Genomic DNA, 230,686 nt, shown 5'->3' with positions numbered 1-230,686 from the left:
TTTCCAAGGGTATGCTTCACTCGTTAATATACCGATTACGCCAGTTTCGTGGGCATATACAGAAGAAGGTATTAATAAATATGAGTATAACTTGGAGAAAGCAAAGAAATTATTGGATGAGGCTGGATGGAAAGCAGGCCCGGATGGGATCCGTGAAAAAGATGGCCAAAAATTGAGGGTAAGTTATTTTGCTTCTTCTGCAAGTAAAATAAATGATGTGATGATTCCTGTGATGAAAGAGGATTATAAAAAGCTTGGTGTAGAGTTTAACCCAGAATATATGGACTTTAATACGATGATTTCAAAAGTGATAAAAGGTGATTATGATTTAGCGATGGTATCTACGCCAATGATTGATGATCCAAGTGGAACAATTGAGGAGTTTGTTTCAACAAGTAAACGAAACTATGATGGATACCATAATCCGAAAGTAGATGAATTGGCTAAGCAAGCATTAGAAACGTTGGATATTGAAAAGAGAAAAGAAATCTATAAAAAGTTATATCAAGAGTTAAGCGAAGATCCGCCTGTTATTTTCCTAAATAATAGTAAAGTTGTGTCTGCACATAATGCACGCATTCAAGGATTGCAAGAAGATAACTATAACGGTATTTTGTTAAGTTTACCTAAATTAAAGATAGAATAGTAATTTTGTAAAAATTCTAAAAATATTTATTTAGAAAGAATTGACAAAATATAACGGAAGATATAAGCTAATAACCATAAAGTCTACCGGAAAGGTCGGAATAGGATTGTTATCCCTCAAAAACATCTATTTTTTTACGATTAAAACCGACTTTTCCGATTGGCTATAAATGTGCTGTGGGAGGCATACATAAGCTTATAAGTTCAAAGGGTATAACTATTAAACAGTTAGGGTGGGGACAATGAAGAAAAAGACAAAAAAATGGGCTGGTGTATTTTCGGTATTACTGAGTAGTTCGCTTGTGTTATCTGCTTGTGGGGGACAGGAGGATACGGCTTCTACAGAACCAGTAAAAAAACAGGATTTAAAAGACGCTAAGATTGAATCAATTCCAGCTACAGATAAAAAGAAAAGTCCAGAGAAAGCAAATCAGCGAAAAGATACTTTTATTACAGCCATTTCTAAGCCAGGGGGAGTTTTCCTTCCGTATTTCCAAGATAATGGTTGGGATGGGAATGTAACGTCTGTTATCTTTGCATCACTAGTAACAACAGACAAACAAAGTAAACCTGTTCCGGACCTTGCAGAAAAATGGGATATTTCTGCTGACCAGTTAACATATACATTCCACTTACGTAAAAATTTAAAGTTTAGTGATGGGTCGCCTTTAACCGCGGATGACGTAGCATTTACACTAACACTACTTCATGATAAAGCGTATGAAGGTGGATTGGATATTGCTCAGTATGCTGTTAAAGGCGGGAAAGAATATAAAGAAGGAAAAGCAACTTCTATTGAAGGAATCCAAGTTGTTGATCCACAGACAATTAAAATTACAACTGAAAAGGTTAATTCACAGGCGCTAACTAATTTAGGTGGCCCAGTACTATCAAAAGCTTATTATGGAAAAGATTATAAACAAAATACAAGTTTAGACTATTTAAAAGCATTATATGGGCAACCAATTGCAGCGGGTCCATATAAATTTGAAAAATATGTTCCAGGTCAAGAAGTACGCTTTGTTGCTAACGAAAATTATTATGCAGGTAAACCAAAAATCAAAAACTTTATTTACAAAATCACATCAGGTGATACTGGATTCCAATTATTCCAAACAGGTGAACTGGACTATAGTGGATTTAGAGCGAATCCTGAGAATATAGACCAATTAAAAGGATTAGAGTTTGCAAATATTAATCTTGAATCATCAAGTGATATTGCTTATATCTATGTAAATAATAAGAAGTCGTATTTGAAAGATAAAAAGGTACGCCAAGCACTTACTTATGGATTAGACCGTAAGAAGTATGTGGATACAGCTTTACAAGGATATGGCTCTGTTGCTAACGTACCAATTGCTCCAGTTTCATGGGCATATACAGAAGAAGGTATTAATAAATATCCACACGACGTAGAAAAGGCTAAAAAATTATTGGATGAGGCTGGTTGGAAAGTAGGTTCTGACGGGGTTCGTGAAAAAGATGGTCAAAAGTTAAAATTAACATACTACGCATCAAATACAGGTAAAACAAATGATATCTTTATTCCAATCGCAAAAGAAAGTTACAAAGAAATCGGTGTTGAATTAAATCCAGAGTTGATGGATTTTAATACGATGCTTTCAAAAGTAGGAAAAGGCGACTACGATTTAGCGGCAGTTTCAACACCAGGAATTAGTGATCCAAGTGAAGTTGTAAGTGAGTACTTATCAACTAATCCAAAAAGTGATACGGGTTATAATAATCCGAAAGTAGATGATTTGATTGTAAAAGGTATAGGGACGACAGATATTGAAAAACGTAAAGCAATTTATAAAGAACTGTATAAAGAGTTAAGTGATGATCCACCAGTTATTTTATTAAACTATCGTAAACTACTTTATGCTCATAATGCACGTATAAAAGGAATTGATCCAGAAAAGTACGATAGCATCAGTTCCAACTTACCAGTGTTATCTATTGAACAATAAGGGTTGACCTAAATAATAGAAGACGTTTTTTCACACAGCAAGGGAATAGTAGCTGTTTTGAAAAAATGTTCTTCTATTTTTAAGTAAATAGGATTGGGGAGACAAAAGGTGAAAACATATATCATTCGTAGGTTCCTTCAAATGATCCCTACATTGTTTGGTACATCTATTATTATTTTTTTCTTATTTGCACTTTTGCCGGGGGATTACATTGATTCAAATCCAAAGTTAACACCAGAGAGAGCTCAAGAGTTAAGGGAATTATATGGCTTAAACAAACCAATTATTGAAAGGTATTTTCACTGGTTAGTGAATGCTTTGCATGGTGATTTTGGATTTTCTTTACAGTATCAAGAACCGGTAACTTCATTACTTAATAAATTTATTTGGAATACATTTATCGTTGCTGTTGCAGCTTTATTTTTCACTTGGATTATTGCTCTTATTATTGGGGTTATTTCTGCAACAAAGCAGCATTCTTGGTTTGATAGATTGGTAACGATCGGTGTCTTTGCAGCAATGTCATTTCCATCATTCTTTATCGGGTTATTTTTAATTAAATTATTAGCAGTTGATTTAAAGTTATTACCTATTGGTGGCATGATTGATATTGGGAGTAACTCAACAGGGATAGCATACATATTAGAAGTATTACGTCATATGATTCTACCGGTGTTTATTTTAACGCTTCTTGGTGTAGGATCGTTAACACGATATTTTAGAACTGGCATGTTGGATGTTATTAGGCAAGATTATATTCGTACTGCTCGTGCAAAAGGCTTAAAAGAAAGAACTGTTATTTATAAACATGCATTGAAAAATGCAATTTTGCCAGCAATTACATTACTCGCTTTTGAATTACCAGGTTTATTTTCAGGAGCTATTATTATTGAACAGATTTTTAACTGGCCAGGAATCGGTAGCATTCAATTAGAAGCATTAAACTTCCGTGATTATACGGTATTAATGGCCTTTACGATGTTTCTTTCATGTTTAACAATTATGGCAAATTTTTTAGCGGATATTGTATATGCGTTTGTTGATCCAAGAATTCGCTTGAAGTAAGGGGGGAAAGATATGGAGACTATTACACCAATAATAGAGAAAAAGAAAGAACGGAAAAAGGGAAACGAATCATCACCATGGCGCCAAGCGTATAAAAAAATTAAGAAAAATAAGATGGCATTGTATGGATTATACATTTTAATATTTATGTTTTTATTTAGTTTTATCGGTCCAATCTTTTCACCATATGCTGATGGAAAAGTACAAGTAACACAAATTAATAAACCACCCAACCTATCACATTGGCTTGGAACAGATCAGTTGGGACGGGATATTTTAACTAGACTTATGCAAGCAGGACGTATTTCATTAACAATTGGTTTAGCGTCGATGCTACTATCTGTTATACTAGGTGCTCTATTAGGAGCAATTGCTGGTTTTTATCGAGGTATTGTAGACCATTTAATTATGCGTGTTGCAGATGTCTTAATGTCCATTCCGGGATTACCGTTACTTATTATAATGGGAGCAATCTTATCAGAATGGAAATTACCATCGGAATACCGTTTATATGTTGTAATGATTATTTTAAGTTTAGTAGGATGGCCAGGACTTGCCCGTCTTGTGAGAGGACAAATTTTAACGTTGCGGGAGCAATCCTTTATGCAAGCAGCAGATGTATTAGGATTAAAGGATTCTCGGAAAATCATTCATCATTTAGTTCCTAACGTCTTACCGTTGCTTATTGTTGTAGCAACTTTGGGTGTGGCTGGATCTATTTTAAGTGAATCCGCACTAAGCTACTTAGGTCTCGGCGTCGTCCCACCTACACCATCATGGGGAAACATGATTAGTGCAGCGAACTCATTGCTTGATTTCCAAAAGCGTCCGTGGTTATGGATTCCGCCTGGTTTTGCAATCTTTATAACAGTTGTATCAATTAACTTACTTGGTGATGCACTTCGTGATGCGTTAGATCCAAAGATGAGACGGTAGGTGAGAGAATATGAGTAAAGCGGTAGTAGAGCTGAAAGACTTGCAAACACACTTTCAGACAGAAGAAGGGACAGTAAAGGCTGTGAATCACGTTAGCTTTGCAGTTCGAGAAGGTGAAACTGTTTGTGTTGTAGGTGAATCGGGTTGCGGGAAAAGTGTAACAGCCTTATCTATTATGGGACTTATTGCTGAATCAGGCAGTGTAGTAGGCGGAGACATTTTATATGAAGGAAAAAGTCTTTTAGGAATGAAAGAGAAAGAGCTTCGTAGTTTACGAGGAAATGATATTGCGATGATTTTCCAAGAACCGATGACATCGCTAAATCCGGTCTTTACTGTAGGTGAACAAATTGTAGAAACGTTAAGAGAGCATGAATTACTTAGTAAAAATGAAGCGTATAAGAAAGCAATTGAGTTAATTCGTAAAGTCGGCATAGCCCGTGCGGATGAAATCGTCCATTCTTATCCGCACGAACTAAGCGGCGGCATGTTACAGCGTATTATGATTGCTGTTGCACTTAGTTGTAATCCTAAGTTATTAATTGCTGATGAGCCGACAACGGCTCTTGATGTTACGATTCAAGCCCAAATATTAGACTTATTAAGGCAAATAAAAGAGGAATTTAAAACATCCATTTTATTAATTACACATGATTTAGGCGTTGTAGCAGAAATGGCTGATTACGTTGTCGTTATGTATGGCGGGAAAGTTATTGAAGAAGCACCGGTACTAGAGATATTCCAAAATCCGAAACATCCATATACGAAAGGATTGTTGAAATCAAAACCAGTGATGGGAAAACGAATAGATAAACTATATTCTATTCCAGGGCAAGTTCCTAATTTAGTTGGTTTGGATGAGTTTTGCTACTTTAGCGGTCGTTGTGAGCATTGTATGGAAATATGTAAAGAAGAAGCGCCAAATCTGAATGTACATGATGAGAATCATAAAGTAGCTTGCTGGTTATATGAGGAGTGTGCGGAACAATGAGTGAACCATTATTAGAAGTAAAAAACTTAAAAACATATTTTCCAATTAAAGGCGGCATATTTAGTAGAACGGTTGGACATGTAAAAGCAGTTGATGGAGTAAGTTTTACTATTAATAAAGGCGAAGTATTCGGCCTCGTTGGTGAATCAGGAAGCGGAAAAACGACGATAGGAAAAACAATTTTACGTCTCGTCCAAAAAACGGAAGGGGAAGTGAAGTTTAAAGGGCAAGATGTTCACTCTTTATCGAAAGAAGAATTGAGAAAACATCGTCCTAATATGCAACTTGTGTTTCAAGATCCATTTAGCTCATTAAATCCGAGAATGAGAATTGGAGAAGCACTTGGTGAGCCGATGTTGGCTCACAGACTAGCGACGAAAGAAAATGTTCGTGAAAAGGTGACAGAAGTATTAGAGTTATGTGGCTTAGCCCCATATCATATTGACCGGTACCCTCATGAATTTTCTGGTGGACAACGTCAGCGTATCGTTATTGCAAGAGCTATGGTATTAAACCCAGAATTTATTGTAGCTGATGAACCTGTGGCAGCACTAGATGTATCTATTCAAGCACAGATCATTAATTTATTTAGTGAGCTACAGGAGAAAAAGGGACTATCTTATTTGTTCATTTCACATGATTTAAGCGTAGTAGAGCATTTATGTACGAAAATTGGAATTATGTATTTAGGAACGATTGTGGAAACAGCGCCACGTGATGAGTTATTTACAAACCCGCTTCATCCGTATACAAAAGCATTGTTATCCGCTGTGCCAATACCAGATCCAACAGTGAAGCGAGAGCGAATTATACTAGAGGGGGATATTCCAAGCCCAGCGAATCCACCTTCAGGTTGTCGCTTTCATACGCGATGCCCGTTTGCAACAGATGTTTGTAAACAAACAGTACCGGAATTCCGTAATGTTGGTGAAGAGCACTTTGTTGCTTGTCACCATGTATAAAAGAAAAGGACTCTTTCAGAGGTTGAAAGAGTCCTTTTTTCATTTACTAGATGAAGTTTGTTTCAATACAAATTGCTCGATTGCATGAGCAACACCATGTTCATTGTTTGTTAATGTTACAACATCACATAGTTTTTTTACATCTTCTTCAGCATTTCCCATTGCAACTGATAAACCAGCTACTTCTAACATGGGTACATCGTTAAAATTGTCACCAATAGCAACTGTATCTTCAATTGGTATATTAAAGTGGGCTGCCATTTGTTTCAGTCCATTCCCTTTATGCCCGTTCTTATCCATAATTTCTAAATTAGTAGGGGCAGATGCTGTAACCATAATATCAGTGTCTTCTTGTAACATACTTAATAGCTGTGCGCGATGCTCTGCATTAAATGTTAAAATGAAGAATTTAGATATTTCTAACTCTGGATTATTTACAACATCTTCGATTCTTTGGAAATCAGTAATTAAGTTTGATTTCTTTTGTTTTTCTGTAATTCTTTCAAGTTCCTCAAGTGTAACATCTAGTGCATGCTTGTTTTCTTCGAATGCTTGCATGACTTGATCTTGCCATGTATATGGAGAATAAACTCCTTTATTCGTATATAGCTTATACGGAACATCTTCAGATTCTAGTAACTTTGCAAGTTTGTACACTTTGTCGTTTTGTATACAACGCGAGTTAATTACTTTTCCATCCACATAAACAATTGCCCCATTGCTCGCTCCAACTGGAAGAGATAGTTTATATTCTTCCAACAGTTTTAAAGCATCCTCTTTCGCACGGCCAGAACAAATCATTACAATATGACCAGCCTCTTTTGCAGTTTGGATAGCTTGTAAGTTCTCTTTGGAGATTTCAAGATTAGATGATAGTAGCGTACCATCCATATCTAATGCGATTAATTTCAAAATGACCACCTCTTTGTTTTTATTATACATAGTTATATAGAGGAAACATATAAACTTATCTTGGAAAGATTGTATTTTATCTCGTATGAACTATTAGTAAGAATTTAATAGATTCCACCTTCTTAATGAAAGATTTATCTTGATTTGTAACAAAAGTAGAGGTAGGTATGGGTATGTTTCGTTATATGACTGTAATATTACATGAATGTTACAAACGTAAACTTAGTAGAAAGTGCATTAAAACAAGGTTTATGAGGATGTTTATAAAAAAACGTAAAAAAGTGTAATAAAATTTACGTAATTATATTGCAACGTAATAATAGTTATGTTACATTAATGTTACAAACGTTACGTTATTAAATTTAATGTAACGCTAACATAAAAACTATGAAATAAACATTTCTTAGAAATTACATATAGATAACTTATTAAAAAGGAGGACGAAAGATATGAAAGAGCAAGTATTACAAGTAACTAAAGGCGACTTCGTAGGATCAGCGAGTGGAGCAGTAGTATTAACAGCATTAATCGTATTTCTATCAAGCGTATTAGTATAATAGAAGTTTTGTAACAAAAAACAAATGAAGGGAGAATAAAAAAATGAAAGAGCAAGTATTACAAGTAACAAAAGGTGACTTCGTAGGATCAGCAAGTGGAGCAGTAGTATTAACAGCGTTAATCGTATTTCTATCAAGCGTATTAGTATAATAGAAGTTTTGTAACAAAAAACAAATGAAGGGAGAATAAAAAAATGAAAGAGCAAGTATTACAAGTAACAAAAGGTGACTTCGTAGGATCAGCAAGTGGAGCAGTAGTATTAACAGCGTTAATCGTATTTCTATCAAGCGTATTAGTATAATAGAAGTTTTGTAACAAAAAACAAATGAAGGGAGAATGAAAAAATGAAAGAGCAAGTATTACAAGTAACAAAAGGTGACTTCGTAGGATCAGCAAGTGGAGCAGTAGTATTAACAGCGTTAATCGTATTTCTATCAAGTGTATTAGTGTAATAGAAGTTTTAAACCCTACAAAATGAAAGGAGAATGAGGAATATGAACAGTGAACAAGTGTTACAAGTAACAAAAACAGATTTATTAGGATCGTTAGGTGGAGCGGTAGTATTAACATCATTTATTCTATTCCTTGCAAATGTATTAGTATGAGACATATAAATACAATCATTCAAAAAAAATAAAGACTCTAGCATATTAGTAAGTAGTTAATATGTTGGGGTCTTTTTTATTTTCTCCTATATATCTCTCCAAAACATTAATAGTCTTCCTTTATCGCGTAAACGCTCAATTGGTGAAGTTTAATAATTAACCCTTCGTTGATTAAAGTCTCCCTTTATTTCAAAGAGAAAAAAGTCGAATTTTATATGTAAGAAAAAAAGAGGAATTTGACAGAAAAGATAGAAAATTTTAAAGGTCAGAATTTGTTAGCTTGCTAACTAATTTTTATTAATCGATGTTGGAAGCGTTTTCGGTTGGTTTTAAGTATGGACCATTTAATCTATTTACAGGGGGATGAGGATTTTATGAAACAAAAATCTATGGATACGCTAGCTGCACAAATGGAGGACTTTTTTCCAGTACGTGATGTAGACCATTTGGAATTTTACGTAGGAAATGCAAAGCAATCAAGTTATTACCTTGCGAGAGCATTCGGATTCAAAATTGTGGCCTACTCTGGATTAGAAACTGGTAACCGTGAGAAGGTATCTTATGTTCTTGTGCAAAAAAATATGCGTTTTGTTGTGTCTGGAGCTTTAAGTAGTGACAATCGTATTGCAGAGTTTGTAAAGACTCATGGTGATGGCGTGAAAGATGTGGCATTACTTGTTGACGATGTTGATAAAGCATACTCGGAAGCGGTGAAACGTGGTGCCGTCGCAATTGCTCCGCCTGTAGAGTTAACAGACGAGAACGGTACATTGAAAAAAGCAGTTATTGGTACGTATGGTGATACAATTCATACGCTTGTAGAGCGTAAAAATTATAAAGGAACATTTATGCCAGGATTCCAAAAGGCAGAGTTTGATATTCCATTTGAAGAATCAGGTTTAATTGCTGTAGACCATGTAGTTGGTAATGTTGAAAAGATGGAAGAGTGGGTTAGTTATTACGAGAACGTTATGGGCTTTAAACAAATGATCCATTTTGATGATGATGATATCAGTACAGAGTATTCAGCATTAATGTCGAAGGTTATGACAAACGGAAGTCGTATTAAGTTCCCTATTAACGAACCAGCTGATGGAAAGCGAAAATCACAAATTCAAGAATATCTAGAATTCTATAATGGAGCAGGTGTACAGCATCTTGCTTTACTAACAAATGACATTGTTAAAACAGTAGAATCGCTTCGTTCAAATGGTGTGGAGTTTTTAGATACACCAGATACTTATTATGATGAGTTAACTGCACGAGTTGGAAAAATTGATGAAGAAATTGATAAGTTAAAAGAATTAAAGATCTTAGTAGATCGCGATGATGAAGGCTACTTACTACAAATCTTTACGAAACCAATTGTAGATCGCCCGACTCTATTTATTGAAATCATTCAACGTAAAGGTTCTCGTGGATTTGGTGAAGGAAACTTTAAAGCGTTATTTGAATCAATTGAAAGAGAACAAGAGCGTCGCGGAAATTTATAAAATTTATATCCACCAGCAGGAATTCTTTTGCTGGTGGAAATTTCATTTTCATAGGGAGGAATTATGATGAAATTTGTTACATTTCGTCTTCCTTCAAAAGAAATGCGAGCTGGATGGCTTGAAGGCGACAAAGTAATCGATATGAATCTTGCTAGTGGTGGAAAATTACCTTCTTCTATGTTCGCCTTTTTAGAGAAAGCGGATGAGTATGTAGAAGTATTGCGTAATATTAAGAATCCGGAAAAGGGTATATATTCCTTAGAGGAAGTACAATTAGTGGCGGCAATTCCTAATCCGAGTAGTATTCGGGATTTTTACGCGTTTGAACAGCATGTAAAAACGGCACGCGGCCGAAGAGGGCTAGATGTTGTACCTGAATGGTATGATATTCCGGTTTTTTATTTTACGAACCACCGTGCTGTAATTGGTCCAGATGCTTTTGTAATTGGCCCGAAGAAATCTAAAAAACTGGATTATGAGTTAGAGATTGCTTGCGTAATTGGGAAAGAAGGAAGAAATATTTCTCGTGAGCAAGCAGAGGAATATATTTTTGGTTATTGTATTATGAACGACTGGAGTGCAAGGGACTTACAAGCAACAGAAATGAAGGTAGGACTTGGTCCAGCAAAAGGAAAGGATTTTGCAACTTCATTAGGAGCGCACCTTGTTACGAAAGAGGAATTAGATGTTTATCGTAACGGTGATCGTTATGAGTTAGAGATGACTGCTCATGTAAATGGAAAGTTATTATCGAAGGGGAACTTCCAAGATATTTACTATACATTTGCTGAAATGATTGAACGTGCTTCAGAAGACGTTACGTTATATCCAGGTGATGTGATTGGTTCTGGGACAGTAGGAACAGGTTGTATTTTAGAACTAGGTACGGAAGAGTGGCTGCAAGATGGAGATGTTGTAGAACTTACGATTACTGGTTTAGGTACATTACGTAATACGGTCAAAAAAGAAATGGAAGCAGGTGATGGGCATGTTTTATCGTCACATGGGGGAGCTACCTCATAAACGACATGTACAATTCCGTAAAAAAGATGGATCACTTTATCGTGAACAGGTAATGGGAACAAAAGGTTTTTCTGGTACGCAGTCTATTTTGTATCATCATTATATGCCAACGGAAGTAGGGCATACAGCATTATCTCATTCTTGTCAGTTGCAGTATGAAGAGGATGTTGCTCTTTCACATCGCCACTTCCGCACGAAAGAAAATAAAAAAACTGGCGATGCAGTAAGCGGAAGAAACTTTATGCTTGGGAATGAGGATTTATTAATTGGAGTAGTGACTCCAACAGAAAAAATGGACTATTTCTACCGTAATGGTGATGGCGATGAAATGTTATTTGTTCATTACGGAACAGGGAAAATTGAAACAATGTTCGGAACGATTCACTATCGAAAAGGTGATTATGTAACGATTCCAATTGGAACGATTTATCGTGTTATTCCAGATGAAGGAGAGACTAAGTTTCTTGTTGTAGAAGCAAATAGTCAAATTACAACACCGCGTCGCTATCGTAATGAATATGGACAATTGTTAGAGCATAGCCCGTTTTGTGAGAGAGATATTCGTGGCCCTGAAAAATTAGAGACGTATGATGAAAAAGGTGAGTTTGTCGTAATGACAAAGTCGCGAGGGTATATGCATAAACATGTCTTAGGACACCATCCGTTAGATGTTGTTGGTTGGGATGGCTATTTATATCCGTGGGTCTTTAATGTGGAGGACTTCGAACCAATCACAGGTCGTATTCATCAGCCACCTCCAGTACATCAAACGTTCGAGGGTCACAATTTCGTTATTTGCTCTTTCGTACCACGTTTATACGACTATCATCCAGCATCTATTCCGGCACCATATTATCATAGTAACGTGAATAGTGATGAAGTACTGTACTACGTAGAAGGAAACTTTATGAGCCGGAAAGGTGTGGAAGAAGGTTCTATTACACTTCATCCGAGCGGCATTCCTCATGGGCCACACCCTGGGAAAACAGAGGCGAGCATAGGGAAAAAAGAAACGCTTGAATTAGCTGTTATGATAGATACATTCCGTCCACTTCGTATTGTAAAACAAGCACATGAAACAGAAGATGAAAAATATATGTATAGCTGGATTGAAGAGGGTTCATTTACTGTGAAATAGGAAAAAGAGGCATGCTCAATAACGGAGCATGCCTCTTTTATGGAATCGACATGTATAATAATACCAAAAAAAACCATAGAAAGATATATAGAAAGAATGATAAAGATAGCGCGTATTCATAAGAATTTCTACTTATTTCGACAAAAGTATTGACTGTGAAAAGTACTATGAGTAAAATGAAAAAGCGAATTAAAAATTTTCAGAAAATTTAAAACTTGGAGGAGCATGCTATGAAGCAAATTTTTCAAAAGAAGCCTCTTGCAAAGTTAATGCAAGAGAGTAAACAAAAGACGTTAGCAAGAACATTGGGCGCGCTAGATTTAACGATGCTTGGAATCGGGGCAATTGTTGGAACGGGTATTTTTGTTCTAACGGGCGTGGTAGCGGCGAAACATTCTGGACCAGCTATTATATTATCATTTGCGATAGCCGCGTTAGCCTGTGCCTTTGCTGCATTTTGTTATGCTGAATTCGCTTCTTCAGTTCCTGTCTCAGGCAGTGTGTATACGTACACATATGCGACGATGGGAGAAGTATTCGCATTTTTAATTGGATGGGACTTAATGCTTGAGTATTTACTTGCTACCTCAGCTGTGGCAAATGGTTGGTCCGCTTATTTCCAATCGTTATTAAAGGGATTTGGAATCCATATTCCTACCATTCTCTCCTCGGCCCCTGGTACAGGAAAGGGTGGAATAATTGACTTACCTGCGGTTCTAATTATTTTAGTGATGACTGTTCTTTTATCTAGAGGTGTTCGAGAAAGTGCACGTGTAAATAATATTATGGTATTTATTAAAATAGCGGTTGTTCTTATTTTTATCTTCGCTGGTTTTAATTATGTGAAACCTGAAAACTGGACGCCTTTTATGCCGTTTGGTTTAGATGGTGTAATGGCTGGAGCTGCTACAGTGTTCTTTGCCTTCATAGGGTTTGATGCAGTTTCGACGGCAGCAGAAGAAGTGAAACGCCCACAACGTGATTTACCAATTGGCATTATTGCATCTTTATTAATTTGTACGGTTCTTTATATTGTCGTTTCGCTTATTTTGACAGGAATTGTTCCATACGGACAGCTAAATATATCAGATCCAGTTGCTTTTGCACTTCAATTTATTGGACAAGATGGTTTAGCGGGAGTAATTTCAGTAGGAGCAATTACAGGAATTACAACTGTAATGCTAGTTATGATGTATGGGCAAGTACGTGTTTCGTATGCAATGAGTAGAGATGGATTATTGCCGAAACGTCTTGCTAAAGTTCACCCGAAATTTAAAACACCATTTTTAAATACGTGGACAACGGGAATTATTGCGGCACTGATTTCAGGATTAATAGATTTAAATGTATTAGCACATCTTGTAAATATGGGGACATTGTCAGCATTTGCACTCGTAGCTGTTGCTGTAATTGTAATGAGAAGAACTCATCCGGACTTACCGAGGGCATTTAAGGCGCCGCTTGTACCATTTTTACCAGCGTTAACAGTAATTTTTTGTTTATACTTAATGCTTCAATTATCCGGAACTGCTTGGATTAGTTTTGGGATATGGATGGTTATTGGTATTGCGGTTTACTTTTTATATAGCAGTAAACATAGTGCTTTAAATAATAGTAAAGAAGAAGAAGATGCAGCAAATCTATAAGTAGGAAAATCCATTCTAATTCTGTTAGAATGGATTTTTTTATTTGAAAATTTACATTTTTCTGAATTAGTTATAAGATAATTGTTGGCAAACGAAAGGGGTGAAATGATGAAAAATACGTGGCGTGAGTTAAGGGAGATGGACCGTAACGTATGGATTCGATTTATTGGAGAGACGTTAAATGGAATTGCGATGATGATGTTGATGCCTTTTTTTGCATTATATTTAAAAGATAAGGTAGATTCGTTATTGCAGGTCGGAGTGATTATGGCGCTTTCTCCAATTGCTGCAAGCTTTGGAGCAATTATAGGAGGAAGAATTGCTGATAAATATGGAAGAAAGCCAATTATGATATTTTCGATGGCGAGTAATGCGTTATTAATGCTCGGTTTTCTATTTATAGAAGGATTTATTCCATATGCGATTTTATCTATTTTTTTAGGATTAAGTAATTCTTTATTTCATCCAGCTGCATCAGCAATGGTTGCGGATGTAACAACGCCAGAAAAAAGAACTGAAGCATATGGTTTATTACGAATGGGGCACAATATAGGTGCTGCAATTGGCCCGATAATGGGCGCTTCAGTAGTTGTGTTGTCGAAGAACCTTGTGTTTATTATTGCTTCTTCTACGATGTTGTTTTATGCATTACTAGTATTCATTCTTATTCAAGAGACAATGCCGAAGAGCACGAATAACGAAGAGAATAAAGAAAAGGAATCAGGAGCAGTGTGGAAAATTGTATTGCGAGATAAGGCGCTAATGATTTATTTATTAGCGGGTATCATTATTTCGATGGGATTTTCTCAAACAGAAGGTATGTTACCACTGCACTTTGATAATGAAATGAAAGGTATTTTTGGAACTAACAATCCATATCCATATTTAATGGCTTTAAATGGACTATTAGTTGTGTTGTTCCAATTTCAAATTTCAAAATGGGCCACAGATAAACCTGTCGGAAAGACGATGTTATATGGTGCATGTTTGTTCGGGATTGGTTTATTCTTTATAGGATGGTTACCGAAGTGGTTTGGAGAATTCGATATAAATGCTACAGTTATTTTAATTACATTAATGTTCGTTTATGCCATATATACACTAGGTGAGATGATCATGTCGCCTGTACAGATGACGTTTGTAGCGAATTTGGCCCCTGAGCATTTGAGAGGGACTTATATGGGAGCTGCAAGTTTACAGTGGATTACAGGAAGTGCATTCGGTCCACTTCTTGGAGGTTTTTTGCTAGATCGATTACTTGGGCACCTTCTCTTTACAATTTTAGCTGTAGGATGTGTAATTGCAGGTGTTGTATATGTTTCTTTAGATCGTCTCGTTGAACAAAGGCAAAAAAGCACATTAACCAAACGATCTTCTTAACGAGTAGATGATATACACGAAAAGGGGATTTCTACATATTTTAGGTACAGAACTAAATTGGGTTGCAATTTTATATATTTATGAAAAAAGATAAGTGGAAAAAGTATAGAAAACCAATAAGTGGTGTCATTTAATTATTTGTGGAAGTTACATTTTATTTCAAATAGGAACTACCTATTTTTATAAAAAGTGCTAAAATAGAAAAATGAAAACAATTGGTTAGGGTGATTTCAGTGACAAAAATTAAATTAGGTTTATTATACGGTGGAAAATCAGCTGAGCATCAAGTTTCGCTACAAACGGCTCTTGCTGCTATTAAAGCATTAAATCAAGATAAATTCGAGATTCATCCAATTTATATTACAGAACAAGGTCAATGGGTACGCGGTGAGCGTATTGAAGGTGAAGTAACAGATGTTGAAGTTCTAAAAATGAGCGGTGCAGAAAATGCGATTTCTCCGTTATCATTAAGTACAGAAATTATTCCATCTGCAGCTTCTGAGAAAAATGCTATCGACGTTATATTCCCATTACTGCATGGACCGAATGGTGAAGATGGAACGGTTCAAGGATTATTAGAATTAATGAACATTCCTTATGTAGGAAATGGTGTTCTAGCATCTGCTGCAGGTATGGATAAAGTTGTTATGAAAAACATCTTTGCAGAGGCTGGATTGAAACAAGCAAAATATGCATCATTCATTCGTAGCGCATGGGAAAAAGATCGTGAAACAGCATATGAAAAAGTAGAAGAAGTATTAGGATATCCTTGCTTCGTAAAACCAGCAAACCTTGGTTCAAGTGTTGGTATTAATAAGTGTAAAAATCGTGAAGAGCTTGAGAATGCATTTGAAGAGGCATTCCAATTTGACCGTAAAATTATTGTAGAAGAGAATATTGTTGGACGTGAAGTAGAAGTGGGTGTACTAGGTAATGATGAACCGAAATGTTCAGTTGTAGGTGAAATCGTACCGAAAAAAGACTTCTATGATTATAAGTCGAAATATATTGATGGCGATACAGCGTTAATTATTCCAGCTGAAATGACAGAAGAAGAGTCTAATGTTATTAAGCGAGATGCGATTATTGCGTTCCAATCGTTAGATGGTGCTGGATTAACACGAGCTGATTTCTTCTTAACGAAAGATGGAGAAGTATACATTAACGAAGTAAATACAATGCCAGGATTTACGCCGTTTAGTATGTTCCCTCTACTATGGCAACATACTGGATTACCGTATCCGGAATTAATTGAAGAGCTAATCGGTTTAGCAATTGAGCGTCACGAAGAAAAACAAAAAATTAAATATACAATCTAACAAAAAAGGAGGAGGCACTATTCGCAGGAATAGTGCTTCCTCTATGTAAGGAGTGTTTTTATGATAAATCGAACGTTAAAACAAGTAGAACAGATGGTAAATGGTACGGGATTAGCAGAGCGATATGAGGGAATTACTATACAAGGAGTGTCTATTGATACAAGAAAAATCGAAAAAGGAAACCTATATGTTCCGATTCAAGGTGAACGTTTCGATGGACATGCTTTTGTAGATAAAGCTGTTGAAAATGGAGCTGTTGCTACATTGTGGATGAAAGATGTAGCAAATCCACCTGAGAATCTTCCAGTTATTCTTGTAGAAGACACGCTATCGGCATTACAATTGTTAGCGAAAAGCTATCGCGATCAATTGGATGTTAAAGTTGTTGGTGTGACAGGTAGTAACGGTAAAACATCTACAAAAGATATTGTAACAAGTCTTCTTGCAACTAAATTCAAAGTTCAAAAAACAGAAGGAAACTTCAATAACCATATCGGGTTACCTCTTACTATTTTAAACTTAGAAGAAAATACAGAAGTAGCTGTATTAGAAATGGGTATGTCAAGCCGAGGGGAAATTGAATTCTTATCTAAGTTAGCTCGTCCAAATGCAGCTATCATTACAAACATTGGTGAGGCACACTTAATGGACTTAGGCTCTCGCGAGGCGATTGCTGAAGCAAAATTAGAAATTGTGACAGGATTACAAGAAGGTGGAGTATTCGTATATAACGGAGATGAGCCATTATTGACAAATCGTGTTCCTGAAATGAATTTAATAGCTGAAACAGTTACGTTTGGTGATGCTAGAGCAAATGATTATTATCCAACAACTGTAACATTACAGGCGACCGGGACCCATTTTAAGATGAATAGAGACGAAAATACTTCATTCTACTTACCAGTGTTAGGAAAACATAATGTGTATAACACACTTGCTTCAATGGCAATTGCGAAACATTTTGGTGTAACGTGGGAAGAAATGAAACAAGGTTTAGTCACACTTCAAATGACAGGCATGCGTATGGAAATTGTAAAAACAGATAGTGGATTAACAATTATCAATGATGCTTACAATGCAAGTCCGACAGCCATGGAAGCAGCATTCCACCTAATGAATGGTTTAGATGGATTTGCTAAAAAAATTGTCGTGCTAGGTGATATGTTAGAGCTTGGAGATCAAGAAGTACAGTTTCATTATGAAGTAGGTAAATTAATCGATCCAGCAAAGGTTTCATACGTATTCACATGTGGTAAATTAGGGGCTCAAATTGCTGAAGGAGCGAAAATTAATTTCCCTAATGAACGTGTAAAGGCGTATGATAATAAAGAAGAGTTAGTAAAAGAGTTGCAAACAGTAGTCGATGCGAAAGATGTTGTATTAGTAAAAGCATCTCGTGGTATGAAATTAGAAGAAGTAATTACGATGTTGAAATAATTGGTGTATATAAACAGGGATGATAGCCACGAAAATAGAAGAAACTTATAATAAGCGCTTACAGTAAATATAAAAAAATAAAAGTGAAGAAAAAAACTCTGAATATGAAAATAAGGTAACAGTTGGGTTTGCTTTTTACACATACAAAACTTATAATTGATAAAGTGTAATAACGTTTAGAAGTATTTTCGCGAAGAATATACGCCCGTTTATATACGTGAGCATTCAGGAAAAGGGCTTTTCCGCAAATTCGGAAAACGCCTTTTTTTAAATGATAAGTATAGGATAGAAAAGGAGAAGTAACATTGACAACATTTCGAGAATTAGGATTAAGTGAGTCTTTACTGCAATCTGTTGAAAGCATGGGCTTTGAAGAGGCTACGCCGATTCAAGCTGAAACAATTCCACATGCATTGCAAGGTAAAGATATTATTGGGCAAGCACAAACAGGTACAGGGAAAACAGCAGCATTCGGATTACCGCTATTAGATAAAGTGGATACAAATAAAGAAGCAGTTCAAGGTATTGTTATCGCGCCAACGCGTGAATTAGCAATTCAGGTTGGAGAAGAGCTATACAAAATTGGTAAACATAAACGTGTTCGTATTCTACCAATTTATGGTGGTCAAGATATTAACCGCCAAATTCGTGCTCTAAAAAAACACCCACACATTATTGTTGGTACGCCGGGTCGTATTTTAGATCATATTAACCGTAAAACACTTCGTTTACAAAACGTTGAGACTGTTGTTCTTGATGAAGCGGATGAAATGTTAAACATGGGCTTCATTGAAGATATTGAAGCGATTTTAACAGATGTGCCAGAAACACATCAAACATTATTATTCTCAGCGACAATGCCAGATCCAATCCGTCGTATTGCTGAGCGTTTCATGACTGAGCCTCAACACATTAAAGTAAAAGCAAAAGAAGTAACAATGCCAAACATTCAGCAGTTCTATTTAGAAGTGCAAGAAAAGAAAAAGTTTGACGTGTTAACACGCTTACTAGATATTCAATCTCCAGAGCTTGCAATCGTATTCGGTCGTACAAAGCGTCGTGTTGATGAATTATCAGAAGCATTAAATTTACGTGGTTATGCAGCAGAAGGTATTCATGGTGACTTAACACAGGCGAAACGTATGTCTGTATTACGTAAATTTAAAGAAGGTGCTATTGAAGTTCTTGTTGCAACAGACGTTGCTGCACGTGGTCTTGATATTTCAGGCGTAACACACGTATACAACTTCGATATCCCACAAGATCCAGAATCATACGTTCACCGTATCGGTCGTACTGGCCGTGCAGGTAAAAAAGGTATTGCAATGTTATTTGTAACACCACGTGAATCAGGACAATTAAAAAATATCGAGCGTACAACAAAACGTAAAGTTGACCGTATGGAAGCACCGACACTTGACGAGGCATTAGAAGGTCAACAACGTTTAATCGCTGAAAAGCTTCAAAGCACAATCCAAAATGAGAACTTAGCATACTACAAGCGTATTGCAGAAGAAATGTTAGAAGAGAATGATTCTGTAACAGTAGTAGCTGCTGCTTTAAAAATGATGACAAAAGAGCCGGATACAACTCCAATCGCTTTAACATCAGAACCACCAGTTGTTTCAAGAGGTGGCGGTTCTAAAAAACGCGGCGGCAACGGAGGCGGATACCGTGATGGTAACCGTAATCGTAGTCGTGATGGACGCGGTGGTGGCGATGGCCGTAACCGTGATCGTAATCGTGATGGACGCGGCGGTGGAGATGGCCGTAACCGTGATCGTGATCGCAATCGTGATGGTAACCGTGATCGTAATCGTGATGGCGGTAGCCGTGGTCGTAAAGGTGAAGGTCAAGGTCGCCCTGGATCTTCAAATGGACGCGGGGAAAGAAAACATCATAGCCGTCCGCAAGCTTAATAAAAAAAGAGAATGCCCTTTGCCGGCATTCTCTTTTTTTATTTCTCTAATTGTACATACTACATAATAACTTGTGTAGAAAAGAGGTGTTACATGCTTGTAAGACTTGGGTATGTCGCGATGAGTGTACATTTAAAGAATGCGTCTCCATCTCAAACGATGACGTACGCGCAGTTTCAAAAAATAGATGATCGGGAAGCAGCGATTCGTAAACTTGAAAGAATTGCTAATTCGAATTTGGAAAACTGTTTACGACTATTAAAGCATAATAAAGGACATGACATATCGTTCTTTCGACTTAGTTCCAAGTTGATTCCTTTAGCAAATCATGAGGAGTTGTTAGATTGGAACTACATTCGTCCATTGAAAGAAAATTTAAAAGTGCTAGGTGAATACGCAATTCGTATGAACATGCGAATTGATTTCCATCCAGATCATTTTGTCGTACTGAATTCACCTGAAGAGAGTATTTTTAAACAATCCGTAAAGACATTGCAGATGCATAAAAAATTATTAAAAGGTATGGGGATTGAACATAAACAGAGGTGTGTATTACATGTGGGTGGAGGTTATAAAGATAAGGAACTTGCATTAGAACGTTTTATAGAAAATTGGTCGAGTGTTCCGAGAGGTATTCAAGAGATGGTCATATTAGAAAATGATGACACGACCTTTTCTTTAGAAGAAACATTGTATTTAGGTGAGAAGTTAGATATTCCAGTCGTGTTTGATTTGCATCACCACATGATGAATAATAATCAAGAAGATTGGCATGAAAATTGGGCGCGTGTTGTACATACGTGGGAATCGTCTTTGTTACCGGTGAAAATGCACATTTCTAGTCCTAGAGAGGGAAAAGACCCGAGAGCACATGCAGACTTTATTGATGTGGATACTTTTTTATCTTTTTTAAAAAGGATAGAGGGAAGTGTTCCGCAAATTGATTGTATGATTGAGGCGAAGAAGAAAGATGAGTCTTTATTTCAACTCATGAGAGATTTAAGTAAACAAACAGGTGTGGAAATTGTCGATGGTGCGAGCTTCTATATTAAATAAGCTCTGCACCATCGAGTTTTTTTGTTAATAAAGGGGTGCAAATACCACCAATGATCAATCCTGTTAAATGGCTGATAGGATTAGCAGAGGGATTGAAGAAAGTGAATAGTAGTAATATACATATCATGATTGAAAAAATAGCAATGTCTCTCGGATTGGAAGAACGATAACGACTATACAATAGAAATAATTGTGCACCTAGCAATCCGAAAATACTGCCAGATGCCCCGGCATGAATATATTCAAGAGGCATAATAAGATAAGTAGAAATATTTCCGAGAATACCAGAAAGAAAAAAAATAATGATGAAAGAAAAGTGCCCAAGTTGTTTTTCAATAGAAGAGCCAAGCACGAATAAACAAATACTATTAGCAAGAAAATGTTGTAAGTCTACATGTACAAGCAGAGAAGTTATGAGACGCCACCATTCTCCTTTAGCGATATATTCATTATAGGCTGCCATAGGAAAGAGGAAAAAATCGGCTAACATAATCATGATTAATTGTATAAGAAGTAAAGCGATGACAATTGGTTGTAAGGAAATGCGGGCAGATGGTATTAGCATGGGTGAGTATCACTCCTTTTGCATCAGAAAGATTCTCTGTTATTCTTACAATATGAAAAAAGAAAGCTAAATAGAAGAAGGGGAGTTTGAAATGATTGTAGGGATTGGAATCGATATTATTGAATTAAATCGAATTGAAAAAATGCTAGATGGAAAGCTAAAATTTATGGAACGTATTTTAACTGAAAGTGAGCGGAATGTCGCTAAGGAGCTGAAGGGAAGTCGCCTTACAGAGTTTGTAGCTGGAAGATTTGCAGCGAAAGAGGCGTATTCAAAGGCAGTAGGAACTGGCATTGGGAAAGAAGTGAGTTTTTTAGATATCGAGGTAAAAAATGATGATAGAGGTAAACCGATCCTTATTACAAGTACAGAGCATATTGTTCATTTATCAATTAGTCATAGTAAGGAATTTGCTGTTGCTCAAGTTGTTTTAGAAAGCTCGTCACGCTAGTCTGCATATTTTATACCTTTGTCTCATATATTTGAGGTAGCGATAAGGAAGGCACATCTTCCATTCATTTATAGGGGCAAAGGGGCTGAAGTGATGAAAAGGCGTCTGTTTTTAGTTCTTGTCGGTTTATTAACCGTTTTTGTGTTGGGCGGTTGTATGGAAAAGAAACAAGATGATGTTGTGAGAGATTTAGAGGCGAAAGTAAAAGGGATGAAAAGTTATCAAGCTGAAGCAAAATTATCTATTAAAACAGGGAATGAGCCTCAGGAGTATAAGGTAGAAATATGGCATAAGGAACCTTCTTTTTATCGTGTGAATTTGCAGAATGCGAAAAAGGATCAGAGCCAAATTATTTTAAGAAATGAAGAAGGTGTATTTGTATTAACGCCAGCGCTTAATAAGAGTTTCCGTTTCCAAAGTGATTGGCCGCAAAATAGTAGCCAGGCTTATTTATATGAATCCCTTGTGAGAGATATTTTGCAAGATAAGAAAAACCTTACTTTTGCAAAAACAGATAAGTATTATATTTTTAAAACAAAAACAAACTATCAGCATCAAAACATGTTGCCAAGACAAGAGATTACATTGAAGAAAAGTGATTTAACACCAGTTTCCGTGAAGTTAATGGATAATGATCAAAATGTTCTTGTGAAGGTAGACTTCTCTAAAGTGAAATTCGATGCGAAATTTGATAAAGGTGCATTTGATACGAAACAAAATATGTCTAGAGCGCAAGTAGATGTTCAAACAACGGCAAAAGAAGACAAACCATTTGCTATTTTGTATCCACGTGATACGCCGCAAGGTATGACTTTGAAAGACGAAAAAGAGTTGAAGACAGACAGTGGCAAGCGTGCGATACTCACATACACTGGAAGTAAGAAATCCTTTACTTTAATACAAGAAAAGGCAAAAGTTGCAGAGGCGTCGTCAGCTATCAGTGTAAGTGGAGAATTGGTTGATCTTGGATTCACGATTGGAGCGTTGACGAAAGACTCTTTAACGTGGTCGCATAACGGAGTAGAATATATGCTCGTGTCTAAAGGTTTAGAGCCGAAGGAGCTATTAATGGTTGCTCGTTCAGTTACAGAGAAGCAGGTGAAGTAAACTTCTTAGACGTGGTGATATATGTGCACCACGTCTTTTCTTAGTTTGAAGGGTGGATTTCATAAAAGAAGCATATAAAAGAATAAGCTTCGCATATCGTGTATAAGGAAGTGTATTTATGGAAGAAGCACCATTTTACCGTGACACTTGGGTGGAAGTGGATTTAGATGCGATCTATAACAATATTACACACATTAAAAATTTCATTCCAAGTGATGTAGAGATTTTTGCTGTAGTTAAGGCTAATGCATATGGACACGATTATGTACCTGTAGCTAAAACGGCATTAGAAGCAGGGGCGACAAGGTTAGCGGTTGCCTTTTTAGATGAAGCTTTAGTGCTTCGAAGGGCTGGTATTACTGTGCCAATTTTAGTATTAGGTCCTTCTCCGCCTCGTGATGTCAATGTAGCTGCTGAAAATGATGTAGCGTTAACTGTTTATCAAAAAGAATGGGTGGAAGAAGCAATCAAACTTTGGGATGGTTCGTCTACGATGAAATACCATATTAATTTCGATAGTGGTATGGGGAGAATTGGAATACGCGAACGCAAAGAATTAAAAGGATTTTTAAAGAGCTTAGAAGGTGCACCATTCTTAGAATTAGAAGGAGTTTATACACATTTTGCAACAGCAGATGAGGTGGAGACTTCTTATTTTGATAAGCAATATAACACGTTTTTGCAGCAGTTAAGTTGGTTGAAAGAATTCGGAGTGGATCCTAAGTTTGTCCATACAGCTAATAGTGCTGCAACGCTACGCTTTCAAGGGATTACATTTAATGCAGTACGAATTGGCATTGCGATGTATGGGTTATCCCCGTCTGTAGAAATACGCCCCTTTTTACCGTTTAAATTAGAACCGGCGTTATCACTGCATACGAAGGTTGCTCATATTAAACAGGTGATTAAAGGGGATGGGATTAGTTATAACGTCACGTACCGAACGAAAACCGAAGAATGGATTGCAACCGTTGCAATTGGATATGCAGATGGATGGCTTAGAAGATTACAAGGATTTGAAGTGCTTGTAAATGGTAAAAGGGTACCGATTGTAGGTCGAGTAACAATGGATCAATTCATGATACACCTTCCTTGTGAAGTGCCGCTTGGTACGAAAGTTACACTCATTGGAAGACAAGGTGATGAGTATATCAGTGCTACTGAGGTTGCTGAATATTCCGGGACTATTAATTATGAAATTATTGCAACGATAAGCTTCCGGGTGCCGAGAATATTTATACGGCACGGTAAGGTTGTAGAAGTAATCAATTATTTGAACAATATATAGAAGGTAGTATGATCTGCTTCTTTTCATTTGTGAGGACTGTTCATTGGTTAAGAATAAGTTCATTTTTTGACGAGAAGCTTTTTACTTATCATTACTTTTAACATAATTTAACGTGAATTTTGCTAAGAAACTCTTCCGTTTCTTGTTTGTGATGAGATAAAAAATAAAAGAATATGAATGTTTTGTTTGTGAATTGGAAAACATAAGCAAGGAATAAGGAAGTCTTTGCAACAGGCTCCATACAATGGTATTATTACAATAGGTGTCATATATATATTTGGGTGTGTAGTTGACGGTGGAGGTGTATTTTTGTGTCCGAATCAAGTGTAACTACTGAAATCGTGGTTCGGTTGCCAAAGCAAATGGTAACGGAATTGGACGGAATTGGAAAACAAGAGAATAAGAATCGCCATGAACTAATTTGCCAGGCAACACAACTGTTATTGCGTCAACATAAGACGAAGAAACGCTACCAACATGAATCAATGCGACGTGGGTACATTGAAATGGGAAAAATTAATCTTGGTATTGCATCTGAAGCTTTCTTAGCAGAGTATGAAGCAGCTCATACAGTAGAACGCTTAGTTAGCGGGGGGTAATATTTTGATTGTAAAACGCGGCGACGTGTATTTTGCAGACCTTTCCCCAGTTGTTGGTTCTGAGCAAGGAGGCGTTCGTCCGGTTCTTGTCATTCAAAATGACATCGGAAATCGTTTTAGTCCAACGGTGATTGTAGCGGCTATTACTGCACAGATTCAAAAAGCGAAATTACCCACTCATGTGGAAATTGATGCGAAAAAGTACGGTTTTGAGAGAGATTCTGTTATTTTACTTGAGCAGATTCGAACAATCGATAAGCAGCGCTTAACGGACAAAATCACTCACTTAGATGAAGTGATGATGATTCGTGTAGATGAAGCGCTACAAATTAGTTTAGGACTAATAGATTTTTAAATCGGCAGTTTAAGTTGCTCTCCTTGCAGGGCAACTTTTTTTTATTATAGAGGAGGTTACGGTTGTATATGGAAATGGTAGATAATCGACAAGCGTTAATGAAAATGTTAGTGAAGGAATTAGGCTTTACCGAAAAGCAAGTTCGTCATGTTATTCAATTAACAGAAGAAGGTAACACAGTTCCATTTATTGCTCGTTACCGAAAAGAATGGACAGGCTCTTTAGATGAAGTGCAAATTCGTACAATTTTAGAGAGATGGCAATATATGATGCAGCTTGAAGATAGGAAAGAAGAGGTTCTTCGTCTTATTGATGAGAAGGGAAAACTGACAGGAGAATTACGTCAGCAAATTGTGAAAGCTACAAAGTTGCAAGAAGTAGAAGATTTATATCGTCCATATAAAGAGAAGAGAAGAACGAAAGCAACGATTGCAAAAGAAAAAGGATTAGAGCCATTAGCTGAATGGTTATTGTTATATAAGAAAGAAGATCCAAATCAGAAGGCAATGGAGTTTATTAATGCAGAGAAAGAAGTGCAATCTGCAGAAGAAGCATTACAAGGTGCCCAAGACATTATTGCAGAAATTGTTTCGGATGAAGCGGCATATCGTAGTTGGATTCGCAATACAACTTTCCGAAAAGGAATTATGTCTTCATCTGTAAAAGATAAAGAGAAAGATGAAAAGAATATATATGAAATGTATTACAGCTATGAAGAGCCTTTACAGAAAGTAGTGCCGCATCGTGTATTAGCGATGAATCGTGGTGAGAAAGAAGATATATTGAGAGTTTCTGTTGTTCCGCCAGTAGATGAGATAGTAACTTTCTTATATAAGAAGGTCATTCGTGATAACGATTCTAAAAGTGCACATTATGTACAGTTAGCGATTGAAGATGGCTATAAGCGATTAATTCAATCCTCGATTGAAAGAGAAATCCGAAAAGAATTAACAGAAACAGCTGAGGAACAAGCGATACATATTTTCTCTGAGAACTTGCGTAACTTATTATTACAACCTCCAATGAAAGGGAAAGTAGTGCTAGCTGTAGACCCTGCATATAGAACGGGTTGTAAATTATCTGTTGTAGATGATACGGGGAAAGTTCTATATATTGATGTTATTTATCCGCATCCACCAGTTCGTAAATATGAAGATGCAAAAACGAAAGTTCTTTCTATTATAGATAAATATCAAGTTGAAATGATTGCAATTGGGAATGGTACAGCTTCTAGAGAAACGGAAGAATTTATAGTTGATGTATTACAAAATGTGAAACGAGAAGTCTTCTATATTATTGTGAACGAAGCTGGTGCGAGTGTATATTCAGCTTCCGATTTAGCTCGTGAGGAATTTCCGAATTTACAGGTTGAAGAAAGAAGTGCTGTTTCTATTGGGAGACGTCTGCAAGATCCACTTGCTGAACTTGTGAAAATTGACCCTAAATCAGTTGGGGTTGGACAATACCAACACGATGTATCTCAAAAGAGATTGAATGAATCATTAACATTTGTAGTAGAGACGGCAGTTAACCAAGTCGGTGTGAATGTAAATACGGCTTCAGTTGCGTTGTTGCAATATGTTTCGGGTTTATCGAAAACTGTTGCGAAAAATATTGTGGCAAAGCGTGAAGAAGAAGGGAAATTTACAAAACGAACAGACTTAAAGAAAATACCGCGTCTAGGTGCGAAGACATATGAGCAATGCGTAGGTTTCTTACGTATATTAGAAGGGACAAATCCGTTAGACCGAACGGGTATTCATCCAGAACAATATAAAAATGTTGAATTGTTATTGAAGAGTCTAGGACTATCAAAAGATGACGTAGGACAACCTCAGTTACAAAAGAGTTTAGAAGAAGTAGAGATTTCTAAGTTGTCCCAAGAAACGGGAATTGGGGAACCGACATTGGTTGATATTATAGATGCACTCATTAGTCCAGAGCGAGACATGAGGGATGAGTTGCCTAAACCACTTCTGAAAAAAGGAATTTTGAAATTAGAAGATTTAAAACGTGGTATGGAGCTGGAAGGAACGGTTCGTAACGTTGTTGATTTTGGTGCTTTTGTTGATGTTGGTGTAAAGCAAGATGGTTTAGTGCATATTTCTAAATTAAGCACACAGTATGTGAAGCATCCGTTAGATATTGTATCTGTCGGACAAATTGTAAAGGTATGGGTAGATGATATTGATACGAAAAAAGGTCGTGTCGCATTATCCATGTTGCCGATTGAATAATAAGAGAAGAGAGCAGATAAAACTGCTCTTTTTTTATGGAATAGAAAGTGTAATGGATTATGAGCTTTGATGTATTTTGCTATAATAAAACCAGCATTCATTTAGTAATTTAATTTGATACCGGTTTTTTTCAAAATATGCGCGTTGCATTTGTTTTTTTAGCCACGTAGGCATAGGAATCCCTCCTTGTTTAATCCTACTCTCATAAATATAAGGTACTATTGATGAGAGGTTGGTGAGTGGATTTCTATTCATGCTATGTTTTTAGAAACCACGCTTCTTGAATGAGGATGGGTATATGTACTATTTAATATATGTATAAGAGAGGAGAAAAGTGTAAAAATATTTTTTTGTTTAGGAGGAATGAAAATGGATGAGCAAGAAATACAGCGGTTGGTGGAAGAAGTATCGATACAATACTTCGGAATGCCATTTTTACATAAAGCTATGTTCAATAGTAGGCTGCGTACAACTGGTGGACGTTATCTATTGAAGAGTCACAATATTGAACTGAATTATCGATATTACGAAATGTATGGGGAAGAAGAATTAGTCGGGATCGTTAAACATGAACTTTGTCATTATCACTTGCATATTACAGGAAGAGGATATAAGCACCGAGATAGGGATTTTCGCGAACTGTTAAAAGAAGTCGGTGCCCCCCGTTTTTGTAAACGAATGATGAATGAAGAGAAGGGAAAAAAGATTTATATGTATGAATGTATGGAGTGTTTGCTTCAATATGTAAGAAGACGTCAAATTAATACAAAAAGATATGTCTGCGGAAAGTGTAAAGGAAAACTAATTCTGATAAAGAAAATATCTTGACAGTGAAAACGCAATCCAGTATATTATAAACATGTCACGTTTGTACAAGATGTTGTGAAAAAACATCTTGACTTACAATGAGAAATTTTATAAGATACAAATTGTCTTCATTATTCCGCAGTAGCTCAGTGGTAGAGCTATCGGCTGTTAACCGATCGGTCGTAGGTTCGAGTCCTACCTGCGGAGCCATACAGAGAAGTACCCAAGTGGCTCAAGGGGCTCCCCTGCTAAGGGAGTAGATCGCGAACGCGGTGCGAGGGTTCGAATCCCTTCTTCTCTGCCATACATATTGGCCCGTTGGTCAAGTGGTTAAGACACCGCCCTTTCACGGCGGTAACACGGGTTCGAATCCCGTACGGGTCACCACTTCGGAGGATTAGCTCAGCTGGGAGAGCACCTGCCTTACAAGCAGGGGGTCGGCGGTTCGATCCCGTCATCCTCCACCATATAAACTATATGAATAATATTATCGCGGGGTGGAGCAGCACGGTAGCTCGTCGGGCTCATAACCCGAAGGTCGCAGGTTCAAATCCTGTCCCCGCAACCAAATGGTCCCGTGGTGTAGTGGTTAACATGCCTGCCTGTCACGCAGGAGATCGCCGGTTCGACCCCGGTCGGGACCGCCATTTTAATAAGGCTCGGTAGCTCAGTCGGTAGAGCAGAGGACTGAAAATCCTCGTGTCGGCGGTTCGATTCCGTCCCGAGCCACCATTTACTTTAATAAAATACGCCGGCTTAGCTCAATTGGTAGAGCAACTGACTTGTAATCAGTAGGTTGGGGGTTCAAGTCCTCTAGCCGGCACCATGTAAGTTTCGGAGGGGTAGCGAAGTGGCTAAACGCGGCGGACTGTAAATCCGCTCCTTCGGGTTCGGCAGTTCGAATCTGCCCCCCTCCACCATTTACATAGGGGCATAGTTTAAAGGTAGAACTGAGGTCTCCAAAACCTCCAGTGTGGGTTCGATTCCTACTGCCCCTGCCAAATATATTTACACAACATGGCGGTTGTGGCGAAGTGGTTAACGCACCGGATTGTGGCTCCGGCATTCGTGGGTTCGATTCCCATCAGTCGCCCCATTTTTATTTTTAAAATTATAAATAATCTAATTGATACTTACATATAATTAAGTAAGAATTCGATGGGCTATAGCCAAGCGGTAAGGCAACGGACTTTGACTCCGTCATGCGCTGGTTCGAATCCAGCTAGCCCAGCCATTTTTGCGGAAGTAGTTCAGTGGTAGAATACAACCTTGCCAAGGTTGGGGTCGCGGGTTCGAATCCCGTCTTCCGCTCCAATGAAATTTAATATGGCGGCATAGCCAAGTGGTAAGGCAGAGGTCTGCAAAACCTTTATCACCGGTTCAAATCCGGTTGCCGCCTTTTCTTTTGTGCCGATGTGGCGGAATTGGCAGACGCGCACGACTCAAAATCGTGTTCCTTCGGGAGTGTCGGTTCGACCCCGACCATCGGTATCATGAACGGCGTAACATCAAGGCTCTACACTAATTGTGTAGAGTTTTTTGTATTTTCTTCACACGACAAAATAAGCACAAAAAGTGAGTAAACGTAGAACATTATTAACAGAAGATGGTAACCATTGATGAAGAAGCATTGAATTTATTTTATACTGGTTGCCAACTTTGAAATTTAAGACCTCACACAATAAAATGAAGCGTTTATTTGAACGACTGAACGTTAAAAATTGATCCACCTTATTTACTTTTCAAAAGATAAGTATAAAATTTTTCTCGATCAAAGCACATACTATACAGTTGGAGTAAACTGTGAAACACTAAAAGGATAAAAACTAACAGTCGTTTTTATCCCTTTATAAAGAATTGCTCCAACCTGGTGACATGAAGTTAAATCCGACACCACCAGTAGATATTAGCACATGATCAGCTGGTAATTTTGTAATTTCTAAAAACTTCTTTTCAAATTCTTCTCTGTTGTACTTGTACATAGTTGAGTGACACGACCACATTTGCGTTGAAGTACTCAACCAGTCCCCTAATTCCTTTAATTCAGGAAACGACTCAAATTGAATTGGTTCATCTAATTCCATGAATCTCACTTGATAGATAGTTGGGTTTAGTTTTTCTCCTATCCCTTTAAGACCATGTGCTTTTTTCTCATTTGAATGTGTCATAATAACTCTCTCCCATCCTTCTTTCAAATTTGTGGATTCCAAAAAAATTTCTATTTTAATTATACAGCAACAGAAAGTAATTAGGGGGACGTTATGGGAAATTATCCCTTTATCTTATTGTTTAGCGAGAGATAATAAAATAAGAAAAAATAAGAAATGAAATAGGATAAACTTAATTAAGGGAGAGAAATGAAAATAAAAAGTATCAGTTATTTATTGTGATTCCATTTTGGCTCCGTTTCATTTTAATTTATCATGTTTAAAGAAGCTCAAAGATTTTAAAATGCTTAAAATAAAGGATTTTAAGGGGAGCAATTTATATAACTATATAAAATTCACCTAAAAAGACTCAAAATCGTGTTCCTTCGGGGGTGTCGGTTCATCGGTATTGGCGATGTTAGAGTCTTCTTTGCTAAATTATGTTATGTGATTCTAAAATTCGTAATAAACGTAGGAATTCATGTATAATATAACTTGTTGAAAGAACCAAATGATAGTGATTTATATTATGTCTGTAATATGAATCAAAAATGAACTTTTTATATTTCTTTTAAAAATGTGTTGAATACACATTATATTTTATATTAATATTTTTATGTAGATTTAAAACGGGAAAGAGAGTGGAAAGTATGGGTCGTAAATGGAATAATATTAAAGATAAAAAAGCATCAAAAGATGCAAATACAAGCCGTATATACGCGAAATTTGGACGTGAAATTTATGTGGCAGCAAAACAAGGCGAGCCAGATCCAGAATCAAACCAAGCGTTAAGAGTCGTATTAGAGCGTGCGAAAACATATAATGTACCAAGAACAATTATTGATCGTGCAGTGGAAAAAGCAAAAGGCGGTTCAGAGGAAAATTATGATGAGCTTCGTTATGAAGGATTTGGGCCAAATGGAGCTATGGTTATTGTAGATACACTTACAAATAACGTAAACCGTACTGCAGCAGATGTACGAGCTGCCTTTAGCAAAAACAGTGGTAACATGGGTGTAAACGGCTCTGTAGCTTACATGTTTGATGCGACAGCTGTTATCGGCCTTGAAGGTAAAACATCAGATGAAGTTCTTGAAATTTTAATGGAAGCAGATGTAGATGCACGTGACATTCTAGAAGAAGAAGATGCTGTTATTGTGTATGCTGAACCAGATCAATTCCATTCAGTACAATCTGCACTTAAAGGTGCTGGCGTTGAGGAATTTACAGTTGCAGAATTAACAATGCTTGCACAAAGTGATGTAACACTTCCTGAAGATGCTCAAGTACAATTTGAGAAAATGGTTGATGCATTAGAAGATTTAGAAGATGTGCAACAAGTTTACCACAACGTAGACTTAGGAGAATAATACGATAGAAGCCTCTGTTCGTTTAACGAATAAGGGCTTTTTTTATGAGGTTAATTAAGGTGCTGAGTTAGTAAAGGTATTTTGTTGTAGACAGGGGAATATGCTTATAGGGATATGTGAAATTTTCATTATTGCTAGGAGGCGTAATATGGAACATAAAACACCAAAGCATATCGTTGCAGTAGCAGGCTATTTAACCAATGAAAAAAATGAGGTGTTATTAGTAAAGGTACACTGGCGAGCTGATACGTGGGAAATACCTGGAGGACAGGTAGAAGAAGGGGAAGCGCTCGATCAAGCTGTTTGTAGGGAAATAAAAGAGGAAACAGGATTAACGGTGAAGCCTATCGGTATTACAGGGGTTTATTATAATGCTTCTATGCATATTTTATCTGTCGTTTTTAAAGTGGCATATGTGAGCGGTGAAATAAAAATTCAGCCTGAAGAAATACAAGAGGCTAAATTTGTTGTTTTAAATGAAGAGAACATAGATGAGTATATAACGCGTCCTCATATGAAATCCAGAACGCTTGATGCGATGAGAGCAACACATTTTATTCCGTATGAAACGTGGGAAGTGCAGCCATATAACTTAATAGGAAGATTGTAAAGAAAAGAGTAGCCGATTTGAGATACAATCAAATTACTACTCTTTTTTGTATACTGTTTAAGAAAAAGGTCAAAATAATAATAGTGGCAGTATTGATTTTTAGAACGTTTGTTCTGTATAATATATGATGTATTATATACATTTAGATTACTAGATACTCAAAAGTATATATATTTGTAGATGATATAATGAAAGTATAAAGTGAACATAAGGTGTTTTAATAGGGAAGTATAATAGCCTTAAAGTATACTCTGTTATTTGGGCGTTAGCATAATCTATATTCGATATTTCAGATGAATAGTAGATAAAAAAAGACTGTGATACAATACTTTTTTATACCTTACAATGATGTAAGGTACGTGTAAGAGAAATCGATGGGATATTTTTTTGCAACAAGGTATTCTTAAAGTAAGAGTTATACGCTGTGTGGAAAAGAGGTGTTTAAGATGAAAGAACGAGTATTATCTAGGGTGAACTATCATCAAAAAGTTGCATTAAATCCAATGACTAAATTTTTTTATAAAGCCATTATTTTATTATTATTGTTAAGTTTTACGTTATTATTCATTGGAAATGTAATGATCGAGCAGAGTGATATTAGTAAATTACATGTACCGGCTAAGTTAGAGGTGCCAGAATCGTTAACACATGCATTCATTGCAACAGAAGATAAAAGGTTTTATCATCATAACGGTTTAGATTATATAGCGATTATCAGGGCGTCTGTTGAGAATATAAAAGCTGGTGGTGTTGTGCAAGGAGGAAGCACAATTACACAGCAATTATCCAAAAATGCTTTTTTAACGAATGAACGTACATTTTCTCGTAAGTGGAAAGAAATTTTTTACACGAAAAAAATTGAACGCACATTTACGAAGGATGAAATTTTAAAATTGTATGTAAGTAATATTTATTACGGAGAAGGAGCATGGGGAATTGAAAAGGCAGCAAACCTTTACTTTGGTAAAAAGGTGAGCCAATTAACGTTGGCTGAAAGTGCAATGATGGCTGCTGTAGTAAAGGCACCAGCTTATTACTCACCTGCACAAAATTACGATAAAGCAGTTGAGAGACGGAATGTAGTTTTGAGGTTAATGGAGAAAGAAGGCTATATCAATCATGATGAGTATGTGCAAGCAGTTAGTGAGAAATTAGTAATCCGTCATGATATAAAAACAGAGCAGTCGATGTTAAATAATGCACGTGAAAAAGCAGTAAGCTAAGGGAAGTTCCTATATAGGAACTTCTTTTTTTGAATAATTTGTGACAAATTGTGACACAATATCGTCACAAATGTTGTATTTTTGTAATTTATGTGAGCGTGTTCATTGCGTGATATATGTAAGTATTGATATTATGTGTATTGTGTACAATGCTGTATACAGAATATGAATTTAAAGAGGAATGTATATGAAATCATCGAACAAACTCATGGCTCTTGGTATAGTTTTTTCCATTGCAGTATTGATTGTAATCGGAACGATTGCGTATAGCATCATAAATGACAAAAAAGATAAAGGGAATGAGATGTTTGCTTATTCCACACAACAATCTTTAGGGAAAGATGATGCTCCGGTTAAGGTAGTTGAATTTGGAGACTTCAAATGTCCTGCTTGTCGTACTTGGGATGTAACAGTATTACCACGATTAAAAGAAGAGTATATAGATAAAGGTAAAGTGCAGTTATATTTTATTAACTTCCCATTTATCGGAAAAGACTCTGATTTAGGTGCAGCAGCTGGTGAAGCAATTTATAAGCAAGATAAAGATTCATTCTGGATTTTCTATGATGAGATTTATCAAAGTCAAAAGAAAGACACGGAAGAATGGATTACAGAAGAATTACTTCTTAACATTGTGAAAGAAAAGCTTCCGAAAGTTGATGTAGAGCAATTTAAAAAAGATTTACATAGTAAAGAAATGAAAGAAAAAGTACGTAAAGATTCAGATCGTGCTCAAAAATTAAAAGTACAAGGCGCTCCTTCAGTATATATAAATGGAAATCTTGCAAATCCTGATTTCGATAGTATGAAGAAGGCAATTGATAAAGAATTGAAAAAGTGATGAGATACTCATCACTTTTTCGACTTTTTTCGATAAAATTCTTGCTTCCGATTTTTTTACATGCTATACTACTTTACATAAGTTATTCTAATATCTTATATGTATTTCATATTTGCGGGTGTAGTTTAGTGGTAAAACAAGAGCCTTCCAAGCTCTGGTCGAGAGTTCGATTCTCTTCACCCGCTCCAAATTTTATTTAATGTTTTTCTATAAATTGTGATCAACGCAGTGTTTCGTTTCCGAGATAAACGAGGCATTGCGTTTTTTAATGTTTGAAAAGCGTGATTGTATGCGAAAATAGAAGTAAAGAATAGTATTCCAAAAGTGAATTGCTAACCAATAGATTGTTACATAAGGGATGGATTCATCTGAGGAGGCGATTAGGAATGAATTTTGAACAATTAAAGCAAGATGTCATTGCGTATAGTAAAACAATTGGTATAGATAAAATAGGCTTTGCTAGTGCTTCACCATTTGAAGAATTAAAGCAGCGTTTAATCCAGCAGCAACAATTAAATTATCAATCTGGATTTGAAGAGCCTGATATAGAAAAGAGAACGAACCCACAGCTGCTATTGCCTGGTGCGAAATCAATTATTGCGATTGCATTAGCGTATCCTTCAAAATTAAAAAATGCACCATTAAGTAAGCGTGGAGAACGCCGCGGGATTTTTTGTCGTGCTTCTTGGGGACAAGATTATCATCTTGTTTTACGAGATCGTTTGCAAAAATTAGAAGCATATTTAATTGAAAAACTTCCCGATATAGAAGTTAAGTCAATGGTTGATACGGGTGAATTAAGTGATCGAGCTGTTTCGGAGCGTGCCGGTATTGGTTGGAGCGGTAAGAATTGCGCTATTATTACACCTGAATTTGGTTCGTATGTATATTTAGGAGAAATGATTACAAACGTTCCATTCCCACCAGACCAACCGATTGAAGATCAATGCGGGGGCTGTACAAAATGTATTGATATTTGTCCTACAGGTGCTTTAATACAAGGAGGACAGTTAGATTCGAAGAAATGTATTGCATTTTTAACACAGACGAAAGGATTCCTACCGGAAGAATATCGCGACAAAATAGGAAATCGTATTTATGGATGTGATACATGTCAGACAGTTTGTCCAAAAAATAAAGGAATGGATTTTCATAATCATCCTGAGATGGAACCAGATCCTGAGTTAGTTAAGCCGTTATTAACACCACTTTTAACAATTAGTAATCGTGATTTTAAAGAGAAATATGGAATTATGTCTGGTTCATGGAGAGGTAAAAAGCCGTTGCAACGAAATGCGATTTTGGCACTTGCACATTTTAAAGAAGCATCAGCAATTCCTGATTTAATAGGTGTTATGAAAGATGATCCAAGACCAGTACTTCGCGGAACAGCAGCGTGGGCACTTGGGAAAATTGGTGGAGACGGCGTGGGCGAAGCTATTGAAAAAGCGATGCAACGTGAGAAAGACGAAGAGGTTCTTCATGAAATGAATCGCGGACTTGAATTGTTAGCACAGAAAAAAGAGTAGATAATATCTCCCTTTTTCATATTGTAATATGGGGGGGAGACGAAATGGTTGTAAAAATAAATATTGAAAAGCAGGTACAACAATTTTTATCATATATAACAGAGAAACGAACAAATGTAGATGGTATTGCTGAAGATTTATTACAAATAGCACAGAGAAAGAAGCAATTGTTTCAAAAGCGTAATGCACATATAGTGAAAGCAACTGCGGACGTTTCTTTCATAAGACAATTAAATAATAGCAATCATCAAGAAGTTGATTATCAAATACACTTTAAATATTTAATTAAGCATAAAGAATTATTTTATATCGAAGAGGAACAATTAAAACGAAGAGTTTGTTTAAATAATAGCCGGGTAATAGGTGATTATGCTATTGAAGTGCCAGAAGCAGTTGGAATGAGTGAGACATTAGAAAGGGAAATTATAAAAGAGAAGTACGGTTCTTATCAGTATAACCGTTTAGAGGCAGTTAAATATGCGGAACGTTGGTGGGATGATCGAAACCCTGTATATCGTAATTTCCCGGATAATTGTACGAATTTTATTTCTCAATGTCTTCATACTGGAGAAGTACCAATGAATGGATATCCTAATATTCGTAAAGGATGGTGGCAAAGGGAGAATCAGTGGAGTTGGAGCTGGGCTGTCGCACACTCTTTTTATTGGTATTTGTCAGGTGCTACAACAGGGCTTCGAGCAGAAGCAGTAGAAAGACCAGAGGACCTTATTCTTGGTGATGTCATCGCTTATGATTTTGAGGATGATGGTAGGTGGAATCATACGACAATTGTAGTAGCGAAAGACGCAGATGGTATGCCACTTGTAAATGCACATTCAGCAAATAGCCGCCGGCGTTATTGGAACTATGAAGATTCTAGTAAATATACACCACAAATGAAATATAAATTCTTTCATATTATTAATGGGTAGAGATTTTTCGCTCAAGTGGTATAATACGTAGTAGACAAAAAACAGAGGTGAATATCGCGTGGGAGTACATGTTGTTTTATATCAACCAGAAATTCCAGCAAATACAGGGAATATTGCTCGTACTTGTGCAGCAACTGGAACAGAATTACATTTGATTAGACCGCTTGGATTTTCAACGGATGATAAAATGTTAAAGCGTGCAGGATTAGATTATTGGCAGCACGTGAAAATTACGTATTATGATTCAATTGAAGAGTTTTATGAGAAAAATAAAGACGGTGAATTCTTCTATTTAACAAAGTATGGCGAGAAAGCTCATACAGCGTTTGATTATAGTAAACGTGAGAAGGATTACTATTTTGTATTTGGAAGAGAAACAAACGGCTTACCAGCTAATGTAATCGAAGAAAACTTCGATCATTGTTTACGTATTCCAATGACTGATAAAGTGCGCTCATTAAATTTATCTAATACAGCAGCTATTTTAATTTATGAAGCGTTCCGCCAACAAAATTATCCAGGATTAGATTTAGAAATTGTTTATTAAAAGTCGCCATATGGCGACTTTTTTTCTGAAAATAAAAATAAATATGTAATCATACATTTAAAAAAGGGTACATATTCATATAGAATGGGATATATGAATAAAAATAGATCAGACAGGTTGAGATAAATATGAAGGAACAATATCGTAATCAAAATACCTTTTTAAGTATGATAGATATGGATTTAATAAGAAGAGGATTATTACATGCTATTCAAGATTTAGTATTTATTGTGAAAGTTATTGATGATGAAACCTTTAAATATATTTATGTAAATAAGTTAGGTATGGATTATGCAAAGCTAAGTGAAGAATGTTATGGAAAAACTTTTGCAGAAGTATTACCGGAAGATACGGCGGAAATATTGCAAGTGCAATATGCAAAAGTAGCGAGCGAAGCGAAAGCGCATACCTTTTGTGATGTAGTTAGTTTACCAAAGGGTGAGATACATTATGAATCTTCACTTAATCCTGTATTTGACGAAGAAGGAGTATGCCAGTTTATTATTTGTATTACGAGGGATATTACAGCTCAAATTGAGGAGAAGATTGAGATAGAGGAAAAACAAATGTTATTTAAGTCATTACTAGAATATAATAATGACTCTATTATATCTATAGATTCTATAGGGGAAATTACATATGCAAATCCAGCAACGTATGAAATATTCGGATACCGATATGAAGAATTAAATAATAAATTTATTTTTGAATTTATTAATAAAGAATATGAAAAAGATTTTCAAATTATATTTAAAGGGGCTATGCAAGGAAGAGCAAAGCAAATTGTTTCAAAGAAATATGTTCATAAAGAAGGGTACGAGCTCTATATTTCTTTGAGAACTATTCCAATTATTGTGAATGGTGAAATTGTTGGGGTTTATATTGTTACGAGGGATGTTACAAGGCAAGTATTAAATGAGATGAGAACGGAATATTTAGCTTACTATGACCAGTTAACAGGATTAATGAATAGAATTTCATGTACAAATAAGTTAAATGATTTCTTAAATGAGAAGGTAGATTTTGCGTTTATCTTTATAGACTTAGATGAATTTCATCTTATTAATGATACGTTTGGTCATAAAGAAGGAGATAAAGTATTACAAAAAGTTACAGAATGTTTAAGTAGTCTCCAAATAGACGGTATGCACTTATTTAGAGAACACGATGATCAATTTGTTATGTTAATAGAAAATATAACGAAAGAACGTGTAGAGGTAGTTGCAAACAACATACTAGAAAGGATTAGTGAGCATTTTGTAATACAAGAAGAGGACGTGTATTTAAGTGCGTCAATTGGAATTGTAATGGCCCCAACAGATGGAAAAGATGAAAAAATATTATTCCAAAGAGTTGATGCTGCTTTGGAAAAAGCAAAAGAAAAAGGAAAAGGGCATTATCATTTTTATGGCAATGGATTAGATTGTGAGCGTGAACAAAGATTTATAATAGAAAACCAATTACATCGTGCTATAGAAAAAAATGAATTCTTTTTATATTATCAGCCACAAATTAATATTGAAACGAAAAAAATAGCTAGTATGGAAGCCTTAATAAGGTGGGAGAATAAAGAATTAGGATTTGTCCTTCCCAATCAATTTATTCCGCTAGCAGAAAGAACAGGATTTATTATTAAGCTTGATGAATGGGTAGTAAATGAAGTGTGTCAGCAAATACGTGAATGGTTAAATAAAGGATATGAAGTTGTCCCGATCGCAGTTAATATTTCAGCCAGGCACTTTCGCTCTATTACATTAATAGAAATGATTACACGTGCTTTACATAAGTACAATGTACCAGCCCATTTATTAGCGATAGAGGTTACAGAAGGAGCCCTTATACATAAAGATATATCGAAAAGAGTATTGCTACAATTAAAAGAACAAAATTTAAAGATTCATTTAGATGATTTTGGGACAGGATATTCATCTTTAAGTTATTTAAAAACGTATCCAATTGATACTTTGAAAATTGATCGTTCTTTTATGGAAGGAATACATGTAGATGAACGCGATACGAATATTACAGCTGCAATTATTCATTTAGCTCATACTTTAGAATTGAATGTAATCGCAGAGGGAGTAGAAAGAACGGAACAAATACAGTTTTTGAAGGAAAAGAATGTGAAGCTTGTACAAGGTTATTATTATAGTAGACCGCTATCAAAATATGATGTGGAAAATACATATTACAAATGATTGATAAAGAAAAAAGTGATGTGCTAAAAAGCACATCACTTTTTATGTGTACCTGGTTTATCATTGTAACCAGATGTAAAAATGGCTGTAAGAAATGTGAGTGATACACCTAAAATCAATAATAATTTCATACTAATATCCTCCTTACGTTTTCGGTTTATGAATCCTAATTATTATTCGAAATGTATGTAAGGTTCTTGGAAGAAAAGAATTTATTTATAATGAATAGCGGTGTAAAAACTTTAATACCTATATTATACAGAATTTTCTTTGAATTTTGGAGAGAATTTTATATGACTACTATATATTTCATTTTGATTTAAAGAATGTTTGAGGACATCCTAGCATACCTTTTATAATAATCCGATTGAACAAGGAGATGGGGGAGGAGCTATAATGGATATTCTTAAAAAAATTGAACAGCATCGAGAAGCAGAAGAACGCTTACAATGGGAAGGTACGTTTGCGGAGTATTTAGAGCTTGTGAAGGAAAGACCATGGGTGGCTCAAACAGCACACTCTCGCATTTACAATATGATAAAAGACGCTGGAATTGAAGAAGTTGATGGTAGAAGAAAGTATAATTTCTTTAGTAATCAGCTATTTGGATTAGAGGATGCTTTAGAACGCCTTGTAGAGGAATATTTTCATCCATCTGCAAAACGATTAGATGTTAGAAAACGTATTTTATTATTAATGGGTCCTGTTAGTGGAGGGAAATCAACATTAGTTACGATGTTGAAACGAGGATTAGAAACTTATTCAAGAACAGATCGCGGAGCAATCTTTGCAATTAAAGGTTGCCCAATGCATGAAGATCCACTTCATTTAATTCCGCATCATTTACGAGATGATTTCTTTGATGAGTATGGGGTTAGAATTGAAGGGAATCTATCACCATTAAATGTGATGCGTTTAGAACAAGAATATGGGTCAAGAATTGAGGATGTAGTCGTAGAGCGTATTTTCTTCTCGGAAGATCGTCGTACAGGGATTGGTACATTTAGTCCTTCAGATCCGAAGTCACAAGATATTGCTGACTTAACAGGTAGTCTTGACTTCTCTACAATTGCAGAATATGGTTCAGAATCAGATCCTCGAGCGTATCGCTTTGATGGAGAATTAAATAAGGCGAACCGGGGAATGATGGAATTCCAAGAGATGTTAAAATGTGATGAGAAATTTTTATGGCATTTATTATCCCTTACGCAAGAAGGGAATTTCAAAGCAGGAAGATTTGCGCTTATTTCAGCAGATGAATTAATCGTAGCGCATACGAACGAAACAGAGTATCGTTCCTTTATAGCAAATAAGAAAAATGAAGCATTACATTCACGTATTATCGTAATGCCAGTCCCATACAATTTACGAGTTAGTGAAGAAGAACATATTTATGAAAAAATGATTCGTGAAAGTGACGTGTCCGATGTGCACATTGCACCGCACACACTTCGAGTTGCAGCAATGTTTACGATTTTAACTCGATTAAAAGATCCGAAGCGTCCAGATATTGATTTAATTAAAAAGATGCGTTTGTATGATGGAGAAACGGTAGAAGGTTATAATGCGATTGATGTAGAGGAGTTGCAACGCGAATATCAAGATGAAGGTATGAAAGGTATTGACCCTCGTTACGTTATTAACCGAATTTCATCTACAATTATTCGAAAAGAGGTACCTTCTATTAACGCTCTAGATGTGCTTAGATCGTTAAAAGATGGGTTGGATCAGCATCCATCGATTAGTAATGAAGACCGAGAGCGTTATATGAATTTCATCTCATTAGCTAGAAAAGAATACGATGAAATCGCTAAGAAAGAAGTACAAAAAGCGTTTGTTTATTCGTATGAAGAATCCGCTAAGACACTTATGGATAATTACTTAGATAACGTTGAGGCGTACTGCAATAAGTCGAAATTACGTGATCCGTTAACAGGGGAAGAAATGAGCCCAGATGAAAAATTAATGCGCTCAATTGAGGAGCAAATTGGAATCTCAGAAAATGCTAAAAAAGCATTCCGGGAAGAAATATTAATTCGCATCTCTGCTTATGCACGTAAAGGGAAACGCTTCGATTATAATTCGCACGAACGTCTTCGTGAAGCGATTCAGAAGAAGCTATTTGCTGATTTAAAAGATATAGTGAAAATCACAACATCAACGAAAACACCAGACGAAAATCAGCTGAAGAAAATCAATGATGTTGTTGCACGTTTAATTGATGAGCACGGCTATAATTCTTCTTCAGCAAATGAATTATTACGCTATGTAGGTAGCCTGTTAAATCGATAGTTTGATAACAAAACGCTGTCTCTTGTATTTTGCGGGACAGCGTTTTATTATCCGTTCATATGTGTAAAGTGTCATACCTTGTCCAAATATAATAAATTAAGATGCAATTTTATGAATTTATTGTCAATTATTTTTACAATATGCATATGATAGAGTAACCAACCATTCATACGAAAAAAGCCAACACAATACAATATGTTGCAAAGTGAAAATGTGTGCAACAATGCATTGTGTTTCTTTCTTATCGACGGTTAAATGTCATTTCTATTATGTGAGTGGCAAAATTTTGTTTAGGATGCTCGGAGTATTATATGAAAAACGTTATATATGTTTATGGGATGATTTTCGATGGGCAGTTACCTTTCATTCTAGCTGGCACAGTATAAAACAAAATTTTTAGCTTGCTGTTCATATAGGAAGACAATTACAGTAAGGAGGGAAAGAAATGGGTGAAGAAAACCAACCAAATTATACGATTTCACAGGAAAACTGGTCCCTCCATCGCAAAGGATATGACGACCAACAACGCCATCAAGAAAAAGTACAAGAGGCAATTAAGAATAATTTACCCGATCTTGTAACAGAAGAAAGCATTGTTATGTCTAATGGTAAGGATGTTGTAAAAATACCAATTCGTTCTTTAGATGAATATAAGATTAGGTACAATTATGATAAAAACAAACACGTTGGGCAAGGAAATGGTGACAGCAAAGTTGGTGATGTCGTTGCGAGAGATGGATCAGGTGGTCAAAAACAAAAAGGACCAGGAAAAGGGCAAGGGGCAGGAGATTCAGCTGGAGAAGATTATTATGAAGCTGAAGTTTCTATTCTAGAATTAGAGCAAGCGTTTTTCAAAGAGTTAGAACTGCCTAATTTGAAGAGAAAAGAAATAGATGAAAATCGGATTGAACATGTTGAATTTAATGATATTAGAAAAACAGGATTATGGGGCAACATCGATAAGAAAAGAACGATGATATCCGCATATAAACGAAATGCGATGCGTGGTAAAGCATCCTTCCATCCAATTCATCAAGAAGATTTAAAGTTCCGCACTTGGAATGAAGTATTAAAGCCAGATTCTAAAGCGGTTGTATTAGCAATGATGGATACGAGTGGATCAATGGGAATATGGGAGAAATATATGGCACGTAGCTTCTTTTTCTGGATGACGAGATTTCTACGAACGAAGTATGAAACAGTAGATATTGAATTTATTGCCCATCATACAGAAGCTAAAGTAGTTACAGAAGAAGAATTTTTCTCAAAAGGAGAAAGTGGTGGAACAATATGTTCTTCTGTATACAAAAAAGCACTCGAGCTAATTGATAATAAATACTCACCAGACCGCTATAATATTTATCCATTCCATTTTTCAGACGGTGATAATTTAACATCAGATAATGCTAGATGTGTAAAGCTTGTTGAAGAGTTAATGAAGAAGTGTAATATGTTTGGATATGGGGAAGTGAACCAGTACAACCGCCATAGTACCCTCATGTCAGCCTATAAAAATATTAAAGATGAGAATTTCAGATATTATATTTTAAAGCAAAAAGCAGATGTATTCCATGCGATGAAGAGCTTCTTTAGAGAAGAAGCTGGAGAGAAAATGGCATAACCCCTTTAAAAAGGGGTTATTTTTTAGTAAACTTTTTATTTTCCTAGTTGTCATTAAAAATGAAAATCATTATCATTTATTCGAGATGTGATTACATTTTGATTGATATATTTTGGAGGAGATGTAAAGTTGAAAAGAAAATAAATTAGATGTTAATGAGTGGTCACCTTTATTGGAGTAATATCTGTTTTGGATATAATAACCGAAAATTAATATGTTAAGAAATTACAATTTATATAACTTGGAGGAAAGTTTAAAGTGAAAAATAATAAAAGAAAACATATAAATGCAATGTTAATAGCGGCGACGTTGTCGTTGCCATTTGCTACATATTCTACGCCGGCATTGGCAGCTGTAGTAAGTGAAGCAAATAAAGCGGGACATACTTTAAAGGATGGAACGTATGATGTTGTTTTAAAGGCATATAATGAAAAAACAAATGAAGAATCGCGAGCTACAACGTATATAAAAGAACCAAAAGTAACAATTGAGAACGGTAAAAAAATTGTAACAGCTACGCTAAATGATAGTGATTTTTTCCAATATCTTAAGGTAGAAGATAGTCAAAATCCTGGTACTTTACATGATGTGAAAGTACTATCAGAAGATAAGAGAAAAAATGGAACAAAAGTGATTCAGTTCGAAATTGGAGAACTAGGAAAAAGATATAAAATGCAAATGCATATTTTCATTCCATCTATGGGATATGATGAAAAATATCAAGTGCAGTTTGAAGTAAATACAGTTCATGCAGAAAATAACACTGTAGAAGAATCGAAAGAGAAAAAAGAAGAGCAACAACAAGCGAAAAACATAATATCTGATAATAAATTACAACAATATATTAATAAAAGTGTTTTACAACGAGCAGATATAAATGCACCTATTACTGAGGAAGAGGCAGCACAAATTAAAGAGTTGAAAGTATACTCAGGAAAAGGTATCGAGAGTTTAGAAGGTTTGCAATATATGGTGAATCTAGAAGCATTTGAATTGGATGAGTCTAATGTAAAAGATATATCACCAGTATCAAGTCTAAAAAAATTAAAAACAATGAAGTTATATTTGAATCCAATCGAAAATATTGAACCTATTTCTCAACTAGAAAAACTACAATTCTTAACTTTACGTGATAATAAAATTAGTGATTTAACACCATTAAGCCAGTTGAAAAAAGTAAAAGCATTAGATTTGATTGGAAATGAAATCACGGATATTAAGCCGCTATTTTCAATGGATTCTGTAACTAAATTATATTTAAGTAATAATAAAATCAGTGATCTGACAGATCTTGAGAAATTAGCTAATTTACGCTTATTATGGATAGGGAATAATTATATTGATAATTTGACGGAAATTAGCAAATTGACAAATCTTGTTGAACTAGAAGTTGCAAATGCTGAAATAAGAGATCTGACACCATTAGCAAAAATGGAACAGTTACAATCGTTGGATTTAGAACAAAATTATATTTCTGATATTTCACCAATTAGTAACTTAAATAATTTATATTCTTTAAATTTAATAGCGAATGAAATTAGAGATATTAGACCAGTGAAAGAGTTAGCGAAAAAGATTTCTATTAAACTTCAGCGACAAAAAATCTTTTTAAGTGATGGAGTAGTCAATGAATATATAAAAATTCCTATATGCGATTTAAATGGTGAAATCCTTCAAAATATTAGATGGCAGGGCGAGGAAGGAACGCTTAATAATGGATTTGTTCAATGGAATAGTACGGGAGAAAAAATATATGAATTTAATTTAGAAACAGCTCCTTATGAAAAAAAATACTATTCAATGGGACAGTTTACCAAAAAATTGTTGAAAAGCATGAAGATATAAATATTATTCAAGATAAAAATTTACAAAAATTCATTAATAAAAATGGTTTAGGAAGAACGAACTTAGAATCATCTATAACAAAAGAAGATTTATTACAAATTAAATCGTTAAAAATAGTTGATGGGAAAAATCAAGGCATCACAGATATTTCTGGTCTAGAATATATGACAAACATAGAAGAGTTGACTCTAGACAATGTTGAGCTGAAAAATGTGGATTTTATCTCGAGTTTGAGAAACTTGAAGACTGTAAATTTAACTTCAAATCAAATTAAAAATATTGAACCACTTTCAAAATTAGATAAGCTTGAAAAAATAGATATAAATGGTAATAATGTGACGGATATTAAACCGTTGTTTACATTAAGTGCGTTGAAAAATTTAAATGTATCTAATAATAAGCTTAATGATGCATCACTTCAAGAAATTCAACAGTTGAAGAATTTAGATGTATTAAAATTAAATCATAATGAGATTAGCAATGTAGAAGCGATCAGTGAAATAAGTATGTTGAACGAACTTGAATTGGTAGGAAATAAAGTAGTAGATATAACATCATTAAGTAAATTGAAAAATTTACAGTGGTTAGATTTATCCGATAATAAGATTCAAGATATTTCTATTTTTGCTTCAATGCTAGATTTAATTAGCTTAAAGTTACCTGGCAATGAAATTCGTGATATTAGACCGATTATACAATTATCTCAGTGGAGTACAATGGATATTAGAAGACAGAAAATTACTTTAGATGATGTGCAAGTGAACGAAGCTGTGAAGATCCCTGTTCATGATGTAGAAGGAGTACCGCTTGAGGACATTACACTGAAAAGTGAAGGCGGAATTATTAATGAAGAAGAAGGTACGATTACTTGGAGTACTCCAGGGGAGAAAGTATATGAGTTTACGTTTGATGGAAATGATTATTTTGGGTTAGGTATTTGGTTTAGTGGAGAAGTAAGACAAAACGTCGTGGAGAAACTTGAGCCAAAAGTAGATGAAGAAACAACTAAGCCAGTAGCAGAAGAAAAACCAAAAGAAGAAACAGCTAAACCAGTAGTAGAAGAAAAACCAAAAGAAGAAACAGCTAAACCAGTGGTAGAAGAAGAACTAAAAGAAGAAACAACTAAGCCGGTAGTAGAAGAACCAAAAGAAGAAACAGCTAAACCAGTGGTAGAAGAAAAACCAAAAGAAGAAACAGCTAAACCGGTGGTAGAAGAAAAGCCAAAAGAAGAAACAACTAAGCCAGTAGTAGAAGAAAAAACAAGAGAAGAAGCTAATAAACCAGTGGTAGAAGAGCAACCGAAAGAAGACAACAAATCAGCGAAAGGAAATAAATCCAATAAACAAGTGGATAATAAAAAAGAAGAGAGTAAAAACACTTTAGCTGCAACAGGTGGGCAAGAAAGCAATGTATCTTTACTTTCTGGACTAGCATTCGTTTTATCTGCAATGAGTATGTTTGTATTTAGAAAAAAATTATTTAAGAAGTAAATAATATATTGTTTTGTGTATTAAACAATAAGATTTCATGAATTTTTAAGAAGACATTATCATGGCGATTTCGATTTGAAATTTACTTATGATAGTGTCTTTTTTATAGAGGAGGAAATTAGTGGGGAATAAAGAATGTATTGGGGGAGGAGGGATGGTTATGTATGTTAGTTCTATTTTAAAGATTGAAGAGATAGCATCATTTATTGCAAGTATGAACAAGGATGCTATTCATCATGTTGGTTATTGTGGAGATGAGAAAGCGGAGTTATTACATACAATTCTTCATGATTTTTCTGATATAGGTTGGGAAGGATCCTTTGTTGTTACTTATGAGGACAATAAAATAATTGGTGTATTAGGATTTGATGTGGATGAAGTAAAGAAATGTGCAGAAATATGGGGACCGTTTATTATTGCAAACGATTGGAAGGAAGTTGCTTTACGTATGTGGAAGGAGCTTTTAGAAAAAATGCCTTTTCATATTGAAAGATTTTATGGTTTTTATCATGTGGAAAATAATAATTGTGTCCGTTTAATGAAAGATTTACATGCTAAAGAACAAGATCGACATAGTATTCTCATTTTAAATAATATTGTGGGGAAACGTATTGTATGTAATGTAGAAGAGGCTTTACCACAAGTGTTTGAGCAGTTTACCGCTTTACACAATCATGTGTTTCCTAATACATATTATGAAGGAAATGAAATTATTGAACGTTTAAGTAATACGAATAAATTATTTGTAAGTATGAAGAATGATAAATTAGAAGGTTATGTATATGTGGAAGTAAATCCAGAGTTTCAAGAAGCGAATATCGAATTTATTGCAACCGCTGAAAATAGTAGAAGAAAAGGTGTCGGAGAGCGGTTATTACAAAAGGCAATTCAGTATATTTTCTCCTTCCAAGGAATGAAGGAGATAGAATTATGTTTGAATACGAATAATGATCGTGCAATGAAGTTGTACAAGAAAGTAGGATTTGAGCAGAAGGCATGTTTACAATACTATATAATAGAGTGAAAACCCATTCGTATGAAAATTATATTTCATACGAATGGGTTTTATTAATCTACTTTTCCCTCAGTTATTACGGATTTAGAAGTAATTTGAGGTGCTAATCGTTACATAACCTTTTTTATTTTTTGAGAGACTTCTTTCGTTTGTGAATTAACATCTTCTTTTCGCAGCTCTTTAAAGAGTGAAATAACCATAAGAACGACTACGATAGAAAATGGTAGTGCTGCGATTATAGCTGCAATTTGTAGGGCGTTTAATCCTCCAGCTTGTAATAAAATAGCTGCAATTATCGCGATTGTTAATCCCCATATAAGTTTCAAACTATTTTTCGGTGATAAGCTTCCATTACTCGTTTGCATAGAAACAACAAATGTTGCCGAGTCGGCAGAAGTAACGAAAAATGTGGCTACTAAAATCAATCCGATAATTGTTAAAAATGTAGAGAATGGTAGGTGTGAAATAACAGCGAATAATCCAATCTCTGTCCCGTTTTTTGCGATTTCATCAGCTATGCCAAGCGATTGGAACATTTCCATATGGATAGCGGTGCCGCCAAATACTGTAAACCAAAATGTACAGATGAGAGTTGGGACTAATACAACTCCAAAAATAAATTCTTTTATTGTGCGCCCTTTAGAAATACGGGCGATGAATGTACCGACGAATGGAGACCAAGAGATCCACCATCCCCAATAGAAAATAGTCCAGTTTTCAATCCAAGAAGAAGATTTTTCATTAAATGCTCCTAAATTTAATCCCATACTAGGTAAAGCTCCGATATAAGAACCGAGTGTAGATGTGAAATATTTCATAATAAATACAGTTGGTCCTAAAAGTAAAAAAGAGACGAGTAAAATACCTGCAAGAGAGAAATTTAAGTTACTCAAATATTTAATCCCACGATCTAAGCCAGTTTGTGCACTCGTTAAATATAAAACAGCGAAGATGGCGATAAGTACGAGCTGTGTAAGTAGAGTGTTATGAATAGAAGGGAATAAATAGCTTAATCCTCCGGCGATTTGTTGAGCACCGATCCCAACAGATGGTACAATACCAAATACTGTGGCTAAAACAGCTAAAATATCGACTGTTTTTCCGATAGGAGAATTTTTCGATCGATTAAATAATGGAGTAACTGTAGCACCAATTGTGCTACCTTTTTGTTTGCGGAATGTGAAATATGCAATTGTTAAAGCAACCATTGCGTATAGTGCCCATGGAAAGAGGCCCCAGTGGAAAAATGAATATTGCATAGCGAGCTTGGCGCTTTCTTCTGTGCCTGCTTTTCCTGTTAATGGATCTGTAAAATGTGAAATCGGTTCAGTGATTCCATAAAAGAGGAGTCCGATTCCCATTCCTGCTCCAAACAACATAGATAACCAAGATGGATAACTATACTTTGGTTTTTCTCCATCTTTACTAAGACGAATGGAACCGTACTTAGAAAATGCTAAATAAGTAGCTAAAATAATCATTGCGGTCATAAGTAAAGAGTAAAACCACCCAAATTTATTGAGGATAAACGAGTTTAAGGAAGATGTAACACTTTGTAAATCATAGCCTTGTATCCAACTTGCCGGGGTAATTCCCCATATGATGAATAATGTTGTAAGCAAGATGGAGATATAAAATACACTGTTTTCTTTTTTTATCATAGAATCCCACCCTTGTTTAATAAAGTTAACAATTATATTAACCATAACAATTAAAGGTTTAATTGTCAAAAAATTCGTTTTTTAAAACATGTAAAAGGACAGTTTAATCGCTATAGATTCATAACTATTGGAGGTTAGATAAAGTGAAACTTTAATCAGTGGGGGTTTTGTTCATCCCCCACTGATTATTAGTTGAACCAATCGGGCTTTTACGGGCAGTTGATCCCCCACCTAACTTCTTTGCTTCCCTTGAATTTTGAGGTGGGGGTCTTACTGCCCGTTAATGCGGGATAAAGGTAAGGTTGTTCACGATATGTACAAAATATGGGGAGAAATAATATGAAATATTGCATTTTATATTGTTGTATCCAGATTTTATGTTAAATTCGTGAATGGAATATTTGAATAGGGGGCAAGGATATGAACAAGAAATCAAAGATCAATAAAGTTATGCTTAGCATTAGTACAATGGCTCTATCATTAGGGGCGCTTCAAGCTCCTGTATCAGCGGAAGAAAAAGTACCGTATAATGTGTTGAAAACGAAACCAGTTGGAATTGAAAAACCAGTAGATGAGATTGGACACGTTTCTAAAGCGGAGGAAACATTATCGTTTCAAGAACGGTTAAAAGTAGGAGACTTTTCACAGCGACCAGCATCTATTACGAACAAAGCGACAGTAAAGCAAGTTAAAGAAAGCTATTCAATGGCTGATTTAAACAAAATGAATAATCAAGAATTAGTTGAAACGTTAGGCAGTATTAAGTGGCATCAAATTACAGACTTATTCCAGTTTAATGAAGATACAAAAGCTTTTTATAAAGATAAAGGGAAAATGCAAGTCGTTATAGATGAATTAGCTCATCGGGGTAGTACATTTACGAAAGATGATTCAAAAGGAATTCAAACGTTTACGGAAGTGTTACGTTCAGCTTTTTATCTGGCATTTTATAATAACGAGTTAAGTGAATTAAATGAAAGAAGCTTCCAGGACAAATGTTTACCTGCTTTAAAAGCAATCGCAAAAAATCCAAACTTTAAGCTTGGTACAGCTGAACAAGATACAGTCGTATCTGCATACGGTAAATTAATTAGTAATGCTTCAAGCGATGTTGAAACAGTTCAATACGCATCGAATATTTTAAAGCAATACAATGATAATTTTACTACGTATGTAAATGATCGAATGAAGGGACAAGCAATATACGATATCATGCAAGGGATTGACTATGATATACAGTCTTACTTAATTGAAGCTCGTAAAGAAGCGAATGAAACGATGTGGTACGGGAAAGTAGATGGGTTTATTAATGAAATAAATCGTATCGCTCTTCTAAATGAAGTAACACAAGAAAATAAGTGGCTCGTTAATAATGGAATTTATTTTGCAAGTCGTTTAGGGAAGTTTCACAGTAATCCAAATAAAGGTTTAGAAGTTGTTACACAAGCAATGCATATGTATCCGCGCTTAAGTGAGCCGTACTTTGTCGCAGTAGAACAAATTACAACAAATTATAATGGAAAAGATTATAGCGGGAATACAGTAGATTTAGAGAAAATACGTAAAGAAGGAAAAGAGCAGTACTTACCAAAAACGTATACATTTGATAATGGATCTATCGTATTTAAAACAGGAGATAAAGTATCGGAAGAAAAAATTAAGAGACTATACTGGGCTGCAAAGGAAGTAAAAGCACAGTATCATCGTGTAATTGGGAATGACAAAGCGTTAGAGCCGGGCAATGCAGATGATATATTAACGATAGTAATTTATAACAGCCCAGAAGAGTACCAGTTAAATAGACAACTGTATGGATACGAAACAAATAACGGTGGAATTTATATTGAAGAAACAGGAACATTCTTTACATATGAGCGCACGCCAGAACAAAGCATTTATAGTTTAGAAGAGTTATTCCGTCATGAGTTTACTCATTATCTTCAAGGGAGATATGAAGTACCAGGTTTATTCGGAAGAGGAGATATGTATCAAAATGAAAGGTTAACTTGGTTCCAAGAAGGAAATGCAGAGTTTTTCGCAGGGTCTACTCGAACAAATAATGTAGTGCCGAGAAAGAGTATCATTAGTGGATTATCATCTGATCCTGCAAGCCGTTATACAGCAGAGCGAACATTATTTGCTAAATATGGCTCTTGGGATTTCTATAACTACTCATTTGCATTACAGTCTTACTTATATACACATCAATTTGAAACGTTTGATAAAATTCAAGATTTAATTCGTGCAAATGACGTGAAAAATTATGATGTATATCGTGAAACTTTAAGTAAAGATCCTAAACTAAATAAAGAGTATCAAGAGTATATGCAGCAGCTAATCGATAATCAAGATAAATATAATGTACCGGAAGTAGCAGATGATTATTTAGCTGAACATGCACCGAAATCATTAACAGAAGTGAAGAAAGAAATTAGTGATACGCTACCGATGAAAGATGCAAAAATGACAAAACATAGCTCCCAATTCTTTAATACATTTACATTAGAAGGCACGTTTACAGGTAGTGTAACAAAAGGTGAGTCAGAAGATTGGAACGCAATGAGTAAGAAAGTAAATGAAGCTTTAGAACAACTGGCGCAAAAAGAATGGAGTGGCTACAAAACTGTTACAGCATATTTCGTTAATTACCGTGTAAATAGCTCAAATCAATTTGAATATGATGTAGTCTTCCACGGTATCGCAAAAGATGACGGAGAAAATAAAGCTCCAACGGTTAATATAAATGGCCCTTATAATGGACTTGTAAAAGAAGGTATTCAATTTAAAAGTGATGGCTCAAAAGATGAAGATGGAAAAATCGTTTCTTATTTATGGGACTTTGGAGATGGAAGCACAAGTGCAGAAGTAAATCCGGTACATGTATATGAAAGAGAAGGTTCATATAAAGTAGCGTTAATAGTAAAAGATGATAAAGGAAAAGAGAGCAAAAGCGAAACAACGGTTACGGTTAAAGATGGAAGTTTAACAGAATCAGAACCAAATAATCGCCCAGAGGAAGCAAATCGTATTGGACTAAACACTACTATAAAAGGTAGCCTTATCGGTGGAGATTACACTGATGTTTATACATTTAATGTAGCATCAGCGAAAGATATTGATATTTCCGTTTTAAATGAGTATGGAATCGGAATGACATGGGTACTTCACCATGAATCAGATATGCAAAATTATGCTGCTTACGGTCAAGCAAATGGAAATCATATAGAGGCAAACTTTAATGCAAAACCAGGTAAGTATTACTTGTATGTATATAAATATGATAATGGCAATGGAACTTACAAATTATCAGTAAAGTGAAACTTTAATCAGTGGGGGGGCTGTTCATCCCCCACTGATTATTAGCCCACACCAATCGGGCTTTTATGGGCAGTTATCTCTCGCTTAACTTCCTCGAATTCACCGAATTTTGAAGTGGGAGTTTTACTGCCCGTTAATGCGGGATAAAATAAGTGCTTTTCCAATGTATGTTTAACTTTACTTTTTGTGGAAAATGGTATATTATATAGATATATAATATATCGGTTATTTTCTAGGAGGAGCCTGTCACAATAGGTTTCTCCTGTTCTTTTTTAGAGGCCTGTACTGCAGGCTTTTCTTTAAAATATAAATAACTGAAAATTAAGAACGATAATCTTTGGAAGAGGTGGGGCATACACATAACAAAAAAGGGATTGTTTAAGAGAGGGGGATAAGAAATGGTTTTGTTTGGTTATCCACTTGAGACAATTTATTTATATGGATTTATTATTGCTACTATACTTACTGTGATTTATATCTTTTTTGGAGATATATTTGAATCCATATTTAGTTTTGGAGGCGGATCGGTATCCGTTGTTACTTTATTACTTAGTTTTTTCGCCATGTTATGTGGACTTAGTTATATAGGAGAATATTTATTTTCCTTTAATAGTATTCTTATTTTCGGGGCTGCATTTGCTATATCTTTTATTGGTGTATTCATAATGAAAATACTAATTTTAAAGCCGATTGCAGAAGCAGAACAAAATACTGTGCAACGTATGGATGAATTCGTTGGTTGTAAGGGAGAAGTCATTACGACAATTCCGACAGAAGGATTTGGTGAAGTATTAATCTCTTCCCAATTTGGAAGTAATGCAATCCCAGCTAAAACAGTTGGAAAAAAAGATATTTCACAAGGAACTGAGGTTATTATCGAGGGAGTCCAAGATGGTGTTTTGCTTGTACAAAACATCACTCATTCTTTAAAAAAACCAAAATTATAAGGGGGAATTTACATGACGATTCCATTAATTATTGGTGGAGTTTTACTCGCAATTTTAATTCTACTCATTTTAGTATTCATTACGAAGTATCGAACAGTTGGACCAGATGAAGCGTTAATTGTTACAGGTAATTGGCTTGGGGGCGGGAAAAATGTTGTTACCACGGATGATGGAAAGAAGATTAAGATTATTCGCGGTGGCGGTACTTTCGTAGTGCCGATTATGCAAAGAGCAGAGCCTTTAAGCCTATTAAACTACAAGTTAGAAGTCGGAACACGTGATACGTATACAAAACAAGGTGTACCAATTACAGTAAACGGTGTTTCTATTATTAAAGTAGGATCAACAATTGAAGAAGTTTCCACAGCAGCTGAACAATATCTAGGAAAAGAAACAGAAGAGTTAAAAATAGAAGCAAAAGAAGTTTTAGAAGGGCATCTTCGTGCTATCTTATCTTCTATGACAGTAGAAGATGCGTATAGTAATAGAGAGCAATTTGCTCAAAAGGTGCATGAAGTAGCTTCTACAGATTTAAAGAAGATGGGTCTTCGCATCGTTTCCTTTACAATTAAAGAAATCATGGATAAGAACGGTTACTTAGATGCACTTGGTCAGCCGCAAATTGCGACAGTTAAGCGTGATGCAACAATTGCGAATGCAGAGCGTGAAAAGGAAGCACGTATTGAAAAAGCTCGCGCTGAGAAAGAAGCGAAAGAAGCTGAATACCAACGTGATGCACAGATTGCTGAAGCTGAAAAACATAAAGAACTAAAAGTACAATCTTATAAGAGAGAACAAGAACAAGCTCGCGCAGACGCGGATCTTTCTTATGAATTACAACAAGCGAAAGCGCAACAAGGTGTAACAGAAGAGCAAATGCGCGTTAAAATCATTGAGCGTGAAAAGCAAATTGAGTTAGAAGAAAAAGAGATTGCGCGTCGTGAAAAGCAATACGATGCAGAAGTAAAGAAAAAGGCAGATGCAGATCGTTATGCTGTTGAGCAATCAGCTGAAGCTGAAAAAGTAAAACAAATTAAAAAGGCAGATGCGGATCAATATAAGATTGAAGCAGAAGCGAGAGCACGTGCAGAAGAAGTACGTGTAGAAGGTTTAGCGAAGGCGGAAATTGAGAAAGCGCAAGGTCAAGCGAAAGCGGAAGTACAAAAAGCACAAGGTACAGCAGAAGCCGATGTTATCAGATTAAAAGGTTTAGCGGAAGCAGAAGCGAAACAAAAAATTGCAGAGGCATTTGAATTATATGGCCAAGCGGCAATTATGGATATGGTACTTAAAATGCTTCCAAGTTATGCGAAAGAAATTGCAAGCCCACTTAGCAACATTGATAAAATTACAGTTGTTGATACAGGCGGCGGTGGTAAAAATAGCGGCGCTGGAAAAGTTGCGGGTTATGCGACTGATTTAATGGCGACGATGCAAGAAACATTAAAAGCTTCTTCTGGCATTGACTTAAAAGAGTTATTAGAAGGATTTGCAGGAAAGGGAGCGGTACAACAATTATCAAATGATAAACCTGTTGTATCTGTAGTAGAAGATGAGAAAAAAGAAGTAGAAAAAGGTAAAGAATAGTAAAGTGAGAAGAACCTCTAGTAAGTGAGATACTAGAGGTTCTTCTCTGAATTATAATATTTAGAATAATATACATTTTTATATATTGTTTTAATTATTTAATTTATATAGAATGAAAAGAGTATGTATTAATTCTTTAATAGAAAAAGAGACAAAGAGTTGATACATATTAATCGTATAATTTATATAAAGAAATTAAATGTGAGATAATTACATTTAAAACGGTATGGAGGGGTAGAAGTATGCTTCAAGGGAAATTAAGGAGAAGTAGTTTAAAAGCAAAGTTACTTATATCATTTGTTATTGTTTTAATTCTTCCAAGTATTGTAATTGGTTGGACGTCTTATCAACAAGCGAAGACAAACTTTAATGAAACAATTTTACAATCAGCGAAAGATAACGTAAAGATTTTAAATAATGTTATTAACAAAGAGATAGACGGTAAAAAGGTAGACGCAGTATATTTTACAAAGTTATTTAATGGAGTAAGTTATGGAACGGATCAGCTTCAAAATGTGCAAAATAAATTAGAAGAATATAATAAATTACATCCAGAAATAGAAGCGATTTATACGGGGTCTAGTACTGGACAATTTATTCAATCACCGTCTATTCAAATGCCAGATGGGTATAATCCTACCGAAAGAGATTGGTATAAAGAAGCAGCGAAAAAAAGCGGAGAAGTGGTTATCACAGCCCCATATAAATCAACTACAACAGGGAATATTGTTATTACAATAGCAAAACAAAATGAGGATAAAAGTGGTGTTCTCGGTATTGATTTAATTATTAATGATATTGTAAATACTTCAAAAATGGTCAATATCGGTAAAAAAGGATATGTAGCAATCTTCGACCAATCTAAAAATGTAATAGCGCATCCGACGATGAAGCCAGGTGACAAAATAGAAGAAAAACTTGAGAAGGAATTGTACAAACAGGAAACAGGTGATTTTAAATTCAAACTTGATAGTGATGATCGCAATGTTACCTTTATAACAAATAAGCAGACTGGATGGAAAATAGCAGGGATTATGCCTTCCAAAGAAATTATCGAAGCAGCTAGCCCTATTTTCTATAAAACGCTAACTGTTATTGGTATTTCATTAATAATTGGCGGGATTTTAATTTACTTCATAATTGCTTCTATTATTAGTCCGTTAAAACAACTTGTTATATCATCGAAAAAGATTAGTGAAGGTGATTTAACAGAAACAATTACAGTTCATTCTAAAGATGAAATTGGGCAGCTAGGAGAAAGCTTTAACGAGATGGCGGCATCATTACATCATGTCATTTCTAATATAAATACTTCAGCAGGTCATGTAGCAGCATCTTCAGAAGAATTAACAGCTAGCATGAAGCAGACAAGTGAAGCGACGGAACAAATTACACAGGCAATAGAGCAAGTGTCGAGTGGATCGGAAATACAAACGAAAGAAGTTGAAGAAGGCGCAACATTATTAGAAGAAGTTACAGAAGGGATTCAGCGTGTTGCAGATAGTTCTTCATTAGTATCCACAGCATCTATGTATACGAAGAAAAAGGCTGAAGATGGTGGAAAGTTAGTTGAACAAACTGTGAATCAAATGCAATTAATCCATGATTCTGTTTCACAATCAGATAAAGTTATTGTTTTGTTAGATGATAAGTCGAAACAAATTGGAGCAATCCTTGAGGTGATTCAACATATTGCAGAGCAGACAAATTTATTAGCATTAAATGCTGCAATTGAGGCTGCGAGAGCTGGAGAGCAAGGAAGAGGATTTGCAATTGTAGCAGATGAAGTGCGAAAGCTAGCTGAACAATCAGGACAGTCTTCTACGGAAATTGGAAAACTAGTAAAAGAGATACAATTTGACATAAAAGAAACAGTAAGCTCTATGAAGCAAGTTGGTACAGAAGTACAATCAGGACTTGTAGTTGCAAATGAAACGAAGCAAAGCTTTGCTGAAATATTGAAGTCTACAGATGATACAGTTTTACAAATTGATAGTATGGTAGAAGTAGCGAAACAAATGACGGTAGATGCAAAACAAGTTAGTGCATCTATTAATGAAATTGCAGCTACGATTGAAGAAAATGCAGCAAGCGTTCAAAATATTGCTGGTTCTTCAGAAGAACAATTAGCTTCAGTAGATGAAATCAATGCAGCATCAGTTCATTTATCGCAAATGGCAGAAGAATTGCAAGAAATGATTGGGAAATTTAAAGTGTAATCACAAACGTTAAGAAACGAAGTAGTAATTGTACTTCGTTTCTTTTTTTATGAAGATAAAAATTAAGAAATATACAGTAACCGTGTTATGATTGAGTAAAAAAACTGTATTTTCTTTAAATTCCATCTTTATTTATGTTAGGGGAATGGTTTTGAAATTAAAAAAATTAAAACTACAGCCGAGAGTCACATTAACTATTAGTACACTTATTCTTGTTGTACTTCTGTTAACGAGTTATTTATTCTATTACATATTGTCTGAAACAGTAGAAGAGCAAATTGGGAAACGAGCTTTACATGTTGCGAAAACTGTTGCTGCTATACCTGAAATAAAAGAAGCTTTTCAAAAAGAAAATCCAGCTTCTATCATTCAACCGATTGCAGAAAAAATTCGAATGGATACAGAGGCTGACTTCATTGTAGTTGGAAATAAAGAAGGGATTCGTTATGCACATCCTAAGAAAGATAAAATAGGAGAAGTAATGGTTGGTGGAGATAACAAAGGAGTTCTATTAGAAGGGAAATCTTACGTTTCGAAAGCAACTGGATCATTAGGCCCTTCATTACGCGGCAAAGTTCCAATTCGTAATCAGGAAAATGAAATTATTGGCGTGGTGTCTGTTGGATTTTCAATTGATGATATTCATGGAGCGGTAGAAGTATATGGAAAGCGTGTATTTTGGATTACAATAATAGGTCTTTTAATTGGGATAATTGGTTCTATGTATTTAGCAGGAAGTATAAAAAGAATGATGTTTGGGATGGAGCCAGAAGAAATTTCATCTTTATATGAAGAGCATAGTACAGTGATTCAATCTGTACGTGAAGGGATTATTGTCATTGATCAAAAGGGCATGATTAGTTTAGTCAATCAAGCAGCTTATGATATTCTTTCGCTAGATGAACAACGCAATATTATTGGAGAATTCATTTTAAATGTAATTCCTAATTCAACGATACTAGATGTATTTCAAACTGGTGAAGAACAGTTTGATCGTCAATTAAATATAAAAGGGCAGGCTGTGATTGCGAATCGTCTACCTATTAAAGTAAAGAATAAAGTAACGGGCGTTGTATCGAGCTTACGTTTGAAATCTGAAATGGATCAGTTAACAGCAGAATTATCTCAGACGAAGCAATATACAGAGGCATTACGAGCGCAAACGCATGAATATAACAATTTGTTGTATACGCTTTCAGGTCTTATTCAACTAGAATCATATGAGGATGCTTTAGAGCTTATTCATAAGGAAACAGCAGTATATCAAGATTTTGTTCAATTTATTATGAAGCGAATTCAAAATCCATGGTTAGGTGGAATTTTAATTGGATTCTATAATAGAGCAAGAGAGCTGAAGATTGATTTTGTGCTAGATCGAGAAAGTAGTTTAGACAAATTAAGCCCGCACATTGAGAGTAATTATGTCGTTTCCATTTTAGGAAATTTAATTACGAATGCATTTGAAGCGATTGAAAGAAATGAAGAGAATGATAAGAAGGTAAGGATGTTTGTAACTGATATCGGAGAAGAAATCGTAATTGAAGTGGAGGATTCGGGCCCAGGGATTCATGACGAAGTCATTACTAGCATATTCTACAAAGGATTCTCGACGAAAGAAGGCGGGAAGAGAGGATATGGATTAGCAAAAGTGAAAGAGTTAGTAGAAGATTTAAATGGAAGTATCGCAATCGAAAAAGGGGATTTAGGTGGTGCATTATTTATTATTGCATTACCAAAAGAGAGAGGCGAATTGTAATGGGTGAGGAGATTGAAGTATTGATTGTAGAAGATGATATTCGAATTGCAGACATTCATCGTCGTTTTACTGAAAAGATTGAGGGATTTAAAGTAATTGGAACAGCAACGAATGGAGAACAAGCGAAAGAATGGCTAGATCTTGTGAAGCCACAGCTCGTTTTATTAGACGTATACTTACCTGATATGCAAGGGACGGAACTTGTCACATATATTAGGAATAATTTACATGATACAGATATTATTATGATTACAGCTGCATCGGAAACAGATGTAGTGAGGCATGCTTTACGAGGTGGAGTAACAGATTATATCGTAAAACCGCTTATGTTTGATCGATTTAAGGCAAGTTTGGAAAGTTATCAAAAAAAGATTGTGCAGTTAAAGAAAAATAATCAATTATCTATAGAACAAATAGAACATCTATGGTCCCAAAGAGGTGTAAAGGGAAATGAAATAGAATATGCGCCGAAAGGGATAGATCCTTTAACTTTAGCAAAAATAAAAAAGCATATGTTAACAGTGAATGAAGAAGGAATTACAGCAGAAATGTTAAGTACAATGGTAGGAGTAAGCCGGTCAACAGCGAGGCGTTATTTAGAATATTTAATATCAGGAAAGAAAGTTCATGCGGAGCTTACATATGGAAGTGTCGGGAGACCAGAAAGAAGGTATTTTCTCGTTTGTTCATAAAGAAACAGTAGAGGATATATGTCCTCTACTGTTTTTTTATCTTATATTGGAATAATCCCAATTAAAATTCCAGTAATCAACATTACCATTGTCGTTCCAACTGCCCACAATAAAGTGAAGCGTTGATGTTCACCAAAATCAACTTTAGCCATTCCGACTAATAAATAAGTGGATGCGACAAGAGGACTTAATAAGTGAACAGGTTGCCCGAGTAAGGAAGCACGTCCCATTTCAGCCGCACTAATTCCATAGGTAGCAGCAGCTTTTGTTAAAATAGGTAGTACACCGAAGTAAAACGCATCATTGGACATGAAGAATGTGAACGGCATACTAAGAAGTGCTGTAATAATTGGTAATTGTGGTCCAAGTGCATCTGGTATAAGGGCTACTACACCTTTAGCCATCGCATCTACCATTTTTGTTCCAGATAAAATCCCAGTGAAAATTCCAGCGGCAAATACGAGAGAAACAACCGCTAATACGTTTCCTGCGTGAGAAGCAATACGTTCTTTCTGCTGTTCTAAGTTCGGATAGTTAAGCATAACAGCAATAGCGAAAGCGATTGTAAATAAGACAGGTAACGGCATAACTTCTAGTATGAGACAGACAAGTAAGGTAGCAGTTAATAAAAAGTTAATCCATAGAAGGTTAGGACGTTTGTGAGTGGCAGCTTCGACTGTTGCAGCTTGCTCATCCATCGTTTGCATTTGTTTTAAATATTGTACATCCATAATTCCTAAACGTTTTCTTTCTTTTTTTCCAAGATAGTAAGCAACGAAAACTACCCAAAGTGCACCAGCAATCATTCCTGGTATAAGTGGTGTGAAGAGCTCTGATGCATCTAGTCCAAGTGCACTCATAACCCGAGCTGTCGGGCCACCCCAAGGCGTAAGATTTGTTACACCAGCCCCCAACATAACAACCCCAGCTAATATAAGTGGATTCATTCCAAGGCGTTTATATAGTGGGTACATTGCAGAAACAGTAATCATATAAGTTGTCGTTCCATCCCCATCTAATGAAACGATAATAGTAAGAATTGCTGTACCAACAACAATTTTTAAAGGATCTCCTTTTACAAATTTTAAAATTCTACTAATGACAGGGTCGAATAAACCGCTATCAATCATAATTCCAAAATATAAAATAGCAAACATAAGCATAATACCAGTAGGTGCTAGTTTTTGAATTCCTTCTAACATCATAGGTCCCATATTTGCATAAAACCCACCAATTAATGCGAAAGTAATTGGAACTAATATTAATGCTACTAGTGCAGACATACGTTTCGTCATAATTAAAAACATAAAGACAAATACCATCGCAAATCCAAGTAGAGCTAACATATGATTTCCCCCTCCAAAAAATGATTACGCTTTCAAAATAAAATAAAAATTCAGAAAATAGTTTTTTTGTTTATCATAGTGGCATCTATTCAAATGGTAAATAATTTGAAAAATAACATCATTAGAAGCATAATTTTTATTTTGTTCATTTTGTTCACGGTAGTTAATTTGAATTTTTAAAAAGGTAAGCTGCTCTCTGTAAGAATGGTAGAATAAGATGAAAATATTGAAGTGTGAAATAGGGAGTAGATTTTATATGAAAACGAGAATGGAAGAGATTTATAGTTCTTATGAAGGAAAAGTAGAAGAGATTTTTGTTGATGAATCTTCTTACGTATATGAGTGGGAAAAATTAATGATGATCCGAAAAAATAACGGTGAACTTGAAAAAGTTGCGGTCGGTATCAGTGGAAATATAAGATTAGTAAATGTAGTTGTTGGGCAGCCAATTCATACAGAGACATTATTAGTTAAGTTAGAAGACGATTTATTAATTACAGGTTGTGAATGATGAGAGATGTGTAGATATGACTACACATCTTTTTTCCATGTATTACAAAAAGAACATTGTTTTTTCACAAATCTCACACAATTTTTTGATATTCTCCTTGTGGAAGATACGTATAGGGAGGAAATAAAATGAGAACAAAGTATGTGATGCTTGCTATATGCTTATTCTTTGTATTTACAATAGTAGGATGTGGTAAGAAACAAGCAGAAGCGGTGGCAGTTGATGAGAAACATGATAAGTGTGATATTTGCCAAATTGGGGTAATGGATAATCAATTTGCAACAGAAATCATTTTAGAAAATGGAAAAGCATTAAAGTTTGATGATATCGGTTGTATGTATAAATGGATGGAGATTAATCCAGGCGAAAAGACGAAAGAAAAATTTGTTCGAGATTATGATTCGAAAGATTGGGTTTCGTTAGAAGACGCTACTTACGTATATGATAAAACAATAACGACACCAATGGCTTATAATGTCATTTCATTTAAAAATAAAAAAGGTGCAGAGAGTTTTGTATCTAACTATAAGGGGAAAGTTCTTTCGTATAAAGAGCTAGCAGAGCATAAATGGGAAATGAATAAAGAAATGATGGGGAAACCAAAAACAGGGAATCATGGTGGGCATCATTAATACTAGAAAAAGACAACTGTAGGGTTGTCTTTTTTTAGTATTACTCAGGTGCAAATATAGAAAAGGTGTAAAATTTTTAGAAGAACGGTTACAATGGAATATAGTAACCTAAAGCAATCATTTACCCGGCTATTTGTGGGCAGTAAAACTCCCACCTCAAAATTAGGCAGGAGCAAAGAAGTTAGGTGGGAGATCAACAGCTCGTAAATGCCCGATTGGTTCAACTAATAATCAGTGGGGTGAACCCTCCCACTGATTAAAGTTTCACTTTATGTACTTTTTAGAAATGTATACAAATGCGGTAAAAACGTGCTAAACTAATTGCTTCATAATGTTAATGATGAGGCCATCAGGCGTATCATTCCAATAGGTTGAGAAACATAGTATAAGTTTAAGATAATCCGATTAAAGAAGGAATATAAAGGGCTTATGGATAAATGTACTCAAGAAGAGTTATTGTATGTGATGGAGGAATGGTTAAGAAAACATTATCTTTCATAGGAGCTGTAGTTGTGAGAAAACAAAAAATTTTATTATGTATGTTATTAGGACTTTTAATGACGGTAGTGGCTTGCGATAAGCAGGAAGAATCAGAATCGAAACCGGTTCATGTGAAAAACGAAAAGAAAAAAGAAAAGCATAAAGAACAGGAAGAATCTAAAGAAGAAAAAAGTATAAATTTAATGGACAAACAGTTGTTACTTTCAGCAACTCTTGGAGACACAGAGACAGCTATGAAGTTGATTCAAGATGGAGCGAATATAAACGTAGAAGGTGACAACGGAGAAACGCCTGTCCTTGCAGCAACGTATCAAAATCATGTAGAAACAGTTAAAGCATTAATTGGTGCAGGTGCTAATATTGAAATTAAAGATGAGAAACAAAGTAATCCATTTCTTTATGCAAGTAGAGAAGGATATACGGATATTGTAAAAGTATTAATTAATGCAGGAGTTAATACGAAAGAAACGACTAAGTCAGGTGGAACAGCACTCATTTCAGCATCTGAACGTGGCCATGTAGAGGTCGTAAAAGAATTATTAGAGCATACAGATATTGATGTGAATTATAAAAATGCTCGTGGTGGAACAGCTTTAGTAGAAGCAATTGTATTAGGAAATGGTAGTGAAAATCATAAGAAAGTAATTCAAATGCTTATTGACCACGGGGCAGATGTAAATATGGCCAATAAGGAAAATATTACGCCGTTGCAATATGCTGAAAAAAGAGGCTTTAAAGATATTGCAAATATGTTGAGGGTAGCTGGAGCGAATGAATTAGTACAGCCACAACTACAACCGGTGGAATAATAAGATAAAGAAATAAAAAGTACGAAATAATCTCATTTAGATAGACAGAATGAAGAAGTCATTTAGTATGATGGATTCAGTAATGTGTATGTAAATGGGATTTTTGTTTGTAAAGAAAACCGTATCCTGAAAAAGGATACGGTTTTTTACAAGGAGATAAGGGATCAAAAAAATGAAGAAGTCTTATCTCTTTTATATGAGTAAAGGGTCTAGAATGAATCTTGCTCTTTTCATTATTTGTTTAACTCCATTGCAACTTGTTTGCCATTTACGAAAACCTCTGCCACTGCTACTACAATTTCCATCACTTTTTTCATTTCTCATCTCTCCTTGTTTTTTGTTTCATTTCTTACTTTTAGTATAAGGAAATATAGCAATTGCAACTATCGAATTGAATGACAAGAGACTTACATTGTTGTAAGGATAATAGTCTATTTTGTAATAAATGTGATTTGAAATCATGATTCGGAACTTTCTGTCGTTTTGAACTATAATTAGAAAGAGGGGGGATAATATGAAAAGAATTCTTGTTATTAGTGATATTCATGGAGAAATAGAAAAGTTCGAACAGTTATTGGAAGAAGCTCAATATGATACAAAACAGGATCAATTAATTTTACTAGGAGATTATGTGGATCGTGGTCCCAATGCGCGTGCAGTAATTGACAAGGTAAAAGAGTTAAAAGAAGAAGGAGCCCTCGTTCTAAAGGGCAATCATGAAGATATGATGATTAAAGCGTTAACGACTGATGAGGAACGCTCATGGAACCATTGGGTAAAAAGGAATGGTGGAGATAAGACTTTATACAGCTATGGATTTGTAGAAGAAGATATTGCAGTTAATGAGGAGGACTTCCAAAAACCGATTTTACAATCGCATGCTTTAAAAGAACATGTAAAGTTTATTCAAGAATTAGATCATTACATTGAAACAGAAGAGTATATATTTGTACATGCTGGTGTTGAGCCATTGAAACGAGTTTCTGAATCTGAACCATATGCGTTAATGTGGATCCGTAATGAGTTTCATAATGGATATAGTGGCGAAAAGGTTGTTGTATTTGGTCATACGGAAACAAAAACGCTTCATGGAAATGATAATTGTAATGTGTATTTTGGGAATAACGGTATTATAGGAATTGATGGTGGTGCTGTATATGGTGGCCAGCTAAATTGTTTAGAATTGCCTAGTAAAAAGGTGTACGTAGTAAAAAGTTGAAAGAGATAAGGAGAATCTTATTTCTTTCAATTTTTTATTAAGCAAAATTTAAGGAAGAGCTTTTATAATAAATCTTTCAAATTTTATATCGAGAAAAACGTTAGAAGGAAATAGTCAAAAATGTAATCATAAATAGAATCGAACGATATAGTGGAAGGTGAGAATATGCGCTTGCTTGTAGTAGAAGATAATGCTTCGTTATTAGAGTCTATCGTACAAATTTTGCGTGATGAATTTGAAGTAGATACAGCATTGAATGGAGAAGATGGATTATTTTTAGCGTTACAAAATATATATGATGCTATTTTGCTTGATGTGATGATGCCAGAAATGGATGGTTTTGAAGTGATTCAAAAAATACGTGATGAAAAGATTGAAACGCCAGTCCTCTTTTTGACAGCGAGAGATTCTTTAGAAGATCGAGTGAAAGGGTTGGATTTTGGTGGAGATGACTATATCGTTAAGCCGTTTCAGGCCCCTGAATTAAAAGCGAGAATTCGCGCTTTACTACGCAGAAGTGGTAGTTTAACGACACAGCAAACCATTCGCTATAAAGGGATTGAATTGTTCGGAAAAGATAAAGACGTTCAAGTGGATGGACAAGGTATTAAGCTGACGTTGAAACAATATGAGCTACTAGAGTATCTCGTTCAAAATAGCGGGAAGATTTTAATGCGTGAACAAATTTTTGATCGTGTTTGGGGATTTGATTCAGATACGACAGTAGCGATTGTAGAAGTGTATGTGCATCATTTACGTAAAAAACTAGAGCCATTCGGTTATCAGAAAGATATTCAAACCGTTCGAGGTATTGGATATATATTAAAAGAACAATGAAAAAGGGAAGTATGTTTCAGAAGACACGCATTCGATTGACTATATTGAATTCATTAGTATTTATCATATTAATAGGCGTATTAGGTAGTATTATTTATTCGTACACATATAAGCGTATTTATAATGAAATGGATCAATCTATAAAAATGGCGACTCAGTATGGAAAAAATTCAGATGTTAAAATACCACCAAGAAAAAGTATGGAGAATATTAAAATTGGAGATCCGCGTGTAACTAAAATAACTTGGAATGGGAAAATAGTGGAGGTAGAGGGGAATAACCATAAATTCCGGTCTATTTTTGAAGAGAATTTGGAAAAGTTTTCTCCAAAAAAGTTAGGAGATTTACAAGATATTGAAGTGCAAGGACGATATTTTAGAACATTTGCGCTTCAAGAAGATGGAAAAATAGTTCAAATTGTACGTGATACAACAGCTGAAGAAGAGATGCTAAACACTTTATTTTTAATTCTCGTTATAGGTTGTAGCATAGGAAGCCTATGTGCGATAGGTATCGGCTTTTTTCTAGCTGGCAGAGCACTCATACCTATTCAAAATTCATGGGAGAAACAGCAGCAATTTGTTTCTGATGCATCGCATGAACTAAGAACACCGCTTGCAGTTATTCAATCAAAAACGGATGTGTTATTCCAATCTCCATCTGCTACGATAGAAGAAAAGGCGATGGATATCTCTACGATTTCAAAGGAATGTAGACGATTGTCGAAGCTCGTTAGTAATTTATTGTTGTTAGCACGTTCAGATTCTAATCAAATTGAGATGGATAAGAAAACATTTGAAATGGATAAATTGTTAGAAGAAATAGTAGATCCATATAAGGAAATTGCTTCCTATCAAGAAAAAGAGATGATATTGAAAGTAGAACATGACATATCATTTATGGGTGATAGAGAGAGAATTCATCAAATGATGGTCATATTATTAGATAATGCGATGAAGTATACGAATAAAGGTGGGCATATTCAAATCGAGTGTACACAAACGAACAGTTCGATTCGTATACGAGTGAAAGATGATGGGATAGGAGTGAAAGATGAGGACATCCCAAAACTATTTGACCGTTTTTATCAAGGAGATAAAGCGAGGAGTGCGTCAGAAGGAGCGGGATTAGGCCTTTCAATCGCGAATTGGATTGTAGAAAAGCATTATGGGAAAATATCAGTAGAGAGCAAATGGGGAGAGAGTACTTGTTTTGACGTGATTTTCCCTAAAAATCAAAGAATATAAGTGAGAAGACGATCTTGTTTTTACAAGGTCGTCTTTTTTAAGGGAAAGTTAAGAAACAATTTGTAACATGTATTATATACAGAAAGTTCGTCACATGAAGAAGTGATTATAAAAAGATATTTGAACAGATTATATCAATCATAATGTTATTTTGATTATGTATAGGGAATGATGGAAAAGAAAGTGTAAGAGGGAGGAATTAATTTTGAAAAAGAAAATGATGACGGTATTCACTATTGGAGTAATGAGTTTAAGTATATTAGGGGGTGCCTCTCCTTCTGAAACATCAAAAGGAAAGACAGATTACACGCAGCGCAGTAAAGAACAATTAAATAACGGAAAGATACATGCGGTGCATACAGAAGAGAAGGCGGAGAATCTAGGTATTGAAACGGAAGGGAAAGAACAAATTACGCTAGAAAAAGAGATCCATGAAACAGAAGTAGGAAGAGAAGCGGAACAGTTAGGAATTTCGATTGAAGGAAAAGATGTTGGAACTCTTTCAGAAGAAATTTATGAAACAAAAGTGAAGCAAGAAGCGTTAAAGCTAGGCATATCTATAGAAAATACATCAATTGTAAATTTGATTACTCAAATTAATACGATTAAAATTAGCGATGAAGCGGATAAATTAGGCATTTCGACAAATGGAAAAGAAATAGAAGAAATTGCGGAAGAAATCTATGGAACGAAAGTAAGAGAGGAAGCAGGGAAGTTAGGTATTTCACAAAAAGGAAAAGAGATAGAAGAGTTAGCGCAAGAAGTGTACGAACAAAAAGTACAGGAAGAAGCAAAAAAATATCATATCGATTTGTATGGGAAAGATATATATCAAGTATTAAGCGAAATTAATGAACAAAAAGTGTTACAAATGGCAGATGAGCTTAATATGGATAAAACGAATATGAATGTTCAAGAATTAGCAGAAAAAATAAAAAAAGATCAGCCTGAAAAAGGAAAAGAACTAAATTTTGTACCAGTGATTCGAACGGATGCGGACGCATTTTATTCTTATTTAACGAACTAAAAAGGGTGTGAGAGTGATAAGGAAATGGAAGTGGTATATATGTATGGCTTTACTCGGTATAGCAGTATGGAGTGTATATACAAATGGAATTACAAAATTAACATTCTTCAATATACAAAGTGAAAAACGAACGGGGTTTAGTAATAATGATGAGAAGGTTATCTTATCAAATGTACCATTAATTCAGCAATTACCAGAGTTAGATAGAGGATGTGAAGTAACGAGCTTAGCGATGATGTTACAATACGCAGGTATTACAGTGGATAAGATGAAATTAGCAAATGAAATAAAGAAAGTTGATTTTATGAACGATGGTGTACGTGGGAATCCGAATGAAGGATTTGTAGGAAATATTTATACCTTTTCTGAATCTGGATATGGTGTATATCATGGGCCGCTTTTTCAATTAGCGAAAAAGTATTTACCTAATAAAGCTGTAGATTTAACGGGGAAGGGTATAGAAGAAATGTATAAGAGTGTAAAGGCAGGACAACCGGTAGTCATGATTACAAATGCAACATTTGCGCCACTAGATGAGGATGAATTCACTACATGGGAGACAAATAGTGGAGATGTTTCTATTACGTATAATGAACATTGCGCTGTACTGATTGGATATGATAAGGAATTTGTATATATTCGAGATCCTCTCAGTGATAGTTTAGATGTAAAAGTACCGAGAGAAAGCTTTGAAAAGGCGTGGATACAAATGGGGAGTCAGGCGATTAGTTATGTGAAAAGCTCCAAATGAATTAGTAAGGAAAGAGATGTAAGGAATTATAAGAGGTGTTTTTTTGTTAAGAAATAAGAGAACTTTAGCTTATTATATGAGCTGAAGTTCTCTTATTTTTTATAATTAAATATTTAGAAGTAGTGAATATGTAAAAATGCATAATTGACAAAAATATTACATGTTATCATTATATATTGTTTTATATATGTCACTTGTATAAAATTACACAAGTATCCACATTACATAAAGGAGGTTTATTATGCAAAAAATATTTAACTGGGTTAAATGTATGAGTATCAAGAAAAAATTAATCATTTCATTTTTTCTTATTTTAACTATACCAGGACTTATTATCGGTGGTGTTTCATATCAAACTGCCAAAACAAATTTTGAACAACAAATTACAGGTAAAGCAAAGGAAAATATTTCGATTTTAAATACTGTTATTTCTCAAAATATAGAAGAGAAATTTGTTGATGCAGCATATTTTGCAGACATTTTAACAGAGGATACATATCCAAACGGACAAGAAGAAATAGTAAGAACGAAATTAGCGCAATATATAAAACTTCATCCAGAAGTAGAAGGTATTTATATTGGAACGCAGACGGGAAAGTTTATAAGAGAACCATTTATCCAAATGTCTGATGGGTATAATCCAACAGAGAGAGATTGGTATAAAGAAGCAAATGAAAATAAAGGGAAAGTAATTGTTACTGCACCATATCAATCAGCATCTACAAAAAATATGGTAGTGACAATTGCTAAAGAAGTAAAAGATGGTAAAGGTGTTATAGGAATTAACTTAAATTTAGATAATATTTTAAAAATCTCCAAAATGATTAACATTGGGGAAAAAGGTTATGCAGTTATTTTAGATCAAAATAAGCAAATTGTTAGTCATCCATCTAGAAAACCAGGTGCAAAAGTTACTGATCCTTGGGTTAAACCAATCTATGAAGAAAAACAAGGAAATGTTTCTTATACAGAACAAGATGATAAAAAGAATTTAATCTTTGCAACAAATGAGAAAACGGGCTGGAAAGTAGTTGGAGTCATGTTTGATGAAGAAATTACCCAAGCTGCGAATCCAGTTTTTTATAAGACTTTTATTGTCATTGCTATCGCTATTGTATTTGGTAGTGTATTAATTTATTTCATCACAAAGTCTATTACAAGACCATTAAGAAAAATAGCTGACTCGGCATATAAAATTAGTAAGGGGGATTTGACAGAGAAAATTACAATTCATTCAAATGATGATATAGGAAAATTAGGGAATTCATTTAATGAAATGTCTGCCTCTTTACAAGATATTATTACTCAAATTAGTTTTTCAGCAGAGCATGTGGCGGCATCGGCTGAAGAGTTAACAGCGAGCGTACAGCAAGCAAATGATGCGACAGATCAAATTACAATTGCAATGGAACAAGTATCAGGTGGGGCTGAATCACAAAGTCAAGGTGTTGAAGAAGGTGCGGCTACATTACAACAAGTAAATACAGCAATTCAAGATGTGACTGGAAGTGCGGAATCCATTTCTATTTCCTCATTACATGCGAGAGAGCGAGCTAAAGAGGGTGAAGACTTGGTTGAACAAACTGCAACACAAATGCAGTCTATTTCTAGATCGGTATCCGAGTCGGATGCTATTATTAAACTTCTTGATGAGAAATCAAAGCAGGTAGGAGCTATTTCTGAAGCAATTCAAAACATCGCTACTCAAACGAACTTATTAGCTTTAAATGCGGCTATTGAAGCAGCAAGAGCGGGTGAACAGGGCCGAGGGTTTGCTATTGTAGCAGATGAGGTTAGAAAATTAGCGGAGCAATCAGGAGAATCATCTGGAGAGATTGCAAATTTAATTGCAGAAATTAAGGCTGATATTGAACATACTGTTAAGGCAATGGATAATGTGAATGGGGAAGTTCAACAAGGTCTTGATGTTGTAACAAAAACGAAAGAAAGTTTTACGGAAATTTTAAGTTCTACTACACATATTGTTTCTCAAGTTAATCAAATGGTAGAAACAACGAAGAGAATTGCTGGAGATGCAAATGAAGTGACAAATGCTATTGATGAAATTGCAGCAGCTGCAGAAGAAAATACAGCTAGTATGCAAAATGTTGCTGCTTCAACAGAAGAACAAGTAAATTCAATGGAAGAAATTAGTTCAGCTTCGCAAAGCTTAGCTGAGATGGCTGAAGAACTACAAGCGATGACTAGTAAATTTAAAGTATAATAACAGCAGATAAGTAAGGTGAAAATAATATCACCTTACTTATTTTTCTATTCAGCAATTAGGGGAGTCATTAACGGGATGAAAAAAAGAAAAAGACTATGGAATTTATGGAAAACGATTACATTGTTAGTTTGTACAGTTGTAATTTTTTCTTTACTTGTGACAGATATATTAATTAGTCATAATGTAGAACGGACAACGGAGGATAGCCAAGCAGAGAAAGCAAAAACAATTGCACACATTGTGGCGAATGAGTCAATTGTAATCCATGGTTTAATTGGGAAAGCAGATACTTCTGCAATCCAAACGTATACAAATAGAATATTAAAAAACACAGGTGTTCAATTTATTGTAGTTATGGACATGAATGGAATAAGAAAATCACATCCAAATCCTCAAAAAATAGGTCATCATTTTATTGGAGGAGATGAAGGACCTGTATTGAAAGGAATGGAACATGTATCGCTGGCAGAAGGAACTTTAGGTATTTCAATGCGAGTGTTTGTACCTGTATTTTCTGAAACAGGTAAACAACTTGGAGCGGTGGCCGTTGGTATTTCAGCAGATAATGTAAAAGAGAGAGTCAAGGAAAGTAGACATATCATTTATATTGGCGTTGGAGTTGGGATACTAGTCGGAATTATAGGAGCAATATTGCTAGCTAGACATATAAAGAAAAGTTTATTCGGTCTTGAACCTCACAGGATAGCGAAAATTCTTGAAGAAAGAAATACGATGCTACAATCTGTAAAGGAAGGTATTATTGCTGTAGATAAAGAGGCCAATGTAACTTTAATAAATAATGAGGCAAAGCGATTGTTTAAGAAAAGTGGACTTGAAGAAGATTTTATCGGTAAAGATGTTGATTTGTATATGCCTAATTCGCGTATAAAAGAAGTATTACAAACGGGAGAGGTACAATTAAACGAAGAACAAAATATTTATGGAATTACGATTGTAACGAATCGTGTTCCTTTATATGTAAAAGGAGAAATAGTTGGCGTGATTGCAACATTTCGTGATAAAACAGAGATTAGAAAATTAGCAGAAGAATTAACTGGTATTAGACTATATGCGGAAGCGTTACGGGCACAATCTCATGAATTTATGAATAAAATGCATGTCGTATTAGGGCTTACACACATGAAGCAGTATGAAGAATTACAGAAGTATATAAGCGGTATGGTGTCAGAGCATCAATATGAAATTGGTGGAGTTATGAAAAGAATAAAAAGTCCAGTATTTGCTGGTTTTTTACTCGGGAAACTTAGCTATGCTAGAGAGAAAAATATAAAATTAATTATAAGTGAAGATTCTTATATGCCGGAAATAGATGATGAAAGTATTACTCATGAACTGATTACGATTGTCGGAAATTTAATTGATAATGCATTAGAGGCAGTGACGAATTGTGAAAAGAAGCAAGTTGAACTTGAGATACAATATGGGGATACATTAACTATTACAGTACAAGATACGGGAAAAGGTATACAAGAAGAAATAGGGGTATTATTTACGAAAGGTTATTCCACAAAGGGAGATAACCGCGGTTATGGTTTGTATCTTGTAAAAGAAAGTATACAGCGAATAAATGGGGAAATTCATATGCATTCATTAGTAGGAAAGGGAACAAAGATAACAATTGAAATACCTAAAGGTAGGGATGAGAGGCAAATATGATTAAAGTTTTAATTGTAGAAGACGACCCGATGGTAGCAATGTTAAATACGCATTATTTAGAGCAAGTAGGAGAGTTTGAACTTGTTCAAGCAGTTAACTCCGTAAAATCGGCGATAGAAGTATTAGAGGGATCACGAGTAGATTTAGTATTACTTGATATTTTTATGCCTGAAGAGACTGGATTTGAGCTTTTAATGTATATTCGGAACCAAGAAAAAGAAATCGATATTATGATGATTTCAGCTGTACATGATATGGGGAGTATTAAAAAAGCATTACAATATGGCGTAGTAGATTATTTAATTAAGCCATTTACATTTGAACGATTTAAAGAGGCATTAACTATATATCGAGAAAAACTTACTTTCATGAAAGAACAACAAAAAATTAGTCAATCGGAATTAGATTCGTTAATTTTGCAAAAAGAAAAAAGAGAGCCTATTGTCACTAAAGAGCTTCCGAAAGGATTAACGAAGCAAACGTTGCAATTAATTTGGCAGAAAATCGAGTCGCTGAATGGACGAGCGTTTACAACAGATGAAATGGCAAAATTAGTTGGGATTTCAAGAGTTTCTATTCGAAAATATGTAATGTTTTTGACTGACATTGGAGTGTTAGAAAACGAAATGATGTACCAACATGTGGGAAGACCTGTAAGTAAACTAAGATGTGTTGATCAAAAGAAAATAGAGTTTTACGTATAAGCGACTTATTATAAGTCGCTTATACTTTTTTTAATTACAAAATCAATTACAAAACTTACAAAAACTATTTTTACTATTGAAAGCGTTTTAATATTGTTATTAAGAAAACAAGGGGGTGCCATATGGGAATTCAAAAGGATATGGAAGCGGTATCATTTCCTGGAGGAAATGAAGTACAAAGAGAATCTTTCGCTTCTAAAATTATGAATGTAAAAATCGGTGTTATACCTTTACCGTTATATGTAGTATTGGCTGCTATTATTTATGGGGCATCTGTATATAATAAATTGCCAGCAGATATGATTGGTGGATTTGCAGTTATTATGATCATGGGTATTTTCTTAGGAGACATTGGGATGAGAATTCCAATTTTAAAAAATATCGGTGGTCCGGCAATACTTTCGTTATTTATTCCATCATTACTTGTATTTTTTAACTGGATGAATCCAGCTTCAATGGAAGCTGCGACTATGTTAATGAAAAAATCGAACTTTTTATATTTATATATTTCTTGTTTAGTAGTCGGAAGTATTTTAGGAATGAACCGTAAAGTGTTAGTACAAGGTTTCGTTCGTATGTTTATTCCTTTAGTAGTAGGGACCTTAGCTTCTGTAGCAGTAGGATTATTGGTCGGTTCACTATTTGGATTTGAAATGAAGCAAACATTCTTCTTCATCATCGTACCAATTGTGAGTGGTGGTATTGGGGAAGGGATTTTACCATTATCGCTAGCTTATAGTGATATTTTAAACGAATCATCAGCAACGTTTGTATCACAGCTTATTCCAGCAGCTATTATTGGGAATATGTTTGCAATTGTGAGTGCAGGGTATATGAAGCGTTTAGGTGAGAAGAAACCGGAGCTTAGTGGTAACGGTGTATTAGTAAAAACAGACAATCAAGCAGAGTTATTAAAAGAACAAAATACAGAGAAGCCAATTGACTTCTCATTAATGGGAGCGGGTTTATTAATCGCGTGTACGTTCTTCATCTTCGGAGGATTTGCTTCTAAGTTCATCGGTATCCCTGGGGCAATCATTATGATTTTCTCAGCAGCACTTGTGAAATACTTTAAATTAATGCCGGCAAAAATGGAGCAAGGAGCATTCCATCTATATAAATTTATTTCGAAGAATTTAACTTGGCCGTTAATGGTTGGACTAGGATTGCTATATATTCCGTTAAAAGACGTAGCGGCAGTTCTTTCAGTAGGATATGTTGTTGTGTGTGCATCGGTTGTTCTTACAATGGTAGCGTCAGGTTTTCTTGTAGGAAAAGTGATGAAAATGTATCCAGTTGAATCAGCGATTGTAACTGGATGTCATAGCGGTTTAGGCGGAACTGGAGATGTTGCTATTTTATCAGCTTCAAATCGAATGGAATTAATGCCATTCGCGCAAATTTCAACTCGTTTAGGCGGGGCAGCAATGGTTGTAACAGCGACAATCTTATTAAAAATGTTTTCATGATCAAACAAGCTAGCTATATTCATATAGCTAGCTTGTCAAATTAAGGGGAGATTATAAGTATGTTAGAAAATCAAATTAATGAAAGATCATTGTTATTGCATAAAGAATTAGTAGGAAAAATTGAGATTACAAGTAAAGTAGAAGTAAATTCAGCGGATGATTTAAGCCTGACATATACACCAGGTGTAGCGGAGTCTTGCAAAGCAATTGCAGCAGATGAAGAAACGGTGTATGACTATACAGCACGTGGGAATATGGTGGCAGTTGTCTCAGATGGAACAGCGGTACTTGGTTTAGGAAACATTGGACCGAAAGCGGCTATGCCTGTTATGGAAGGAAAAAGTATATTATTTAAGAAATTTGCGAATGTAGATGCTTTCCCATTATGTTTAGGGACGACGGATGTGGATGAAATCGTTACCCTTGTGAAAAATTTAGAGCCTACATTTGCAGGGATCAATTTAGAAGATATTGCAGCACCGCGTTGTTTTGAAATTGAAAAACGATTAAAAGAAGAAACGAATATTCCTGTATTCCATGATGATCAACATGGAACAGCTATTGTCGTCTTAGCGGCTGTTATTAATGCATTAAAAGTTGTTAGCAAACAAATGGATAATGTGAAAATTGTTATTAACGGTGCGGGTTCGGCAGGAATTGCGATTGGAAAATTATTATTAAAGGCTGGTGCAAAGCACATTACGTTAGTTAGCTTAGAAGGAATTGTTTGTGAAGGTGAAACATGGATGAACGAAGCGCAAATTGAAGTTTCAAAAAAGACAAATCGAGAACATGTGCATGGAACGTTAAAAGAAGCGATTCATCAGGCTGATATCTTTATCGGTGTATCGGCCCCTAACGTATTAACGAAAGAACTTGTACAGATGATGAATGAGAAAGCAATTGTGTTTGCAATGGCGAATCCAATTCCAGAAATCTTCCCCGAGGATGCATTAGAGGCTGGAGCAGCTGTAGTAGGAACCGGGCGCTCGGATTATGCGAATCAAGTAAATAATGTATTGGCGTTCCCTGGAATATTCCGCGGTGCGTTAGATGTGCGCGCGACCGATATTACAGAAGAGATGAAGTTAGCGGCAGCATATGGGATCGCTAACATAATTACGGACGAAGAACGTAATGCGAATTATGTAATCCCAAATCCATTAGATAAAAGAGTTGTTCCAAGTGTTGCGGAAGCAGTAGCGAAAGCAGCCATTGATTCAGGTGTGGCGCAAATTACGAAAATACCAATTTATTAATAGCTAAAAGCAGTGCCTAAAAAGGCACTGCTTTTTTGAGATAAGAAATCAAAATAATGAAGAAATGTAGAATTATTTATGTTTCTTCATTATTCATTTAATTCCATTGCAACTTGTTTACCATTTACTAAAACCTCAGTTATTGCTACGATTATTTCTATCATTTTTTTCATCTCTCATCTCTCCTCGTGTCATTTCTTACTTTAAGTATAAGAGAAGAGAGCTACTTCAACTATCGAAGTACATGACGTAGAAATTACATTGTTGTAAGAAAGTGTTTTAGTTTTGTCACTTTACTCAGCAGTAATTACAAACTGATCATAATATTTTTCATTTATATATATGTTTAATATCCATAATCCAGATGAAGGTAATGACATTACGAGAGGGAGTTCTGTTATTGTAGTATCGACTATATTTGAAGTAGTCCAAGTTTGTTTAGAAGTGTCTTTTTGAAAGAGTACCGGCGCCGGAGTGACAGATCCTTGTTTTAGCGCAATGATAGACAATTTTCCAGTTGGTATTTCAGGATCTAGAAAGTACCACATTATTTCATTTTGTTCATTTGAGATAATAGAGGTATCAGCCATTGCGATTTTTCCTTCAATGCCTTTTAACGGTATTTTTCCATCTACGAAGGATGGAGCTTCTTCCCAATTCACATCTTTTAAAACGCTAAGATGAAAAAAGGAAGGTGCGTTAACTTGAGTGGATGATGTTGTGATGCTTTCTTTTTTAGGTACTTCTGAATCAGGCTGTGCTTGTGCGCATCCAGTGATGAGAAAGGAGAAAAGTAGCATAGTTCCGATTTTTTTCATGGTGCCACACTCCTAATTTTTATTGTTAGTGTAATTGTATTTGCTAGAAAGCAGGACAATTCCTTTAAAACGTTAAAAGAGGTCGTAAGTTTTGTACGACCTCTTTTGACATTTTTTATATTTGCTCAGTTGAAAAGGTTGGTTCTCTCTCTTTTTGAGGCATTGTTAAGAAAATAACTGAAAGAACGATACATACGCCACCTAATAATTGATAGGCTCCAAAGGATTCATTCAGCCAAACGATTGAAACGATGGCAGCTACAAGTGGTTCAATGCTAGATAGAATGCTTGTTTCTGTTGCGGCTAAATATTTCAGACTACCGATATAAAGAAGGAAAGAAAGAGTGCCACTTATAATGATAAGGATAAGCATAGAAAAAGTTTTTGGTGTAAAGGTTTGTGAAAGCTGACTCCATCCAAACGAACGATTGCAAATAAGCAGGGCGATGCCGCCAATTAACATCCCCCAGCCAATTACTATAGTTGTTCCACATTCTTTAATAAGAGAAGCTGGATGAAGGGTATAAAATGCAAATCCAATTGCCGTTAATAGGCCAAAAATAATCGCTTCTTTTGATAAAATAATATTTTCAATCGAACCGTTTGTAATAATAAAGTATGTCCCTGTTAGCGCGGCTATAATTGCGAATAGTTGCATAGAAACAGGGAATTTTCTTTGCTCAAATGCAACATAAATAGTAATAAGAACAGGACCAAGAAATTGAAATAATGTTGCTGTGACCGCATTACTAATATGAACCGTTTCGATAAAGGCGTATTGCGCACCGAGCATCCCGAGAATAGAGAAAATAATAAGTTGTATAGAATATCTAGGATGTTTCCAAATTTGAAATGTGTTTTGTTTCTTTATAAGTAAAAAAGATAAAATAAATACTCCCGCAAGCAACAAGCGAATTGTTAAAAAATCAATTGATGATACGTTAGTATGTTGAAATAGCCACTGAATCATTGGACCAGATAATCCCCATAAGGTAGCTCCTGTAATAATCATAATGAGTCCAATACGTCTACTATTGTTCATAATCATGCATCTCCTCTCGAGTATTTGATTTTTTATGTGTGACATGATAAAAGGAATTATATATAACTTCTGGTACTGTAAAAAGTATCAGATTTTAGTTTTATTAAGGGGTCAGATATTATGTTAGAATTAACGCCTAATTTAAATATGAATAGTAAAAAGGCATTGTACGTGCAATTGTATGAGTATATAAAAAAAGAGATTAAAGATGGAACGATTCCGGCTTTTACAAAATTACCTGCAAAGAGAAAGCTGGCGGGCTATTTACAAGTGAGTAAGAATACAGTAGAAGCGGCTTACGAGCAATTACTTGCAGAAGGTTATATTGAGTCGGCATCGAGAAAAGGTTACTTTGTATGTGAAATTGAACACATGATTGATGTAGAAGGAAGCGAAGCGGAAGTAGAAGAAATACCGTTTCAGGAGGAGAACTATACATTTGATTTCACTCAAACAGGGGTGGATACGAATACTTTTCCTTTCACTATGTACCGCAAGCTTATAAATGATGTATGGCAGCCACATAATAATGAGTTGCTTTTTCTTGGACACCCTCAAGGGGAATTGAGCTTAAGAGAGGAAATTGCGAACTATTTGTATGAATCTAGAGGTGTGCGTTGTTCTGCTAGTCAAATTGTATTAGGAGCGGGAACACAAATATTAGTAAAGTTACTTTTTCAATTGTTGAAGGGAAGTAATTATGCTGTTGAAAACCCAGGTTATCATAGGAAAATGGTCGTTTTTGAACAGAGAGAACAAAAGGTTCAAATGTTGTCTTTAGATAAGGATGGCATTTGTATGGCAGATTTAGAAAATAGCGATGCAAATGTTGTATTTGTAACTCCCTCTCATCAATTCCCATATGGAATGATTATGCCTATTACAAGAAGGACGCAACTTTTACAATGGGCGAAGAAAGAAGGAGGCAGGTATATTATTGAAGATGATTACGATAGTGAATTTCGCTATTCAGGAAAGCCAATTCCAGCGCTACAAGGGTTAGATACAGAGGGGAAAGTTATTTATATGGGGACGCTATCAAAAGCTTTGTTACCCTCATTACGGATGAGTTATATAGTATTACCGAAGAATTTAATTATAAAGTATCAAAAGGAATATTTGTTTTATACACAAAGTGTTTCAAGAATGGACCAAGAAGTGATAAGAAGATTTTTAAATGAAGGCTATTGGGAAAAACATATTCATAAAATGCGTGTCGTCTATCGAAAGAAGAGAGATAGACTCGTTTTTGAAATAGAGAGGTATTTCTCTAATTGTGTTGAAGTGATAGGAGAAGATTCGGGATTACACATTTTATTAAAAGTGCATAATGGAATGCACGAAGAAGAACTAATTAAAGAAGCAGCAAAATATAGTATTAAAATATATCCTGTTTCTACGTACTATGAAGACGGTACTGCACCTGGAAATGTAGTTTTACTTGGGTTTGCAATTTTATCAGAAGAAGAAATTGCGAAAGCGATTCAATTATTACATAAGGCATGGGTTACAAGAAAGTAAAAAACATCCTCATACATGAGAGGATGTTTTTTATTATTTATTTTCATCTAAGAATAAGACCATATGCTCTTCGTCCCAATATTGTCCGTTATATTTTAATGAACGTTCTTGCACACCGAATGTTTTAAATCCTAATGATTCATAAAGTTTTTTTGCGCCATCGTTGCCAACAACAACATCAAGCATAACTTGTTCTACCTCTAAAGATTTAGCAAGTTCAAGACATTCTTTAATAAGTGCTTTTCCTGCTCCAAGTCCGCGTGCTTTTGGAGACACATATACAGAACCGATTTTAGCTTTATGTTCTTGTTTTACATATGGTTTCGTTTCCAGCGTTGCAACCCCGATTAATTGCCCATCTTTAAATGCACCTAGCGTATAGTTTTCATCTTGTGCTAATTTTTGTGCTTTATATTCAATCGCACACTCTTTATTAATAATATCTTCATAAGAAGAGCTGAAAGCTTCAGGGTTTTGCTTTAATCCTTCTACACGAAGTTCTAAGTAAATTTCCGCTTCGTCTTTTGTTAATACATGGATATCCAATTATATCACCCTCCAAATCTTTGACAAATGTATCTTTACCCTGCATTAACGGGCAGTAAGACTCCAACTTTAAAATTCGGCGAATGCGCGGAATTTAGGTGGGAGATAACTGCCTATAAATGCCCGATTGGTTCAACTAATAATCCATGGGGTGAACCTTTCCATGGATTAAAGTTTCACTTTATTTTATATTGAAATAAGAATAATTTCAAAAGCTTAGCTTATATGAGCTGATTTTATGAACAAAATAACACCAGTAGTGTTTACTACTACTGGTGTTTTCACACACATATTACTCAAAAGGTAGTTCGATTATAAAGTTTGTTCCTACTCCTAATTGGCTTGTTACTAGAATGGAACCGTTATGCAATTCTATAATTTCTTTTGCAACAGCTAGCCCGATACCTTTTCCTCCAGTAGCTCTCGTTCTGGATTTATCAACACGATAAAAACGATCAAAAATATGTGGAATATCTTCTTCAGGAATACCTTCTCCTTCATCTTCTACACTTATTGTAAAAGAATCTGTTTCTATGAGTACGCGTATCGTAATAGTTGTGTTTTCTAGTGAGTGTTGATAAGCATTGTGTAATAAATTTAACATAACTTGTTCCATACGTCTTTCGTCTATGCAAACTTCTAAATCATCTTTGCAATATACATGGAGTTGCATTTGTTTATTTGTTAATGTAGTTTTTGTTTTTTCAACCATTCGTTCTAAAAATGGCCTAAGAAGCACTGTTTGTTTTTTTATAACAAACTGGTGTTGTTCTAATTGCACCAGCATAAATAAATCTTGGACGAGATCGGTTACACTATCTGTTTCATCCTCAATAATTTGCAAGTATTCTTCACGCTCTTCTTTCGTTAAAGAGTCTCTCTTTGCCACTTTCGCATAACCTTTCATATAGGTTAATGGAGTTAATAATTCGTGAGCAACACTAGCGAGAAATTCGCTTCTTTCTTTTTTCATATAAGTCAGTTCACTGGATAAATCTTCAATCGTTTTTGCTAAGCTTCCAAGTTCATCATTCCGTTTAATACCTAATTGAATTGGCTTATTTAATTTTGACATTTTTTCTGTTGCCCTCTTCATTTTGATAAGCGGTTCAGTAATAACACGAGAAAAAACAAAGACAGAAATAGTCGTTAAAATAATTGTCAAAACACTAATGATAAGAAATTGCTTCATGAGTTTAAGTAACATATTTTCTAAGAAAGATGTTTTTAATAACATATATAACTTTCCTTGAAACTCTGCTGTGTTAAGTGGGCTTACCGTTGTGATGAATTTTGATTTTTTCCAGTTCTTTTCGACGATCAATCCGCCTTTTGGAATAGGTTCTGTTTTACAAGTAAGTTGTTTTTGCATTGCTTTTGTTACTGGTTCTGAAGTGGAAATAATTTTTCCGTTATCGTCTGTTATAATGATAGCTATATCAGAGTTAGCGATTGCTTCTGATTCAACTAAGTGTTCAGCCTCATCAGCGATATCGAACTCTGGGTACACAGGACGGTTAGGATTTTTATTGTATTCAGCGCGTTCGACGTGTTTCTTTTCTTTAGCAATTGTATTCCACTTTGCGCGTTTTGTAATTTTGTCACTATAGCGATTACCCTTTTCTAAAAGAGCAAGTGTTTCTTCCTCAATCCGCATTGTTGAAATACTTTTGTAAAAAGAAACGAAAGCAATTGTTTCAATACATAAGGCTAATATTAAAAAGTATGTCCCAATTTTAAGTGAAAGTTTACTCATTTTCTCACCATACCTTATTCATAATAAAGGGTCAGTGGTATGATATTTCCACTGACCGAAGTAATTATTCACTTTTCCATTTATATCCGACTTTATAAACAGTTTCTAAGTAATTTTCAACTGGAAATCCTTTTTTGCGTAATTTATCACGGATATTGCGAATATGTGAATCGATTGTTCTATATTCGATGTCTGTTTCATAACCCCAAATTTTTTCGATTAAATCATCTCGGCTATAAGCGCGGTTTGTATTTTGTAAAAATAGTCCAAGTAACGAAAATTCGATAGGTGTTAGTGAGATTTTCTCATTATAAACTGTGACAGTATGTTTCGTTTTATCCCACTCAATACCATTGAAGCTAACAAATCCATCTTTCTTTGTACGGCGTAATATAGCCTCAATTCGTGCAACTAATACATGCTCATCAAATGGTTTTGTAATATAGTCATCTGCGCCCATAGTAAGACCTTTCACCATATCATAATTTTGATTACGAGCTGTTAGCATAATAATTGGAACGTTGGAAATTTGACGAATTTGATAGCAAGTATCCCATCCATCCATATTTGGCATCATGACATCTAACAAAATAATATCGAAGTCTTTTTGTTCTATTAATTTTAGCGCTTCAAGGCCAGAGGTAGCTTTCATACAAAAATAGCCGCGAGGGCTTAAGAACAGATCTAATAATCGTAACATACGTTCTTCATCGTCTACTAATAAAATTTTTACCATAATCTTGTGCACCCCAAACTGTTCATTCTACTTGTATAGTTTACATGAAAATAATAAAAAACTCTTTTTATGTGATTGAGTGGAAGAGTTATTTTTCGCTCAGAGTAATTGACATAAAAAATGCACTAGTTTTGCACAACTATTTCTTATAATAGAAAACGTAGCGACACAAAATACCCTATGTTGCGACATAACGTCATGTCATTTTATTTATAAAATGACAATTCCATTCTATTGTGTATGTGAGATAGAGAGGGTTTTCGTATTCACCTCGCATCGGATAAGAAAAATTTCCTATCTCACACTTTTTTTAAAAGGAGATCATACACATGAATCCAAAAGAAGAAATTTCAAAAAAAGAAAAGCAAGATCGTAATACGGTTGTCATGTGCATTGCCGTATCTATGGTTATTATTATAAGTTGTGTAAATAAAATTTTGGGGATTTTATAATATATAAAAGCTCATTGCTTCGTAAGAAGCAATGAGCTTTTTTCATTATTAGGGGAATAGTTCTATATAATAAACCAAGGTAAAATTGCTAACCCAGAAGTTACAATCGCTGTAGTAAATATTAAAAGCATAGCTCGTTTGTTTTGTTTCATGTCACATTCTCCTCTACATATCAATTGAATGCTATACGTTCATTTCATGAGCAGTTAAGGGTGGATTTCCTCACTAAGTAAAGTTTCACTTTATATTTTTAGTATAATGAATGGAAAGGTTTGGTACGATCGATAAAGGTGACATGAAGATTACATTGTTGTAATGAAAAAAGCACCTTTTTAATAAAAAGGTGCTTTTGGAAAACTTATATTGAAGTATTAATCATTTAAGAACAGAACCATATGTTCCTCGTCCCAATATTGACCGTTATGTTTTAATGAACGCTCTTGTACGCCGTAAGTTTGGAAACCTAATGATTCATATAATTTTTTTGCAGCATCGTTACCAACTACAACATCGAGCATAAGTTGTTCTACATGTAATTTATCGGCATTTTCAATAATTGCTTTAATAAGCGCTCGTCCTGCTCCAAGGCCACGAGCTCTTGGGGAAACAAAAACGGAACCGATTTTTGCTTTATGTTCTTGTTTAATAAATGGTTTTGTTTCTAAAGTAGCGATACCAATTAAATCGTTATCTTTGAAGACACCTAGAGTATACTTATCCGGATTGCTTAATCGTTTTGCCATAGCAGCTACAGGATCCTCATGTTTAAGAACATCTTCATAAGAAGAGCTAAAAGCTTCCGGGTTCTTCGTTAAACCTTCCATACAAACTTTTAAATATATTTCTGCATCCTCTGTCGTTAATAAGCGAATTTCCATCGTTGTAACCTCCTTGGTTGATTTCAAATAAATCCATTACTTGTATAAGATTGTATATGCGTTTTGTTAGCAGTCTCTTTTAATTTGTAAAAGAATGAAAAGATATATGCTATAATGTTTTATTTTTAATTACCCCGCATTAACGGGAAATAAAGCTCCCCACTGATTAAAGTTTCACTTTATGTAATGAAATTATATATTAACTTTATTAACTATTCAAGTGTTTAATATATTACATTTTTATAACTAAAATAACTCCTCGATCGAGGAGTTATTTTAGTTATTCGATTGATAACCATCAATTCGATGTGGATGTGTATAAATATTGCAAGATTCATTTCTAATAAACCCTACGACTGTAATGCCTAAATCTTGAGCGAGTTGCAATGCTAGTTTTGTTGGAGCGGATTTAGATAGAACAATTTCACATCCGATTTTTGAAACTTTGAGTAAAATTTCGGATGAAATACGCCCGCTAAATGCGATGATTTTTCCTTTAACGGATATATCGTTGCGCAAACAATGACCATATATTTTATCTAATGCATTATGTCTTCCAATATCCATTCTTGATATGAGGATATTGTTTCGATCACATAGCGCGGTATTGTGAACCCCACCAGTTTGGCGAAATGTAGTGGAAGATTGTTGTAAAGTATTCATTAAGTGAAAGCATTCTTCAGGACTAATTTTCACATGTATATCATGTAAATCTTTTGCTTTTGCAGCATCGTTAGCGAAAATAAAACCTTGTCTACCTTTTCCACAACAGGAAGTGATATATCGTTTATTATATAAATTTTGATAGAGCGGATTTACTTTTGATGATGTTACATGGACAATTCCATTATCTTTTTGAATCCATAGTTCTCCAACATCTTTATAGGAAGAAATAATTCCTTCAGAAATTAAAAAACCAATTACCATATCTTCGATGTAATTTGGTGTACATACGACTGTTACATACTCTTCGCCATTTATTTTAATAGTGATAGGAGATTCTGTAACAATCTCATCAAGTTGTTTTGAAAATGTACCAGACTGATAGCGTACAATTGTATAATTCTCTTGCGTAGGCCCCATATTAAATTCCCCTTTTATACGTATTTCTCTCCCACATTTATCATAAAACATTGAAAAAATAAAAACATCTATTAGAAGGAAGGTATCAGATTATTTTGGTTATTATTGTATATATACGATATAATAGAAATGTAGAATAGTGAAATTTTCAAGCTTTCGTAGTGATACCTTATAAACATCTAGAATCGACTTCATAAGAAAAGTATTTGGACAGAGCGTTTCAAAAATATGTACAGTAATCTATTTATGAAAACGGATTCATAAATATGTTGTACAGTTGGTTGTAAGGAGAGGGGAAACTATGGCAGAACAGACAGTCCGTGTAACCGTAGATGGTAAAGAATTTTCAGCATCAGGTGAAAAGACAATACTACAATTATTTAATGAGAGTAATTTGGAACATCCTCAAATTTGTCATGTACCAGAAGTAGATCCAATTCAAACTTGTGATACGTGTATTGTAGAAGTAGATGGAAAGTTAATGCGTGCTTGTTCAACGAAGCTTGAGAATGGTATGCATATTGAAAGACAGTCACAGCGTGCAAAAGAGGCACAGACTGAGGCAATGGATCGAATATTAGAGAATCATTTATTGTATTGTACTGTTTGTGATAACAATAATGGTAACTGTAAAGTCCATAACACAGTGCATATGATGGGAATTGAAGAACAGAAATATCCGTATGAGCCAAAAGTAAGTGCTTGTGAAGTGGATATGTCACATCCGTTTTATCGGTATGATCCAAATCAATGTATTGCTTGTGGACAGTGTGTAGAAGTATGTCAAAACTTACAGGTTAATGAAACTATATCGATAGACTGGAGCTTAGATCGTCCACGTGTTATATGGGATCATGGTATAAGCATAAATGACTCATCTTGTGTGAGTTGTGGGCAATGTGTAACAGTATGTCCATGTAATGCGTTGATGGAAAAATCAATGTTAGGTGAAGCTGGATTTATGACAGGATTAAAACCAGATGTGTTAGATCCTATGATTGATTTTGTAAAGGATGTAGAGCCTGGATATAGTAGTATTTTAGCGGTTTCAGAAGTAGAGGCTGCGATGCGTAAGACGAAAGTTAATAAAACAAAAACAGTTTGTACATTTTGTGGTGTCGGTTGTTCATTCGAAGTATGGACGAAAGATCGTCAAATTTTGAAAGTGCAACCTGTTTCAGATGCACCTGTTAATGGTATTTCCACATGTGTAAAAGGTAAATTTGGATGGGATTTTGTAAACAGCGAAGATCGTATTACAAAGCCATTAATTCGCCAAGGAGATATGTTTGTTGAAGCTTCTTGGGAAGAAGCTCTTGAAGTGGTTGCATCTAATATGCAGCATATTAAATCAGAATACGGCAGCGATGCATTTGGATTTATTTCTTCTTCAAAAGTAACGAATGAAGAAAATTACCTTATGCAAAAACTAGCTCGACAAATATATGGAACGAATAATGTAGACAACTGTTCTCGTTACTGTCAGTCGCCAGCGACAGATGGTTTATTTAAAACTGTCGGTATGGGTGGGGATGCTGGAACAGTGAAAGATATAGCTGAAGCAGGACTTGTCATTATTGTTGGTGCGAATCCAACAGAAGGACATCCTGTACTTGCGACGCGTGTAAAACGTGCTCATAAATTACACGAGCAAAAACTAATTGTAGCAGACCTTCGTAAACATGAAATGGCAGAGCGTGCGGATTTATTTATTCATCCGAGCCAAGGAACGGATTACGTATGGCTTGCTGGTATTACGAAATATATTATTGATCAAGATTGGCATGATAAAAAGTTCATAGCTGAAAACGTAAAGAATTTTGATGAATATAGCAAAATGGTAGAGAAATATACGCTGGACTATACAGAGAAAATTACAGGGATTTCAAAAGAAAATCTAAAAGAAATGGCTCGTATGGTATATGAAGCAGATGGTACTTGTGTACTTTGGGGAATGGGCGTAACTCAAAATACAGGAGGAAGTACGACGTCCGCTGCAATTTCAAATTTACTACTCGTTACGGGTAACTACCGTCGTCCTGGTGCAGGTGCATATCCATTACGAGGACATAATAACGTACAAGGTGCTTGTGATATGGCAACATTGCCAAACTGGCTTCCAGGTTATCAAGCAGTATCAGATGATACGCTTCGTGCTAAGTTTGAAAAAGCATATGGTACAACTATTCCGAAAGCGCCAGGATTAAATAATATTGCAATGTTACTTGCGGCAGAAGAAGGAAAACTACGTGGTATGTATGTCATGGGTGAAGAAATGGCTTTAGTCGATTCAAATGCGAACCATGTGCAACATATTTTAGCGGATTTAGATTTTCTTATCGTTCAAGATATGTTCTTATCGAAAACAGCTCGTTTTGCTGATGTTATTTTACCAGCAGCACCAAGTTTAGAAAAAGAAGGAACCTTTACGAATACAGAGCGCCGTATCCAAAGGTTGTATGAAGTATTAAAGCCGCTTGGTGAGTCAAAACCAGACTGGTGGATTTTACAAAAAGTAGCTCGTGCACTTGGTGGGGATTGGAATTACGAAAGTCCGAGTGAAATTATGGATGAAATTGCATCACTTGCACCATTATATTCTCAAGCAACGTACGACCGTCTAGAAGGATGGAATAGTTTATGTTGGGGTAGTCATGATGGTAGCGATACACCGCTATTATATGTAGACGGATTTAACTTCCCAGATAAACTTGCTCGTCTATCATTAGATGAATGGATACCACCGGTTGTAGCACCAGATGAGTATGATTTACTTTTAAATAATGGACGCATGCTCGAGCATTTCCATGAAGGGAATATGACGAATAAGTCGGCTGGTATTTTATCTAAAGTATCTGAAGTATTCGTTGAAATTTCACCGGAACTTGCTATAGAGCGCAATGTGAAAGATGGTGGTCTTGTGGAATTAGCATCACCATTTGGGAAAATTAAAGTACAAGCGCTTATTACTGATCGTGTAACGGGGAAAGAGCTATATTTACCGATGCATGCAACGATAAATGAAGAAGCAATTAATATTTTAACTGGGACGGCAACAGACATTTATACGTGTACACCGGCGTATAAACAAACGATGGTGAAAATGCGTGTATTACGTGAAAAAGGAAACCGCCCGTTACCATCTTCGAACCCGCGAGATAAAAAGCGTAATCCGCAAAATGGTGTTGAAATCGAGCAAAAGTGGCAAAGAAAACAATACGTATCACTTGTGGACTAGGGGGCGGAGATAGTGGCGAAAGAAATTACTTTAATTAAAAAGAAAGTTATAACAGAGGAAGAACAGAAACAGCAAGTAGCAGATGAACTTCTAAATGAGCTATCTAATAATCGTGAAGCAGTAGAAGAAACAATGCAGCTTTTAGCACAGTTGCAAAAGGCTGGTATATTAGATGCGGCGATTAGTTTACTTGCTGCGAAGGAAGATGTTTCAAAAATCGCTGTGGAGCAATTAAATCGTGAACCAGTTAAAAATGCACTCAATAATATGATGGGGGCAGGGGAAGCGCTATCCTCAGTTGACCCAGAAGTAACAAAACAAATCACATCGAGTTTAGTCACTGGATTACAATTTGCAACAGATGAATTAAATAGTGGTAAAAAAACAAAAGTGATGGATTTCTTTAAAGTGTTAAAAGATCCAGATATCAATAGAGCCATTACATTCGGTTTTAGCTTCTTGAAAGCATTTGGACAAGGGTTAGAGAAAAAATAGAGTAGATGAAAAAGGTGATGGGGAGTAACCATCACTTTTTTCATTGTATGTATAAGAGTGTTCATGTTAAGCGGAATATATTATTATTAAAAAGATGGATTAGAAATGGAAATGTGGAATCCATCTCAAATATCGTTTTAGAATGTGGAGGAATATATGCAACACCGTAAAAGACTATCTATACCAGGAGTAATTGGACATTCCTTTCAAACAGTTAGATTTGCTTTTTGGAATGTATTAACCTTTCAACTTGCTTATAAATTATTAGCAGCGATTGTATTTGTCCCGCTATTTGGGATCATTTTTAATAAGTTATTGTATTTTGGTGGTTATGCAAATGCGACGAATGATGAATTATTAGCGTTTTTAAAGACGCCATACGGCATATTGGCAATCGTAATTTTATCATTGTTAGCACTGTTTCTTATCTTTACGGAATTTGCGGTGCTTATTATTATTTCGTACTTTGCTCATAAAAGGCAAAAGGTGAGATTACGTCCGATTTTGTATAAAACAGTAACGTATTTACCTTCCCTTTTTACATATTGCTTACCAGGATTTGTTTTGTACGCAGTTGTGTTATTACCACTATTAAGTACGGGGTATAAATCTGCATTGATTCCTGAGATTCAAATTCCTAATTTTATTACAGGTGAACTATTTAAGACAACAATGGGTCAAGTTGGATATTATGCTTTCTTTGCTGTAGTTGCCTATTTAAATCTTCGTTGGATCTTTGTTTTACCTATTATCGTTTTAGAGGAAAAGCCGTTCCGCACCGCAGCACGAAAAAGTGCAAACTTAGTAAAAGAAAGCTTTTTTAAAGTATTATTCTTTTTAGTAGGTTTTTTCATATCTGTAGGAATTGTCTTTCTTTTATTTATAGGAATTTATTTACTTTGTCTGTGGGGAGTATATGAATTTACAAACCCAGCAGGGACATTTGCATTATTAGCGGAATCAACAATGTCTGTATTTTTAACGAGTACATTGTATTTATTTAGCTTTATCGTGACACCATTTTATATTATGGCGATTACGCGATTATATTTACAAAAAGTTCCAGTTGAAGACGTTTTATTAGAAGAAGGATTGGATTATTCGAAAACGAAAGCAGATAAATGTTTCTTCCAAAAACATCGTTGGAAATTTATTGGCGTATATATTGTAGGAATTATTACTGCGGGAATGGTTGTTGCCTTCATTGTGACCTTTATTACAAACACATATAAAGAACCAATTATTATGGCTCATCGTGGTTATATTTCAAAAGGTGTAGAGAATACAAAAGAAGCTTTGCAAGGGGCTATTGATGCGAAAGCAGACTACGCTGAAATTGATGTACTGCAAACAAAAGACGGTGAATTAGCAGTTATACATGATTTGAAGTTGAAACGCCTTGCTAATGCTAATGTTCATGTGTCAGATTTAACGATGGATGAGTTAAGACAACTTACTCTTAGTCAAGATGGGTTTTCAGGACAAATAAGTACACTTGATGAGATCATTAAGCTGGCAAAGGGAAAAATCAAACTCAATATTGAAGTGAAGCTTCATGGTGGCGAAAAAGATTTCGTAAACAAAGTATTAAAAGCGATTAAAGATAATGAATTTGAGAAACAATGTGTAATTCAAACGTTACACTATCCGCTTATTAAAGAGTTTAAGCGGGCAAATCCAGATATAAAAGTAGGATATATACTGTATGCGAGTAGAGCTAACTTAAAAAATGTGAAAGCTGATTTTTATGTAGCAGAAGAATACATGTTAAATAAGAAATTAGTAAAAGAAGCAAGAAAGTTAAACAAGCCAATTTACGTATGGACGGTAAATGATATGGAAAGTTTAAAGGGATATTATAAACTAAACGTAGATGGTATCATTACCGATTATCCTGAAGATGCACGTAAAACAATTAAGATGTTAAAAGAGCAAGAGGCGGAAGAAAGTGATTTGTTTGATAAAATTACTGAAACAACAGATGATTTATTTTCCAAGTTATTTATAAGTTACCCAGCTGCTGGCTAAATGCCCGCAGCTGTTTTTTTTATGAAAAGAATATATCTCTAAAGTATTGTGTAAATTAATGACTGTATATGTATACGGCATCAGTAGGGTTTCTTACATTGTTACATTATTGTCGAATAATAAAAGATTACTGTTTGTTTTGAAGAAGTATAATAAAAATAGAGTGATAGATAATGAAATGAAATGAGAAACTTAATAGAATCAATGTTTTATATATTTACACTATTCTAAATATATAAACTTTAAAAAAATAGTATGTTAGCGTTTTCATAACTTTTAAGTTATGCTAGAATAAGGACATAAGTTATTAATTATTACAAAAAGAAAAAAGACTTTCTTTTTTCTGTTAATTATAAGGGGGCATTTCATTATGCGTATTGGGGTACCAGCAGAAATTAAAAACAACGAAAACCGTGTAGCAATGACACCAGCAGGTGTTGTACATTTAATTCGTAACAATCACGAAGTATTCATTCAAAAGGGTGCAGGTTTAGGATCTGGTTTCACAGATGCTCAGTATGTTGAAGCAGGAGCGAAAATTGTTGATACAGCTGAAGAAGCTTGGAACATGGAAATGGTTATGAAAGTTAAGGAACCAATTGAAAGCGAATACAAACACTTCAGCGAAGGTTTGATCTTATTCACATACTTACACTTAGCTCCAGAACCAGAATTAACAAAAGCATTAATTGAAAAGAAAGTTGTTTCTATTGCATATGAAACAGTACAATTAGAAAACCGTTCTCTACCATTACTTGCACCTATGAGTGAAGTAGCTGGTCGTATGGCTGCACAAATTGGTGCACAATTCCTTGAGAAGAACAAAGGCGGTAAAGGTATCTTACTTGCAGGTGTTCCAGGGGTTAAACGTGGTAAAGTAACAATTATCGGTGGTGGACAAGCTGGTACAAATGCTGCTAAAATTGCAGTTGGACTAGGTGCGGATGTAACAATCATCGACTTAAGTGCAGAACGTCTTCGTCAATTAGATGACATTTTCGGAAATCAAGTGAAAACTTTAATGTCTAATCCTTACAATATTGCAGAAGCTGTAAAAGAGTCTGATCTTGTAATCGGTGCAGTATTAATCCCAGGTGCAAAAGCGCCAAAACTTGTAACAGAAGAAATGATTCAATCAATGGAACCAGGTTCTGTTGTTGTAGATATCGCAATTGACCAAGGTGGTATTTTCGAAACAACTGACCGTATTACAACTCATGATAACCCAACTTACGAAAAACACGGCGTTGTTCATTATGCAGTTGCAAACATGCCAGGTGCGGTTCCACGTACATCAACTCTTGCATTAACAAACGTAACAGTACCATATGCAGTACAAATTGCTAACAAAGGCTACAAAGAAGCTTGCCTAGGCAACGCTGCATTACTAAAAGGTATTAACACATTAGATGGCTATGTAACATTCGAAGCAGTTGCAGAAGCTCACGGTGTAGAGTACAAAGGTGCTAAAGAATTACTAGAAGCAGAAACAGTATCTTGCTAATAGAAGCATTATACAAAACAAAATCGAACACTATATAAAACAACATGATAAGAGCTAAGAGATAATACCTCTTAGCTCTTCTTGGTAAAAGGGGGCATTCATCGTGGCCAACCTATTTAAAAAGAAATCCGTTACGCAATTGTTAGGGGAAAGTAAAAGTAAAACTTTAACGAAAACGCTAGGGGCATTTGACCTAACAATGCTAGGGATTGGTGCGATAATTGGTACAGGGGTTCTAGTATTAACTGGATTAGTAGCCGCAAGAGATGCTGGTCCAGCAGTTATTTTTTCATTTATGATTGCAGCAATTGTTTGTGGATTTGCAGCTTTATGTTACGCAGAAGTTGCATCTACACTTCCTGTTTCAGGTAGTGTGTACACATATTCGTATGCAACAATTGGTGAGTTTGTTGCCCATTTAATGGGATGGACATTGTTATCCGTATATGTTGTAACGACTGCCGCAGTAGCTGGTGGATGGACGGGTTATTTCCATAACTTAGTGAGTGGATTGGGACTTGAAATTCCAAAAGAATTGCTAACGATTCCAGCACAAGGTGGTATGGTAAACCTACCAGCAGTTATTGTTACGTTGGTGATAACTTGGTTATTATCACGAGGTACGAAAGAAAGTAAACGTGTGAATAACATAATGGTATTAATTAAAATTGGTATTGTTGTTTTATTCATTGCAGTTGGTGTATTCTACGTGAAACCAGAAAACTGGATACCATTTGCACCTTACGGTTTAAGTGGAGTGTTCGCAGGGGGAGCAGCAGTATTCTTTGCTTTCTTAGGATTTGATGCATTAGCAACTTCTGCTGAAGAAGTAAAAAATCCACAACGTGATCTACCAATTGGTATTATTGCTTCACTAGTTATTTGTACAATCATTTATGTTGTAGTTTGTCTCGTTATGACAGGTATGGTTTCTTATAAGGAATTAGATGTACCTGAAGCTATGGCATATGTGTTAGAAGTTGTAGGACAAGATAAAGTGGCTGGTGTAATTGCTATTGGAGCTGTAATCGGTATTATGGCTGTAATTTTCGCTTACATTTATGCAACAACTCGTGTATTCTTCGCGATGAGCCGTGACGGTTTATTGCCAAAATCTTTCGCGAAAATTAACAAGAAGACTGAAGCACCAACATTTTCAGTTTGGTTAACAGGAATTGGTAGTGCTTTAATTGCTGGATTTATCGATTTAAAAGAATTGTCGAATTTAGCGAATATTGGAGCGTTATTAACATTCGCCATGGTTGGTGTAACTGTTATCATTCTTCGTAAAACGCATCCGAAATTACAACGTGGATTTATGGTACCACTTGTACCGATCTTACCGATTATTTCAGTTGCATGTTGTGTATTCTTAATGGTAAATTTACCATTAAAAACATGGATATACTTCGGTGTTTGGTTAGCAATTGGAGTAGTTGTATACTTTGTATATTCGAAAAAGCATAGTCATTTAAAAGACGATGGAAGTTCGCAGGATAATTTAGAACAAGCTAATTAAAAGCTTAATTAAAAGGGATATAAGTATAGTAAGCCTTGTGCGTCTAGGGAACGCGCAAGGCTTTTTCTTTTGTGCAAAGTGTACATCCTTTTTTGTATGAGAATGTAATTGATGCGGAAAATATGTGTAGATCTTTTTAAAATGTGAACGAAATGTTCAAAAAAATGTATTAGATTTCATTGACACATATGAATGGACGCTCATATAATAAAGGTATAAGACATATGAATGATTGTTCATATGTTCAAATAAAGAGGTGAGCTATAATGGCTGGAAATAAAGTAGAAACACCACAAGAGACATGTTCTCAAACGATAATCCATGAAGAAGTTGTGGATCAAGTAAAACAAACAATTCCAACTGATGACAGTTTAAGTAAAGTAGCAGAATTATTTAAAGTATTAGGCGATCGTACACGTACGAGAATATTACATGCATTATTTGAAGCTGAAATGTGTGTTTGTGATTTAGCTTATTTATTAGGAATGACACAATCATCTATTTCACATCAGCTTCGTGTGTTAAAGCAAGCGAAACTTGTAAAGAATCGTAAAGAAGGAAAGGTCGTTTATTATTCGTTAGCTGACCAGCACGTAATTCATATCTTCGAGCAAGCGTTTGAACATGTAAACGAGGAAGAATAAAAAAAGAACGCGAGGAGGGAGAACGATGGCTGAAGCATTAGTGAAAAAGAAACTGATGTTAGAAGGTTTAGATTGTGCGAACTGTGCAATGAAAATTGAAAAAGGTGTTGGAAATATAGAAGGAGTAAATTCTTGCTCTGTAAATTTCGCGACAAAAACAATGGTTTTAGAGACAGCACAAAATAAAGAAAGCGAAGTTGTTACAGAAGCAAAACAACTCGTTACAAAATTAGAACCGCACATTAAAGTGCAAGAAGAAAAAAATACAAAAGTGGCAAAAGAAGTATTTATATTAGAAGGTTTAGATTGCGCGAACTGTGCGATGAAGATTGAATATAAGGTTAAGGAAATGCCGACTGTTTCAGCAGCAACTGTTGATTTCGTATCAAAGAAATTACGAGTTGAAGTAGCGAATAAAAGAGAATTAGAAGCGACTGTAGCCAATATAACAAATGTCGTTCAAAAGTTAGAACCAGATGTGAAAGTTGTTCGTGAAGAAAAGGGTGGCCATGACCACGGGCATAGTCACGACCATGGTGAAGCAAATGTGAAAAAGATGGTAGGACGATTAGTGATCGGCGGAATTTTGACAGCAATTGCTGCATTAGCTGGCTTACCACAAATGATAACAATTCCGTTATTCGTTCTTGCGTATTTATTAATAGGTGGAGATATCGTTTGGAGAGCGGTAAGAAACATAACTCGTGGCCAAGTGTTCGATGAGAACTTCTTAATGGCAATTGCAACACTAGGAGCTTTTGCGATTCAGCAATACCCAGAAGCAGTTGCAGTAATGTTATTCTATCAAGTAGGAGAACTATTCCAAAGTATTGCGGTGAACCGTTCTCGAAAGTCAATTACTTCATTAATGGATATTCGTCCTGATTACGCGAATGTAAAAGTTGGAAATGAAACGAAACAAGTATCACCAGAAGATGTACAAATTGGCGATTATATTATCGTGAAACCTGGTGAGAAAGTACCGTTAGACGGAAAAGTGGTTGAAGGAACATCAATGGTAGATACTTCAGCGTTGACTGGTGAATCTGTACCACGTGAAGTTGAAGTTGGAAATGATGTACTAAGTGGTTTTGTGAACCAAAATGGTGTATTAACAATTGAAGTTACAAAAGAATTTGGTGAATCAACTGTATCAAAAATTTTAGATTTAGTTCAAAATGCAAGCAGTAAAAAAGCGCCAACAGAAAACTTTATTACGAAGTTCGCACGTTATTACACTCCAGTTGTAGTTATTACAGCAGCGATTATGGCGTTTATTCCACCACTTATTTTAGAAGGAGCTACATTTGCTGATTGGATTTATAGAGCTTTAGTGTTCTTAGTAATCTCTTGTCCATGTGCGTTAGTTGTATCTATTCCTCTTGGGTTCTTTGGAGGTATCGGTGGTGCATCTAAAAGTGGTGTGTTAGTAAAAGGAAGTAACTATTTAGAAGCTTTAAATGATGTGAAATATATTGTTTTTGATAAAACAGGAACATTAACAAAAGGTGTCTTCAAAGTTACAAAAATGGAACCAAGCAAAGGCATTACAAATGAAGAATTATTAGAGTATGCAGCATTTGCTGAAGTGTATTCTAACCATCCAATTGCACAGTCGATTCGAAATGCATATGGAAAATCAATTGATGAAAAAATAATCGATGATTATAGCGAAATTTCTGGTCACGGTACAGTCGTAAAAGTACAAGGAAAAGAAATTTTTGCAGGTAATGCGAAATTAATGAGAAAAGAAAACATTACATTTAAGCAACCAGAAACAGTAGGTACATTAGTTCACGTTGCTGTAGATGGAAAATATGCAGGTTATATTGTTATCTCTGATGAGGTAAAAGAAGATTCAAAACAAGCAATTCAAAAGTTAAAAGAACTAGGTATTAAGAAGGCAGTCATGTTAACTGGTGATGCAAAACTAGTTGGTGAAGCTGTTGGTAAAGAGTTAGGTTTAGATGAAGTTCATGCAGAACTATTACCGCAACAAAAAGTAGAAGAGATTGAAAAAATTGATGCAGCGAAGCATGGGAAAGAAAAAGTTGCTTTCGTTGGTGATGGTATTAATGATACACCGGTATTAGCAAGAGCTGATGTTGGTATTGCAATGGGTGGTTTAGGATCAGATGCAGCAATTGAAGCGGCAGATATCGTTATTATGACTGATGAGCCTTCAAAAATTGCGACAGCTGTAAACATTGCAAAACGTACACGACGCATTGTATGGCAAAATATCATCTTTGCATTAGGCGTAAAAGGATTAGTTTTATTACTTGGTGCTTTTGGTATTGCAACAATGTGGGAAGCTGTCTTCTCAGATGTTGGTGTGACACTGCTGGCAGTATTAAATGCAATGCGTGTATTACGAGTGAAAGATTTATAAAAAAGAGGACGCAGGTTGCGTCCTCTTTTTTAGGTTATTTTGTTGAAATTGACTCAATAAAATAATAACAAATATTATTCTGTAAATAAATAACGTAATATTAAAATTTACAAATAAAAAATATTTGTCTTATTATCTTAATATATTTTCCACAAAGATACATATAGTATTGAAAAAACAGAGAAGGAGAAGCTTCTCTGTTTTATTTTTGTATATTTTTTTCAACTTGTTCTCGAACAGTTTGAATGTAATTCATTTTATGATCCCAACATTCTTGACTTAGATCGACAGGGTACTCTTCGGGATTTAAAGTTCGCATATATTCTTCCCAAAATAATGCGAGACTCTGTTCATTATATTTTTGAATATCTAATATGCCAGGTAATTCATATGTTCTTTCACCGTTAACGAAAATATCTTTATGCAGTTCGCGTGCTTCAAAGTTTGTTACAAATTTACTTATATACGTGTGAACAGGATGAAACATTTTTAAACGTTCTTCTTTTCCTGGCTCTTCAGAATCTAATGCAATATAATCGCCTTCTGCATGATTGTTCACTCGATTGATAATGCGATAAATACGCTTAAGTCCTGGAGTGGTAATTTTTTCAGGGTTAGATGAAATTTTAATTGTATCATTTAATTTTCCATCAGTATCTTCAATCGCAACTAGTTTATAAACAGCCCCTAACGCTGGTTGCTCAAAGGACGTAATTAATTTTGTTCCAACGCCCCATACATCAATTTTTGCTCCTTGAGATTTCAAGTGCATAATTGTGTATTCATCTAAATCGCTAGAAGCAATAATTTTTGTATTTGTAAACCCAGCTTCATCTAGTAATTTTCTTGCTTTTTTAGATAAATAAGCCATATCCCCACTATCAAGGCGAATGCCGTAAAAATCGATACGATCTTCAAACTCTTTCGCAACGCGAATTGCATTTGGAACACCAGATTTCAAAGTGTCGTATGTATCGACAAGAAACACACACTTTTTATGTGTCTCAGCATATTTTTTGAAAGCAACATATTCATCGCGATACGCTTGAACGAAAGAGTGAGCATGTGTGCCGGCTACAGGTATTCCAAAGCGTTTCCCAGCCCGTACGTTGCTTGTAGAGGAGAAACCACCAATAAAGGCAGCGCGTGTGCCCCAAAGGGCTGCATCGAACTCATGGGCACGTCTTGTGCCAAACTCTAAAAGTTCATCATTATTTGCAGCGTGCTTCATACGAGCTGCTTTTGTTGCAATTAATGTTTGGTAATTCACAATGTTTAACAGGGCAGTTTCAATAATTTGCGCTTCGCCAAGCGGTGCATCAACACGTAATAAAGGCTCGTTATTAAATACAACTTCACCTTCTTGCATACCTCGAACCGTCCCAGTAAATTTCATATTTTGTAAATAATGAAGGAATTCTTCTTCAAATTGTAATTCTGCTAAATAAGCGATATCGCTTTCGGTAAAGCTGAAGTTTTCTATGTACTCTACAATCTTTTCAAGACCAGCAAAAACAGCATAACCGTTCTCAAATGGAAGTTTTCGAAAGTATAAATCAAACACCGAGCGGCGATTATGAATACCATCTTTCCAATATGTATAAGCCATATTAATTTGATATAAATCTGTATGTAAGGCATAGCTATCGTCTTTATAATAAGTCATCGCGAAACCACCTCCATAATTTGGTTATAGTATACCAATTTTTCACCGCTCGTAGCAAAGAATGGATATGGAAGTAGAGTCAAGAGGGAAAAAAATGAAATAATGCATATTTTTTAGAAAATTAACATTTATCAATTTATATTTCTCAAGATTTTATGTATTATTAGAGTAATGGGGGTAATGAGAATGGAGGAGGACAATGCAACAAACATTAGAAAAAATAGGCAAACAAGTCTTTTACAAACGGCTACAGCAAAAAATGACACAAGAAGAATTATGTCAGGGCATTTGTTCTGTCTCATACTTAAGTAAAATCGAAAATGGAAAGATCGAAGCATCAGAAGAAATTCTACAATTGCTCTGCGCAAGATTAGAAATTGCCGTGACGGATTTGAGGGATGTAGAGGAAGATGTGAAGGGGAAGCTGGAGGATTGGCATAAAGCTATCGTCCATTTAGAAAGAGAACGAATTGAGCAAATATATGCTGATTTACAAGAAGAAATTGAGCAAGTAACTGATTTTGAAATTATGAATTATTATGAGCTATTATATGTACGTTATCTTATGATTAAGCGTGATATTGATAATGGAGCGGAAAGATTAAATAAATTAAAAAAAGGGTATAAGAAATTATCTCAGTTTCAAAAAATGTTATTCACATATAATGTTGCGTTATTGAATTGTTTACAAAACAAATGGAAGATAGGATTAGAGAGTTTAATTGAAACGGAAAAAATGGCGAAAGGGCTAAATTATCATGAGAATGGTATTTATTATAATTTAGCATTAGCATATAGTCATTTAGAAAATCCGTATAAAGCTCTGCATTTTGCTAACATTGCAATAGAGGGATTCCGTAATGAGTATAAATTCCGTAATGTGATAAACTGTCAATTTATTATAGCGATTTGTTTTGTAAGGCAAGGACAGTACAAAGAGGCTTTGGATATGTACAATAGCATTTTACGTGAAGCGAGTTCATTTTCTGAAAATGAGGCAATTATGAGTATCGCATTAAGTAATATTGCAGAAGTCTACGGTAACCAACAACAATACGAAAAGGCTAAGGAATTTTATTTGAAAAGTTTGCAATATCATCAACATGAAGATGATAATTACTTAGATACTTTATATCATACAGCATTACAGTGTATTCACTTAAAACAAATGGATGAGGCGAACCAGTGGATAGAAAAAGGTATTTCTATTGCTCAGCGACAAGAAAAGTATAAAAGGGCATTATATTTATTAATTATTTTACAATATAAATATTTCCGTACATCGGATGAATATAAGAAATTTCTAGAATTAGAGGCTATACCATTTTTTAAAAGTGAAGGTAATTTAATCTATTTGAAGCAAGTGTATTTAGAAATTGCGAATTATTTCGAAGGGATCCGTAATTTCGAAGAGAGTAGTCGTTATTATAAAAAAACTATTTCGTTACTAGAAAAAGGGGAGGAGAAATAATATGAAAAAAGTGATGTTTTTAGGACTTGTTATTGGAGTTGTGTTTTTGACACAGTTTATTGAACAATATTCGTCAAGGCCAGATGTTTTAACGCAAGGAACACAAGTAGTTGAAACAATTGAATCGTAATAAAAACCCCTTTCCAACAGGAAAGGGGTTTTTTCAATATTTGTTCTCCAAAATTCTACAATACTTGAGAAAATAATTATTTGAATTTTTAGTATATTAATAGTGAAAACATAATGCTAATATGAAACTACTCTTTTTCAAAAAAATAATTTATTAGGGGGAAGATTCATGAAAAAGAAAAGTTTAGCGTTAGTGTTAGCGACAGGAATGGCAGTTACAACGTTTGGAGGGGCAGGATCTGCATTTGCGGATTCTAAAAATGTGCTCTCTACGAAGAAGTACAATGAGACGGTACAGTCACCTGAGTTTATTTCTGGTGATTTAACTGGGGCAACTGGTAAGAAAGCAGAATCTGTTGTGTTTGATTACTTAAACGCAGCAAAAGGTGATTACAAGTTAGGGGAAAAGAGTGCGCAAGATTCTTTCAAAGTGAAACAAGTGAAAAAAGATGGTGTAACTGATTCAACAGTAGTACGTATGCAACAAGTATATGAAGGAGTACCTGTATGGGGTTCTACGCAAGTAGCTCACGTAAGTAAAGATGGTTCTTTGAAAGTATTGTCTGGAACAGTTGCACCTGATTTAGACAAAAAAGAAAAGTTGAAAAATAAAAATAAGATTGAAGGCGCAAAAGCAATTGAAATTGCGCAAAAAGATTTAGGTGTAACACCTAAATATGAGGTAGAACCAAAAGCGGACTTATATGTATATCAAAACGGTGAGGAAACAACATATGCATACGTTGTGAATCTAAACTTCTTAGAGCCAAGCCCAGGAAACTACTACTATTTCATTGAAGCAGACAGCGGTAAAGTATTAAATAAATATAATAAATTGGATCATGTAGCAAATGAAGATAAGTCACCAGTTAAGCAAGAGGCACCTAAACAAGAAGCGAAACCGGTTGTAAAGCCTGTAACAGGAACAAATGCAGTGGGTACTGGTAAAGGTGTATTAGGAGATACGAAGTCACTTAATACAACGTTATCTGCATCATCTTACTATTTACAAGATAATACGCGCGGAGCAACGATTTTCACATATGATGCGAAAAACCGTACTACATTACCGGGAACATTATGGGTAGATGCAGATAATGTTTTCAATGCAGCGTATGATGCAGCAGCAGTAGATGCTCATTACTATGCGGGTAAAACATATGATTACTATAAAGCTACATTTAATAGAAACTCTATTAATGATGCAGGAGCACCATTAAAATCAACAGTTCATTATGGAAGTAGATATAATAATGCATTCTGGAATGGCTCTCAAATGGTATACGGAGATGGTGATGGTGTAACATTCACTTCATTGTCTGGTGGAATTGATGTAATTGGTCATGAATTAACACATGCTGTTACAGAGTATAGCTCAGATTTAATTTATCAAAATGAATCAGGAGCATTAAATGAAGCTATTTCAGATGTTTTTGGTACATTAGTAGAGTATTATGATAACCGTAACCCGGATTGGGAAATTGGTGAAGATATTTATACGCCTGGTAAAGCAGGAGATGCACTTCGCTCTATGAGTGATCCAACGAAATATGGTGATCCAGATCATTATTCTAAGCGTTACACTGGCACTGGTGATAACGGTGGCGTTCATACAAATAGCGGTATTATTAACAAAGCAGCTTATTTATTAGCGAATGGTGGTACGCATTACGGTGTTACTGTAAACGGTATTGGTAAAGATAAAGTAGGAGCGATTTATTACCGTGCAAATACGCAATATTTCACGCAATCTACTACTTTTAGTCAAGCTCGTGCTGGATTAGTACAAGCTGCAGCTGACTTATATGGTGCTAGCTCTGCAGAAGTAGCAGCAGTTAAGCAATCATATAGTGCTGTTGGCGTAAACTAAGGCTTTAAGGGATAGTTATAATAAAATACCTCAAAAATAAAGAAGGAGCATAGGCTCCTTCTTTATTTTTTTCTCCATTTTTTCCACAAATAAAACAACCCAATAGCGCCTGCAATGGTTACAATCCACTTCGCTTCATTTGTTCCATTGATAACATGATATGCCGAATATACTTCAATCAATAAAGCCGGTATTTTACCTATTGTACTGGCAATACTGAAGGATAGTAATGACATTTTACCTAGAGCTGCAAATAAAGTAACGATGCTGGATGGGATGAAAGGTATCAATCGGAACGATAGGACAAGTAGAAAGGCCTCTCTACCTTTTACATAAAGGAGGCGCTCTACCCTTGGATACTTATTTACTTTACTGTGAGTGAATTTCTGAAGGCCTATACGATAAATATAAAACGAGATAATAGCTCCTAATGCCTCACCTGCGATCGAAATAATGGTTCCGTTTGTTACACCGAAGAGTTGTATGTTAATAGCCGTCAAAAAAATACTAGGGATAAAACCTAAAAGACTGATGATGATGTTAATTAAGATACTAAGTGGAATTGCAATTGAATAATAGTCTGTTAAGAAGTTTTGAATTGTTTCAGCCATTGTTTAAAATCCTTTATCTTTTTTTGCATTACACCATATTTCTGTTGTGTAGGCAAGTGGAAATTTACATAATGTAGAAAACGTTGATAAAATTACTTTCATATACCTCATATGGGTATTAGGTATATGAAAGTAGGGGTATATTTTTCTAGATTAAAAAACACCGAATAAATCCTTTATTTAAAGGGTTTATTCGGTGTTTTTTTATGGGTAGTTTAACTTGGGAAATAATCATAAAAATATAGGGGTATATTTATGGAGGGGGTCGAAAATAGCGATTTAATGAAACTAGGGTGGTAATATGGCAAATAGATGAGGAATTTTAAAAATGTGTTTGTTTTTTTGTTGTGAAATTGACTTTTAGTGAAGTTACGATAATAATCATGAAAGAGGTGATATGATGAAACGAATAAGTAGTCTTTTCTTGAGTAGTTTATTGGCATTAATGCTGATCTTAAGTGGATGTGCAGGAAAAGAACAAAAAACAGAGAAACAAACAGGGAATCAATCGACATCAGTAGAAAAAATTAGTGATAATATTTTAGATGAAATGGAAGGGCCGCCTAAAAATGGTCATACAATTGAAAGACATGTAGGCAAATCAGAAGAGGATTTGAAGAATCGCTTGAAGACAGATAAAGTATCAGCGGCAAGTACATACTATGATAAGGAAACAGCGACGAAAGCTGTAAAAGATAGTTTGAAGCAGCATGATAAGGAAATTCAAGATTGGTTGAAAAATTCTAAAGAGGCTCGTCTCGTATTAAATACAACTCATTCATTCCCGGTTGGTAAAACGGTAATAAAGAAAAATATGAATGTAAAAGACAAGTTAGTAAAAACTGTTACTGTTTTAGCGAGAGATAAGTCAGGAGATTTAGGATATAAGATTATTACTTCTTATCCATCTGATAAATAGAAGGGGGAGTAAATATGTATACGACATTACAATATTTTCTCAAATCGTACTGCACGTTAAGTATCCATGAAGAGGAAATAGTAGGCGTGATGGAAGAATTTATAGAGCAAGAAGACGAAGAAATTGTTTTGAAATTACGCGATGAATTATTATATATGAAGAAAAAGAACGCTTGGGAAGAGGCGTGCGTATTAGTTGCGAAGCAAGGAAATCGTATGTGGTCTTTAGAAGAAACGAAAGACCATCTTGCAACCTTTTTATTATTATTGCAAAAGAAAAAGGCGTGAGTAGATCACGCCTTTTTTTGGTTTGATGGTACCTCATTGTGTTGGAGCGCTTTTATATACGCTTTTTGAAATTTGTCCATTAGATACTACTTCACCGTTTTGTGTTACTTTTTTATACGTAACGGCTGTTATTTTATCACCAGTCCTACTAACTACTTGAGAAGAAACTTCAACATTTTTACCAGTATTGGTACCGAAAATGCGTGTAGTAATACTACCTCCATTTGAAAATGCTTGAATATAAATATGATTGCCTGTATTGTTTTTAAATTTTAAATCTGGACCATAATCTGCTACTGCTGCATCTTGCCCAAGTGGTAAATAATTTACAGGCATAGAATGATTGCTTCGAGAAACAATTCCTAGATCTGCCCTTAAAGCTGCGCTATATAAAGTACTACTAACTTGGCAAACGCCTCCGCCAGCACTTTGTATAACCTTACCTTGTGAATATACAGCTGCGGATTTATAACCATGTGCAGCATCAGTTACGCCGACGCGACCATTAAAACTAAACGTTTCATCAGGTGCGACAATAACGCCACTTAAAGTATTAGCCGACTTATTTACGTTGAAGGATTGATTCCCGTTACGACCAGCCATTGGAGTCGAATATTCAGCGATTACTTCTTTAATCCCCATTTTCTGTATATCTTCTGTAGAACGTTCAGGTTTTAATAGTGTAACTGGCAACGTAACGTCAGATGTACCAGAAGTAATGGCCTGTTTCGTTAAATCGGTTAACTTGCCTTTATCAATTTTTTCTCCATTTTGACTTTGGCTAATATTTACTGTAGCGCCTTCAATACTTAATTCTGCATTAACAGGATTTTTTAATGTTTCATTATATTTATCCTTCATAAAGCTTTCGTAGGTAGTTGTATTTAATTGAGGTGTTAATTTATAGTCGCGTTTCAATTCACCGTTTCCAGCCTGCTTCCGCATTTTGTAACGATTCATTGCGTTTCCTTCTTGTTCTTTAAAGATCTTGTCGATAATATCTTTTTCTTTATAATTTATCCCTAAATCTTTCCATGTGTAAGTTTGTTTATCATTTTGGAATATGTAGGTAAGAGATTTTTGATCTAATTCAGTTATCTTTTGATTAATAATTGCTTGAATATCTTTTTTATTTTTTCCATCGAGAGAAATACCTTCAAATGTAGTATTTGGTAATGCAGTAGTATCTAATTGATTATTTAGTTTGGATACATATTGATATCCACTAACACCGCCTACACAAAGTAATATGCCCCCAGCAATTGCAGAACCGATCAGTATTTTACCTAGCTTCATTTATTTCCCCCCAGAAATTTTTGTATAAATATATGTATTACATTTTTTGTATAAAAATGATGAAAATAACATTATGTACGTACTAGTATACTATTATTTTCACTACGCGTGTAATGTTTTTATAAAAATTGTTACACTGATGTAATAATTGTCTCTTTTTGTCACAATATGCATGAGAAATATGTTGAAAATTATAATAAAAAGGCTGTCTAGAAAGATCTAGCAGCCTTTTTATTATAATTTTTTATGTTGATTTTTATTCGTAACACCGAGATGTTCTTGAAGTGTTGTCGATATATTATTGACGCTTTTTTCGTTTGGAACGTAATAATAAATACCGCCTATATATTTATCAATACCTTCTACTTGCAATTTGTCCATTTTTAAGTCTGAACCCATTGAATTTTTGGCAATTGTCATCATATCATCAAAAGTTAAATTTGTTTTTAAGTCTTTATCAACAGCGTCTAATAGACCACCAATTTTATTAATGGAATTAAGCGATAATGCCTTTTCAGCAATAGCTTCTAAAACAAGCTGTTGTCGTTGACCGCGCATATAATCACTATCGATATGACGAGTTCTCGCTAGTGCTAGTGCTTCTTCTCCGTTTAAATGTTGACGTCCTTTTTTAAGGTGAATTGCTTCTGCTTCATCTTTACTATTTTGTTCTGTAAACTCCACTGGAACATATACAGTAATACCACCAAGGGAATCAACAATTTTGATAAAGGATTTAAAGTTGAATTTTACATAGTAATCAACCGGAACGTCTAAAAAATTCTCAACTGTATCAATTGTACTGTCTACACCACCGAATACGTGCGCATGTGTAATTTTATCGTATTTATCACGTGATTTAATATAGACACGTGAGTCACGTGGAATACTGACAAGCTTAACAGATTTATCGTTTTTATTAATTGTTGCAAGTAATAGTGCATCTGTACGAGTTGCTTTCCCATAATTCTTGTCCCTAATATCACTTTCATCAACACCCATAATAAGTACGGAAATGTTATCAGTCATAGGTTTAACGGCTTTTTCACGTTTGCTGGATTTATCTCCGCGACCAAGTTCAGAATAGGCATTACTTAAAATTGATTTTGCTTTACTGTATATATGGAAGGAGTAGCCTCCTGCTCCAAGTGCTATAATCAGTAATGGAATAAGAAGGAACCAAAGTAGGTGTTTTTTCTTTGAGTGTCCTTTTTTGGCTCGAGTATCTTTGTTCATATCGGATTTCATCATTTTTTCTCCTTTAAAACTATCAAAGTGTATACATCTTAGAAGCGCATTCAAACACATAAAAAATATTGTACGCTAAATAAAAGCGATTGTACATGTATAAAAAATAGATGTCTTGATTATTTATCCCGTATTAACGGGCAGTAAAACTCCCACCTCAAAGTCCAGCGAATGCAAGGAAGTTAGGCGGGAGATAACTGCCCGTTAATACCCGATTGGTTCAACTAATAATCAGAAGGGGAAATCCCGCTCTGATTAAAGTTTCACTTTATAAGACATCTATTCGTTATTGTATACAAAAGATAGGGATAAGAAAATGATAAAATTTTACCTAATTACAACATAATGCTTACGATAATTGCAGATAAAATACTAACGAGAGTGGCTCCATACAGTAATTTTAGGCCGAAGCGAGCAACGACATTGCCTTGTTCTTCGTTTAATCCTTTTACCGCACCTGAAATAATTCCAATGGAAGAAAAGTTGGCAAAAGAAACGAGGAACACAGAAATGATACCAATCGTACGGGTAGAGAGAGTACTGGAAATTTTGCTAAGATCCATCATGGCAACGAATTCATTTGTTACAAGCTTCGTTGCCATAATGCTACCAGCCGCGACAATTTCAGAACTTGGTACACCGATAAGGAATGCAATAGGTGCAAATACGTAGCCGATTAATTGTTGGAAAGTAATGTCGAATATAATGAGGAATAAGTCATTAATGCAACTAATTAATGCGACGAATCCGATGAGCATAGCGCCGACAACGATGGCTACGCGAAAGCCATCTAGAATGTATTCTCCAAGCATTTCAAAAAAGCTTTGCTTTTCGCCTTTAATCTCTAAAATATCTTCGTCATCTTTAACGTCGTAAGGGTTAATGATGAGTACGATAATAAAACCACTAAATAAATTGAGAACGAGTGCGGTTACTACATATTTAGGTTCAATCATTGTCATATAGGCACCTACAATAGACATAGATACGGTTGACATGGCAGATGCACAAAGTGTATAAAGACGGTGTTTCGGAATTTGAGCTAATTGTTTTTTTACCGTAATAAAAACTTCTGATTGGCCGACAATGGCAGATGCGATAGCATTATAAGATTCTAATTTCCCAAGACCATTTATTTTACTGAGGAAGTAACCGATCCAACGAATGAAAAATGGTAGTATTTTGAAATGTTGTAGTATACCAATTAAGACGGAAATGAAGACAATTGGTAATAAGACAGTAAGGAAAAATGGCATTTCACCTTTATTGGCAAGACCGCCAAATACGAAGTTTATACCATCAGCAGCATACTCAAGTAGCTTTGTAAACAGACTGGAAATGACTCGAATAAGTATGAGGCCGATTTCTGTATTTAATAATAAATAAGTTAAAATTAACTGTATAATAAGCATGATGAAAATTGGTTTAAATTTAATATGTTTCTTATTATTGCTAGCGATATAAGCAAGGAAGAAAACAACGATAAGTCCCACGAAAAAGGTAATAAATTTCATAGTAAGCCCCCTAAAAGAGATATTCTGCTATATATGTTTTTCATTTCAAGGGAGAATATGCATCTTTGGTAAAGAAAGGAATAGAGAAGTCATGAATATAAGTAAAGTGCATCACGTTGCAATTATTTGTTCGAATTATGAAGTGTCAAAGGATTTTTATACTAGGATATTAGGTTTTAAAGCGATAAATGAAGTATATAGAAAGGAAAGAGATTCTTATAAGTTAGATTTATGTATAGGACAAGAGTATCAAATTGAATTATTTTCATTTCCAAATCCGCCGAAGCGGCCAAGTTTCCCAGAGGCAGCTGGACTTAGACATTTAGCATTTGCTGTTACAAATATAGAAGAAGCTGTGCAACATTTAAGTCAATGTGGCGTTGAAACTGAGGCGATACGTATTGATGAGATAACTGGAAAAAAATTTGTTTTTTTCCAAGACCCTGACGGTCTACCTTTAGAATTGTATGAGGTTTGAAATTGGTGAATTTTATATAGGGTTGCTTTTGAGTAAATGAAGAAACTAAAGTGAAACTTCTTTTTAAAAGGAGGTGTAACTTTAGCTAAGAAAGCTAAAGGGTATATGTGGATATTTTAAAATTACTGATGGTAGCCGTCCTTATTGGATTAACAGGTTTTTTTGTAGCTGTTGAGTTTGCAATTATTAAGGTGCGTAGCAGTCGTATTGATCAACTCGTTAGTGAAAAACGACGAGGAGCATTGGCAGCGAAAAAAGTAACTTCGAACTTAGATGAGTATTTATCAGCATGTCAGTTAGGTATTACAATTACTGCTTTAGGGCTTGGGTGGTTAGGCGAGCCGACTATAAAACATTTACTTGAGCCGTTGTTTTTAAAACTACACTTATCTCCTGCAATTGCAAGTACCGTTTCATTTATTATTGCATTTGCAGTTATTACGTTTTTACATGTTGTTATTGGTGAACTTGCTCCAAAGACGTTCGCCATACAAAGAGCGGAGCAAGTTAGCTTATTATTATCGAAGCCACTTATTTACTTTTACCGTGTAATGTATCCGTTTATTTGGGCTTTAAATGGTTCGGCAAGGCTTGTAACCGGATTATTTGGTTTACATCCAGCTTCTGAACATGAAGTAGCTCATTCAGAAGAAGAATTACGATTAATCTTATCTGAGAGTTATGAGAGCGGAGAGATTAATCAAAGGGAATTTAAATATGTAAATAACATTTTTGAATTTGATAATAGAGTAGCAAAGGAAATTATGGTGCCGCGTACGGAAATTGTAGGTTTATATGAGGACGAACCATTTGAAACACATATTAAAATAATCGCACAAGAAAAATATACGAGGTATCCTGTATTCGGTGAAGATAAAGATGAAATCATTGGGATGGTTAATGTAAAGGATTTATTTATTCGTTATATGGATGGTAATCGAGAGGAGGAATGCTCGATTACGCCATATACAAGACCAGTTATTGAAGTGCTAGAAAATATTCCTATACATGATTTGCTATTGCAAATGCAAAGAAAACACATTCCATTAGCTGTGTTGTATGATGAATATGGAGGTACAGCAGGGATTGTTACATTAGAAGATATTTTAGAAGAAATTGTTGGAGAAATCCGAGATGAATACGATGAAGATGAACACCCGCCTATAGAGCATATAAGTGAAGGGTGTAAAATTGTAGAAGGAAAAGTGCTTATTAGTGAAGTGAATGATTTATTTGGCATTCACTTAATCGCTGATGATGTAGATACAATTGGTGGCTGGATTATGGTACAAAAGCAAATCGTTGCTGAAGGAGATATTATTGAGAAACATGGCTTTTCTTTTAAAGTTCTGGAAAAAGATATGCATCAAATTAAACGAGTAGAAATAAAGAAGGGAGAAGAATGATTTTCTATAAAAGTTATATATAGAAAATTAAATGTTTGCGCTTTCAAAAGAGGTGCTATATAGTGAAGGTGGATACTGAAAAATTCTTCTGGATGATACTCGTATTTTTAGAGGGCGAATTTTTTAGATAGGGATTTAGAATGAAAAGTATAGGTGATGAAAATGATAGCAACGAAGGATATACGTATAGAAAAAGATTTTTTAGGCGAAAAAGAAGTACCAAGTATAGCTTATTACGGTGTACAAACATTACGTGCTGTAGAAAACTTCCCGATTACAGGATATCGCATTCATCCGTCACTCATTACGGCAATGGCAATTGTGAAAAAAGCGGCAGCACTTGCAAATATGGATACTGGTTACTTAGCGAAAGACATTGGACATGAAATTGCAGAGGCAGCGCAAGAGATTGTTGATGGAAAGTTCCATGATCAATTTATTGTGGATCCAATTCAAGGCGGTGCTGGAACTTCTATTAATATGAATACAAATGAAGTAATCGCTAATCGAGCATTAGAACGTATGGGATATGAAAAAGGCGAGTATGCAAAAATTAGCCCGAACACGCATGTGAACATGGCTCAATCGACGAATGATGCGTTTCCAACGGGAATTCATATTGCAACTCTTATGATGTTAGAAGAACTTCTTATTACAATGGAAGAACTTCATTCTGCTTTCCGTACAAAAGCAAAAGAGTTCGATCACGTCATTAAAATGGGGCGTACACATTTACAAGATGCTGTTCCGATTCGTCTTGGACAAGAATTTGAAGCGTATAGCCGAGTGCTTGCGCGTGACATAAAAAGAATTAAACAGTCTCGCCAACATTTATATGAAGTGAACATGGGGGCGACAGCTGTTGGTACGGGATTAAATGCAAACCCTACGTACATTGAACAAGTGGTTAAACACTTGCGTACATTTAGCGGATTCCCACTTGTTGGTGCAGAGCATTTAGTTGATGCAACGCAAAACACAGATGCATACACAGAAGTATCTGCGGCATTAAAAGTATGTATGATGAATATGTCTAAAATTGCGAATGACCTTCGTATTATGGCATCTGGTCCACGTGTTGGATTGGCGGAAATTCAATTACCAGCTCGTCAACCAGGTTCATCTATTATGCCAGGTAAAGTAAATCCTGTTATGGCAGAAGTAATTAATCAAGTTGCTTTCCAAGTAATTGGTAATGATCATACAATTTGCTTAGCATCAGAAGCAGGACAATTAGAGTTAAACGTAATGGAGCCTGTACTCGTGTTTAATTTAATTCAATCTATTAGTATTATGAATAACGGATTCCGTGTATTCCGTGAATATTGTATTAAAGGAATTACAGCAAATGAAGAATTGCTGAAGCAATATGTTGAGAAAAGTGTTGGAATTATTACAGCAGTTAACCCTCATATTGGTTATGAAGCAGCATCTCGTATTGCACGTGAAGCGATTGAAACAGGAAAATCTGTTAGGGAGCTATGTTTAGAGCATGGTGTACTGACAGAAGAAGAATTGGATATTATTTTAGATCCATTCGAAATGACGCATCCTGAAATTGCTGGAGCTTCTTTACTAAAGAATAAGAAGATGTAATGTGAAAAAACACCGATCCATTTGGATCGGTGTTTTATTTTTAAAAGATATTAAATACAGCATTTAATTGAAGTAAGCTAATAATAGCTAAGAAGATTAAACTATATTTCATCACTGTTTTAAATAGAGCAGATTCTTTACCAACTAGTCCAACTGCCGCACAAGCAACTGCTACAGATTGTGGTGAAACCATTTTTGCTATTGTGCCACCAACTACGTTTAATGAAACGAGAGTAGATGGAACAATGTTTAATTGATCGGCAGTTACTGCTTGAAGTGGTGCGAATAGTGAACCACTAGATACTACTGAACCAGTAATGAATACGCCAATCCATCCTAAGATTGGAGAAAGAATAGGGAATGCATTTCCAGTAGAAGAGAATGCAAGTCCAAGTGTAGATGACATACCAGAGTAGTTCTCTACGTAAGCTAAAGCGATAACGCTACAAATTGTATATACTGGAACCTTTAATTCTTTTATTGTTTCAATCATTAATTCTTTAATCATTTTGCCGTTTACACGGTAGACGATAAGTGAAACGATAATTGCTAATACAATCGCAGTAGTTGTAGAAGAGAATACATCTAGTTTGAAAATCGCTGCGAAAGGTGTATCAGCTTTTGTGATTGGTGCAGTTTTTATAACTTGATTATGAAGACCAGGGAATTGAATGTTAAATACTAAGTTTGCTAATGGACCATCCGGAGCAAATAAAGCTTTAATTGGTTTTAAATTAAAGATTGTTACAAATGCAGTTAAGAATACGAATGGAGACCAAGCATATAAAATTTGATTGAATGTATGAGATTCTTTTTCTTCTTGTTTTTCTTCTTTAGCAGAAGATTTTGGTTGCCAAACACGTAAGAATAATGCAAGAGCGACCATACTTATGACTGCTGCGAAAATATTAGTAAGTTCAGCGCCTAAGAAGTAAGTTACAACGAACTGAGTAATTGCGAAAGAAACACCACTTACAAGAATACCTTGCCAAGTTTCTTTAATACCTTTAATTCCATCGACCATTGAAACAAGTAAGAAAGGTAATACAATACTAATGAATGGTAAAATAAGAACAGTTTGACGACCGATAGTTAATGCATCTAGCTCAGTTAATTGTGCAGGTACTGTAACTGGAATACCCATAGCCCCCATAGCACCACCAGCGATATTAGCTACTAAGCAAATACCCGCTGCTTTTAATGGATTAAAGCCCATACCTACAAGTAATGCAGCTGTAATAGCAACCGGAACACCGAAACCAGCTGCGCCTTCTAAGAAAGCGCCGAAAGAATAAGCGATTAATAATACTTGTAAACGTTGATCATTTGTAATACTTGAAATGCTATCACGAATGACATTGAATTGTTCTGTTTTAACAGTTAATTTGTAAAGGAAGATAGCTGCGATAACGATAGTACAAATTGGATAAAATCCAGATAAAACACCAAATCCGGCAGATGCTACTGCTGCAGTTGTAGGCATTTTATAAACAAATATAGCAAGAATAATAGCAACAATTACACTGTAAAGACCAGCCATGTAACCTTTCATTTTGAATCCCACTAAACAAATAATGAAGCAAAAAATTGGAAGTGCTGCAATTAGAGCAGATAACCAAATATTGTTTAAGGGGTCATAAATTTGTGTCCAAGTACTCATAATGATGACAACTCCTATCTATTTTATGTGAATAAATTCACATTATTTGTGAAACAATTCACAATCAACTTACATGCTTAGTATATTCTCCTTCAACACTATTGTCAACGTAAAAAAGTATAATTATTCCATAATAGTATTAAAAGAAATACTTTGTTCATAAAGTAGACAAAAAGCGCACTCAAGTTTATTTGAGTGCATTGTATAAATTATTTACATATTCTTTTTATTAGCTGATGTCTTGGTATCGAGTATATAGGGTGTTGGAATACTTAAGATTTGATAGGCGTGACATGCTTATCCCATTTGATCTAGTTGGAAAGGGAAATCATGTATCTTTAATAAGAAGTCTCGAATAACAGTCCAAGTGATTACGATAATAATTAAAAAAACAATAAGTCAATTTTTAATATTACATTAGCTCTTTTTACTGAAAATTCCTTTTAGTGTAACAAAGAGGTTAAAAATGCTCCAACCACTTTACGAAAGGTTATCAATTATAGATGATATTTTACGATATCATTACCGTACGTTTCAATGAGGTGAAAATATAACAAAAAGCTTGATAAAACAACGTTTGCAAGCAAAGTATTTGCAGTCCGTTGTTTTGCTTTTTCGTTATATCATATAGTATAATATTCAAAATCAGCAGGGATTTTTTCCTGAGTTCTTTGCTGGTTAAGATGGAAAAAAATTTCGGCTTTATAAGTTGATAAAGTTATGTCGTAACAGGAAATATAAGAACAGATATATAAATAAATAAAAAGAAAATAAAAACGAAAATGAGGGGAACTTTATGAGCCAAAATCAATTCGAATGTCGTATTTCAGAAGAAGATGTACAAATGCTAAGAGCGTTGGCGCATCCATTGCGTCTGCGTCTAGTAATGGAACTAATGCAACGTGGAACTTGTAATGTAACACAATTACAGGAAGTGTTAGAAATTCCGCAATCAACAGTTTCGCAACATTTAACAAAATTAAAACAAAATAAAGTAGTGCGCTTTGAAAGACGAGGATTAGAAGTGTATTATCAAATTCATAATGATAAAGTAAGTGAAGTTGTAAAAACATTATTTTCTTAAAATTTGAATATTATGGAAAAAGACGTGTGGAATATACGTCTTTTTTATTTGTCATAAAGGTAACAAGAGAGTAAATATTAGCATGTGTGGAAGAAATGACTATTAACCAACATGCTGCTTTACGGAATATATTCTAAATAGAAAAGAGAAGATAGAAAGGAGTGTAGTAAGTAAAAGGAGGAATAATAGTATGGATGTAAAACGTGTGAAACAAATTTTATCTTCTTCAAGTAGAATTGACGTTACATATGAGGGCGTACCAGTATGGATTGAGAGCTGTGACGAGCAGAGTGGGGTTGCTCAAGTGTATGATGTATCTAATCCTGGAGAAAGCGTTCACGTGAACGTGACGGCTTTAGAGGAGAAGTAATAGAAAAGACGCTTCTAATTTTAGAAGCGTCTTTTTGTGTGTTATTCCATCATACTTGCAACTTTTTTAGAGCAGAGAAGAAGTACAAGTCCTAAGACGATAACGATGATACCGATACTTGCAAATACTTCAAGATAGCCTAATGATTGTGTAAAGGAAGCAAGTTTACCAGCTAACCAGTTAGCCATACCTGAACCAGCTAACCATACACCCATTAGTAATGATGCTAATTTAACAGGTGCAATTGCACTTACCATTGATAGACCGATTGGTGATAAGAATAGTTCGCCAATTGTATGGAACATATAAGTGATAACGATGAATAATAAGTTTGCTTTAACAGTTATATCAGCTTCATTACTTCCAGTTTTTAGAACCGCTAATGTTAAAACAAGGTAACCTATACCTAGTAAAATCATACCAAATGCCATTTTTGTTGGTATTTTTAAATCGCCACGCTTTGATTTAGAAAGTTTTAACCATAGCATAGATACGAATGGTGCAAGTAGTACGATAAATGCTGGATTAACGGATTGGAACCAAGATGTTGGAACTTCCCATCCAAAAATTGTACGATCAACAAATTTATCTGTATAAAGTGTTAAAGAACTACCAGCTTGTTCAAACCCTGCCCAGAAGAATACTACGAAACAGGTTAAAATTACAATTGCCCAAGTGCGATTTTTTTCTTGTTTTGTTAAAGGTTTCTTTTCGATTGCAGGTTGATTTTTTGTTTTTTTACCAACAACTGTTGTTCCTGCTGTACCAAGGTAGCGAGGGGCTAATAGGTTGAAAACAATTTGTCCAATAATCATACCGATACAAGCTGCTAAGAATCCGTATTTATATCCCATAACCATAACGCCATCAACGCTTGTTTTAAAGAAATCTTCTGCTAAAAATCCACAAATAAGTGGAGCGAAGAAAGCACCTACGTTAATACCCATATAGAAGATAGTAAATGCACTGTCACGACGTGAATCATTTTCTTTATACAATTCACCTAACAGTGTAGAAATATTTGGTTTGAAGAATCCATTACCAATAACTAATAGTACTAATCCAAGGAATAGTCCTGTTTTTGTATTCATGGAGAATAGTACAAAGTTACCAATCGCCATAATAATTCCGCCGAGAGTAATGGCGTGACGTCTCGTAATATAATGATCAGTTAGCCATCCGCCTATAATTGGCATGAAATATACTGCCGCTGTAAAAGTACCATATAATTGCACTGCGAATGCCTTATCAAATCCTAATCCGCCACTAACGGCAGCAGTTGTTAAATAAAGAACTAAAAGGCCACGCATTCCATAATAACTAAATCTTTCCCACATTTCTGTTAAGAACAACAAATATAATCCTGGTGGATGTTTTTTTGGTGATTGTTGCTCTCCAGCTTTTTTTAATTTTAAAGCTGCATCCATTTTTGTTTCCCCCTAATCCTGTATAACGGATATTTATGTAATCATTTTAATTTACAAAATATTTAGAAGTCAATAGAATTATATGGAAATAGAAAGAAAATTTCTAAAAAAGTTCTATTTTTCTTCGACCGTTACTGTATTTTACCCTGAAAACGAGATGATAAGCGTTTTCAAATGTAATAATTGAATTCTAAAAGAAAATAAAATAGTGATTAATCAGAAAATTTAGATTAAAATATTTATTCTGATATAGAGAAAATATATTCTATTTACTTTTATAATATAACATATTGGGAATAAAAATACAAAATGAAATAATGTGACATTTAAGTGAATTGAAAAAAAACCAGCTCCATAGAAGGGGAGCTGGTTAGGGAAATATTATTTAACAAAGCGTTTTTCGATATCATCTAATAGTAGGTTAGCAGCCATTACACCACCAGCTGTATTCCAAATAACGTCGTCAACTTTGTATGCTTTACCATTTTTCACTGCATTTAAATTTTTAAATAGAGGATCATTGATATATTCTTTTTCTAATTCAGAGCCTTTTTTCTCGTTTCCTTTATCGAATGTGAAGTAGAATAATACGTCACCATCCATTGCAGAAATACGTTCTTTAGATACGTTACGCTCTGCGAAGTCATCTTTATTTTGATCACCAGGACGTTTAAATCCAAGTTCTTTTAAAATAACACCAGAGAATGTATCACCATGATAAATACGAACATCACCAGGCATGAAGCGAACCATAGAGATTTCTTGATTTACTTTATCACCTAGTTTGGCTTTTAAATCTTTCATACGTTTATCGTAATCAGCTAAAACCTTTTGACCTTCTTTTTCTTTATTTAATGCTTTTGTATAAAACTTGAAGTTATCTTTCCATTCACCACGTAATGTTTCAGAGAACACAGTAGGTGCAATTGCTTTTAGTTGCTCATACACTTTCTCGTGACGCATTTTGTTACCGATAATTAAGTCTGGTTTTAAAGAAGCGATTGTTTCCACATTCACTTGTCCTTCATCACCAACAACTTTTACATCTTTCATTTTATCTTTAATATGTGGATACCATGGATCACCAGTCCAAGATTTTACAGCTCCAACTGGTTTCACACCTAATTCAAGTAAAGCTTCAGTACCTTCATTTGTTAAAATAACTACACGTTTTGGATTAGCAGGAACTTCTGTTTTACCCATTGCATGTTCCACAGTTATCATTTCTTTTTTCGTATCTTCTTTTGATTCTTCTTTCGTATTTGACTTTCCGCAAGCACTTAAAAGTAATGAAAAGGCTAGTAAAAATACAAATACTGTAAACGATTTCTTTTGCATGAATTTCATTATGTACCCCCTACATACTGAGAATTTTTTTCAATAGCAAGCATGATATTAAGCCTTTATCTTTTGATTGTCAATATATACGGCTGAAAATAATTCTCATTTCCGTTGACAATGAGAATTAAGTTGAAATACACTTACAACGTATCATTATACATTGAAGGGGAAACGCTGCATGTTATTAAAAACAAATCAAGCAAAATGGATTGGATTATTTGTTGGGATCATTGCAGTCATTATTTGTATTTGGGGAAGTATTATTTTCGGATATACAAATACGAGCTGGAAATTAGCATTAGATGCTTTTTTTCATTTCAATGGTTCCAATGAACATATTATTATTCAAAATGTACGTCTACCAAGGGCATTAATTGCAGCTAGTGTTGGTGCTAGTTTAGCCATTGCGGGTTGTCTTATGCAAACTTTAACGAAGAATCCGCTTGCTTCTCCAGATTTTATTGGATTAAATTCAGGTGCTGCCTTCTTCATAGTTGTAGCAATTGTTATTTTTTCCGTGACATCATTATCAGCTTTCACGTGGATTGCCTTTTTAGGAGCAGCAGTTGCAGCTGTACTTGTATTTGCTTCTAGTTCTTTAGGAAAAGAAGGGACAACGCCTCTTAAGTTAACATTAGCAGGGGTCGCAATTAGTGCGTTATTTTCATCATTAACACAAGGGTTACTTGTGTTAAATGAAAAGGCGCTTGAAGAAGTATTATTTTGGCTTGCCGGATCTGTGCAAGGAAGAAAGTTAGAAATTTTACAATCTGTATTCCCATATTTATTAATAGGCTGGATCGCATCTATTATGATGGCAGGGAAAGTAAATACATTGATGATGGGGGAAGACGTCGCGAAGGGGCTTGGACAACGAACAATTTTAATGAAATCATTCGTGTTACTTATTATTGTCCTGTTGTCGGGTGGTTCAGTTGCGGTTGCTGGTCCAATTGGATTTATTGGAATTATTATCCCGCATTTTGCCAGATTTCTTGTTGGAGTAGATCACAGATGGAGAGTACCGTATAGCGGCTTGTTAGGAGCAATACTACTAATCTTGGCTGATATAGCAGCAAGATATGTCATTATGCCACAAGAAGTACCAGTAGGAGTTATGACAGCATTTATTGGTGCACCGTTCTTTATTTATATTGCACGTAAGAGAGGGCTTAGCAAATGAAGAAGTATATTCCGTTTCGTATAGGAAAAGGCGGGCTCTCGTTTTTAATGTATAAACGAGCTTGTCTCGTCTTATTCAGTTTACTAGTTGTTTTAATAGGATTATTTTTTGCGAGTGCAGGTATGGGAGACATGAAAATTGCTCCTTATGATGTATGGCAAGCAATCACTGGAAATGGCGATGCGATGTCCAATATGGTTGTAAATAAGTTTCGTATGCCGCGTATTTTAATTGCCATCCTTGTAGGAATCGCACTTGCTGTAGCAGGATGTATTTTACAAGGTCTCGTTCGAAATCCACTGGCTTCTCCTGATATCATCGGGATTACAGGTGGTGCAAGTGTTGCAGTTGTATTATTTTTAGCTATATTTAGTGATAAAAATAATGCGCTAACTGTAAGCATTCATTATATGCCGTTAGCAGCTTTTGCTGGGGCAACGATTGTAGCACTTTTTGTATATTTATTTGCATGGAGAAATGACGGATTATCACCGATTAGTCTTGTTTTAATTGGTGTTGGCTTTTGGGCATTAACGAAAGCGGCAACGACTTTGTTTATGTTGTTAGCGCCAATTTATCAAGCGAGTCAAGCGAATGTATGGATTACAGGCACTGTTTACGGGTCTTCATGGCAAAACGTTATGGTGCTTGCGCCGTGGGTTCTCATTTTAACGGTAATATCATTTATAGCTGCTAGACATTTAAATGCGCAAGAGCTAGGGGATGATATTGCGATAGGACTTGGTGTTCCTTTAACGAAGTCACGCATATTTATGTTATTACTTAGTACAGCTTTAATTGGCGGTGCGGTTGCTTTTGCTGGAGGAATTGGATTTGTCGGTTTAATGGCACCTCATATTTCACGAAGACTAATTGGTTCTTTATACGGTGCATTACTCCCAGTTGCGGCTATTGTTGGTGCAATTTTAGTACTTGCTGCAGATTTAATTGGGCGTACAGTTTTCACCCCACTTGAAATTCCAGCAGGGGTATTTACATCAGCAATTGGTGCACCTTATTTTATTTATTTACTTTATAAAAGTCGGAATTCATAAAGGGAGATGAATATGCAAAAAGCATTGGAGACGAAACGTTTGACGTTGTCTTATGGTGAAACAATTATTATTGATGAGTTGAATTTAGAAATTCCAAAAGGCGAAATTACAATCTTCATCGGCTCTAACGGTTGCGGGAAATCAACTTTATTGCGTTCACTAGCTAGATTATTAAAACCAACAACTGGTGACATTTTGTTAGATAATCAAGCCATTCAAAGTATGCAAACGAAGCAAATTGCTCGTCAAATGGCAATTTTACCGCAAGGACCACAAGCGCCAGAAGGGCTTACAGTATTGCAACTTGTAAAGCAAGGACGTTATCCGTATCAAACATGGCTGAAGCAATGGTCAGAAAAAGATGAGGAAATGGTACAGAAAGCACTTGAAGCAACAGGTATGACAGAATTTGCTGAGCGTGATGTGCATGCTCTTTCAGGTGGGCAACGTCAACGTGCTTGGATTGCAATGACGCTTGCACAAGATACAGATATTATTTTATTGGATGAGCCTACTACCTATTTAGATATGACTCACCAAATTGAAGTGCTAGATTTATTATTCGAATTAAATGAAACAGAAAAAAGAACAATTGTTATGGTACTACACGATTTAAATTTAGCATGCCGTTATGCAGATAATATTGTAGCCATTCAAGATAAACAAATATATGCACAAGGTAAGCCAGAAGAAGTAGTAGATGAGAAACTAGTACGTGATGTATTCCGAATGGAATGTCAAATTAGTACGGATCCGTTATTTGGGACGCCACTTTGTATCCCGCACGGAAGAGGGAGACGGTTAGTTAAAGAAGTTGTTCAGGCAATGAGATAATAAAAAAAACGATGAGTGATTCATCGTTTTTTTATTTGGTACAAGAGAATAGGAGGAAGAGAGGAATTCGTAAACGACGTTCATATTCTTCATCATTTTGAAAATAAGTCTGATTTGGTATAGCTTCTTTTAAGGATGTAATTGTAAATCCGGCTTGTTGTAACAATGTGAAATACTCTTCTGTTGTGCGATGATATTTAATAACCTCCTGGTCAATCCATGGTTCAACCCGTTTGCCTAGTTTAAAATAATCATCGACGAGCCAGCTAGTTCTTTTACCACTCATTTGTAAGCTTTCAAATGAAGAGGTAATAACGGGATGTTGAACGCTAAAGGTAAAGATTCCATTTGTTTTTAAAGTTTGAAACACATTTTGAAAAATGATATCAAGATGTTCAATATAATGTAAAGCGAGTCTAGATGTTACTAAATCAAAAGTGGAAGAGGGATAGGTATAATCTTTGAGGTTTATAAAATGAACAAATCCATTTTTATTTTCTAGTTGTTTTTTAGCTTTTTCATACATAAGCTGAGAGCCTTCAATACCGGTGTAAGAGGAGCATCCGTTTTCTAATAATTCCTCGCCAAACTTAGCATCACCACAGCCTAAATCGAGGATTTGCTTTCCTTTAACATCACCAATGAGTTGAAAGAAGGCTGGTTTTTCAAGTGACTCATTTGGGCTATTTTCTCGGTACCTTCGTTTCATATATTGTTCAAAAAATGCTTCGTTATTATATACATCAGATTCAGTAAAAGCCATGATTGAAGCCCCCTTAAATATTTTTTTTATTCTACCAAATATGAAAAGTAAATGATAGATTTCTTGTAATGAATCATATATAATCTAAAATTGTAAGCGGTTACTTTAAGCTATTTTTCTATAATAAATTCTGAAAACGTGTTAAGCTAGTAGAGGGATTATTAGAACTATTAAGATAATAATCCGCTTACATGAACGATGGGAGGCTTCACGATGTCTAGTAAAACACTTGCAAAATTTTTAGAAGAAAATTTAGAGGATTTAAAATCAAAGGGGCTTTATAACGTAATTGATCCGCTTGAGAGTTCAAATGGACCGATCATTACAATTGGCGGAAAAGAATATATTAACTTATCTTCAAACAACTATCTTGGATTAGCAACAGATAGCCGTTTGCAAGAAGCAGCAATTGGTGCTATTCATAAGTACGGCGTTGGAGCAGGAGCTGTTCGTACAATTAACGGTACTTTAGATTTGCATATTAAATTAGAAGAAACAATTGCAAAGTTTAAACATACAGAAGCAGCAATTGCTTACCAATCAGGATTTAACTGTAATATGGCAGCGATTTCAGCCGTTATGGATAAAAATGATGCGATTCTTTCAGACGAATTAAACCATGCTTCTATTATCGATGGTAGTCGTCTATCAAAAGCAAAAATTATCGTTTATAAACATTCTGATATGGAAGATTTACGCCAAAAAGCAATCGCGGCGAAAGAATCAGGTCTTTACAATAAATTAATGGTAATTACAGACGGTGTCTTTTCAATGGATGGAGATGTTGCAAAACTACCAGAAATCGTTGAAATTGCAGAAGAGTTAGATTTAATGACATACGTAGATGATGCACACGGTTCAGGTGTACTTGGAAAAGGTGCAGGAACTGTAAAGCACTTCGGTCTGTCGGATAAAGTTGATTTCCAAATTGGTACATTATCAAAAGCAATTGGGGTAATTGGTGGATATGTAGCTGGGAAACAAAACTTAATTGACTGGTTAAAAGTTCGTTCACGTCCATTCTTATTCTCTACAGCATTAACACCAGCTGATGCAGCAGCTTGCATGAGATCAATTGAAATCTTAATGGAAAGCACAGAGTTACATGATCGCCTGTGGGAAAATGGTCGCTATTTAAAACAAGGATTAAAAGAACTTGGCTTTAACATCGGAGAAAGTGAAACGCCAATTACACCTTGTATTATTGGGGATGAAGTGTTAACACAAGAATTTAGTAAACGTCTAAATGAAGAAGGTGTATACGCAAAATCTATCGTGTTCCCAACTGTAGCAAAAGGAACCGGACGCGTTCGTAATATGCCTACAGCAGCTCATACGAAAGAAATGTTAGATGAAGCAATTCGTAAGTATGAAAAAGTAGGGAAAGAAATGGGCATCATTTAAGTAACGACATCTTTTGAATAGCTTGCAAATGAGGAGTGGGGAAAATGAAAAAAATTCTAGTAACCGGTTCTTTAGGGCAGATTGGTTCTGAACTAGTAATGAAACTTCGTGATGTATACGGCGCATCAAATGTTATTGCAACAGATATTCGTGAAACAGATAGTGAAGTAGTAACGTCTGGTCCATTTGAAACGTTAGATGTAACAGATGGACAAAAACTACATGATATCGCAAAGCGTAATGAAGTAGATACAATTATTCATTTAGCAGCTTTACTTTCGGCAACAGCAGAAAAAAATCCGTTATTTGCATGGAATTTAAATATGGGCGGACTTGTAAATGCATTAGAAGCAGCTCGTGAATTAAACTGTAAGTTCTTCACGCCAAGTTCTATCGGTGCATTCGGTCCATCAACGCCGAAAGATAATACGCCACAAGATACAATTCAGCGACCTACTACGATGTATGGGGTAAACAAAGTAGCAGGAGAATTACTATGTGATTATTATCATCAAAAGTTTGGCGTTGATACGCGCGGCGTACGTTTCCCTGGTTTAATTTCTTACGTAGCTCCTCCAGGAGGCGGAACAACTGATTATGCAGTTGAAATTTATTATGAGGCAATTAAAAAAGGCACATACACCTCATACATTGCAGAAGGAACATACATGGATATGATGTACATGCCAGATGCTTTACAAGCGATCATTTCATTAATGGAAGCTGATCCAAGTAAGCTAGTGCATAGAAATGCATTTAATATTACAGCAATGAGCTTTGAGCCAGAGCAAATCGCAGCATCAATTCGTAAACACATTCCGACGTTTACAATGGACTACGCTGTAGATCCAGCTCGTCAAACAATCGCTGATAGCTGGCCAAACTCTATTGACGCAACAGCGGCAATGAAAGAGTGGGGCTTTAAAGCAGAATACGATTTAGACAAAATGACAACGGACATGCTGGCGAAGTTAAAAAAAAAGTTCGCAGCTGAGTTAGTGATGAATTAATAGGAAGGGTCGATTCTTAGGAATTGACCCTTTTTTTTTTTTATTTTAAGAATATACAAATAATTACAAACGTGATAAAATGAGTTAATTTGTGTATAAAGGGGCGACAGAGAATGGATAAATGGGAGTTAGCAAAGGGAATTTACAATGCGTCACGTTTAACGTGAACATTTAAGCTTCGATCGGGACAAGTATCAAATCAATACTTTGATAAGTACTTATTTGAATCTAATCCAGTATTATTATTAGAAGTTGCTAAACAATTGAAAGAGCTCATTCCTCCTGAAACAGAAGTACTCGCAGGTTTAGAAATGGGAGGTATTCCAGTAGCAACAGCATTATCTTTACAAACGGGTATACCAGTTGTATTTGTAAGAAAAGAAGCGAAGAAGTACGGTACATGTAAGTTAGCAGAAGGTATTGATATTACTGGGAAAAATATTTGTGTTGTTGAAGATGTTATTACGACAGGTGGTCAAATATTATTAAGCACGAAAGATTTAAGAGAACTAGGTGCGAAAGTACATCATGTTCTAGGTGTAATCGAACGAACAAAAGAGGGAAGAGAAAACTTATTAGAAGATGGCTTACAACTACATTCTTTATTTACAATGGATGAGTTAATTGAAGGAGAAAAGCAACATGCAAAGAGTTGATGTCGTATATGCACTAATACATGACGAAGAAACAGATAAAATATTAATGGTACATAATGTAGAACAAAATGTTTGGTCATTGCCAGGCGGGGCAGTTGAAAAGGGCGAAACGTTAGAGGAAGCTTTAGTAAGGGAAGTAAAAGAAGAGACAGGTTTAACGGTTATGGCAGGTGGACTTGTTGCGATCAATGAAAAATTCTTTGAAGAATCCACGAATCATGCACTATTATTTACATTCCGAGCGAATGTAGTAAAAGGTGAACTTATGGCAGAAGATGAAGAGGAAATTTCCGCAATAGAGTGGTTAGATCGAACAATCGCAAATGAACGATTCCCATTCTACGATGGAGGATTCGAGTCATTATTAGAAGTAGCCATTCCATACAAGTTTCAGCCAGAAACAAAGTGATTGAAAGAAAAAAACAGGAGCGACAACGCTCCTGTTTTTTCTATTCAATCGTCTTCAGTAATAACTTTTTCAATAGTGGTTTAATCTTCAAACGTAAATCTTCAGCGTGATTTGCAACTAAGAAGTGATGGTTATAAATGTTCTTCATTAATTGATAAGTTGCTTCTTTCGCTTCGCCTTCTTCGATAAATATCCCAATTACTTCCATGCCACTTTTACGAGCAAGTTTGACAGCTTCATGCGTATCTAAAATACCGTCTTGTTGATAGTCTAGTGCAGAAGGCTCACCGTCTGTGAAGACAAGTAAGAATTTATGCTTTTCTGGTCTTTTTGCAAGCTTTTCAGAAACGATACGAATAATATATCCGTCGCGATTATCTTCTTCTTCGCGAAGTTGCATAATTTCGGGACCAACGTTTGGTAACGTTGAGTTTTTATATGTCACAACTTCATGGATAACGTTCGGTTTATCTTCAGGCTTAGCACTAGAAGCATCTTCCCAAAATCCGCTAATAGCGTGCGGGATTTTTAAAGATTTCAATGCTTCATGGAATAGGACAACACTCTTCTTCGTTTCTTCCATTTTGTTATACATAGAACCAGAACAGTCCACTAATAGTTGGAATGCAACATCGAGCTCTTGCGATTCTTGTCCTTTTTTATAAAACATGCGCGGTTGCTTTTCAGTATAAATACGAAGGAATTTCTTACGAAGTCTTCCGTAGTATTTATCACTATTTGCATTCGTTTTATTTTCAATCGTTTTTTCGATAATTTTCTTTAATTCTTTTACATCTTTATTAACGACAGATTTGATAGCTTGGTAATCTTTTTTCTCGTCAGGGTTTGATTTGCGAGCTTCTTTAAATGTATGAGAGGCACCAACGTTATACTTGCCATATACACCGTCGTTTTGACTAGAAGCATGGGAAGCTCTTGCTTCCTCTGTATCAGCACCATCAAAGTTAGATTGTGTACTTTTTTGAGAAGTACCCTGTACAGAACCAAGTGCTTGGTCGCCATCCTCTGATTCACGAGCAGTATCACCCATCATATTTGTTTTTGTTCCACTTTCTAATTCAAAGCGTAAAAAGTTCTCGTTTTCGTTATTTTTATTTTCACGATGCCATGTGGAGAAACTTTCATCCATTTTGTTTTTATTTTCATCGTTATCTATGAGCTGCGTATCATCATTTGCTAATTTTTCAGGACGACTGTCTTTCTCATCTGCAATAACAGATAAGTAGAGCGGAGCATGTCCGAAATAATTGTTCAGCATGTCACTTTCAAGAAGCTCCTCTAAGCGATAGCGAATTTTCTCAACGATATACATAATATCTTCCGTATTACGAGCTTGGAATGTTTCATGCAAAATTGCTTCAATTTGCTCGAAATATTCATTATTAAACATTTCATATTTATCGCTCGTTAACGAAAGATAACATAGACAAAATAGACGATCACCATGATAGTTACGAACGCGATTGATTTCATTTTGTGAGCCGAAGTAGTTGCGATACATTTCTTTTCTTCTTTTAAAAACATGCTTTGTGCCAGGGCGTAAGTTTTTTACGATTTCCTCAACACGTAAATCTTCTAATAGAACAAATAGTTGTGTTAAAAACTTTTTTAAGGGTGATTCTTGTAATTCAATCGCATAAGAACGAATTAAAGTCATGTCCGAGTAATGTTTATTACCAAGTGCTTTTAAAAACACTTCGCTTTTTAATCCGATTACTGTATCCTCTTCTTTTCGATCATCCCAAAAGTGACTAATGACAACCTTTTTTTCAATTTCGTCGTAGTATGCTTTATAGCCATACTCAAGGTAGGCATCGTCTTCTTTTAGAAGAGCATACATTAAGTTTTCCATTTGTAGAAACAGCGACGCATCAATTTTTTTGTCACTAAAAATTTGTCTCATGAATTATCCCTCAAAGAAATAACTTTCTGCTAATTCACGGACAGTCATTTGTTCTGTTTCATCGTTTAATTTTGCGATAATGCTTCGTTCGATAGCGCGCATAACAGGAATATACACACCTAAATCACATGCGTCGAGAATACCACGAATACTTGCTGCTTCTTCACTTACACGTCCATCACGAGCTAAAGGCATAAGGTCGCTTGCAAATGCAACGAACTTTTCAATTGTTGCAACATCTTTTAATTTTGATTCAGCTAATAATAGTTCTTTTAATGTATCACCTTGAATGTAAGGAACTTCAATAATAACGAAACGGTTTTTTAACGCTTCGTTTAGTTCGCTTGTTCCAACGTAACCTTCATTAATTGCTGCAATTACGCGATATTCGTCATCACCGTATACAACTTCTTGTGTAAATGGATTTGTAATCATTTTACGGTAATCTAATGCACCGTGAAGAAGTGGTAATGTTTCAGGCTTTGCCATATTGATTTCATCAATATATAGGAAATGACCGTTCTTCATTGCTTTCATAAGAGGACCGTTAACGAATGTAACTTCAGATGCGCCATCTCTCGTTTGTAGTGTGTTGTATCCTAAAATACCTTCTACATCTAGGTCGACAGAACAGTTAATGCTATGCATTGGTTTTTGGAATAAAGAAGAAAGAGTTTCAGCTAGTACTGTTTTACCACTACCAGTCGGCCCTTTTAATAGAATGTTTTTGCCAAGAAGAAGTGCTGTAATAGCATCTTCAATAATGCTGTTATCAGATGCTTTATATATTTTCTTTCCAATTAAATGTGCATTTTCACCAGCTTCTTGCTTATTCTTTTCGTGAATTGTAGAAAGCTGCTGTTTTAAATCAGCATGTATATGAAATTGTTCTAACATGTATTTCCCACCTAACATTATTTTCATAAAGTAATACATCTTATGATAACTTGTTTTAATATGGTATGCAAAGAAAAGGAGAGGGGAGTAATGGAAAAGAAAAAGCAATCAAAGTTACATTGATTGCTTACAGTAAAGGAGAAATGAGTCGCATGAAAGACTCTAGTATTCGTTTTTTGATACTTCTTTTTTGGAATGCGTTCCATTTAATTTCAGTGGAATGTTTAAAGTCATCTTCAAAATCACGTTTAATATCATGAACGGTTTCTGATTCATATAGTACGCTAATAAGTTCGTAATTTAATTCAAAGCTACGTACGTCCATATTTGCTGTTCCGATTGTCGCGATTTTATCATCAACGAGTACAATTTTTGCATGCATAAAACCATCTTTATAACTATAAATGGAGGCACCAGCTTTTAAAAGTGGAGTGAAGTAGGACTGCGATGCTTGATCACTAATAATACTATCACTTTTACCAGGATATAAAATGCGTACATCTATGCCAGAAATCGCACTTAAGCGTAATAATGTTAAAGTTTCTTGATCTGGAATAAAGTATGGTGTAGCAATCCAAATCGACTTTTTTGCAGATCCCATAACAGCTAATAATGTATTGCGAATGCTTTTATCATCTGAGCTTGGTCCGCTCGCTACAATTTGCACAGCACCTTCTGCACTTGAAATTTCTTTACCTGGGAAGTATTGTCTATTCATAAATTGATCCCAAGAATAAGTATTCAATCCACTAGATGCATAGAGCCAATCCTCTAGAAAAATTGCTTGTAATTTATATAGCGCTTTTCCTTCTATTTTTAAATGACTATCACGCCAAACGGGAAATTTTTTTGAACGGCCAAGATATTCATCACCAACGTTGAGTCCACCAGTAAAACCGATTTCTCCATCTACAATGACGATTTTACGGTGGTTACGATAATTAACTGTTTCAAGTAACCAAGCTGAAAAAATAGGGTCAAATTCAACAATTTCAATCCCAGCTTCTTTCATAGGCTTTAAAAAGCGTCTTCTTAACGTATTACTTCCTAATCCATCATAAAGGAAGCGTACAATAACACCAGATTTTGCTTTTTTTATTAACGCATCCCGAACTTTTGTACCAATCTCATCAGATTTATAAATATAGTATTGAATATGTATGTGATGTTTTGCTTGCTCGATAGCTTGCAAAATTTCTGAGAATGTTTGATCTCCGTTTGTTAAAAGTTTTGTAGTTGTTCTATCTGCGGCAGGTCCGCCTCCAAATTTTTGTATAACTTTTGTTAAATGTGTAGAACGCTCATGTAAGGGGACTGTGAGTGATAATTCTACTCGTCTTCCTTCTAATATTTCACGGAATAATTTTCTTTGTTCTTCTGAACGATGGAGATGTTTTTTTCTTCTCCAACGGCTACGCCCGAAAATAGAGTATAAAAGCACACCTACAACGGGAAGAAGTGCTAATACTAAAAACCATGCTAAAGTGCTTTGTGGAGATCTATTTTCGATAAAAATAACGAAAGATATTCCTATGATTGTAAGAGACCATAATACACCGAAAAAGGTATATAGTGAGAGGATAGACGTATCTAAAAGTAAGAGTACGATAGATACAATTATAAATACCAATAATAATTGAACGATAGGCTTCTTCATTGCTATAAAATTCCTCTAATCTTTCTTAAATATAGACTTCTTATATAAAAAGGTACAATCCGACATTCTTATTATAAAGTGTTTTGTTTTTTTTACAAAATATAGACATTTTCTCCATGCTTTCCGCATTTGTCCTACATACAGTATATTGTTACGTTATTAGCCCGCTATTTGCTGGTTAATAAACAGTGTAGGGGGACAAAATCCTTGCCCCTTATATAGGAAAGGGGATAACCATATTACGTGGATTCTTCCTATTATATAGGTTGCCAACAAGGTCCGTACTATTCATACAATATCTATTAAGATAAGAAAATGGAAAAGGAGCGGGGAAACATGAATTATATAGAAAATAACGGATTGTATTATCGTAATCATCATCATGGAGGGCACCATCATAACGGCGGACATCACCACCATGGAGGGCACAATCACCATGATCATCATCACCATCACGGAGGTGGATGGGGCTGGGGTGGCGGCTCATGGGGCGGTGGATTTTTCCCAGGAAGTTTTGCTGGAGGCGTGTTAGGTGGGCTTACAGCTGGCGCATTAACGGGTGCAGCAAGTGGAGGCTACTATCCAGCGCCGTACCCAGTAACTTACCCAGCGCCATACCCAGCACCATATCCGGGTTATCAGCAAATACCATATCCTTATTAAACTAAAAAAAGAGGCTTTCCTCTTTTTTTAGTTTAATGAAGCATTTATTTCTAAAATACTTCCAAAATAAAGGTGGGAATATGTTAATATTTTGTTATTGTAATTCAAAGACATATATACTAATTTTATATTATTATTCGTGAATAGTTGTATAGTGTGCTCGAACTTCTATTTCGCTAGTAAAAGGTTAGATGTGAGCAGAATTAGTAGGAAACAGAGGTCGTATAGAGCTAGTTTTATAAAGGAATGTAAGAGAATGAATAAGGTATAATAAAGTCAGCTAATTATAGCGATAAGAAGCTACTATGTATAATTGAAACGGTATTATATTGCTTTTTATTACAAATAATATTATGTTATTTTAATCGACATATTTCAAAATGTGATTTATGTAAAGGACGATTATTAGGAAATGAAATATCTCTATTTCTATGAAAAGAAACAAGTTGTGTTTTAGTCAGATAGGAAGCAAGGAGAGATGCGCATGCTAGAACAAAGAGGTCATGCATTATATGACTCTTCATTGCGAGATTTAAAGTTAGCATTAGATGAGTCTTCAATTGTTGCGATTACAGACCGAAATGGTCGTATTACATATGTAAATGATAAGTTTTGTGAAATCTCCAAATATACACGAGAAGAGTTAATAGGGAAAGATCATCGTATTTTAAATTCAGGATATCACCCAAAAACATTTTTTCAAATGCTATGGAAGCGTATTTTAAGCGGAAAAGTATGGAGAGGTGAGATTCGAAATCAAGCAAAAGATGGTACATATTATTGGGTTAAAACAACAATTGTTCCATTTTTAAATGAAAAAGGAGAGCCATATCAATTTATTGCGATCCGAAATGATATTAGTAGTAGGAAAGAAGCAGAACAGAGGTTGCGGTTAAGCGAAAGTCGTTATAGAGAGCTTGCGTATCATGATGCTTTAACAAGTTTACCGAACCGCTTACAATTAATAACGACTGTTAACGAATTGATTGCAGATAAAAAAGAGTTTGGTATGATTTATTTTGATTTGGATCGTTTTAAATTAGTAAACGATACGCTAGGTCATATGATAGGAGATTTACTTTTAAGCGAAGTTGCTTCACGGTTGCATTATGTGCTAGGAGAGAAAGACGTTCTGGCTAGGCTGGGTGGCGACGAATTTGTGCTGTTAACAAAAAATCATACACAAGATGAGATGAGGCAACTAGCGACATCTGTGTTGTCGTGTTTTCAAGCACCATTCATGCTTGAAGGTCATGAAGTATATATTTCAGCTAGTCTAGGACTTTGTTCATATCCGCAAGACGGACAAGATGTAGAAACGTTATTGAAGAATTCGGATTTAGCTATGTATAGCGCAAAAGAACAGGGCAGAAATGCAGCGTGTTTCTTTACAGATGAATTACGTGCGAAAATAAATCGTAGAATGAAAATTGAATTTACTTTGCAAAAGGCAATTCGTGATGAAGAGTTAGAGGTGGCACTGCAGCCTATTATTGATTTGAAAACGAAGAAATATACTGGTATCGAGGCTTTAGTACGTTGTACGACAGAAGAAGGGCCTATTTCCCCAAGCGAATTTATCCCTATAGCTGAAGAATCTGGACTTATTATAAAATTAGGGGACTGGGTATTAGAAAAGTCATGTCGCTTATTTAAAACATTGCCAGAGTACGAAGAAGGACTAAAGTTATCTGTGAATTTATCTATACAACAATTAATGCAAAAGCATTTTATTTTATCTGTACGTAGTATTTTAAAGAGAACTGGCTTTTCTCCAAATCGTTTAATTTTAGAAATAACGGAAAGCACTGCTGTTCGTCATTTTGATTATATTATTGCTACATTACAAGAATTAAGAAGTATGGGCGTTTTAATTGCTTTAGATGACTTCGGAACGGGCTATTCTTCCTTATACTATTTAAAACAACTGCCACTGGATATAGTGAAAATTGATCGTAATTTTATTCGTGAATTTCATTATGATCACGCACAGCCAGAGCGAACGATTGTAAAGTCTGTTATTGAAATTGCCCATAGCTTAAATTTAGCAGTAGTTGCTGAAGGGGTAGAAACAGTAGAGCAAGAAAGCTTATTACAATCTATGGGCTGTGATTATGTACAAGGTTTTTATTATGCGAAACCTTTATCGGTAGGAGAGTTAAAAGAAAAGTTAATTATAGATTTCTAATAAAAAAGAGAAGCCAGAAGCTTCTCCTTTTTTAATTCATTTTTTGTGAGTCTTTCATTAGTACAGGATAAAGAATAAGACCTAATACGAACAATCCGATTCCTAAGAAGAACGTTTTTAAATCAGCAGTTCCCGTTTTGATAACCCAAATAGAGTATACAAATGCTAATGTAGTAATGATTCCATCCTTTATTCGAGAGCCAGGCATTATATCATAAGTTTCCCCTGTAATAACCAATTTAAATTGGTACAGCGTCGAAACAAGGTATGGAATTAAATAAGCTAATGTTGCTACAACGATAGCGAAATTATAAGCTTCTGATACAGTACCAGAAATCGTTGAGAATAAGAAAATTTGTGTCATCACATTTGTAATAAATAATGATTTTGAAGGACTACCTTTTTTATTTGTTTTTGCGAACAACTTAGGGAAAAGTCCATTCTTTGCTGCCTGATAAGGTACTTCTGAACTAACAACGATCCAGCCAACTGTAGATCCAAATAAAGATACAAGTGCAAGTAAAGCCATTATATATGCACCTTTATTGCCAATTGCTAAATTTAATGCGTCTACTAATGGTTTTTGAGATTCTTTTAAAGCATCTTGTGGAAGAGCTCCCATTGTAAGTAGCGTAATTGACATGTAAATAAGAAGAGCGATAATTAATCCGAAAATAGTAGCTTTTTTTACATCACGCTGAGATTTTGCACGGTTAGAAAGCATTACAGCAGATTCAATACCGATAAATGCCCAAAGCGTTGCAATAGCAGCTGAATTGATTTGTCCACCTAACGAAATTGATTGTCCTGCTTCATTCATAAATGTTTGGCCGTCTCCGAAATTAGAGGCATTGAAAATGAATAATGTGATTACAATAAACATTGTAAATCCGATAATTTTTGCAATGGTAGCAAGAAGATTCATATTTCCAGCTCGGTCAATATTTTGAGAAAGAATGTATTGAATTCCCCATAACATAAGGCTACATACGAGGAAAGTTAATCCTTTTCCGAGTTCTAGTGAAAATCCGTTCGTTGAAAAGAGAATTTGCTTACTTTGTAACACTGGAAAGAATGTTGATAAATATCCAGCAAAGGAAATAATAACAGATGCTGTTGCAGCCCAGTTCGCAGCCCAATATCCCCATGCCATACTATATCCAGCAACTTTACCCGCTTTTTTTGAAGGAAACATCGCTTGCGCGTAACTTTGTGGTCCTGCTTTTAATTCTGGCTTGCGAATTGCTAAATTTCCAAATACGAGTGCAATCATAAATACGCCAAGGCCTGTAATACTCCATGCAAGTGTAGAACCCATTGGACCTGATACGTGTGCTAAATTTGCTGGAAGCATAAATACGCCACCGCCAACCATATTCCCGATAACAAAAGCTGTTAAAATCCATAATCCCCATTTTTTCGTTTCCATTTTTGTTAACTCCTTTGTAGTAAGATTTGCTTAAACATCATTTTTTACTAGCTTTTTGGCAATAAAAAAAGAGCCATGTAGATAAAAAATACCTACATGGCTCTTCGCCTAACGTAGGTACAACGGGAATAACCCTTGTACCTACGCGTAATTTTTCCGCTAGGTTTCAAGGGTTACGTATGATGATGATGTTTTTGTGCAAATGTAACTACAATTGTTGTATAAGTAAGCATAGTTCTTTGCTCCCTTTCTCCTCTGATTTTGAAGTTAGTATACTACATGTTTTTTTGAATGAAAAGAAAAATATAAAAATTTTTATAAAAATACGCTTTAGAGATTAAATATTTACCTGTATTTTTCCTATACTGGAAAATAAGTGAGAGATTGGCAGAAGAGTATAGCATGGTATAATACATATAGAATTAGAAGGTGACAAGGGGCTATTGTAGATGATGAGTAAGTATGAGCAAATTTATACAGAAATCAGTAAGTCTATTGATAATAAACAATTAAAAGAGGGATGCAAAATCCCATCAGAAACTGAATTAATGAAGCAGTATGAAGCAAGTCGAGGTACTGTAAGAAAAGCAGTAGATTTATTGCAAGAGCGTGGATATGTTCAAAAAATACACGGAAAAGGTGTTTTTGTTTTAAAGAGAAAAAACATTGAATTCAACTTTGGTGGTATTGTAAGTTTCCAAGAAGAAAATGAACGTTTAGGACGTCATTGTATTACAGAAGTCGTAGAAATAGAAAAAGTAAAAGCGACAAAAGAAGTTGCAAAACTATTAAACGTGAAAGAAAAAACAGAAATAGATCATATTAAACGCGTACGAAATATTGATGGAGAAAAAGTAATTTTGGATATCAATCATTTTGTGTCGGAATATATTCCAGGATTAACGAGTGAAATTGCGGCGAAGTCCATTTATAAATACATTGAGAAAGAACTAGGGCTTCATATTAGTTACTCACAGAGGGTAATTGAAGTGCAACCATGTACAGAAGACGATAGAAAGTATTTAGATTTAAATGGGACAGACTATGTTGTTGTTGTGAAAAACTTTACACATTTTTATGATGGAAGTCAGTTCGAATATACAGAATCCCGCCACCGTTTAGATATTTTTCATTTTTCGGATGTGGCGCGGAGAAAGTAAAGAGGTGGAACAAACTATTGTTTCATCTCTTTTTTTATAAAAAAAATACAAACTCGTATATACGAGTGTTGACTAACTTATATATACGAGTTAATATGTAAGTGTAAACGGTATCAAAAAAAGAAAAGAGGGACGGGAATATGGGGAAAGACTATCGTAAAACAGCTGAGGAAGTGTTGCAGTATATTGGTGGGAAAGACAATATTGAACAAGCTGCGCACTGTGTAACGAGGCTCCGTATCGCTTTAAAAGATGAAAGTAAAATAGATAACGATAAATTGCAGTCTGTTTCATTAGTGAAGGGAGCGTTTCATAATGCTGGGGTATTTCAAATTGTAATCGGTCCAGGAGATGTTGATCGAGTATATGCCGAATTGATAACGCTTGCAGGTATGAAGGAAGCGACAGTAGCTGACGTAAAAGATTCCGGAAACCAAAAGTTAAATCCAGCTCAAAAGTTTGTAAAAGTATTTTCAGATGTATTTATGCCGATATTACCAGCAATCGTAACAGCTGGTTTACTAATGGGAATTAACAATCTATTAGGGGCAAAGGACTTATTTTTTGAAGGTAAAAATTTATTAGATGTGTATCCAAACTTAAGTGGACTTTGGGATTTAATTAATATGATGGCGAATACAGCATTCGTATTCTTACCAGCACTTGTCGGTTGGTCAGCAACGAAGCGGTTTGGTGGTAGTCCGATATTAGGGATTGTTATGGGGTTAATGCTTGTGCATCCTGCCTTATTAAATGCGTGGGATTATGGAAAAGCAGCGACTGGTTTAGATGGACAAAAGATTGAGTACTTCGATATTTTAGGATTATTTCAAATTGAAAAGGTAGGGTATCAAGGTCAAATCTTACCTGTCTTAGTAGCAGCATTTGTATTAAGTAAAGTGGAAATCTTCTTAAAGAAACATGTACCAAATGCAATACAATTATTAGTTGTACCAATTACAACGATTGTCGTAACAGGTGTGTTGGCGTTAGGGATTATTGGTCCAGTTACACGTCATATTGGAGATTTATTAACAGCTGGATTAGTAGGTGTATATGAAACTGTGCCAGTAGTTGGAGCAGTATTGTTTGGAGCATTATATGCACCGCTCGTAATTACAGGTATGCATCATATGTTTATTGCAATTGACTTACAATTAATTGCACAGCACGGTGGTACATTCATTTGGCCAATGATTGCTCTTTCTAACATTGCACAAGGTAGTGCAGCACTTGCGATGTTCTGGATTTCTAAAAATCAAAATGATAAAAGTATGGCATCCACATCAGCAATTTCAGCATATTTCGGTATTACAGAGCCAGCTATGTTTGGTGTGAACTTACGAAATAAATTCCCGTTCTATGCAGCAATTATAGGATCGGCTGTGGCAGCGATATTCATTACGTTAAATGGTGTATTAGCACCTGCTATTGGAATTGGCGGATTACCAGCATTTATTTCTATCATTCCGAAATCGATTCCAATGTTTATTGTAGGAATGGTTATCGCAGTTGTAATCCCGTTTACGTTAACGTGGTTATTTGCAAAAAGAGTTAAACAGAAGTAGGAGGAAGTTAAACATGAAGGATTGGCATAAAAGTGTAGTTTATCAAATTTATCCGAAGAGCTTTAATAGCTATTACAATAAAGAAACCGGTGATATAAAAGGCGTTACAGAAAAACTAGATTACTTAAAAGAACTCGGAGTAGATTATATTTGGTTAACACCGATATACCAATCACCACAAAATGATAATGGATACGATGTAAGTGATTATTACAGCGTTGATCCATCTTACGGGACGATGGAAGAGTTTGAAGAGCTTTTAGAAGAAGCGAAAGCGCGTAACATTGAAATTATGCTAGATATCGTTGTAAATCATAGCTCGACGGAGCATAAGTGGTTTAAGGAAGCGAAAGAAGACAAAAATAGTCCATATCGTAATTACTATATTTGGCGTGATGAAAAAAATAATTGGCAATCTAAGTTTGGCGGATCTGCTTGGAAATACGATGAGAAGACAGAGCAATATTTTTTACATCTATTTGATGAGACACAAGCTGATTTAAATTGGGAAAATGAAAAGCTTCGTGAAGAAGTATATGATATGATGCGTTTTTGGCTAGATAAAGGGGTAACTGGATTCCGATTAGATGTTATTAATTTAATTTCAAAAAATCAACAGTTCTTAAATGATGACGGAAGTACGGCGACAAGCGATGGCCGTAAATATTATACAGATGGCCCGCGCGTTCATGAATATTTACAAGAGATGAACCGAAATGTTTTTGAAGGGAAAGATGTCATTACAGTTGGAGAAATGTCATCTACGACAATTGATAATTGTATTAAATATTCGAATCCGGATCGTAATGAACTGAGCATGACATTTAGTTTCCACCATTTAAAAGTAGATTATCCGAATGGTGATAAGTGGACGAAGGCTGATTTTGATTTCATTAAATTAAAAGAAATTATGTCTAATTGGCAAATTGAAATGCAAAAGGGCGGAGGATGGAATGCGTTATTCTGGTGTAATCATGACCAACCTCGTATTGTGTCACGCTTCGGTAATGATGAGAAGTATAGAAATGAATCTGCAAAAATGTTAGCGACAGCTATGCATATGTTGCAAGGCACACCTTACATTTATCAAGGCGAAGAAATCGGTATGACGAATCCTAAATTCGAGTCTATCGAGCAATATCGCGATGTGGAATCGTTAAATATATATGATATAAAGCTAGAAGAAGGATTATCAAAAGAAGAGATTATCGGGATTTTAAAACAAAAATCTCGTGATAACTCCCGTACTCCAATGCAGTGGAATGAAGAGGTGAATAGCGGATTTACAACAAATACACCTTGGATTACAGTTGCTGAAAACTTTAAAGAGATAAATGTAGAGAAGGCACTAGAAGATAAAGAGTCTGTATTTTATCATTACAAAAAACTAATTGAACTAAGAAAAACATATGATGTAATTACAGAAGGAAAATATGCTATTTTAGATGAAAATCACCCTAAGATTTGGGCATATACACGTATTGTAAATGATGAGGTATTACTTGTTATCAATAACTTCTATGGAGAAGAAATAACGTATTCTGTACCAGTCCATGTTCAAGTAGATGGAATGAAACAAGAAGTACTACTGTCGAATTATAAAGATTCCAGCAAGGATATTACAAAACTTAACTTAAGACCATATGAATCAATTGTGTATCGATATACGAAATAAAAAGGTTGTATGCCCGCATGGCATACAACCTTTTTATTTTAAGACACCGCTGTATAAAATATTTACTTCTACCTCTGGTTTGAATTTTACCTTTGCATAATCTTTATTCCAATTTTTTTTCTTCCATAAATCAGGATGATAAGCGATAAGGTGTCTGCCGATACCGAAAGCATCACAGTTTGCTTTTTGTAGCTTTTTTGTTATTTGTTTTGCTTCTTTTGTAAGTTGCTTTGATAATTCTTTATTTAGTTTTTTTCTTGCACTCATTTTATAAAGATTATCTCTTGGAGCCTCAAGTGCTATAACTTTTAATTGAAGCTTAATGTGAGCATAAACATTTCCTTTTTTATCTGTTGTTATTTTTAAGTCTCGTTTTAACTTTCGATTGCTAATTTCCATTGTTAAATAATCAGATGTCTTCTCAGATTCATCACTAGTAAGTTTTTGGGTTATACGGGCACTTGTTCCCATTTTTCCGGTTAATAATACGAATAAAACAGATTGTTTCAAAGGTAAATGCCCAGTTAATTTATCATTGTTAAATAAAGCTAATCCGTTTGTAATTACTTCATTTCCTTTTATTTTTATAGAAGGGAGGGTAAAGTCTTTACCGGGATCTAACATTTTTGTAGCAGCTGTTTCTAAAGTTTCTTTTGGAAATACACTCATATCTTCTAAGCTTTTCACTTTTTTCTTTAGAAAATCTCCAATTAGTAAATTTCCTACTTTCTTTTTTTCTAGTATCTCGGATGTTTCACCATCTACTGCAATAAGTTTTACTAAAGCAGTTGGGTTTGTTGGGTCCCGAAAGCTGACATCTAAATAAGGTAGTACACCTTTTTTTAGAATTTTGGTTCCTAGTAATTGAACACCATATTTGAAATAACGAATATTCCCGGTTACATTTTTTTTCAGTGCATCGCTTGTATCTCTTATGTTATGCCCAGTTGCTGAATGTATTTCATTCTCGAATGAAGCTTGTTCTCCGCTTGAACTTTTTACGAGCTCAATTGTTTGCTGGAGTTTATTCTCTTCCGTAATATCAGATCCAATACTATAAGCTAACCTTGCTTCCCTTAATGGTTCTTGATCCCAGCAGCCAGAAAGGAATGCACTAGTACATAATACAAAAAGTAATTTAACTCTTTTTTTGAACATACTGTTCTCCTTTCTTATTTCTTATTACTGAATAAAGTAGAAATAAAAGAGGGAGGACAACGATGAAAATATAGGTGAACTTATCAGTGAAAGTTGAAATTACCTTTAATTCTTCAGGTGTATCGATAAATAAAGCTACACTAAAAGCAATAATACCAACGATTGGAACAGCTTTTTTATGGTTAGCAAGATTGAATATATGTCCAATTCCTATAGAAGCAGCGCAGTAATAACTAGCGATAGAAGCTACAACTGTTATCATCCAAATTGGTATGAATAGTAAATCAGTTCGGTCTATAATCCCGATATGCAAGGAGCGTAATAAGTAAGCAACTGGTTCTGGAATAAGCTCAATTTGTTTGGGACTAAATACGATAAAGCAAATCCAAACAGTAAAAGTATAAAAAAGGGTTACAAATCCATTAGCGATAGAAATTGCCTTTAGTTTTGCTACAGAACTCCCGTTTACTTTTGGGAAAGCGATAAGAATAATTTCAAAACCATACATAGCTGTAATTGTTTCTTTTGATGCTTGAATAATATTCCACCATCCGGCTTCTGTAATTGGAAAAATATAAGAAAAATCAGCTCGTGAAAACCCTAGTGCAATTAAAAGAGCCATGGGCAAAATGAGAATAGAAGCCATGACATAAAATCGTACAATAACTTTGAATGTGTTATAGGCTATATAGCAACAAGCTATCGTAAATAGTAAGAGAATTGCGTACCATGGGGTCGCTTGCAAAACCCATACTTTAATGACATTACAAGCATTTAACATAACTGTCATACCGATAAGAGTAAAATAAAAAACATAAGCAAAGCCTAATAGTTTTCCAAACTTATTACCAAATAGCATACAAACACTTTCATACATATCTGCATCAGGAAATCGTTTTAAGAAAAGCCACATAAGTAAAATAATAAGTTGAATTGCAAGTCCAGCGATGAGAGCGGAAATCCATCCACCACCTTTTGCTATCGGATGAAGACGGTTAGGTAGAGATAGTATACCGACCCCAATTTGGCATTGAATAACGAAAAAGGTAAATTGAACAAGCGAAATTTTACTTTGCGTGTTTGTCACCGTCCTCATCCTCTCTCGTTACATGTTGGCGCTGCATTTTTTTCGGTTTTGGATCATGTGGTCGTTCCCAAAAAGACCAAATTGGTAGTCTTACAAAAGAATCTTTCATATCTTTAATCCGCATCGGAGCAACAGGAGAAAGATATGGTGTATGAAATGAATGTAACTGGCATAAATGAACAAAAGTTATAATGAGACCGAATGATATTCCTACATATCCGAATATAGCAGCAAGGAGCATTAATGGAAAACGAAGAATTCGAACTGCTGAACTCATATCGTTCGATGGAACAAGAAAAGATGAGATTGCAGTTAAAGCTACAACGATAATCATTGTGTAAGAAACGAGTCCGGCTTTTACAATTGCATCACCAATTACTAAACCACCTACAATACCGATTGTTTGTCCAACTCGGCTCGGCAAGCGAATGCCAGCTTCCCGCAATAACTCGAAAATTAGCTCCATTAAGAGAGCTTCGAAAATAGGAGGAAGTGGTACTTTCTCTAATGAGGCTTTAATTGTATACACAAGTTCGAGCGGCAATACATCAGGATGAAAGGCTACGGTTGCGATATATATAGCTGGTAAGAGAAAAGCAATCAAGAAACTAACTAAGCGAATCATTCGGACGAAAGATCCAACGATCCAGCGGTTATTATAATCATCTGGTGATTGATAAAAAGCGAATAATGTAACAGGAACGATAAGAGCTGTTGGATCTCCATCAGATAAAATAGCAACGCGTCCTTCCATTAAATTTGCTGCGACTCTATCTGGACGCTCTGTATTTAATTGCTGCGGGAAGGGTGAGAAAGACGTATCTTCTATAAATTCTTGTATGTATCCTGGAGATATGAGTGCGTCCGTTTTAATCGTTTCTAACCTTCTTTTCACTTCTGTAACGAGATCGTCATTCGCTATGTTTTGCATATAAGCAATTGCCACTTTTGTATGCATTTCTTCACCAAGTGTGAAATATTTAACGACGACATTTGGACTTTTTATGAGTTTACGAATCGAAGCTAAATTAGTTGCTAAATCTTCTACAAAACCAGAATGCGGTCCACGGACAACCCCTTCATTATCAGGTTCTGTTATATCTCGCTTTAAAGAAAGAGCTGTTTCAAAAATACAAAAACTGTCGACTTGTTCATGAAAATATAATGATTTTCCTTGTAATAGAAGCTGTACGCCATAATTTAAATTTGTTTCTTTTTTCATATTTAATGTGGCGAAAGCTTTATCCAAAGGTAAATCCGAACGGGTTAATAAAGGCTCAAGAGCTAATTGGTGAATTAAATTTGGGTCTGCTAAAGATTCGATATATAAGATTGTTCCTTTGCTGTTTTGAAATGGGAGATCTAATTTTTTTATATCATCAGAATGGGAAAGTTTATTTTCAATGTAATTAATGTTCTCCGGAAGGGATGGAAACATATGCTTTTGATTTTTACTTTCTTGTTGGTCCTTGTAATTTTCCATAATTTCCACCTCTTTTAGAATAAAGTCACTTCTGTTAATTTTTGTCGTTTGTGAGAAATTTATGCTTGAATTATTTTTTAAAAAAGAGGATTGAAAGTTACGTTATATTGTCTTTTGTACATTATTCAATTTCATAGCAGTACTTCTAACATTTGTGTCGAATTAAGAAGATATATAGGAGGGATACATATGGAAATAGCTGTAGAACGAGTTTTTACAAAAGCGATTTTAGCAAGTGCAGCAAAGGCATTTCATGTAACAGTGGAAGACAAGCCGCTTGGAGATTTTGAGAATTATATTTTTAAGGCGAAGGGTGATAATGGCGAAGACTATGTATTACGTTTAACGCATTCGTCGCATCGTTCTAAAAAAGAAGTCGAGGCTGAACTAGATTTTTTACGATATGTTGCGGAGAACGGAGCAAAGGTAGCAGGACCTCTTTATTCAACGCCTCAAAACCTTGTAGAAGAAATCAGAGCAGAGGATGGGACTTTCTTTTTCGCTTCCTTATTTACATATGCAAAAGGTGAGCAAGTAAAAGGAGAAGGATCGCATTATTGGGGAGATGCTTACTTTGAAGCGTGGGGAAAAGCGATTGGCCAACTGCATCGCCTAACAATGAACTATCCTAAAACAGATTATCGTGATACGTGGGAAAAAGATGAGAGCGGGATTGTTAATGAATTAGAAGATGATCAAGTGAAAAAGATTGCTGCGGTATTAATGGATGAAATAAAGGCTCTTCTAATTGAAAGAGAAACATTCGGCCTTATGCACGGTGATATCCATCCCGGTAATTTTCATTATGATGGAAAAGAGCTAACAATCTTTGATTTTGATGATGCGGCTTATAATTACTTTATACATGATTTAGCGATGGTTCTCTATTACTCTGTTCTATTTACACCGTGGACAGCGGAAGAGAAGACAGGTTTTGCTCGTAAACAATTACAAGTTTTACGAAAAGGATATGAGTATGAGCACAGGCTGGCGGATAGTTGGTATGAATCGTTACCACTATTTTTACGTTTGCGTGACATAGGTCTATACGGCACACTCCAAAAGAAGTTCAAGGGGAAAGATATGCCAGATAACTTCCGAAAATTATCTGAAGAGTTATATGAAAGAATTATAAGCGAAGAAGCAATTGTGAATATATAATACATTTTGTTCAAAACAAAGTATACAAAATAAATGTATACTTTGTTTTTTTATACAAAAATATGTTTGTTTTATTAAAATAATATTGTCATAGATTCGGTATACATTTATAATTTTTATATATTCTGAATATTCTTGATAAAAAGGAGGGGGAATATTGGAAGCTTTCGTAAATTGGTTAAATAATATTGTTTGGAGTCCAGCACTTGTTTATTTATGTTTAGGAGTAGGTTTATATTTTTCTATTCGAACGAGGTTTTTACAAGTAAGGCACGTAGGAGAAATGGTGAAGCTGACATTTCAAGGAGAAAAATCAGAGGCTGGTGTTTCTTCATTCCAAGCGTTAGCACTTTCGTTATCAGGGCGCGTTGGGACAGGGAATATCGCCGGGGTAGCAACAGCGGTTGCCTTCGGTGGACCAGGAGCTGTATTTTGGATGTGGGCAGTAGCCTTTTTAGGAGCAGGATCAGCTTATGTAGAATCAACACTCGCGCAAATATATAAGACAAAACACCAAGGACAGTTTCGCGGTGGACCTGCTTATTACATTGAAAAAGGTTTAGGTGTGAAATGGTATGCTTTAGTATTCGTTGCAGCTACAATTCTTGCAACGGGGCTTTTACTACCAGGTGTGCAGGCTAATAGTATTGCTGTAAGTTTAGAAACGGCTTTTGGGATTAACACTACTGTATCAGGGGCTTTATTAGTTGTTGTATTAGCTCTTATTATCTTTGGTGGGGTAAAGCGAATTGTTAATGTGGCGCAAGTTGTCGTACCGTTTATGGCTGTTGGCTATATTTTAGTAGCTTGCGTTATTGTTGCTATGAATATTGAAAAATTACCAGAAGCATTTATGTTAATTATAAGAAGCGCGTTTGCATTAGAAGCTGCTTTCGGTGGTATTATCGGTTTGGCAATCTCTTGGGGAGTAAAACGTGGTATTTATTCCAATGAAGCAGGGCAAGGAACTGGGCCACATGCGGCGGCAGCAGCTGAAGTATCACATCCAGCTAAGCAAGGTTTAGTGCAAGCATTTTCCGTTTACATTGATACATTATTTGTTTGTTCAGCAACAGCATTTATGATGATTATTACAGGCATGTATAACGTATTTGATGCAAGCGGAAAAAACTTTATCGTAAATAAATTAAATGGTGCTCAGCCAGGACCAGGATATACACAGGCAGCGGTAGAATCTGTTTTCCCTGTATTTGGAAACGGTTTCGTTGCAATCTCGTTACTATTCTTTGCATTTACAACAATTATGGCATATTACTACATTGCAGAAACGAATATCGCGTACTTAAATCGAGATAAAGACCGTCCTTGGTTGTCTATGGTACTAAAATTTGTCTTTTTAGGAGCTGTATTCTACGGCTGTATCAAAACAGCAGCAACGGCGTGGGCTTTAGGTGATATCGGTGTAGGAATTATGGCATGGGTAAATATCATTGCGATTTTACTATTACAAAAACCTGCATTAGTCGCATTAAAGGATTATGAAAAGCAGAAAAAAGAAGGAAAAGATCCAGTATTCGATCCAGGACCATTAGGCATTAAAAATGCTGATTTCTGGGAGCATGAATACGGAAAAGATAAGAAAGAAGAAGTATCTTAATAGAATAGGAACGAAGGAGCAAAGGGAAAATCCCTTTGCTTTTTTTATGGACAAAATGAAGCTGGAAGTTATTTTTTTGCCTATTTTTGAATATAAAAAGAATGTACATGCTTTGTTAGTGGAAGGGGGGAGTATGTTGATAGAGTTTCGTAATGTAAATAAATATTATGGCAATTTTCAAGTTTTAAAAGATATTAATGTGCAAGTGAAAAAAGGTGAAGTGGTAGTAGTTGTTGGGCCTTCAGGATCAGGAAAAAGCACGTTGCTTCGGTGTATAAATCAATTAGAGACAATTACAGATGGAGAGTTAATTGTACAAAATGCGGAGGTACACAATGTCAAAACAGATATGAATAAATTACGCCGCAATATTGGGATGGTCTTTCAACATTTTTATTTATATCCACATAAAACGGTTCTTCAAAATATTACACTAGCACCTATTAAAGTAAATAAAGTTTCAAAAGAAGAAGCTGAGAAAACAGCGATGTTTTATTTAGAGAAAGTAGGAATTCCGGAGAAGGCCAATGTATACCCACACCAATTATCGGGGGGACAACAGCAAAGGGTAGCAATTGCTAGAGGACTCGCGATGCAGCCTGAAATTATGCTATTTGATGAGCCTACGTCTGCTCTTGATCCAGAGATGATCGGGGAAGTACTTGATGTTATGAAAACGCTAGCTAAAGAAGGGATGACGATGGTCGTTGTCACACATGAGATGGGATTTGCACGAGAGGTAGCAGATCGGATTTTATTTATGGATGATGGCAAGATCATTGAGGATACAACACCGGCGCAATTTTTTGCGAGTCCTGAACAAGAAAGAGCGCGTCTATTTTTAAGCCGAGTGTTAAATCATTAAAGGAGGAATTTCATGTTTAAAATGAAAAAGTTGCTTACCGTAATCGTATTTTCATGTTTATTCGTACTTGTCGTTGCTGGGTGCGGAAGTAAAACAGATGAGGCAAAAGAAACGAATACGAAGCAAGGCGGGGCCATTGAGCAAATTAAAAAGCGCGGGAAACTAGTAGTTGGGGTGAAGAATGATACGAATTTATTTGGATTGAAAAATCCTTCAACAGGGCAGGTAGAAGGATTCGATGTTGATGTTGCGAAGGCACTTGCGAAAAAGATTCTCGGAGATGAAAAGAAGCTAGAATTAAAAGAAGTAACGTCTAAAACACGTATTCCAATGCTGAAAAATGGTGATATTGATGCAATTATTGCAACAATGACAATTACGGAAGAACGTAAAAAAGAAGTTGATTTTTCAGATGTATATTTTAAAGCGGGGCAATCGTTGCTTGTGAAAAAAGGGAGCGATATTAAAAGTATTGATGATGTGAAAAAAGGCGTGAAGGTGTTAGCTGTAAAAGGTTCAACATCTACAAATAACATTCGTCAAAAGTCACCAGAAGCGACTGTATTAGAATTTGAAAATTATAGTGAGGCATTTACAGCGTTAAAAGCAGGTAAAGGTGATGTGTTAACGACAGATAATGCGATCCTTTACGGAATGGCAAAACAAGATTCTAATTATGAAGTAGTAGGAAAAATTTTCACAGATGAACCGTACGGAATTGCAGTGCAAAAAGGGGCAGATGATTTAACGAAAGAGATTAATACTTTAATTAAAGACATGAAAGCAAGCGGGGAGTATGACAAATTATATGAGAAGTGGATTGGACAAAAACCAGAAAAGTAGATAGTAAAAGTGAGAGGATGAGAGTACTCATCCTCTTCTTGTAAAGAAAGAGGGGAGAATATGTGCCTGATTTTTCTATATTAACGAATAACATTGATATGTATTTAGAAGGGTTTAAATATACAGTTATGTCTAGTGTAATTGCATTAATAGGCAGTTTTATTTTAGGAGTAATTTTGGCAGTAATGCGTATTGCACCGATTCGTATTTTAAACTGGATAGGATCAGCTTTTGTGGAGTTTGTAAGAAATATTCCACTCGTATTAATTGCATTTATATTCTATTTCGCTTTACCTGTAATAGGAGTTACTTTAAATGGTTTTGTAGCAGGAACAGTTACGCTTACGGTATATACTGCAGCGTTTATTGCCGAGGTTATTCGCGCTGGTATTTTATCAGTCGCGAAAGGTCAAATGGAAGCAGCGCGTTCCTCAGGATTGACTTATACGCAAGCGATGTACCATGTCGTTTTACCTCAAGCGATGAAAATCGTAATCCCTCCTCTAGGAAATCAATTTCTTAATTTAGTAAAAAACTCTTCCATACTCGGAATTATCGCTGGTGCTGATTTAATGTATCAAGGAGATTTAATTTCAACGAAGACGCTTGTTACGTTTGATGTTTATATATTTGTCGGGATGTTTTATTTAATATTAACAATTCCGCTCAGTATGCTAGTGCGTTATTTAGAAAAACGCTTGGCAAAGGAGGCGGTGTAAATGGATTTTAAGGGAGCTATAACAGGGGATCATATCCTCTTTTTATTAAAAGGATTACTCATAACGTTAGAGGTAGCGCTTGTAGCGATTGTACTTAGCTTTATTATTGGGAGTGTAATAGGGATATTGCGCTACATGAAAATACCTGTCGTCTCACAAATATTAGGAATTATCGTTGAAGTGATTCGAAATTTACCACTACTTTTAATTATATTTTTCACTTATTTTGCACTTCCAGAAGCAGGATTGAAATTAGAAATTATAACAGCTGTAATTGTTGCGTTAACAATATTTGAAGCGGCAATGATATCTGAAATTGTTCGAAGTGGTCTATTATCTATTGAAAAAGGACAGATTGAAGCCGCAAGATCTTCAGGATTAACGTATGTTCAAGCGCTTTGGCATATCATTTTACCACAAGCATTAAGAAGAATGGTCCCGCCGCTTGTTAGTCAGTTTATTTCATTGCTGAAAGATACAGCATTAGCAGTTGTTATATCACTGCCAGAGCTTATGCATAATGCTCAAATTATTAGCGGACAGAATGTGAATTATATGATTCCAACGTTTATAGTAGTAGCTTGTATGTACTTTATCGTAAATTATAGTTTATCAATTTTATCGAGAAGATTAGAACTTCGTTAACCTTTACAATATATGTAAAGGTTTTTTCCTTGTTTAACCTTATTTTCCTCTAATTAGAATCTAAATCTCGTGATAATTCAATTTTTTATATTATTTTATCAGAAAAGTTTTAATTTTATATAGAAATTGTAATCGCTTTCGTGTATATTTTTATTATCAGAAAATTTTAACAAGATATAGGGGTATCGGTAGGGGGAGGATTTAGATGCAGCAACCAACGAATGAGAAATTACATCGTACGATGAAGAGTAGACATTTATTTATGATCGCACTTGGTGGTGTAATCGGGACAGGTTTTTTCTTAGGTTCAGGTTACACCATTAATCAGGCTGGACCAGGGGGAGCCATCCTTTCATATTTAGTGGGCGGATTTATTATGTATTTAACAATGCTTTGTCTTGGAGAATTAACGGTAGCGATGCCGGTTTCAGGATCTTTCCAAAAGTATGCGACGAAGTTTATTGGACCAGGAACTGGCTTTATGATTGGCTGGTTATACTGGCTTGGCTGGGCTGTAACAGTAGGACTAGAATTAACGTCAATCGGTTTAATGATGAAAAGATGGTTTCCGAATGTTGATGTTTGGGTATGGTGTCTTGTATTCGGCGTTATTTTATATGCTTCAAACGCAATTTCGGCGAAAAGTTATGCTGAATTAGAATTTTGGTTCTCTAGTATTAAAGTAGTTACAATTCTTGCATTTGTTGTTCTTGGTGGTAGTGCATTGCTAGGATTTTTACCATACGATGGAAAAGAAGCGGCACCTCTTTTCTCTAACTTTGTAAGCGATGGCGGGTTATTCCCCAATGGATTAGCTGCCGTATTACTTACAATGATTACAGTTAACTTCTCATTCCAAGGAACAGAGTTAATCGGAATTGCAGCGGGAGAAAGTGAAAATCCAGAAAAAACAATTCCACGTGCGATCCGTAATACAGTATGGCGCATTATGTTATTCTTCATTTTAACAATGACAATTTTAGTAGGATTAATTTCTTGGAAAGAAGCAGGCGTAATTGAAAGTCCATTCGTAGTCGTATTTGATAAAATCGGTATTCCATACGCAGCTGATATTATGAACTTCGTTATTATTACAGCGTTACTATCTGTAGCGAATTCAGGATTATATGCGGCAACTCGTATATTATGGTCACTTGCAAATGAAGGAATGGCACCAACTTCCTTCCAGAAAGTAAATAAGCGTGGTATTCCAATTACAGCGCTAGTCGTAACGATTGCTGTAGCTGGTCTTTCTTTATTCACAAGCTTCCTTGCAGAAGATACAGTATACATGTATTTATTATCTATAGCTGGTTTATCAGCTGTATCAAGTTGGATCATTATTGCTCTATCGCAACTACGCTTTAGAAGCCAGTATATAAAAGGCGGAGGAAAGTTAGAGGACTTAAAGTATAGAACACCGTTATATCCAATTGTTCCTATTTTAGCTTTAATTACAAATAGTATCGTTGTTATTAGTTTAGCGTTTATTCCAGAACAAAGAATGGCGTTATACTGTGGTATTCCATTTATCATTTTCTGCTATATATATTATTATATGAGTAAGAAACGGCAGAAACCGATGAAAGTGGAGATGGAAAAAACAAATGAAACTAATAATCAAACACCATGATATAGAGGCAGATTTATCGTATGGTCAATTAGCGATTGGAAAAGAAAACGGATATTCACCGTTACAATTACTCGTTTCCTCTATCGCAGGGTGTAGTGCAATTGTCTTTCGAACAATTTTAGAAAAGAAACGTATTCCATACGATACGTTTACAATTGAAACGGAAATTGGTAGAAGTGAAGCTTTATCAAAACCAGTTGAAAGTGTTCATTTGCACTATAAAATTAAAGCACAAAACATTACAGAGGAGCAGTTGGACAAGGCGTTGCAACTTGCAGTGAAAAATTGCACGATTGTTCAATCTGTAAAAGATAGTATAAAAGTTACGGAAACAATTGAACTAATAAAGTGAAATATAAAAACGTGAGAATACGGTTCTCACGTTTTTATGTTTTAGAGAGAGGGGAAAGTGTAATGGATTGTTTAGGTTGTAAATTAGCAAACGAATAAGAAAAAATATATAAAGTATATGAAGATGAATATGTAACATGCTTTTTAGATCATGAACCTTTTTATCCAGGCCATACTTTAATTGTGCCGAAGCAGCATGTTGTAGAAGTAGACGAATTAGATGACGTTGTAGCGAAATCGATTATGGATGCTTCTAAGATTATTGTAAAAGCGATTAAGGCATTATATAAACCAGATGGAATTACAATTTGTCAAAATAGTGGAATCTTTAACGAGTTAACACATTACCATATGCATGTGGTACCAAGATATAAAGAGCGCTCATTTGCTGAGTTTTATACGGTGCAACCGGGGGAAAAGAAGAATCATAACTTTGAAGAGACAAGAAATTTGTTAAAAGAAGCGATAGAGCAAATACGGCTTACTGAAAAGGCATAAGAGGGATGTTCTTAATGGAACAGTGAGGAAAATTCTAATAAACAAAAGCCCAATTTCTTAGTTACAATAGAGAAATTGGGCTTTTGTTTATTCTATTATTAAATTTTATCTATAAAAAGATTTTGCAGTGTCACAAAGTATATCGTTCATTCGTTATATAGAGTGAGAGGAGGAATTATATGAAAGTTACAAACAACGATTACGAAAAGATGGAAGAGCTATACGAGTTGTACGAACAAAAAGTTTATTATGTAGCGTATTCTATTTTAAATAATATTCAGCAGGCTGAAGATGCAGTTCAAGAGACGTTTATTACTCTTTATAAGAACTTGGAAAATCTCCATAGCTTGAACATGTAAGAGCTTAAACGCTACATTTTGAGGGTCGCGAAAAATAAGGCGATTGATAGCTACCGGAAAAATAAACGACATGAAACATTTTTAGAAGAATATCAAAGAGAATCAATAGAAGCAGTAGATGAAAATATTGAAGAGTGGGAAAAACGTAAAATGTCTGAGGTTCAAATTGATACATTGCTAAAAGAGTTAAATGAATCTAACAGACAGGTGTTTAAGTACAAAGTCTTCTATAACTTAACGTATCAAGAAATTTCAAGTGTAATGGGGATTACGGAGGCTAATGTCCGCAAGCAGTTTGAACGCGCTCGAAAACGAGTCCAAAATATGATAGGAGGTATACAACATGACGAATTCAAAGAACTCCAAAGAAATGTATGAACTTGCTGAAAAAATTGCTTTAGATGATTTTGATAAACTCGAAGAACGACATGAATTTTCACATACATATACACGTAAAAAGAAATTGTTTATGGAGGAAATGAAGCTGAAAGATGGACAACCGCAGAAAAAGCGTAAAAGACATCGTATGTTAATCGCTGCTGCTTGCTTATTGATTGGTATGCCGACAACCGTTTTTGGTGCAGTAAAAGTCTACAATATGATTGTCCAAAAACAAAATTACGAAGTAAATGTTTCAGTAACAAATAAGGATCCGAAAAAGAGTAATAAGTGGTATAAGTTGAAGGTTGGTAAATTGCCAGAAAATATGGAAGCAATTGATGATAGTGCTATGAAATATTCATTTAAAGATAACGACGTAATGGGTGGTTTTTCATTTGCTCTTTGGAGAATAGGAGAAAATGCAGATTTTCAAACTTTGTATTCAAAAAGCTATGAAGAAAAAGAGATAAATGGTAGGAAAGCAGTAATTGTTCATAAAGAAACTGGAAACAACAATGTAATGTTTGATAGGAAGGTCTTTCTCTTTTTTGAGAAAGAAGGGATTATGTTAGAAAGTTTTATTGGGTCAGATATAAACGAAGAACAAATGATAGATGTGTTAGGGAATATTTCACTTGAGCTTACTTCAAAAGAAAAGGCATCATATATAACGGATTATGATAAAAAGTATTTTAGCGAAGCAGATGAACCTAAAAAAACTAAGGTGATTCCTTTGAAAAAAGATAGCAAACGACTATTTCATATAGGGCAAAAGGTTCCAGTAACGATATCTATGGATAACAGCCAAATTGAATATGTGATAGAAAAAGTTGAAGTCTTTGATTCAATCAAAGATTTTAAACAAGAGAACTTTTATGAAATGGGCTTAGGAATACTAAGCAGGAATCAGGCTTTGGATCAAGCTGGACGATTGATACCATATAGAAGGGATAAATATAAAATTGGAAATGGTAAAGATTCAATTGATCAATTAGTAGAGTCAAAATTAGTTCATCCTAAATTTATTTATCTAACAACAACAGTGAAAAATATAGGTAAGCAGGCGACAGAAGAAATTTATATGCATCCATCTATAAAACTGCTTAAATCTAAAGCTAATGCATGGAACTACGCTAAAGAAGATGGAATTGCCGAGAAAAATATTATGACGGGCGAAGTTGATTATTTAGAGCCTCACGGAGATGGGAAAAGTTTCTACAATATTGGCAGTATTCGACCAGGAGAAACGGTAAAAGTTAACTTAGGTTATTTTGTAGATGAAGATAAACTAGATTCAATCTTTTTGGATGCTTTCAATTACAGAGGGATTGGTGACAATGAAAACATGAATTCGAAAAATCGTTGGTGGTTTGATATTCGTCAATAGTAAAACAGTAGGAACAAATACACTAAAAGCTGCTTACATTTAGCAGCTTTTTTCGTCTTCATACATATGTAAAACTTCTTTCGCACGAATACGCAAACCATCTATTAGTTCTTTCGGTTCTAAAACTCGTGCATCTTTTCCAAGCCTATAAAATAAAGGCGTAATAAAATTGATTTCTCCTTTATCAATTGTTGAATGTATATATCCTGTCCCGTCTTCGTTTATTACCACGAATTCTTCAAGGTAAGGCACGCTTTTACATTGGCGCACACCTTCTGTTGTCAGTAAAACATGTAACTGAATAGGACTGTATACTACGTTAGAGTTAGAGGTAAACCACTCTTCTAAATTCATGAATGTATCCTTATTTTCTTCCATTGATAATATGGAAAGAATACGATCGACGCGATACAGTAATACTTTTTTTCTACTAAAATCATAGGAGGGCAAATACCATAAACCGTCGTGAGCATATACACCGATCGGATGAACATGCTTTGTTTTTATCCCCGATTTAGATTCGTATTGGAAGTGTAAATTTTTATTTTCGATAGCCGCTGTTAACACTTCGTTTAAAAGAGGTGTATCAATTGTTCTTTTCGGATTCCAAAAAGCGATATAAGAACGTATTGTATCAACTTTCGCTTTCGCATCATCTTGTAGAGAACCATACAGTTTATGAGTAACAGAATTGATTTCGGTATTAAAAGGTAAGTCTCGGTAGTAGCTTAAAGACTGAAAAGCAAAAAAGATGGAGACTGCTTCTTCTTCCGTAAATAAAATAGGGGGAATAACTCTATTCGTTAATACTTTATAGCCGCCGTTACGACCTTGCTCAGCATAAATGGGTAATCCCATATCACTTAAATCTAAAATGTATCTATGGACAGTACGAACGGAAATATTAAATTCATCAGCTATTTCTTGAGCTGTAAATGTCTTTTTGGCAGAAGCAAATATAAGAATATCTAATAAGCGTTTAGCTTTTGACAAATGTATCACCTTTTTTCTTTTTAACATGACATAAATTGTCATGTTTTACTGTTAGTATATTGTTTACATCATATGTTATCAAGATGAGATGCAAGGAGGAAAAGATATGTCACGTGAAATAGTTTTATTTATTGCAGCTAGTTTGGATGGATATATTGCGAAAGAAGATGATGATTTACAGTGGTTAATGGAAACGGAAGGAGAGGGAGATAACGGTTATACAGAAATGTATGAAACGATTGATACAATAATCATGGGAAAAAGAACGTACGATTATGTAGTAGAGCATACGGAAACATTCCCGTACTTAGACAAAAAATGTTATGTTTTTTCTAATTCAGAAAAAGGCACGAACGGACATGTAGAGTTTGTAAATGAAGATGTAGTGGAGTTTACAAAAAGGTTAAAAGCACAAGAAGGATCTAAAATATGGATGGTCGGTGGAGGAAGTCTATTAAGAGAGTTCTTTAAAAATAATCTAATTGATGAATATATCGTTACGATTACACCGCATATATTAGGTTCTGGAGTTCCGTTATTTCAAGACAAGAACCCGGAAATCAATTTAACTTTAACGGATACGAAACGTTTTGGGCAATTTGTAAATTTATATTATAAAGTAAAATCTTAAAGGATAAACAAACACGACTACTGATAGTAGCCGTGTTTGTTTATAGATGGTAATGAAATGGTGAAAAAAGACCCATGATCAACTTCACTTGTGACTGTAATATTCCCGCCGTGTAGTTCTACAATTTCCTTCACGATAGAGAGTCCTAAGCCAGTTCCACCTGTAGCGCGTGTTCTTGCTTTATCGACGCGGTAAAAGCGGTCGAAAATGTGAGGAAGGTCTTCAGGCGGAATCCCTTCGCCTTCATCTTCAATTGTAATGGAGATACGTTTATTTTCTTCTATAACAGAGATGTGGATATGAGAATATTCTTTTGAGTGTCTATAAGCGTTATTCAAAATGTTCACTATAACTTGTTCAAATCGCTGCTCATCTAAGCTTACTAGCAGTGTAGAAGGGCAAGAGAAAGAAACTTTAATGTATTTTTCTTTATATATGGCATTTACTTTTTCGGTTATACGAGTAAGGAAGGTGTGTAAATGTACTTCTTTTACTTGAATAGAAAAGTTATGTTGTTCCATTTGTGCAAGTGAAAATAAATCTTGAACTAAGTTTGTAATGTAATCAGACTCATCTTTTATAATAGATAAATATCGCAAACGTTGCTCGGGAGATGTGCTTTCTTTTAAAGCGATATCAGCGTAACCTCTTACGTATGTTAACGGTGTTCGTAATTCATGAGCAACACTCGCTAGAAATTCACTTCGCTCTGTTTTCATATAATGTAAATCATTAGCAAGCGTTTGAATAGACGATGCTAGTTCACCAATTTCGTCATTTCGACTAGTTGTTAATGAAACAGATAAATCGCCTTTGCTCATTTTTTCAGTGGCATGTTTCATGTGTAACAATGGTTTTGTTAACAACCGTGATAAGAGAAAGATGGTGATGGCTGTTAATAGAAAAGTAATGACTCCGGCAATAATGAATTGTCTCGTTAGCCCATTCACCATTTCTTCTATTGATGCTGTTCCGAGAAACATATATACATAGCCTTCTGTTTTTCCTGTGACTATAATTGGACTAACTGTACATATATAATTAGATGTTTTCCAATGATTCTCTATAATTGCTCCGTCATGATCTGTCCGTGTTTGCATCTTTTCAATATGCTTTTTTATAGTAGTATTTATTTCATTGGATTTAGCTAGTATATCCTTATTTGCATTTGTAATAACAACAGTGGTTTCGGCTTCGGATTCCATTAGTGCAACATGGGAGATTGTTTGCTTATCAAAATACTTTTCAAGGACATCTCTGTGACTATTTCCGCGCTTTAATAAAGCTGTCATTTCTTCATTTACTCTATTGTTGACAAGGCTATAATAAAGCGAGACAAATAGAACACTTTCGATTAAAAGTGTAACAATCAAAAAATAAAATCCGAGCTGAATAGAAATTCGCTTCATTGCTTTGCTCCTTAATCTAGAGTATCAATCCATCGATATCCGACGCCATAAACTGTTTTTAAATGGTGATCGATAGGGAAATTTACTTTTCGTAATTTATCACGCAAATTACGAATATGTGAATCGACAGTTCTATCTTCTGTATTTGTATTTAATCCCCAAATTCGTTCAATGAGCTGATCACGGCTTAATACGTAGTTCACATGGCGTAAAAATAATCCGAGCAAAGAAAATTCGATTGGAGTGAGAAGAAGTTCTTCATCATGGACAGACACAAAATGTTTTGCCTCATCCCATAAAATGCCGTGATATTCGATTTGCGCATCTTGATTCGTACGCCGTAAAACAGCTTCAATTCTTGCGAAAAGTTCCTCCTCATGGAAAGGTTTCGTTACGTAATCATCGGCTCCGATTTTTAATCCTTGGACGACATCTACTGTTTGATCACGCGCGGTAACCATAATAATAGGAACGTTACTAAATGAACGGATTTTTTTGCACGTTTCCCATCCGTCCATCTTTGGCATCATAATATCGAGTAAAATAAATTTAAAGTTTTGATTTTCTATATGTGAAATAGCTTCTTCTCCGGATTGTGCACATATGCAATTATATCCAATTGGAGTAAGGTAAAGTGTTAATAATTCAAGCATTCTCGGTTCATCGTCTACGAGCAGTATATCAATCATAGAGAGCCCTCCATAGTTATAATCGTTACTTAAAGTTTAATGCAAAATCATGAAGAAATGGTGCAGATTATAATTCATCTGCATAATTTCTTCAGAATTGCTTGTTATTGTAAAGTTGAAATTCCATTTTAGATAATCATATTGGCTCGAAAATGATTCATACGGAGGCGGTATAGTGAAAAAGATGACCCGGGTTTTTGGGATAACAATAATTACAGCAGTTGGTCTTGCAGCATGTGGACAAACGAATACAGATCATAAAAATCATGAATCTAAAGAAGAGAAGAAAACAGAGCAAAAGGAAATGAAAATGAAGCAGGAAGTAACTGCGCCGAAAGATATGAACGAAGGGGCATCGAATGATTTATTAACGACAAGTTTAAAAAATGTGACGAGGTTAAACACAAATGATCCATTGCAAATGGCTGTATTAACTTCACAAACGATATGGCCAGCAACTCATAAGGAGAATCAGCCAGGCGCTGTTATTTTAGTGCCAGTGAGCGAGTGGCAATTAGGGATTGCAAGTGCGGATCTTATTCATCATCCGAATAACGGGCCGATCTTATTTATAGAAAAAGAAAAGGTACCTGAAATGACGTTAAAAGAAATAAAACGGCTAAATCCGCTCGGAACGAAAGATGGAACACAAATTATGATGATGGGGGATGTCGGTGCATCAATCCTGGAGCAATTAAAAGAGTATAAAGTAAAGCAAATAAAAGAAACGGATCCAGCTACATTTGCAAAAAATGTGGATAAAGAATATGCTGATATAACAGGAAGCTACCCAAATAGTGTTATTATCGGTTCGTCTGAAGAAGAAGGACGTTTATACACAACACCAGCTGTAAACTGGATTTCTCATATGCCAGAACCGCTTTTATATACAGGGAAAGATAAGGTGCCAGAAGCGACGATAGAGGCATTAAAGATGAGAAAAGATAAAGCGAATATATATGTATTAGGACCAGAAAAAATCGTTTCAAAAGAAGTAGAAAAAGAGTTAAGCAAATACGGGAAAGTAACGCGTATTAGTGGTGAGACTCCAACAGAAAATTCTATTGCATTTGCAAAATTTAAAGATGAGAAAACGAAATTTGGCTGGGGGTTCACAAAACCAGGCCACGGTTTATCATATGTTTCAAGCAAAACACCAGACTTAGCAGTTGCAGGAGCACCATTTTCACATATGGGTAAACACGCACCTGTTGTAGTGTTAGAAGAAGGTAAAGCCTCACAACCAGTGTATGACTTCCTTGCTAGTATTCAACCGAATTTTAAAGATGACCCAACGATTGGACCGTATAATCACGGTTTCTTATTAGGAAGTACGAGTGATATTTCATTTGAAACACAAGGTATATTGGATGAGAGGTTAGAGATTGTACAAGAAAGTGGTCAAGGACACGGTGGACATTAATATAATGAACAAGGGCGCTACTAAGGTAGTGCCTTTTTCTTTAGGAAACTTTTACATAGCACAAAATCCTCTACTCGTTATATAATAACCTTCGTGCAGTCGGCCTTGATTTTCTTACGGAGAAAATCAAATAATAAAAGAGTAGAGGAGTGATATTTTGTTTCAGACGATAAAAAATGACTGGTTTTCCAATGTGAAAGGGGACGTGTTATCAGGAATTGTCGTTGCTTTAGCATTAATTCCTGAAGCGATAGCTTTCTCCGTTATTGCAGGTGTAGATCCGACCGTTGGATTGTATGCAGCTTTTTGTATCGCAGTTACCATTTCATTTGTTGGCGGAAGAACTGGGATGATTTCAGCTGCAACAGGTGCAATGGCATTATTAATGGTAACGCTCGTTAAGGATCACGGTTTGCAATATTTATTTGCTACAACAATATTAACAGGTATTGTCCAAATTATTTTTGGCGTGTTCAAACTGAGTTCATTTATGAAGTTTGTCCCTAAGTCAGTTATGAGTGGTTTTTTAAATGCCCTTGGCATTTTAGTTTTTACAGCGCAATTACCGCATTTTAAAAATGCAAATTGGCAAATGTATGCACTTGTCGCATTAGGTCTTGTAATTATATATGTATTTCCACGTATTACGACGGCTGTTCCGTCTACACTTATTTCCATTATTATTGTGACAAGTATTGCACTTATGAGCGGATTACAGTTGAAAACAGTAGGGGATATGGGAAGCTTGCCGAAAGAATTACCGTTCTTTAGCATTCCTGACGTGCCTTTTACACTTGAGACATTAGGGATTATTTTACCGTATGCAGTTATGCTTGCAATTATTGGTTTATTAGAGTCATTATTAACAGCTTCAGTTTTAGATGATATGACGCATACGGAAAGTAATAAGCATAAGGAGGCACGTGGGCAAGGGATTGCAAACGTTGTTGCTGGTTTCTTTGGAGGTATGGCAGGATGTGCAATGATTGGTCAATCTGTTATTAATATTAAATCAGGTGGACGCGGACGATTATCGACGTTTGTAGCGGGCGGATTTTTAATCGTATTACTATTCGTTTTAGGTGATTATGTTGTTCATATTCCGATGGCAGCATTAGTTGCAGTTATGATTATGGTTTCAATCGGAACATTTGATTGGAACTCTGTAACAACGATTCATAAAGTACCAAAAGGGAATGCATTCGTTATGATCGTAACAGTAGTAGTCGTTCTTATCACTCACAATTTAGGATTAGGCGTAGTTATTGGTACAGTAATTAGTGCTGTATTATTTGCATTCAATATGGCAAAGATTCACGTGAAACATTTATATATTGAAAATAAGAAAATATACGAAATTCACGGTCAACTTTTCTTTGCGTCTACGGCAGATTTTATAAATGCTTTTTCATTTAATGAAGATGTGAAAGAAATTGAGATGAACTTTACTCATGCGCATGTATGGGATGACTCAGCAGTGGCATCAATTGATAAAGTTATCATGAAGTATGAACAAATTGGTGTGAAAGTAAGTATAACAGGATTAAATGAACGTAGCGCAAAACTTGTTACAAATTTAGCTACTTATAATAAAAGAATTGCTAGTTAGAAGCCTCCTTTTTAGGGGGCTTTATTATATAATACGAGTAGGATAACGAAAAGGGGATTCAGCATATGTATAAACAAATTATATTAGCGTGTGACGGTTCTGAACATGCACTTCGAGCAGCTGAGCACGCGACACATATTGCAAAATTTAACGAAGAAACAAATGTTGAAGTCGTGTATGTTGTAGATAATAGAACGGCAAAGTCAGATATTATACAAGGTCAAACGGATTTAGAAACAGTATCAGCTAGTCGAAAAGATAAATTAAAAGAGATTGAAGGTTTATTAAAGAAAGAGAACATTTCTTATAAAATTACGATATTACATGGCGATCCAGGAGATACGATTGTTCAATATGTAAATACAGGAGATATAGATCTTGTTATTGCTGGGAGTAGAGGATTAAATACATTACAAGAAATGGTACTTGGTAGTGTCAGTCATAAAATAGCAAAGCGTGTGAAATGTCCGGTGATGATTATAAAGTAAAACGAAATAGAACGTAACTAAGACCTTGATATAATTCGAGGTCTTTTTTGACGTATAAAGGAAGAGTGGGTGGGCATACTAGATATATAAGTTTTAAAAAATACTAACTTACAAATTTGTAAGTTAGTTGTTAGGAAAATCGATGTTATGAAATTTTTCCCATTGGTAAAATAAGAGTATCAAAGGGGAGATAGGGAGGATGGAAGCAATGAAATCATTTCAAAATTTATCATATAGTCAAGGGGTAAGCTTAATTTGTTTAGGGGGATTTGCTGCATCTGTTACGTTAGCTATTTTAATAAAGATGATTCATCAAATCTTTTAATCTTAGAGTAAGGAAGGAATTGGTTATTATAAATAGCAAGAAAAGGATTGTAAAGAAAAAATAGCTCCTGGCATGTATCTCAGCGCCAGGAGCTATTTTCTTATTTCTCTGTTTCTGCTTTATCGCTTGTTACGCTAACGTTACCCCATTTATATTGATCTTCTGGTGTATATTTATAATCTTTTACGCGATTATTTACACCTTTTAGGTCAAATTTATAATGAAGTGGAATTAATGGTACTTCATCATGAACTAATTTTTGCCATTTATCGTATACATCTTTACGGTACTTTTCATCAGCAGCTTTTGGAGAAATACCTTGTTTTAATAATTCTGTGTTTTTGTCAGTAGCCCAACGTGTGTAATTGAACGGCGCGTTTTTAGCCCAAATACCAGAAGGGTCTGGATCAGATGCAGTTCCCCAAGCTGCAGCGAAAAGATCAACTTTTGGATCATCTTTTTTAATCATATCGTAGAATGAGTTAAATTCATGTAAGCGGCCATCAAGAAGCTCTACTTTTAGGCCGATGTCTTTCCAAGATTGGATAAAGAATTTTGCGAGTGGTTCACTTACATCGCTACCACTCATTGATAAGAAATTAGCTTTAAATTCTTTACCATTCGGATCTTCACGGAATCCATCTCCGTTCGTATCTTTATAGCCAGCTTCATCTAATAACTTTTTAGCTTTCTCTACATCTTTATCATAGGCACCAACTTTATTGTTATGATATTTTGGTAGAGATGGTGGGATTGGTGAGTTAGCTGGATAACGTAGGCCGTGATATAATTTTTCACCAATTTCTTTTCGATCGATAGCATACGCCATTGCTTGACGTACACGAACATCTTTAAATTTCTCCTTATCCATCACTACTTCTTCTTTTTCTTTATCCATATGGCCTAATTTAAAACCGATATAGCTATAGTATAAATCGGTTTTACCGACTAATTGTGCATTTTTTAATTTACTTACATTTGGATATTGATCTGCACTTACTTCAGCGATATCAATATCACCATTTTTTAAGGACGCGTTAACAACGGAAGGGTTAACAACTTTTAAAACCATGCTTTTCAGTTTTGGTTTTCCACCATAATAGTCATCAAAACGTTCAAATTCAACGGATTCTCCTGGCGTAATTTTCTTCACTTTAAAAGGTCCGAAACCAATTGGGTTTTTACGGATTTTATCAGATTCTGCTAATTTATCGATTGGTACATCTCCTAAGTATTTCTTATGAAGAGGGTATGCCCAAAGCCCAGTTTTCACTGAAGGATTCTCTGTTTTAAATGTAATCGAAATTGTTTTTGGATCCGTTACCTTTATACCTGAAATTTTATCGGCTTTTCCATTGTGGTAATCTTCCATACCTTCAATCATTTGCATTTGAGTGTCATAGCGAGAACCAGCATATTGTTTGCTACCAATTACTAGATAAGAGTATTCTAAATCCTCAGCAGTAACAGGGTTTCCATCATGCCATTTTACATTATCTTTAATTTTTAGTGTAATTGTCTTTTTATCTTTAGAAATTTCATATGTAGCAGCACCATCATTCGTGTATTCCCAGTTTTCGTCATTTGATAATAAAGACTCATCGAAAATTGTAATGACCTGGTTATCAGGATCTCCTTCATATACAGCGAAGTTCAAAAGTCCTTCAAATGGTGTGTTAGAAACAAGACCATAAGTTAATGAACCATCTTTAATTTCCTTTTTATCATTTTTAACAGATGCACTAAATTTATTTGTATCTACTTTTTTTGTGCTGCTCGTTTTTTCACTACCACCACTGCCCCCACATGCTGAAAGTAGTAATGTTGAAACCGCAAGTGTACTTAATACTTTGAAAAACTTTGGCTTATTCGTCATTTCTTCCACCCCTTATCCTTTTCTTTGTCTTGCGTCGGCCGAGCGGCGTAACGCTTGACCAATAAAATTTATACACAGCATCAATGTTAAAATCATGACTGATGCGGGTAACCAAATCCACCATTTTTCTTGTAATACATCTGGATTTCTAGCATAACTAACAAGTGTACCAAGGCTTGGTGTACTTTCTGGTAGACCAAATCCTAAGAAAGTTAGACCAGATTCAATACCAATGTTTCCAGCAAGATTTAATGTAATACTAACGATGATAATTGAACTTAAGTTAGGTAGTACTTGGAAAAGGATGATTTTCCAGTTTGGTGTTCCTAAAGTTTTAGATGCAGAGACATAATCTAGTTCTTTTTCAGTTAATACTTTTGAGCGAATTAATCTGGCCTTTCCTGTCCATAAGAACACGCTCATAATTAAAATGAAAGTAAAAATATTGAATGTAGGAACAAGTGTAATAAATACAATTACAAGCATTAAAAATGGTAAAACCATAACAAAGTCGATAATGCGCATAATGATATTATCAATAGCTCCTCCAAAATACCCGGCAATTAATCCAATTGAAAGACCAATTAAACAAGAAAGAATAGTAATTGCTAATCCAATTGTAAAGGAGTTACGTGTACCAATAATAAGTTGGCCGAAAATGTCGCGTCCTCCGTAATCTGTTCCTAACCAATGTTCAGCAGAGGGAGGAGCATAAATAGCGAATAAATCAACTCGTACAATATCTTCTTGTTTCATAATAAAAGATGTTGTGTAGACTGCTAGTAATAAGATTGCTAGGAAAATAAGTGAAAACATTGCTAATTTATCTTTACGAAGTTCTCGCCACATAATAGAGAAACCAGAAGGGCTTTTTTCGTAATGAATAACTTCAGTTTGTTTTTCAGGGTTTGCTAACATAACGTCATCTCCTTTCTTTAATCAATACGAATACGTGGATCGACGATGCTTAGAATAATATCTGAAAGGAGAGTTCCAAGTAACGTTGCAAATCCAGTAAACATAACGAGTGCAGTTATTACACTAAAATCACGTTGAGAGATAGATTGTATAAATAGTTGTCCAATTCCTGGATAGCTAAAAATACTTTCTAAAAAGATGGCACCGCCAACTAATCCTGTAATTTCATAGCCTAAGAAGGCTGCAATTGGTAAGAATGAATTTCGTAAAATATGTCTAGAATAGATTTTTGATTCTGGAACACCTTTTGCTCTTACTGTACGCACAAAATCTTTATGCTTCGTATCAATAATTTCGCTTCGTAAATATTGAACCGTACCAACTGTCGCAATTAATGCACCAGATAAAGCTGGTAATAGCATGTGATTCAATTTACTTAAATAATAAGCAAATGTACCTGTTGCAACTTGAGGATCAACGCTACCGCCGGTTGGGAATATTGCAAACTTAAATCCGAATAGGAAGAGCATAATTAATGCAAATATAAATAGTGGTGTAGCAAAACCTAGATAGTTGTAAATGGTAATGAGTCGATCAGCCCAGGTATCGTTCCACCGCCCACTTATAACTCCTAGTGGTATGGCAATTAAATAAGTAAGAATAAGAATGACAAGTGCTAAAGATACTGTATTTCCAAGTCGTTCTCCAATTAAATCGGTTACCTTCATTTTATGTGCATAGGAAATACCGAAGTCACCTTGGACGGCATTTTTAATCCAGCGAACATATTGTGTTGCAACTGGGTCATTTAATCCAAGCTTTTCACGTTGTTCTTCAATCACTTTTGGATCCGCTTTTGGATTCATCGCTCTGCCGGTTAAGGCATCGCCAGGCATTGCTTTAGCTAGTAGAAAGACAAGTATACTTAACACGAATAATTGCGGGATCATCACTAAAAATCTCCGTAATATAAACTTCCACATGTTTTATCACTCCCTTATGGTAATGCCACCCGGTGCGTTGGCGAGATTGCTTTTAAGTCATAAGCCCGACCGTTTTCATTGAAATAATTTTCGTATGATTTCTCGTACTCAGAGCTTACTTGTTGACGGAGCTTACGCTGTTGTTCTCTTTTTTCAGGACGAATATCAGGAATTGCTGATATTAGGCGTTTCGTATAAATATGTTGCGGATTATTATAAATTTCTGTACTAGTTGCTTCTTCGACAATGCGTCCGCGATACATAACACCGATACGGTCACACATATGACGAATTACACCTAAATCATGACTAATGAATAAGTATGTTAGTCCGAGTTCAGCTTGTAAATCTTGCAAGAAGTTTAACACTTGTGCCTGTACAGACACGTCAAGCGCAGATACTGGCTCATCCGCAATAATAAGCTTCGGTTTTAAAGTAAGAGCGCGTGCAATACCAATCCGCTGCCTTTGTCCACCGGAAAATTCATGTGGATATTTATAAATAGACTCTGGATTTAGACCAACTTTATCAAGATATTCTTGAACTGCTCTACGTTCGTCATCAGGTGAGAGCTTCTCAAAATTTCGAAGAGGCTCAGCAATAATGTCGAGAACACGTTTCTTCGGATTTAATGATGAATAAGGATCTTGGAAAATCATTTGAATATCTTTTCGTTGTTCACGTAGCTCAGAGCGACTTAATTTTGTTAAATCTCTATTATTAAAATGAATGCTACCCTCTGTTGCTTTCGTTAAATGCATAATTGCTTTACCCGTTGTTGATTTGCCACTTCCTGATTCACCAACAATCCCGTATGTTTCACCTGGTTGTAATTCAAAACTTACACCATCGACAGCGCGCACGTAATCTAATGTGCGTCCGAAGAAACCACCTTTAATTGGAAAATGTACTTTTAAATCTTCTACTTTAAGCAGTGCCATGAGTTACGTCATCTCCTTTCTTATCTTGGAAGTTGAAATGCTTGTAGCAAGTACAACGTACCCAATGGTCTGGTTTTACTTCATGTAAAATTGGATTTTCCTCGTGTTGATCAGGTCTAATCCATGGAATTCGAGCTTGGAAACGGCAACCTGTGCGAGGAAGTTTCGCTAACGAAGGAACTACCCCTTGAATTACATGCAATTTTTCTTTTTCAGCATACGCAGATGGAATGGAGTTTAATAGAGAACGAGTATATGGGTGAAGAGGATTGTTAAAAATCTCTTCAACTTTTCCTGTTTCTACAACTTGTCCAGCGTACATAACGACGATACGATCAGCTGTTTCTGCAACAACACTTAAATCATGAGTAATTAAAATGATGCCCATTTTCGTTTGTTCTTGAATAGATTTTAGTAAGTCTAAAATTTGTGCTTGGATGGTTACGTCAAGAGCCGTTGTTGGCTCATCTGCAATAATGAGTGCTGGGTTACAAGCAATTGCAATTGCGATAACAATTCTTTGTCTCATTCCGCCAGATAATTCGTGTGGGTATTGTTTATATGTAAGTTCTGGTTTTGGAATACCAACTTGATGAAGTAGTTCTAAGGTGCGTTCTTTCTTTTCAACTTTTGAAAGGCTTGTGTGGTAGTCTAAGTTTTCTTCGATTTGTTTTCCAACTGTCATAAGAGGATCGAGTGCTGTAAGAGGTTCTTGGAAAATCATGCCGATGTTTGAGCCGCGTACTTTATTCATCTCTGCGGCTGACATAGTTAGCAAATCCTTATCTCTATAGTTAAGCTGCCCTTGTAACTTTGTATTTGCTTCATTATGCAGTCGCATAATAGAAAGGGCAAGTGCACTTTTTCCGCAACCTGATTCACCAACTATCGCGACAATTTCATTTTCATGGACAGTTAACGAAACATCATCAACTGCGGCATGATATTGATCTTGTATACGAAAGGAAGTCTGTAAGTTTTCAATGCGAAGAAGTGGATTCTTCATGGCTATCCCTCCATCTTTCTGAAAAGACTAAATATTTTGTATGTTGTTGTTATTTTAATATAAATTGACAATGTTTGACAAGCACAAGTTGAAAAAATATTCAAAAATCTTTTTATATAAAGATTGGATGCATTTATATAAGTAGTTGGAGTGCTTTGAAAACGCTAACATGTATAGGGTAGGGAAATAAATCTTTTGTAGGAAAAAAGATTTATATGTAGAAAAAAGAGAGGTGTTCTCGAAAGAACAGTCTCTCTTTTTTTGATAAGAATAATATTAGTGCTTAAGCTTGCTTTTGTTTTACTGACCCTGTATTTAAAGTAAGAGCAAGGAAGAACATTGCAAGTACACAAGATGCAAGTAATAAGATGAATCCGCCATCCCATCCGAATGCATCTACGATAAAGCCCATAGCGGCACTGGCGAAAGTTGCTCCACCTAAGTAACCGAAGAAGCCAGTTAAGCCTGCTGCAGTTCCAGCCGCTTTCTTTGGTGCTAAGTCAAGAGCGTGTAGACCAATTAACATAACAGGTCCGTAAATTAAAAATCCAATCGCGACAAGTGCGATACTATCAACCATTGGATTACCAGGAGGGTTTAGCCAGTAAACAAGAACGGCGATAAATACACCAACCATAAATAAAATACCAGCAGGTGCGCGGCGTCCTTTAAATAGTTTATCACTCATCCATCCACAAAGAAGCGTACCTGGAATACCAGCCCATTCATATAGAGCGTAAGCGGTACGTGAGCTACTATGAGTAAAGCTTTTTTCCTCTACTAAATAAGTAGGAGCCCAGTCTACAACGCCGTAACGTACGAAATATACGAAAACGTTCGCGATAGCGATGTACCATAAAAATTTATTGTTTAGTACGTATTTAAATAAAATTTCCTTTACCGAAAGTTCGCGTTCGCGATCTTGTACTTTTTCATCTGTTGGATATTCTCCAGTATGTTCCTCGATAGAAGGTAATCCGCAAGATTGAGGTGTATCTCTCATCGTAATTAACACATAAATACCAACTAAAATTGAAAGAATACCTGGGAAGTAAAAAATACTCTTCCAGTCATTTGCAAAGAAGTATAATCCTAATGTTACAAGAGAAGGCATAAGTGCGCCGCCGACATTATGAGCGACGTTCCAAATAGACATTTTTGTACCACGTTCACTAATAGAGAACCAGTGAACCATCGTACGACCACAAGGAGGCCATCCCATACCTTGTACCCACCCATTTAAAAACTGAAGTACAAACATAAGTATGATGCTCGTTGTAATGAAAGAAAATGAGCCGAAAATAATATTAATGATACCTGATAAAAATAGCCCAGCTGCTAAAAAGTAGCGAGGATTACAACGGTCGGATACGATACCCATAAGAAATTTACTTAATCCGTAAGCGATAGATACTGCTGAAAGGATAACCCCAAGTTCGCCTTTACTAAAGCCTTGTTCGATTAAGTATGGCATTGCTAGTGAAAAGTTTTTTCGAACAAAGTAGTAACCTGCATAACCGATGAAGATACCTAAGAATACTTGTAAACGTAATTTACGGTATTCGCTATCAACGCGATCAGCTGGTAAGCGTTCCGCGTGGGGCGCAGGCTTAAATAATTGTGTGAAAAACATAAAATGAAAATCCTCCCCTAATTAATTCGAAGTGTTGTAAGGCAGAGAGAATATAAAAAGGCCATGAAATATAAAAAAGTTTCCTTTTTTATGATTCATAGCCGTGTACTCCGATTCTCCGTGACTGTCAATATTAACTTCGTCGAAAATTATACAACTTTGTGACAAAAATGTAAACGTTTTTATAAATAAAAAGTGTTGACGGATTTTATTCGTAGGATTAATATTTAAATACATTAAATATTTTATTGCTTAAATAAGAGGTGGATAACATGCCAAATGATATGACGCATATCGATAAAATTCAAGCTCTTGCCTTTTCGATTGGAAAGAAAATGCAGACGGAGTTATTAGAACAAATGCAAGCAACAGGACTTACACCACCGCAGTTTTATATTTTAAAGATTTTAGATCATTACGGTGCTTCAAGAGCGACAAAATTAGCAAAAAAGATGTATGTAAAGCCTAGTGCAATTACAGTGATGATTGATCGCTTAATTGACCAAGAGCTTGTAGAACGCTATCACGACAAAGATGATCGCCGTGTTGTCATCATTGAGTTAACAAAAAAGGGGAAATCTAGAGTAGAAGAGGCAATGATCGCTCGTAATGAGCACATTGCAAAATATTTCTCACATTTAGAATTACAAGAAAGAGAAGATTTGTTACGTCTCTTTGAGAAGCTAGAAACAATTATTTGCGGGACACAAGAGAAAAAAGAGAATAACTAAGAGGAATTGAGGAGATTACATGGAGCAACAAGAAAATATAAATAGAAAGTTGCTGTTAATTGGTTTAATAATCGCGATGCTATTTGCTGCATTAGATGGAACAATCGTTGGTACAGCAATGCCGCGTATCGTCGGTGAACTAGGCGGATTAAGCTTAATGACGTGGTTAACAACAGCTTATATGTTAACATCAACGACAGTTGTACCAATTGCAGGTAAATTAGCGGATTTACTTGGTCGTCGTAACGTATATATAACAGGGCTAGTTATCTTTATGGTTGGTTCTGCGTTATGTGGTATGGCAAATGGTATGACAGAATTAATTATTTTCCGTGGTATTCAAGGTCTTGGTGGCGGTATTATGATGCCAATGGCTATGATTATTATCGGAGATATGTTCACGGGAAAAGAACGTGCAAAATGGCAAGGTGTTTTTGGTGCGTTATACGGTCTTGCTTCTGTAATTGGACCACAAGTTGGTGGTTGGATTGTAGACGCAGTGAACTGGAGATGGGTATTCTACATTAACTTACCAGTTGGTATTTTAGCAACAATCTTTATTGCAATGGGATTAAAATCACATAAACAAACAGGACCAATTAAAATTGATATTGCTGGAATATTTACAATGATTCTCGGTGTTGTAAGTTTATTACTTGCATTAACATTTGGCGGGAAAGATTATCCATGGGATTCTTGGCAAATTATCGGGTTATTTGCACTAGCTGTAATTGGTATTGTAGGATTTATTATCGTTGAAACGAAAGCTGAAGAACCGATTTTACCGATGCATTTCTTTAAAAATCGCACATTTACATTACTGAATGCGATTGGATTCTTTATGAGTATTGGCATGTTCGGTGCGATTATGTTCGTACCATTCTTTATGCAAGGAATTGTAGGAGTAAGTGCTGCTGAATCAGGAACAATTATGACGCCAATGATGATTACAATGATTGTGATGAGTATTATCGGTGGGCAACTTGTATTAAAAGTTGGTGTAAAACCACAAATTATTACAGGAATGCTTATAATGGCTGGAGGATTCTGGTTATTAACAACGATGGATATGCACACAACTAAATTAACTGCAACGTCTTATATGATGGTTATCGGTTTAGGCATGGGTCTTGTAATGCCAACATTAACATTAGCGTTACAAGAAAGCTTCCCGAAAAAAGACCTTGGTGTCGTAACATCATCAAGTCAGTTCTTCCGTCAAATCGGTGGAACATTTGGTATTACAATTTTAGGGTCAATTATGAATAACACTTCAGGTACAACATTAACAAAGAATTTAGTACCTGTATTAGATACGTTCCCGAAAGAAGCGGGACAAATGGTAACGAAATTTAAAGATATGATTCATACAGACCCACAAGGTTTATATTCGATGTTATTTAGTCCAGAGGCATTAAAACAAATGCCAGAAGCTTTTGCTAACAGCATTGTACCAATTTTGAAAAATTCCTTAGTAGACTCACTTCATACTGTCTTCCTAACAGGATTAGTATTCATTGTAGTGGGTGCTATCTTTACGATTTTCTTACAGAAGATTAAACTATCAGATCGTAAAAAAGACGCTGAAGAGCCTTCTGTAGAAGAAAAAGAACAAACTGTATCCTATTCGTAATGAAAAAGCATCGCCTTATGGCGGTGCTTTTTTGAGTATAACCTTAAAAGCTTTTTTGTGAGAAATGATTGACGTATTTCTAGAAATACGTTATATTATTTTCTGTAAACGGTTACATGAAATGGAGAGGAAAGAGAATGAGTACGATTAAAGACGTTGCAAAATTAGCGGGAGTATCTGTTGCGACCGTTTCCAGAGTGTTAAATAAAAATGGATATGTTCATGAAGATACATTAAAGAAAGTAGAGCGAGCAATTGAGATGCTAGATTATAAACCTAGTACAGTAGCGCGTTCACTGTATAATAAAAAATCTCGTTTAATTGGCTTAGTTGTTCCAAATATCGTGAATCCATTCTTTCCAGAAGTTGCACGTGCCGTAGAAGATGTAGCGCATAAGCAAGGATACACAGTTGTCCTTTGTAACTCTGATGAGAGTTTAGAGAAAGAAAAGCAATATATTGATGTACTTAGGCAAAATAATGTGGATGGATTTATTGTAGCAACCAATCCACAAAATAGTGTTAATTACATGAAGTTGTCTGTTCCAGTTGTTGCAATTGACCGTATGTTTAATGAGCGTATTCCTACTGTATATGCAGATAACTATGTAGGGAGTCAGGCAGCGACAAAGTTATTAATAGATAAAGGCTGTAAACATATTGCGCATATTCGCGGACCGCGTGACGTAAGCACGGCTAATGAACGTTTTGAAGGTTTTGTAGACGTTATTACGCAAAATAATCTTTCTTATATGATTGCAGAGAGTACATTTGATCCAGCTAATAGTGAGCGTGTAGCGGTGGAATTATTAGAAGAATACCCACATATTGATGGAATTGTTGCAGGGAATGATTTAATTGCAATAGGTATTGTAAAGGCTGCGCTTCAAAAGGGGATTTCTATTCCAGATGATTTACAAATTATCGGATTCGATGGAATTTCTTTAACAGAGATGATGTATCCATCTATTACAACTGTTGCACAGCCAATTTATGAAATGGGGAAAATTGCAACAGAGCTGTTATTAGAGCAGATGGAAGGAAACGTATTAGAAGAGAAACACTATCGTTTACCGATTGAAATTATAGAACGAAATACAACGAAGTAAGGAGATGAAACAGATGCCAAATATTGCAGTAGTAGGTAGTATTTCAATGGACTTAGTAGCCGTTTCAAAAAAACGTCCGAAAGCAGGGGAAACAGTAATTGGTGAAGCATTTCATACAATTCCAGGAGGGAAAGGAGCCAACCAAGCGGTTGCTGCAGCTAGATTAGGCGCAAATGTAGCGATGGTTGGTGCGGTAGGAGACGATAATTATGGAACTGTAGTTAAGAAAAATTTAGAGAACGAACGTGTTTTTATCGACTATGTGGTACCGGTTACAGATGCAGCGACAGGAATTGCTCATATCGTTTTAGCAGAAGAGGATAACAGTATTGTTGTCGTGCAAGGGGCGAATGCTCTTGTAAATGAGTCGATTGTAGATCGTTCAAAAGATCTTCTTATAAAAGCAAATATGGTTGTTCTTCAACTAGAGATTCCACTTGAAACAGTAAAATATGTATTGGCTATTTGTGAGGAACACAAAATTCCGGTTATGTTAAATCCAGCGCCAGCACAAGTGTTATCAGAAGATATTTTAGAAAAGGCAACTTATATTACGCCAAATGAACATGAGTGCCGCATCGTATTAGATGATTTCACATCACCAATTGAAGAGTTACTGGCTAAATATCCAAATAAACTATTGATGACAGAAGGTTCTAATGGTGTGCGTTTCCATAATGGTACGGAGATTGTACATGTTCCTAGCATTGCTGTTGATGTAGTAGATACGACTGGAGCTGGTGATACATTTAATGGTGCATTAGCAGTTGCGCTTTCTGAAGGAGAAACACTTCAAAAAGCAATTCGTTTTGCGAATATTGCTGGTGGCCTTTCTGTAACGAAACTTGGAGCACAGGGCGGTATGCCAACGAGAGATAGAGTACGTGAAGTACAGGTGATTGTCGGATGAAAAAGCACGGTGTATTAAACAGTGAGATTGCATCAGTCCTTGCTTCACTTGGACATACAGATACGATTGTAATCGCAGACTGCGGGTTACCAATTCCTGACGGAGTAAAACGAATTGATTTAGCTGTTGAGATTGGAAAACCTAGCTTTTTAGACGTATTGCAAGTGGTAGCTGATGATATGGAAATTGAAAAAGTAACGTTAGCAGAAGAAGTCATTAACAAGAATGCGGAAGTAAATAAAGAAATCGAACTGAAATTAATAGAGCCAGCATTTGAATATGTATCGCATGAACAATTTAAAGAGCACACGAAGAAAGCGAAAGCAATTATTCGTACAGGAGAAGCTACTCCTTATGCCAATGTAATTTTACATGCAGGCGTGATTTTTTAATAAAAGGAAGTGATGGGAATGCGTATTGAAATGAAAAACATTTCAAAGGCGTTCAATGGCAATTCTGTTTTGAAGAATGCACAGTTTATGATTGAAACAGGAGAAGTCCATGCATTGATGGGGGAAAATGGAGCGGGTAAATCAACGCTCATGAAGATTTTAACAGGTGTATACAAAAAAGATGGTGGAACAATCACGATTGATGGACAAGAACGAACTTTTAAAAATGCGAAAGAAGCAGAAGAGTACGGTATTGCATTTATACATCAAGAATTGAATATATTATCGAACTTAACAGTAGCTGAAAATATGTTTCTCGGTAAAGAGTTAATGTATGGGAAGACAGGTATTTTGCGTACGCGTCAAATGAACGCGATTGCGCAGCAGCAACTAGCGGAGTTAGGGTTACATGTAAAAGGTGCTATGTTGGCAGGAGAGTTATCGGTTGGACAACAGCAAATTATCGAAATTGCGAAAGCGTTAATGACAAACGCGAGCGTTATTATTATGGACGAACCTACAGCTGCATTAACAGATCGTGAAATTGAAACGTTGTTTACTGTCATTAATAAATTACGTAAAGAAGGCGTTTCGTTTGTTTATATCTCACACCGAATGGAAGAAATTTTTTCAATATGTGATGCCATTACGATTTTACGTGATGGGGAATACGTCGGAAAGAGATCCATTCCGGAAACATCGTTTGATGAAGTAGTGAGTATGATGGTGGGGCGCAGCATTGGTGATCGTTACCCAGAACGAAATAGTCAAATTGGCGATGTTATTTTTGAAATGCGTAACGGAACGAAAAAAGGGAAGTTTGAAAATGTTTCGTTTCAAGTTAGAAAAGGTGAAATCCTTGGTGTTGCTGGCTTGATGGGAGCCGGCCGCACGGATATTATGAAAGCGATATTTGGATACGAGCCTTTAGATTCTGGCCAAATTTTTATAAATGGACAAGAAGTAAAGATTGACAGTCCGATAGATGCGATTAGACAAAGAATAGCATTCATTACAGAGGATAGAAAATCTGAAGGGTTAGTGTTAGATTTCTCAATTCGAGAAAATTTAGCCTTACCGAATTTAGAAAGTCTTTCAAAGGGAAGTGTCTTAAGTAACGGACTAGAACAACAGTTTACAGCGGACATGATGAAACTTCTTAATGTGAAAGCAGCTAGTGGAGAGCAAACAGTGAAATCTCTTTCTGGTGGAAATCAGCAAAAGGTAGTTATTGCAAAATGGTTAGGTATCCACCCGCAGCTACTCATTTTAGATGAGCCAACAAGGGGTGTTGATGTTGGAGCGAAAAAAGAAATTTACTCTATTATGAATAAGCTTACCGAGCAAGGAGATGCCGTTATTATGGTATCATCTGAGCTTCCAGAAGTTTTAGGGATGAGTGATCGCGTTCTTGTTATTCATGAAGGAAAAGTCGGCGGCATTTTAGAGAAAGATGAGGCATCACAAGAGTCTATTATGGCACTAGCTACAGGGGGAGAGTAAGGATGGCTAAGAAGGGGAATGTATTACAACAACTTGGGTCTTTAATTGGACTAGTATTAATTATTGTAGTAATTACAGCTTTAAATCCAGCATTTATTGAAATTCCAAATTTATTTAATATACTGCGTCAAGTATCGATTAATGCGCTTATTGCATTCGGAATGACCTTTGTAATTTTAACAGGGGGTATTGACTTATCGGTAGGTTCTATTTTAGCATTATCAAGTGCACTTGTTGCTGGAATGATGGCAAGTGGCATGGACCCGTTTCTTGCAATGGCAGTTGGATTATTGGCGGGTCTTGTAATGGGAATTTTAAACGGTATCATCATAGCGAAGGGAAAAGTAGCTCCATTTATTGCGACTTTAGCAACAATGACTATTTTTCGTGGGTTGACGCTTGTTTATATGGACGGACGTCCGATCACTGGTCTTGGTGATCATTTAATGTTCCAAATGTTTGGCCGCGGTTATTTTCTCGGTATTCCGGTACCAGCTGTTACAATGATGATCGCTTTCGCAGTACTGTACTTCATTTTGAAGAAAACGACATTTGGTCGCCGTACATTTGCAATTGGTGGAAATGAAGAAGCAGCAGCATTATCAGGTATTAATGTTACGAGAATTAAAGTAATGATTTACGGTCTTTCCGGAATTTTGGCAGCGCTTGCAGGTATTGTCTTAACATCACGACTAGATTCTGCACAGCCAACTGCAGGTACTTCTTACGAATTAGATGCAATCGCAGCAGTTGTATTAGGTGGAACAAGTCTTTCTGGAGGAAGAGGATGGATTGTTGGCACATTCATCGGTGTGCTTATTATCGGTGTATTAAATAACGGTTTAAATTTATTAGGCGTATCTTCTTTCTTCCAACAAGTTGTAAAAGGACTTGTAATCTTACTAGCTGTATTAATTGATCGTCGAAAAGAAGCGTAATGGAGGGACAGTTCATGAAGAAATGGTTACTTATACTCGTTGCATGTATTATGGTCATTACTGCTGGTTGTTCAATGGAACCACCAGAATGGGCAAAGGATTCTAGCGATAAAGGTCGAAATAAAACTATTAAAGTTGGATTCTCTGTTTCAACTTTAAACAATCCATTTTTTGTGACTTTGAAAAAAGGAGCAGAAAAGAAAGCGAAAGAAAGCGGCATTGAATTGATTGCTGTTGATGCACAAAATGATGCAGCAAAGCAAACGAACGATGTTGAAGATTTAATTCAAAAAGGTGTCGATGTAGTTGTTATTAATCCAACCGATTCAGATGCTGTTGCCTCAGCAGTAAGTGCGGCAAATGCAGCGAATGTCCCTGTTATTACAGTAGACCGCGTTGCAAATTCAGGTAAAGTTGTTTCTCACATTGCCTCTAATAACATTGAAGGTGGTCAAATGGCTAGTGATTACATTCGTGAATTAGTCGGCGAGGGAGCAAACGTTGCTGAATTAGAAGGAATCCCTGGCTCTTCTGCTGCTCGTGAGCGCGGGAAAGGATTCCATAAGGTAGCTGATAAGTCTTTAAAAGTAGTTGCCAAACAAGCAGCTGATTTTGATAGAGCAAAAGGATTATCTGTTATGGAAAACATTTTGCAAGCAAATGGTGATATTAAAGCGGTGTTTGCGCATAACGATGAGATGGCATTAGGGGCACTTGAAGCATTGAAGTCTGCCGGAAAAACGGATGTAGTCGTTGTTGGGTTTGATGCAACAGAAGATGCTGTAAAAGCGGTTAAAGATGGGCGTATGGCTGCAACAGTTGCTCAAAAACCGGAATTAATCGGGGAGAAGGCGATGCAAACAGCAAAAGAAATCACACAAGGTAAAAAAGTGGACAAATCTATTCCGATTGAATTAGAGCTTATTAAGAAAAACAAATAAATATAAATTGAAAATTAGGAAGGAAGAATAACAAATGAAATTCTTTATTGATACAGCAAACATTAACGAAATTAAAGAGGCAAATGCATTAGGCGTAGTAGCTGGAGTAACGACAAACCCATCACTTGTAGCAAAAGAAGGCGTAGATTTCCATGAGCGTATTCGTGAAATTTGCAGCTTTATAGAAGGACCTGTAAGCGCAGAAGTAATTAGCTTAGAAGCTGATAAAATGATTGAAGAAGGAAAAGAATTAGCGAAGATTGCTCCAAACGTTGTTGTAAAAGTACCAATGACAACAGAAGGTTTAAAAGCAGTAAAAGCATTCTCTGATTTAGGGATTCGTACAAACGTTACATTAGTATTCTCAGCAGTTCAAGCATTACTTGCAGCTCGTGCTGGTGCAACATATGTATCACCATTCTTAGGTCGCTTAGATGATATCGGTCATAACGGTATGGACTTAATCCGCCAAATCGCAGAAATCTTTGCAATTCACGGAATCGAAACAGAAATCATCGCAGCATCTGTACGTCACAGTGTTCACGTAACTGATGCAGCATTAAATGGTGCACATATTGCAACAATCCCAGCAAACGTAATTGCTTCATTAGTGAAGCACCCATTAACAGATCAAGGAATTGAGAAATTCTTAGCTGATTGGGAAAAAACACAAGAGAAATAATAGAAAATCAAGAATCCTAGTTTAATTGACTAGGATTCTTTTTTTATATTTAAAAGAATTTTCATGCAATTTTGCATATTGTCTTTTAAATTTGTTATATAAACTATTTAATATATACAAATCACTCTTTATTTTTCATATTTTGATATAAAGTGAAACTTTAATTAGTGGGGGGCTTTGTTTATTCCCCCACTAATTATTAGTTGAACCAATTGGGCTTTTACGGGCAGTTATCTCACACCTAACTTCCTCGCATTCACCGAATTTTGAGGTGGGAGTCTTACTGCCCGTTAAAGCGGGATAAACAGATAGAGGGTCTGACCAGAAAACTGGAGGGCATGATTCTATAACAGAAAGTTTAACGTTTATAGAATTATGCCTTTTTATATAGGGAGGTAGTAAACAGGGATTTCGACAAAAATGCAACTATTTATCTGAATTTTAAGTTTTATAAAAGGAGAGAAATGGAATGAGAAGAAAAGCGCCATTTAAAGTGTTATCGTCATTAGCAATTGCGGCAATTATCGGATGCACATCTGTAATGAGTGCTCCATTAGCATACGCAGAAACGCCAGCAAAAGAGAAAGACAATGTATCTACAACACCAATTGATTACAATTTAATTCAAGAAGATCGTTTAGCGGAAGCGTTGAAAGAAAGAGGAACAATCAATCCAGCATCGTCTAAAGAAGAAACGAAAAAAGCCGTAGAAAAGTACATTGAAAAGAAACAAGGGGATCAGGCAAATAAAGAAATTCTTCCAGCTGATACTGCTAAAGAGGCATCTGATTTCGTGAAAAAAGTAAAAGAGAAAAAAATGGAAGAAAAGGAAAAGGTAAAGAAACCTGAAAGAAATGTTAGTCCTGAGCAAAAGCCAGAACCAAATAAAAAGCAATTGAATGGACAAGTCCCAACTTCTAAAGCGAAGCAAGCACCGTATAAGGGAACTGTTCGAAATGATAAAGTATTAGTATTACTCGTTGAATTTAGTGATTATAAACATAATAATATTGATCAAACGCCAGGGTATATGTATTCGAATGACTTTAGTAGAGAGCATTATCAAAAAATGTTATTTGGTAATGAGCCGTACACATTATTTGATGGTTCAAAAGTAAAAACGTTTAAACAATATTATGAAGAGCAGTCTGGCGGTAGTTATACGACTGATGGATATGTAACAGAATGGCTAACTGTCCCAGGAAAAGCGTCTGACTACGGTGCTGATGGTAGCAGTGGTCATGATAACAAAGGTCCAAAAGGCGCACGTGATTTAGTGAAAGAAGCTTTACATGCAGCTGCTGAGAAAGGTTTAGATTTATCTCAATTTGATCAGTTTGATAGATATGATACAAATAGTGATGGAAATCAAAATGAACCTGACGGTGTAATTGATCATTTAATGGTAATCCATGCTGGTGTTGGTCAAGAAGCTGGTGGCGGTAAATTAGGTGATGATGCAATTTGGTCACATCGTTCAAAATTAGCAATAGATCCAGTAGCGATTGAAGGCACAAAATCAGAGGTAGATTACTTTGGTGGAAAAGTAGCAGCACATGATTACACAATTGAACCAGAAGATGGAGCAGTAGGTGTATTTGCGCATGAATTTGGACATGACCTTGGCTTACCAGATGAATATGACACGAAATATACTGGAACTGGTTCACCTGTCGAAGCTTGGTCACTAATGAGTGGAGGTAGTTGGACAGGGAAAATTGCAGGAACAGAGCCAACTAGTTTCTCGCCACAAAATAAAGATTTCTTACAAAAGAATATGGGTGGCAACTGGGCAAAAATTTTAGAAGTAGATTACGATAAAATTAAGCACGGTGTAGGAGTTCCTACATATATTGATCAAAGTGTTACGAAATCTAATCGTCCAGGCGTTGTACGTGTTAACTTACCAGGTAAAAGTGTTGAAACGATTAAACCAGAGTTTGGAAAGCATGCATATTATAGTACAAGAGGCGATGATATGCATACAACATTAGAAACACCGTTCTTGGATTTAACAAAAGGAATAAATGCAAAATTCGATTATAAAGCAAATTATGAGTTAGAAGCAGAGTGCGATTTTGTTGAAGTGCATGCAGTAACAGAAGATGGAACGAAAACATTAATTGATAGACTTGGAGAAAAAGTAGTCCAGGGAGATAAAGATACAACAGACGGAAAATGGATTGATAAATCATATGATTTAAGTCAATTTAAAGGAAAAAAAGTGAAACTGCAATTCGATTATATTACAGATCCAGCTGTAACATATAAAGGTTTCGCGATGGATAATGTAAATGTAACTGTTGATGGACAAGTAGTATTTTCTGATGACACAGAAGGAACATCTAAAATGCAGTTAAATGGATTCGTTGTTTCTGAAGGGACAGAGAAAAAAGCTCATTATTACTACTTAGAGTGGAGAAACTATGCGGGATCAGATAATGGATTAAAAGCAGGGAAAGGTCCAGTGTATAATACAGGTCTTGTCGTTTGGTATGCAGATGATAGCTTTAAAGATAACTGGGTTGGGGTGCATCCAGGTGAAGGCTTCCTTGGGGTTGTAGACTCTCATCCAGAAGCGTTTGTTGGTAATTTAAATGGGAAACCAGCGTACGGTAATACAGGTATGCAAATTGCGGACGCTGCATTTTCGTTTGATCAAACACCAGCATGGAGTGTAAATTCATTAACACGTGGACAGTTTAACTATTCTGGATTACAAGGTGTTACAACTTTTGATGATTCAAAAGTATATAGTAACAAACAAATTGCAGACGCAGGAAGAAAAGTTCCGAACCTCGGACTTAAATTCCAAGTTGTTGGACAAGCAGAGGATAAATCAGCAGGCGCTGTTTGGATTAAACGTTAATAACAGAAAAGCACATTCTTCATATGAAGAATGTGCTTTTGAATTTGTACAGTAAGTTATTATTTTAGCTTATGTAATACAAGTGTCTGTTCATATGTAGTGTATCAAATTCTGTAGGGAAAGGAAATATTTCCGAGGAAATTGTCGAAGTATCGTTGGTATTGATACACTTTTTTTGTAAAAGAAGAAATGTAGTATTGCCTTTACAGTTTAATTTATTTACATTGTTACTTGGCTATACACAAAAGTAATATATTCGGCAATAAAAGAGCGCTATTCGATAGTGCTCTTTTTTATGAATAGAAAGGAGTGAGTTAAATGAAAGAAGTAATTGAATGTCCACAGTGTGAAGGGAATATTACTGCGCAACATATTATGGATCTCCCGCATCCTTTTTCATTCAGGTGTCCACACTGTAAAGTGAGGATAAAAGAAATGAGGATCACACCGTGCTTAATATTAGCAGCAATTTGTATAATCCCACTGTTTATTATAATTGGAGAGAGTATTAAGGAATTACTAGTAAAATATTTTTCTATTATAGACGATGTGCCAACTGTACTTATTTTCTTCTTATTTTGTTATCCACTGTATTATCTCTATGAAAAATATAATGCCATATTGTTTATTAAATACGGCTTATTGAAAGTTAAAAGTTGAATAGGAGTTTATCATTAAAAAAAGACAATGATGGAATTAACCCATCATTGTCTTTTTTACTTTGCTTCTTACGTAAATCATTCCGGCAAATGTTAATAAGAATGCAGTTCCAATAACGAAGCTGACGCTAGGTGATGCCCCGATTGCTCCGACTGTAAAGGATCCAGCAACAACGCCTAATGAGAAGAAAGCATAAAACAATCCGAATGCTTTTCCACGCTTATCATCTGTCGTATTTTCAACAAGTAATGCATTTATTGATGGGAAAAGGATAGCGAATCCAATGCCATAAACCATCATAACGATAAAGAGCATACCTTTTGTTGCGAATAATCCAAGTAAAGATAATGCTAATGCCATTACTGCAATACCAATTAGCATTAGTTTTGAACGATTAAATCGATCGTAAATACGATTTGTTGGCAGTAAGAAGAAGAGGATAGCGGTAATGCCGAATACACTTAACATCATGCCTGTTGTAGATGCTTTAAGTGCTAATGCCTCAACTTTCACTGGTAACATATAAGTGACAATTCCTTGTGAAAACATTAGTGTGAAAGCACCAATATATGCCTGTAATAACGGTTCTGATTTCAATAGTTCAAACATATCTTCTTTGTTCATCATTTGTGTTCTTGAAGTATCTTTTCTTGATACGTTATTTGGTAAGAAGAAGAGAGATACGATTGTACCAAGAACCATTAAAATAGAAATGGTAATGAACACCCACTCTATACCAGCAGTTGCTTTCATAATCCCGCTAAAAGCAGGTCCTACAATTGCCGCTGTTCCAACAGCAGCACCAGATAGAGCCATTGCCTTACCTTGTCTTGCTGCATTTGTTTGTTTTGATAAAAACGTAAAGGCAGCAGGAATTAAAAATCCATCACTAAAGCCATGCATAAAGCGCACAACTAATAGTTGTTCACCACTTTGAACAACGGTGTATAACAAGACTATGAAACTCGTAAGCCCCATGCTTATATAAAGTATTTTTTTTGCACCAAATTTATCGACGGCAGCGCCAGCAATAATATTACCGATCATATTTGCGAATGAGTACATGCCGACAACTAGCCCAATAATAAGAGGGGATCCTCCAAGACTTTGAGCGAACGTACTCATAATAGGTAATTGTGAAAATGTATCTAGAAACGCTACGATAACAATAAAGTAAATAAAATATTTCAAGCGATATTCACCTCTCCTATGCTATTATGGCATAATGCTAATTTCAACCGCAATGAAATTGAATTAACAGATGTGGAAAAAAGTACAAAGTGACAAAATGTTGAACATTATTTGTTAAAATTTAGTGGAAATGATATTGTTTTTTTGAAATATACGGATTAAAGTATTATAATAGATTTGTAAACTTCACCAGGTTAAGTATATACGTAGAGAGGGATGTATAAGATGAAAGCACTACTTTGGCATAATCAACGTGATGTACGAGTAGAAGAAGTACCAGAACCAACTGTAAAACCAGGAGCAGTGAAAATCAAAGTTAAATGGTGTGGTATCTGTGGGACAGACCTGCATGAATATTTAGCAGGACCTATTTTTATTCCAACAGAAGAGCATCCATTAACACATGTAAAAGCACCGGTTATTTTAGGTCATGAGTTTAGCGGTGAGGTAGTTGAAATCGGTGAAGGCGTTACATCTCATAAAGTGGGAGACCGCGTCGTTGTAGAACCAATTTATTCTTGTGGTAAATGTGAAGCTTGTAAACATGGACATTACAATGTTTGTGAACAACTTGTTTTCCACGGTCTTGGTGGAGAAGGCGGCGGTTTCTCTGAATATACAGTAGTACCAGAAGATATGGTTCACCATATTCCAGATGAAATGACGTATGAACAAGGTGCACTTGTAGAACCAGCAGCTGTAGCAGTTCATGCAGTACGTCAAAGTAAATTAAAAGAAGGGGAAGCTGTAGCGGTATTTGGTTGTGGTCCAATTGGACTTCTTGTTATCCAAGCAGCTAAAGCAGCAGGAGCAACTCCTGTTATTGCAGTTGAACTTTCTAAAGAACGTCAAGAGTTAGCAAAATTAGCAGGTGCGGATTACGTATTAAATCCAGCGACTCAAGATGTATTAGCTGAAATTCGCAACTTAACAAATGGTTTAGGTGTAAATGTGAGCTTTGAAGTAACAGGTGTTGAAGTTGTACTTCGCCAAGCAATCGAAAGCACAAGTTTCGAAGGTCAAACTGTAATTGTTAGTGTGTGGGAAAAAGATGCGACAATTACTCCAAATAACCTTGTATTAAAAGAAAAAGAAGTTATAGGTATTCTTGGATACCGTCATATTTTCCCAGCTGTTATTAAATTAATTAGCTCTGGCCAAATTCAAGCTGAGAAATTAATTACGAAAAAAATCACAGTGGATCAAGTTGTTGAAGAAGGATTTGAAGCACTTGTAAAAGATAAAACACAAGTAAAAATTCTTGTTTCACCTAAATAACAGAGAATAGTAAAAAGTAGCTCTTTTCTAGAAATAGAAGAGGGCTACTTTTTTTCTATACAGAAAGGTGATAGACTTTCCTGTAACTAAAGGTATTTTGTTTGGAAGGGGAAGTCTAATGCTTTCATTTATGTTGACATTGAAACGGATGCTAAAAGCTTGTTTACGAGCGTGGAAAGATAAAGAATTTCAAGTATTATTCGTATTAACATTTTTAACATTAACATCCGGTACGATTTTTTATAGTACAGTTGAAGGATTACGTCCTCTTGACGCTTTATATTTTAGTGTGGTCACGTTGACGACCGTCGGTGATGCGAATTTTAGTCCGCAAACTGATTTTGGAAAGATATTTACGATATTATACATATTTATAGGGATCGGATTAGTGTTTGGATTTATACATAAGTTGGCAGTTAACGTACAACTGCCAAGTATACTATCGAAGAGAAAAAAAGAGTAAAGCATGTGGATGCTTTACTCTTTTTTACATTAGTTTAGACAAGTATTTGCAGAAGCTTAACAATACTTTATTACAATATAAGTGCATTCATTCATTATATTCACTATGTATAAAGTTATAATGATATGAAAATCTGCATATTTTAATTTAGTAATAGATATTTCGTGAAAGGTGGGATATTCTAATCATAGGTTAACCGGACGACATCATAGGATCCTAACAAAAAGTTTACAATAATTCAATTATAAAATGGAGGATTTCAGATGAAAAAGAAAGTACTTGCTTTAGCAGCAGCTATTACATTAGTAGCCCCTTTACAAAGCGTTGCATTTGCTCATGAAAATGATGGGGGAAGTAAAATAAAAATAGTTCACCGTTGGTCTGCTGAAGATAAACATAAAGAAGGTGTAAACTCTCATTTATGGATTGTAAACCGTGCCATTGATATTATGTCTCGCAATACAACACTTGTAAAACAAGATCGAGTTGCACAAGTAAATGAATGGCGTACGGAATTAGAAAATGGTATTTATGCTGCTGACTATGAAAATCCTTATTATGATAATAGCACATTTGCTTCACATTTCTATGATCCAGACAATGGAAAAACATATATTCCATTTGCAAAGCAGGCAAAAGAAACTGGAGCTAAATATTTTAAATTAGCTGGTGAATCATATAAAAATAAAGATATGAAACAAGCATTCTTCTATTTAGGATTATCTCTTCATTATTTAGGAGATGTAAACCAACCGATGCATGCGGCAAACTTTACAAATCTTTCGTACCCACAAGGATTCCATTCTAAATATGAAAACTTTGTAGATACGATAAAAGATAATTATAAAGTAACGGATGGAAATGGATATTGGAACTGGAAGGGTACAAATCCAGAAGATTGGATTCATGGAGCGGCAGTAGCAGCAAAACAAGATTACGCTGGAATTGTAAATGATAATACGAAAGATTGGTTCGTAAAAGCAGCTGTATCACAAGAATATGCAGATAAATGGCGTGCTGAAGTTACACCAATGACAGGTAAGCGATTAATGGATGCACAACGTGTTACTGCTGGATACATTCAGCTTTGGTTTGATACGTACGGAGATCGTTAAGTATTTAAAAAAGGTCAAATCTCATAATAGAGTATTTGGCCTTTTTATCACTATACACATGGAGGTATGAAACGTGAAAGGTAATTTGCTAAAAGGTGTACTTAGCTTTGGAATTGGTTTAGGAGTTTTATACGGAGGATTTTCAGCTCAAGCAGACACATCTACAAATCAAAATAGTACTTTAAAAGTGATGACACATAATGTGTATATGTTATCAACAAATTTATATCCGAACTGGGGGCAAAGCCAGCGTGCTGATTTAATCGGGGCAGCGGATTATATTAAAAATCAGGATGTTGTTATATTAAATGAAGTGTTTGATAATAGCGCTTCAGATCGTCTTTTAGGAAATTTGAAGAAAGAATACCCAAATCAAACAGCTGTATTAGGTCGTAGTAAAGGAAACGAATGGGATAAAACGTTAGGTAGCTATTCATCTTCAACTCCTGAAGATGGGGGCGTTGCAATCGTGAGCAAATGGCCAATCATTGAAAAGGTTCAATATGTATTTGCAAACGGATGCGGACCAGATAATTTATCAAATAAAGGATTTGTATACACGAAAATTAAGAAAAATGATCGTTTCGTTCATGTGATTGGGACGCATTTGCAGGCTGAAGATAGTATGTGCGGAAAAACTTCACCTGCATCTGTACGTACAAACCAGTTAAAAGAAATTCAAGATTTTATTAAAAATAAGAATATACCAAATGACGAGTATGTCCTATTTGGTGGTGATATGAACGTAAATAAAATAAATGCAGAGAAAAATAGTGACTCAGAGTACGCATCAATGTTTAAAACATTACATGCTTCAATTCCATCTTATACGGGACATACAGCAACTTGGGATGCGACGACAAACAGTGTTGCGAAATACAATTATCCAGATGCACCTGCTGAACATTTAGATTATATTATTGCAAGTAAAGACCATGCGAATCCATCTTATATAGAGAATAAGGTGTTGCAGCCGAAATCTCCAGAATGGACTGTTACATCATGGTTCCAAAAATATACGTATAATGATTATTCTGATCATTATCCAGTAGAGGCGACTATTTCTATGAAGTAGTCCTAAAAAAAGTTTCTTCTTAAATAGGAAGAAACTTTTTTATTTTGAAAGAGGAAATTTAAACTTTCTTTCCAATATGTATAAGACATATAGAGAAGAGGGGAGAAAAAATGTGGATCGAGGGATTTTTAAAGAAGTTCCATTACCGTGTGCATTTTTGGATGAAGTGGCTTTAGATAGAAATATTCAATCGATTATAGAACTAAGTGGGAATAAGAAGATTCGTATCGCGAGTAAATCATTACGTTCTGTTCCGGTTATGCAAAAGATTTTAGCTGCAAATGATCGATTTCAAGGTATTATGTGTTTTTCACCTAGGGAAGCTTTGTTTTTACTTGAACAAGGATTCAATGATTTATTGCTCGGGTATCCTGCTTATGATGAAAGAGCGTTACATGAAATAAGTTTGTTAACAAAGCAAGGGCTCATTATAACTTGTATGGTGGATTGTGAAGATCATATTGTTTATTTAGAAAAAATTGCTGAGAAGTCTAAAGGGTGTTTTCGTGTTTGTTTGGATATTGATATGAGTAGTCGTTTTTTAAAGTTTCATTTTGGGGTCAAAAGATCACCGATAAAAGATGTGCAAGGTGCTTTGAAAATAGTAAAAAGGGTGAAAGAATCATCATTTTTAATACTAGATGGTGTAATGGGGTATGAAGCCCAAATTGCTGGGGTAGGAGATCACATACCGAATCAACGAGTGAAAAGTAAAGTAATTTCATATTTAAAGAAGAAATCAGTGTTAGAAGTTAAAGAAAGAAGAGGACATATTGTAAAAGAAATACAAAATCTAGGTATTGAACTAAGGTTTGTAAATGGGGGAGGCACAGGAAGTATAAAAACAACTGAGCAAGATGATTCAGTTTCAGAGGTTACGATAGGCTCTGCTTTTTATGCCCCGAAGCTGTTTGATTATTATAAAGAAGTGCAATTTCATCCAGCTGTCGGATTTGCTTTACCAGTTGTGCGTAAACCAGCTCCAACTATTTACACTTGTCTAGGTGGTGGATATATTGCCTCAGGCGCAATTGGGAAAGATAAAGAACCTGAGGTTTGGAGGCCTGATGGTGCAAAATTAGTAGCTTTAGAAGGTGCTGGCGAGGTACAAACACCAATTTTTTATAACGGCGAGGAACGAGTAGAGATAGGAGATTCTATCTTGTTTCGCCATAGTAAAGCTGGAGAGTTATGTGAGCGCTTTCCTTTTTTATATCGTGTGAAAGAAGGAGAGATTGTTGGGGAGTATGCAACATATCGGGGGGATGGCCAATGCTTTCTATAAAGGGACAGAAATGGAGAAATTGGACAGGGAATGTAGAAGGAACGCCGCATTATACGATGTATCCAGAAAGTGTACAAGATGTGGTAGAAGTTGTAGGACTTGCGCGAAAAAAAGGGAAGAAAATTCGTGTTGTCGGTTCAGGGCACTCTTTTACACCTCTCGTGCAAACGGAAGAAATTTTAGTTTCTTTAGATGAATTGAAGGGCATTGTGAATATTGATGCGGAGAAAATGGTTGCCGAAGTATGGGCAGGAACAAAGCTATATGACCTAGGGAAGTTACTTGAAGAAAAAGGTTATGCACAAGAAAATTTAGGGGATATTGATTCACAATCTATTGCAGGAGCGATTAGTACGGGAACTCATGGGACGGGTGTTACCTTTGGGAGTTTATCAACACAAGTTATAGAGATTACCGCAGTTTTATCTACAGGTGAGAGTATAGTTTGTTCAGAAACGGAGAATGTGGAATATTGGAGAGCTTTTCAGTTGTCGCTTGGGATGCTAGGTATCATTGTAAAAATAAAGTTGAAAGTTATCCCAGCGTATTCGCTCGTCTATGAAAGTGAAAAACAGTCATTATCTACTGTAATGAACAAGCTAGAAGAATATAAGAAGAATCGTCATTTTGAATTTTTCGTTTTTCCTTATTCAGATGAAGTGCAAGTGAAGTTTACCAATGAAACGATGAGTAAAGAAAGTGATTTGAAATGGCATAAATTAAAGGTGGAGTTACTAGAAAATAGGATGTTCTCTTTGTTATCTAAAGGATGTAAATGGTTTCCTTCTATCAGTAAGGGAGTAAGTCGATTATCAGCTAAAGCTGTACCGAATACAAAAATAATAGGTCCGAGCTATGAAGTGTTTTCTACATCACGTACGGTACCATTTTATGAAATGGAATATAGTGTTCCGTCAAAGTATATGAGAACTGTTGTAGAAGAAATTTCAAAGCTTATTGAAAAGAAAAAGTATAAGGTGCACTTCCCAATCGAATGCCGCTATGTGAAAGGTGATGATATATGGCTCAGTCCAGCATACGGTAGAGATTCAGCCTATATCGCTGTTCATATGTATAAAGGTATGAAATATGCTGCTTATTTTGGTGAGGTGGAGAAAATTTTTCTAAAGTACGAGGGACGCCCACATTGGGGGAAAATGCATACGTTAACTTACGAAAAATTACAAAATATATATCCAGAATTACACTCGTTTCTAAAGGTGAGGAAGTTATTAGATGAAACTGGAATGTTTTTAAACCCTTATACAGAAAAATTATTTACGCCTATGAAAAAAAGCTGACAAAGTATTACTTGTCAGCTTTTTTTAGTGTAATTGCATTTCTTGTTTGACTGATGTGCTCGTAAAATAGTAACTTATCACGACTAAATACATGTAATAAAACATGAATAATAAATATGCCGTTAATTACGAATTGGAATAATACTATAACTAGTAATACTAAAGGCTCTGTAAGATTTAAGATAGAACTACTAGAAAGAATATAATTGATTCCACCTAAAATGAAATAGAATATACCATAACGGATGAATAGTTCCTTCATCGTAATACGATCTGACTTTCCTTTCACGTAAATACGAAGCAATGCTTTACCAATTGTTTTTCCATTCGTAAAGTATGGAATGATAATAAAGTAAATAAAGATCGAACACGTTATGAAAATGAGTTCGTATATGTTCGTGTAAGATTGAATATTAGAAACAAAGAAAGAATTTCCTTTGTTTTTAATGACAGGTACAACGATAGATAAGAAAATCCAATCAATTTGCATCGCGATAAAGCGACGAACGAATCCGACTGGTTTCGTTTCCAAATCAATATGACTATCTAACTCGTTTGCTTTCGGAAGGAAGTACGTAAATATCGGTGCAATGATAAAGCCAATTACGCCGCCTAATGTATTTAAAAACAGATCGTCTATATCAAATAAGCGGTATGCACAATTGTATATACCGTATAGTCCAGTCACTTGTGTTAGCTCGAAAAAGAGTGAAAGACAAAAAGAAATACAAATTGTTTGTAGGAAACTACGGCGGAAATAATAACGTAAGTAAATACCGAATGGAACGGTTAATAGAACGTTAAATGCTACTTGTAAAAATGCAGATTCTTTTAATAGGTAGAAATAAGTAGCTGGTTTCGTTAAAATTGCCGAGGTATGATTACTAATTTCTTGTATGAAATAAAATGGTGATAGTTGCATGTGCTGCGTATTAGCCGGTTGTAGGCTACAAGTATCATATGTTTGTGGCAACGGCAAAATCACAAGAAAATAGGCATTTAATAAATAAAGTAATAATGAGTATAAAATAAATGAACGCCATTTATTTAAATAACCATACTTTCGATAATTAAAAATTAAGAAAGGGATTAATAGAAACATTGCTAAAAAAGGAAATAAAATAAATGCTGTTTTTACAGGGAATAAATATGCAGTCAAAATGAAGCTCCTTTCAATGAAAATTCGTTTACCATTATAACGTTAAAAGAACCTTAAAACAAAATTAAAATATTTTGAAATAGAAAAAATTATAAATTTTAATGGAATTAAGTTATACTAAATTTAATATAAGGATATTATGATTATGATGAGTTGAGAGAGGGTACAAGATATGCGATATGAGCTTTTTTCTGTAAGTGGGAATCGTATTACAACTTTTGAAAGTGCGTGGCGTTTTCAAGAGGGAGAACAGATTTTTGTTCATGATGATCAAACAAAACGAAATTTTATTATTATTCGCCTAACGCATGATGTATTTCAACAAAATAAACATGTTATTCGTTTGTATTGTCAAGAAAAGAAAGTATACGCATAAAAAAGCGAGTCATTCTAGTTTAATAGAATGACTCGCTTTTCGTTTTGTAAGTTTCACTTTATAAGAAAATAAGAGTAAGTACACCTACGATAATGCAATAGAAAGAGAAATATTTTAAATTTCCTTTTGCCATAATATTCATAAACCATTTTAACGAAATATACGTCATGATAAATGTTGCGATAAATGCAACGACATATGGTACGAATAATGTGTTTAGATTTGGATCTTTTGCAATGTCTGTAATACTTAGTAATAAACCACCTAAGCTAACAGGGATATATAGTAAGAAGGAGAAACGAAGGGCTGTTTCTTGTTTCATACCAAGTAACATCGCTGCTACGATTGTTGCACCTGATCGGCTAATTCCAGGGATTAGTGCGCAAGCTTGTGCTAATCCGACGATGATTGCATCTTTCATAGAAAGGTCACCATCATTTTTACGTCCACGCAAGTTTCTAATAATCCAAAGGCCAACAGCAGTAATGAGAAGGGAAATCCCAACCATCTTCACACCTTTTAAGTACTGATCGATGTAATCTTTAAATAAAACACCAATAACACCTGCTGGAATGGTCGCAATAACAAGGTAAATAATAAAGAAGAAATCTGATTTTGCGTCTTCTGCTCTTGTAAATATATAAGATAGACCATTCTTTGTTAGACGAATTAAATCATTTCTATAAATAAGTAATACAGCTAATAATGAAGCTGAATTAACAAGTAGTTCGAAGCTAAACCCTTCTATTTTTAGTCCTAGCAAATGCTGTGCTAAAACGAGGTGACCGCTTGAAGAAATCGGAATTGGCTCTGTTAGTCCTTGGAACAGACCAAGAATTAAATATTTTAAAATGTAATAAAATTGTTCCATAATAACCTCCTTGTTTATTAGTCGAAAGAAACAACTTGTCCATTATAACAAAGATACGGATGAATATTGAGAAGAAATAAATATTCGAAAAATAATAAAAACCCCTTATAGCGCTATAAGGGGTTTTTATTATTAATGAGAAGCCGCTGTTTCTTGAAGACCTTTAGTCAATTGAACATCGACTTTTTCGGCATCATGAATATGGTTCATAATAGTAGTATTTAATTTTTGGAACATTTGTTGTGTATTAGCGAATTCTCGTAATATATCATCATTACAAGATTTTTGGTTTTCGATAGCTTTAATAACATTTGTAGCACCATTTTGTAACGTTTGAATCATAATTAAAATATTTTCAATTCTAGCGTTTGTATCGGCACTCATTTCTACACCTTCATCGACTAAATGTAAATTATCTTTTGTGTTATCGTATGCTTTTTCAATTTCTTCTTGAATTTTTTTCGTTAAGTTGCCGATGTTTTTTGTACTTTCCGCTGTACTTTCCGCTAGTTTTCTTACTTCATTGGCAACGACAGCGAATCCTTTACCATGCTCTCCAGCACGCGCAGCTTCAATACTCGCATTTAAAGCAAGTAAATTTGTTTGTGCTGCAATGTTTTGAATGACTTCTACAATTTGCTCGATTTCTTTTGAGCGTTCACTTAAATGATTCATACTATTAGACGTACGTTGAGATTGTTCACCTAATTTGTTAATTACAATAAGTAAACGGTGAACAGATTCTTTTCCTTCATTAGAACAGTCAATAATTTCTTCAATAGATTGAATTAAGCTTTGCTCTTTTTGTAACATTTCGTTATTCAATTCATTGGAATGTGTAGTACGCGTTGAAACATTTTCGAAACATGAGTTTAATTGTTGAACTAAATTTTGAAGTGTATGGTGTTGATTATTTACAAGTTTATGCTCTTGAACAACGCTTTGTACACGATCGTGGATAGAAGAAATAATCTCTTGTTTTTCAATATCTTTTTGTTTTAATTCTGTTTCTAGTTCCTGTATACGATTTTCTAATTGATCAATTTTATGTTGGAGTGATTTCTTTTGAGTAAACATATATTTATTTCAACCGCCTTTAGAAGTTATATTTTCTCTATATTTGGATTTTAGCATCTTTTATAATTTTTAAATATAGGAATTGTTAAATATTTAAGAATCTATTACATTTTATGCATAATTCCCTTTTTTTCGTCATGAAAAATAAACTGTATTTAATGGTATTGTAAACAAACTGTAAAATAAATCATGTATAACTGTATAAGAAGGGAGTCGGATTATGAACTATTTTAAGCGAATCAGTAGTCTAGTATTAGCAGGCATTATCGGTCTTTCTAGTACAGTCGCTGTAAAAGCAGAGTCAAACGACGAGAAACTTAACAACATGCAACAGCAATTGCAGCAAAATGATGCAGATATGCAAAAGAAAGAGCAAGAGAAGCAAGCTGTTAGTAAAGAAATTCAAGGTATCGAAAACGAACTACATAATTTAAATAATACAATTGCAAAAAATAAAGAGGATCAAACTGCTATTCAACGTAAAATCGATGAAACACATAAGCAGATTGAGCAAAAAAAGAATGAAATTGTCGTTTTAGAAGATAAGGTCCTTGCTCGTAAGGATATTATGAGAAAACGTATGGTTTCTGTTCAAAACAGTTCAAATACAAGTTTAGTAGTAGAAGTTGTAGTAGAGTCAAAAAACTTTGCAGATTTCTTACAACGTATGAACGCAGTTTCTACCATTCTAGAAGCTGATAAAGAAATTTTACGTCTACAAGAACAAGATCTTCGTCAAATTGAAGAAGATAAGAAAACAATTGATGAAAAAGAAGCATCTTTAGTAGTAGACAAACAAAAATTAGCAAAAGCACAAGCTGAGTTGCAAGATAACTTGAAAAAACGTCAAGCTAACTTACAAACAGTTCAAGCTAAATATGATCAGGTTGCAAGCCAACTTAATTTAGCAGCAGAAGAAAAAGCTAAAATTGAGTCAAATATGAAGGCAGTACAAGAAACAATTGCTCGTGAGCAAGAAGCGGCAAGAATTGCAGCAGAAGAGCGTGCAAAAGCAGAGGCAGCTGCAAAGGCTGAGCAAGAAGCTTTAGCTAAGGCACAGGCGGAAGTTGCTGAAAAGAAAAAGCAAGAACAAGCTAGTAAACCAGCCGAACCTGTTGCTAATAATAATTCGAAGGTAGAACCTGCACAACCATCTAAACCAGCTGCTGGTGGAAGAGAAATCTATGTACATGCAACAGCTTATACAGCAGATCCAGGTGAAAATGGCTATGCACCAGGTCAACAAGTATACTCTGCATGGGGACCAGGTGGTAAACCTTATAATCTAACTGCAAATCCAGGCATGAAATTAATTGCGGTGGATCCATCTGTTATTCCATTAGGATCTACTGTAAATGTTGAAGGGTATGGAATTGCAATTGCAGCAGACACTGGTGGCGCGATTAAAGGTCATAAAATCGATGTTTTAATGCCTGATAAAGCTTCATCTAGTAATTGGGGCAGAAAAAATGTTAAAGTTACAATTTTAAACTAACACGTAATCCAACTTTACAATACGTAAAGTTGGATTTTTTTATAATTTTTATGTTAAGTTGAGTTTACATTTTGTTAAGGATAGCATACAATGAAATTGAGGGGTGGTAAAATTGACCATTTTAAATAGAGTGAAGGAGTTAAGAGCTCGCTTTAATTTTTCCCAAAGTGTATTAGCAGAAAAGGTTGGAGTAACGAGACAAACAATCGCTGCAATTGAAAAAGGGGATTATGTTCCTTCCTTGTTATTAGCACTTACAATTTGCGATGTGTTCGAGCTAAAGATGGAGGATGTGTTTGTTTTAAATAAGGAGGGGAAAGAGGATGAATAGACTTGTATTTTCCTATATGTTAAATGTACTTTTAATGGTATTAGCAGGTTGGGCATTTATTGAGTTGTATTATTTTACTATTGAAGTTGCTAATTTTATTCAAACGGAGAGAGTACCATTCGAAGTTTCATTGAGTTTAATGCCGCTAGCATTACTTTTAATATTTGGTATTGTATCGACTGTTCTTTATAAAATTCAAAAGAAAAAATATAAAGAGCTGTCGTATTGGATGTTTCCGCTATTATTTCCTCAAGAAGATGAGCGAGAAAAGGCAATTACAGAAAAGGCTTGTCGTACTACATTTATGTCACTATGGTTCGTGTTGCCTTGTGCGGTTGGTTTTTTAACTCTTTCCCCAATTGTTAATCTATATGTTCCTGCATATCCGATATATATTGCGTTTAGTATCTTCTTTATTCAGATGACGATTTTTCACGTGTCCTTATATCGAAATAAAATTGCTTAAAAAGAAACCTTCTTGCACATGCAAGAAGGTTTCTTTCAGCTTACACTTGTACATATAGCAATATTATTTTATCATTTTATATAGAGTAAGATTTTGTAAGGGAAAGGAATTGTATATGAATAAGCAAAGAATTTATAGTATAGTAGCAATCCTTCTATTTGTTGTAGGTGGTGTTTTAATTGGAAAGCCATTTTATGATGGATATCAGGCAGAGAAGAAACAGACAGCGAATGTGCAAGCTGTTCAAAAGATGAATTATGAAAAGCATGAGACGGAATTTGTAGATGCTTCCAAAATTGATCAACCAGATTTAGCTGAAGTAGCGAATGCATCATTAGATAAAAAGCAGGTAATTGGTCGTATTTCGATTCCAAGTGTTTCCATAGAACTTCCTGTTTTAAAATCTTCTACTGAGAAAAACCTATTGTCAGGTGCAGCAACAGTAAAAGAAAATCAAGTAATGGGAAAAGGGAATTATGCATTAGCAGGACATAATATGTCTAAAAAAGGTGTTTTGTTTAGTGATGTAGCATCTTTGAAAAAAGGCGATAAAATTTATTTGTATGATAATGAAAACGAATATGAGTATGCGGTTACTGGTGTATCTGAAGTAACTCCTGATAAATGGGAAGTTGTCGAGGATCACGGAAAAGATGAGATAACGCTTATTACATGTGTATCTGTGAAAGATAATTCTAAACGTTATGTTGTTGCTGGTGATTTAGTAGGAACGAAGGCGAAGAAATAAAAAAGATGAGGGAAATCCCTCATCTTTTTTTTAATCCATCCACTTCACTAATTTTTTGGAAATTAGTAATAAAACACAACCTAAAACGATTGCTACAGCGCCAATAACTGTAAATACTTCAGCATATCCAAGTGAAGTTGTGAAGCTTGCAAGTTGTCCACCTAAAATGTTGGCGATACCTGAACTCGCTAACCATACGCCCATTAGTAAAGATGCTAGTTTTACTGGAGCGAGAGAACTAACCATTGATAGTCCAACAGGTGATAAGAATAGCTCACCTAACGTATGGAAAAGATACGTAAAGACGATAAATAGTAAGTTTGCTTTTTCTGTAATGTTATGTTCATCACTACCTGTTTTTAATGTAGCGATAACGAGAATGATATAACCGATACCGAGTAGAATCATACCAAGTCCCATTTTGGTTGGGATTTTTAAATCCCCGCGCTTGCGAGTTGCAAGTTTTGCCCATAATGCTGAAATGACTGGAGCAAGTAAAATAATAAATAATGGGTTGACCGATTGGAACCAAGATGTTGGAACTTCCCATCCGAACACAGAGCGGTCTACAAATTTGTTTGTATATAATGTTAATGAGCTACCAGCTTGTTCAAAGCCAGCCCAGAAGAAGACAACAAAGCATGTTAAAATGACGATAACTGCAGTACGTTGTTTTTCTTTTTTTGTTAACGGTGTATCTCCTACTGATGGTTGTCCAGCAGCAGCTTGCAAATCGCGAGTTGGTTTTTTACCGATATCACCAAGGTAGCGATTTGATAGTGTTGTAAATAAAATTTGTCCAACAATCATTCCGATTGAAGCGGCTAAGAAACCGTAACGGAATCCGTAATGTACAACGCCATCAACTGTTGTTTTGAATAAATTTTCTGATAAAAATCCGCAAACGAGTGGAGCTAAAAATGAACCGACGTTAATACCCATATAGAAAATGGTAAATGCACTATCACGTTTTGGATCATTCTCCTCGTATAATTCTCCAACCAGTGTAGAGATGTTCGGTTTGAAGAATCCATTACCAATAATAATAAGCGCTAATCCGAGGTATAGGCCCAATTGGTTTTGCAAGGCAAATAGTGTAAGGTTACCGATTGCCATTGTTATACCACCAATTGTGATCGCCTTTCGTCTACCTAGAAAACGGTCTGTTAAGTATCCACCAATCATTGGTGTGAAATAGCAGGCTCCAGTATAAAATCCATAAATAGAGAGTGCCCATGCGGGACTAAACCCAAGACCACCGCTTACTAAAGCTGTCGTTAAATATAATGTTAATAATCCTCGTAATCCATAGTAACTAAATCTTTCCCACATCTCTGTAAAGAAGAGTAAGTATAAACCTGGAGGATGTTTCTTTTTTCTTTGTTGTTCTCTTTCTAGTTGTATCGTTGATTCCATGTTATTTTCCTCCTGACACAAACAAAAACAAAGTTAATAATTTTGTATATTTAATATTTTACCTTATTAACTATTATAAGTCAATAAAGGTTGATTTTTCAGAAGAAATTGGAAAAGAGGGATAGCTATAGAAGGGGGGTTTCTTTTGTGATAGACTATGGACTATGTTTTCTTTGTTAGGAAGCGGATTATTGCACTTTTTTATATGTGAAATTGATTTCATAACAGATGGAATTAAAGAAGGAGAAAGAAATGAAATTGTTACAGAAAAAAGAAATTTTACTTATTAGTCTTATGTTATTCTCGATGTTCTTTGGAGCAGGGAATCTTATATTCCCACCTTTTCTTGGGTATGAAGCAGGAGAACATGTGTGGATTTCATTAGTAGGGTTTATTATATCAGCAACAGGTCTTCCTATATTGGGGGTTATTGCGATTGCGAAAGCAGGAAGTTTTCAAACGCTAGCGGGTAGAGTTCATTCTTCATTCGCCATTATTTTTCCGTGTATCGTGTATTTATTTATTGGACCAGGTCTTGGTATACCACGTGCAGGAAGTTTAGCTTTTGAAATGGGACCGGGTCAGCTATTCTCGGAATCGGGTAGCGTAGTTTTATTATGTTACACAGTTATTTTCTTTAGTATTGTGTACTGGTTAAGTTTATCACCGTCTAAATTAATGGGGTTGTTCGGAAAGGTTTTAACACCGTTATTATTAGGTATGATTGCTCTTATCTTTATAAAGAGTATGTTTACATCAGTAGGTAGTGTGAAAGAGGCTGCTGGAAACTATGGACAAGCGCCTATGTTCCAAGGATTTTTAGATGGATATTTAACGATGGATGCATTAGCAGCTTTAATTTTTGGGATTGTGATTGCAAATGCTCTTCGTGCAAAAGGTATTGAAGATGATAAAGGTTTAGCAAAATATATGAGTATTGCTGGAATTGGTGCAGGAATATTATTATCTATTATTTATGTCATACTTGGATATGTTGGTTCAATGAGTGGCTCATTAGGGACATTTGATAATGGCGCGCAAGTGTTAGCACAAGTGATGACTACATTATTTGGACAAGGTGGAGTCGTTTTATTAGGTCTTATTTTTACGATCGCGTGTTTATGTGTTTCAATCGGACTTGTTACATCTTGTAGCCAATTTTTCGCAAGTGCATTTCCGAAAGTAGCGTATAAAGTTTGGGCGTTTATATTAAGTTTTGTTAGTATGATTTTAGCTAATTTAGGATTAACACAAATTTTAAAAGTATCAGTACCGATTCTTGGATTTATTTATCCAGTTGCATTAACGCTTATTATTTTAGGCCTATTCCATAAGTATATTGGGAAGTATGTATGCATATATCCTGTTACAATTGTGATTGTAGCGGTATTTAGTGCAATTGATATTTTTAATAAAAATGTAATGATGAATCAGTGGACATCAGTATTGAAATACATTCCGTTTTATACAGAAGGTGTTGGGTGGATTATTCCAGCTATTATAGGTGCTTGTATTGGTGTTATCGTTAGTGTTGTTTTAAATAAGAAGAAATAAGTAAGAGGTGTTTTCCGATTTCGGAAAACACCTTTCTTTTTTTGAAAAATAGTATTGAAAATGAATAGACTAAGAGTATGATAAAGGTAATTGGTAATATATAGGTTTCGAACGGATGATGAGGGGGGAGCGTATGAAGGAGGATTTGAATAAGAAAATAGAAGCACTCGAAACGGCAATTGAAACGATTCAAGAAGCACTCTTTGAATTGAAAGCAAAACAAAGAGAAATAGAAGTAGAAAATGCTCAGCAACATGTTAGTAAGCAAAAGAAAGAATACATTGAAACGGTAATAGAGGAAAAACAAAAAGAAGAAGTAGTTACAATAAAAGAGCCTGTGCAAGAACGTGAGGTAAAACAAGTGGATATATCTGCTTTTAAACCAGAACCATTTAATATTATAAAGTTTTGCCAAACTTGGTTACCACGCGTATTTGTCGGCATTATGTTACTTGGAGTAATCTGGTTATTTAAAGCAGGGGTAGATGCTGGTTTATTAACACCAGCAATACGAATTGTGTTTGGTATTGTCCTATCTATCGGTTTTTATTATATAGGGGATATTCAAATTAAACGAGCGCGGCAAGCATTAGGGTTAGTATTAGCAGGAGGAAGTATTACAGGTATAGTTTTAACAACATTTGCGGCACATTATTTATATGGATTTATTCCAGCAAGTGTCGCGTTTCTATGTAATATTGCATGGGTCATTTTAGGTATTTATATAGCGAAGAGGTATCAATCAGAATATCTTACTATCTTTGTAGCAGTAGGAGCTTTCTTCGTGCCATTCTTATTAAATAGTACGACTCCTAATCCGTATATTTTCTTTGGATATGAGACGATACTAACGCTTAGCTTATTATGGTATGCGTTGAAAAATCGTTATCAGTATTTATATATGATTTCTTATGCTGTTGCTGCTATTGTTCTTTTAGTCTTCTTTGCTGTTATGTCAATGTTAGTAGAGGATTTGCAAGTACAGTTAACAGTAGTTTATGGTTTGATTCACTTACTATTATTTTGGCATATGTTTACGGAGAGAAGTTTTATAGTAGAGCCACGCTTGGCGATATTTAGTGCGAATGCCGTTTTCTTCATATTAGCCATTTCAAAAATACCTGAATTTACAACATGGGGATTAATGATTAGTGCACTCGTGCACGCTATTATGTTCGTGTTTGAATATAGGAAGAATAGCCATTCTATATTTACAAATCTTTTATTTGGTTTTGCAATGGGGGCATTTAGTTTAGCAATTTTATATGAGTATAGTTTAGTGAATGCAGCGATTGTACTATTATTACAAGGTTTCCTCGGTATGGTGACTTCTATTAAAGGAAAACAGCAGATAAAATTGTATGTTAGTGCGACGGTTTACGCAATTGGAATGATACAGACTATTTTTAGCCCGTTTGATCAATTTATTTCGGCAGGCTTTGTTGCTCATATTATTTTAATAGGTACATTTTATTACTGCATGAAACAAGCGAAAGATGTGTTGATGAGCTTTGGAAAATATGTTTATTCAATAACACTCTATTGGTTTATGGTTATCGTATTTATTGCAATCACTAGAGTCGGTGAAGAGCTTTCTACAGATGGAAGTATAATAAGTGTATCTGTATCGTTATTATGGATGGTATATGCATTATTTGCAGTTTGGCTTGGACGGAATAAAAATATGAATGAAGTATTGTATGCTGGCTTAGTCGTGTTAGTTGTAACGATAGGGAAGCTATTCCTTCTGGACTTACCAGAAGTGTCAATGATGATTAGAGCAGTGTTATTCTTGATAGTGGGTAGTATAGGTATCGTTATTTCAAGGATGTTTTTCTCAAAAGAAGAGAAGTAAAAAGAAGGCAATCCATATCCGGATTGCCTTTTTTATTATTTCTTATTAATCGTTACAGTCTCACTATATTTCGCTGTTGTATTTTGACGTAAACGAAGCGTTGCTTGTCCAGTAGTATTTGGATCGATTTGCACATTTACAAGCTTCTCAGCAGAACCTAAGCTGTTTGTTGTGAAAGAAAATGCACTACTATATCCAAAAGTAGATGGCCAAGTGCCATTTGTATTTTGAACTTTTGCTACTTGTGTTCCGCCAGTAGTGAAGATACCTAAAGAATAATTGTTATAAGTTGTGTTAGGTAGTAAGTTGTTCACTTGAATTTTTATTTGAAACACTTCATTGTTTGGTAGAGTGCTAGGGTGTGTAACTACATAGTCGTTTGCTGTTACAGCACCGTTATAACCGTATGAACCTGGTTTGAAAGTATTTGTATTAAACCATTGATAACCTGCATTTGGTGCACTCCAAGGTTCAGGTTGTGGCTCAGTTGATAAGTTTGGTTGTTCAAATGTTTGTAAAGTAGTAGGTAAATCAAGTTGTAAACCGTTTACTTGATCTAAACTTGTAAATGTTTCTTTATTCGATAACCAATTTACGATATTTTCTAGTAAAATTGCATCGTTTTCTTCTTTATATCCATCGTAAGTTTTCTTTGTTTGGCCAGAATCTTCACGAACGTATTTTGGCGTAGCATCTTCAACGGGAGAAGAGTCTCCAATAAAAGCAGCTTTCCCAAGCCCTACTTTTGCGATTGCAGCATAAGGACCCTCTGCAACACCACCGCCATTATAAACACCGCTATCAACAGCATTATTCCATTTTGACGGGTTTTCTGGCAGGTAAACTAGGCCTTTAGCGAGTTTCGGATTGGTAATGGCTAAAGTAGAACCAGCATGCATTGCTACCGATGAAACACCTTGTGTAATTCCGAATGATTGTTCAGGCGAAACAATGTTTTTAGCTGAAACATCACCAAGTGCATTGTAACGGAAGCGAATACCAAAATTATTAGATAGCCAATCGGAACTTTCTACTCCTTGCATAGCTTGTGAGTTTGCTTCTTCGTTAGACATTCCTTTTGCGGGATTTTCCCAAGCACCGCGTCTATATCCATTAAATACTTCAGAAGAGTCCCAGCGATTTTTATTACGATCTGCATTATAATGATCGGCAATGAAGAAGATACTGCCGCCATTTTTTACATATTGTAACATTGCATCTTGTTCAGATTTTTTGTAAGGAATATTTGCCTCTGGAACGATAAACACGTTGTAATTTTTTAAGTCGTCGTATGTAATAGGTGTTGATTTACGAAGTTCTTTTACATGATATCCATTTTGGGCAATGCCGTTTCCGAAATCAGAAAAGCCGCCATCAATAACCCAGTCAGCTGTCCCTGCAGTTTGACCGTGCGTATTATCAAATAATACTTTCTTCCCATTGTTTTGATTTACAACCTTTGCAGCAATTTCAGGAGCTGGGTCTACAGAGCTTTCGGCATAAGTAGACGGTATGAACGAACTCCCCATACTAAGTGTAATTGCTGTTGCTAAAGAAAATGTAATCCATTTTTTATTCTTCATAGAAGAATCCCCCTAATAATAAATATATGTGCTTTAATAATGTAATTTATTTTTCTGTAAAAATAAAGACGGAAAACATAAAAAATATTAAAAATTTGTAAAAATACCGTGAATTTTGTTGAGAAATATTTGTATAGACATAAAAACATCCCTTCCAATCAATAAGGAAGGAATGTTGTGTTTAACTAATTTTTGAATTAGGTGTTTCATCAATCTTATGAAACCCTTTCATGTAATACACGATAGCTAAGCCGATAAGCCAAATTGGGCCGACAATCAATGCGATTCGTGTATCTTCTGAATACGCCATTATACCTAATACTAGTGCAAGGAAAGCGAGTGAAAAATATGAACTTAATGGATGTAAAGGCATTTTATATGTTAGCTTATCCTTTTTATCAGGTTGCAATCCTTTACGGAATTTAATTTGAGCGACTAATATAATTCCCCAAGTCCAAATTGCTCCAAAAGTTGAAATACTAGTGAGCCATGTAAATACCTTTGCAGGTACGAGATAGTTTAATATAACGCCAATGAGTAAAACGATAGCAGTTGCTACAATTCCTTGACTTGGAATGCCATTTTTATTTAAACGACCGAATCTTTCAGGAGCTTTCTTCTGCTGAGCCAATGTATATAGCATACGGCCTGTACTAAATAAACCACCATTACAAGATGAAAGAGCTGCTGTTAATACGACAAAGTTAATAATTCCTGCTGCTTTTGCGATACCGATTTGCTGGAATGTTAATACGAATGGACTGCCTTTCTCACCAAGTTCGTTCCATGGATAAATTGCCATCATAACGAATAGAGCCCCAACGTAGAACAGTAATATTCTCCAAAATACGTTATCAATTGCTTTTGCGAGTGTTTTTTTCGGATTTTGAGCTTCCCCCGCTGTAACACCGATTAATTCAACACCTAAATAAGCGAATAACACCATTTGTAAAGAGAGTAGTAATCCAGAAAAACCATTTGGGAACCAGCCACCATGTGACCAAAGGTTTGAAATGCCGGTAGCGATACCGCCGTTTCCGAATCCGAATAAAATAATACCAGCTCCAATAATTATCATACAGATAATTGTGACAATTTTGATGAGAGCAAACCAAAATTCAAGTTCTCCAAATACTTTTACGGATAAGAAGTTAAAAGCACTCATTAATAATAGAGCGAGTAAAGCCCAAGTCCAGCGTGGAATATCTGGGAACCAGTACTGCATGTAAATGCCAGCTGCTGTAATTTCAGCCATACAAGTAACAACCCATAAGAACCAGTAGTTCCAGCCGGTAATATAGCCAGCTAGTGGTCCAAGATAATCATAAGCATATTTACTAAAAGAACCGGCAACAGGTTGTTCAATTGCCATTTCTCCGAGTGCGCGCATAATGAAAAAAATAACGAGTCCAGCGATCATATAGCCTAGTAGAATAGAAGGACCAGCTAGTTTAATAGCGGAAGCAGATCCTAAAAATAGTCCAACGCCAATAGCTGAACCGAGCGACATTAAAGTAATATGTCGTTCTTTTAAACCTCGGTTTAAAGTTCCAGATTTGTTTGTTTGCTGCATAAGAAGAATCCCCCTTGTAGAGTGAACAATATTTGAATGCGCTTGCTAAATATTTAACTATTTCAAATTATAAAACATTTCTATCTGTTATGCTACAAAAATAATCATGATGAACTGTACTAAAGCTGTACTTGTCAGACTTAAACTTAAAATTCGAACTATTAGTGAATATATTGACTCTTCTTTTTATTGATTGTTAAGATTAAGTATTATATTTTCTCACATACTAGTAAGAAAAGAATGTGTGATAATAATTCAGATGTAGGAAGGGTACATAACCATGTTTCAATTACAAAAATATAACACTTCTGTGAAGCAAGAGCTTTTAGCTGGCATCACAACTTTTTTTACATTTGCGTATATTCTTGTCATCAATCCGAAAATATTATCTGATGCAGGTGTACCATTTGATCAAGCTTTTACGGCAACTATTATTGCGACAGTTGTAGGGACGCTATGTATGGCGTTTTTAGCTAACTATCCAATTGTTATTGCTCCAGCTATGGGAATGAATGCGTATTTTGCTTATTCTGTTGTTCAACAGGCAGAGGGAATTACATATGTCATTGCGTTTTCAGCGGTATTTGTAACAGGTATTATTTTTCTTTTATTATCTTTCACTTCATTTAGGCAAAAGCTAATTGTCGCAATTCCTGACAGTTTAAAACATGCGATTGCAGGTGGAATTGGGTTATTTATTGCTTTTATTGGATTACGTCTATCTGGAATTATCGTTGATCATCCATCTAACTTAGTTACGATTGGTGACTTCCATTCTCCAGCCGTTATTTTAACTCTAATTGGTTTAATATTAGCGGCGGTATTAATGGCATTACGTGTGAGCGGTGCATTATTTATTAGTATGATTGTGACAGGAGTTATCGCCTTCTTTACAGGGCAACTGAAGTTCACGGATAAAATTGTTGCGATGCCTCATTTACCAGAGGGTATTATCGTTTCAAATCCAATCAACGCCTTTTCAGATGTAATTGAATACGGATTATATGGCGTTGTATTCTCATTTTTACTTGTACTGTTATTTGATACAACAGGTGCATTACTCGGTTTAATTAAACAAGCAGGTTTAATTACAGATAATACAGAGAAACGTTTTGGTAAAGCGTTTATTGCAGATGCAATTGGTGGGACTACAGGTTCTATCTTTGGAACAAGCCCAACAGCAGCGACGATTGAATCCTCAGCTGGTATTGCTGCGGGTGGTAAAACAGGATTAACAGGTATTGTAGTTGTAGGTCTAACGATTATAACGGCATTCTTCAGCCCTGTTATTGCTTCTTTATCAAGCGTAGCTGCTATTACAGCTCCTTCATTAATTATTGTAGGTAGTTTAATGGCACAAAGTCTTCGTGATATTAATTGGAATGAATTTGAAGATGCATTACCAGCATTTTTAATTTTCGTTGGTATTCCGTTAACGTCTAGTATTGCGAATGGAATAGCAATTGGATTTTTAGTGTATCCAGTTTTAAAGATTGTGAAAGGGAAAGGGATGGAAGTCCATCCGTTACTATACTTATTTACAATTTTATTTGGATGTCATTTATTCTTATAATATAGATATAGGAGAGGAGGCTTCTTATGAGAGGCTCCTTTTTTGTGTATAATAAAGTGAAACTTAAATTAATTATGTAAATTATAAATTACTTAATGGAATGTATATGTTACACTAAGGGTAGAGGAGGAACATGAATGGCTGTAAGTAAAATAAAAGTCGCGCGTGTTCAGTTAGATTTAACACAGCAACAATTAGCAGAAAAAGTAGGCGTTACTAGGCAAACGATTAGTTTAATTGAGAAGGGGAAATACAACCCGTCTTTAGATTTATGTTTGAAAATTTGTTATGCGGTAGATAAAACATTGAATGATTTGTTTTGGGAGGAAAAGGAGTGATAGGATGAAAATCGTGAAAGATGAACGTTTAATGATTGAGGGGCTAAAACATATTAGACTAGTTTTTATCTTACAAAATATCATCATACTAGGTATTGTTTTTTATCGCTACGTTTTGCAAGGGGCAGGATATGAAAGTGTTTCAGATTTATTAATGGTATTTATGGGCGGGATAATAGTTATTAACTTTTTAAATCTGAAAAATTCAGTGGAAGTGTATGAGCATACAGGGGGAGTATCACGCAATTATTTTATGAAGTTATTATTAATTCCAGTAGGTATTGTTATTGGGATCTTAGCTATTTGTATTATTGTAACACCAGATATTTCGATAAGGGAAATTAGTATGACAGGACTTATTATGTTTACTTGTTTTTTAGTTCCTAGTTTGTTTATATACATATATATGAAAAAAATAAAAAATGAAGATTGAAATATAAGAAAAGCTTTCCCGTATTGCGGAAAGCTTTTCTTATATCCTTTTATATAGTACTTTATGAAGACCAATCGGTTCAATTTCAAAGATTTCACCATGTTCCTGAAAGCCTAGGCGCTTGTAATAGTCAGCTACAGTAACTCGGCCATTACACCATAATATATTTGCTTGACGTTCTTGTAATATTTGTTCTGCCTTCTGAATTAAGGAGCTTCCAGCGTGGTTGTTTCGAAATTCAGGTAATGTGGCCATTCCTCGTAAACGATAGTGAATACCGGCTGGTAAGTCAGGGTATATTTCTTTTGAGAAGGAAGCGATACTAACCAGTTTATCGTTTATAAATGCGCCTAAGTGAAAGCTGGCTGTTTCATAGTCGGAAGGGTATTTACAATCTGCTAATGTTTGACTCGGGCGTAAAATTTTTTGACGTAATACGTAAGTTTCAGATCCATCAATATTTTTCACGGTAATCATATTAACATCCTTTCTTATAAACCTTTTTCTGTTAGTTGTATAAAGAAATAGGCAGGTGCGGCGAAAAGTCCGAGTATGCTAGCAGTTCCGAGAAGGAGTGAAAATAAGAGGCAAGAGTATTTTATTCCATTCGATTTTTTCCATCCATAACTACAAATTTCAATGCTAACACCGATGAGAATAATGGCAACGAGTACTTCTGCTAATAATAAGAGAGCTAAAGTTACAATAGACATAATGTGATCCATCCCCATAATATATGATAGTAACATTTTACCATATGAAATGGGGAAAAATGCCCCTCAATTATGTGAGGGGCATTTTTCTATTCTAATATGCTTTTTAGTGTATCGATATGTTCTTTTGAACCTGTTACAAGTAAGGTATCACCGTGTTGTAGTCTTGTATCACCATGTGGAATTAATGCTTTATTCCCACGATAAATTTGAATGACTAGTACATCGCCTAAAAATGGAAGGCGACGAAGTGCAACGCCGTTATATTTATTACTCCGTAGTTCAACTTCACGGACTGTTTCGTTTGCTGTTGTAATTAAGCGCACGAGACTTGGTTTATCAATTAGTGCACGTAATAGAATACGTGTAGAGTTAATTGTTGAGAATACGGCGATATGTTCTTGCGTTGCTTTTTCTTGTAGAAGTGGATCTTCTACACTTGCAATAACATGTTCAACACCTAGCTCTTTAGCATGTTCTGCTAATAATAAGTTTTGTTCATCATCGCTTGTTGCAACAACAACGCGGTCTGCATGAAATGCTGTTTGTTCAGTTAATGATGCAATTGCGATGTCATCTAATTTCACGATAGGGAAGTCATGTGATTTCGCTTCCTCATCATTTATTTTATTTTGACGCATCATATATAGTGTTACGTCATAATCTTCTCGTTTTAAATCAAGTGATAACGGAAGGGTAATTCTACTCGCACCAATAATAGAAACTTTTGGCTTTGGCGTTTCTACTTTCGGGAACATCTTTTTAAATAATATAGGTGCGAAAATACAAGTAATAACTGCGCTTAAAATAAGGGAAGCAGATAAACTTGGACTGATGATGCCTAGTTTTTCACCAATTTGTGCAGCTGCAATAACTAAAGAAAGTGTCGATGTTAATAAGATGGCACTCCCCAGTACGATATTACGTGGATACCATTTTCGTAAAACGAGTGATGGTAACAATTTTGAGATAAAGAGTCCTACAATTAAAATTGGGATCATGAGCATACTAGAAGGTTCTTTGAAAATAGACCAAACCTCTAAATTTACACCAACCATTACGAAGAAAATAGGAATGAAGAAACCATATCCGATGGAATCAAGTTTTTCAACCATATCTTCATTTGGTGATAATAACGATACGAGTACACCTGCTAAGAAGGCACCTAAAATATTTTCTGCCCCAACCGATTCAGATAAACCAACTAATATTAAGATGAGTGCAAAAACAGCTCGTGTATCAATTTGTACACTACCAGCTTTTAAGCTATCTAAGTATGGAATGTTTTTAAAGCGTTTTGCAATGAAGTAAATAATAATACCAGCGCCGAATAGAAGGAGAAGGAGCCACATGCTTTGGCCGCTTTCGGAATTTAATCCGACGAATACAGCGAGTAAAATCATTGTAACTAAATCTGCAATAACAGCGACTAATAAAATGATTTGTCCAATTGCTGTTTTTCCTAAGTTATTCTCTTTTAATGTTGGTACGACAACACCTAAAGAAATTGTTGAAATAATTAAAGTCATAAACATTGCATTATCTACAAATCCTAGCCATACGAATAGTAATGATAGGGCATAAGATAAGATGAAAATAAATAAGAAGATAATACTTGCTGCTTGGAATGTGTTTGGTTCGTTTGTCGTATTCTTTTTCCCTTTTTGTTTAAAGATAGAAAAATCAATTTCTAAACCGCTTAAAAACATAAGAAAGATAAATCCTAGTGTCGATAAGACTTGAAGCCACATATCTGGCTCAATAATATTAAACCCACTTTTACCTACAAAGATTCCTGCGATGATTTCTGCAACAACGACAGGAAGTGCTTTTAATTTAAAGCGTTGTAACAAAAGGGGAACGAAAAACGCGATTGCAACGACAACCATAAGTGATAGAACAGAAGTGTGATGTTCCATTGCGTTCTCTCCCTTCAAATAAATATAGTACCTATTTAGCCATATAATAGGTAGAAAAGCAACGCATATGGATTCGATTTCATAAAGAAAGAGTTTTCTTAACATTTGTCATAATAAGTATACTTTTCATGATTCTGTTGTTAATTCCGTAATGTGGATGAAATAGGAGAGGGCATAAAAAAAGACTGCTGAGGAATCTCAGCAGTCTTTTCATGTACATTACATTGAGAAGAAGATCCATACAGTTAAACCAACTGTTGCAGTTGCAACGAAGAAACTGTATATCATTGTAAGAATTTGAACTCTTCCTTCTCCTTCTTTTAAGTGCATGAACATGATTAATTGTAACAACGCTTGCGCAACAGCCATTACGATAATAGTTGTTAAGATCGTTGAAAGTGGCAGGTTTGTGTAAAGTGCCACGTATAGCGCTAGGAACGTTAGTGCAAGCGATAAAATAAATCCGAAAACGTGTGACCAAGGGAATCCGCTATGCGCATGCCCGTTTGCTTGGTTGTTATTTTGACCCATTTACGCCACCATCCCGTTCAAGTAAACTAGTGTGTAAATAAAGACCCAAACAAGATCAAGGAAATGCCAGTATAAGCTGATAATGAATACTTTACGAGCTGTAACTGGTGTTAAACCTCGTTTCAAAATTTGGATAATAACACAAATTGCCCAAATGATACCGCCTGTTACGTGGGCCCCGTGCGTTCCAAGAAGAACGAAGAATGCAGATAGGAAAGCACTTGTTTGAATTGTTGCGCCTTCACCGATGTACATAATGAACTCTTCGATTTCAAAGAATAGGAAACCTGCACCTAAAAGTAATGTAAGGATGAACCATCCAAGCATTGCTTTTTGGTTGTGCTTACGCATTTCGTGAATTACGATACCACATGTGAAACTACTTGTTAAAAGTAGTAATGTTTGAATTAAAAGCGTTTTAAGTTCAAACAGTTGCGCTGGAGTTGGGCCATCTGCCGTACGACCAGCAAGGACTAGATAAGAGGCGAAAAGTGTTGCGAACAGCATAATTTCAGCCCCAAGAAAAATCCAGAATCCTAGGATATTCAATCTGCTTTGTTCGGATTGATATTCCAAAGGTAAGCTTTTATCTAAAGCCGCCATGTCATTTCACCTCTCATGCTATATGTTCTGTTTCTTTAATTTCATCAACACTTACGTAGTAACCATCGTCATAATCGAATGAACGATAGATTAAGCAAGCTAAAATACCAACGCCGCCGATTGCTGCAAGCCAGAACCAGCTAAATACTAATGCGAAACCTGCAAGACCGAAGAATAAAGACGCAATAATAGGCACACCAGAGTTACTTGGCATGTGAATTGGTTTTAAATCTTCTGCTGCTGGTGTAACTGTTTCTCCGCGTTTCTTCATGTACCAGAAAGCATCAGCTTCTTTAATTTCAGGAAGCTTCGCGAAGTTGTAATGTTGTACAGGAGATTGAGTTGCCCATTCAAGTGTACGACCATCCCATGGATCTCCAGTTGTGTCACGTTCACCGTGACGTGCACTCCAAATTACGTTGTAGCAAAGAAGTAGGAAGCCAATACCCATCATTACCGCACCAACAGATGCGATTTGGTTTAGCCATCCCCATCCAAGACTTTCAGAGTAAGTGTACATACGACGAGTCATACCGTCTAAACCTAAGAAGTACATTGGGAAGAAACAGATGTTGAATCCGCTCATAAAGATCCAGAATGTCCATTTACCTAGGCGTTCATTTAACATATGACCAGTCATTTTTGGATACCAGAATGTGAATCCAGCAAGCATAGCGAATACTGTACCTGCAATTAATACGTAGTGGAAGTGAGCGATTAGGAAGTAGCTGTTATGGTATTGATAATCAGCTGCTGCCATTCCAAGCATAACCCCTGTAACCCCACCGACTACGAAGTTTGGAATAAATGCCAATGACCAAAGCATTGGAACTGTAAAACGAATACGTCCTTTATACAGTGTAAACAACCAGTTAAAGATCTTAACCCCGGTTGGAATCGAAATCGCCATTGTCGAAATCGAGAAGAATGAGTTAACCGCTGGACCTGCACCCATCGTGAAGAAGTGGTGAAGCCATACGACGAAACTTAGTAAAGAAATTGCAACCATTGAGTATACCATCGCACTGTAACCGAATAGACGTTTACGTGAGAATGTACTAATGATTTCAGAGAAAATACCGAATGCCGGTAAAATAACGATATATACTTCAGGGTGACCCCATACCCAGAACAGGTTGGCCCATAACATCGGCATACCGCCGCTCGCCATCGTAAAGAAGTGAGCATCGAATAGACGGTCAAATGTCATTAATGCAAGAGCAACTGTTAATACTGGGAAAGCGAAAATAATGATAATTGTTGTAATTAAGATTGACCAAGTAAACATTGGCATTCTCATTAAAGTCATACCAGGTGTACGCATTTTTAAGATAGTAACAAGGAAGTTAATACCGGTCATTAGCGTACCGAGACCTGAAATCTGTAATGCAATTGCGTAGTAGTTATTTCCTACACCAGAAGTAAACTCTGTACCCGCCATTGGGAAGTAAGAAGTCCACCCAGCGTCTGGAGAACCACCGATTACGAAAGCGATGTTGAATAACATTGCTCCGACAAAGAATAACCAGAAACTTAAAGCATTTAAGAACGGATATGCAACGTCACGAGCACCAATTTGTAATGGTACTACAAGGTTCATTAATCCCATAACGAATGGCATTGCCATGAAAAGAATCATTACTGTACCATGTGTTGTGAAGATTCCGTTATAGTGTTCAGCGTTTAAATAAGTTGTTTCTGGGAATGTTAACTGTGCACGGATCATTAAACCATCCATACCACCACGGAATAACATGATAACCGCAGAAATAATATACATGGCTCCGATTTTTTTATGGTCAACAGTTGTTAACCATTCGTCCCAAAGCCATTTCCATTTTTTATACTTTGTTAGTACGAAAATGATTGCTAATGTCACAAGAACGATAGAAGCGTCTGCACCGTAAATAATCGGGTCACCTGTGACAAAGAATTCATCAAGCTTCACTGTGTTCACTCCAATCTGTTGGAATTATAGCTATTATTTTTTGTTTTTGTAGTAGTTGTAATCACAATATTCAAGTGATTTTGGATCTACATAATCTAAGTGATGGCTAGAGAATGTCATACGACCAACTACACCAGGTTTAACAATTTCGTTGTACTTATCTTCTGTTAGTTTAGGAGCAGTTTGTTGTACTTCTTTAACCCACTTGTCATATTTCTCTTTAGTTTTTGCTTCAACTTCGAACTCCATGTGAGTGAATCCTTCACCAGAGAAGTTCGCGCTACGGCCTAGGTAAGAACCTGGCTTATCAGCTTGTAAATAAAGGTCCATAATCATGCCATCCATTGTGTACTTCATACCACCAAGTTCTGGTACCCAGAAAGCATTCATTGGGCCGACAGAAGTCAGTTTGAATTGAATTGGTACACCAGCTGGGATGTTTAAATAGTTAACGGTTTCAATTTTTTCCTCTGGGTAACTGAATAACCATTTCCAGTTTGCAGATGTAACATAAATTTCAACTGGTTTAATATGTTTGGACTCTTTCGGAACCTCTTCCGAAGCGTAAGTTGCTTTTACTGTTGGGATCGATAATGCGATAACGATAATAACAGGAACAAGCGTCCAAATAATTTCTAATAATGTGTTACCGTGTTGTTCAGGTGGCTCGTAGTCCATATTCTCTGGTTTTTCACGATAACGAATCAAGATGACTGTAAACAGGATGAATACAATTGCGATAATTAATGACATAAGCAAGAATGACCAAACAATTAAATCATACTGTGCTTTTGCAACAGGTCCTTGCGGATTTAATACTGCGAGTTTCTTATCACAGCCGCCGAGGAACAGAAGTAATGATAACGGAAGAAGCGAAGCCAACTTCCAAAATGCTTTCTTTAGTTGCACGATTGAAAATCTCCTTTCTCCTTGGATTGAAACTATGCCAATAAAACAATATAAACCTATTAATTTATAGAAGGCAATAGTTTTTGTCATATTGTTAAAAAATAGACACAAATGCACACTTTTTAAGGTGAATATCATTTGTAACTTGATTACATTGTAAACTATTTTCCAGAGAAAAACGTGATTGTGAAAATTTTAAGATAAATAAAGTTATACCAGGATATCCAAGAAATAGAAAAAAGCTATCTTATCATAAGGAAGATAGCTGAATATTTCGTATATTTAGTTTATTCCTTGTGTGATAGTCTGTTGTTGTTCAAGTGTGACAACTTTTTTGTATTTTACTTGGTGTAAAATGTAAAAAATAATCATAAATGGAATGCCACAATAAAGAGCGATTCTCTGATCTGGGATGAAAGCTAAACTAACAAATGTAATGAAGTTGAGTGAGAATGCTACGATTGGAACTAGCGGATAGAGTGGTGTACGATATTTTAAATCATTTATGTCGCCACCGTTTTTCACGAAGTTTCTACGGAAGAAAAACTGTGAAGCCGCAATTGACATCCAAACGACAACGGCAGCCATTGCTGCGATAGATGTTAAAATTAAAAAGACAGTATCTGCCGCAAATACACTTGTTAATAAGGACAGACTTGCAAAGATTAGACTGAAAATCAATGCATTTAGTGGTACACCTTTTTTAGTTAACTTCGTAAAAGCTGGACTTGCCATTCCTTGCTTTGCCATCGCCCAAAGCATACGAGAATTTGCATATAGACCAGAGTTAGCTACAGATAATACAGCTGTAATAATAACAAAGTTCATAATGTCTGCTGCATATGGAACGCCAGCTACATCAAATACAAGTACAAATGGACTTTCGACTAGATTAGCCTCTTGCCACGGGAGTAAACCTACAACAACTGATATTGCTAGGACGAAGAAGAATAGAGTGCGCCAAATGGTATTTTTGATCGCTTTTGGAATTGTTTTTTCAGGATTTTCACTTTCTCCTGAAGCAATTCCGATTAATTCTGTTCCCTGGAAGGAGTAATTTACTGTAATCATCGTAAGAAGAACAGCTAATGCACCATTTGGAAATAATCCGCCATTTTCAGTGAAATTGTGAAGCATTGGAGCTGGTTTTCCGTTAAAGTCTAGTAGACCGAACATAACTGCGCCACCGAGTACGATGAAAACAACAATAGTTGCGACTTTTACACTTGCGAACCAAAATTCTGCTTCTGCATATGCCTTTGCTGATAAAGCGTTTACAAGAAAGAGTGCTGCTGCAAATGTAACACACCAAATCCACGAAGAAACGTCTGGAAACCAACGTTTCATTAAAATACTTACAGTTGTTAGCTCTACTCCAACTGTAACCGCCCAATTTAACCAATACATCCAACCGACAACAAACCCAAAACCAGGTGAAATAAATTTGCTTGCATAGCTTTGGAATGAACCTGCTTCTGGCATAGCAACGGATAATTCACCAAGACATAACATCGTTAAATACATAACAAATCCACCGACTAAAAATGCAAGAATAGCTCCACCAGGACCAGCGTTATGGACGATTTGACCAGATCCCATAAATAGGCCAGTTCCGATAACACCACCAAGTGCAATCATAAATAGGTGTCTACTTTTCATTGTTCGTTTTAAATCTGTTTGTTCTACTTGTTGATTCATATGCCCTCACCCCGTTATTTTCTTGTATGTATAAACTGCTTTTCATTCAGAGTTTTTAATCATTAGTGGGGGATGTGACACATACTCGGCTTATTTATTATGAAATGAATGGAGTATGTAAAAATACGAACTATGACTAAATACTCTAAGAATGTTTATTAACAAGGTGATATCTTCACTATGTTAATTATTTTGATTTTAGCAAAATAATTCAGGAAAGTATATTGTTTTTTCCCTCTATTAAAAATAATTAGAATTTTGTAACGTTTTAGTTGTGAACAATAATTCACAGAATCTTTCTAGCAAACTAGTAAGAAGAAAGGTACAATGATAGAAGGTATGTCTGTAAAATAATAATTAATGGAGTTTTGTTTAAAATGAAAAAGTTAAAATATCTTTTTGTTTTTGGAATTATACTTGCTGCCGCGTTTTTTATAGGGAAAGATAAAATTATACAAAAGGCGCAAGTATTCCGTTTAGAGTTTCTATCTGAAATGAAAGAAGCGACTATGATTGAAAATGTTCCGTTTATAAAGCAGTTACCAGAATTACCTCGTGGATGTGAAGTGACAAGCTTAGCTATGTTGCTACAATATAAAGGTGTGCAAGTAGATAAGATGCAACTTGCTAGCGAAATTCATCGTGTTCCATTTGAACAAAATGGTTTACGTGGAAATCCTTATGAGGGGTTCGTTGGAAATATTTATACGAAGGCAGAGCCAGGATATGGTGTATATAATCAACCTATTTTTAATTTAGCGGAAAAATATGTTCCTGAAAAAGTAGTTAATTTAACAGGTAGAGACGTGCAAGATATGTATAAAGTAGTTAGTTCTGGTTCGCCGGTATGGGTCATTATTAATACAACGTTTAAGCCATTAGCTGAGAGTAGTTTTGAAACATGGAAAACAAGCTCTGGCGAAGTGAAAATTACATATTTTGAGCATAGTGTAGTAGTAATTGGATATGATCAAAACTTTGTGTATGTAAATGATCCGCTTAAAAATAATCCGCGTTTGGCTGTTCCGCGAACAGAGTTTGAGAAAGCTTGGGAGCAAATGGGGAAACAAGCGATTACTATTTTATAATAATGAAAAAGTCATCTTTTTGATGGCTTTTTATTTTTAAATTATTGAGATTGAAAATTCAGAAGATTCTTTTAAAAGTTAGCGATTCACGTTATAATAACATTTAACTTGGTGAAGGAGGAGAGAGGAGAAATGGATGTTGCAAAAGAACTTGTTTTGTCAAAGAATCAGTTGGTTGAGTGGAGAAGACATTTTCATAAGTATCCAGAGCTATCTTTTCAAGAAGAGAAAACATCACAGTTTGTGTTCGATATACTTCGGAAAATCCCATATTTAGAAGTGTCAAGACCTACTAAATATAGTGTAATGGCAAGTTTGGTTGGTAAGCAACCTGGTAAAATAGTTGCGGTTCGAGCTGATATGGATGCTCTTCCTATTCATGAAGAAAATGAGTTTGATTTTATTTCTACATACCCAGGTGTGATGCATGCATGTGGTCATGATGGACATATAGCGATATTACTTGGAGTCGTACATAAGTTAGTAGAAGAAAGAGAGAAGATTAAAGGGGAGATTCGTTTTCTATTCCAACATGCTGAAGAAAACTTTCCTGGTGGTGCAGAGGAAATGGTCGCAGCAGGTGTAATGGAAGGGGTGGATTATATTATTGGTGCTCACCTTTGGGCGTCGTTAGAGGTTGGGAAAGTAGGTGTAATTTATGGTCCTGCAATGGCTGCTCCAGATGTTTTTAAAATTACGATAGAAGGAAAAGGTGGACATGCTGGAATCCCTCATGAAACGGTTGATAGTATTGCCATCGGCACACAAATTGTTACACAAATTCAGCAAATTGTATCTCGCCTCACGAATCCGTTAGATTCCCTTGTAGTATCTGTTACGCAATTTCATGCTGGGACAACTCATAATGTGATTCCAGAACAAGCGGAGATTGAAGGGACAGTGCGGAGTTTAAGACATGAATTGCGAGAAGAAACAGAGCAAAGGATTGAGCGGATTGTGAAGCATGTGACAGGTGCTTACGGAGCGGGATATACGTTTTCTTATGAATATGGATATCGACCAGTAGTAAATGACTATGAAGTTACAGAGATTATTGAGCAAACAGCATTACAGCTTTATGGAAGGGAACGAGTTACTCGTTTACAGCCGACGATGGCCGGGGAAGATTTTTCAGCGTTTTTACAAAAGGCACCAGGGACATTCTTTTTTATCGGAGCGGGAAATAAAGAGAAAGGAATTATATATCCTCACCATCACCCTCGTTTTACGATTGATGAAGATGCATTACCGATTGGCGTGGAAGTTTTTGTATCATCTATTATGAATTTCATAAGTAAAGGAGAATGAGATGAAGAAAATACACGTATTAGCGCTTATTCCAGTTTTTTGTTTAGTTATTGGACCTGTATTTGCTAATTCAGTTATTCCTTACATATTAGGGATGCCATTTTTATTATTTTGGGTATTATTATCGGTTCTCATTACGTCTCTTTGTATGGGGATTGTGTACGTATTCGATCCTGCTAATAAGGGGGATGTAAAATGACCGCATTACTTATCATTATTTTGTTTTTGTTTCTCGCACTATTTTTAGGAATTCGGGCGCAACATGGAAAAGATATGAATTTAGAACAATGGTCAGTTGGTGGAAGAGGATTTGGCACTGTTTTTGTTTTTCTCCTTATGGCAGGTGAAATTTATACGACATTCACATTTTTAGGTGGAAGTGGATGGGCATATAGTAAAGGAGCACCTACTTTCTATATTTTAGGTTATGGTGCATTAGCTTATATTTTATCTTACTTTTTATTGCCGCCAGTTTGGAAGTATGCGAAAGAGCATAATCTCGTTTCACAGCCGGATTTTTTTGTGAAGAAATATAAGAGTCAGACACTTGGCATTATCGTTTCTATCATTGGGGTTATTTCGATTATCCCATACCTTGTTTTACAGTTAAAAGGATTAGGAATTATCGTTTCGGAAGCGTCGTACGGAAGGGTATCACCAGTTATTGCAGTGTGGATTGGCGCAATTGTTATAACGATATATGTAATGGTTTCAGGTATACATGGCTCTGCTTGGACAGCTGCTTTGAAGGATATTATGATACTGTTTATCGTTATGTTTTTAGGTATATATTTACCATATCATTATTATGGAGGATTTCAGCCGATGTTCGAAGCTGTAGAAGCAGCAAAACCAGGCTTTTTATCTTTACCTGATGAAGGAATGAGCATTTCTTGGTTTGTTTCTACTATTGTATTAACAGCTCTCGGTTTCTATATGTGGCCCCATACATTCGCTTCTGCTTTCTCTGCAAAAAATGAAAAAGTATTTCGTAAAAATGCGGCAATTATGCCATTGTATTCTTTAGTTTTACTTTTCGTGTTCTTTGCAGGGTTTGCAGCTATCTTGCAAGTTCCTGGATTAAAGGGAGGGGATGTAGACCTTTCGTTATTCCGTCTGGCTCTTCAAACTTTTGATCCGTGGTTTATTGGGATTATTGGTAGTGCTGGGGTTTTAACAGCATTAGTTCCGGGTTCTATGCTTGTCATGGCCGCTTCTACATTATTAGCGAAAAATATTTACCGAACAATGGTCCCAACTGCTTCGGATCGACAAGTTGCTAAAGCGGCGAAATTATTTGTTCCAGTAGTAACGCTTATAGCTGTTTTGTTCACTTTTAAAGGTGGAGAAACGATAGGGGCACTTCTTTTAATGGGATATAGTATAGTGACACAACTTTTCCCAGCACTTGTATGTAGTTTGTTTCCACGTCAGATTATTACGAAGCAAGGGGCAATTGCAGGAATGGGGATTGGGTTGTTAGTGGTCGCATATATTACTTTATCTGGTTCAACTATAGCTACGATGTTTCCGGGTTTCCCCCAATATATAAAAGATTTAAATGTAGGTATAGTTGCATTGTTAATGAATATGATTGTGATGTTTATCGTTAGTGGGTTTACGAAAAGTGTGTCTATAAAGACAGACAATATAATAGTAGAAAAGTGATTCGTGTGTTAGGGCTATCTTTGAAAAGAGATAGCTCTTTTTTGTATATATTTCCTTCTATTAGCGGAATCTAATTAAAAACTTGTTGAAAAGGAAGTTAGGTGGGGAAGTTGTTAGAGTTAAAAGGTAACTTGTTTGAAGTTATGAAAGAAATTAGGGACGAGTTAGGTTCACCTAATGATTTAACAATTAGAGAAGTTGTCCTTGCTGGCAGTTATACACGTTGTGCTGTTGTTTTTTTATGTGGGTTAACAGATAAGGATAATGTTTATAAATATGTAGTTCGTACACTTCAATATGAAGAAGTACAAAAAGAAGAAGCTGTTGTTCAAACGTTATTGGATCGTTTTATTTCTATTGCGGAAGTTGGTAAGAAGACAACGTTTCCGGATATTATAAATGCAATTTTAGCGGGAGATACAGTTATATTAATTGATAATATTCAAACCGCTATTGTGATTAATAGTAGAGCTTGGGAAAAAAGAAGTTTAGAACCGCCAGTAACAGAAGATTTAATACGTGGACCGAGGATTGGATTAAATGAAGATATTAACGTGAATAAGATGTTAATTCGCCGTAGTTTACGTGACCCAAAGCTGAGATTTCAATCTTATATTATGGGAAAGAGATCCCAAAAAGAAGTGACTTTAGTATATATAGAAGACATTATTAATCCTTACATTGTAAAAGAGCTAGATCGGCGTCTTCAGTCAATAGTGACAGATGTCGTTTTTGAGACGGGTACGATTGAGCAATTAATTCAAGATAATAATTTGTCACCGTTTCCGCAGTTTTTAAATACGGAAAGGCCTGATAATATTGTGGCCTCATTAGCGAAAGGAAAGGCAGCTATTTTGGTGGATGGATCACCGTTTGCCCTTATAGCTCCGCTAGTATTTGTTGATATTTTTCAATCTGTGGAAGATCATTATGAGCGTTGGGTAATAGGGACTTTATTAAGAATTTTGAGGATGGGTTCTGGTATAATTGCGATTTTAATGCCAGCGATGTATGTAGCGCTCGTCTCATATCATCAAGGACTTATTCCTTCTAAATTGGCTTATTCAATTGCTGGGGCAAGAGAAGGTGTTCCGTTTCCTGCATATATTGAAACGTTAATGATGGCATTAACGATGGAGTTAATACGAGAAGCAGGAATTAGGTTGCCGAAACCGATGGGGCAAACAATTGGGATTGTAGGTGGTCTAGTAATTGGAGAAGCAGCGGTGAACGCAGGGATTGTAAATCCGTTTTTAGTTATCATTATTGCGGTTACAGCTATAGCTACATTTTCACTTCCGGTGTATAGCATCACAATTACGTTTCGAATTTTACTTTTCGTCTTTGTATTAGCAGCAACTGCTTTTGGATTGTATGGAATCATTCTAGCTCTTATTGCGCTTGCTGTTCATATTACAAATTTAACAAGTGTTGGTGTACCGTATACAACTCCAATTGCTCCTGCATTTTATAAAGATTGGAAAGAAGAGTTTATTCGCATGCCAAAATCAATGTTGAAAGAGAGACCGGAATATTTACAAACGAAAGATTCTACAATACGTCCAAAGGAGCGAGAATAATTGAAACCATTTGAGTATGGCGATGAAGAAATTGGATCTCGGGAAATTGGGTTTGCGGTATCATCCACCATTATTGGTATAGGCGCATTATCTATGCCAAGGGATATTGCCAACCAAACTTTATTTTCGGATGGTTGGATTATTTTGCTTTTGGGCGGATTAATATGTGCAGTTTTAGGCTGGTTTGTAACGAGGGTGGCTATTTTATTCCCAAAACAAAACTTTGTTCAATATACGAGTGCTCATTTGACGAAGCCGGTGGCATACACGATTAATATGGTTTTAGTATTAACGTTTGCGGCTTTAACAGCATATGAATCGCGAATGATTTCGATCATTTCTCAAACGTATTTATTTAGTGATACACCGATACAATTACTGTCTTTCTTCTTCTTATTAGTTGTTATTTATGGAATAGCAGGATCGAGAGCGGCCTTATTACGATTAAATGTTATATTTTTGCCTATTGTTTTAATTGCGATAGTGCTGCTGTCTTTATTAAATATAAATCTAATGGAAATAAACAATTTATTTCCAGCTTTTCAAACGGAAGTAGGTCAATATGTTGTGGGGGTTAAAAATTCTATTTTTACGTTTATTGGATTTGAGGTAGCTCTGTTTTATGCTGTGTTGTTAAACGATAAGACAGCAAAAAAAGCGCCAATGGCAGTTGCAAAAGCGGTGATGGTAAACGTGTTGTCATATATTTTAATTTATGTAACTTGTATTAGTGTTTTTACGTACATGACAACGCGTGGATTGACATATCCAACAATTGAACTAGGGAAAGAAATTGAAATTGGTGGAGGGTTTTTAGAAAGATTCGATGCGATTTTTTTTACTACTTGGATTATTACTATTTATAACACTACAGCAATGTATTATGACGTCGCATCTTTATTATTTTGTGCCATGTTTCCGAAAGTGAAGAAACATATTTTTATTTTCGTAAGTGCTCCTATTATTTTTATGATGAATATGCTCCCTGGTAATTTAGATACTTTATCAAGTTACGGCACATATTTAGCGTGGATAGATATGGGGTTTGTCGTGTTAGCGCCTCTGTTAGTTTTTATTGTATATAAAATAAAAAGAAGGAATGGTAGAAATGAAACACCTTCTTAAAATTATAATGGTTATGGTTTTGGCTGGATCTATAAGTGGGTGCTCTGAACTAGAAGAAATAGAAGAAAGAGGATTTGTAGTAGGCGCAGCTTACGATATTGTGAAGAAAAAGAAATCAAATCCGATTATGAAAGGGACGTATCAGATGGTACTTCCTAGTAAGTTAGCGCAACAAGGTGGACAGGGCGGTGGAGGTAGTGAAAATTACATTAATGTTAGTGCGAAAGCAGATAGTGTCTTTGAGCAAATCCGAATTATTGCTAAAAAAATTAGTCGAACATTATTTTTTCCGCACATACAAGTAATTATTTTTTCGGAAGAATTATTGGCAAATCCGTATGTTTTGCAAAATACGTTAGATGTATATATTCGCGATCATGAAATGAGAAGAAATATTCGTTTGTTTGTTTCGAAGAAAAATGCAGAATCTATTTTAAAACAGAGTGCAAAACCTGAAAATTTACCGGCGCAGTATATTGATATGTTAGCTGAACATCCTCCGAAAAACGCTCAAATGATTGAGGCGGCGAGAATTGGTGAAGTGCAGGGGAAAATGATTGCAAATCGAAGTTTTGCATTACCTCTTTTAGGGCTAACAAAACAAGGTGTGCAAATGGAAGGAGCGGCATTGGTTCGTGGAAAGGATAATAAGTGCGTTGGAACTTTGAGTGGAGAACAAACATTAGGAATGAACTATATAATAGGTAAAAAAATTGGAGGTTTCTTTACTGTTCGTAAAAAGAATCAGCTCATTACATATGAAATTCATAAGTTGCGCCGAAAGATCCAGGTGTCTACTGAAAATGCTACAAAACCGAAGTTTGATATTCATTTGTCCACAGAAGGCATATTAGCTGAGTTACATTTTAATGAACCGAAACAAGTGATGAATGAAAAACTTTTAAAGAAAGAGATTTCAAAGGAAATGACGAAGCGTATTGAAAAGTCTATACAGCTTGTTCAAAAAAAATATAAGGTAGATGTATTGGAATTAGGAGAGGTATATAAGAGGCATAATTATAAAGAGTGGAAAAAAATAAGTAAAAATTGGGATCAAGGCCAGAATTATTTTAGTAATGCTGAAATTCACGTTCATGTTGATCCAACAATTGAACATTCGGGTTCAGCTTTACCAAAGAAAGTGAAATAAGGTGATGGAAGTTGTTTACTGGATTGGGTATTAGTTGCACGATATTAATGGCGGTTCTTCCGGGAGCCATATACTTTATTCATAAGAAACTCACAACGTATGGAGCACAGCCTTGGAATACGGATATACAAAAAAAGAAACCTGAATAATCTCAGGTTTCTTTCGCGCAAAGCATATGTGAAGGGGGATACCTTCTATGTATGCTTTGCTTATACAAGCCCTAACCAATGTACCAATTGTGTAGAGAGGAATGTCACAACAATGGCGATAACGGTAGGGATTGCAAACGATAAGAATGTCCATTTTGCACTTTTTGTTTCTTTATATATGTTAACCAGTGTTGTTCCACATGGGAAATGAAGAAGTGAGAACAACATTGTGTTTAACGCTGTTAACCAAGTCCAACCGTTTTCTAAAAATAGATTTTTAATTTGATTAAAATCATCTATTTCAGTTAAAGCTCCGGTTGATAAATAAGACATTAATAAAATCGGGATAACAATTTCATTCGCTGGTAGCCCAAGAATGAACGCAGCTAGAATAAAGCCGTCAAGTCCTAACATTTTAGCGAATGGATCTAGGAAGTTTACAAAATACATAAGCAGGCTTGTGTCACCGATGAAAATATTAGCTAGTAACCAAGTTAATGCAGCCGCAGGGGCAGCTACAACAACAGCTCGCTTTAAAACATAGACTGATTTATCGAGTGTTGCACGTACAATTGTATTCCAAACCTTTGGCTTACGGTACGGCGGTAACTCAAGTGTGTAGTGAGTTGGAACGCCTTTTAAAGCTGTTTTTGATAGCACCCAGGAAACGGTTAATGTCATAATAATACCAATTACAACCATTCCAACTACAACGCCAGCAGTAACTAATGTTTGCATACTACCTGTATAACCAGCAGCCATAAATAATGAAGCCATTAAAATTAACATAGGCCAGCGACCGTTACAAGGAACGAAGTTGTTTGTTAAGATTGCAAGCATACGTTCACGTGGTGATTCAATAATCCGTGTTGACATGATGGCTGCTGCATTACAACCAAAGCCCATTGCCATTGTCAAAGATTGTTTGCCGTGTGCACCAGAGCGTTTGAATAAGCGGTCCATATTAAACGCAACGCGTGGTAAGTACCCGTAGTTTTCTAATAGTGCGAACATAGGGAAAAAGATGGCCATAGGTGGTAACATAACGCTAATAACAGCACCGATACCACGAAATAAGCCAAGTATTAAAATGCCATGTAACCATTCGGGTGCATGTGCTGCCTGGAACCAAGAAGTTAAATACCCTTCGGCCCATCCGAAGAACTCGGCAATCATATCAGACGGTACGTTAGCGCCTGCAATTGTAAGATAAAAAATGATAGATAAAATACCGAGCATAATTGGAAATCCCCAGATTGGAGATGTGAAAATTTTATCTAGTTTTTCAGAACGATACAATTTATCAGTATTTGTATATTGAACAGATTCTTTACATATGCTTGCGGATGTTCGGTAAATATCTCCGACAATATCATCTCGTATATCTTCTTTTGATAGTGTTTGTGCATGTTGAATAATATAGTCCAATGGAAGAGCTTTACTGGCTGAGTGAGATTCCATTCATTACGACCTCCCTTACAAGTGGTTCATTATGGTGTTTTTGAAGTGCGGTTAAGAAATTTTTATCTCCATCTAATATACGTAACGCAATCCAACGTGCTGGATACGTATCGCCGAACACTTTATAAATTTGTGGTTCTAATTCCTGGATCATATTTTCGATTTTTTCGCTGTAAGAAATTTTAATTGGTGTTGGAATTAGTTTTTTATTTGCTACTTTAGCAATGACATTTAGTAAATGACCGATGCCTACTCGGTTACGAGCAGAAATCTTAACTACAGGTACACCGAGTGATTTTGCTAATTTCTTTTCATCAATAACGATGCCTTTTTTCTCAGCTTCATCAATTAAGTTAATACAAATGACTACGTTGCTCGTCATTTCCATCACTTGGAGTGCTAAATTTAAATTTCTCTCCATAGCAGTTGCATCTATAACAACTACAGTTACTTCTGGTTTTTCAAATATAATATAATCCCTTGCTACTTCTTCATCCGCAGAATTTGAATATAGTGAGTAAGTTCCCGGTAAATCTATTAATGTATATTTACTACTGTTATGTTCATATTCCCCTTCAGCTTTTAAAACAGTTTTTCCCGTCCAGTTTCCAGTATGTTGTTTTAAGCCTGTTAAAGTATTAAATAATGTACTTTTCCCGGTATTCGGGTTACCAGCTAAAGCAATGCGATGTTTGCTCATCTGAAATCATCTCCTATTAATACCCCGAAAATAAGGGAACTTTCTTCCTTGCGTAGCGCAATAGTTGTGTTGCTTACTTGATAAGCGACCGGATCTCCAAGTGGACTGCGTTGTAATACTTTAATCGTTGCGCCAGGGATAAATCCTAAATCTAATAAACGTCGTTTCATAGTTCCTTCTAATTGTATCTTCTCAATTTGTACAAACTCTCCTGTCTTAAATTCGGAAAGTGGTTTTGTATTAGCCGATACCATAAAAGTTACCTCATCTCTATATTGTTAGTTTGAGTTTAAAAAGTTTCCTTAGGTAAACTTTTTGTTAGTAATATAGTAGACTACATTGGATGATGCTGTCAATTGGTACTTTAAAAATATTCATTTATTTTTAGAATTGTTCCAATTTATTTAGTTGTACTAAAAAATATTACTGAAATTCTGTTTAATGTAAATAAAGTAAGGATGTAAAAGTTAAAAAATATAATGGATTTGTAAATGTATTTTTAACCAAAAGGGGAAAAGAACGAAAAACATTTACATTGAATTTACATTGTTAAGAATAAATTTACATTACAACTTAATTAGTGTGGATTTTGTTGGGGTTTTTAACTATAAATCTTGGGATTCCTAGCTTTTAAGGGTTATTATCGTTATTTACTTAAAATTAAAGATTGCTTAACACTCACATAATATTGCTGTCCTACAATGAATTTGTGTTCGAAAGAAAATGAATTCGAAAAGTGATAATCCAAATGGGGGTACAAGACATGGTTATGAAAAAAGGTATTAAATTTTCTTTAGCGGCTTTAGTGGTAGCAGGAGCGTTAGTTGGATGTGGGAAAGCAGAAGATACAGCTAGTAAAGAAACTGCTAAAGGAAGCGATAATACAAAACAAGAATTATCAGGTACGATTGCAGCGGCTGGTTCTACAGCTCTTCTACCTCTTGCGGAGGAAGCTGGAAAGAAATTCATGGAGAAAAATTCAAAAGTTTCTATTCAAGTTCAAGGTGGCGGTAGTGGAACTGGGATTAACCAAGTAGCATCGGGTGCAGTACAAATTGGTAATTCAGATGTTCCATCTGGAGATAAAATAAAAGATGCTGAAAAAGCGAAAGAATTAGTAGATAACAAGGTTGCGGGTATTGCATTCGCGCTTGTCGTAAATAAAGATGTAAAAGTTGATAACTTAACAGTACAACAAGTACAAGATATCTTCACTGGAAAAGTAACAAACTGGAAAGAATTAGGCGGGAAAGACGAAAAAATCAACGTAATTAATCGTCCAGCTTCATCTGGTACACGTGCTACATTTGAAAAAACAATTATGAAAGACGCGAAAATCAATGATGGAACTGGTACTACACAAGATTCTAACGGTGCAGTAGAGCAAGCGATTAACTCTACTCCAGGATCAGTAAGTTATTTAGCAATGTCTTATATGGTTGGCGATAAAAAAGGTGCATTACAAACAGTGAAAATTGATGGTGCTGAACCAAAAGTTGAAAACATTTCGTCTGGGAAATATCCATTCTGGTCTTACGAGTACATGGTAACAAAAGGTGAAGCGAAAGAAGCAACGAAAGCTTACATTGATTATGTAAAAGGTAAAGACTTTGAAAAGCAAGTAGAAGATATGGGCTACATTCCAATGTCTAAATTAAATAAGTAATCAAATTTATGGGGCTGGCTGCAAGGCCAGTCCTGTTCATTTCAATCTATGAAGTGGGGTCTGACCTGTGATGAAGGGGAAAAAACAAATTAATTACGTAAAAAGTGAATATATAGGAAGGTCGCTTGTTACGTTTTGTGGTATTTTTATTGTTTTAATTACATTAGCTATTATTGCTTTTATTTGCGGTAAAGGTATTCAATCTTTTACACAAAGTGGTATCTCATTTACTGAGATGTTAACATCGACAAAATGGAATCCGAATGCTGACGAAGGAACCTTCGGGGCTTTGATTTTCATTGTAGGTTCAACAGTGGTTTCGTTAGGTGCGGTTATTATTAGTGCGCCAATTGCTATAGCTCTTGCTATATTCATGAATTTAATTTCGCCGAAGTTTGGAAATAAAGTATTGAAGCCTGTTTTAGAATTATTAGTTGGTATTCCTTCGGTAGTATACGGGTTATTAGGGGTTACGATTTTAGTACCGCTATTACGTGATTCGTTTGGGGGAGTAGGCTTTAGTTTAATTGCAGGTATTGTTGTATTAAGTATTATGATTTTACCTACTATTGCTAGTATCGCTTCTGATGCAATACGCTCTGTTCCATTTGATTATTTAGAAGCTTCTTATGGTCTAGGATCAACGAAATGGCAAGCGATTAGCCGAGTGATTGTTCCTGCTGCGAAAAAAGGGATTTTAACAGGTGTTGTTTTAGGTTTGGCGCGTGCTTTTGGTGAAGCGTTAGCGGTTCAAATGGTAATTGGGAACACAATTAAATTACCAGAAGGAATATATAGTCCGACAGCAACGTTAACTGGTATTTTGACAATGGACATGACAAATACATTAAACGGAACTGCTTGGAACAATGCGCTATGGAGTTTAGCGATGATTTTACTTGTTATTTCATTCCTGTTTATTTTAGTAATTCGAGCGATTGGGCAAAGAGGTGAGCGATAATAATGAATGCAAGAACGGTAAATAAAATTTGGACAGGTGTTTTTTATGCGGTTGCGGCTTTAGTTGTAGCTATGCTGGTGTTCTTAGTGTTTGAAATTTTACAAAAGGGATGGGGATTTTGGGATCCTAGTTTCTTGTTTGGAGAACCAAGTAATACAAGAGCTGGTGGTGGGATTGGTCCGCAGTTGTTTAATTCTTTCTACATGCTTGTTATAACGCTTATTATATCTATCCCTCTTGGGTTAGGTGCTGGAATATATTTAGCAGAGTATGCAAAACAAGGACGTTTTTTAAACTTTGTTCGTTTATGTATTGAGACAATGGCGTCTTTACCATCTATTGTTGTTGGTTTATTTGGTTTGTTAGTGTTTGTTACTATGACAGGTTGGGGATACACAGTAATGGGTGGCGCCCTTGCTTTAACGATTTTAAACTTACCAGGTTTAACGCGTGTTTGTGAAAATGCGATTTCAGAAGTTCCTCATAATGTAAAAGAGGCAAGTCTTGGATTAGGTGCAACGAAGTGGCAAACGATCGCTCGTATTATTATCCCGTCATCATTACCACAAATTATTACAGGTATTATTTTAGCGGCGGGTCGTATATTTGGGGAAGCAGCAGCATTGATTTACACAGCGGGTTTAACATCTCCGATTTTAAATTCGGCAGCGGACTTCTCAAGCCCTGCGCATCCTTTAAATCCGTTTAGACCAGCTGAAACGTTAGCGGTTCACATTTGGAAGCTGAATTCTGAAGGAGTTATTCCAGATGCGAAGTTGATTGCGACAAAATCTGCAGCAGTATTAATTATTATGGTATTACTATTCAATGTTATTTCACGCTTGGTAGCATCTGTATTGCACAAACGTTTTACAGGGACGAAAAGAAAAAGTAAAACGACGAAGAAGGTAAAAGCAGCATAGATTACAAAAAAGAACTCACTACTTATAAGTAGGAGTTCTTTTTTGTATTTTAATATAGAAGGAATGGATGTAGTGATTGTTGAATTTGTAATTAATTATAGAGATGAATAGGGGCAAATGAAGGAGTAGAGGAATTGTTTTTTCTGCAAATGTCAGGTTTTCCTGGAACAGGAAAATCGACAGTTTCTAAGTATATAGCGAAGTTAACAGGTGCTGTAATTGTAGATCATGATGTTTTGAAATCCGCATTGTTACAATCATTAAAAATGAAAGGAATTGAATCGGTGATTGTTGGAGGAGTATCATACGACGTTGAATGGGTATTGATTGATTCATATTTAGAACAAGGACATAGTGTGATATTGGATAGTCCATGTCTATATGAAGGGATGGTTGAAAAAGGAATTAAGCTGTCTAATAAACATGGTGTAAAATATAAATATATTGAGTGTTATCTGAATGATATGGAAGAGATTAATGATAGGTTACAAATACGTAAGCGTATGGTCAGTCAAATTGAAAAGGTAGAGTCGGAAGTGGCTTTTAAAAAGTGGTTAGATGGTAGTGAAAGACCTCTAAATAGTGAATATCTTATTGTGGATTCTAGTGAACCTCTAGAGCGGTATGCGGAGAAAATGATGGATTATATGAGTAGGTAGAGAAAAAAGCGTTATCTTCATTCGTGAAGATAACGCTTTTTCTTTAAATATCAGGTGTTTCTGTAGAAGTGCTTATTTTTCTGCGAGAGCGTCTTTTTCTTCCGATTTTATCTAATAGTTCATACATAACTGGAACAACTACTAATGTAAGAACGGTTGAAACTGCTAAACCACCGATGACAACGACCGCCAAACTTTTTGATACCATACTTCCTGCTTGGGATTGACCGAATAGGAGTGGTAGCATAGCGACGATTGTCGTTATAGCTGTCATAATAATTGGACGTAATCTAGTGGATCCCGCTTCTAGTAATGCATCTCTTGTTTCCATTCCATGTTCTCGATTTTGTTGTACTCTTTCTATTAATACGATAGCGTTTGTAACGACAATCCCGATTAACATTAATGCGCCAATTAATGAATTTATATCAACAGGTGTTCCTGAAAAGATTAATCCTAAAATGCCGCCGACAGCAGCTAGTGGCAAGGAGAACAGAATTGCGAAAGGAGCGCGTGCTTGCCCGAAGGTAATAACCATTATTAAATATACAATCCCGATTGCAATTCCCATAATTTTGAATAGGTCCGTGAAGTTCTCTTGCATAGATTCAGTGGCGCCTGCAATATTTACTTTTGCGCCGCTAGGTAAATCTAAATCAGTTATCGCTTTGTTTACTTCTGTGCTTACTTTACTTAAATCTTCATTTGTAGCTTCTGCCGTAATTTGAATCGTTTCTTTTCCGTCTTTATGGAAGACTTCTGTTTGAAGTTGCTTTTCTGAAATAGTTGCAATGTCTTTTAAAGGAATTGGTCCATTGATAGGTGATAATATACTTGTGTTTAAAATATCTTCTTGTTTAGTAATGTTTTCCTTTCTGTGTTCTATCATAATAGTTGTTTTTTCATTATTGATTGAAACTTCACCAATAGGTGATTTCTTCATAAGGAATGCTACTTGTTGTGCTGCTAATTCTGGTGTTAATCCTAGTTGTTCGGCCTTTGTTTGATCAACATGGATTTGCCATTCTTTCTTAGAGTCTTCTAAATTCGTTTTTACTTTAGAGAGAGTAGGCATATCTTTTAGTTTTGTTTCGACGATAGTAGCAGCCTCTTTCAAATTCGTTTCGTTAGTGGCTGTTACGTTAAATTGCAAAATATTACCGCCGCCAGAGCTTGAATAACTCGTTTTTATATAATCAAGTTCAGCGGGCTCAAAAGCTTTATGTCCTTTTTTTAACTCTTTAATATACTGATCAATATCAGAGCCTTTCTTGAAGACTACAAATATACTGGCAAGATTATTTTTCGTTGTTTGTCCCCATTGTGCATCTTCTGCGCTAGATCCCATTCGTAAAATAACATCCGTTACATCTGAATTAGAAAGTAATTTCTTTTCGAAATCGAAGGCTTTTTGTTTTTGTGTTTCAGCAGCGTAATCAGCTGGGAAAGTCATGTTAATAGATAACATTGTGTCGTCTTCAGATTTTATGTTCGCTTTCGGTAGTAATATATAGGCTGCAATCGATCCTGCAAATAATAAAAAAGAAGTAAGTAGAATAATGAATTTATGCGAAAGAGCCCACTTTAATGTAGTGACATATCGTGGTGAAGAATTTGGCTTTCGATGTTTTGTCTTTTTGAGTAGTAAAAAAGCCATAAGTGGAACAACTGTTAGTGCAACGAGTAAGGATGAAAGAATAGAATATACAACTGCTAATACCATAGGTAACATTAATTTTCCGATTACTCCTGATACGAGGCCGATAGGTAAGAAAACAGCGACCGTTGTTAAAGTGGAAGAAGTAATTGCGACGGCGACCTCTTTCGTTGCATCGAGAATAATATCTTTAGAGAAAGATTCTTTTTGTAAACGACGGAAAATATTCTCAATGACAACGATGCTATCATCGACGAGACGTCCCACTGCAACGGCTAAACCACCAAGTGTTAGGGTGTTAAGTGTGATATTAGATTGGTGTAGTAAAAAAAGTGTTAATAAAATAGAGAATGGAATACTGACGACAGCGATGAGTGTCGTTCGGAAGTTACGCAAAAAGATTAAGATAATTAGAGTTGCAGCAATTGCTCCAAGGATTACTTCTTTTCCCATACTAGTAACAGCATTTTCAACTTGCTCATGAGTTGAGGCTAAAAGTTTAATAGAAAACTGATCTTTATATTCTTTACTTATATCTTTGATTTTTTTATCAATTTCTTTTCCGATTGCAACTGCATTTTTACTTGGCTCTTTCATGATGATTAATCCAGTGCCTTCTTCTCCATTTATATGTGAGATTGTATCGTAGTGCTGTTTAAGTTCAACTTGAGCAACATCTTGTAATTTTACTTGAGGTGCAATGGTAATGTTTTTAATGTCATCTACATTTTTTATATCCCCAATGACGCGAAGATTATATTCTTCTTTATTAACGGTAATGGATCCAGCTGGAGTGGAAGTTTCTTTTCCTTGTAAAACTTTTAATATTTGCTCGGTTGTTACGTTTTTATCTTTTAATTGGTTTGGGTCTAGTGTGATAGATAATTCAGAAGCTGATTTTCCGAAAAACATAACGTTGGCAACACCATCAATGCTTTCGAGTTGTGGTACGATTTCTTTTTCGATTTGTTTTTCATCTGCTTTTGAAAATCCGTTTTGCTTCTGGATTGCAATTTGAGCGAGTGGAATCATAGAAGTATTTAGTTGGCTAACTACGGGTTTCGTTGCATCTTTAGGTAATTTAATTGTATTAATCGCCTTTTCAACTTCGCTTGCTGCATCTTTCATATTTGCTTTGGATGTATACGCAATATCGATGCGTGATAATCCCTCATGCGTAGAAGAAGTGATGTTGTCGATGTGCTCTAAATTGCGAAATTGTTTTTCGAGGGGAGCAGTTACTTCTTTCGTCATTGCTTCAGCGTCGAGTCCTGGAGATAAGGTTGTGACAGTGACTGCTGGATTATCGATGCTTGGTAAAAACTCCATAGGTAATTTAGAGCCGGAATAAACGCCGAGTATGGAAATGAGAAAAACCATGATGATAACAGCGGCTCGGTTTTTCAATGAAAACTTTGTTAACCTATCCATAAAGTAATTCCTCCATTGGTTTATTTATAGTTGGGTACGTCCTTTCTTACTATATAACAAAAAATGGATATCTTTCATTAATTAAATGTAAAAAAATTCTAACAATAATTTTAAGGTAATGTTTTTGTTGGTATTTCGTTATTTATCCCGCTATTCGTAGGGCGATGAGACTCCCGCCTAAAATTTCGGTTGGAGTCGGGCTACCTGTAGACACCTGATTCGTTTAACTAATAATTTGTGTGGAGAACAAAACAAAAAATCAGCTTGTTCGCTTTATCTAGGAAGTGAAGATATTGATTGAAGAGGGGAGTGGTGTATATATTTTCTTTTTTGTGTGGATTGATTTGTTTTTTTATATTGTTAGTTTATACAGAAGTAAATGATTATGGGCTTTAGTATAGAAGAGAATGCAAGCTAGGAAGGGATTATGAGATGCAGTTTGGTCAATTAGAGTATATTGGTATACAATTTAAATAGCAGTTTTCTGTAGAGGAGGATGAGGTGTATCTATATAGAAGAAAGTAGGGTGGAAATTTTTTTGTGTTTTTTTATAAAAAACACTTGTTATTAAAAAAACATGATGGTATATTAATAAACGTCGCTGATGCGGAAACGCAGAAAATGACAAAAAAAGAAATTTTAAAACTTGGTTGACATCGAAAAATGAAGATGTTAATATGATGAAGTCGCTTCTGAGCGACAGACAAGTTCTTTGAAAACTGAACGAAACAAACAACGTGAAACGTCAATTTTTATTTTTAGATGCTAGACAAACTAACTTTA

Annotated in this window: 196 protein-coding genes, 16 tRNA genes and 6 pseudogenes (1 of these 218 cut by a window edge); 161 read left to right on the top strand and 57 right to left on the bottom strand. The window is 35.4% G+C overall.

The window, feature by feature from the left end:
• The 6 genes from ACQVV1_RS15275 to ACQVV1_RS15250 all read left to right on the top strand — a co-directional run.
• A protein-coding gene (locus ACQVV1_RS15275; RefSeq protein WP_431169053.1) for an ABC transporter substrate-binding protein crosses the window boundary here: on the top strand, positions 1 to 646 show its end. Its footprint begins 1,055 nt before the window's first position; the window shows 646 of its 1,701 coding nt (coding positions 1,056-1,701); the start codon falls outside the window, past its left edge; it ends in the stop codon at positions 644 to 646.
• A gap of 241 nt (positions 647 to 887) precedes the next feature.
• The gene (locus tag ACQVV1_RS15270) at positions 888 to 2,615 is read left to right on the top strand and encodes an ABC transporter substrate-binding protein (RefSeq protein ID WP_242256328.1); all 1,728 of its coding nucleotides are present in this window, start codon (positions 888 to 890) and stop codon (positions 2,613 to 2,615) included.
• 108 nt (positions 2,616 to 2,723) lie between these two features.
• A complete protein-coding gene (locus ACQVV1_RS15265; protein WP_000860691.1) occupies positions 2,724 to 3,680 on the top strand; it encodes an ABC transporter permease in 957 nt (318 codons plus the stop codon).
• Positions 3,681 to 3,692: 12 nt separating this feature from the next.
• Entirely contained in the window at positions 3,693 to 4,616 is a 924-nt protein-coding gene (gene opp4C / locus ACQVV1_RS15260) for an oligopeptide ABC transporter permease (protein ID WP_098555344.1), read from the top strand.
• A gap of 10 nt (positions 4,617 to 4,626) precedes the next feature.
• The gene (locus tag ACQVV1_RS15255; RefSeq protein WP_431169052.1) at positions 4,627 to 5,607 is read left to right on the top strand and encodes an ABC transporter ATP-binding protein; all 981 of its coding nucleotides are present in this window, start codon (positions 4,627 to 4,629) and stop codon (positions 5,605 to 5,607) included.
• On the top strand, positions 5,604 to 6,569 hold the full coding sequence (locus ACQVV1_RS15250; RefSeq protein ID WP_431169051.1) for an ABC transporter ATP-binding protein: 966 nt from the start codon (positions 5,604 to 5,606) through the stop codon (positions 6,567 to 6,569). Before ACQVV1_RS15255 ends, ACQVV1_RS15250 begins: the two co-directional genes overlap by 4 nt.
• A gap of 39 nt (positions 6,570 to 6,608) precedes the next feature.
• Here ACQVV1_RS15250 and ACQVV1_RS15245 read toward each other — a convergent pair whose 3' ends face one another.
• On the bottom strand, positions 6,609 to 7,481 hold the full coding sequence (locus tag ACQVV1_RS15245; RefSeq protein ID WP_431169050.1) for a Cof-type HAD-IIB family hydrolase: 873 nt from the start codon (positions 7,479 to 7,481) through the stop codon (positions 6,609 to 6,611).
• A gap of 449 nt (positions 7,482 to 7,930) precedes the next feature.
• Between ACQVV1_RS15245 and ACQVV1_RS15240 the strand changes: the two genes are divergently transcribed.
• The 14 genes from ACQVV1_RS15240 (at position 7,931) to uvsE (ending at position 21,055) form a co-directional block, all read left to right on the top strand.
• Positions 7,931 to 8,038 (top strand): DUF3948 family protein, encoded by a 108-nt coding sequence (locus ACQVV1_RS15240; RefSeq protein WP_000664237.1) that lies wholly within the window; start codon positions 7,931 to 7,933, stop codon positions 8,036 to 8,038.
• A gap of 43 nt (positions 8,039 to 8,081) precedes the next feature.
• Entirely contained in the window at positions 8,082 to 8,189 is a 108-nt protein-coding gene (locus ACQVV1_RS15235; protein ID WP_000664237.1) for a DUF3948 family protein, read from the top strand.
• Positions 8,190 to 8,232: 43 nt separating this feature from the next.
• Entirely contained in the window at positions 8,233 to 8,340 is a 108-nt protein-coding gene (locus tag ACQVV1_RS15230) for a DUF3948 family protein (protein ID WP_000664237.1), read from the top strand.
• 43 nt (positions 8,341 to 8,383) lie between these two features.
• The gene (locus tag ACQVV1_RS15225) at positions 8,384 to 8,491 is read left to right on the top strand and encodes a DUF3948 family protein (RefSeq protein WP_000664237.1); all 108 of its coding nucleotides are present in this window, start codon (positions 8,384 to 8,386) and stop codon (positions 8,489 to 8,491) included.
• A 42-nt stretch (positions 8,492 to 8,533) separates the two neighbouring features.
• Positions 8,534 to 8,644, top strand: coding sequence for a DUF3948 family protein (locus tag ACQVV1_RS15220; RefSeq protein ID WP_001083700.1), 111 nt, complete (start codon positions 8,534 to 8,536; stop codon positions 8,642 to 8,644).
• Positions 8,645 to 9,018: 374 nt separating this feature from the next.
• The gene (gene hppD / locus ACQVV1_RS15215; protein ID WP_242256778.1) at positions 9,019 to 10,137 is read left to right on the top strand and encodes a 4-hydroxyphenylpyruvate dioxygenase; all 1,119 of its coding nucleotides are present in this window, start codon (positions 9,019 to 9,021) and stop codon (positions 10,135 to 10,137) included.
• A 66-nt stretch (positions 10,138 to 10,203) separates the two neighbouring features.
• Positions 10,204 to 11,160 (top strand): fumarylacetoacetate hydrolase family protein, encoded by a 957-nt coding sequence (locus tag ACQVV1_RS15210; RefSeq protein WP_242256777.1) that lies wholly within the window; start codon positions 10,204 to 10,206, stop codon positions 11,158 to 11,160.
• Positions 11,126 to 12,298, top strand: coding sequence for a homogentisate 1,2-dioxygenase (locus tag ACQVV1_RS15205; RefSeq protein WP_242256775.1), 1,173 nt, complete (start codon positions 11,126 to 11,128; stop codon positions 12,296 to 12,298). The genes ACQVV1_RS15210 and ACQVV1_RS15205 overlap by 35 nt, the downstream gene beginning before the upstream one ends.
• A 230-nt stretch (positions 12,299 to 12,528) precedes the next feature.
• The gene (bcaP, locus tag ACQVV1_RS15200; RefSeq protein WP_309259615.1) at positions 12,529 to 13,944 is read left to right on the top strand and encodes a branched-chain amino acid transporter BcaP; all 1,416 of its coding nucleotides are present in this window, start codon (positions 12,529 to 12,531) and stop codon (positions 13,942 to 13,944) included.
• A gap of 108 nt (positions 13,945 to 14,052) precedes the next feature.
• Positions 14,053 to 15,324 (top strand): MDR family MFS transporter, encoded by a 1,272-nt coding sequence (locus tag ACQVV1_RS15195; protein WP_242256771.1) that lies wholly within the window; start codon positions 14,053 to 14,055, stop codon positions 15,322 to 15,324.
• Between the two features lie 233 nt (positions 15,325 to 15,557).
• On the top strand, positions 15,558 to 16,643 hold the full coding sequence (locus ACQVV1_RS15190; RefSeq protein ID WP_431169049.1) for a D-alanine--D-alanine ligase: 1,086 nt from the start codon (positions 15,558 to 15,560) through the stop codon (positions 16,641 to 16,643).
• A 60-nt stretch (positions 16,644 to 16,703) separates the two neighbouring features.
• Positions 16,704 to 18,080 (top strand): UDP-N-acetylmuramoyl-tripeptide--D-alanyl-D-alanine ligase, encoded by a 1,377-nt coding sequence (gene murF, locus ACQVV1_RS15185; RefSeq protein WP_431169048.1) that lies wholly within the window; start codon positions 16,704 to 16,706, stop codon positions 18,078 to 18,080.
• A 305-nt stretch (positions 18,081 to 18,385) separates the two neighbouring features.
• On the top strand, positions 18,386 to 19,999 hold the full coding sequence (cshA, locus tag ACQVV1_RS15180) for a degradosome RNA helicase CshA (RefSeq protein WP_242256768.1): 1,614 nt from the start codon (positions 18,386 to 18,388) through the stop codon (positions 19,997 to 19,999).
• A gap of 93 nt (positions 20,000 to 20,092) precedes the next feature.
• Positions 20,093 to 21,055, top strand: coding sequence for a UV DNA damage repair endonuclease UvsE (gene uvsE, locus ACQVV1_RS15175; protein ID WP_242256766.1), 963 nt, complete (start codon positions 20,093 to 20,095; stop codon positions 21,053 to 21,055).
• Here the strand turns inward: uvsE and ACQVV1_RS15170 are convergent.
• A complete protein-coding gene (locus tag ACQVV1_RS15170; protein WP_242256765.1) occupies positions 21,048 to 21,620 on the bottom strand; it encodes a rhomboid family intramembrane serine protease in 573 nt (190 codons plus the stop codon). The two genes, uvsE and ACQVV1_RS15170, sit on opposite strands and share 8 nt — an antisense overlap.
• A gap of 91 nt (positions 21,621 to 21,711) precedes the next feature.
• Between ACQVV1_RS15170 and acpS the strand changes: the two genes are divergently transcribed.
• From acpS to ACQVV1_RS15140, 6 genes are all read left to right on the top strand, one after another.
• Positions 21,712 to 22,071 carry a holo-ACP synthase gene (gene acpS / locus ACQVV1_RS15165; protein WP_147808043.1) on the top strand — a complete coding sequence of 120 codons (360 nt, stop codon included), beginning with the start codon at positions 21,712 to 21,714 and terminating at the stop codon, positions 22,069 to 22,071.
• Positions 22,072 to 22,164: 93 nt separating this feature from the next.
• Positions 22,165 to 23,178 (top strand): LolA family protein, encoded by a 1,014-nt coding sequence (locus tag ACQVV1_RS15160; RefSeq protein ID WP_489752940.1) that lies wholly within the window; start codon positions 22,165 to 22,167, stop codon positions 23,176 to 23,178.
• A 118-nt stretch (positions 23,179 to 23,296) separates the two neighbouring features.
• Positions 23,297 to 24,466: an alanine racemase gene (gene alr / locus ACQVV1_RS15155; RefSeq protein ID WP_063224376.1), complete on the top strand. Its 1,170-nt coding sequence runs from the start codon at positions 23,297 to 23,299 to the stop codon at positions 24,464 to 24,466.
• Between the two features lie 311 nt (positions 24,467 to 24,777).
• A complete protein-coding gene (locus ACQVV1_RS15150; RefSeq protein ID WP_000004570.1) occupies positions 24,778 to 25,065 on the top strand; it encodes an antitoxin EndoAI in 288 nt (95 codons plus the stop codon).
• Between the two features lie 4 nt (positions 25,066 to 25,069).
• The gene (gene ndoA, locus ACQVV1_RS15145; protein ID WP_000635963.1) at positions 25,070 to 25,420 is read left to right on the top strand and encodes a type II toxin-antitoxin system endoribonuclease NdoA; all 351 of its coding nucleotides are present in this window, start codon (positions 25,070 to 25,072) and stop codon (positions 25,418 to 25,420) included.
• A gap of 68 nt (positions 25,421 to 25,488) precedes the next feature.
• Positions 25,489 to 27,657 (top strand): Tex family protein, encoded by a 2,169-nt coding sequence (locus ACQVV1_RS15140; protein WP_242256762.1) that lies wholly within the window; start codon positions 25,489 to 25,491, stop codon positions 27,655 to 27,657.
• A gap of 57 nt (positions 27,658 to 27,714) precedes the next feature.
• Here the strand turns inward: ACQVV1_RS15140 and cmpA are convergent, their stop codons facing one another.
• Positions 27,715 to 27,831 carry a cortex morphogenetic protein CmpA gene (cmpA, locus tag ACQVV1_RS15135; RefSeq protein ID WP_001143642.1) on the bottom strand — a complete coding sequence of 39 codons (117 nt, stop codon included), beginning with the start codon at positions 27,829 to 27,831 and terminating at the stop codon, positions 27,715 to 27,717.
• A 195-nt stretch (positions 27,832 to 28,026) separates the two neighbouring features.
• Here cmpA and ACQVV1_RS15130 point away from each other — a divergent pair, with 195 nt between their 5' ends.
• The 16 genes from ACQVV1_RS15130 to ACQVV1_RS15055 all read left to right on the top strand — a co-directional run bounded on the left by ACQVV1_RS15130 (position 28,027) and on the right by ACQVV1_RS15055 (position 29,955).
• On the top strand, positions 28,027 to 28,485 hold the full coding sequence (locus tag ACQVV1_RS15130; protein ID WP_063224374.1) for a SprT family protein: 459 nt from the start codon (positions 28,027 to 28,029) through the stop codon (positions 28,483 to 28,485).
• A gap of 114 nt (positions 28,486 to 28,599) precedes the next feature.
• A tRNA-Asn gene (locus tag ACQVV1_RS15125) sits at positions 28,600 to 28,674 on the top strand.
• A gap of 3 nt (positions 28,675 to 28,677) precedes the next feature.
• A tRNA-Ser gene (locus ACQVV1_RS15120) sits at positions 28,678 to 28,768 on the top strand.
• A gap of 8 nt (positions 28,769 to 28,776) precedes the next feature.
• Positions 28,777 to 28,851, top strand: a tRNA-Glu gene (locus ACQVV1_RS15115).
• 4 nt (positions 28,852 to 28,855) lie between these two features.
• Positions 28,856 to 28,931, top strand: a tRNA-Val gene (locus tag ACQVV1_RS15110).
• A gap of 24 nt (positions 28,932 to 28,955) precedes the next feature.
• A tRNA-Met gene (locus ACQVV1_RS15105) sits at positions 28,956 to 29,032 on the top strand.
• Between the two features lie 3 nt (positions 29,033 to 29,035).
• Positions 29,036 to 29,111 (top strand) — tRNA-Asp (locus ACQVV1_RS15100).
• 9 nt (positions 29,112 to 29,120) lie between these two features.
• Positions 29,121 to 29,196: transfer RNA gene (locus ACQVV1_RS15095), tRNA-Phe, on the top strand.
• An 18-nt stretch (positions 29,197 to 29,214) separates the two neighbouring features.
• Positions 29,215 to 29,290, top strand: a tRNA-Thr gene (locus tag ACQVV1_RS15090).
• Between the two features lie 10 nt (positions 29,291 to 29,300).
• Positions 29,301 to 29,384, top strand: a tRNA-Tyr gene (locus ACQVV1_RS15085).
• A gap of 7 nt (positions 29,385 to 29,391) precedes the next feature.
• Positions 29,392 to 29,465: transfer RNA gene (locus ACQVV1_RS15080), tRNA-Trp, on the top strand.
• Positions 29,466 to 29,484: 19 nt separating this feature from the next.
• Positions 29,485 to 29,560 (top strand) — tRNA-His (locus ACQVV1_RS15075).
• Between the two features lie 63 nt (positions 29,561 to 29,623).
• Positions 29,624 to 29,698, top strand: a tRNA-Gln gene (locus ACQVV1_RS15070).
• Between the two features lie 5 nt (positions 29,699 to 29,703).
• Positions 29,704 to 29,778 (top strand) — tRNA-Gly (locus ACQVV1_RS15065).
• A gap of 14 nt (positions 29,779 to 29,792) precedes the next feature.
• Positions 29,793 to 29,863: transfer RNA gene (locus ACQVV1_RS15060), tRNA-Cys, on the top strand.
• A 10-nt stretch (positions 29,864 to 29,873) separates the two neighbouring features.
• Positions 29,874 to 29,955 (top strand) — tRNA-Leu (locus tag ACQVV1_RS15055).
• A 356-nt stretch (positions 29,956 to 30,311) separates the two neighbouring features.
• Here ACQVV1_RS15055 and ACQVV1_RS15050 read toward each other — a convergent pair.
• The gene (locus ACQVV1_RS15050; RefSeq protein ID WP_242255530.1) at positions 30,312 to 30,632 is read right to left on the bottom strand and encodes a DUF3884 family protein; all 321 of its coding nucleotides are present in this window, start codon (positions 30,630 to 30,632) and stop codon (positions 30,312 to 30,314) included.
• A 629-nt stretch (positions 30,633 to 31,261) separates the two neighbouring features.
• Between ACQVV1_RS15050 and ACQVV1_RS15045 the strand changes: the two genes are divergently transcribed.
• The 13 genes and pseudogenes from ACQVV1_RS15045 to ACQVV1_RS14985 all read left to right on the top strand — a co-directional run bounded on the left by ACQVV1_RS15045 (position 31,262) and on the right by ACQVV1_RS14985 (position 48,133).
• Positions 31,262 to 31,981, top strand: coding sequence for a YebC/PmpR family DNA-binding transcriptional regulator (locus tag ACQVV1_RS15045; RefSeq protein WP_000532949.1), 720 nt, complete (start codon positions 31,262 to 31,264; stop codon positions 31,979 to 31,981).
• 148 nt (positions 31,982 to 32,129) lie between these two features.
• On the top strand, positions 32,130 to 32,591 hold the full coding sequence (locus ACQVV1_RS15040; RefSeq protein WP_242255528.1) for an NUDIX hydrolase: 462 nt from the start codon (positions 32,130 to 32,132) through the stop codon (positions 32,589 to 32,591).
• A gap of 446 nt (positions 32,592 to 33,037) precedes the next feature.
• Positions 33,038 to 33,814: a transglycosylase domain-containing protein gene (locus tag ACQVV1_RS15035; RefSeq protein WP_016089400.1), complete on the top strand. Its 777-nt coding sequence runs from the start codon at positions 33,038 to 33,040 to the stop codon at positions 33,812 to 33,814.
• Positions 33,815 to 34,001: 187 nt separating this feature from the next.
• Positions 34,002 to 34,655: a DsbA family protein gene (locus ACQVV1_RS15030; protein ID WP_060629453.1), complete on the top strand. Its 654-nt coding sequence runs from the start codon at positions 34,002 to 34,004 to the stop codon at positions 34,653 to 34,655.
• A 114-nt stretch (positions 34,656 to 34,769) separates the two neighbouring features.
• Positions 34,770 to 34,843 (top strand) — tRNA-Gly (locus ACQVV1_RS15025).
• Positions 34,844 to 35,041: 198 nt separating this feature from the next.
• Positions 35,042 to 36,184 (top strand): tRNA epoxyqueuosine(34) reductase QueG, encoded by a 1,143-nt coding sequence (gene queG, locus ACQVV1_RS15020; protein ID WP_242255518.1) that lies wholly within the window; start codon positions 35,042 to 35,044, stop codon positions 36,182 to 36,184.
• A 44-nt stretch (positions 36,185 to 36,228) separates the two neighbouring features.
• Positions 36,229 to 37,116, top strand: a complete 888-nt coding sequence (locus ACQVV1_RS15015; RefSeq protein ID WP_275718703.1) for an amidase domain-containing protein — start codon at positions 36,229 to 36,231, stop codon at positions 37,114 to 37,116.
• 58 nt (positions 37,117 to 37,174) lie between these two features.
• Positions 37,175 to 37,663: a tRNA (uridine(34)/cytosine(34)/5-carboxymethylaminomethyluridine(34)-2'-O)-methyltransferase TrmL gene (gene trmL, locus ACQVV1_RS15010; protein ID WP_000538147.1), complete on the top strand. Its 489-nt coding sequence runs from the start codon at positions 37,175 to 37,177 to the stop codon at positions 37,661 to 37,663.
• Between the two features lie 128 nt (positions 37,664 to 37,791).
• Entirely contained in the window at positions 37,792 to 39,861 is a 2,070-nt protein-coding gene (locus ACQVV1_RS15005) for a sensor domain-containing protein (protein ID WP_063225208.1), read from the top strand.
• Positions 39,862 to 40,257: 396 nt separating this feature from the next.
• On the top strand, positions 40,258 to 42,153 hold the full coding sequence (locus ACQVV1_RS15000; RefSeq protein ID WP_000353280.1) for a PrkA family serine protein kinase: 1,896 nt from the start codon (positions 40,258 to 40,260) through the stop codon (positions 42,151 to 42,153).
• A gap of 445 nt (positions 42,154 to 42,598) precedes the next feature.
• Positions 42,599 to 43,774, top strand: a complete 1,176-nt coding sequence (gene yhbH, locus ACQVV1_RS14995) for a sporulation protein YhbH (RefSeq protein ID WP_063225207.1) — start codon at positions 42,599 to 42,601, stop codon at positions 43,772 to 43,774.
• Between the two features lie 258 nt (positions 43,775 to 44,032).
• Positions 44,033 to 47,109 (top strand): annotated as a pseudogene (locus tag ACQVV1_RS14990) (leucine-rich repeat domain-containing protein).
• A 160-nt stretch (positions 47,110 to 47,269) separates the two neighbouring features.
• Positions 47,270 to 48,133 carry a GNAT family N-acetyltransferase gene (locus ACQVV1_RS14985; protein ID WP_309260251.1) on the top strand — a complete coding sequence of 288 codons (864 nt, stop codon included), beginning with the start codon at positions 47,270 to 47,272 and terminating at the stop codon, positions 48,131 to 48,133.
• 101 nt (positions 48,134 to 48,234) lie between these two features.
• On the opposite strand, the gene opuD is transcribed toward ACQVV1_RS14985, so the two are convergent.
• Positions 48,235 to 49,785 carry a glycine betaine transporter OpuD gene (gene opuD, locus ACQVV1_RS14980; RefSeq protein ID WP_242255512.1) on the bottom strand — a complete coding sequence of 517 codons (1,551 nt, stop codon included), beginning with the start codon at positions 49,783 to 49,785 and terminating at the stop codon, positions 48,235 to 48,237.
• A gap of 420 nt (positions 49,786 to 50,205) precedes the next feature.
• Between opuD and colA the strand changes: the two genes are divergently transcribed.
• The 7 genes and pseudogenes from colA (at position 50,206) to ACQVV1_RS14945 (ending at position 60,304) form a co-directional block, all read left to right on the top strand.
• A complete protein-coding gene (gene colA, locus ACQVV1_RS14975) occupies positions 50,206 to 53,103 on the top strand; it encodes a collagenase ColA (protein ID WP_242255511.1) in 2,898 nt (965 codons plus the stop codon).
• 398 nt (positions 53,104 to 53,501) lie between these two features.
• Positions 53,502 to 54,050 (top strand): NfeD family protein, encoded by a 549-nt coding sequence (locus tag ACQVV1_RS14970; protein ID WP_242255509.1) that lies wholly within the window; start codon positions 53,502 to 53,504, stop codon positions 54,048 to 54,050.
• A 12-nt stretch (positions 54,051 to 54,062) separates the two neighbouring features.
• On the top strand, positions 54,063 to 55,637 hold the full coding sequence (gene floT / locus ACQVV1_RS14965; protein ID WP_063225201.1) for a flotillin lipid rafts scaffold protein FloT: 1,575 nt from the start codon (positions 54,063 to 54,065) through the stop codon (positions 55,635 to 55,637).
• Between the two features lie 242 nt (positions 55,638 to 55,879).
• Positions 55,880 to 56,914: pseudogene (locus ACQVV1_RS14960) on the top strand (HAMP domain-containing protein); the annotation flags it as partial.
• Complete coding sequence (locus ACQVV1_RS14955; RefSeq protein ID WP_396025587.1) at positions 56,909 to 57,856, top strand: methyl-accepting chemotaxis protein; 948 nt, start codon at positions 56,909 to 56,911, stop codon at positions 57,854 to 57,856. The pseudogene ACQVV1_RS14960 and the gene ACQVV1_RS14955, both read left to right, overlap by 6 nt.
• 145 nt (positions 57,857 to 58,001) lie before the next feature.
• Positions 58,002 to 59,612: an ATP-binding protein gene (locus ACQVV1_RS14950; RefSeq protein ID WP_431169047.1), complete on the top strand. Its 1,611-nt coding sequence runs from the start codon at positions 58,002 to 58,004 to the stop codon at positions 59,610 to 59,612.
• On the top strand, positions 59,612 to 60,304 hold the full coding sequence (locus ACQVV1_RS14945; protein WP_242255505.1) for a response regulator: 693 nt from the start codon (positions 59,612 to 59,614) through the stop codon (positions 60,302 to 60,304). Before ACQVV1_RS14950 ends, ACQVV1_RS14945 begins: the two co-directional genes overlap by 1 nt.
• Positions 60,305 to 60,345: 41 nt before the next feature.
• Here the strand turns inward: ACQVV1_RS14945 and ACQVV1_RS14940 are convergent, their stop codons facing one another.
• Positions 60,346 to 61,650: a CitMHS family transporter gene (locus ACQVV1_RS14940; RefSeq protein ID WP_309259682.1), complete on the bottom strand. Its 1,305-nt coding sequence runs from the start codon at positions 61,648 to 61,650 to the stop codon at positions 60,346 to 60,348.
• Between the two features lie 256 nt (positions 61,651 to 61,906).
• On the opposite strand from ACQVV1_RS14940, the gene ACQVV1_RS14935 reads away from it, so the two are divergent.
• From ACQVV1_RS14935 to ACQVV1_RS14875, 14 genes and pseudogenes are all read left to right on the top strand, one after another.
• Entirely contained in the window at positions 61,907 to 62,161 is a 255-nt protein-coding gene (locus ACQVV1_RS14935; RefSeq protein WP_242255502.1) for a hypothetical protein, read from the top strand.
• Between the two features lie 128 nt (positions 62,162 to 62,289).
• Positions 62,290 to 62,793 carry a nitrous oxide reductase accessory protein NosL gene (locus ACQVV1_RS14930; protein ID WP_242255500.1) on the top strand — a complete coding sequence of 168 codons (504 nt, stop codon included), beginning with the start codon at positions 62,290 to 62,292 and terminating at the stop codon, positions 62,791 to 62,793.
• 437 nt (positions 62,794 to 63,230) lie between these two features.
• Positions 63,231 to 64,103 carry an ankyrin repeat domain-containing protein gene (locus ACQVV1_RS14925; protein WP_242255498.1) on the top strand — a complete coding sequence of 291 codons (873 nt, stop codon included), beginning with the start codon at positions 63,231 to 63,233 and terminating at the stop codon, positions 64,101 to 64,103.
• 514 nt (positions 64,104 to 64,617) lie between these two features.
• Positions 64,618 to 65,322, top strand: coding sequence for a metallophosphoesterase family protein (locus tag ACQVV1_RS14920; RefSeq protein ID WP_431169046.1), 705 nt, complete (start codon positions 64,618 to 64,620; stop codon positions 65,320 to 65,322).
• 165 nt (positions 65,323 to 65,487) lie between these two features.
• Positions 65,488 to 66,159: a response regulator transcription factor gene (locus ACQVV1_RS14915; protein ID WP_063225193.1), complete on the top strand. Its 672-nt coding sequence runs from the start codon at positions 65,488 to 65,490 to the stop codon at positions 66,157 to 66,159.
• Positions 66,156 to 67,406, top strand: a complete 1,251-nt coding sequence (locus ACQVV1_RS14910; RefSeq protein WP_431169045.1) for a sensor histidine kinase — start codon at positions 66,156 to 66,158, stop codon at positions 67,404 to 67,406. The genes ACQVV1_RS14915 and ACQVV1_RS14910 overlap by 4 nt, the downstream gene beginning before the upstream one ends.
• 205 nt (positions 67,407 to 67,611) lie before the next feature.
• Entirely contained in the window at positions 67,612 to 68,433 is an 822-nt protein-coding gene (locus ACQVV1_RS14905) for a transporter (RefSeq protein WP_242255492.1), read from the top strand.
• A 13-nt stretch (positions 68,434 to 68,446) separates the two neighbouring features.
• Complete coding sequence (locus tag ACQVV1_RS14900) at positions 68,447 to 69,184, top strand: C39 family peptidase (protein ID WP_242255490.1); 738 nt, start codon at positions 68,447 to 68,449, stop codon at positions 69,182 to 69,184.
• A gap of 241 nt (positions 69,185 to 69,425) precedes the next feature.
• Positions 69,426 to 70,469, top strand: a pseudogene (locus tag ACQVV1_RS29635) (HAMP domain-containing protein); the annotation flags it as partial.
• A complete protein-coding gene (locus ACQVV1_RS29630; RefSeq protein WP_489752941.1) occupies positions 70,461 to 71,408 on the top strand; it encodes a methyl-accepting chemotaxis protein in 948 nt (315 codons plus the stop codon). The pseudogene ACQVV1_RS29635 and the gene ACQVV1_RS29630, both read left to right, overlap by 9 nt.
• Positions 71,409 to 71,486: 78 nt before the next feature.
• Complete coding sequence (locus ACQVV1_RS14890) at positions 71,487 to 73,088, top strand: sensor histidine kinase (protein WP_309259686.1); 1,602 nt, start codon at positions 71,487 to 71,489, stop codon at positions 73,086 to 73,088.
• Positions 73,085 to 73,792: a response regulator gene (locus ACQVV1_RS14885; protein WP_063225187.1), complete on the top strand. Its 708-nt coding sequence runs from the start codon at positions 73,085 to 73,087 to the stop codon at positions 73,790 to 73,792. Before ACQVV1_RS14890 ends, ACQVV1_RS14885 begins: the two co-directional genes overlap by 4 nt.
• Before the next feature lie 122 nt (positions 73,793 to 73,914).
• Positions 73,915 to 75,261: a 2-hydroxycarboxylate transporter family protein gene (locus ACQVV1_RS14880; protein WP_309259688.1), complete on the top strand. Its 1,347-nt coding sequence runs from the start codon at positions 73,915 to 73,917 to the stop codon at positions 75,259 to 75,261.
• 59 nt (positions 75,262 to 75,320) lie between these two features.
• Positions 75,321 to 76,520 carry an NAD(P)-dependent malic enzyme gene (locus ACQVV1_RS14875; protein WP_309259689.1) on the top strand — a complete coding sequence of 400 codons (1,200 nt, stop codon included), beginning with the start codon at positions 75,321 to 75,323 and terminating at the stop codon, positions 76,518 to 76,520.
• 293 nt (positions 76,521 to 76,813) lie between these two features.
• Here ACQVV1_RS14875 and ACQVV1_RS14870 read toward each other — a convergent pair whose 3' ends face one another.
• Both ACQVV1_RS14870 and ACQVV1_RS14865 read right to left on the bottom strand, forming a co-directional pair.
• Positions 76,814 to 77,338 (bottom strand): DUF4871 domain-containing protein, encoded by a 525-nt coding sequence (locus ACQVV1_RS14870; protein WP_242255480.1) that lies wholly within the window; start codon positions 77,336 to 77,338, stop codon positions 76,814 to 76,816.
• Between the two features lie 115 nt (positions 77,339 to 77,453).
• Positions 77,454 to 78,380, bottom strand: a complete 927-nt coding sequence (locus ACQVV1_RS14865; protein WP_431169044.1) for a DMT family transporter — start codon at positions 78,378 to 78,380, stop codon at positions 77,454 to 77,456.
• A gap of 120 nt (positions 78,381 to 78,500) precedes the next feature.
• Between ACQVV1_RS14865 and pdxR the strand changes: the two genes are divergently transcribed.
• On the top strand, positions 78,501 to 79,901 hold the full coding sequence (gene pdxR / locus ACQVV1_RS14860) for a MocR-like pyridoxine biosynthesis transcription factor PdxR (protein ID WP_242255476.1): 1,401 nt from the start codon (positions 78,501 to 78,503) through the stop codon (positions 79,899 to 79,901).
• 33 nt (positions 79,902 to 79,934) lie between these two features.
• Here the strand turns inward: pdxR and ACQVV1_RS14855 are convergent, their stop codons facing one another.
• From ACQVV1_RS14855 to ACQVV1_RS14845, 3 genes are all read right to left on the bottom strand, one after another.
• Positions 79,935 to 80,447 carry a GNAT family N-acetyltransferase gene (locus ACQVV1_RS14855; protein WP_000351216.1) on the bottom strand — a complete coding sequence of 171 codons (513 nt, stop codon included), beginning with the start codon at positions 80,445 to 80,447 and terminating at the stop codon, positions 79,935 to 79,937.
• Between the two features lie 292 nt (positions 80,448 to 80,739).
• Positions 80,740 to 82,203 carry a sensor histidine kinase gene (locus tag ACQVV1_RS14850; protein WP_242255474.1) on the bottom strand — a complete coding sequence of 488 codons (1,464 nt, stop codon included), beginning with the start codon at positions 82,201 to 82,203 and terminating at the stop codon, positions 80,740 to 80,742.
• A gap of 64 nt (positions 82,204 to 82,267) precedes the next feature.
• Positions 82,268 to 82,939 (bottom strand): response regulator transcription factor, encoded by a 672-nt coding sequence (locus ACQVV1_RS14845; RefSeq protein ID WP_000238951.1) that lies wholly within the window; start codon positions 82,937 to 82,939, stop codon positions 82,268 to 82,270.
• Positions 82,940 to 83,268: 329 nt separating this feature from the next.
• On the opposite strand from ACQVV1_RS14845, the gene ACQVV1_RS14840 reads away from it, so the two are divergent.
• Positions 83,269 to 83,391 (top strand): hypothetical protein, encoded by a 123-nt coding sequence (locus tag ACQVV1_RS14840; RefSeq protein WP_001068388.1) that lies wholly within the window; start codon positions 83,269 to 83,271, stop codon positions 83,389 to 83,391.
• A 371-nt stretch (positions 83,392 to 83,762) separates the two neighbouring features.
• Here ACQVV1_RS14840 and ACQVV1_RS14835 read toward each other — a convergent pair whose 3' ends face one another.
• On the bottom strand, positions 83,763 to 84,269 hold the full coding sequence (locus ACQVV1_RS14835; protein ID WP_060629489.1) for a GNAT family N-acetyltransferase: 507 nt from the start codon (positions 84,267 to 84,269) through the stop codon (positions 83,763 to 83,765).
• 276 nt (positions 84,270 to 84,545) lie between these two features.
• Complete coding sequence (gene fdhD / locus ACQVV1_RS14830) at positions 84,546 to 85,352, bottom strand: formate dehydrogenase accessory sulfurtransferase FdhD (RefSeq protein ID WP_431169043.1); 807 nt, start codon at positions 85,350 to 85,352, stop codon at positions 84,546 to 84,548.
• Between the two features lie 301 nt (positions 85,353 to 85,653).
• On the opposite strand from fdhD, the gene fdhF reads away from it, so the two are divergent.
• The 7 genes from fdhF to ACQVV1_RS14795 all read left to right on the top strand — a co-directional run bounded on the left by fdhF (position 85,654) and on the right by ACQVV1_RS14795 (position 97,172).
• Positions 85,654 to 88,590 carry a formate dehydrogenase subunit alpha gene (fdhF, locus tag ACQVV1_RS14825; protein WP_242255458.1) on the top strand — a complete coding sequence of 979 codons (2,937 nt, stop codon included), beginning with the start codon at positions 85,654 to 85,656 and terminating at the stop codon, positions 88,588 to 88,590.
• A 12-nt stretch (positions 88,591 to 88,602) separates the two neighbouring features.
• Positions 88,603 to 89,085, top strand: coding sequence for a helical membrane plugin domain-containing protein (locus ACQVV1_RS14820; protein ID WP_063225177.1), 483 nt, complete (start codon positions 88,603 to 88,605; stop codon positions 89,083 to 89,085).
• A 156-nt stretch (positions 89,086 to 89,241) separates the two neighbouring features.
• The gene (locus tag ACQVV1_RS14815) at positions 89,242 to 91,113 is read left to right on the top strand and encodes a glycerophosphoryl diester phosphodiesterase membrane domain-containing protein (protein WP_431169042.1); all 1,872 of its coding nucleotides are present in this window, start codon (positions 89,242 to 89,244) and stop codon (positions 91,111 to 91,113) included.
• A gap of 370 nt (positions 91,114 to 91,483) precedes the next feature.
• Positions 91,484 to 92,617, top strand: coding sequence for an alanine dehydrogenase (gene ald / locus ACQVV1_RS14810; RefSeq protein WP_060629494.1), 1,134 nt, complete (start codon positions 91,484 to 91,486; stop codon positions 92,615 to 92,617).
• Between the two features lie 103 nt (positions 92,618 to 92,720).
• Entirely contained in the window at positions 92,721 to 94,136 is a 1,416-nt protein-coding gene (locus ACQVV1_RS14805) for an amino acid permease (RefSeq protein ID WP_242255454.1), read from the top strand.
• 266 nt (positions 94,137 to 94,402) lie between these two features.
• Entirely contained in the window at positions 94,403 to 94,780 is a 378-nt protein-coding gene (locus ACQVV1_RS14800) for an ArsR/SmtB family transcription factor (RefSeq protein ID WP_063225173.1), read from the top strand.
• Positions 94,781 to 94,805: 25 nt separating this feature from the next.
• Positions 94,806 to 97,172 carry a heavy metal translocating P-type ATPase gene (locus ACQVV1_RS14795; protein WP_431169041.1) on the top strand — a complete coding sequence of 789 codons (2,367 nt, stop codon included), beginning with the start codon at positions 94,806 to 94,808 and terminating at the stop codon, positions 97,170 to 97,172.
• 202 nt (positions 97,173 to 97,374) lie between these two features.
• Here the strand turns inward: ACQVV1_RS14795 and ACQVV1_RS14790 are convergent, their stop codons facing one another.
• Positions 97,375 to 98,838, bottom strand: a complete 1,464-nt coding sequence (locus tag ACQVV1_RS14790; protein ID WP_431169040.1) for a nicotinate phosphoribosyltransferase — start codon at positions 98,836 to 98,838, stop codon at positions 97,375 to 97,377.
• A gap of 199 nt (positions 98,839 to 99,037) precedes the next feature.
• Here ACQVV1_RS14790 and ACQVV1_RS14785 point away from each other — a divergent pair, with 199 nt between their 5' ends.
• From ACQVV1_RS14785 to ACQVV1_RS14775, 3 genes are all read left to right on the top strand, one after another.
• Positions 99,038 to 100,309, top strand: a complete 1,272-nt coding sequence (locus tag ACQVV1_RS14785; RefSeq protein ID WP_431169039.1) for a tetratricopeptide repeat protein — start codon at positions 99,038 to 99,040, stop codon at positions 100,307 to 100,309.
• Position 100,310: 1 nt separating this feature from the next.
• Positions 100,311 to 100,439, top strand: a complete 129-nt coding sequence (locus ACQVV1_RS14780; protein WP_141439183.1) for an NprX family peptide pheromone — start codon at positions 100,311 to 100,313, stop codon at positions 100,437 to 100,439.
• Positions 100,440 to 100,607: 168 nt separating this feature from the next.
• Complete coding sequence (locus ACQVV1_RS14775) at positions 100,608 to 102,308, top strand: M4 family metallopeptidase (protein ID WP_242255439.1); 1,701 nt, start codon at positions 100,608 to 100,610, stop codon at positions 102,306 to 102,308.
• A 62-nt stretch (positions 102,309 to 102,370) separates the two neighbouring features.
• On the opposite strand, the gene ACQVV1_RS14770 is transcribed toward ACQVV1_RS14775, so the two are convergent.
• On the bottom strand, positions 102,371 to 102,919 hold the full coding sequence (locus ACQVV1_RS14770; protein WP_063225167.1) for a TVP38/TMEM64 family protein: 549 nt from the start codon (positions 102,917 to 102,919) through the stop codon (positions 102,371 to 102,373).
• A gap of 400 nt (positions 102,920 to 103,319) precedes the next feature.
• Here ACQVV1_RS14770 and ACQVV1_RS14765 point away from each other — a divergent pair, with 400 nt between their 5' ends.
• Both ACQVV1_RS14765 and ACQVV1_RS14760 read left to right on the top strand, forming a co-directional pair.
• Complete coding sequence (locus ACQVV1_RS14765) at positions 103,320 to 103,838, top strand: RNase A-like domain-containing lipoprotein (RefSeq protein WP_000822712.1); 519 nt, start codon at positions 103,320 to 103,322, stop codon at positions 103,836 to 103,838.
• A 14-nt stretch (positions 103,839 to 103,852) separates the two neighbouring features.
• On the top strand, positions 103,853 to 104,125 hold the full coding sequence (locus ACQVV1_RS14760) for a hypothetical protein (RefSeq protein ID WP_431169038.1): 273 nt from the start codon (positions 103,853 to 103,855) through the stop codon (positions 104,123 to 104,125).
• A 33-nt stretch (positions 104,126 to 104,158) separates the two neighbouring features.
• Here the strand turns inward: ACQVV1_RS14760 and ACQVV1_RS14755 are convergent, their stop codons facing one another.
• The 3 genes from ACQVV1_RS14755 to ACQVV1_RS14745 all read right to left on the bottom strand — a co-directional run bounded on the left by ACQVV1_RS14755 (position 104,159) and on the right by ACQVV1_RS14745 (position 108,183).
• Complete coding sequence (locus ACQVV1_RS14755; RefSeq protein WP_431169037.1) at positions 104,159 to 105,421, bottom strand: VanW family protein; 1,263 nt, start codon at positions 105,419 to 105,421, stop codon at positions 104,159 to 104,161.
• A gap of 234 nt (positions 105,422 to 105,655) precedes the next feature.
• Positions 105,656 to 106,672, bottom strand: coding sequence for an LCP family protein (locus ACQVV1_RS14750; protein WP_431169036.1), 1,017 nt, complete (start codon positions 106,670 to 106,672; stop codon positions 105,656 to 105,658).
• 332 nt (positions 106,673 to 107,004) lie between these two features.
• A complete protein-coding gene (locus ACQVV1_RS14745; protein WP_242255435.1) occupies positions 107,005 to 108,183 on the bottom strand; it encodes a NupC/NupG family nucleoside CNT transporter in 1,179 nt (392 codons plus the stop codon).
• Positions 108,184 to 108,274: 91 nt separating this feature from the next.
• Here ACQVV1_RS14745 and gloA2 point away from each other — a divergent pair, with 91 nt between their 5' ends.
• From gloA2 to aspA, 3 genes are all read left to right on the top strand, one after another.
• Positions 108,275 to 108,661 carry an SMU1112c/YaeR family gloxylase I-like metalloprotein gene (gene gloA2 / locus ACQVV1_RS14740; RefSeq protein ID WP_431169035.1) on the top strand — a complete coding sequence of 129 codons (387 nt, stop codon included), beginning with the start codon at positions 108,275 to 108,277 and terminating at the stop codon, positions 108,659 to 108,661.
• 107 nt (positions 108,662 to 108,768) lie between these two features.
• On the top strand, positions 108,769 to 110,067 hold the full coding sequence (locus tag ACQVV1_RS14735; protein WP_242255431.1) for a hemolysin family protein: 1,299 nt from the start codon (positions 108,769 to 108,771) through the stop codon (positions 110,065 to 110,067).
• Positions 110,068 to 110,229: 162 nt separating this feature from the next.
• A complete protein-coding gene (gene aspA / locus ACQVV1_RS14730) occupies positions 110,230 to 111,663 on the top strand; it encodes an aspartate ammonia-lyase (protein ID WP_242255429.1) in 1,434 nt (477 codons plus the stop codon).
• Between the two features lie 40 nt (positions 111,664 to 111,703).
• Here aspA and ACQVV1_RS14725 read toward each other — a convergent pair whose 3' ends face one another.
• On the bottom strand, positions 111,704 to 113,323 hold the full coding sequence (locus ACQVV1_RS14725) for an L-lactate permease (RefSeq protein WP_431169034.1): 1,620 nt from the start codon (positions 113,321 to 113,323) through the stop codon (positions 111,704 to 111,706).
• 796 nt (positions 113,324 to 114,119) lie between these two features.
• Between ACQVV1_RS14725 and ACQVV1_RS14720 the strand changes: the two genes are divergently transcribed.
• Both ACQVV1_RS14720 and ACQVV1_RS14715 read left to right on the top strand, forming a co-directional pair.
• Positions 114,120 to 114,407 carry an ArsR/SmtB family transcription factor gene (locus ACQVV1_RS14720; protein WP_000081429.1) on the top strand — a complete coding sequence of 96 codons (288 nt, stop codon included), beginning with the start codon at positions 114,120 to 114,122 and terminating at the stop codon, positions 114,405 to 114,407.
• 190 nt (positions 114,408 to 114,597) lie between these two features.
• On the top strand, positions 114,598 to 114,777 hold the full coding sequence (locus tag ACQVV1_RS14715) for an acid-soluble spore protein H (RefSeq protein WP_000382683.1): 180 nt from the start codon (positions 114,598 to 114,600) through the stop codon (positions 114,775 to 114,777).
• 41 nt (positions 114,778 to 114,818) lie between these two features.
• Here the strand turns inward: ACQVV1_RS14715 and ACQVV1_RS14710 are convergent, their stop codons facing one another.
• Both ACQVV1_RS14710 and ACQVV1_RS14705 read right to left on the bottom strand, forming a co-directional pair.
• A complete protein-coding gene (locus ACQVV1_RS14710; RefSeq protein ID WP_431169033.1) occupies positions 114,819 to 116,204 on the bottom strand; it encodes a peptide MFS transporter in 1,386 nt (461 codons plus the stop codon).
• Positions 116,205 to 116,585: 381 nt separating this feature from the next.
• A complete protein-coding gene (locus ACQVV1_RS14705) occupies positions 116,586 to 117,551 on the bottom strand; it encodes an ABC transporter substrate-binding protein (protein WP_242255424.1) in 966 nt (321 codons plus the stop codon).
• A gap of 172 nt (positions 117,552 to 117,723) precedes the next feature.
• Here ACQVV1_RS14705 and ACQVV1_RS14700 point away from each other — a divergent pair, with 172 nt between their 5' ends.
• From ACQVV1_RS14700 to ACQVV1_RS14690, 3 genes are read left to right on the top strand one after another with little or no spacing between them, the layout of a single operon-like run.
• A complete protein-coding gene (locus ACQVV1_RS14700) occupies positions 117,724 to 118,728 on the top strand; it encodes a FecCD family ABC transporter permease (protein WP_017560400.1) in 1,005 nt (334 codons plus the stop codon).
• Positions 118,725 to 119,783 (top strand): FecCD family ABC transporter permease, encoded by a 1,059-nt coding sequence (locus ACQVV1_RS14695; protein WP_242255422.1) that lies wholly within the window; start codon positions 118,725 to 118,727, stop codon positions 119,781 to 119,783. The genes ACQVV1_RS14700 and ACQVV1_RS14695 overlap by 4 nt, the downstream gene beginning before the upstream one ends.
• 12 nt (positions 119,784 to 119,795) lie before the next feature.
• On the top strand, positions 119,796 to 120,617 hold the full coding sequence (locus ACQVV1_RS14690; protein WP_063225153.1) for an ABC transporter ATP-binding protein: 822 nt from the start codon (positions 119,796 to 119,798) through the stop codon (positions 120,615 to 120,617).
• A gap of 31 nt (positions 120,618 to 120,648) precedes the next feature.
• Here the strand turns inward: ACQVV1_RS14690 and ACQVV1_RS14685 are convergent, their stop codons facing one another.
• Positions 120,649 to 121,380, bottom strand: a complete 732-nt coding sequence (locus tag ACQVV1_RS14685) for a class I SAM-dependent DNA methyltransferase (protein WP_431169032.1) — start codon at positions 121,378 to 121,380, stop codon at positions 120,649 to 120,651.
• Positions 121,381 to 121,593: 213 nt separating this feature from the next.
• Here ACQVV1_RS14685 and ACQVV1_RS14680 point away from each other — a divergent pair, with 213 nt between their 5' ends.
• The 4 genes and pseudogenes from ACQVV1_RS14680 (at position 121,594) to ACQVV1_RS14665 (ending at position 124,859) form a co-directional block, all read left to right on the top strand.
• A complete protein-coding gene (locus ACQVV1_RS14680; RefSeq protein ID WP_000095906.1) occupies positions 121,594 to 122,784 on the top strand; it encodes a glycine C-acetyltransferase in 1,191 nt (396 codons plus the stop codon).
• A 44-nt stretch (positions 122,785 to 122,828) separates the two neighbouring features.
• The gene (locus tag ACQVV1_RS14675; RefSeq protein WP_242255418.1) at positions 122,829 to 123,794 is read left to right on the top strand and encodes an L-threonine 3-dehydrogenase; all 966 of its coding nucleotides are present in this window, start codon (positions 122,829 to 122,831) and stop codon (positions 123,792 to 123,794) included.
• A gap of 113 nt (positions 123,795 to 123,907) precedes the next feature.
• Positions 123,908 to 124,450 (top strand): annotated as a pseudogene (gene pyrE, locus ACQVV1_RS14670) (orotate phosphoribosyltransferase).
• Positions 124,437 to 124,859, top strand: coding sequence for an NUDIX hydrolase (locus tag ACQVV1_RS14665; RefSeq protein WP_063225151.1), 423 nt, complete (start codon positions 124,437 to 124,439; stop codon positions 124,857 to 124,859). Before pyrE ends, ACQVV1_RS14665 begins: the two are co-directional and overlap by 14 nt.
• Positions 124,860 to 124,899: 40 nt before the next feature.
• Here ACQVV1_RS14665 and ACQVV1_RS14660 read toward each other — a convergent pair whose 3' ends face one another.
• The 3 genes from ACQVV1_RS14660 to ACQVV1_RS14650 all read right to left on the bottom strand — a co-directional run bounded on the left by ACQVV1_RS14660 (position 124,900) and on the right by ACQVV1_RS14650 (position 129,337).
• Entirely contained in the window at positions 124,900 to 126,783 is a 1,884-nt protein-coding gene (locus ACQVV1_RS14660) for a vWA domain-containing protein (protein ID WP_242255414.1), read from the bottom strand.
• A gap of 3 nt (positions 126,784 to 126,786) precedes the next feature.
• Positions 126,787 to 127,680 (bottom strand): ATP-binding protein, encoded by an 894-nt coding sequence (locus tag ACQVV1_RS14655; RefSeq protein WP_063225149.1) that lies wholly within the window; start codon positions 127,678 to 127,680, stop codon positions 126,787 to 126,789.
• 127 nt (positions 127,681 to 127,807) lie between these two features.
• Entirely contained in the window at positions 127,808 to 129,337 is a 1,530-nt protein-coding gene (locus tag ACQVV1_RS14650; protein WP_242255412.1) for a cardiolipin synthase, read from the bottom strand.
• A 336-nt stretch (positions 129,338 to 129,673) separates the two neighbouring features.
• Between ACQVV1_RS14650 and ACQVV1_RS14645 the strand changes: the two genes are divergently transcribed.
• Both ACQVV1_RS14645 and ACQVV1_RS14640 read left to right on the top strand, forming a co-directional pair.
• Positions 129,674 to 130,000, top strand: a complete 327-nt coding sequence (locus ACQVV1_RS14645; protein ID WP_242255409.1) for a cobalt transporter — start codon at positions 129,674 to 129,676, stop codon at positions 129,998 to 130,000.
• Positions 130,001 to 130,484: 484 nt separating this feature from the next.
• On the top strand, positions 130,485 to 132,188 hold the full coding sequence (locus ACQVV1_RS14640; protein ID WP_242255408.1) for a putative bifunctional diguanylate cyclase/phosphodiesterase: 1,704 nt from the start codon (positions 130,485 to 130,487) through the stop codon (positions 132,186 to 132,188).
• A 31-nt stretch (positions 132,189 to 132,219) separates the two neighbouring features.
• Here ACQVV1_RS14640 and ACQVV1_RS14635 read toward each other — a convergent pair whose 3' ends face one another.
• Complete coding sequence (locus tag ACQVV1_RS14635; RefSeq protein ID WP_242255406.1) at positions 132,220 to 133,617, bottom strand: amino acid permease; 1,398 nt, start codon at positions 133,615 to 133,617, stop codon at positions 132,220 to 132,222.
• A 449-nt stretch (positions 133,618 to 134,066) separates the two neighbouring features.
• On the opposite strand from ACQVV1_RS14635, the gene treR reads away from it, so the two are divergent.
• From treR to treC, 3 genes are all read left to right on the top strand, one after another.
• A complete protein-coding gene (gene treR / locus ACQVV1_RS14630) occupies positions 134,067 to 134,777 on the top strand; it encodes a trehalose operon repressor (protein WP_242255404.1) in 711 nt (236 codons plus the stop codon).
• A gap of 140 nt (positions 134,778 to 134,917) precedes the next feature.
• The gene (gene treP, locus ACQVV1_RS14625) at positions 134,918 to 136,345 is read left to right on the top strand and encodes a PTS system trehalose-specific EIIBC component (protein ID WP_000513953.1); all 1,428 of its coding nucleotides are present in this window, start codon (positions 134,918 to 134,920) and stop codon (positions 136,343 to 136,345) included.
• Between the two features lie 13 nt (positions 136,346 to 136,358).
• Positions 136,359 to 138,020, top strand: a complete 1,662-nt coding sequence (treC, locus tag ACQVV1_RS14620) for an alpha,alpha-phosphotrehalase (protein WP_431169031.1) — start codon at positions 136,359 to 136,361, stop codon at positions 138,018 to 138,020.
• A 33-nt stretch (positions 138,021 to 138,053) separates the two neighbouring features.
• Here treC and gerKC read toward each other — a convergent pair whose 3' ends face one another.
• Genes gerKC through gerKA form a run of 3 tightly spaced genes read right to left on the bottom strand, consistent with a single transcriptional unit; the run spans position 138,054 to position 141,748 of the window.
• Complete coding sequence (gene gerKC, locus ACQVV1_RS14615; RefSeq protein ID WP_242255400.1) at positions 138,054 to 139,178, bottom strand: spore germination protein GerKC; 1,125 nt, start codon at positions 139,176 to 139,178, stop codon at positions 138,054 to 138,056.
• Positions 139,159 to 140,265, bottom strand: a complete 1,107-nt coding sequence (locus tag ACQVV1_RS14610; RefSeq protein ID WP_048525059.1) for a GerAB/ArcD/ProY family transporter — start codon at positions 140,263 to 140,265, stop codon at positions 139,159 to 139,161. Before ACQVV1_RS14610 ends, gerKC begins: the two co-directional genes overlap by 20 nt.
• Positions 140,246 to 141,748, bottom strand: coding sequence for a spore germination protein GerKA (gene gerKA, locus ACQVV1_RS14605; protein ID WP_431169030.1), 1,503 nt, complete (start codon positions 141,746 to 141,748; stop codon positions 140,246 to 140,248). Before gerKA ends, ACQVV1_RS14610 begins: the two co-directional genes overlap by 20 nt.
• 189 nt (positions 141,749 to 141,937) lie before the next feature.
• Here gerKA and ACQVV1_RS14600 point away from each other — a divergent pair, with 189 nt between their 5' ends.
• From ACQVV1_RS14600 to ACQVV1_RS14550, 11 genes and pseudogenes are all read left to right on the top strand, one after another.
• Positions 141,938 to 142,909, top strand: coding sequence for a phosphotransferase enzyme family protein (locus ACQVV1_RS14600; RefSeq protein ID WP_431169029.1), 972 nt, complete (start codon positions 141,938 to 141,940; stop codon positions 142,907 to 142,909).
• Between the two features lie 157 nt (positions 142,910 to 143,066).
• Positions 143,067 to 144,527, top strand: coding sequence for an alanine/glycine:cation symporter family protein (locus tag ACQVV1_RS14595; RefSeq protein WP_431169028.1), 1,461 nt, complete (start codon positions 143,067 to 143,069; stop codon positions 144,525 to 144,527).
• Complete coding sequence (locus tag ACQVV1_RS14590; protein WP_431169027.1) at positions 144,472 to 145,392, top strand: amino acid ABC transporter ATP-binding protein; 921 nt, start codon at positions 144,472 to 144,474, stop codon at positions 145,390 to 145,392. The genes ACQVV1_RS14595 and ACQVV1_RS14590 overlap by 56 nt, the downstream gene beginning before the upstream one ends.
• Positions 145,393 to 145,404: 12 nt before the next feature.
• The gene (glnH, locus tag ACQVV1_RS14585) at positions 145,405 to 146,235 is read left to right on the top strand and encodes a glutamine ABC transporter substrate-binding protein GlnH (RefSeq protein WP_242255395.1); all 831 of its coding nucleotides are present in this window, start codon (positions 145,405 to 145,407) and stop codon (positions 146,233 to 146,235) included.
• Between the two features lie 62 nt (positions 146,236 to 146,297).
• Positions 146,298 to 146,954 (top strand): amino acid ABC transporter permease, encoded by a 657-nt coding sequence (locus ACQVV1_RS14580; protein ID WP_431169026.1) that lies wholly within the window; start codon positions 146,298 to 146,300, stop codon positions 146,952 to 146,954.
• A complete protein-coding gene (locus ACQVV1_RS14575) occupies positions 146,955 to 147,599 on the top strand; it encodes an amino acid ABC transporter permease (RefSeq protein ID WP_063225139.1) in 645 nt (214 codons plus the stop codon).
• 205 nt (positions 147,600 to 147,804) lie between these two features.
• A complete protein-coding gene (locus tag ACQVV1_RS14570; protein ID WP_063225138.1) occupies positions 147,805 to 149,232 on the top strand; it encodes an amino acid permease in 1,428 nt (475 codons plus the stop codon).
• The gene (locus ACQVV1_RS14565) at positions 149,207 to 149,584 is read left to right on the top strand and encodes an OsmC family protein (protein WP_048525050.1); all 378 of its coding nucleotides are present in this window, start codon (positions 149,207 to 149,209) and stop codon (positions 149,582 to 149,584) included. The genes ACQVV1_RS14570 and ACQVV1_RS14565 overlap by 26 nt, the downstream gene beginning before the upstream one ends.
• Positions 149,585 to 149,688: 104 nt before the next feature.
• Entirely contained in the window at positions 149,689 to 150,081 is a 393-nt protein-coding gene (locus tag ACQVV1_RS14560) for an HIT family protein (RefSeq protein ID WP_242255532.1), read from the top strand.
• Between the two features lie 179 nt (positions 150,082 to 150,260).
• Positions 150,261 to 150,818: pseudogene (locus ACQVV1_RS14555) on the top strand (RNA polymerase sigma factor).
• A complete protein-coding gene (locus ACQVV1_RS14550) occupies positions 150,784 to 152,208 on the top strand; it encodes a DUF4367 domain-containing protein (RefSeq protein ID WP_431169025.1) in 1,425 nt (474 codons plus the stop codon). The pseudogene ACQVV1_RS14555 and the gene ACQVV1_RS14550 overlap by 35 nt, the downstream one beginning before the upstream one ends.
• 39 nt (positions 152,209 to 152,247) lie before the next feature.
• Here ACQVV1_RS14550 and ACQVV1_RS14545 read toward each other — a convergent pair whose 3' ends face one another.
• Entirely contained in the window at positions 152,248 to 153,243 is a 996-nt protein-coding gene (locus tag ACQVV1_RS14545; RefSeq protein ID WP_242255386.1) for a helix-turn-helix transcriptional regulator, read from the bottom strand.
• Positions 153,244 to 153,307: 64 nt separating this feature from the next.
• Here ACQVV1_RS14545 and ACQVV1_RS14540 point away from each other — a divergent pair, with 64 nt between their 5' ends.
• Positions 153,308 to 153,832, top strand: a complete 525-nt coding sequence (locus ACQVV1_RS14540) for a dihydrofolate reductase family protein (RefSeq protein WP_242255384.1) — start codon at positions 153,308 to 153,310, stop codon at positions 153,830 to 153,832.
• A 17-nt stretch (positions 153,833 to 153,849) separates the two neighbouring features.
• Here ACQVV1_RS14540 and ACQVV1_RS14535 read toward each other — a convergent pair whose 3' ends face one another.
• Complete coding sequence (locus tag ACQVV1_RS14535) at positions 153,850 to 155,241, bottom strand: sensor histidine kinase (protein ID WP_242255381.1); 1,392 nt, start codon at positions 155,239 to 155,241, stop codon at positions 153,850 to 153,852.
• Between the two features lie 11 nt (positions 155,242 to 155,252).
• Complete coding sequence (locus tag ACQVV1_RS14530) at positions 155,253 to 155,930, bottom strand: response regulator transcription factor (protein WP_063225131.1); 678 nt, start codon at positions 155,928 to 155,930, stop codon at positions 155,253 to 155,255.
• 175 nt (positions 155,931 to 156,105) lie between these two features.
• Here ACQVV1_RS14530 and ACQVV1_RS14525 point away from each other — a divergent pair, with 175 nt between their 5' ends.
• From ACQVV1_RS14525 to ACQVV1_RS14510, 4 genes are all read left to right on the top strand, one after another.
• Entirely contained in the window at positions 156,106 to 157,353 is a 1,248-nt protein-coding gene (locus tag ACQVV1_RS14525) for a cell wall-binding repeat-containing protein (protein WP_431169024.1), read from the top strand.
• A 157-nt stretch (positions 157,354 to 157,510) separates the two neighbouring features.
• On the top strand, positions 157,511 to 158,962 hold the full coding sequence (locus ACQVV1_RS14520) for a SulP family inorganic anion transporter (RefSeq protein ID WP_063225129.1): 1,452 nt from the start codon (positions 157,511 to 157,513) through the stop codon (positions 158,960 to 158,962).
• A gap of 65 nt (positions 158,963 to 159,027) precedes the next feature.
• Positions 159,028 to 159,450: a universal stress protein gene (locus tag ACQVV1_RS14515; RefSeq protein ID WP_000277989.1), complete on the top strand. Its 423-nt coding sequence runs from the start codon at positions 159,028 to 159,030 to the stop codon at positions 159,448 to 159,450.
• Positions 159,451 to 159,649: 199 nt separating this feature from the next.
• Positions 159,650 to 159,775, top strand: a complete 126-nt coding sequence (locus ACQVV1_RS14510) for a DUF4027 family protein (RefSeq protein ID WP_080468770.1) — start codon at positions 159,650 to 159,652, stop codon at positions 159,773 to 159,775.
• Between the two features lie 100 nt (positions 159,776 to 159,875).
• Here the strand turns inward: ACQVV1_RS14510 and opp4A are convergent, their stop codons facing one another.
• The 6 genes from opp4A to glpT all read right to left on the bottom strand — a co-directional run bounded on the left by opp4A (position 159,876) and on the right by glpT (position 167,132).
• Positions 159,876 to 161,651 (bottom strand): oligopeptide ABC transporter substrate-binding protein, encoded by a 1,776-nt coding sequence (gene opp4A, locus ACQVV1_RS14505; RefSeq protein WP_063225128.1) that lies wholly within the window; start codon positions 161,649 to 161,651, stop codon positions 159,876 to 159,878.
• Between the two features lie 12 nt (positions 161,652 to 161,663).
• The gene (locus ACQVV1_RS14500) at positions 161,664 to 162,569 is read right to left on the bottom strand and encodes an ABC transporter permease (RefSeq protein ID WP_063225127.1); all 906 of its coding nucleotides are present in this window, start codon (positions 162,567 to 162,569) and stop codon (positions 161,664 to 161,666) included.
• Between the two features lie 17 nt (positions 162,570 to 162,586).
• On the bottom strand, positions 162,587 to 163,552 hold the full coding sequence (gene opp4B / locus ACQVV1_RS14495) for an oligopeptide ABC transporter permease (RefSeq protein ID WP_063225126.1): 966 nt from the start codon (positions 163,550 to 163,552) through the stop codon (positions 162,587 to 162,589).
• A 14-nt stretch (positions 163,553 to 163,566) separates the two neighbouring features.
• Positions 163,567 to 164,493, bottom strand: coding sequence for an ABC transporter ATP-binding protein (locus ACQVV1_RS14490; protein WP_431169023.1), 927 nt, complete (start codon positions 164,491 to 164,493; stop codon positions 163,567 to 163,569).
• Positions 164,480 to 165,499: an ABC transporter ATP-binding protein gene (locus ACQVV1_RS14485; RefSeq protein WP_063225124.1), complete on the bottom strand. Its 1,020-nt coding sequence runs from the start codon at positions 165,497 to 165,499 to the stop codon at positions 164,480 to 164,482. The genes ACQVV1_RS14490 and ACQVV1_RS14485 overlap by 14 nt, the downstream gene beginning before the upstream one ends.
• Positions 165,500 to 165,782: 283 nt before the next feature.
• Complete coding sequence (gene glpT / locus ACQVV1_RS14480) at positions 165,783 to 167,132, bottom strand: glycerol-3-phosphate transporter (RefSeq protein ID WP_063225123.1); 1,350 nt, start codon at positions 167,130 to 167,132, stop codon at positions 165,783 to 165,785.
• A 272-nt stretch (positions 167,133 to 167,404) separates the two neighbouring features.
• Here glpT and ACQVV1_RS14475 point away from each other — a divergent pair, with 272 nt between their 5' ends.
• The 11 genes from ACQVV1_RS14475 to ACQVV1_RS14425 all read left to right on the top strand — a co-directional run bounded on the left by ACQVV1_RS14475 (position 167,405) and on the right by ACQVV1_RS14425 (position 179,500).
• Positions 167,405 to 167,863, top strand: coding sequence for a MarR family winged helix-turn-helix transcriptional regulator (locus ACQVV1_RS14475; RefSeq protein WP_063225122.1), 459 nt, complete (start codon positions 167,405 to 167,407; stop codon positions 167,861 to 167,863).
• A 19-nt stretch (positions 167,864 to 167,882) separates the two neighbouring features.
• Complete coding sequence (locus ACQVV1_RS14470) at positions 167,883 to 169,496, top strand: MDR family MFS transporter (protein WP_242255367.1); 1,614 nt, start codon at positions 167,883 to 167,885, stop codon at positions 169,494 to 169,496.
• Positions 169,497 to 169,633: 137 nt separating this feature from the next.
• Positions 169,634 to 170,605 (top strand): ribose operon transcriptional repressor RbsR, encoded by a 972-nt coding sequence (gene rbsR / locus ACQVV1_RS14465; protein WP_431169022.1) that lies wholly within the window; start codon positions 169,634 to 169,636, stop codon positions 170,603 to 170,605.
• Positions 170,606 to 170,618: 13 nt separating this feature from the next.
• Entirely contained in the window at positions 170,619 to 171,515 is an 897-nt protein-coding gene (gene rbsK / locus ACQVV1_RS14460) for a ribokinase (protein ID WP_199677902.1), read from the top strand.
• Positions 171,512 to 171,907 carry a D-ribose pyranase gene (gene rbsD / locus ACQVV1_RS14455; protein WP_309259708.1) on the top strand — a complete coding sequence of 132 codons (396 nt, stop codon included), beginning with the start codon at positions 171,512 to 171,514 and terminating at the stop codon, positions 171,905 to 171,907. The genes rbsK and rbsD overlap by 4 nt, the downstream gene beginning before the upstream one ends.
• Before the next feature lie 18 nt (positions 171,908 to 171,925).
• Positions 171,926 to 173,410 (top strand): ribose ABC transporter ATP-binding protein RbsA, encoded by a 1,485-nt coding sequence (rbsA, locus tag ACQVV1_RS14450; RefSeq protein WP_242255363.1) that lies wholly within the window; start codon positions 171,926 to 171,928, stop codon positions 173,408 to 173,410.
• Between the two features lie 2 nt (positions 173,411 to 173,412).
• Entirely contained in the window at positions 173,413 to 174,348 is a 936-nt protein-coding gene (locus ACQVV1_RS14445) for an ABC transporter permease subunit (RefSeq protein ID WP_242255361.1), read from the top strand.
• A 14-nt stretch (positions 174,349 to 174,362) separates the two neighbouring features.
• Positions 174,363 to 175,289: a ribose ABC transporter substrate-binding protein RbsB gene (gene rbsB, locus ACQVV1_RS14440; protein ID WP_242255360.1), complete on the top strand. Its 927-nt coding sequence runs from the start codon at positions 174,363 to 174,365 to the stop codon at positions 175,287 to 175,289.
• Positions 175,290 to 175,323: 34 nt separating this feature from the next.
• Positions 175,324 to 175,971 carry a fructose-6-phosphate aldolase gene (fsa, locus tag ACQVV1_RS14435; protein WP_000667666.1) on the top strand — a complete coding sequence of 216 codons (648 nt, stop codon included), beginning with the start codon at positions 175,324 to 175,326 and terminating at the stop codon, positions 175,969 to 175,971.
• A gap of 469 nt (positions 175,972 to 176,440) precedes the next feature.
• Positions 176,441 to 178,840: a M6 family metalloprotease immune inhibitor InhA2 gene (gene inhA2 / locus ACQVV1_RS14430; RefSeq protein ID WP_242255358.1), complete on the top strand. Its 2,400-nt coding sequence runs from the start codon at positions 176,441 to 176,443 to the stop codon at positions 178,838 to 178,840.
• Positions 178,841 to 179,158: 318 nt separating this feature from the next.
• The gene (locus ACQVV1_RS14425) at positions 179,159 to 179,500 is read left to right on the top strand and encodes a hypothetical protein (RefSeq protein WP_063225116.1); all 342 of its coding nucleotides are present in this window, start codon (positions 179,159 to 179,161) and stop codon (positions 179,498 to 179,500) included.
• Between the two features lie 36 nt (positions 179,501 to 179,536).
• Here the strand turns inward: ACQVV1_RS14425 and ACQVV1_RS14420 are convergent, their stop codons facing one another.
• Complete coding sequence (locus tag ACQVV1_RS14420) at positions 179,537 to 180,691, bottom strand: MFS transporter (RefSeq protein ID WP_242255356.1); 1,155 nt, start codon at positions 180,689 to 180,691, stop codon at positions 179,537 to 179,539.
• 225 nt (positions 180,692 to 180,916) lie between these two features.
• On the opposite strand from ACQVV1_RS14420, the gene bdhA reads away from it, so the two are divergent.
• From bdhA to ACQVV1_RS14390, 6 genes are all read left to right on the top strand, one after another.
• Positions 180,917 to 181,969, top strand: a complete 1,053-nt coding sequence (gene bdhA / locus ACQVV1_RS14415; protein ID WP_033691573.1) for a (R,R)-butanediol dehydrogenase — start codon at positions 180,917 to 180,919, stop codon at positions 181,967 to 181,969.
• A 118-nt stretch (positions 181,970 to 182,087) separates the two neighbouring features.
• A complete protein-coding gene (locus tag ACQVV1_RS14410; protein WP_242255354.1) occupies positions 182,088 to 182,432 on the top strand; it encodes a potassium channel family protein in 345 nt (114 codons plus the stop codon).
• A gap of 263 nt (positions 182,433 to 182,695) precedes the next feature.
• Positions 182,696 to 183,547 (top strand): phospholipase CerA, encoded by an 852-nt coding sequence (cerA, locus tag ACQVV1_RS14405; protein WP_063225113.1) that lies wholly within the window; start codon positions 182,696 to 182,698, stop codon positions 183,545 to 183,547.
• 73 nt (positions 183,548 to 183,620) lie between these two features.
• Positions 183,621 to 184,622, top strand: coding sequence for a sphingomyelinase C (gene sph, locus ACQVV1_RS14400; protein ID WP_431169021.1), 1,002 nt, complete (start codon positions 183,621 to 183,623; stop codon positions 184,620 to 184,622).
• A gap of 112 nt (positions 184,623 to 184,734) precedes the next feature.
• Positions 184,735 to 185,907: an amino acid deaminase/aldolase gene (locus ACQVV1_RS14395; protein WP_242255350.1), complete on the top strand. Its 1,173-nt coding sequence runs from the start codon at positions 184,735 to 184,737 to the stop codon at positions 185,905 to 185,907.
• Complete coding sequence (locus ACQVV1_RS14390; protein WP_242255349.1) at positions 185,895 to 187,208, top strand: D-arabinono-1,4-lactone oxidase; 1,314 nt, start codon at positions 185,895 to 185,897, stop codon at positions 187,206 to 187,208. The genes ACQVV1_RS14395 and ACQVV1_RS14390 overlap by 13 nt, the downstream gene beginning before the upstream one ends.
• Before the next feature lie 7 nt (positions 187,209 to 187,215).
• On the opposite strand, the gene ACQVV1_RS14385 is transcribed toward ACQVV1_RS14390, so the two are convergent.
• Positions 187,216 to 188,367 carry a VanZ family protein gene (locus ACQVV1_RS14385; protein WP_098556488.1) on the bottom strand — a complete coding sequence of 384 codons (1,152 nt, stop codon included), beginning with the start codon at positions 188,365 to 188,367 and terminating at the stop codon, positions 187,216 to 187,218.
• 172 nt (positions 188,368 to 188,539) lie between these two features.
• Here ACQVV1_RS14385 and ACQVV1_RS14380 point away from each other — a divergent pair, with 172 nt between their 5' ends.
• On the top strand, positions 188,540 to 188,743 hold the full coding sequence (locus ACQVV1_RS14380; RefSeq protein ID WP_309259714.1) for a hypothetical protein: 204 nt from the start codon (positions 188,540 to 188,542) through the stop codon (positions 188,741 to 188,743).
• Between the two features lie 58 nt (positions 188,744 to 188,801).
• Here ACQVV1_RS14380 and ACQVV1_RS14375 read toward each other — a convergent pair whose 3' ends face one another.
• Both ACQVV1_RS14375 and ACQVV1_RS14370 read right to left on the bottom strand, forming a co-directional pair.
• Positions 188,802 to 189,614, bottom strand: coding sequence for an undecaprenyl-diphosphate phosphatase (locus ACQVV1_RS14375; protein WP_063225108.1), 813 nt, complete (start codon positions 189,612 to 189,614; stop codon positions 188,802 to 188,804).
• A gap of 132 nt (positions 189,615 to 189,746) precedes the next feature.
• Positions 189,747 to 190,250: pseudogene (locus ACQVV1_RS14370) on the bottom strand (methyl-accepting chemotaxis protein); the annotation flags it as partial.
• Positions 190,251 to 190,911: 661 nt separating this feature from the next.
• Between ACQVV1_RS14370 and ACQVV1_RS14365 the strand changes: the two are divergent.
• The 4 genes from ACQVV1_RS14365 to ACQVV1_RS14350 all read left to right on the top strand — a co-directional run bounded on the left by ACQVV1_RS14365 (position 190,912) and on the right by ACQVV1_RS14350 (position 193,731).
• The gene (locus tag ACQVV1_RS14365) at positions 190,912 to 192,186 is read left to right on the top strand and encodes a 3D domain-containing protein (RefSeq protein WP_166705249.1); all 1,275 of its coding nucleotides are present in this window, start codon (positions 190,912 to 190,914) and stop codon (positions 192,184 to 192,186) included.
• Positions 192,187 to 192,298: 112 nt separating this feature from the next.
• A complete protein-coding gene (locus tag ACQVV1_RS14360; protein ID WP_000154010.1) occupies positions 192,299 to 192,517 on the top strand; it encodes a helix-turn-helix transcriptional regulator in 219 nt (72 codons plus the stop codon).
• Positions 192,510 to 192,983 carry a DUF2178 domain-containing protein gene (locus tag ACQVV1_RS14355; protein WP_242255345.1) on the top strand — a complete coding sequence of 158 codons (474 nt, stop codon included), beginning with the start codon at positions 192,510 to 192,512 and terminating at the stop codon, positions 192,981 to 192,983. The genes ACQVV1_RS14360 and ACQVV1_RS14355 overlap by 8 nt, the downstream gene beginning before the upstream one ends.
• A gap of 115 nt (positions 192,984 to 193,098) precedes the next feature.
• Positions 193,099 to 193,731: a class A sortase gene (locus ACQVV1_RS14350; protein ID WP_242255343.1), complete on the top strand. Its 633-nt coding sequence runs from the start codon at positions 193,099 to 193,101 to the stop codon at positions 193,729 to 193,731.
• A gap of 30 nt (positions 193,732 to 193,761) precedes the next feature.
• Here the strand turns inward: ACQVV1_RS14350 and ACQVV1_RS14345 are convergent, their stop codons facing one another.
• Positions 193,762 to 195,147 carry a peptide MFS transporter gene (locus tag ACQVV1_RS14345; RefSeq protein ID WP_063225104.1) on the bottom strand — a complete coding sequence of 462 codons (1,386 nt, stop codon included), beginning with the start codon at positions 195,145 to 195,147 and terminating at the stop codon, positions 193,762 to 193,764.
• Positions 195,148 to 195,399: 252 nt separating this feature from the next.
• Between ACQVV1_RS14345 and brnQ1 the strand changes: the two genes are divergently transcribed.
• Positions 195,400 to 196,701, top strand: coding sequence for a branched-chain amino acid transport system II carrier protein BrnQ1 (brnQ1, locus tag ACQVV1_RS14340; RefSeq protein ID WP_431169020.1), 1,302 nt, complete (start codon positions 195,400 to 195,402; stop codon positions 196,699 to 196,701).
• A 133-nt stretch (positions 196,702 to 196,834) separates the two neighbouring features.
• Positions 196,835 to 198,556 carry a DUF2339 domain-containing protein gene (locus tag ACQVV1_RS14335; RefSeq protein WP_431169019.1) on the top strand — a complete coding sequence of 574 codons (1,722 nt, stop codon included), beginning with the start codon at positions 196,835 to 196,837 and terminating at the stop codon, positions 198,554 to 198,556.
• Between the two features lie 35 nt (positions 198,557 to 198,591).
• Here ACQVV1_RS14335 and ACQVV1_RS14330 read toward each other — a convergent pair whose 3' ends face one another.
• Both ACQVV1_RS14330 and ACQVV1_RS14325 read right to left on the bottom strand, forming a co-directional pair.
• On the bottom strand, positions 198,592 to 200,139 hold the full coding sequence (locus ACQVV1_RS14330) for a DNA-binding protein (RefSeq protein ID WP_309259719.1): 1,548 nt from the start codon (positions 200,137 to 200,139) through the stop codon (positions 198,592 to 198,594).
• Positions 200,140 to 200,320: 181 nt separating this feature from the next.
• The gene (locus tag ACQVV1_RS14325; protein ID WP_242255335.1) at positions 200,321 to 201,712 is read right to left on the bottom strand and encodes an amino acid permease; all 1,392 of its coding nucleotides are present in this window, start codon (positions 201,710 to 201,712) and stop codon (positions 200,321 to 200,323) included.
• Positions 201,713 to 201,992: 280 nt separating this feature from the next.
• Here ACQVV1_RS14325 and ACQVV1_RS14320 point away from each other — a divergent pair, with 280 nt between their 5' ends.
• The 3 genes from ACQVV1_RS14320 to ACQVV1_RS14310 all read left to right on the top strand — a co-directional run bounded on the left by ACQVV1_RS14320 (position 201,993) and on the right by ACQVV1_RS14310 (position 204,056).
• A complete protein-coding gene (locus ACQVV1_RS14320; protein WP_000487208.1) occupies positions 201,993 to 203,285 on the top strand; it encodes an NCS2 family permease in 1,293 nt (430 codons plus the stop codon).
• Between the two features lie 137 nt (positions 203,286 to 203,422).
• The gene (locus ACQVV1_RS14315) at positions 203,423 to 203,623 is read left to right on the top strand and encodes a helix-turn-helix transcriptional regulator (RefSeq protein WP_000301182.1); all 201 of its coding nucleotides are present in this window, start codon (positions 203,423 to 203,425) and stop codon (positions 203,621 to 203,623) included.
• 4 nt (positions 203,624 to 203,627) lie between these two features.
• Positions 203,628 to 204,056 carry a hypothetical protein gene (locus tag ACQVV1_RS14310; protein ID WP_242255334.1) on the top strand — a complete coding sequence of 143 codons (429 nt, stop codon included), beginning with the start codon at positions 203,628 to 203,630 and terminating at the stop codon, positions 204,054 to 204,056.
• Positions 204,057 to 204,095: 39 nt separating this feature from the next.
• Here the strand turns inward: ACQVV1_RS14310 and ACQVV1_RS14305 are convergent, their stop codons facing one another.
• The 8 genes from ACQVV1_RS14305 to ACQVV1_RS14270 all read right to left on the bottom strand — a co-directional run bounded on the left by ACQVV1_RS14305 (position 204,096) and on the right by ACQVV1_RS14270 (position 212,377).
• Positions 204,096 to 204,533, bottom strand: coding sequence for a GNAT family N-acetyltransferase (locus tag ACQVV1_RS14305; RefSeq protein WP_242255333.1), 438 nt, complete (start codon positions 204,531 to 204,533; stop codon positions 204,096 to 204,098).
• Between the two features lie 14 nt (positions 204,534 to 204,547).
• The gene (locus ACQVV1_RS14300) at positions 204,548 to 204,805 is read right to left on the bottom strand and encodes a DUF4022 family protein (RefSeq protein ID WP_242255332.1); all 258 of its coding nucleotides are present in this window, start codon (positions 204,803 to 204,805) and stop codon (positions 204,548 to 204,550) included.
• A 53-nt stretch (positions 204,806 to 204,858) separates the two neighbouring features.
• Positions 204,859 to 206,688, bottom strand: a complete 1,830-nt coding sequence (locus ACQVV1_RS14295; protein WP_242255331.1) for a monovalent cation:proton antiporter family protein — start codon at positions 206,686 to 206,688, stop codon at positions 204,859 to 204,861.
• Positions 206,689 to 206,907: 219 nt separating this feature from the next.
• Positions 206,908 to 207,219 carry a cytochrome aa3 quinol oxidase subunit IV gene (qoxD, locus tag ACQVV1_RS14290; protein ID WP_000531382.1) on the bottom strand — a complete coding sequence of 104 codons (312 nt, stop codon included), beginning with the start codon at positions 207,217 to 207,219 and terminating at the stop codon, positions 206,908 to 206,910.
• Positions 207,220 to 207,822 (bottom strand): cytochrome aa3 quinol oxidase subunit III, encoded by a 603-nt coding sequence (gene qoxC, locus ACQVV1_RS14285; RefSeq protein ID WP_000729313.1) that lies wholly within the window; start codon positions 207,820 to 207,822, stop codon positions 207,220 to 207,222.
• Positions 207,823 to 207,835: 13 nt separating this feature from the next.
• Positions 207,836 to 209,770 (bottom strand): cytochrome aa3 quinol oxidase subunit I, encoded by a 1,935-nt coding sequence (qoxB, locus tag ACQVV1_RS14280; protein ID WP_000762376.1) that lies wholly within the window; start codon positions 209,768 to 209,770, stop codon positions 207,836 to 207,838.
• A gap of 33 nt (positions 209,771 to 209,803) precedes the next feature.
• Positions 209,804 to 210,679, bottom strand: coding sequence for a cytochrome aa3 quinol oxidase subunit II (locus ACQVV1_RS14275; RefSeq protein WP_063225096.1), 876 nt, complete (start codon positions 210,677 to 210,679; stop codon positions 209,804 to 209,806).
• Between the two features lie 282 nt (positions 210,680 to 210,961).
• On the bottom strand, positions 210,962 to 212,377 hold the full coding sequence (locus ACQVV1_RS14270; protein WP_242255330.1) for an amino acid permease: 1,416 nt from the start codon (positions 212,375 to 212,377) through the stop codon (positions 210,962 to 210,964).
• A 377-nt stretch (positions 212,378 to 212,754) separates the two neighbouring features.
• On the opposite strand from ACQVV1_RS14270, the gene ACQVV1_RS14265 reads away from it, so the two are divergent.
• The 7 genes from ACQVV1_RS14265 (at position 212,755) to gerLC (ending at position 220,296) form a co-directional block, all read left to right on the top strand.
• Positions 212,755 to 213,465 (top strand): C39 family peptidase, encoded by a 711-nt coding sequence (locus ACQVV1_RS14265; protein ID WP_147808316.1) that lies wholly within the window; start codon positions 212,755 to 212,757, stop codon positions 213,463 to 213,465.
• Positions 213,466 to 213,597: 132 nt separating this feature from the next.
• Positions 213,598 to 214,773 (top strand): amidohydrolase, encoded by a 1,176-nt coding sequence (locus ACQVV1_RS14260; protein WP_242255328.1) that lies wholly within the window; start codon positions 213,598 to 213,600, stop codon positions 214,771 to 214,773.
• A 1-nt stretch (position 214,774) separates the two neighbouring features.
• Positions 214,775 to 214,972, top strand: coding sequence for a DUF3311 domain-containing protein (locus ACQVV1_RS14255; protein WP_242255326.1), 198 nt, complete (start codon positions 214,775 to 214,777; stop codon positions 214,970 to 214,972).
• A complete protein-coding gene (locus tag ACQVV1_RS14250; RefSeq protein WP_242255324.1) occupies positions 214,969 to 216,441 on the top strand; it encodes a sodium:solute symporter family protein in 1,473 nt (490 codons plus the stop codon). Before ACQVV1_RS14255 ends, ACQVV1_RS14250 begins: the two co-directional genes overlap by 4 nt.
• A gap of 101 nt (positions 216,442 to 216,542) precedes the next feature.
• Positions 216,543 to 218,021 (top strand): spore germination protein GerLA, encoded by a 1,479-nt coding sequence (gene gerLA / locus ACQVV1_RS14245; RefSeq protein ID WP_142332813.1) that lies wholly within the window; start codon positions 216,543 to 216,545, stop codon positions 218,019 to 218,021.
• Entirely contained in the window at positions 218,022 to 219,146 is a 1,125-nt protein-coding gene (gene gerLB, locus ACQVV1_RS14240) for a spore germination protein GerLB (protein WP_431169018.1), read from the top strand. It abuts the gene before it with no gap.
• Positions 219,130 to 220,296, top strand: coding sequence for a spore germination protein GerLC (gene gerLC, locus ACQVV1_RS14235; protein ID WP_242255320.1), 1,167 nt, complete (start codon positions 219,130 to 219,132; stop codon positions 220,294 to 220,296). The genes gerLB and gerLC overlap by 17 nt, the downstream gene beginning before the upstream one ends.
• Before the next feature lie 209 nt (positions 220,297 to 220,505).
• On the opposite strand, the gene ACQVV1_RS14230 is transcribed toward gerLC, so the two are convergent.
• Genes ACQVV1_RS14230 through ACQVV1_RS14220 form a run of 3 tightly spaced genes read right to left on the bottom strand, consistent with a single transcriptional unit; the run spans position 220,506 to position 222,860 of the window.
• A complete protein-coding gene (locus tag ACQVV1_RS14230; RefSeq protein ID WP_000443600.1) occupies positions 220,506 to 221,906 on the bottom strand; it encodes a nucleoside recognition domain-containing protein in 1,401 nt (466 codons plus the stop codon).
• Entirely contained in the window at positions 221,884 to 222,606 is a 723-nt protein-coding gene (locus ACQVV1_RS14225; RefSeq protein ID WP_431169017.1) for a FeoB small GTPase domain-containing protein, read from the bottom strand. Before ACQVV1_RS14225 ends, ACQVV1_RS14230 begins: the two co-directional genes overlap by 23 nt.
• Positions 222,603 to 222,860, bottom strand: a complete 258-nt coding sequence (locus ACQVV1_RS14220; protein WP_000252989.1) for a FeoA family protein — start codon at positions 222,858 to 222,860, stop codon at positions 222,603 to 222,605. Before ACQVV1_RS14220 ends, ACQVV1_RS14225 begins: the two co-directional genes overlap by 4 nt.
• Before the next feature lie 509 nt (positions 222,861 to 223,369).
• Between ACQVV1_RS14220 and ACQVV1_RS14215 the strand changes: the two genes are divergently transcribed.
• The 4 genes from ACQVV1_RS14215 (at position 223,370) to ACQVV1_RS14200 (ending at position 226,815) form a co-directional block, all read left to right on the top strand.
• Positions 223,370 to 224,272, top strand: coding sequence for a phosphate ABC transporter substrate-binding protein PstS family protein (locus tag ACQVV1_RS14215; RefSeq protein ID WP_242255316.1), 903 nt, complete (start codon positions 223,370 to 223,372; stop codon positions 224,270 to 224,272).
• Between the two features lie 70 nt (positions 224,273 to 224,342).
• Positions 224,343 to 225,233 carry a phosphate ABC transporter permease subunit PstC gene (gene pstC, locus ACQVV1_RS14210; RefSeq protein ID WP_000676673.1) on the top strand — a complete coding sequence of 297 codons (891 nt, stop codon included), beginning with the start codon at positions 224,343 to 224,345 and terminating at the stop codon, positions 225,231 to 225,233.
• A 2-nt stretch (positions 225,234 to 225,235) separates the two neighbouring features.
• Positions 225,236 to 226,156, top strand: coding sequence for a phosphate ABC transporter permease PstA (gene pstA, locus ACQVV1_RS14205; protein ID WP_309259720.1), 921 nt, complete (start codon positions 225,236 to 225,238; stop codon positions 226,154 to 226,156).
• 134 nt (positions 226,157 to 226,290) lie between these two features.
• Positions 226,291 to 226,815: a P-loop nucleotide/nucleoside kinase family protein gene (locus ACQVV1_RS14200; RefSeq protein WP_309259721.1), complete on the top strand. Its 525-nt coding sequence runs from the start codon at positions 226,291 to 226,293 to the stop codon at positions 226,813 to 226,815.
• A gap of 43 nt (positions 226,816 to 226,858) precedes the next feature.
• Here the strand turns inward: ACQVV1_RS14200 and ACQVV1_RS14195 are convergent, their stop codons facing one another.
• Positions 226,859 to 229,903, bottom strand: a complete 3,045-nt coding sequence (locus ACQVV1_RS14195; RefSeq protein ID WP_431169016.1) for an efflux RND transporter permease subunit — start codon at positions 229,901 to 229,903, stop codon at positions 226,859 to 226,861.
• Between the last annotated feature and the right edge of the window lie 783 nt (positions 229,904 to 230,686).

Source organism: Bacillus basilensis (genome assembly GCF_050630465.1).
In the GTDB taxonomy this organism is placed as follows: domain Bacteria; phylum Bacillota; class Bacilli; order Bacillales; family Bacillaceae_G; genus Bacillus_A; species Bacillus_A basilensis.
This window is presented reverse-complemented; position numbering and strand designations above follow the sequence as displayed.

Excerpts from the sequence above, each read along its gene's own strand:
- ACQVV1_RS15005 (WP_063225208.1), top strand. The coding sequence starts at position 37,792 with ATGAAGGAACAATATCGTAATCAAAATACCTTTTTAAGTATGATAGAT.
- ACQVV1_RS14230 (WP_000443600.1), bottom strand. The coding sequence starts at position 221,906 with ATGGAATCTCACTCAGCCAGTAAAGCTCTTCCATTGGACTATATTATT.
- ACQVV1_RS14215 (WP_242255316.1), top strand. The coding sequence starts at position 223,370 with ATGGTTATGAAAAAAGGTATTAAATTTTCTTTAGCGGCTTTAGTGGTA.
- ACQVV1_RS14930 (WP_242255500.1), top strand. The coding sequence starts at position 62,290 with ATGAGAACAAAGTATGTGATGCTTGCTATATGCTTATTCTTTGTATTT.
- ACQVV1_RS14665 (WP_063225151.1), top strand. The coding sequence starts at position 124,437 with ATGCAAAGAGTTGATGTCGTATATGCACTAATACATGACGAAGAAACA.
- opp4C (WP_098555344.1), top strand. The coding sequence starts at position 3,693 with ATGGAGACTATTACACCAATAATAGAGAAAAAGAAAGAACGGAAAAAG.
- ACQVV1_RS15050 (WP_242255530.1), bottom strand. The coding sequence starts at position 30,632 with ATGACACATTCAAATGAGAAAAAAGCACATGGTCTTAAAGGGATAGGA.
- ACQVV1_RS14345 (WP_063225104.1), bottom strand. The coding sequence starts at position 195,147 with ATGGAATCAACGATACAACTAGAAAGAGAACAACAAAGAAAAAAGAAA.
- ACQVV1_RS14500 (WP_063225127.1), bottom strand. The coding sequence starts at position 162,569 with ATGTTAGCAAACCCTGAAAAACAAACTGAAGTTATTCATTACGAAAAA.
- ACQVV1_RS14530 (WP_063225131.1), bottom strand. The coding sequence starts at position 155,930 with ATGATTGATATACTGCTCGTAGACGATGAACCGAGAATGCTTGAATTA.
- ACQVV1_RS14645 (WP_242255409.1), top strand. The coding sequence starts at position 129,674 with ATGAATTATATAGAAAATAACGGATTGTATTATCGTAATCATCATCAT.
- pdxR (WP_242255476.1), top strand. The coding sequence starts at position 78,501 with ATGTTAGAATTAACGCCTAATTTAAATATGAATAGTAAAAAGGCATTG.
- ACQVV1_RS14925 (WP_242255498.1), top strand. The coding sequence starts at position 63,231 with ATGTACTCAAGAAGAGTTATTGTATGTGATGGAGGAATGGTTAAGAAA.
- ACQVV1_RS14840 (WP_001068388.1), top strand. The coding sequence starts at position 83,269 with ATGAATCCAAAAGAAGAAATTTCAAAAAAAGAAAAGCAAGATCGTAAT.
- ACQVV1_RS14935 (WP_242255502.1), top strand. The coding sequence starts at position 61,907 with ATGAAAACGAGAATGGAAGAGATTTATAGTTCTTATGAAGGAAAAGTA.
- ACQVV1_RS14710 (WP_431169033.1), bottom strand. The coding sequence starts at position 116,204 with ATGGATGCAGCTTTAAAATTAAAAAAAGCTGGAGAGCAACAATCACCA.
- ACQVV1_RS14550 (WP_431169025.1), top strand. The coding sequence starts at position 150,784 with ATGACGAATTCAAAGAACTCCAAAGAAATGTATGAACTTGCTGAAAAA.
- ACQVV1_RS14490 (WP_431169023.1), bottom strand. The coding sequence starts at position 164,493 with ATGGCACTGCTTAAAGTAGAAGATTTAAAAGTACATTTTCCAATTAAA.
- ACQVV1_RS15270 (WP_242256328.1), top strand. The coding sequence starts at position 888 with ATGAAGAAAAAGACAAAAAAATGGGCTGGTGTATTTTCGGTATTACTG.
- ACQVV1_RS14770 (WP_063225167.1), bottom strand. The coding sequence starts at position 102,919 with ATGGCTGAAACAATTCAAAACTTCTTAACAGACTATTATTCAATTGCA.
- rbsD (WP_309259708.1), top strand. The coding sequence starts at position 171,512 with ATGAAAAAGCACGGTGTATTAAACAGTGAGATTGCATCAGTCCTTGCT.
- ACQVV1_RS14775 (WP_242255439.1), top strand. The coding sequence starts at position 100,608 with ATGAAAAAGAAAAGTTTAGCGTTAGTGTTAGCGACAGGAATGGCAGTT.
- ACQVV1_RS15130 (WP_063224374.1), top strand. The coding sequence starts at position 28,027 with ATGGATGAGCAAGAAATACAGCGGTTGGTGGAAGAAGTATCGATACAA.
- ACQVV1_RS14765 (WP_000822712.1), top strand. The coding sequence starts at position 103,320 with ATGAAACGAATAAGTAGTCTTTTCTTGAGTAGTTTATTGGCATTAATG.
- ACQVV1_RS14705 (WP_242255424.1), bottom strand. The coding sequence starts at position 117,551 with ATGAAATTCATGCAAAAGAAATCGTTTACAGTATTTGTATTTTTACTA.
- fsa (WP_000667666.1), top strand. The coding sequence starts at position 175,324 with ATGAAATTCTTTATTGATACAGCAAACATTAACGAAATTAAAGAGGCA.
- ald (WP_060629494.1), top strand. The coding sequence starts at position 91,484 with ATGCGTATTGGGGTACCAGCAGAAATTAAAAACAACGAAAACCGTGTA.
- ACQVV1_RS14475 (WP_063225122.1), top strand. The coding sequence starts at position 167,405 with ATGCCAAATGATATGACGCATATCGATAAAATTCAAGCTCTTGCCTTT.
- ACQVV1_RS14955 (WP_396025587.1), top strand. The coding sequence starts at position 56,909 with ATGGCGGCATCATTACATCATGTCATTTCTAATATAAATACTTCAGCA.
- ACQVV1_RS15000 (WP_000353280.1), top strand. The coding sequence starts at position 40,258 with ATGGATATTCTTAAAAAAATTGAACAGCATCGAGAAGCAGAAGAACGC.
- rbsR (WP_431169022.1), top strand. The coding sequence starts at position 169,634 with ATGAGTACGATTAAAGACGTTGCAAAATTAGCGGGAGTATCTGTTGCG.
- treR (WP_242255404.1), top strand. The coding sequence starts at position 134,067 with ATGATGAGTAAGTATGAGCAAATTTATACAGAAATCAGTAAGTCTATT.
- ACQVV1_RS14510 (WP_080468770.1), top strand. The coding sequence starts at position 159,650 with ATGGAAGCAATGAAATCATTTCAAAATTTATCATATAGTCAAGGGGTA.
- ACQVV1_RS14515 (WP_000277989.1), top strand. The coding sequence starts at position 159,028 with ATGTATAAACAAATTATATTAGCGTGTGACGGTTCTGAACATGCACTT.
- ACQVV1_RS15015 (WP_275718703.1), top strand. The coding sequence starts at position 36,229 with ATGGTTGTAAAAATAAATATTGAAAAGCAGGTACAACAATTTTTATCA.
- ACQVV1_RS14800 (WP_063225173.1), top strand. The coding sequence starts at position 94,403 with ATGGCTGGAAATAAAGTAGAAACACCACAAGAGACATGTTCTCAAACG.
- ACQVV1_RS15170 (WP_242256765.1), bottom strand. The coding sequence starts at position 21,620 with ATGCTAATACCATCTGCCCGCATTTCCTTACAACCAATTGTCATCGCT.
- ACQVV1_RS14255 (WP_242255326.1), top strand. The coding sequence starts at position 214,775 with ATGAAGAAAATACACGTATTAGCGCTTATTCCAGTTTTTTGTTTAGTT.
- ACQVV1_RS14790 (WP_431169040.1), bottom strand. The coding sequence starts at position 98,838 with ATGACTTATTATAAAGACGATAGCTATGCCTTACATACAGATTTATAT.
- ACQVV1_RS14890 (WP_309259686.1), top strand. The coding sequence starts at position 71,487 with ATGAAAAAAAGAAAAAGACTATGGAATTTATGGAAAACGATTACATTG.
- ACQVV1_RS14945 (WP_242255505.1), top strand. The coding sequence starts at position 59,612 with ATGGGTGAGGAGATTGAAGTATTGATTGTAGAAGATGATATTCGAATT.
- ACQVV1_RS14745 (WP_242255435.1), bottom strand. The coding sequence starts at position 108,183 with ATGAAATTTATTACCTTTTTCGTGGGACTTATCGTTGTTTTCTTCCTT.
- queG (WP_242255518.1), top strand. The coding sequence starts at position 35,042 with ATGAATTTTGAACAATTAAAGCAAGATGTCATTGCGTATAGTAAAACA.
- glpT (WP_063225123.1), bottom strand. The coding sequence starts at position 167,132 with ATGTTTTTCACACAATTATTTAAGCCTGCGCCCCACGCGGAACGCTTA.
- ACQVV1_RS14565 (WP_048525050.1), top strand. The coding sequence starts at position 149,207 with ATGAAACTAATAATCAAACACCATGATATAGAGGCAGATTTATCGTAT.
- ACQVV1_RS15035 (WP_016089400.1), top strand. The coding sequence starts at position 33,038 with ATGAAAGAACGAGTATTATCTAGGGTGAACTATCATCAAAAAGTTGCA.
- ACQVV1_RS14785 (WP_431169039.1), top strand. The coding sequence starts at position 99,038 with ATGCAACAAACATTAGAAAAAATAGGCAAACAAGTCTTTTACAAACGG.
- cmpA (WP_001143642.1), bottom strand. The coding sequence starts at position 27,831 with ATGCCTACGTGGCTAAAAAAACAAATGCAACGCGCATATTTTGAAAAA.
- qoxC (WP_000729313.1), bottom strand. The coding sequence starts at position 207,822 with ATGGCGGCTTTAGATAAAAGCTTACCTTTGGAATATCAATCCGAACAA.
- ACQVV1_RS14325 (WP_242255335.1), bottom strand. The coding sequence starts at position 201,712 with ATGCAGCAAACAAACAAATCTGGAACTTTAAACCGAGGTTTAAAAGAA.
- ACQVV1_RS14720 (WP_000081429.1), top strand. The coding sequence starts at position 114,120 with ATGAGCCAAAATCAATTCGAATGTCGTATTTCAGAAGAAGATGTACAA.
- ACQVV1_RS14350 (WP_242255343.1), top strand. The coding sequence starts at position 193,099 with ATGAATAAGCAAAGAATTTATAGTATAGTAGCAATCCTTCTATTTGTT.
- ACQVV1_RS14835 (WP_060629489.1), bottom strand. The coding sequence starts at position 84,269 with ATGGAAATTCGCTTATTAACGACAGAGGATGCAGAAATATATTTAAAA.
- ACQVV1_RS14295 (WP_242255331.1), bottom strand. The coding sequence starts at position 206,688 with ATGGAACATCACACTTCTGTTCTATCACTTATGGTTGTCGTTGCAATC.
- ACQVV1_RS14760 (WP_431169038.1), top strand. The coding sequence starts at position 103,853 with ATGTATACGACATTACAATATTTTCTCAAATCGTACTGCACGTTAAGT.
- brnQ1 (WP_431169020.1), top strand. The coding sequence starts at position 195,400 with ATGAAATTGTTACAGAAAAAAGAAATTTTACTTATTAGTCTTATGTTA.
- uvsE (WP_242256766.1), top strand. The coding sequence starts at position 20,093 with ATGCTTGTAAGACTTGGGTATGTCGCGATGAGTGTACATTTAAAGAAT.
- ACQVV1_RS14250 (WP_242255324.1), top strand. The coding sequence starts at position 214,969 with ATGACCGCATTACTTATCATTATTTTGTTTTTGTTTCTCGCACTATTT.
- ACQVV1_RS14910 (WP_431169045.1), top strand. The coding sequence starts at position 66,156 with ATGAAAAAGGGAAGTATGTTTCAGAAGACACGCATTCGATTGACTATA.
- ACQVV1_RS14875 (WP_309259689.1), top strand. The coding sequence starts at position 75,321 with ATGTTAGAAAATCAAATTAATGAAAGATCATTGTTATTGCATAAAGAA.
- ACQVV1_RS15045 (WP_000532949.1), top strand. The coding sequence starts at position 31,262 with ATGGGTCGTAAATGGAATAATATTAAAGATAAAAAAGCATCAAAAGAT.
- ACQVV1_RS14725 (WP_431169034.1), bottom strand. The coding sequence starts at position 113,323 with ATGAGTACTTGGACACAAATTTATGACCCCTTAAACAATATTTGGTTA.
- opp4A (WP_063225128.1), bottom strand. The coding sequence starts at position 161,651 with ATGACGAATAAGCCAAAGTTTTTCAAAGTATTAAGTACACTTGCGGTT.
- bcaP (WP_309259615.1), top strand. The coding sequence starts at position 12,529 with ATGAAGCAAATTTTTCAAAAGAAGCCTCTTGCAAAGTTAATGCAAGAG.
- ACQVV1_RS14305 (WP_242255333.1), bottom strand. The coding sequence starts at position 204,533 with ATGATTACCGTGAAAAATATTGATGGATCTGAAACTTACGTATTACGT.
- gerKA (WP_431169030.1), bottom strand. The coding sequence starts at position 141,748 with ATGGAAAATTACAAGGACCAACAAGAAAGTAAAAATCAAAAGCATATG.
- ACQVV1_RS14380 (WP_309259714.1), top strand. The coding sequence starts at position 188,540 with ATGCGATATGAGCTTTTTTCTGTAAGTGGGAATCGTATTACAACTTTT.
- ACQVV1_RS14470 (WP_242255367.1), top strand. The coding sequence starts at position 167,883 with ATGGAGCAACAAGAAAATATAAATAGAAAGTTGCTGTTAATTGGTTTA.
- ACQVV1_RS14545 (WP_242255386.1), bottom strand. The coding sequence starts at position 153,243 with ATGACAATTTATGTCATGTTAAAAAGAAAAAAGGTGATACATTTGTCA.
- ACQVV1_RS15250 (WP_431169051.1), top strand. The coding sequence starts at position 5,604 with ATGAGTGAACCATTATTAGAAGTAAAAAACTTAAAAACATATTTTCCA.
- ACQVV1_RS14950 (WP_431169047.1), top strand. The coding sequence starts at position 58,002 with ATGGTTTTGAAATTAAAAAAATTAAAACTACAGCCGAGAGTCACATTA.
- alr (WP_063224376.1), top strand. The coding sequence starts at position 23,297 with ATGGAAGAAGCACCATTTTACCGTGACACTTGGGTGGAAGTGGATTTA.
- ACQVV1_RS14445 (WP_242255361.1), top strand. The coding sequence starts at position 173,413 with ATGGCTAAGAAGGGGAATGTATTACAACAACTTGGGTCTTTAATTGGA.
- opp4B (WP_063225126.1), bottom strand. The coding sequence starts at position 163,552 with ATGTGGAAGTTTATATTACGGAGATTTTTAGTGATGATCCCGCAATTA.
- ACQVV1_RS14535 (WP_242255381.1), bottom strand. The coding sequence starts at position 155,241 with ATGAAGCGAATTTCTATTCAGCTCGGATTTTATTTTTTGATTGTTACA.
- ACQVV1_RS14265 (WP_147808316.1), top strand. The coding sequence starts at position 212,755 with ATGAAAAAGTTAAAATATCTTTTTGTTTTTGGAATTATACTTGCTGCC.
- ACQVV1_RS14715 (WP_000382683.1), top strand. The coding sequence starts at position 114,598 with ATGGATGTAAAACGTGTGAAACAAATTTTATCTTCTTCAAGTAGAATT.
- ACQVV1_RS14655 (WP_063225149.1), bottom strand. The coding sequence starts at position 127,680 with ATGTTAGAACAATTTCATATACATGCTGATTTAAAACAGCAGCTTTCT.
- ACQVV1_RS14870 (WP_242255480.1), bottom strand. The coding sequence starts at position 77,338 with ATGAAAAAAATCGGAACTATGCTACTTTTCTCCTTTCTCATCACTGGA.
- fdhF (WP_242255458.1), top strand. The coding sequence starts at position 85,654 with ATGGCAGAACAGACAGTCCGTGTAACCGTAGATGGTAAAGAATTTTCA.
- ACQVV1_RS14260 (WP_242255328.1), top strand. The coding sequence starts at position 213,598 with ATGGATGTTGCAAAAGAACTTGTTTTGTCAAAGAATCAGTTGGTTGAG.
- ACQVV1_RS14845 (WP_000238951.1), bottom strand. The coding sequence starts at position 82,939 with ATGGTAAAAATTTTATTAGTAGACGATGAAGAACGTATGTTACGATTA.
- gerLC (WP_242255320.1), top strand. The coding sequence starts at position 219,130 with ATGAAACACCTTCTTAAAATTATAATGGTTATGGTTTTGGCTGGATCT.
- ACQVV1_RS14680 (WP_000095906.1), top strand. The coding sequence starts at position 121,594 with ATGTCTAGTAAAACACTTGCAAAATTTTTAGAAGAAAATTTAGAGGAT.
- ACQVV1_RS15195 (WP_242256771.1), top strand. The coding sequence starts at position 14,053 with ATGAAAAATACGTGGCGTGAGTTAAGGGAGATGGACCGTAACGTATGG.
- pstC (WP_000676673.1), top strand. The coding sequence starts at position 224,343 with ATGAAGGGGAAAAAACAAATTAATTACGTAAAAAGTGAATATATAGGA.
- rbsK (WP_199677902.1), top strand. The coding sequence starts at position 170,619 with ATGCCAAATATTGCAGTAGTAGGTAGTATTTCAATGGACTTAGTAGCC.
- glnH (WP_242255395.1), top strand. The coding sequence starts at position 145,405 with ATGTTTAAAATGAAAAAGTTGCTTACCGTAATCGTATTTTCATGTTTA.
- opuD (WP_242255512.1), bottom strand. The coding sequence starts at position 49,785 with ATGATAAAAAAAGAAAACAGTGTATTTTATATCTCCATCTTGCTTACA.
- ACQVV1_RS14940 (WP_309259682.1), bottom strand. The coding sequence starts at position 61,650 with ATGTTAGCTCTACTTGGATTTGCGATGGTATTTGTCTTTATGTTTTTA.
- fdhD (WP_431169043.1), bottom strand. The coding sequence starts at position 85,352 with ATGGGGCCTACGCAAGAGAATTATACAATTGTACGCTATCAGTCTGGT.
- bdhA (WP_033691573.1), top strand. The coding sequence starts at position 180,917 with ATGAAAGCACTACTTTGGCATAATCAACGTGATGTACGAGTAGAAGAA.
- pstA (WP_309259720.1), top strand. The coding sequence starts at position 225,236 with ATGAATGCAAGAACGGTAAATAAAATTTGGACAGGTGTTTTTTATGCG.
- murF (WP_431169048.1), top strand. The coding sequence starts at position 16,704 with ATGATAAATCGAACGTTAAAACAAGTAGAACAGATGGTAAATGGTACG.
- ACQVV1_RS14320 (WP_000487208.1), top strand. The coding sequence starts at position 201,993 with ATGTTTCAATTACAAAAATATAACACTTCTGTGAAGCAAGAGCTTTTA.
- ACQVV1_RS14685 (WP_431169032.1), bottom strand. The coding sequence starts at position 121,380 with ATGGCTTTTACTGAATCTGATGTATATAATAACGAAGCATTTTTTGAA.
- ACQVV1_RS14270 (WP_242255330.1), bottom strand. The coding sequence starts at position 212,377 with ATGAATCAACAAGTAGAACAAACAGATTTAAAACGAACAATGAAAAGT.
- rbsA (WP_242255363.1), top strand. The coding sequence starts at position 171,926 with ATGCGTATTGAAATGAAAAACATTTCAAAGGCGTTCAATGGCAATTCT.
- treP (WP_000513953.1), top strand. The coding sequence starts at position 134,918 with ATGGGGAAAGACTATCGTAAAACAGCTGAGGAAGTGTTGCAGTATATT.
- ACQVV1_RS14195 (WP_431169016.1), bottom strand. The coding sequence starts at position 229,903 with ATGGATAGGTTAACAAAGTTTTCATTGAAAAACCGAGCCGCTGTTATC.
- ACQVV1_RS14375 (WP_063225108.1), bottom strand. The coding sequence starts at position 189,614 with ATGGAACAATTTTATTACATTTTAAAATATTTAATTCTTGGTCTGTTC.
- ACQVV1_RS14365 (WP_166705249.1), top strand. The coding sequence starts at position 190,912 with ATGAACTATTTTAAGCGAATCAGTAGTCTAGTATTAGCAGGCATTATC.
- ACQVV1_RS14675 (WP_242255418.1), top strand. The coding sequence starts at position 122,829 with ATGAAAAAAATTCTAGTAACCGGTTCTTTAGGGCAGATTGGTTCTGAA.
- hppD (WP_242256778.1), top strand. The coding sequence starts at position 9,019 with ATGAAACAAAAATCTATGGATACGCTAGCTGCACAAATGGAGGACTTT.
- ACQVV1_RS14390 (WP_242255349.1), top strand. The coding sequence starts at position 185,895 with ATGCTTTCTATAAAGGGACAGAAATGGAGAAATTGGACAGGGAATGTA.
- ACQVV1_RS14660 (WP_242255414.1), bottom strand. The coding sequence starts at position 126,783 with ATGAGACAAATTTTTAGTGACAAAAAAATTGATGCGTCGCTGTTTCTA.
- ACQVV1_RS14815 (WP_431169042.1), top strand. The coding sequence starts at position 89,242 with ATGCAACACCGTAAAAGACTATCTATACCAGGAGTAATTGGACATTCC.
- qoxD (WP_000531382.1), bottom strand. The coding sequence starts at position 207,219 with ATGGGTCAAAATAACAACCAAGCAAACGGGCATGCGCATAGCGGATTC.
- ACQVV1_RS15230 (WP_000664237.1), top strand. The coding sequence starts at position 8,233 with ATGAAAGAGCAAGTATTACAAGTAACAAAAGGTGACTTCGTAGGATCA.
- ACQVV1_RS14755 (WP_431169037.1), bottom strand. The coding sequence starts at position 105,421 with ATGAAGCTAGGTAAAATACTGATCGGTTCTGCAATTGCTGGGGGCATA.
- ACQVV1_RS14750 (WP_431169036.1), bottom strand. The coding sequence starts at position 106,672 with ATGATGAAATCCGATATGAACAAAGATACTCGAGCCAAAAAAGGACAC.
- ACQVV1_RS14600 (WP_431169029.1), top strand. The coding sequence starts at position 141,938 with ATGGAAATAGCTGTAGAACGAGTTTTTACAAAAGCGATTTTAGCAAGT.
- ACQVV1_RS14335 (WP_431169019.1), top strand. The coding sequence starts at position 196,835 with ATGAAGGAGGATTTGAATAAGAAAATAGAAGCACTCGAAACGGCAATT.
- ACQVV1_RS14540 (WP_242255384.1), top strand. The coding sequence starts at position 153,308 with ATGTCACGTGAAATAGTTTTATTTATTGCAGCTAGTTTGGATGGATAT.
- ACQVV1_RS14780 (WP_141439183.1), top strand. The coding sequence starts at position 100,311 with ATGAAAAAAGTGATGTTTTTAGGACTTGTTATTGGAGTTGTGTTTTTG.
- ACQVV1_RS15160 (WP_489752940.1), top strand. The coding sequence starts at position 22,165 with ATGAAAAGGCGTCTGTTTTTAGTTCTTGTCGGTTTATTAACCGTTTTT.
- ACQVV1_RS15140 (WP_242256762.1), top strand. The coding sequence starts at position 25,489 with ATGGAAATGGTAGATAATCGACAAGCGTTAATGAAAATGTTAGTGAAG.
- ACQVV1_RS14635 (WP_242255406.1), bottom strand. The coding sequence starts at position 133,617 with ATGGAAACGAAAAAATGGGGATTATGGATTTTAACAGCTTTTGTTATC.
- ACQVV1_RS14885 (WP_063225187.1), top strand. The coding sequence starts at position 73,085 with ATGATTAAAGTTTTAATTGTAGAAGACGACCCGATGGTAGCAATGTTA.
- ACQVV1_RS14330 (WP_309259719.1), bottom strand. The coding sequence starts at position 200,139 with ATGAAGAATAAAAAATGGATTACATTTTCTTTAGCAACAGCAATTACA.
- floT (WP_063225201.1), top strand. The coding sequence starts at position 54,063 with ATGACGATTCCATTAATTATTGGTGGAGTTTTACTCGCAATTTTAATT.
- ACQVV1_RS14570 (WP_063225138.1), top strand. The coding sequence starts at position 147,805 with ATGCAGCAACCAACGAATGAGAAATTACATCGTACGATGAAGAGTAGA.
- acpS (WP_147808043.1), top strand. The coding sequence starts at position 21,712 with ATGATTGTAGGGATTGGAATCGATATTATTGAATTAAATCGAATTGAA.
- ACQVV1_RS14220 (WP_000252989.1), bottom strand. The coding sequence starts at position 222,860 with ATGGTATCGGCTAATACAAAACCACTTTCCGAATTTAAGACAGGAGAG.
- ACQVV1_RS14640 (WP_242255408.1), top strand. The coding sequence starts at position 130,485 with ATGCTAGAACAAAGAGGTCATGCATTATATGACTCTTCATTGCGAGAT.
- ACQVV1_RS14485 (WP_063225124.1), bottom strand. The coding sequence starts at position 165,499 with ATGAAGAATCCACTTCTTCGCATTGAAAACTTACAGACTTCCTTTCGT.
- ACQVV1_RS14410 (WP_242255354.1), top strand. The coding sequence starts at position 182,088 with ATGCTTTCATTTATGTTGACATTGAAACGGATGCTAAAAGCTTGTTTA.
- ACQVV1_RS14865 (WP_431169044.1), bottom strand. The coding sequence starts at position 78,380 with ATGAACAATAGTAGACGTATTGGACTCATTATGATTATTACAGGAGCT.
- rbsB (WP_242255360.1), top strand. The coding sequence starts at position 174,363 with ATGAAGAAATGGTTACTTATACTCGTTGCATGTATTATGGTCATTACT.
- gloA2 (WP_431169035.1), top strand. The coding sequence starts at position 108,275 with ATGAATATAAGTAAAGTGCATCACGTTGCAATTATTTGTTCGAATTAT.
- ACQVV1_RS15030 (WP_060629453.1), top strand. The coding sequence starts at position 34,002 with ATGAAATCATCGAACAAACTCATGGCTCTTGGTATAGTTTTTTCCATT.
- ACQVV1_RS14850 (WP_242255474.1), bottom strand. The coding sequence starts at position 82,203 with ATGAGTAAACTTTCACTTAAAATTGGGACATACTTTTTAATATTAGCC.
- ACQVV1_RS14920 (WP_431169046.1), top strand. The coding sequence starts at position 64,618 with ATGAAAAGAATTCTTGTTATTAGTGATATTCATGGAGAAATAGAAAAG.
- ACQVV1_RS14575 (WP_063225139.1), top strand. The coding sequence starts at position 146,955 with ATGGATTTTAAGGGAGCTATAACAGGGGATCATATCCTCTTTTTATTA.
- ACQVV1_RS15225 (WP_000664237.1), top strand. The coding sequence starts at position 8,384 with ATGAAAGAGCAAGTATTACAAGTAACAAAAGGTGACTTCGTAGGATCA.
- ACQVV1_RS15040 (WP_242255528.1), top strand. The coding sequence starts at position 32,130 with ATGGAACATAAAACACCAAAGCATATCGTTGCAGTAGCAGGCTATTTA.
- ACQVV1_RS15240 (WP_000664237.1), top strand. The coding sequence starts at position 7,931 with ATGAAAGAGCAAGTATTACAAGTAACTAAAGGCGACTTCGTAGGATCA.
- ACQVV1_RS15210 (WP_242256777.1), top strand. The coding sequence starts at position 10,204 with ATGAAATTTGTTACATTTCGTCTTCCTTCAAAAGAAATGCGAGCTGGA.
- ACQVV1_RS29630 (WP_489752941.1), top strand. The coding sequence starts at position 70,461 with ATGTCTGCCTCTTTACAAGATATTATTACTCAAATTAGTTTTTCAGCA.
- ACQVV1_RS15255 (WP_431169052.1), top strand. The coding sequence starts at position 4,627 with ATGAGTAAAGCGGTAGTAGAGCTGAAAGACTTGCAAACACACTTTCAG.
- ACQVV1_RS14355 (WP_242255345.1), top strand. The coding sequence starts at position 192,510 with ATGAATAGACTTGTATTTTCCTATATGTTAAATGTACTTTTAATGGTA.
- ACQVV1_RS14880 (WP_309259688.1), top strand. The coding sequence starts at position 73,915 with ATGGGAATTCAAAAGGATATGGAAGCGGTATCATTTCCTGGAGGAAAT.
- treC (WP_431169031.1), top strand. The coding sequence starts at position 136,359 with ATGAAGGATTGGCATAAAAGTGTAGTTTATCAAATTTATCCGAAGAGC.
- ACQVV1_RS15205 (WP_242256775.1), top strand. The coding sequence starts at position 11,126 with ATGTTTTATCGTCACATGGGGGAGCTACCTCATAAACGACATGTACAA.
- inhA2 (WP_242255358.1), top strand. The coding sequence starts at position 176,441 with ATGAGAAGAAAAGCGCCATTTAAAGTGTTATCGTCATTAGCAATTGCG.
- cerA (WP_063225113.1), top strand. The coding sequence starts at position 182,696 with ATGAAAAAGAAAGTACTTGCTTTAGCAGCAGCTATTACATTAGTAGCC.
- ACQVV1_RS14590 (WP_431169027.1), top strand. The coding sequence starts at position 144,472 with ATGCTGATTTCTGGGAGCATGAATACGGAAAAGATAAGAAAGAAGAAG.
- ACQVV1_RS14300 (WP_242255332.1), bottom strand. The coding sequence starts at position 204,805 with ATGTTACTATCATATATTATGGGGATGGATCACATTATGTCTATTGTA.
- ACQVV1_RS14690 (WP_063225153.1), top strand. The coding sequence starts at position 119,796 with ATGCAAAAAGCATTGGAGACGAAACGTTTGACGTTGTCTTATGGTGAA.
- ACQVV1_RS14695 (WP_242255422.1), top strand. The coding sequence starts at position 118,725 with ATGAAGAAGTATATTCCGTTTCGTATAGGAAAAGGCGGGCTCTCGTTT.
- aspA (WP_242255429.1), top strand. The coding sequence starts at position 110,230 with ATGATAGCAACGAAGGATATACGTATAGAAAAAGATTTTTTAGGCGAA.
- ACQVV1_RS14315 (WP_000301182.1), top strand. The coding sequence starts at position 203,423 with ATGGCTGTAAGTAAAATAAAAGTCGCGCGTGTTCAGTTAGATTTAACA.
- yhbH (WP_063225207.1), top strand. The coding sequence starts at position 42,599 with ATGGGTGAAGAAAACCAACCAAATTATACGATTTCACAGGAAAACTGG.
- ACQVV1_RS15235 (WP_000664237.1), top strand. The coding sequence starts at position 8,082 with ATGAAAGAGCAAGTATTACAAGTAACAAAAGGTGACTTCGTAGGATCA.
- ACQVV1_RS14795 (WP_431169041.1), top strand. The coding sequence starts at position 94,806 with ATGGCTGAAGCATTAGTGAAAAAGAAACTGATGTTAGAAGGTTTAGAT.
- ACQVV1_RS14915 (WP_063225193.1), top strand. The coding sequence starts at position 65,488 with ATGCGCTTGCTTGTAGTAGAAGATAATGCTTCGTTATTAGAGTCTATC.
- gerKC (WP_242255400.1), bottom strand. The coding sequence starts at position 139,178 with ATGTTCAAAAAAAGAGTTAAATTACTTTTTGTATTATGTACTAGTGCA.
- ACQVV1_RS14985 (WP_309260251.1), top strand. The coding sequence starts at position 47,270 with ATGTATGTTAGTTCTATTTTAAAGATTGAAGAGATAGCATCATTTATT.
- ACQVV1_RS14225 (WP_431169017.1), bottom strand. The coding sequence starts at position 222,606 with ATGAGCAAACATCGCATTGCTTTAGCTGGTAACCCGAATACCGGGAAA.
- ACQVV1_RS14310 (WP_242255334.1), top strand. The coding sequence starts at position 203,628 with ATGAAAATCGTGAAAGATGAACGTTTAATGATTGAGGGGCTAAAACAT.
- ACQVV1_RS14700 (WP_017560400.1), top strand. The coding sequence starts at position 117,724 with ATGTTATTAAAAACAAATCAAGCAAAATGGATTGGATTATTTGTTGGG.
- colA (WP_242255511.1), top strand. The coding sequence starts at position 50,206 with ATGAACAAGAAATCAAAGATCAATAAAGTTATGCTTAGCATTAGTACA.
- ACQVV1_RS14650 (WP_242255412.1), bottom strand. The coding sequence starts at position 129,337 with ATGAAGAAGCCTATCGTTCAATTATTATTGGTATTTATAATTGTATCT.
- ACQVV1_RS15220 (WP_001083700.1), top strand. The coding sequence starts at position 8,534 with ATGAACAGTGAACAAGTGTTACAAGTAACAAAAACAGATTTATTAGGA.
- ACQVV1_RS14970 (WP_242255509.1), top strand. The coding sequence starts at position 53,502 with ATGGTTTTGTTTGGTTATCCACTTGAGACAATTTATTTATATGGATTT.
- ACQVV1_RS14425 (WP_063225116.1), top strand. The coding sequence starts at position 179,159 with ATGAAAGAAGTAATTGAATGTCCACAGTGTGAAGGGAATATTACTGCG.